Origin of the sequence: Enterobacter sp. EC_50, assembly GCF_019584525.1 — a bacterium.
In the GTDB taxonomy this organism is placed as follows: Bacteria; Pseudomonadota; Gammaproteobacteria; order Enterobacterales; family Enterobacteriaceae; genus Enterobacter; species Enterobacter roggenkampii.
Genome location: NZ_VDAF01000008.1, coordinates 1 through 170,156 on the forward strand (window position 1 = coordinate 1; position 170,156 = coordinate 170,156).

Consider the following 170,156-nt stretch of genomic DNA (forward strand, 5'->3'; position numbering starts at 1 on the left):
CGAGGACGTTAAGAATCCATGTCACTTTGAGTGCCCACACAGATTGTCTGATAAATTGTTAAAGAGCAGTGCAACGCGGCTTTCGCTCACCGTTGCGAGGTGGCGTATATTACGCTTTCCTCTTTCAGAGTCAACCCGTTATTTCAGGATTTTTTCTCTTCAACCGAACCGCTTGTTGTGTGAAGTGATTCACATCTGCCGTGTCGATGGAGGCGCATTATAGGGAGCCGCCGAGGAATGACAAGCGGAAAAATGCATTTTTATTTCAACCGCTCACCTTTTCACCAAAAAGGCTATTTTTGGTGCTTTTTAATCTCTTTTGGCAGATCGGCCAGACTATTAATCACCCAATCCGCCGCATTCTCAGCCTCTGGCGTCACTGGCTTGCCGGTACGCACTAATATTTTAGTCCCTACACCCGCGGCTGCGGCTGCCTGCATATCTTCCAGTTTATCGCCCACCATATAAGAAGCCGCCATATCAATGTGCAGGAACTCCTGCGCAGAGATAAACATCCCCGGATGCGGCTTACGGCAATCACAGGTCTGACGATACGCTTCTACGGTGCCCTGCGGATGATGCGGACAATAGTAGATGCCATCGAGATCCACACCGCGGTCGGCAAGTGACCAGTCCATCCATTCGGTCAGCGTCTCGAACTGCGCTTCGGTGAATTTACCGCGTGCAATACCAGACTGGTTCGTCACCACCACCAGCGCATAGCCCATCTCTTTCAGCTGGCGCATGGCATCTATTACGCCCTCGATAAACTCGAACTCATCAATCTCATGGACATAACCGTGATCTACATTAATAGTGCCGTCACGATCGAGAAAAATTGCGGGTACTGATTTTGCCACCGGTTTGCTCCTGAAAAAGGCATGTTCAGCTAGTATCTCATGAATCGCAGCGCAATAAAGTGCTCATCGTACAGAGTTGGATTGATTTAGACGTCTGGATGCCTTAACATCCGTTTTGTTTACGGTCATCACCCGTATCTGGCAGAAGAAAATGCCACGGCTAACTTACATACGATAAAAATAATCTAATGATTAAACTTTCCAATATCACCAAAGTGTTCCAGCAGGGGAACCGAACTATTCAGGCGCTGAACAACGTCAGCCTGCATGTTCCTGCTGGTCAAATTTATGGCGTCATTGGCGCATCGGGTGCAGGTAAAAGTACGCTGATCCGTTGTGTTAACCTGCTTGAGCGCCCAACCCAGGGCAGCGTAGAAGTTGGCGGCCAGGAACTTACCGCCCTTTCAGAGAAAGAACTCACCAAAGCGCGTCGTCAGATTGGCATGATCTTCCAGCACTTTAACCTGCTGGCTTCCCGCACCGTGTTCGGCAACGTTGCCTTACCGCTGGAGCTGGATAACACGCCGAAAGAAGAAGTGAAGCGTCGCGTCACCGAGCTGCTCGACCTCGTAGGTCTGGGCGACAAACAGGATAGCTACCCGGCAAATCTGTCCGGTGGGCAAAAACAGCGTGTGGCCATTGCCCGCGCGCTGGCAAGCAATCCTAAGGTGCTGCTGTGTGATGAAGCCACCAGCGCACTGGATCCGGCAACCACGCGTTCGATTCTGGAACTGCTGAAAGACATTAACCGTCGCCTGGGCCTGACGATCCTCCTTATTACGCACGAGATGGACGTGGTGAAACGCATCTGCGACTGCGTGGCGGTCATCAGTAACGGTGAACTGATCGAGCAGGACACGGTAAGCGAAGTGTTCTCGCATCCGAAAACCCCGCTGGCGCAGCAGTTCATCCAGTCCACGCTGCATCTGGATATTCCGGAAGACTATCTGGAACGTCTGAAAACAGAAGCAACAGCTGACAGCGTCCCGATGCTGCGCATGGAGTTCACCGGTCAGTCCGTTGATGCTCCCCTGCTTTCCGAAACCGCACGTCGCTTTAACGTGAATAACAACATCATCAGCGCGCAGATGGATTACGCCGGTGGCGTGAAGTTCGGCATCATGCTGACAGAAATGCACGGCACACAAGAAGAAACCCAGGCAGCCATTGCCTGGCTGCAAGAACATCACGTAAAAGTAGAGGTACTGGGTTATGTCTGAGCCGATGATGTGGCTGCTGGTTCGCGGCGTTTGGGAAACGCTGGCAATGACCTTTGTCTCTGGCTTCTTTGGTTTTGTGATTGGCCTGCCGGTCGGCGTGTTGCTGTACGTGACGCGTCCGGGTCAAATCATTGAGAACGCGAAGCTGTACCGTACGCTCTCTGCGCTGGTGAACATCTTCCGTTCTATCCCGTTCATTATTCTGCTGGTGTGGATGATTCCATTTACCCGCGTGATCGTCGGAACGTCTATCGGTCTGCAGGCGGCGATCGTTCCGCTGACCGTTGGCGCTGCGCCGTTTATCGCCCGCATGGTGGAAAACGCCCTGCTGGAGATCCCTACCGGTTTGATCGAAGCGTCCCGCGCGATGGGCGCCACGCCGATGCAGATCGTCCGCAAGGTTCTGCTGCCTGAGGCACTGCCAGGGCTGGTGAATGCGGCAACCATTACGCTTATCACCCTGGTCGGTTATTCCGCGATGGGCGGTGCCGTAGGCGCGGGCGGTTTAGGTCAGATTGGTTACCAGTACGGCTATATTGGATATAACGCGACCGTGATGAATACCGTTCTGGTATTGCTGGTTGTTCTGGTTTACTTAATCCAGTTCTCTGGCGATCGCATCGTCCGGGCTGTTACGCACAAATAACGTTACACACAACATAAACTCTACGAGTTAAGGATAAAACATGGCGTTTAAATTAAAGACCTTCGCAGCAGTAGGCGCGCTGATCGGCTCTCTGGCACTGGTGGGTTGCGGTCAGGATGAAAAAGATCCGAACCACATTAAAGTGGGCGTTATCGTAGGTGCAGAACAGCAGGTTGCAGAAGTTGCTCAGAAAGTGGCGAAAGAGAAATATGGCCTGGACGTGGAGCTGGTGACCTTCAACGATTACGTTCTGCCGAACGAAGCGCTGAGCAAAGGTGATATCGACGCGAACGCCTTCCAGCATAAACCATACCTGGACCAACAGATCAAAGATCGCGGCTATAAACTGGTGGGCGTGGGTAACACCTTCGTTTATCCAATTGCCGGTTACTCTAAGAAAATTAAATCCCTGGACGAGCTGCAGCCGGGCTCTCAGGTTGCCGTCCCTAACGACCCAACTAACCTTGGTCGTTCCCTGCTGCTGCTGCAGAAAGTGGGCCTGATCAAACTGAAAGACGGTGTTGGCCTGCTGCCAACCGTTCTGGACGTCACCGAGAACCCGAAAAATCTGAAAATTGTTGAGCTGGAAGCACCGCAGCTGCCACGTTCTCTGGACGATGCGCAGATTGCCCTGGCCGTTATCAACACCACGTACGCCAGCCAGATTGGCCTGACGCCAGCTAAAGACGGTATCTTCGTTGAAGATAAAGACTCTCCATACGTAAACCTGATCGTGACTCGCGAAGACAACAAAGACGCGGAAAACGTGAAGAAATTCGTACAGGCCTATCAGTCTGACGAAGTTTACCAGGAAGCCAACAAAGTGTTTAACGGCGGCGCTGTTAAGGGCTGGTAATCTCACCTCAGTGTAATATCATCAGGACGGGCTTATGCCCGTCTTGTCATTTGTGCAGTCAACTGATTCAATATCTGACGTTTTGATTATCCATTGAGGAAATATTATGCGTGCTTTACCGATCTGTCTTTTAGCACTCATGCTGAGCGGCTGTTCTATGCTAAGCAGATCTCCCGTTGAACCTGTTCAAAGCACGGCAACCCCGCCAAAGACCGAGCCTGCGAAACCGAAAGTGGTTCGCCCTGCGCCGGTTCGCATTATCACGAAAGCGGATGAACTCGTCGGTAAACCGTTCCGTGAACTGGGCGAAGTGAGCGGCGAATCCTGTCAGGCGACCAATCAGGACTCACCACCGAATATCCCGACAGCGCGTAAACGCATGCAGATTAATGCCGCAAAAATGAAAGCCAACGCGGTCCTGCTGCACAGCTGTGAAGTCACCAGCGGCACGCCGGGCTGCTACCGTCAGGCGGTGTGCATCGGTTCTGCGCTGAACATCACGGCGAAATGAGTGCATTTCAGTTCGAGCAGATAGGCGTTATCCACTCTCCTTACAAAGAGAAGTTCGCCGTCCCCCGCCAGCCCGGTCTTGTCACCAGCGGACGCGGTGAGCTTCACCTGATTGCGCCTTACAATCAGGCCGATGCGGTACGCGGGCTTGAGGCATTCAGCCACCTGTGGGTGGTGTTCGTGTTTCACCAGACGATGGAAGGCGGCTGGCGTCCTACCGTGCGTCCTCCTCGTCTTGGCGGCAATGCGAGAATGGGGGTGTTTGCGACGCGCTCGACCTTCCGTCCAAACCCGGTTGGCATGTCACTGGTTGAACTGAAAGGCATACGCTGCCAGAAAGATCGGGTGATACTGGAGTTAGGTAGCCTGGACCTTGTCGACGGCACGCCGGTGATCGACATCAAACCCTATTTGCCCTTCGCCGAAGCCCTTCCGGACGCGCGTGCAAGTTATGCTCAGGACGCCCCACAGGCGGACATGCCTGTATATTTTACGCCTGAGATAACCGCTCAGTTCGGCCAACTGGAGAAACGCTATCCTCGCTTACGGGATTTCATCACCGAAGTTCTGGCACAGGACCCGCGTCCGGCCTACCGTAAAGAAGAGGAAGCAGGCAAAACGTACGCCGTCTGGCTGCTCGATTTTAACGTTCGCTGGCGCGTCACCGAGGCAGGTTTTGAAGTGTTTGCCCTTGAACCCAGGTAATTTTGTTCTCCTCTCTTTTGGCATCTTTGCCACACTGGTAAACTAAACCACTTTTTTTGTGTCAGGCTGGTGTTTCAGCCTGTTCCAATCGTCGAAATGGAACCGTAACAACATGCGTACTAGCCAATATCTGCTCTCCACTCTGAAGGAGACGCCTGCCGACGCCGAAGTGATCAGCCATCAGCTGATGCTGCGCGCCGGGATGATCCGCAAGCTGGCCTCCGGGTTATACACCTGGCTGCCGACCGGCGTGCGCGTCCTGAAAAAAGTCGAAAACATCGTGCGTGAAGAGATGAACAACGCCGGTGCTATCGAGGTGTCCATGCCCGTGGTTCAGCCCGCTGACCTGTGGCAGGAGAGCGGTCGTTGGGAACAGTATGGTCCTGAACTGCTGCGCTTCGTCGATCGTGGCGAGCGTCCGTTCGTTCTCGGCCCAACGCATGAAGAAGTCATCACCGACCTGATTCGTAATGAGCTGAGCTCTTACAAACAGCTGCCGCTGAACTTCTTCCAGATCCAGACTAAGTTCCGTGACGAAGTTCGCCCACGTTTCGGCGTCATGCGCTCTCGCGAATTCCTGATGAAAGACGCCTACTCTTTCCATACCTCTCAGGAATCCCTGCAAGAGACCTACGACGCAATGTACGCGGCGTACAGCAAAATCTTCTCCCGCATGGGTCTGGATTTCCGTGCTGTGCAGGCTGATACCGGCTCCATCGGCGGTAGCGCATCTCATGAATTCCAGGTACTGGCGCAGAGCGGTGAAGACGATGTGATCTTCTCTGACTCTTCCGATTACGCGGCGAACATCGAATTCGCAGAAGCGCTGGCACCAAAAGAACCACGTGCTGCGGCAACGCAAGAGATGACGCTGGTTGATACGCCAAACGCGAAAACCATTGCCGAGCTGGTTGAGCAGTTCAACCTGCCGATCGAAAAAACCGTGAAGACGCTGCTGGTGAAAGCCACCGAAGGGAGCGCTTACCCGCTGGTTGCCCTTCTGGTGCGTGGCGATCACGAGCTGAACGAAGTGAAAGCTGAGAAGCTGCCGCAGGTCGCCAGCCCGCTGACGTTCGCCACGGAAGCGGAAATCCGCGCCGTGGTCAATGCTGGCCCAGGTTCTCTCGGTCCGGTGAATATGCCGGTTCCTGTTGTTATTGACCGCACGGTAGCCGCGATGAGCGACTTCTCCGCCGGTGCTAACATCGACGGTAAACACTACTTCGGCATCAACTGGGATCGCGACGTGGCGACGCCGGAAGTAGCAGACATCCGTAACGTGGTCGCAGGCGATCCAAGCCCGGACGGTCAGGGTACCCTGATGATCAAGCGCGGCATTGAAGTCGGTCACATCTTCCAGCTGGGTGATAAATACTCTCGCGCGCTGAACGCCGCTGTTCAGGGTGAAGATGGCCGTAACCAGATCCTGACCATGGGTTGCTACGGTATCGGGGTGACGCGCGTGGTAGCTGCTGCCATTGAGCAGAACTATGACGAGCGCGGCATCGTCTGGCCAGACAACATCGCGCCGTTCCAGGTTGCGATTCTGCCAATGAACATGCACAAGTCTTACCGCGTGCAGGAGCTGGCCGAGAAGCTGTATGCCGAGCTGCGTGCGCAGGGTATCGAAGTGCTGATGGATGACCGTAAAGAGCGTCCGGGCGTGATGTTTGCCGATATGGAACTGATCGGTATCCCACACACCGTCGTGATCGGCGACCGTAACCTCGACAGCGACGAGATTGAATACAAATACCGTCGCAGCGGCGAAAAACAGATGATCAAGACCGGCGACATTCTTGATTACCTGGTGAAAGCCATCAAAGGCTAAACAAAAAACCCCGCTCAGGCGGGGTTTTTTAATGGCTCAGCGTCAGCTTATTTACTGTTACAGTCTTTACCCGCAACAAACTTCGCGTCTTTATCCGCCACCAGCGTTTTCACCATCTCTCCACTATCCGGGTTTGGCTCCAGTGTAAAGTGACCGTCAACCGTCAGCAATACCGGCTTGCTGTCATTGCCGCGCGCCACCGCGTAATCACGTTCAAGCTGCGCATTGTTTGCCACGCTGACCTTCTTACCGGTTGCGCAGTCGGTAAAGATCGCCGCATCCGCCATGTAGAAGTACATCCCCCGCATCGCCATCGGCGTCGCGGGCAGAGCCGCTTTTACCGGCGCCAGCGTGTAGTTAAACTGGGATTCAATTGGATTGCCTTCACGATCCAGCATCTCCATCCCCTCGCCTTTGGCGCGGAAATAAGTTTTCTCGCCAGCGGTATCCGTCAGAACCAGTTTCTCCGCCGTTCGCGCCCATGTTCCATAAGTTGCAAAAGAAGAAGGCTCTTTTGCGCCCTGATAGCGCTGGTTCATCACCCAGGTGCCGTCTTTTTGCAGGAACAGGGACGTTTCAATGCCTTCACAGTCCGCGCAAGGCAATACGCCACGCCAGCTCTGCTGCATCGGTTTTAATTCTTCCGTTTGCGTGGGTTGCAAAACCTGCGTTTCTGAACGGTTGTTACACCCGAAAAGCGCAAACAGCGTACTCACTGCCAGCGCTGACCATAATGCTTTTTTCACAATGAATTCCTTATGAAAAGTGTGTTCCCTTTCGTCACTCTGTGGGGCGACGAACTTTACCGCGTAGTGCTTTCACTGTGGATTTTTGGGCCTTCGAGGCCAGCCGACGCTCTTTCGATGCGCGGGTTGGCCGCGTTGCCCGGCGGCTTTTTTGTACTGCCGTTAATTCTTTGATGACCGCCACCAGCCTGGCTATCGCCGCTTCCCGGTTGAGCTCCTGGCTGCGGTATTCCTGGGCTTTGATCACCATCACGCCATCGCTGGTGATCAGGTGATGGCTGGCAGCAAGCAGACTTTCTTTATAATACTCTGGCAGGCTTGAGGCCCGAATGTCAAAACGCAAATGGATTGCCGTTGAGGCCTTGTTGACGTGCTGCCCACCTGCCCCCTGAGCACGGATGGCGGTGATCTCCAGCTCGTTGTCCGGAATGCTGACGTTTCGGGACAGGACGATCATGAGGCCGGTTGCCACGCCGTCAAATGAATTTCCAGATTATTCTGAGAATCAGAGAGCCAGATGGCACCGTCCTGAATCGTCGCCTGCAACACCATGGTCCGGCTGGCAAAGTCGCTCAGCTGCGCCAGTTGCTCATCATCCAGATACCAGACCGTGAGATTTTTAAACTGTCCGCACTTGCTTTTGTTTTGCTGCCACCAAATCTCCGCAGCGCGCTGATTATACGCGAATAAGGCCACTTCAGCGGACTGAGTGCAGGCCTTCTTAATTCTTCGTTCGTCCGGCAGTCCAAGTTCGATCCACAAATCAATACCCAGATGATCGTTGCGCAGCCAGGCTTCTGGCTCGTCTTCTGCGCTTAACCCACGGGTAAACTGCAGACGCTCGTCAGCGTACTTAATCCACGCCAGCAGGCGCAGCATCATGCGCTCCTGGGTTTCGGAGGGGTGGCGAGCCAGCGTCAGCGAGGCGTCCAGGAACTGGTTGCGATCGAGATCGGCCACATTGACCACTGCTTTATAAATTGTCGCTTTCAGCGCCATGAGAGAACTCCATTCGAATCAGGCGCTCATTGTAGCGAAAACCGCGGCAAAAGGCTGTTGTAGGGTGATAAATACACCGCTATCAAGGCGCTGATATTGCTTAAATGAGTATGGTATAGTCACCTTGCTAAACCGAGTTTATCTTCGTAGGCTTAATGATATCTCACAGTAAGTCAGTGCGCTGGCGGGAGGGGATGTGAATAATTATTGTGAGTTAATTCGCAAACGGTATGCGGAAATCGCCAGCGGAGATCTGGGGTATGTCCCGGACGCGTTGGGCTGTGTATTGAAAGTGCTTAATGAAGTGGCCTCTGATGAGAGCCTTTCAGAGTCGGTCAGGGAAAAAGCAGCGTATGCTGCGGCGAATTTACTGGTGAGCGATTATGTCGATGAATGATACTTATCAACCCATCAATTGTGATGACTATGACAACCTCGAACTCGCCTGCCAGCATCATTTATTACTGACGCTGGAGCTAAAAGATGGCGAAGTGTTGAAGGCGAAGGCCAGCGATCTGGTTTCACGTAAGAATGTGGAATACCTGATAGTGGAAGATGCCGGTGCGACGCGTGAGCTGCGCCTGGATAAAATAGCCAGCTTCAGCCACCCGCAAATCGGCACCGTCGTGGTGAGCGAATCCTGATGACATTAACGGGCAGCCTGGCTGCCCGTTACGCTTTCTGCCACTCAAACCTGACACCCTCTTCCGCCCATCCCGCTTCCGTGATGAAAACCCCTGCCGCAGCAATCAATGTTTCACCATAGAACAGCAGCGGCGTGGTGTCGCGCAGCCACGGCGGCACGTTGCACTCCTGCCAGATTTTCTTCAGCTTGCGTCCCCCGTTGCGCCCGACAATATGCAGCATGCCGCCAGCCCTAAAGCGTACCGTTACCGGTTCTCCTGCCTCTGGCAGCCTCACATGACCAGACGGTATAAGAGAAACACGTCCAGCGTCAGCGGGCAATATCAGCGGAAGCGCAGGTGAAAGCCAGTCGAGCACCACATTGGTCAGTGAGGGCGTTGATTTTACCCACCAGAGTTCCCCTTTGTAGCGCCTTACGTCAAAACCATTCAGATGGACGCACGGGGAAGCATCCTCCCGCGCCAGGGCAACCTCGTCCCAGATACGGTTTAGCATCGCCCGCGACGGCATCGCGGCGTGATGAGAGGCCAGCCAGCGCCGTATCAGTGCGGCGCGACGCACCGGGCTCATCGCTGTCAGCGGTGCAATCGCCAGCGCTCCGTCTTCAGAAATCAGTTCAGCCAGCTCGTCACTCAACAGCTCGTCCAGCAGCGATTCCTGTTCGGCGCACAGCATAGCGCTTCTTGCCGTCGCGTCGGCGAAATGCGGCCAGCGCTCGCTCAATAGCGGGAGGACGCGCAGACGCAGAAAGTTACGGTCATAGCCGTCATCCTGGTTGCTCTCATCTTCAATCCAGCTGAGCTGATGTTCTCGCGCCCAGGCCTCAAGCGAGGCGCGCGTCTCGCCAAGCAGCGGACGCAGTAACGTTGTACCGGCAAACTCAGAACGCTCAGGCATGGCTGAAAGCCCTGCCGGTCCGCTGCCCCGCTTAAGCGCCAGCAGAAAGGTTTCACACTGATCGTCCAGGTGCTGGGCTGTGACCAGTGCTTCTCCTGTACGCAATGCCCCGGCAAAGGCGGCATAGCGGGCTTTACGCGCCTGCGCCTCAATGCCCAGCCCTTCCTCCGCAAGCGTGACGCGCTCGACGAGAAGCGGGATCGCCCACGCCGCACACATAGCTTCGCAGTGCGCCACCCACTCCTCTGCGTGAGGACTTAATCCGTGATGAATATGTATCGCCCGCAGCTGGACGTCAGGCTCCTGGTCGCGCCAGCGTTTAAGACGATGGAGCAGAACGGTGGAATCCAGGCCACCGCTAAACCCCACCAGCAGCTGGCGGTACGGTGAAACGGCGTGTGCGATAGCGGGTAAGGTCATAGGGAGTTACACATAAAAAATGCCCGAACTGAGCGGGCATTATCACACAGGACGAAGATTACTGCTGATAAAGCTCCAGCGGCAGGCCGTCCGGGTCGTTGAAAAAGGTAAAGCGCTTGTCGGTGAACGGATCGACGCGGATCGCTTCACACGTCACGCCGTGCGCTTCCAGATGTTTTACTGCGCTATCCAGGTCATCGACGCTGAAGGCAAGATGGCGCAGGCCACAGGCTTCCGGACGGGACGGACGCGCAGGCGGAAAAGGAAAAGAGAACAGTTCAATCACATACTGCCCGTTTAACGCCAGGTCGCCCTTCCAGGAGTCGCGCTCCTCACGGTAGGCCTCGCTCAACAGCGTAAAGCCGAGAATGTCGCAGTAGAAGGCCTTACTCTTTGCGTAATCAGTCGCAATGATCGCAATATGATGAACCTGTTTTAAACCCAGCATAGCTTCTCCTTTTTATGATGCCTGAACGTTACAACCGAAAACCCGCACCTGGCAAGCGGTCACCCTTATTTTAGGACTCGCACCCAGTACACACCGTTTTCGTCGCGCTTCGCACCGTGGATATCCGTCTCAAAACCGGGATAGTGACGCCCTACCGAACAGAGCATCAGCAGGAAATCGAGCACGGCTCGACTCTCTTCGGTAATCATCTCTCCCGGCATCAGGAGCGGTACGCCAGGCGGATACGGCAGGATCATGTTGGCCGATACGCGCCCAACCAGATTTTCCAGCTCGACGGTTTCGACCTCCCCCCTCACCTGGCGCTGCCATGCCTTGTGCGGGGTAAACTTCATCTCCGGCAACACATCGAACGCCTGTAGCATCAGACGCGGCAGATCGTGCTGACGGATCAGCCTGTGGATCCCCTGGGCCAGATCCTGAATGCGCATATTACGGTAGAAGTCAGGATCCTCCGCATACAGATCCGGCAGCATGTTCTTCACCCGCAGGTTGAGATCGTAGGCGCGCTTAAATTCCATCAGACCGCGCAGCAGCCCCATCGCCCGGGTTTTATCGATCCCGATGCTGAACAGGAACAGCAAATTATAGGGGCCTGTTTTCTCCACCACCACGCCACGTTCATCAAGGAACTTCGCCACCAGCGCAGCCGGGATCCCTTCCTCACCCATCTTGCCCTGCTCATCCATACCCGGCGTCAGGATCGTCACCTTAACCGGATCGAGGAACATATGGTCACTATCGGCATCCCGGAAGCCATGCCAGTCTTCGCCTGGCGAAACCGGCCAGCATTCTGCTTCATCAATCTCTTCCGGCTGCCAGATATCAAAGAACCAGCCGTCGGCTTCCTCTTTGAGCCGCTGAACCTCTTTACGGAAATGCAGCGCGCGCTCCACAGAGCGATTGATAAGACGTTTACCGGGATTGCCGCGCAGCATCGCCGCAGCCGTTTCGATAGACGCCACCAGCGGATAGCTTGGTGAGGTGGTGGTATGCATCATAAAGGCTTCGTTAAAGGTCTCTTCGTCGTATTCGCCTTTGATGTGAATCAGCGAAGCCTGGGAAAACGCGGCCAGCATTTTGTGCGTCGACTGCGTTTCGAAGAACACTTTACCCGGCACGCGTTCACCGCTCATGCCGCTTTTACCCGCGTAAATCGGGTGGAAATTGGTGTACGGTACCCACGCGGAATCGAAGTGGATCGACGGCACGTCCAAAGTCTTTTTGATCCAGTCCGTGTTGTACAGCAGACCGTCATAGGTCGAGTTGGTGATCACCGCATGGACAGGCCAGCCTGCGCCAGGGATCGTCGCGACCTTGCGTTCAATCGCGTCATGCGCGAACTCCCGCCGCGGAATACCGCCCAGAATACCGAGCGCGTTGCGCGTGGGCGACAGCCAGAGCGGTACAACGTCGCTCATCATCAGCAGGTGCGCCAGCGATTTATGGCAGTTACGGTCAATCAGCAGGGTGCTCCCCGCAGGCGCGGCATACATTCCGACGATTTTGTTCGAGGTCGAGGTGCCGTTGGTCACCATATAGCTCTGCTCGGCCCCAAAGGTGCGGGCGATATACTCTTCGGCTTCCAGATGCGGCCCGGTATGATCCAGCAGCGAGCCTAATTCGGTGACTGAAATGGACACGTCCGCTTTCAGCGTGTTGCCACCAAAGAAATCATAGAACAGGCAGCCCACCGGGCTTTTTTGGTAGGCCGTTCCCGCCATATGCCCAGGCGTACAGAAGGTATATTTCCCCTCCTTCACGTAGGTGAAGAGCGCCCGGGTAAAGGGCGGCGTAATGTTATCGAGATATTCATTCGTGTATTGCTGAATTCGGGTCGCAATGTCTTCCGCCACGCCGAGCGAATATTCAAAGAACCACAGCGCCATACGCATATCATTGGCGCTGACGTCCATGGTTGAGTGGGTATTAATAAACGCGTACAGCGGGAGATATTCGTTCAGCTTGTTGATATCGCTGCACAGTTCGAGGTCATATTCATCCCAGTCGAAGATCACGCCGCAGATACGCGGGTTATGCTCGATGAACTTCAGCAGATCGGCGCTGTTGTGCGGCCAGATTAGCTGATACCCGCGCGACTGCAGGGCTTGCTCCAGCTCCTTAATCGGCTCATCTTTATAAAAGACGCCGTGTGGCCCCATAACGGCAATGATATTCATGGGCTTCCTCCTTAAAAAACATTAGCTAAGCATAGTCTGGCTAAACCGCAGGTATAAAAAAAGCCGCAACATTGTGCGGCTTTTCAGATAATTGTGAGGCTTACGCGTAACCGTAGGTCATCAGACGCTGGTAACGACGGTTGAGCAGATCTTCTTTGCTCAGCACGTCAAGATCCGCCAGGTCAGCCAGCAGCTGTGCTTTCAGAGAAGCAGCCATCACTTCCGGCTTACGATGTGCACCACCCAGTGGTTCCGGGATGATGGAATCGATCAGCTTAAGCTCTTTCAGGCGTGGCGCAATGATGCCCATCGCTTCGGCAGCCAGAGGCGCTTTGTCGGCACTCTTCCACAGAATGGACGCGCAGCCTTCCGGGGAGATTACGGAATAGGTGCTGTACTGCAGCATATTCACTTTATCACCCACGCCAATTGCCAGCGCACCACCGGAACCACCCTCACCGATAACGGTACAGATGACCGGCACCTTCAGACGAGACATCTCGCGCAGGTTGCGTGCGATGGCTTCAGACTGACCGCGCTCTTCCGCGCCCACGCCTGGGTATGCACCCGGGGTGTCGATGAAGGTGATGATTGGCATGTTGAAACGCTCAGCCATCTCCATCAGACGCAGGGCTTTACGGTAGCCTTCTGGTGCTGGCATACCAAAGTTACGACGGATTTTCTCTTTGGTTTCACGGCCTTTCTGATGACCAATGATCATCACCGGGCGTCCGTCCAGACGCGCGATACCGCCTACGATAGCTTTGTCGTCAGCGTATGCGCGATCGCCTGCCAGTTCGTCAAATTCGTCAAACGCCAGGCGGACATAATCCAGGGTGTACGGACGCTGTGGATGGCGTGCCAGCTGGGCCACCTGCCATGCGCCGAGATCGGCAAAGATTTTGCGCGTCAGCTCTACGCTTTTCTCGCGCAGACGATGCACTTCTTCGTCGATGTTAATATCCAGTTTTTCATCCTGACGGCTTACCGCTGTCAGAGAATCGATTTTCGCTTCCAGCTCAGCAATCGGCTGTTCGAAATCAAGGAAATTCAGACTCATAGTATTCCTGTATTAGTCAAACTCCAGTTCCACCTGCTCCGAACCAATGAGGCCACGGAGATCGTTCAGTAAACGATCGCTCGGAGAGACACGCCACGTTGCACCAAAGCGCAACCGCGCACGTGCATCCGCCCTCTGATAGTAGAGATGTACTGGAATTGTCCCCGAGCGGTGGGGTTCCAGAGACTGACGGAGTCGGTTTAAAAGCTGGTCATCAATTTGCCTGTCCGTCAGCGAGATAGCAAGCCCGCGAGCATATTTTTCCCGGGCTTCGTCAATGTCCATCACTTCGCGGGCGGTCATTTTAAGCCCCCCACTGAAGTCATCAAAGCTGACCTGTCCGCTGACGATAAGTATGCGGTCTTTTTCCAGCAATTGCTGGTATTTATCCAGCGCGTCGGTGAACAACATCACCTCCAGACGCCCGGAACGGTCATCCAACGTACAGATGCCGATACGATTGCCGCGCTTGGTGACCATAACCCTTGCAGCAATCACGAGCCCCGCAGCCGTGGTGATTTTACCACGTTCTGTCGGATGCATGTCTTTCAGCCTATGGCCGCCGACATAGCGCTCAATTTCTTTAATGTACTGGTTGATCGGGTGCCCCGTCAGGTACAGGCCTAACGTCTCACGCTCCCCATCCAGCACCACCTGTTCTGGCCACGGCTGGCAGTTGGAATAAGATTGCTCGATCTGCTCTGGCTCTTCCGCCAGCACGCCGAACATATCCGCCTGACCAATGGCTTCCGCTTTCGCGTGCTGATCCGCCGCTTTCAGGGCGTCGCCCAGCGAGTTCATCAGCGCGGCGCGGTGCGGCCCCAGCCTGTCGAACGCGCCGGACATGATCAGTTTTTCCAGCACGCGGCGGTTCAGCTTTTTGGTATCGGTACGGGCGCAAAGATCGAACAGCTCGCGGAAATACCCGCCGTTGTTGCGCGCTTCGATGATCGCCTCGATCGGCCCCTCGCCCACGCCCTTGATCGCGCCGATCCCGTAAACGATCTCCCCGTCGTCATTGACGTGGAAATGGTAGAGACCTGAGTTAATATCCGGCGGCAGGATCTTCAGCCCCATGCGCCAGCACTCATCCACCAGGCCCACCACCTTCTCGGTGTTGTCCATATCGGCGGTCATTACCGCAGCCATAAACTCCGCAGGATAGTGTGCCTTCAGCCACAGCGTTTGATACGACACCAATGCATAGGCGGCTGAGTGAGATTTGTTAAATCCGTACCCGGCGAATTTCTCCACCAGGTCGAAGATTTTCATCGCCAGCTCGCCGTCGACGCCGTTTTTCTTCGCCCCGTCTTCAAAGATGGAACGCTGCTTGGCCATCTCTTCCGGCTTTTTCTTACCCATTGCACGACGCAGCATGTCCGCGCCGCCGAGCGTATAGCCGGAAAGCACCTGGGCGATCTGCATCACCTGTTCCTGATACAGGATGATGCCATAGGTTGGCTCCAGTACCGGCTTCAGGCTTTCGTGCTGCCACTGAACGTCCGGGTAGGAAATCTCTTCGCGCCCGTGCTTACGGTCGATAAAGTTATCTACCATCCCTGACTGCAAAGGGCCCGGACGGAACAGGGCCACCAGCGCGATCATATCTTCGAAGCAGTCGGGCTGCAGGCGCTTAATCAGATCTTTCATGCCGCGGGATTCAAGCTGGAAGACAGCGGTGGTCTCCGAGCGCTGCAGCATGTCGAAACTTTTCTTGTCGTCCAGCGGGATGGCCGCGATATCCAGCGGCGGCTCGCCGTTCTTCTCGCGGCGGGCGTTGATCATCTCCAGCGCCCAGTTGATGATGGTCAGCGTACGCAGGCCAAGGAAGTCGAACTTCACCAGCCCGGCGTATTCTACGTCGTTCTTGTCGAACTGGGTGACCGGATGCTGGCCCGCTTCATCGCAATACAGCGGCGCGAAGTCGGTGATTTTGGTCGGGGCGATAACCACGCCCCCCGCATGCTTACCGGCGTTACGCGTGACGCCTTCCAGCTTGCGCGCCATGTCGATCAGCGCTTTGACCTCTTCGTCCGCTTCATAGATTTCCGGCAGCTGCGGTTCAGCCTCAAAGGCTTTTGCCAGCGTCATGCCCGGATCGGGCGGCACCAGTTTAGAGATGCGATCGACAAACCCGTACGGGTGGCCCAGCACGCGGCCCACGTCGCGGATAACCGCTTTCGCAGCCATCGTACCGAAGGTAATGATCTGCGATACCGCATCACGGCCGTACATGTCGGCCACGTGCTCGATCACCTGGTCGCGTTTCTCCATGCAGAAGTCGACGTCGAAGTCGGGCATCGAGACACGTTCCGGGTTGAGGAAACGTTCGAACAGCAGGTCGAACTCCAGCGGATCGAGGTCGGTAATTTTCAGCGCATACGCCACCAGCGAACCTGCGCCGGAGCCACGCCCCGGCCCAACCGGCACGCCGTTATCCTTCGACCACTGGATGAACTCCATAACGATCAGGAAGTAGCCCGGGAAGCCCATCTGGTTGATCACCTGGAGTTCTATGTCCAGGCGTTCGTCATACTCCGGGCGACGCTTTTTACGCTCTTCTTCATCCGGGAACAGGAATTCCAGACGCTCTTCCAGACCTTCTTTCGATTTCATGACCAGGAAATCTTCCGTGGTCATGTCACCCGTCGGGAACTGCGGCAGGAAGTATTCGCCAAGGCGGACGGTGACGTTGCAGCGCTTGGCAATCTCTACGCTGTTTTCCAGCGCTTCGGGGATATCGGAGAAGAGCTCACACATCTCCTCCTCGCTGCGCATGTACTGTTGTGCGGAGTAATTACGCGGCCGCTTCGGATCGTCGAGGGTAAAGCCATCGTGGATTGCCACGCGAATTTCGTGAGCGTCAAAATCGCCCGCCTCAAGGAATCGCACATCATTGGTGGCCACTACGGGCAGGCCACGCTCCTCTGCGAGCGCCACCGCGGCATGAAGATAGCTCTCTTCATCCTGACGGCCGGTACGGATCAACTCCAGGTAATAACGATTCGGGAAATATTCTTCATAGAACGAGACGCATTGATCCACCAGCGCGCTGTTACCGCGCAGCAGGGATTTGCCGACGTCCCCCATCCGGCCGCCTGAGATCAGGAGCAGCCCTTCGTTCAGTTCAGCCAGCCAGTCGCGGTCGATCCACGGGCCCAGCGCACCATATCCGCGCTGATAGGCTTTTGAGATCAGCAGCGTGAGGTTTTGGTAACCCGTGTTGTTCATCGCCAGCACGGAGATTTGCGTCAGTTCATCCCCGATGAGGTCGCTCTGCACGTGGAAGTCTGCGCCGACGATCGGCTTCATCCCCGCGCCGTGCGCCGTTCCGTAGAACTTCACCAGACCACACAGGTTGGTAAAATCGGTGATCGCCAGCGCAGGCATGCCAAGCGAGGCCGCCTTTTTTACCAGCGGCCCGGTCTTCGCCAGCCCATCGATCATGGAGTAGTCGCTATGCACCCGCAGGTGTACGAAACGTGGTTCAGCCATCTTCAGATTCCGCGTTACTTAATTGCTTGCGTAATGATTCAGGACACCCGTCCCAGGGCGCGTTTTACCGGGCCAAAACTGCGCCGATGGTGTTCGGTTGCGCCATGTTCAGCCAGCCTCTCCAGGTGGAAAGGTGTGGGATATCCCTTATGCTGGGCGAAACCATACTGAGGGTAAGTGAGGTCCAGCGCGGCCATTTCGGCGTCGCGTGTCACTTTGGCAATAATAGAAGCTGCGCTAATTTCTGCGACCCGGCTATCGCCTTTGACCACTGCCATTGAAGGCATGGGCAATGCCGGACAGCGGTTGCCGTCAATCAGGACATATTCAGGGGAAATTTTCAGCCCCGCCACCGCACGCTGCATCGCCAGCATCGTGGCATGCAAAATATTCAGCTCGTCTATCTCATGCGGTTCAGCACGCCCGAGGCTCCAGGCCAGCGCTTTCTCCTGAATCTCACTAAACAGCGCCAGCCGGCGCTTTTCAGACAATTTTTTTGAGTCATTCAGCCCGACGATCGGCCGAGCCGGATCGAGGATCACCGCAGCGGTCACCACGGCTCCCACTAACGGACCACGACCCACTTCGTCCACACCCGCCACAAGGTGGGTGTGAGGATAAACAAATTCCATCATTTTGCTAACTCCAGCACCGCATCGGCCGCTTGCTCATCAGCATTACAGCGGATCAGTTGATGCAGTTCGCGGAAGGTATCGTGCATCTGGTGGCTGGTTTTACCGTTGGCGAGCAGCGGCAGCAGGGCCTCCGCCAGCGCCTGTGGCTGGCATTCATCCTGCAAGAGCTCTTTCACCAGCTCGCGACCCACAAGCAGGTTTGGCAGGGAGACGTAATCTGTTTTCACCAGACGTTTTGCCAGCCAGAAGGTAAACGGCTTCATGCGGTAACCGACCACCATCGGGCATTTCGCCAGCATACACTCCAGCGCCGCCGTGCCGGAGGCCAGCAGTGCGGCATCGCTCGCATACATCGCTTCCCGCCCCTGCCCGTCCAGAAGACGGACGTGAAGATCCGGGGCGACGTCAGCTTTGATGCGCTCAAACTGCTCGCGGCGTTTGGCATTCACCAGCGGCACGACCACTTCAAGATCGGGATAGGTCTGGCGAAGAATTTGCGCAGTCTTAAGAAAATCGGCGCTCAGCATCTCAACTTCTGCGCCACGGCTGCCTGGCAGTAAGGCCAGACAGTGCACATCATGCGGGATGCCCAGCGCGTCGCGCGCCGCGTTTTTATCCGGATCCAGTGGCATCGCATCCGCCATGGTATGACCGATAAAACGGCACGGAACATTAAATCTGTCGTAAAACGCTTTTTCGAAAGGCAGGAAAGCCAGCACCAGGTGGGTGGACCGTCCGATTTTGAAAACGCGTTTCTGTCGCCACGCCCAGACGGACGGACTGACGTAGTGAATCGTTTTAATGCCCTGCTTTTTCAGATTCCCTTCGAGGGTAATGTTGAAATCAGGTGCATCGATACCGACAAACACATCGGGTTTGAGTTCGGTAAAGCGGCGGGTGAGATCGGCACGGATGTACAGCAAACGGCGTAACCGTCCCAGCACCTCAACGATCCCCATCACGGCCAGCTCTTCCATTTCATACCAGGCTTCACAGCCTTCGGCCTGCATCAGCGGGCCAGCAACACCGACAAAGCGAGCATTGGGTACGCGTGCCTTAAGCGCACGGATGAGACCGGCACCAAGAATATCGCCGGAGGTTTCTCCGGCGACCAGGGCTATCGTAAGCGGACGACTGTCGACCATTAACGAATCAGACCCCTTGTTGAACGGTCAAAGAACTCCATGAACGCGTCCACTTCCGGGTGCTTTTTCGCCAGTTCGGCAATTTCCGGCTTCGCCTCTTCCAGCGTTTTACCGCTACGGTACAGCAGTTTGTACGCGTTGCGGATGGCAGTAATCGCTTCGCGACTAAAACCACGACGCTTGAGGCCTTCGATGTTCACGCCAAACGGCGTGGCATGGTTGCCCTGCGCAATCACATACGGTGGGACGTCCTGCGCCACACCGGAGCATCCGCCGACCATCACGTGCGCACCAATGATGCAGAACTGATGGACTGCGGTCATGCCGCCAATAATTGCGAAGTCATCAACTGATACGTGTCCTGCCAGCGTGGCATTGTTGGCAAGGATACAGCGGTCACCCACGGTACAGTCGTGCGCGATATGCGCATTCACCATAAACAGGTTATCGCTGCCCACCTTCGTCAACCCACCACCCTGTACTGTTCCACGATGAATGGTGACGCTTTCGCGAATACGGTTACGATCGCCGATTTCCACACGGGTCGACTCACCAGCATATTTCAGATCCTGGTTAACTTCGCCGATGGAGGCGAACTGATAGATCTCGTTATTGCAGCCAATGGTCGTGTGACCATTCACCACAACGTGAGACTTCAGTACTGTACCCTCACCAATTTCGACATGGGGTCCAACAATACAAAACGGGCCAATGTGGGCGTTAGCACCAACGATGGCACCCGTTTCCACAATGGCGGTAGGATGAATAAAGGCGGATTTATCAATCACGTATCAGGACTCCCGGCTACGAGCACACATCATCGTCGCTTCGCAAACAACTTTACCGTCAACCAGCGCTACGCCTTTGAAGCGAGTCAGGCCACGACGCGTTTTTTCAAAAGTGACTTCCATGATCATCTGATCACCAGGCACGACAGGGCGCTTAAAGCGCGCTTCGTCAATACCCGCGAAGTAATACAGCTCACCGGGTTCCAGTTTACCGACGCTTTTAAACGCCAGAATACCGGTAGCCTGAGCCATCGCTTCCAGAATCAACACACCCGGGAAGATAGGTTTACCAGGGAAGTGCCCCTGGAAGAACGGCTCATTCACGGAAACATTTTTCACTGCGCGCAGAAAACGACCTTCTTCAAAATCCAGCACACGGTCTACCAGCAGAAACGGGTAGCGGTGCGGCAGAAGTTCTAAAATCTCTTCAATATGCAGAGTATGAGTGTCAGTAGTCAAAATACTCTTCCTGTCAAAATGTACTGATAACAATAATAACACGGCCTGCCGGTTTATTAGAAAGCCGACAGGCCGGGAAAAATAGCGTTAAACGGATGACGCTTAGTCTTGTTGATCGATCTTGCGCTCAAGGGACTTGAGGCGCTTGCTCATATCATCAATGTTCATCACCAGAGCTGCTGTTTTACGCCATACCTTGTTGGGCTGGAGCGGAATGCCGGAGGAATAGACGCCAGGTTCAGCGATAGGACGCATTACCATGCCCATTCCCGTCACGGTCACCTTGTCGCAGATTTCCATATGGCCATTAATCACGCTCGCACCGCCAATCATGCAATAACGGCCAATTTTCAGGCTGCCCGCCATGATGACGCCACCCGCAACCGCGGTATTGTCGCCAATCACAACGTTATGCGCAATCTGGCACTGGTTATCGATGATAACACCATTGCCAATGATCGTGTCGTCAAGCGCGCCACGGTCAATGGTGGTACAGGCGCCGATCTCCACGCGATCGCCAATAATAACGCGACCAAGCTGCGGGATCTTAACCCAGTTACCGCGATCGTTAGCGTAACCAAAGCCATCAGAACCAATCACGGTGCTGGATTGGACGAGGCAGTTTTCGCCAATTTCAACGTCATGGTATACGGACACATTGGCCCATAAACGGGTCCCGGCGCCGATTTTCGTATTTTTCCCAACGAAGCAGCCCGGGCCAATGACGACGTTATCGCCCAGCACAACGCCGGATTCGATAACCGCATTCGCACCAACGGCGACGTTGTTACCCAGCCTGGCCGTCTCATCAATCGCTGCGCTGGCAGCAATGTTCTGGGCCGGTTGCGGCGTGGTATCAAGAATTTGAGCCATGCGTGCATACGTCAGGTAGGGGTTTTTCACTACCAGCGCGCTTACAGTGGCAAATGGAAGATCGTCCTGCGTCAGAACAACAGCTGACGCCTGGCATTGAGCCAGTTGCTCACGGTACTTAGGGCTTACCATGAAGGTAATCGTGCCAGCTTTAGCAGATTGCATGGACGCAACAGCGGTGATGACGATATCGCCATCACCGTGTAATTCTGCATCCAACTGCTGAGCTAAATCAGCCAGTCGAATTGAAGGCATTACTTATTTAACCTGTTTCAGAACGTCAGCAGTGATGTCTTTAACATCTTTGCTGTTGAAAGCGACGGCGTTCGCATCAACAACCAGATCGATGCTCTGATCGGCAGCCACTGCTTTAACAGCGGTCTGAATGCGAGTCACCAGCTTGCCGCGTTCTTCGTTAGAACGACGCTGACGATCCTGCTCGAAAGCCTGCGCTTTCTGGGAGAACGCCTGGCGCTGAGCCATTACGTCTTTTTCCAGCTTGCTGCGGTCGCTTGCCTTCATGGTAGAACCATCACGCTGCAGACGCTGCATTTTGGACTGAAGATCGTTTTCCATACCCTGCAGTTCGCTTGCACGGCCTTTGAATTCGTTTTCCAGAGTCGCAGAAACACCTGTTTTCTGTGCAACCTGCTGGAACAAATTACCCATGTTGACGATTGCAATTTTGTCTGCTGCCTGAGCAGAAGTTGCCATCGCTAAACCGAGACCTGCAGCTAATAACCACTTTTTCACAATTAACTCCTTACCATCCCATTGGCACCAGAAGGTACCGTTCTTTGCGTGGCAAGGCGACCGTTTTACCGATCGCCAGTTGTCAGCGCTACACTGCCAACGCATTCCTTTGCAGCGGATTATTACCAGGTTTTACCAATGTTAAACTGGAATTGCTCCGCTTTGTCTCCATCATATTTCTTAAACGGCTGGGCGTAAGAGAAGACCAACGGCCCCAGCGGTGACATCCATTGTAATGCGATACCGGCAGACATGCGAATATTGCTCGGATCGCTGTAGTCAGGAACGCCAGCTGCACGCATCTGGGCAGTGTTCTCCCAGTTGGTATCCCACACCGTACCCGCATCCCAGAAGAAGGATGTACGGACGGAGTTCGCATATTTATCACTGATAAACGGCGTTGGCGTGATGAACTCCAGACTGGCAACGGCCATAGCGTTACCGCCGACTGCGTCATCAGAACTACAGACTTCTGATGAGGAAGACTTATCGCAGTTATCTTTGTCGTTCCCGCCGTAGTAAACCGCTTTCGGACCAATGTTGTTGGACTGGAAGCCACGAACGGTACTGGAACCACCGGCATAGAAGTTTTCATAGAACGGCATCTCTTTGCCGCCTAAACCATCACCATAGCCCCAACGGGTACGACCCAGAACCACCCACTTGTGATCGTCATCGATCGGGAAGTAGGACGCAGTATCCAGCGTCACCTTATAGAACTCGTTATCGGAACCCGGGACGGTGACTTTACCGTTCAGGTTGACGCGAGAACCTTCCGTTGGGAAGTAGCCACGGTCGAGACGGTTATAGGTCCAGCCGTAGTTGAAGGTGAAGTCATCTGCAGCGAAACCGTTGTTATCGCTGTTTTTGCTCGCCGACTGGCCAATAGAATCCAGGTAACGCCACATGGCCACCTGCGGTTGCATATTGGACAGGTCGTTATGCACGTAACCTAAGCCCGCTCGCAGGGTGTTGTATTCGTTAATCGGGAAGCCAAGCGTTCCGTCCACACCGTAACTCTTGTTGGTGTAGGAGGACAGATCCGCATCGTCGGCTTTAAAGTCATTGTAGAAGATACGACCACCCAGGCTCACACCGTCAACGGTGAAGTATGGGTTCGTTACAGAGAACTCAGAGTAGGTCTGGTAGTCGTTTTTGGTACCGTTAATTCCGACAGAGTAACCCGTACCCAGCCAGTTATCCTGCTGCACGCCAACCTGGAAGCTGACGCCGCTTTCAGTACCGTAGCCCACACCAAAGTTAAAGCTACCGGTGTTACGCTCTTTCACTTTATAAACGACATCAACCTGATCCGGGCTGCCCGGTACGCGCTGGGTATCAGTATCAACCGTTTCAAAATAGCCCAGACGGTTCAGACGCTCTTTACCCTGATCAACGAGATCGCTACCTAACCATGCGCCTTCCATCTGACGCATTTCGCGACGCAGAACGGAGTCTTTGGAGGTGTCGTTACCGACGAAGCGGATCTTACGCACGTAGAAACGGTTACCCGCGTCAACATTCACGTGCAGCTTAACGGTTTTATCCGCGTCATTGATTTCCGGCTGAGTCTGTACGCGCGGATAGGCATAACCATAGCGGCCGAGCAGCTTCTTAATGCTGTCTTCCATTTTGGTGACCTTGGATCCGCTATAGAGATCGCCTGGCTGAATTTTGGTCAGCGATTCGATTTCAGCAGAATGCCCCGCCAGGTTACCACTCACCTCAACACCCGAAAGCTTGTACTGATCGCCTTCCGTGATGTTGATCGTAATGTAGATGCCTTTCTTGTCCGGCGTCAGGCTCACCTGCGTCGAGTCGATGTTGAAACGCGCGTAACCACGATCCAGATAGTAGCTGCGCAGGGTTTCAAGGTCGCCCGCCAGTTTCTGTTTCTGGTATTTGCGATCGCCCACCACGTTCCACCACGGCACTTCATCGCGCAGCTGGAAGGTGGAGATCAGTTCGTCGGTGCTGAACGCGTGGTTACCCACAATGTTGATCTGCTGGATCTTCGCAGAGACACCTTCCTGGAAGACCAGCTTCAGGTCAACACGGTTACGCGGCAGCGGAGTCACAACCGCTTTCACGCTGGCGCTGTATTTACCGACGCTGTAGTAGAAGTCTTCCAGACCTTTTTCAATGTCTGAAAGGGTTGTGCGGTCCAGAGACTCACCCACACGAACACCGGATGCTTCAAGGTTTTGCTTGAGCATGTCATCTTTCACCGACTTGTTACCGGAGAAAGTGATACTGGCGATCGTTGGACGTTCTTTTACCTGTACCAGCAGGGTATCACCATCACGCAGGACGCGGACATCCTCGAAGTTGCCGGTGGCAAACAGAGCACGGATGGTATTACTGATATCATCATCATTAACCGTATCGCCGGGGCGCACAGGCATACTGAGGAGGGCCGCACCAACGGCGACACGCTGAAGGCCTTCGAAATGAATGTCTTTCACTACGAACCCGTCAGCACCGTATACGGTGGCGCTGCTAAACAGCAGCGACGCTATGAGCAACTTTTTCATCGCCATCGTTATTATGCGTTCTTCCTAACTAACTCTCTTACAACCGAGAGAAATCATTGAAAAGTGCAAGCCCCATTAACAGCACCAGCAAAATCGAGCCAATGCGATAACTAAAGTCTTGAACTCGCTCGGATACCGGCCCGCCTTTTAGCTTTTCAATCGCTAAAAACAGCAGATGACCCCCGTCTAAAACGGGAAGCGGGAACAGGTTGATTATCCCAAGGTTCACGCTAATGAGCGCGAGGAACATGAGATAGTAAATCACCCCGAATTCCGCTGACATCCCAGCCCCCTGGGCAATCGAAATTGGCCCACTGAGGTTGTTCAGTTTCACATCACCGGTTATCAATTTCCCCAACATGTTGACCGTCAGCTTCATCAGTTGCCATGTTTTATCCGTGGCTTCAAGGATGGCGCTGAACGGCCCATACTGGCGTATTGTCTTGTACTCATCTGGCAGCGGGATCACTTTTGGCACAACGCCTGCAAACCCTTCTGCCTTCTTGCCGACCGACTTCGTATCCGGGATCAGCGTCAGCGAAAGCGGACTGCCCTGCCTTTCAACTTCCAGCGCGAGAGACGTACCCGGATTATCGCGCACCAGAGTAACAAAGGTCATCCACTCTGTTAATGGTTGACCATCGACTTTAACGATCCTGTCGCCTGCTTGCAAACCCGCTTTGCTCGCCGCCGAGTTTGCCTGTACTTCGGCTAATACCGGCTCGATCTGCGCGCCGCGCGGACGAATGCCCAGCGCAGCGACGGGATCCTCTTTGTCTGGCTCGAAACGCCATTGACGTAAATCGAGCACTTTGTCCTGACGGGCGTCTGACCCAAATGGCGATACGCTGATGGTGGTCTGCGGATCGCCAATTTTAGCAACCAGCTGCAGTCGCACGGCATCCCAATCAGGGGTTTCGATGCCATCAATCGCTTTAAGTTCCATCCCGGATGTAATTTGCGCACTCGCCGCGATGGAGTTGGGGGCAATGTCACCTACTACCGGACGCACGCCAGGGACGCCGATGATAAACACCAGCCAGTAAGCGAAAATTGCAAAGATGAAGTTGGCTACCGGTCCGGCAGCGATGATGGCGGCGCGTTGTCCAACGGTTTTATTGTTGAATGCGCTGTGTCGCAGTTCAGGCGCGACAGGCTCGACGCGTTCGTCGAGCATTTTGACGTAGCCACCCAGCGGGATAAGGGCGATAACAAATTGCGTACCGTGGCGGTCGGTGCGCGTCCAGAGTGATTTACCAAAACCGATGGAAAACCGTTCTACGCGCACGCCACAGCGGCGAGCAACCCAGAAATGGCCAAATTCATGCACGGTAATCAGTACACCCAGTGCAACTATGAACGCCGCCAGATTCCAGAGAATGCTCAGCATAAAACCTTCCGTTAAATCGTCCCGAATACCAGTAAAAGCAAACACGCAAACACTGGAACAGCCGCTGTCAGGCTATCAATGCGATCCAGTATACCGCCATGCCCTGGAATCAGGTGTCCACTGTCCTTAATCCCTGCTTCACGCTTGAACATACTTTCGGTTAAATCACCGAGCACAGAGGCAAGCGCAGCAAAAATGGAGCACACCAGCAGTATTGATGGTGCCACTTCAAGATTCGCCCAGACGCCGTAGCCCCAGGAGATGATCGCGGCCGTGAACAAACCGCCGATAAATCCTTGCCAGGTTTTGCCCGGAGAAACCTTCGGTGCCAGCTTATGTTTGCCAAACAGTTTACCAAACATATAGGCCCCGGAGTCAGCCCCCCAGACGAGAATCATCACATAAAGCAGCCAGATCGCACCGCTGTAGTGGTTTTCGTCGTAGTGCCAGGCGCGCAGCGCAACCATACCCCAGAAAAAAGGAATAATAGTGAGCAAACCAAAAATCAGTCGCAGCACTTTTGAATGACGCCACAACGCCGCGGAGCCGGGATAAAACAGCACCAGCAACAGCGCGGCAACCCACCAGGCCAACGATATCCACAAGGAACCAGCCACCAGAGGCTGATGAATATCATGATGATATTCAGGCAACGTGAACAGCATTACGGCCAGAATAAAGCCACAAAGTACCGCAAGCCATACTCGCTGCGTACGCGAGGTAAAGCCGCTAAACTGTCCCCATTCCCACGCGGCGAGCATGCACACCACCAGCGTAACAATAGCGAATCCCACCGGGGGCAGTAAAAACAGCGCCGCAATGACAATGGGTATTAATACAAAAGCGGAAATCAGGCGATACTTCAGCAAAAGCTACCCCCATCAGGCGTTGTCGCCACCAGGCTCGGTGCCGCCGAAACGACGCTCTCGATTGGCAAAGGCATGCAGCGCACCTTCAAAGTCTTGTTCATCAAAATCGGGCCAAAGAACATCTGTAAAGTAAAGTTCGGCATAGGCAATTTGCCATATCAAAAAGTTACTTATGCGATGTTCTCCCCCTGTCCTAATTACTAAATCCACAGGTGCCAGTTCATTCATGCAGATTTGCTTGCTCAGCGCTTCTTCATCAATTTGGTCGGGTCTCAACAGCCCTTCCTGAACCTGTTCGGCGAGATGCCGAACGCCCTGGATAATATCCCAGCGTCCGCCGTAATTCGCCGCAATATTCAGCGTCAGACCGGTATTATTTTCAGTCAGCGCCTCTGCTTTACGAATCCGTTCCTGCAAACGTGAGTTAAAACGACTGGTATCGCCAATGATACGCAGGCGGACGTTGTGGCGGTGCAGGCTTTTTACTTCGCTGTCTAGCGCCCACACAAACAATTCCATCAACGCAGTCACTTCCTGCAGCGGTCGATTCCAGTTTTCACTGCTAAAAGCATAGAGCGTTAACGCATCAATGCCGTTATTGGCGGCAAAAGAAACGGCGCGGCGAACGGATTTCGCCCCAGCTTTATGCCCAAAGGCTCGTATCTTCCCTTGTCTTTTCGCCCAGCGGCCATTGCCATCCATAATGATTGCTACATGACGGCAGCCATGAGCTGGCAAGTTTTCGCTTATTGGTTGATTCGCAGACAACATAACGCGTTTTTTGTCCCTGAAAAGGATTTAACGGTACTCAGGAATACTGAAGCCGATACATAAAAAAGCCGTGTCAAACCACGGCTCACCTGACCACGTAAAGTCAAATACCTGCGATCAGGTGGCGCAGACTATATCACTGAAGCCCAACGCTAACAAATAGCACGACGACTAGTGGTTGCTTTATCACCAGCTTGCGAGACGTGTCACCTGTTGGCGCGCAATATTACGCGCAGCTGCATCCACCGTCAGCACCTCTTCCACGCTCTGTGGTTCGCGCAAATCCATCATCTCCAGTACCGATAAATTTAACGCCGCAATATCGGTAAAACGAATTTGCTGATTCAGAAATGCTTCAACGGTAATTTCATTGGCTGCATTCAGTGCCGTTGTCGCCGCCTGCCCCTGGTCAAAGGCCGTCATTGCAAGCTTCAGACAAGGGTAACGGTCATAGTCTGGTTCACTGAACGTCAGGGAACTTAGCTTGCAGAAATCAAGCGGCTTCACGCCGGACTTCACTCGATTCGGCCACGCCATGGAATGGGCAATCGGCGTACGCATATCCGGTTCACCCAACTGCGCCAGCACGCTGCCATCCTGATAACGCACCATCGAATGAATCACCGATTGGGGGTGGATCAGTACTTCCATCTGTTTCGCTGACGCATTAAACAGCCAGCGCGCTTCAATGTATTCCAGACCTTTGTTCATCATGGTGGCAGAGTCAACGGAGATTTTACGCCCCATCGACCAGTTCGGATGACGGCACGCCTGATCCGGCGTCATCGCACGCAGTTCAGACAGTGGCGTTTCACGGAACGGGCCACCAGACCCGGTAAGCAGAATCGACACGACGCCATTCTGCTCCAGGTCAGCGTACCCCAGGTTCTGTTGAAAAGGTTGCGGTAAACTCTGAAAAATCGCGTTGTGCTCGCTGTCGACGGGCAAAAGACGCGCCCCGCGCTGCTTCACCGCCTCCATGAACAGGCGTCCGCAGGTGACCAGCGACTCTTTATTGGCCAGCAGAACGTCCTTACCGGCATCAATCGCGGCAAGCGTCGGCAATAATCCTGCCGCCCCGACAATGGCCGCCATCACCTGATCCACCTCATCCAGCGCCGCCATCTCGCAGGCCGCCTGTTGGCCACTCAGCACCTCGGTTCGACTGCCCTTCTCAAGCAGCTGTGCTTTCAGCAGGCGCGCGCTCTCTTCGTCATCCATCACCGCATAGCGGGGCGTAAACTCCAGGCACTGCTCAACCATTCGCTGCACATTCTTACCGGCCACCAGCGCTGTCACGGTGTAAAGTTCAGGATTATGGCGGACGACGTCGAGAGTACTGCAACCGATGGAGCCGGTTGAGCCAAGGAGTGTTAAATGCTTCATGAGATGCCCGAAAAGTTAGACCAGATAAAAGCAAAACGCCGCCAGCAAGACCCAAAGTCCCTCTGAACGGCGTTTATCAGTGTACGACAGAAATCAGAACTGCATCAGTTCCGCTTCTTTATCTGCCAGCGCCGCATCAATTTTCTTGATGGCAGCGTCAGTCATTTTCTGAATGTCGTCCTGAGAACGACGATCGTCATCTTCACTGATCTCTTTTTCTTTCAGTAGCGCTTTTACTTTATCGTTCGCGTCGCGACGGACGTTACGCACGGATACACGGCCCTGCTCAGCTTCGCCACGTACCACTTTGATCAGGTCTTTACGACGCTCTTCGGTCAGCGGTGGCAGTGGAACGCGGATGTCAGCACCCGCAGAGCTTGGGTTCAGACCAAGGTCAGACGCCATGATCGCTTTCTCAACCGCCGGGCCCATAGAACGATCGAACACGTTGATTTTCAGCGTACGGGTATCTTCTACCGTTACGCTCGCCAGCTGACGCAGAGGAGTTGGCGTACCGTAGTACTCAACAATGATGCCATCCAGCAGGCTTGGAGAAGCACGGCCAGTACGGATTTTGCTGATTTGGGTTTTGAACGCTTCTACGCATTTTTCCATGCGTACTTCAGCATCTTTTCTGATGTCGTTAATCACGTTACGAATCCTTGAAAACTTGTCTCAGGCAGACTATCCGCCAGCACAGCGCTACAGGTGTGCTAAGTATAGTCGCGTTTAATTCATGACAACGCCAAAGGCGCGCCCGGGTAAGATACCACTACAAAATAAAGCGGAATCTTACCTGTATTTATCGTCGACGGAAATTATTCCGTGATCAAAGTGCCTTCTTTTTCGCCCATGACCACGCGACGCAGTGCGCCTGGTTTGTTCATGTTGAAGACACGGATCGGCAGTTTGTGGTCGCGAGCCAGCGTGAAGGCGGCAAGATCCATCACTTTCAGCTCTTTATCCAGCACTTCGCTGTAACTCAGCTGATCGTACATGGTGGCAGAAGGATCTTTTGCCGGGTCGGCAGTAAACACGCCGTCAACTTTGGTCGCTTTCAGTACCACATCGGCTTCGATCTCGATACCGCGCAGGCAGGCAGCGGAATCGGTCGTAAAGAACGGGTTACCCGTACCGGCGGAGAGGATCACCACGCGGTTGTTGCGCAGCAGGCTGATGGCTTCTGCCCAGCTGTAATTATCGCATACGCCATTCAGTGGAATAGCGGACATCAGGCGGGCGTTCACATAGGCGCGATGGAGCGCATCACGCATCGCCAGGCCATTCATCACGGTTGCCAGCATACCCATGTGGTCGCCCACAACGCGGTTCATCCCCGCTTTCGCCAGACCAGCACCACGGAAAAGGTTGCCACCGCCAATGACCACGCCAACCTGGATGCCCAGTTCGACCAGTTCTTTGATTTCCTGTGCCATGCGATCAAGGATGCTTGCGTCAATACCGAAGCCTTCCGATCCCTGCAGCGCTTCGCCACTCAGCTTAAGCAGAATGCGTTTGTACACGGGTTTTGCATTGGTAGCCATGTTTCTTTCCTGAGACTGTCAACGATTAAGATGGGGGTTAATTCTGGCGACATGATATGCCGCAAATCAGTACAGCGATACTGGAGCCTGTCTGATTTCCTGTGACGGGTGACAAAAAGAAGCCGCCCTCAGGCGGCTCCTTTTCAATCATTAAGACTGCTTGGACATTGCAGCAACTTCTGCTGCGAAGTCAGTCTCAACTTTCTCGATGCCTTCGCCCACTTCGAAGCGGATGAAGCCAGTTACGTCAGCGTTGTGCTCTTTCAGCAGCTGAGCAACAGATTTGCTTGGGTCCATTACGAATGGCTGGCCAGTCAGAGAAACTTCGCCGGTGAATTTCTTCATGCGGCCTTCAACCATTTTCTCTGCGATTTCTTTTGGTTTACCAGACTGCATCGCGATGTCCAGCTGAACCTGGTACTCTTTCTCTACCACTTCAGCAGACACGTCTTCTGGCTTAACGAATTCTGGCTTGCTTGCAGCGATGTGCATTGCCAGCTGTTTAACCAGCTCTTCGTCAGCGCCTTTAGCCGCAACCAGAACACCGATACGAGCACCGTGCTGGTATGAACCCAGAACGTCGCCTTCCAGAGAAGCAACGCGACGGATGTTGATGTTCTCGCCGATTTTAGCAACCAGCGCAACACGCTCTTCTTCGAACTGTGCTTTCAGAACTTCAACGTCAGTGATTTTGCCAGCAACCGCTGCGTCCAGAACTTTGTTAGCAAATGCCTGGAAACCACCATCTTTAGCAACGAAGTCAGTCTGGCAGTTAACTTCCAGAATGATGCCGTAGGTGCCGTCGATCTTAGTGATGATCACGCCGTCAGCAGCAACGTTGCCTGCTTTTTTAGCTGCTTTGATCGCACCGGATTTACGCATGTTTTCGATTGCCAGCTCGATGTCGCCGTTCGCTTCAGTCAGCGCTTTTTTGCAATCCATCATGCCTGCGCCAGTACGCTCGCGCAGCTCTTTTACCAGGGATGCGGTAATTTCAGCCATTCTTAAATCCTCGGGAGATGTGAACTGCCCGGCCGGGGGCCAAACAGTGTAAATTGAAAAAAGGGGCCGGTAATGGGCCCCTATTCATACACGGTACTAATAAGGGGTAAAACCTTATTATTCAGCTTCTACGAAGCTTTCTTCCGCCTGAGAAGCCAGATCCTGGGAACGGCCTTCACGAACGGTAGCAGCTACAGCGCTCAGGTACAGGCTAACAGCACGGATTGCGTCGTCGTTACCCGGGATAACGAAGTCAACACCGTCCGGATCGGAGTTGGTATCAACGATAGCGAATACCGGGATACCCAGGTTGTTAGCTTCTTTGATAGCGATGTGCTCGTGGTCTGCATCGATTACGAACAGCGCGTCTGGCAGGCCGCCCATATCTTTGATACCGCCCAGGCTGTTTTCCAGCTTGTCCAGTTCACGAGTGCGCATCAGCGCTTCTTTCTTAGTCAGCTTGTCGAAAGTACCGTCCTGAGACTGGGTTTCCAGATCTTTCAGGCGCTTGATGGACTGACGAACAGTTTTCCAGTTGGTCAGCATGCCGCCCAACCAGCGATGGTTCACGAAGAACTGGTCGCAGCTGTTAGCAGCATCTTTCACAGCTTCGCTTGCAGCGCGCTTAGTACCAACGAACAGAATCTTACCTTTACGGGAAGAGATCTTGTTCAGCTCAGCCAGGGCTTCGTTGAACATTGGTACAGTTTTCTCAAGGTTGATGATGTGAACTTTGTTACGTGCGCCGAAGATGAAAGGCTTCATTTTCGGGTTCCAGTAACGGGTCTGGTGACCAAAGTGAACACCAGCCTTGAGCATGTCGCGCATGGAAACAGTTGCCATGTTTAAAACCTCTATATTGAAAGTTGGGGTTATGCCTCCACGTATCCCATATTACCGACCCCGAAGGGCACCCCGGAATATGTGCCGATACGTGTGTGTTGTTACACAAAGTGAGATTTGTCGCTCCCGTCCAGCCTGTGTATCTGAGATGGATCGGAAGTCCGGCGCGCTTTATACCACAAAACACGACCAGAAACCAACAGTTGTTGGCGGAGTGTGCTGTTAATGATTCTCAATTTGGCACGGAGCGTGCCTGACTGATACCATTGACGACACTTAGACTAGTATTGTCGAAAAAATCGACACCGATGGACAGATTACATGGCTATCTCTATTAAGACACCTGAAGAAATTGAAAAGATGCGCGTCGCCGGTCGTCTGGCCGCGGAAGTGCTGGAAATGATCGAGCCGTTCGTGAAGCCGGGCGTCAGCACGGGTGAACTGGACCGCATCTGTAACGACTATATCGTGAACGAGCAGCACGCGGTTTCCGCCTGCCTCGGCTACCACGGTTTCCCAAAATCCGTCTGCATCTCTATTAATGAAGTGGTGTGCCACGGCATTCCTGACGATGAAAAACTGCTGAAAGACGGCGATATCGTCAACATCGACGTGACCGTCATTAAAGACGAGTACCACGGTGACACCTCAAAAATGTTCATCGTTGGCAAGCCGACCATCCTGGGCGAGCGCCTGTGCAAAGTCACCCAGGACAGCCTCTACCTGGCGCTGAAAATGGTGAAGCCGGGTATTCGCCTGCGTACTATCGGCGCCGCAATTCAGAAATTTGTGGAAGCGGAAGGGTTCTCCGTGGTGCGCGAATACTGCGGTCACGGTATTGGCCGCGTCTTCCATGAAGAGCCGCAGGTTCTGCACTACGATGCAGACGACGGCGGCGTCGTGCTGCAAAAGGGCATGACCTTCACCATCGAGCCAATGGTCAACGCCGGTGACTACCGCATCCGCACCATGAAAGACGGCTGGACGGTGAAAACCAAAGACAGAAGCTTGTCTGCCCAGTACGAGCATACTATTGTGGTAACAGACAACGGCTGCGAAATTATGACGTTGCGCAAGGATGACACCATCCCGGCGATACTGACGAACATTGAGTGATAAGAAGCCGGCAAATGCCGGCTTTTTTAATGGCGATAGCTTTTTCTTATGGGTGGCGCACGATGAGTAATCTTTTACCCGAACAGTATGCTAACACAGCCCTTCCCACCCTCCCCGACCAGCCCGATAACCCGGGCGTCTGGCCGCCGCACGAGCTGACCTGCGCGCATATTAAAGCCCATATGGATGTTTTCCATCGCTGGCTGGGTAGCGCGTTCGATGCAGGCGTATCTGCCGAGCAGCTCATTGAGGCGCGCACCGAGTTTATCGACCAGCTCCTGCAGCGTCTGTGGATCGACTACGGTTTCGGGCAGGTTAGCGACGTCGCGCTGGTTGCCGTCGGGGGCTATGGCCGCGGTGAGCTGCATCCGCTTTCCGATATCGATCTCCTGATCCTAAGCCGCAAAAAGCTGCCGGACGAACAGGCGCAAAAAATCGGCGAGCTTCTGACCCTGCTCTGGGACGTGAAGCTGGAAGTCGGCCACAGCGTGCGCACCCTGGAAGAGTGTCTGCTGGAAGGGCTATCGGACCTAACCGTTGCCACCAACCTGATTGAAACCCGTCTGCTGATTGGCGACGTCGCGCTGTTCCTGGAGCTGCAAAAACATATCTTCAGCGACGGCTTCTGGCCGTCAGAAAAGTTCTTCGCCGCGAAGGTCGAGGAGCAAAACCAGCGCCACCAGCGCTACCACGGCACCAGCTATAACCTTGAGCCTGACATTAAAAGCAGCCCCGGCGGCCTGCGCGACATCCACACGTTACAGTGGGTCGCCCGTCGTCACTTTGGCGCCACCTCGATGGACGAGATGGTCGGCTTTGGCTTCCTGACCGAGGCCGAGCGTAACGAGCTCAACGAGTGTCTGCACCTGCTGTGGCGCATCCGCTTTGCCCTGCATCTGGAGGTCACCCGCTACGATAACCGTCTGCTGTTTGACCGCCAGCTCAGCGTGGCGCAGCGCCTGAATTACCAGGGCGAAGGTAACGAGCCGGTTGAGCAGATGATGAAGGATTTCTTCCGCGTCACCCGCCGGGTGACCGAGCTGAACCAGATGCTGTTGCAGCTGTTCGACGAGGCCATTCTGGCCCTGACGGCGGACGAAAAGCCGCGCCCGATTGATGACGAATTCCAGCTGCGCGGTACGCTTATCGATCTGCGCGACGAAACGCTGTTTATCCGCGAGCCGGAAGCGATCCTGCGGATGTTCTACACCATGGTGCGCAACAGCACCATCACCGGGATCTACTCCACCACCCTGCGCCATCTGCGCCACGCGCGCCGCCATCTGACGCAGCCTTTGTGTTACATCCCGGAAGCGCGCTCGCTGTTCCTGAGCATGCTCCGCCATCCGGGTGCCGTCAGCCGCGGGCTGCTGCCGATGCACCGCCACAGCGTGCTGTGGGCCTATATGCCGCAGTGGTCGCACATCGTTGGGCAGATGCAGTTCGACCTGTTCCACGCCTACACGGTGGATGAACACACCATCCGCGTGATGCTCAAGCTGGAGAGCTTTGCCAAAGAAGAGACGCGCTCCCGCCACCCGCTGTGCGTCGAGCTGTGGCCGCGCCTGACCCATCCGGAACTGATCCTGATTGCCGCCCTGTTCCACGACATCGCCAAGGGCCGCGGCGGCGATCACTCGGTGCTGGGCGCGCAGGACGTGCTGAAATTTGCCGAACTGCACGGTCTCAATTCGCGCGAAACGCAGCTGGTCGCCTGGCTGGTGCGCCATCACCTGCTGATGTCGGTCACCGCGCAGCGTCGGGACATTCAGGACCCGGAAGTCATTAAGCAGTTCGCGGAAGAAGTTCAGACGGAAAACCGCCTGCGCTATCTGGTCTGCCTGACGGTGGCGGATATTTGCGCCACCAACGAAACCCTGTGGAACAGCTGGAAGCAGAGCCTGTTGCGCGAACTGTACTTCGCCACCGAAAAACAGCTGCGTCGCGGGATGCAGAACACGCCGGACATGCGCGAGCGCGTGCGTCACCACCAGCTTCAGGCGCTGGCGCTGCTGCGGATGGATAACATTGATGAAGAGGCGCTACATCAGATTTGGGCTCGCTGCCGCGCCAACTATTTTGTCCGCCACAGCCCAAACCAGCTGGCGTGGCACGCGCGGCATCTGCTCAAGCACGATCTGTCCCAGCCGATGATCCTGCTAAGCCCGCAGGCCACGCGCGGCGGAACGGAGATTTTCATCTGGAGCCCGGACCGGCCTTATCTGTTTGCTGCCGTCTGCGCCGAGCTGGACAGACGTAACCTGAGCGTGCATGACGCACAGATTTTCACCACCCGCGACGGTATGGCCATGGACACCTTTATCGTGCTGGAGCCGGACGGCAGCCCGCTGTCGTCGGACAGGCATGAAGGGATACGTTTTGGTCTGGAGCAGGCGATTACCCAGCGCAGCTGGCAGCCCCCGCAGCCGCGTCGCCAGCCGGCAAAATTGCGCCACTTTACCGTGGATACCGAGGTCAATTTCCTGCCGACCCACACCGATCGTAAATCGTTCCTGGAGCTGATCGCGCTCGACCAGCCAGGGCTGCTCGCCCGCGTCGGCCAGGTTTTTGCCGATCTGGGAATTTCGCTTCATGGGGCCCGAATTACAACGATTGGCGAGCGAGTAGAAGATTTATTTATAATCGCCACCGCCGACCGGCGTGCCCTTAATAATGACCTGCAGCTTGAAGTGCAACAACGGTTGACAGCAGCCCTCAATCCAAACGATAAAGGGTGATATGTTTTTTAGTGAAATGGAAAGAGTAAACAATGCAGCAGTTACAGAACGTTATTGAGTCCGCTTTTGAGCGTCGCGCCGAGATTACCCCGGCAAATGTGGATACCGTGACCCGTGAAGCGGTAAACCAGGTGATTTCCCTGCTGGATTCCGGCGCACTGCGCGTGGCAGAAAAAATCGACGGTCAGTGGGTCACTCATCAATGGCTGAAGAAAGCCGTGCTGCTCTCTTTCCGCATCAACGATAACCAGGTTATCGACGGAGCAGAAAGCCGCTACTTCGATAAAGTGCCCATGAAGTTCGCTGACTACGACGAAGCGCGTTTCCAGAAAGAAGGTTTCCGCGTGGTACCGCCTGCGGCAGTGCGCCAGGGCGCCTTCATCGCACGTAATACCGTGCTGATGCCATCCTACGTGAACATCGGTGCCTACGTTGACGAAGGTACCATGGTCGACACCTGGGCAACAGTCGGTTCCTGCGCGCAGATCGGTAAAAACGTTCACCTGTCCGGCGGCGTGGGCATCGGTGGTGTTCTGGAGCCACTGCAGGCTAACCCGACCATCATCGAAGATAACTGCTTCATCGGCGCGCGCTCTGAAGTGGTTGAAGGCGTGATCGTGGAAGAAGGCTCCGTGATCTCCATGGGCGTTTACATCGGCCAGAGCACCCGTATTTACGACCGTGAAACCGGTGAAGTGCATTACGGTCGCGTTCCGGCGGGCTCCGTGGTGGTTTCCGGCAACCTGCCGTCAAAAGATGGCAAATACAGCCTGTACTGTGCGGTTATCGTGAAGAAAGTGGATGCAAAAACGCGCGGTAAAGTGGGCATCAACGAATTGCTGCGCACCATCGATTAATCGGGTATAACAAAAAGCGGGGGCAACCCCGCTTTTTTTATATCTGAGGGTGGCGAAAATAGATTTTTTCGTTAATTATTCAAAGGTTATGTTGAGATCAAGGGTACCGCTATGTACGATAATCTGAAAAGTCTGGGCATTACCAATCCTGATGAAATTGATCGTTACAGCCTCCGCCAGGAAGCCAATAACGATATTTTGAAAATCTATTTTCACAAGGACAAAGGAGAGTTTTTCGCCAAAAGCGTGAAGTTTAAATACCCACGCCAGCGTAAGACCGTTGTTGCTGACGGTGTAGGACAGGGATACAAAGAAGTACAGGAAATCAGCCCTAACCTGCGCTATGTGATCGATGAACTCGATCAGATCTGCCAGCGCGACCGCACCGAAGTCGATCTCAAGCGCAAGATCCTTGACGATCTGCGTCACCTTGAAAGCGTTGTTACCAATAAGATCAGCGAGATTGAAGCGGATCTTGAGAAGTTAACCCGCAACAAATAAGCCGTTTTATTGCCCGGTGGCGCTTCGCTTACCGGGCCTACAAACGCATGTAGGCCGGGTAAGGCGAAGCCGCCACCCGGCAAACAGCATCATCTCTGTTCATCCAACTGCAGTGCCACATACAGCAGCAGCCTGTCGTCGAAATTGCCCAGATCCAGCCCCGTCAGCTCTGAAATTCGGTTTAACCGATACTCCAGGGTATTGCGGTGGATAAACAGCGCTTTTGACGTCGCCAGCGGCTGCACGTTATGATGGAACCACGCCTGCAGCGTCCGACGCAGCAGGCCGTTATTGTCCATGGCTTTCAGGCGCGCCAGTGGCCGCGCAAGCTCATTGGCCTGCCAGCCACCGCGCAGGCTGTCGAGCAGCACCGGCAGCATCAGGTCCTGATAGAAATAGCTGCGGCTTTCCGGCATTCGCTGCTTGCCCACCATCATGGTGGTGCGCGCGGTTCGCCAGGAGCGGGCGATACTGCCCGGCCCGGTAAAGTAGTTGCCCAGCGCAACGCGAAAACGCAACTGACCATTCTCTTTCATACGGGAAATTAACTGCTCCACGCGACGGCGATGATCGTCCGCATCCCAGCGGCCAAACGCATTGAGCGCCGGTTTGAGCACCACCATCTCCGTCAGAGAAACGATCGCCACCAGGTTATCGCGCTCCGGCGTCGCCAGTGCATTTTGCAGCTGCTGCAGCTCGGCCATCGCACTGTCTACGCCCAGCTGGCCGCTGTCAACCTCAATGACCGCCACCACGCGCGGCTGGTTCAGATCGATCCCCAGACGCTGGGCCCATTCACTGAGCGCAGGCGTATGCTCCTCTGCCTGAATAAGGTTCATCACCAGCTCTTCGCGCAGGCGGCTGTCCTGAGCCAGCAGGTGCATCAGCCGCGACTGCTCCAGCATCATCTCCGCCGTCATGCAGACCAGCTCACCGTATTTTCGCAGTGACTCAGGCTCGCCGGTGAGGCCGATGACCCCCACAATCTCGCCTTCAAGGCGCAGCGGTAAATTGATGCCCTGACGGACGCCGTGCAGGTGTTTCGCTACCGCATCGTCGATATCGACCACGCGCCCCTGGGAGAGCACCAGCAGCGCGCCTTCGTGCAATTCCCCAATACGCTCGCGATCGCCACTGCCAATAATGCGCCCGCGGGCATCCATTACGTTGATATTGGTATCAATGATGCGCATGGTGCGCGCCACAATATCCTGCGCCATTTTGGTATCAAGATGCCAGCCAGCCATAGAACCCTCCCGTGAGCAGAGCTCAAGCATAGGGAAGTTCAGCGACGCCCGCATTGTGCAGATGCACAAAGAGAGAGGAAGAAGTGTGGACTTGTGTGAAAGGTCACAGAAACGAGAAAAGCCCCTGCGAACAGGGGCTTCAGAGGATTACTGCATCAGCAGGTAAATAGAGGTGTCACCACGCTGGATATTGAGCGCCAGCACGGAAGGCTTGCTGTCGAGAATTTTGCGCAGTTCCGCGATGTTTTTCACCGGCTGCTGGTTAGCGCCCATGATCACATCGCCTTTTTTCAGGCCGATACGGGCTGCCGGTGAATTCGCCTTCACGTTATTCACCACCACGCCTTTATCTGCGCCTTTGTTGCTCATCTCGGCACCTTCAATCCCGCTGAAGATGGTGCTGGAGTCCACCTGATTCTGGCTGCTCTGCTGCAGCTCCAGGCTGACGTTAACCGCCTTGCCGTCGCGCAGCAGACCAAGGGTCACTTTGCTGCCGATAGGCATAGAGCCGACTTCCGCACGCAGGGCAGCAAAGCTGCTGATCGGTTTACCATTCAGGGAGGTGATCACATCCCCCGCTTTAATGCCCGCTTTCGCCGCAGAGGAGTTCGGCATCACCTGGCTGACGAATGCCCCGCGCTGGGCGTCAACTTTCATTGCCTTAGCCAGTTCGGAGTTCAGTTCCGTACCCAGGATACCCAGCTCACCGCGTTTCACCTGGCCATACTGCACCATCTGCGCGGTCAGGTTTTTCACCATGTTACTTGGGATAGCAAAGCCGATCCCGATGTTGCCGCCGTCCGGTGCCAGGATCGCGGTGTTGATACCGATCAGCTCGCCGTTCAGGTTCACCAGCGCGCCGCCGGAGTTACCGCGGTTGATCGCCGCATCCGTCTGGATGAAGTTTTCATAGTTTTCAGCATTGAGGCCGCTACGGCCCAGTGCAGAGACGATACCCGAGGTCACGGTTTCACCCAGACCGAACGGGTTACCGATCGCCACGGTATAGTCACCCACGCGCAGCGCGTCGGAGTCGGCAATTTTAATCGCCGTCAGGTTTTTCGGATCCTGAATCTGGATCAGCGCGATGTCGGAGCGTGGATCTTTGCCGACCACTTTGGCGTCAAACTTACGGCCGTCGCTCAGCTGAACCTTAATGCTGCTCGCGTTATCAACAACATGGTTGTTAGTGACGACATAGCCTTTCGCTGCATCAATGATTACCCCCGAGCCAAGCGCCATGAATTTCTGCTGCTGGCCGCCGCCCTGGCTGTCATCCCCTGCGCCACCGCCCTGACAGAACGGAGAGCTCTGGAATGGCGAACCGTCCTGGCAGAACGGCGAGTTGTCGCCGAAGAACTGCTGGAAGTTACGCGGCATGCGCGGCGTATTGACGGTCGTGCTACCCTCAACGTTAATACTCACCACCGATGGCATCACTTTTTCGAGCATCGGTGCCAGGCTTGGCATCTGCTGCGCGGTTGCTGCCGACGACGCGGTCTCGGCTGCAGTAGCAGTCAGAGGAGACAGCGCTAAACCTAAACTCAGAGCCAGTGCACTCATTGCTAATGTGGTTTTTTTCATGTTTCTCAATCTCGATTTACAGGTAACGCAAAATTGCTGTGTAACTCAGATTCGTTTTATACCGCTTAGTTCCGGCGATAAGTTTATGGAAAAGGTAAAAATTTATTGGCCGTCTTTACAAAACTCCGGGTTATTCCACCGCCATCAGCTTGCGGTATTCATCCCAGGCATACAAATCCGTCATGCCGCTGATATAGTCCTGGATAAGACGGCAGCGATAATAATATTCCATCACCGGCCACTGCGGTGACTGGCGATCCAGCTTGCCAATCGCTTCGACATACGCCAGACGGTGTCGGGTAGAAAGTTTTTGATAAAGTCGTGATTCAATGGGAATACGGCGCACGCGCTCGTGTTCTACCAGCTCGCTGAATTCGTCGACCGACAGCTGGAGCAGCGGAGCATAAATTTCCAGTAACCCACTGATCACTCTATATCCCTGCAGCTCTAACTGTTCGACATCCGGATGGCTGAATACATGCCGCATCGCCACATGTTTATAAAGCTCGAGGAGCTGGCTGAAACTGCTGTCATCTTCCAGCAGGGCGTGGTTGAATTCCCCGCTGAAAATCAGCGGCAAATTATCAATAAAGCGTGACGCCGCGTACGGCACCAGCTTATTTAATGTATTGACCCGCAAATACATAAAGAACTGGTCTTCCGTACTGCGGCTTAATGTATTTGAGCGTGATTTTTCCCAGGCATTTTCGACAACCTGCGCAAACAGCGAGCCTTTTTCATGGGTGCCCCAGGCCGTATAAAGATGCTGATAAAGCTCCTCGACGCTGAAAATTCTTTTCTCAACGGCGTCTTCCAGATCGGCCACGCAATAGGAAATATCATCGGCGGCTTCCATAATCCAGGTCAATGGAAAACGGCCGTTTGGCGTCAATGAAAGTTCTTTACGTAACCGTTCAATATAAGCCTCTTCGGAAAGGTAATAGCCCGGTTTTTTCATTAAATAACTGTGGGACGCGGGCGTCTCCCCCATCCACCACGCGGGGCGCGTATATTTAAGAATGCAGCCGACCTGCGCCCAGGTCAGGTTCATACGCATCAGGGAATGCACCAGCCGGATCCCCTGCGCGTTACCCTCAAAGTGACAGAGGTCCTGGCGCACCTTGCGGCGCAGATCGTTCACCCCCTCTTCCCCTTCACGCAGGCGTAAATCGCGTACGATGCAGCGGTCGTCGCTCAGCGGCTGGCTTACCGCATCCGAAGGATAAAGCCGTTGCTTAAACCAGTCATTGATAGCCGCCTCACCAAAGTGGCCGAAAGGCGGGTTGCCGATGTCATGCATCAGGCAGGCCATCTCAACGATGCTCTCAAAAGGCCCCGTCAGCTCGTCCAGACCATAGGTTTCCAGTAAGCGCTGCTCTTTGAGACGGCTTAAAATCTCTTTGGCGATGTAGCGCCCGACCTGCTGCACCTCCATGGAGTGGGTTAAGCGCGTGCGCACCGCGGCGTTACGCTCCAGCGGAAAGACCTGGGTCTTTTGCTGCAGACGGCGGATGGCTGGCGAGTTAATGATCCGCCCGCGATCGCTTTCGAAGATACGCAGAATCTCATGTTCGCTCTTGTCGCCCTGCGGCGAACGGAAACGTCGGTGCCAGTTAATTTTGGTGCGAAAATCGATTGGTGACATGTGCTCCCCCGCGTGAGAATGCGTTTCCCCTTAACCGCATGATAGACTATGCATCTTAACAAGGCACATCGCGAGTAAATCTATGAAAATCGGCATTATTGGTGCAATGGAAGAAGAAGTTACGCTTCTGCGTGACAAAATTGAGAACCGTCAGACCCTCTCTCTGGGGGGTTGTGAGATCTATACCGGTCAGCTAAACGGTGTTGACGTGGCTCTGCTGAAATCAGGCATCGGTAAAGTCGCTGCGGCGCTGGGTGCCACCCTGCTGCTTGAGCGCTGCAAGCCGGACGTGATCGTGAATACCGGCTCTGCGGGCGGCCTGGCGCCGACGCTGAAAGTGGGTGACATCGTTGTTTCCGACGAAGCGCGCTATCACGATGCGGATGTCACCGCGTTCGGCTACGAGTACGGCCAGCTTCCGGGCTGCCCGGCAGGGTTTAAAGCGGACGACAAACTGATTGCGGCGGCAGAGACCTGCATTGCGGAGCTCAACCTCAACGCGGTACGCGGTCTGATTGTCAGCGGTGATGCGTTCATCAACGGCTCCGTTGGCCTGGCGAAAATCCGTCATAACTTCCCTCAGGCGGTGGCCGTTGAGATGGAAGCGACCGCGATCGCGCACGTTTGCCATAATTTCAACGTACCGTTTGTAGTGGTTCGCGCCATCTCTGACGTGGCAGATCAGCAGTCCCACATCAGCTTCGACGAGTTCCTGACCGTTGCAGCAAAACAGTCCACCGTGATGGTGGAACGCCTGGTGCAGAACCTGGCACGTGGCTAAACATCCCTTCAGGGCGCTGGCCGCCCTGCTTCTGCTCGCACCGGCGTGGCTTTTTGCCGCGCCGCGTGTGATTACCCTCTCTCCCGCCAATACCGAACTGGCGTTTGCCGCCGGGATCACGCCCGTTGGCGTGAGCAGCTTTTCGGATTATCCCCCACAGGCTGCGGGCATTGAACAGGTGGCAACCTGGCAAGGGATGAACCTTGAGCGCATCGTGGCGCTGAAACCGGATCTCGTGCTGGCCTGGCGCGGCGGAAACGCCGAGCGGCAGGTTAACCAGCTTACCTCCCTTGGCATCAAGATCATGTGGATTGATGCCGTCAGCATTGAGCAGGTCGCTCAGGCGCTACAGGCCCTGGCACCCTATAGCCCTACGCCCAAAAAAGCCGAGGCTGCAGCGAAACAGATGCTCAGCGACTATGCCGCGCTGAAATCCCGATACGATACCCCTGTTAAAAAGCGCATCTTCCTGCAGTTTGGCAGCCAGCCGCTGTTCACCACCGGTAAAGGGTCGATTCAGAATCAGGTACTGGAAGTCTGTGGCGGTGAAAACATCTTTGCAGCCAGCCGGGTACCGTGGCCTCAGGTAAGCCGTGAGCAGGTTCTGGCGCGCCAGCCACAGGCCATCGTGGTGGTCGGAAATGCGAGCGAAATTCCCAAAATCGAGCAATTCTGGCAAAAGCAGCTAAAAATACCGGTAATACCCCTCAACAGCGACTGGTTTGAACGCGCCAGCCCGCGTATTATCCTCGCCGCAAAACAGCTCTGTGCCGCGCTGGCAGAGAGTCACTAACATAAGACCCTTTTCGAGGATTTAACGATGCTCGTTTATTGGCTGGATATTCTTGGCACAGCCGTTTTTGCTATCTCCGGCGTCCTGCTCGCCGGAAAACTTCGCATGGATCCGTTTGGCGTGCTGGTGCTGGGCGTGGTGACCGCCGTGGGCGGCGGGACAATCCGCGATATGGCGCTGGCCAATGGCCCGGTGTTTTGGGTGAAAGATCCGACCGACCTGGTGGTCGCGATGGTCACCTGTCTGTTAACCATTGTGCTGGTTCGCCAGCCCCGTCGATTACCAAAATGGATATTGCCGGTACTGGATGCCGTCGGTCTGGCCGTGTTTGTCGGTATTGGCGTCAATAAGGCGTTTAATGCGGGCACCGGTCCGATGGTGGCGATCTGCATGGGCGTATTAACCGGCGTGGGCGGCGGGATCATTCGCGACATTCTGGCACGTGAGGTGCCGATGATCCTGCGTACTGAAATTTACGCAACGGCCTGTATTGCGGGCGGCATTGTCCACGCGACCGCGTATTACACCTTTGCCATTCCGCTGGAAAACGCCGCGATGCTGGGGATGATCGTGACGCTGGCGATACGTTTAGCGGCGATACGCTGGCACCTGAAGCTGCCGACGTTTGCGCTGGATGAAACTTCAAGATAGGCGTCGTTTATAAGCCCGGTGGCGCTTCGCTTACCGGGCCTACAATCCGCATTCAGGCTTAAATGCTGAACGAAGACCCACACCCGCAGGTGCTTGTTGCATTCGGGTTGGTCACCACAAAGCGTGAACCTTCCAGACCTTCGGTGTAGTCGACCGAACCACCTACCAGATACTGCAGGCTCATCGGGTCAACCACCAGCGCGACGCCCTGTTTCTCAATGGTCATATCGCCATCGTTAACCTGATCGTCAAAAGTAAAACCGTACTGGAAGCCGCTGCAGCCGCCACCGGTAATATAGACACGCAGTTTCAGATCCGGATTGTCTTCGTCGGCAATCAGGGTTTTCACTTTGTTGGCTGCTGCTTCGGTAAATTCCAGCGGCACAGCTACGTCATCACTCATCTTATGCTCCCATGAATACTGCTATTGGGTAAAATTCACCCAATTCTTTTCGTCATTATCTAATACCCTGGTAATTCATTCAAGTATTCTGCGCGGCGGCCCGCTCCGCCTCTTGTTTTGCCAGGGTACGCGCGAGGATGGTGGAGTATAGCGGTTTTCCACCCAGGAACTGGGCTAATAGTGTCGCCCCGAGACAGGTAATGATCATTGGCAAAATGAGCTGGTAATTGTCCGTCATCTCCAGCACCAGCACGATACCGGTCAACGGCGCGCGCAGGGAGGCGGCCAGCAGCGCCCCCATTCCGGCTACCGCAAAGGTCCCTGCATCAAGGTGATAGGCGGGAAAGCCCGCTTCAGCCGCCATACCAAACGCGGTGCCCAACAAGGTTCCCAGCGCCAGCATCGGGGCGAATATCCCGCCGGGCGCGCCGGAGGAGAAGCACAGCACCGTCGTGATGACGCGGGAGATAAACATAAACAGCAGCAGACCCACGCTGAAGTTCCCCGCCGCCGCAATGGGGATCAGCCCGAAGCCGCCGCCCGCGGCATTTGGCTCGATAAACCCGAGCACGCCACAGATTCCGCCAAGCAGGCCGCCCATCAGCACCCATTTAGTCGTATTCCCACCGTGAATACGCTGGAACATATCCTGAGCGCGCAGGATAAAGGTATTAAACAGCGGTCCCACCACGCCAAAAATCATGCCGAGGATCAGGTAAAGCCACAGGGTGTTAACCGGCGCGTTGGTCAGTTTACCCACCTCAATGACCGCCCCTTCGCCATTAAAGAGGCGAAACACGATGCTCGACATAATGACGCCGGTAAACACCGCTTTAATGGAGATCAGGTTGTAGCGAAACTGCGCGCGCATCTCTTCGATGATAAACAAAATGCCCGCCAGCGGCGCGTTAAAGGCCGCCGATAGCCCCGCCGCCGCACCGGTAGCCAGCAGCGTATGGCGCGCTTCGGCGCTGCGCATCCGAAACAGATCGCCCACCATGCGGCCGACGTTCCCGCCCAGCTGAACCGTGGGCCCTTCCCGGCCAAGCACCATCCCCGCGCCCAGCGTACCCATGCCGCCGATAAATTTCACCGGAATGACTCGCCACCAGCGCACAGGACGCAGCTCCTCCAGCGCCCCTTCAATTTCCGGGATGCCGGACCCGCCCGCCTCCGGCGCGAATTTACGCACCAGAAAATACCCCACCATGGCAAACAGCGCCGACAGCCCGAACGCCGCAACCCAGACCAGCCATCGGCTGTCGGCGAAACCGGCCACGGTTCCCACTCGCCAGTTGAGCACGGCATTAACCGCTTTTTCAAACGCCACGCCCACCAGACCGGCGAGTGTTCCCACCACGGCAGCGGCCAGCAGGATCGCCAGCGGCGTTTTATCGCGATTGAGCAGCCGTCGAATACTGATTCGATGCTGGGCGCGCGTAAACTGTTGTTCTTCAAAAGACGGAGAATCTGATTTCATGTCCTGTACTTATTCGTCATACAAAAGCCGCGTGGATTTTACCAGAGACTGCCCCACCGTCTCCTGAAAATTACTTAACAAATCTTAAAGCATTACCAGGCTAAAAATTTCATAACCTTCCCCGAATCACTTAGAATAGTGGGCTTAATCATTTTATACGAACCAGGAACGACGCCATGAGCAAGTCTGAAAACCTCTACAGTGCAGCCCGCGAGCTTATTCCGGGTGGCGTGAACTCACCTGTGCGCGCCTTTACCGGCGTGGGCGGCACGCCGCTGTTTATCGAACGTGCTGACGGCGCGTATCTGTATGATGTCGATGGCAAAGCCTATATCGATTATGTCGGCTCCTGGGGCCCGATGGTGCTGGGGCACAACCACCCGGCCATTCGTAACGCCGTGATTGAAGCCGCCCAGCGCGGCCTGAGCTTCGGTGCGCCTACCGAAATGGAAGTGAAGATGGCGGAACTGGTCACCGAGCTGGTCCCGACCATGGACATGGTGCGCATGGTGAACTCCGGTACCGAAGCCACCATGAGCGCCATCCGCCTGGCGCGCGGTTTTACCGGCCGCGATAAAATCATCAAGTTCGAAGGCTGCTACCACGGCCACGCGGACTGCCTGCTGGTGAAAGCGGGTTCCGGCGCGCTGACGCTCGGCCAGCCAAACTCGCCTGGCGTACCTGCGGATTTCGCGAAGCATACCCTGACCTGCACCTACAACGATCTGAACACCGTTCGCGCGGCGTTCGAGCAGTATCCGCAGGAGATCGCCTGCATCATCGTTGAGCCGGTTGCGGGCAACATGAACTGTATCCCACCGCAGCCTGACTTCCTGCCGGGCCTGCGCGCCCTGTGCGATGAGTTCGGCGCGCTGCTGATCATCGACGAAGTGATGACCGGCTTCCGCGTGGCTCTGGCGGGCGCCCAGTCTTATTACGGCGTGGAGCCGGACCTCACCTGTCTGGGTAAAATCATCGGCGGCGGCATGCCGGTCGGCGCGTTCGGTGGTCGTAAGGACGTCATGGAAGCGCTGGCACCAACCGGCCCGGTTTACCAGGCGGGCACGCTCTCCGGTAACCCTATCGCCATGGCGGCGGGTTTTGCCTGCCTGACCGAAGTGGCGCAGCCAGGTATTCACGAAACCCTGACCGACCGGACCACGCAGCTGGCAAACGGCCTGCTGGAAGCGGCAGAAGAGGCCGGCATTCCGCTGGTGGTTAACCACGTAGGCGGGATGTTCGGGATTTTCTTCACCGAGGCGAAAACCGTGACCCGCTATCAGGACGTGGTGAAGTGCGACGTTGAACGCTTCAAGCGCTTCTTCCACCTGATGCTGGAAGAAGGCGTCTACCTGGCACCGTCCGCATTCGAGGCGGGCTTTATGTCCGTGGCGCACAGCGAAGAAGATATCAACAACACCATCGACGCGGCGCGTAAGGTGTTTGCGAAACTGTAAGGGCATTGCCGGGTGGCGCTAACGCTTACCCGGCCTACGGTGTTCTCCCTCTCCCCGTGGGAGAGGGAATAAGGCCGCATCTGATTACCGACTCTGCTTTCTCAACAGATAAATAAAATACGGCGCACCAATAAAGGTCGACAGCAGCCCCGCCGGGATCTGATACGGGAACAGCACCATTCTTCCGCACCAGTCTGCAAACACCAGCATCACGCCGCCCGTGAGGGCCGACATGACGATATGCGGCATCGTCCGGCGGAACCCCATCATTCTGGCGATATGCGGCGCCATTAACCCCACAAAACTCAGCGGGCCAATCGTCATGGTGGCCGTCGCCGTCAGGCACGCGGCGAGCAGCAGCAGCGCTACACGCGCTGGCGTCAGCGCCATGCCCACCGCACGTGCGGTTTCACCGCCGAGCGGCAGAATAGTCAGCCAGCGTCGGCACAGCGGCACCATCGCCAGCAGCACGACCATCACGAGCCCGGACCCGATCGCCTGGCTGCCGGTCGCGCCGTACGTTGAGCCGGATATCCAGGTCAGGATCTTCGCCATACGCGGGTCGCCGCTTGCCTGCAGCATCATCAGCAGCATGGTGAACGCGGTGCTGAGCGCCATCCCCGCCAGCAGCATACGGTGCGGTGAAAACCCGCCTCGACCAGCGGCAATCAGGATAATCAGCAGCGTAACGGCCGCACCGAGACTGCCGGCAGGCATCAGCCAGCCAAACGCATTGCCCGGCACAAAGAACAGCATCAGCACCACGCCAAAGGCGGCGCCAGAGCTGATCCCAAGCACTTCCGGGCTCGCCATCGGGTTGCCGGTCAGACGCTGAATAATGCACCCAGCCACCGCCAGCATTACCCCTGCGATCAGCGCAGCAAAGATACGCGGCCAGCGCCACTGCAGCAGGTCGTTGAGTAAATCGCCCGCTGCCCAGTGCCAGCCCGCGGCATCGCGACCGAATGAGAGCGCCGCGAACGAGGCAATAATCAGCACCGCCAGCCCGGCAAGGCTAAACCACAGTACCGACTGACGTTCAGCATGGACTTTATCGCCCGCATCCATCGCCGGTGCGCTTATGCTGCGCAGACGCGGCAGCAGCCAAAGCAGCAGCGGCGCACCGATAAGCGCCGTGACCGAGCCGGTAGAGACTTCCCGCCACACCCGCGCCAGCCAGAGAATAAGCTGATCGGAAAGCCAAAGGATCAACGCCCCAATCAGCGAGGCCAGCAGCAGACGCGCCAGCAAACGGCGCGCCCCAAGCATTTTCGCCAGCAGCGGCGCAAACAGGCCGATAAACCCGATGATGCCAACCGCATTCACCAGCAGGGCGCTCAATACAATCGCCAGCGTCAGCGCCGCCAGGCGAGCCAGCGACAGCGCCAGCCCCAGGTTACGCGCCACGCCATCATCCAGTCCCATCAGCGTCAGGGGACGCAGGAGCAGCAGCGTCAGCACAACACCGCCAGCCAGCTGCGGCCACAGGCGCAGCACAACGCTCCAGTCGGTTTGGGTGAGCGTACCGGTACTCCACAGGAACATGCTTTGCAGCCGATCGTGGTGGAAAAGCACCAGCAGCTGGTTAATGGCGCCACAGTAGAGGCTCACCACCAGCCCGGCCAGGATAAGCGTTACCGGAGAAAGGCGTTTACCCCAGGCCACGCCAAAGACCAGCGCGCCCACCACGCACGCCCCCGCGAGTGCCGCAAACTGCGAGGTTAACGCTCCCGGCAGCGCCCACAGCGTGGTGATAGTGATCCCAAGCTGTGCGCCGGTCGCGACGCCGAGCGTGGTTGGCTCCGCCAGCGGGTTACGTAACACCTGCTGGAACAGTACGCCCACCAGTCCTAAACCGGCACCGACTAAAAGGGAGATTGCCAGACGCGGCAGCAGGCTGTAGTGGAACAGCATCTGCTGAATATTGTCGATATCCGGCGAGGCCAGCGCGGCTCCCCATTGCGCGCGCGGTAACGCGGCAGAGAGGTTGAACCCGGTTAACGCCAGCGCGGCAAGAAAAATCAGCATCAGCAGAAGCGCCGGGAAACGGGCAATACGCGTACTCATGCTTTACCTCCCAGGGCGTTATCCAGCACGCGGGCAAAATGCATCGCCGACAGCGTCGCGCCGTAGAACCAGACCGCCGGAGCGCGCTGGAAGCGCCGCTCGCGCACAAACGGCATCGCCTGCCAGAGCGGAGTCGCCATCAGGGTTTGCATGTCGCGCTCGTTGCCGTGATCGAAGCACAGCACATCCACATCGCGAAACGCCGCGAGGCGATCGATACCCACAGCGGTACTGCCCCAGAACGTCATCTCCCCTTCCCAGGCGTTGCGAATGCCGAAGCTGTCCAGCACCTCCTGGAACAGGCAGTTTTTACCAAAGACCAGCATATGGCGGGCATCCAGCAGCGTCACCATCAGCAGCGGACGATCGCCCCGGTGAGCAAAACGCGGCTTGAGGGAGTCGATCAGGGCATCAAATTCGGCGAGATGCCGTTTGGCCTCCGCTTCCCGGTTAAGGAAATGCGCCATCTCGCCAATCGAATTTTTCGCTACGGCCAGCGGTTTTTTACCGTCGCTGAAAGCGAATCCGCGCCCGGGCGCAATGCGCGCCATCACCTCTTCTGACGGACCGTAGCCCGCGGACCAGAAGAGGAACGACGGTTTCATCTGGGTGAGCAGCTCGAGGTTTGGCTCCGTACGCAGGCCGACGTCGATCACCGAGTCCGGCAGCTTCGGCTCGTTCACCCAGAGGTTATAGTTGGGAATGTCCGCGACGCCGTAGGGCGTAACGCCGAGCGCCATCATCAGCTCGACCGGCAACCACTCCAGCGCCACTATGCGGTGCGGATCGACGGCGGCGGCACGCGCCGTATTCATTTTTAACAGCAGCGGTGAGAGGGCCATCGCCGTCAGCAGGCGACGGCGGCTAATGCGCATGTTGTCCAGCATCAGTACACGAAGCTCACCGGTGCAGCCCCGGCCGGGTGAGGCAGAATACCCATCGGAATACCATAAATCTGTTCCAGCGTTTCGCTGCGCATCAGCTCGGACGGCGTTCCCTGCGCAATCATTTCGCCGCCGCGCAGCGCAACAAGGTAATCGCAGTAGCGTGCCGCCATGTTGATATCATGCAGCACCGCAATCACCGTCAGACCGCGCTGCTGGCTCAAGCGGTGCACCAGCGCCAGAACATCGACCTGATGGGCGATATCAAGTGCGGAGGTGGGTTCGTCGAGGAGCAGGCAGCGGCTGTCCTGGGCCACCAGCATTGCAATCCACGCGCGCTGGCGTTCACCGCCGGACAGGCTATCCACCAGACGGTGCGCCAGCGGCTTAAGCCCGACCAGCGCAATCGCCTCTTCCACTTTCTCTCTGTCGGCCACGCCAAAGCGTCCAAGCGCGCCATGCCACGGATAACGCCCAATCGCCACCAGCTCTCGCACCGTCATCCCCTCCGCCTGCGGCAGCTGCTGCGGCAGATACGCCACTTTGCGCGCAAAGGCTTTACTGCTCCAGCTCTCCAGCGGTTGGTCATCCAGCAGGATGTCGCCTTCTGACGGCGGCTGATGTCGTCCCAGCATCTTGAGCAGCGTGGACTTACCGGAACCGTTGTGACCAATCAGGCCTGTGACTTTACCTGCGGGAAACGTCAAAGAGAGCGGATGCAGCAAGGTGCGCCCGGGTACGCGAAAGGAGAGATGGTTGAGCGTAAAGGTGGTGTCGGGTTGCGTTTGATTATCCTGCATATCAGCCAACTTAAATAAAAAGGGCACGGCGAACCGTGCCCGAAGAGAGATTAGAAGCGGAAGGTCGCGGTAGCAACAACCTGACGTCCTGCTCCCCAGTAGCATGCATATTCGCTGTAGCAGCTGGAGACGTATTCGCGATCGAAGATGTTGTTCACGTTGACGCCGACAGAAGAGCCGGGAAGTCCAAAGCGTGCCAGATCGTATTTTACGGTGGCATCCGCCAGGGCATAGCCCGCGACGTTGAACGACTGGTAGGCTTTTGGCGACGAGGCAGAGTAATAGGACACGGTGTTACCAATGTAACGGGTGCCAGCCCCTACCGTCAGACCGCTCAACGCCGTCTCATGGAAGGTATAATCTGCCCACAGAGACGCCATATTGCGCGGCACTTCCGCCGGACGACGGCCTTCATACCAGGTATCGTGCGTGTATTTGGCATCAGTAAAGCTATAGGAAGCCGTCACGTTCACGTTGGCAGAGACGGCAGCTTTCGCTTCCAGTTCGAAACCGCGAGAGCGAATTTCACCGCCCTGCACGCTAAAGCCGCTGGTCGGGTTCGCCGGATCGGCCGTCAGGTTGTTGTTTTTGGTTAACTGATAAACAGCAGCCGTGACCACAACAGGCAGATCTTTCGGTACGTATTTCACGCCCGCTTCATACTGCTTGCCGCGTGCAGGATCGAACGGTTTGCCGCCCTGAGTGGTACCCGAAATCGGTTCGAACGATTCGCTATAGCTGAAATAAGGCGTGATGCCGTTGTCGAACAGGTAGTTAATCCCGCCGCGCCACGTGAATGCCTGATCGTTGATTTCCGCGGTAGTACCGGTTGTACGCGTCAGTGCTGAGGTTTTCGCAAAGTCATAGCGGCCACCCATTGTGAGTACCCACTTATCCCATTCAGCCTGATCCTGCGCATAAAGGCCGGTTTGTTCCTGACGGTTGAGCACTTTGTAAAGGTAGTAAACGTCGACATTTGGATTGCCGTACGCAGGCTTCGTCATACTGATGGGATCGGCCGTGCCGTAGTCAGCATCAATATCATTACGCATGCGGAGGTAATCAACGCCCGTCAACAGGGTATGATCCACTGCACCCGTCGCGAATTTGGACTGAAGCTGAGTATCAACGGTAAACGAGTTGAGGTCCTCATCGGAGCGCACATACGCGCGGCTGATCTGAGCCGGTGCAATATAGCCGTTACCGTAGACGGAACGGTAAAGCGTATTGATTTTGGTGTAACGCAGGTTTTGACGCACGGTAAAGGTGTCATCAAACTGATGCGAGAAGCTGTAACCCACCATTTTCTGACGACGGGAGATCTTGTTATCTTCTTCACCTTCGTTGAAATCGGTCGGCAGCTTGTGTGCTTTGCCGTTGGCATCGTAGTAAGGCACAACGGTACCTTCCCGCGGCAGCCAGCCGTAATAGCCTGCATCCGGATCGCTCTGGAAGTTGCTCAGGAAAGTAAAATCGGTTTTATCGTCAGGACGCCAGCTGAAAGCAGGTGCAATGGCGTAGCGGGAAGATTTCACCATCTCCTGCTGCGCATTTTCGCTGCGCCCCAGACCGGTCAGACGGTATGACCACACGCCATCATCATCAATCGCATCGCTGAAATCAAACCCGGTCTGCCACAGGTTATCGGTACCCATTTTGAACTGAATTTCTTTTAGTGGCTCGGTGGTTGGGCGCTTGCTGACCATGCTGACCACGCCGCCCGGGTGGCTTTTACCGTACAGAACGGACGTTGGGCCACGCAGCAGCTCGACGCGCTCAAGGAAATACGGATCCATGGACGCTTCAGAATAGTTATCTCCCTGCAGCTTCATCCCGTCCAGATACTGGTTAGTATTCACGGTACTGGAGGTGGTGAACCCACGAATAGAAACAACGTCATACGTTGTAGACGCCCCGCGTGTTGCGAACACGCTCGGCGTATAGGCCAGCGCCTGTTTAACCGTCCCCGGCTGCTTCATGTCCATCTCTTCACGGGTGACGACAGAAATAGACTGCGGGGTTTTCTCAATCGGGGTATCGGTCTTGGTCGCGGTGGCGGTGCGTTTAGCCGCAATCGTGGGTGCCGGTCCCCAGGCACTTTCCTGTGCCGCAGGTGCTGCGGTTACCGTAATGGTTTCTTCTTTTTTCGGGGTTTCGGCAGCATGTGTATAAGCCGACATGCCGGCAACCGCTGTGGCGACGACGACCGCGATTTTACGCAGCGACGTATTGATTGGCTGAGCAGTATTGGAAAGCGCCATGGTGTATCTCTGATGGAAAAGTGAATGATAACGTAAACGAGAATTATTATTATGACCGCAGCATAATAGGCGAAACGCTGACTGCATAGCAAGCAGTAAGCGGCCCTACGAGAATTAAGGGTTTAAGAAATAACCAGGAGAGAACGAAGGGTTAATCAATATTAAAAAGCGGGTTAAAAAAAGGGGGGGAATGGGTAAAAAAATCCCCCCTTGCGGGGGGACCTCACGCGGTTAGTTACCGCCGAACATATCTTTAATCCAGCCTGCGACACCATCGCTGTCTTTCTTCTCGTTCTGCTGCTGCGGCTGTTGCTGCTGCGGCTGCTGTGGCTGAGAAGACTGCTCAAACGGGTTACCCGTTGGCTGTTCTGGCTGGCTTTGCTGGCACAGGGAATCCGGGTTGGTTGTCCAGACCGGCAGAGTACGCATTCCGCCGCCGCAGACGAAGTTACCGGAACTGTCCACGCCCATATCGACGATATCTTCCGGCGCAACCAGGTTCAGCGGCACCGGGGACTGATTCGCCAGATAGCGCTGGTAAATCGACATCGCCCCGCTCGCGCCGTACAGTTTCGTCGGCTGGTTGTTGTCGCGGCCTACCCAGGTGATCACCACTTCACGGCCATCAATACCGGCAAACCAGGTATCAACGTTGTTGTTGGTGGTCCCGGTTTTACCCGCCAGATGCAGGCCCGGATACTTCGCCCCCAGCTGACGGCCGGTACCGCGCTGCACCACCTGCTGCATCGTCCACAGCGTCATATAGGCTGCCTGCGCAGGAACGGCACGTTCCGCCTGCGGGAAGCTCTGATACAGCACGGAGCCATCTTCGGCAATCACCGAACGCAGGGCGGAGAGCGGCGCGCGGTTACCGCCGCTGGCGATCGTCTGGAACGCCTGCGCCACTTCGATCGGCGTCAGGTTGAGCGCCCCCAGGATCATCGCCGGTACCGGGTGCAGCTGATCTTTCGCCACGCCCAGCTTCTGCCAGGTATCGACAATCGCTGGCAGACCCAGCGACATGCCCAGGTTCACCGTCGGCACGTTCATGGAGCGCGTCAACGCATCCACCAGCATCACCTGACCGCTAAACTGCTTGTCGTCGTTCTGCGGTGACCACACCTGGCCGTTAGGCTGGCGCAGGGAGATCGGCGCATCCGCAATCCAGGTATTCAGACGATACTGGTTTGGCTGACTCAGGGCAGTGAGATAGGTTGCCGGTTTTGCCAGAGAGCCGATCGAGCGACGCGCCTGCATGGCACGGTTATAGCCAGCAAACTGCGGCTCGGCACCGCCCACCATCGCACGAACTTCGCCGGAGTTACGGTCAACCACCACCATCGCTGTTTCAAGATCGGAGAGCTTACGCTGTTTCTTCAGCGCCGGAATGCCTTCCACCGCCGCTTTTTCTGCCGCATCCTGCGCCACGGAGTCAAAGGTCGTAAAGATCTTCACGCCGGAGAGGTCTTTCACCTTATCGCCAAGCTTGCTCTGCAGCTCCTGACGCACCAGCTGCATAAACGCAGGCTGAGGCGAGATCACCCCACCGCGCGGCTGCACGCCGAGCGGACGTGCGCTCAGCATGTCGTACAGCTCCTGGTCAATCACCTGCTGCTGTTGCAGCAGACGCAGAACGAGGTTACGACGCTCCAGCGCCAGTTTCGGGTTACGCCACGGGTTATAAATGGACGCCCCTTTCACCATGCCCACCAGCAGCGCCTGCTGATCCAGACTCAGCTCTTCAACCGGACGACCAAAGTAGTACAAGCTCGCCAGCGGGAAGCCGCGGATTTCGTTGTCGCCGCTCTGACCGAGGTACACCTCGTTCATATACAGCTCAAGTATACGATCCTTGCTGTAGCGCGCATCCATCAGCACGGCCATATACGCTTCGTTCGCTTTACGCCAGTAAGAGCGCTCGCTGGAGAGGAACAGGTTCTTCACCAGCTGCTGGGTCAGCGTACTTGCCCCCTGCACGGTACGGCCCGCGGTCAGGTTCGCCAGGACCGCACGGCCAATCGAGTAGAGGCTGATGCCGTCATGCTCGTAGAAGTGGCGGTCTTCGGTTGCCAGCAGGGTATCAACCAGCAGATCCGGGAAGCCGTTACGCGCCACGAACAGACGCTGTTCGCCGTTCGCCGACGAGAGCATGGTGATCAGGCGGGGATCGAGACGGAAGAAACCGAACTGACGGTTGTTATCCATGTTCTCGATGGTATCCAGACGATCGCCGTCAAAGGTCAGACGCGCGCGCACCTGACCCTCTTTGCTGTCCGGGAAATCAAACGGACGGCGGATCATCTCAATGCTGTTGGCCTGCACGGTAAATTCGCCAGGGCGCGTCATTTTTGACACCTGACGATACTGGGTGGCTTCCAGCAGTTTTACCATTTCGTTTTTCGTGATGGACATATCTGGCTCAAGGTTCACCATACGGCCATACACGGCCGCAGGTAACTGCCAGACTTTACCGTCGATACGGCTGCGGATCTTCTGATCCAGATACACGCCGTAAATTGCCATCAGCACAACAAAAACAATAAAGAGCTTCAGCAGCAGCCAGAACCAGCCGCGTTTGCCCCGAGGCTTGCGTCCTTTGCCTTTCCCTTTACGCGGCATCGGTTCTTCATCCTCATCATCGTCTTCATAGTCATCGTCATAGTCCTCATCTCTGAGGCGACGACGGCTTACCTTTTCTTTCGCCGGACGCGTTGGTCTTCCCTTACGTCCTATTGGCTCGCGGTCATTCCCCGCCATGCTTTTTCTCCGCAACTTTCAGGCGCAAAGGCCCGATTCTCTTTTCTTCCACCGGTCTGTGAAAGAAGAAATCTCTCAAAATTAGTTTTCCCTCTCCCTGTGGGAGAGGGCCGGGGTGAGGGCATCAGGCCGCACATCCCTATCAGGAATACTTCTTCGTCCGCTTCGTCGGCGCCGTATTCGCCGGATCGTCCGGCCAGACGTGTTTGGGGTACCGCCCTTTCATCTCTTTTTGCACGTCACGGTAGCTCCCCGCCCAGAACGCCCCCAAATCGCGAGTGATCTGCAAGGGTCGATGCGCAGGCGACAGCAGTTCAAGCACCAACGGCACGCGCCCTTCAGCGATAGACGGCGTGGTTGCCTCACCAAACATCTCCTGCATTCGAACCGCCAGCGCCGGCGGATTATCCTCATGATAACGGATGGCAATCCGGCTTCCGGTCGGCACAGTGTAATGCCCTGGCAGTTCACTATCCAGACGTTGACGCAATGACCAGTCCAGTAAATTCTGTAACGCGACCTTAACATCAAGCGCTTTCAGCGCCCGCAGGGAGTGTACGCCACTCATCTGCGGCAGTAGCCAGGTCTCCAGCGACGCGAGTAACGTTTCGTCATCCACCGCTGGCCAGGCGTACTCCGGCAACCAGCGAGCGGCGCAGTGCAGGCGAATGCGGTACTGCTCAGCCTCCGGCGTCCAGTTCAGCACGCTCAGCCCTTTTTCCCGAATGCCGTTCAGCATAGCCTGATGGAGCTCGTCTTCCGACGGCTTCGCCAGCGGCTTCGTTCCGAGTGTCAGTTTGCCAATCTGGCTACGACGAAACGCCTTCAGCGTGCCCTGGGCGTCATCCCACTCGACGATGTCCGATTGCTGGAGCAGATGCGGACAGGTACGGGTCAGGGCGTCAATATCGACGGCAATCGCCTGCAGGATACGCGCATCCGGGGAGTTGCTCCCCTGCAACAGGAGCGGCGCAATCAGCCACTCATGACGCGTCAGGGCATCATCGCTGTCCAGCATCGCCCCCATACCGTTTGCCAGCTGGTAGCGACCGTCCAGCCCGCGCCGACGCGCAATCCGGTCCGGAAACGCCTGCGCTAACAGCCGGGAGATGCTCTCACTGTCTGGCACGCCGCCGCGGCTGTTAAGCCGCTTACAGAGCTGCTGCGCCCGCTGCTGCCAGTTCCCCTGATTGCGCGAAAACGCCTGCCCCAGATCGCTACTGCCTCCGCGCGGCGGCTCCTCAAGGATAGCTGCCAGTTTGGCCGCCGTGGCAATCTCATCTTCCCCCTGCGCAGCCACCAGCATCGCGGCCAGACGCGGATCGTTGCCCAGTGCCGCCATTTTCTGGCCGCGTACCGTCAGACGTTCGCCTTCCAGCGCACCAAGCTGGGTCAACAGGTTGCGCGCAGCGGTGAGGTTCACGGCTGGCGGGGAATCAAGCCAGGTAAGCTGTCCAGGCTCCGGGCAGCCCCACTGCAGCAGATCCATCACCAGGCCAGACAAATCGCTTTGTAAAATTTCCGGTGTGCTTTGCTGCGCCGCGCGTTCCGCCTGCTCTGCGCTGGTCAAATGCAGGCAGATACCCGGCTCAAGTCGCCCCGCGCGGCCCGCGCGCTGCACCATTGATGCCTGGCTGATGCGCTGCGTCAGGAGTTTAGTCAGCCCGGTGCGCGGGTCAAAGCTTGCCACCCTCTCCTGCGCGCTATCGACCACCAGGCGAATACCTTCGATGGTCAAACTGGTTTCAGCAATATTGGTTGCCAGTACCACCTTGCGCTGTCCAACCGGGGCAGGAAGGATAGCTTTACGCTGCTCCTGCAGCGACAGCGCGCCGTAGAGCGGGCAGAGCAGTACATCACCGCCTACGCGAGAGGAAAGCTGCTCCTGCACGCGCTGGATCTCCCCTACGCCCGGCAAAAACAGCAGCAGCGAGCCGGGTTCCTGACGCAGCAGTTCTGCGGTGGCAATGGCGACCGCTTCGTCAAAACGCTGATGGGAGGGAAGCGGTTGATAGCGGCGTTCAACTGGAAACGCCCGCCCTTCAGAGCTGATGACAGGCGCATCGGGTAAAGCCTGCCGTAGCCGCGCATTGTCCAGCGTGGCCGACATTATCAGCAGCCGGAGATCGTCACGCAGTCCCTGCTGAACGTCCAGCAACAGCGCGAGGGCCAGATCCGCCTGCAGGCTGCGCTCGTGAAATTCATCCAGGATCACCAGCCCGACGCCGGTCAGCTCCGGATCGTTTTGCAGCATGCGGGTGAGAATGCCCTCGGTGACCACCTCAAGGCGCGTTGTCGGACCCACGCAGGTCTCGGCGCGCATCCTGTACCCTACCGTTTCGCCCGGTTTTTCATTCAGCAGTTCCGCGAGGCGCTGCGCTACGTTGCGCGCGGCCAGCCTGCGCGGCTCCAGCAGGATAATTTTCCCGCTGATGTTCCCCTCTTTCAGAATCTGCAGCGGCAGCCAGGTGGACTTACCCGCCCCCGTCGGGGCATTCAGCAAAACCTGCGGGGAATGGCGTAAGGCAGCGAGAAGGTCAGGAAGAACAACGGCGACCGGCAATGAGGACACTAACAGCTCCAGAGGGTTAACATTCGTCGGCGTACATTGTAGCATCGGCGCATATCATTACCGAGTCCTCCGTATGCCTGAGTCGAAACGGCTGTTTTTTGCCATTGAATTGCCCCCCCCCTTACAGCGTCAAATTGTTCGCTGGCGCGCTGACCACTTCCCGCCGGAGGCCGGTCGCCCTGTCGCGGCGGCCAACCTGCACCTGACGCTGGCCTTTTTGGGCGACGTCAGTACCGAAAAACAGCGGGCGCTAGCCGCCCTGGCAGGGCGTATTGCCCAGCCGGAATTTACGCTGCACCTCGACGACGCGGGCCAGTGGCTGCGTTCGCGCGTGGTCTGGCTGGGTACGCGACAGCCTCCGCGCGGATTATTACAGCTGGCGAACATGCTGCGCGCGCAGGCGGCGCGCAGCGGCTGTTATCAAAGCCCACAGCCGTTTCATCCGCACATCACCCTGCTGCGCGATGCCGGTCAGGCCGTTGCCATCCCGCCGCCGGGTTTTCACTGGGCCTTTCAGGTCAACACATTCGCGCTTTATGAATCCGTCTTTATTCAGGGACGCACCCGCTATACGCCGCTACAGCGCTGGACGCTGGGCGACACCGAAAGGAATTCTGATGAAGTTTAGTCCTCCCCTGCAGCACGCTACGCTTGTCCAACGCTACAAACGCTTCCTCGCCGATGTGATCACGCCAGAAGGCGAACAGCTCACCCTGCACTGCCCCAATACCGGTGCCATGACGGGCTGTGCGACGCCGGGTGACAGGGTCTGGTATTCCACATCAGAAAATACTAAACGCAAATATGCTCATACCTGGGAAATGACCGAAACCCAAAACGGGGCATTTATTTGCGTTAACACCCTGCGCGCCAATCAGTTAGTTAAGGAAGCGCTGACCCATGGCGTTATTCCCGAACTGGTTGGTTATGGCACGCATAAAAGCGAAGTGAAATATGGCGATGAAGGCAGCAGAATTGACTTCATGTTACAGGCGGAAGACAGGCCGGAGTGCTATATTGAAGTAAAATCAGTGACGTTAGCGGAACAGGAAAATGGCTACTTCCCGGATGCGGTAACGCTACGTGGCCAGAAGCATCTGCGAGAGCTAATGAGTGTTGCGGCGGCGGGCAAACGCGCCGTATTGCTGTTTGCGGTATTGCATTCAGCCATTGAACGTTTCTCCCCTGCCCGCCATATTGATCCTAAATACGCGCAATTGTTGAATGAGGCACAAAAGCAGGGGGTAGAGGTTTTCGCTTATAAAGCGGAACTTTCTGCCGATAATATGACTCTGAGATCCTCTCTTCCCATTGTCTTATAAGGGATTAGACGATTGACTATTAAGTGTTCTGGCCGCGTGCGCAAATACGCTTTTCCTCACAGGCTTGTCAAGTGTTACGTTTAGATAATTGCCATACGGAAAAGCATCTGCTATTTATAGCGACCTGATTTTTCCCCCAACACGGGGATCGATAGTGCGTGTTAAGGAGAAGCAACATGCAAGAAGGGCAAAACCGTAAAACATCGTCCCTGAGTATTCTCGCCATCGCTGGGGTGGAGCCGTATCAAGAGAAACCGGGCGAAGAGTATATGAACGAAGCCCAGCTGTCGCACTTCAAGCGTATTCTTGAAGCATGGCGTAATCAACTCAGGGATGAAGTCGATCGCACCGTTACTCATATGCAGGATGAAGCTGCTAACTTCCCGGATCCGGTAGACCGTGCCGCTCAGGAAGAAGAGTTCAGCCTCGAACTGCGTAACCGTGACCGCGAACGCAAACTGATCAAAAAGATCGAGAAAACGCTGAAAAAAGTCGAAGACGAAGATTTTGGCTACTGCGAATCCTGCGGTGTTGAAATTGGCATTCGTCGCCTGGAAGCGCGTCCAACCGCCGATCTGTGCATCGACTGCAAAACGCTGGCCGAAATCCGCGAAAAACAGATGGCCGGTTAACACCAGCGCTGTTTACACACTCCAAAGGCGGGAGTCTCTCCCGCCTTGTTACTGTTGATATGTCTGAATCACACTATATTGGGCGCTTCGCGCCATCTCCTTCCGGTGAATTACACTTCGGCTCATTAATTGCCGCGCTCGGCAGCTACCTGCAGGCTCGCGCCCGTCAGGGAAAATGGCTCGTCCGCATTGAAGATATTGACCCTCCGCGTGAAGTTCCCGGTGCAGCAGAGACGATTCTGCGTCAGCTGGAACATTACGGTCTTCACTGGGATGACGAGGTTCTGTGGCAGTCGACACGTCACGAGGCGTATCGGGAACGTCTGGCCTGGCTTCGCGCTCAGGGGCTTTCCTATAACTGCACCTGCACCCGCGCGCGTATCCAGAGCGCAGGCGGCGTCTATGACGGCCACTGCCGCACGTTGAACAACGGTCCTGAAAATGCCGCCGTGCGAATACTGCAGCGCTCACCGGTGACGCGCTTTCACGATTTACTCTCCGGTGAGATTCATGCCGATGAACGTCTGGCGCGTGAGGATTTTATTATTCACCGTCGCGATGGCCTGTTCGCCTACAACCTGGCCGTGGTGGTGGACGATCATTTCCAGGGCGTGACGGAAATTGTGCGCGGGGCGGATCTGGTCGAGCCCACCGTACGGCAAATCTCGCTGTATCACCAGTTTGGCTGGACGGCACCGGACTATATTCATCTGCCGCTGGCGGTTAATGCGCAGGGCTTAAAATTATCAAAGCAGAACCACGCCCCGGCCCTGCCAGACGGCGATCCGCGTCCTGTTTTGATCGACGCGCTGCGTTTTCTCAACCAGAATGTAACCAACGAATGGCAGGATCTGCGTATTGACGAACTGCTGAAAATGGCCATCGCCAACTGGACGCTCAGGGCTGTGCCAAAAATCCAGCATTCTCAAATGCGTTGCGCTGAGCTATGATTAGCCGCTTTTTTCATAACAAAACACACTACGAGGTGTACCATTTTTACCCGAGTCGCTAATTTTTGCCGTAAAGTGCTAAGCCGTGAAGAGAGCATGGCGAATGATGCTATTGCACAGCCACACATGTCGGTTATTCCGCGTGAGCAGCACTCTATTTCCCGCAAAGATATCAGTGAAAATGCCCTCAAGGTACTCTATCGTCTGAATAAAGCGGGCTACGAGGCCTATCTCGTCGGCGGTGGGGTGCGTGATTTACTGCTGGGCAAAAAACCGAAAGATTTCGACGTGACGACCAGCGCCACGCCTGAGCAGGTGCGCAAATTATTCCGCAACTGTCGTCTCGTTGGCCGCCGCTTCCGTCTGGCTCACGTGATGTTTGGGCCGGAAATTATCGAAGTGGCGACCTTCCGCGGCCACCACGAAGCGGGCGCATCCGATCGCACCACGTCGCAGCGCGGCCAGAACGGTATGCTGCTGCGCGACAACATCTTCGGCTCTATCGAAGAAGATGCCCAGCGTCGCGACTTCACCATCAACAGCCTCTATTACAGCGTGGCGGATTTCACCGTGCGCGATTACGTCGGCGGCATGCAGGACCTGAAAGAAGGTCTGATCCGCCTGATCGGCACGCCGGAAACACGCTACCGTGAAGATCCCGTGCGTATGCTGCGCGCCGTGCGTTTTGCCGCCAAGCTCAATATGCGCATCAGCCCGGAAACGGCCGAGCCGATCCCGCGTCTGGCGACGCTGATTAACGACGTGCCGCCTGCTCGCCTGTTTGAAGAGGCGCTGAAGCTGCTGCAGGCCGGCCACGGTTTTGAAACCTATAATCTTCTGCGCGAATACAACCTGTTCCAGCCGCTGTTCCCGACCATTACCCGCTACTTCACCGAAAACGGTGACAGCCCAATGGAGCGGATGATTGCGCAGGTGCTGAAGAATACCGATACCCGCATTCGCAACGACATGCGCGTGAACCCGGCGTTCCTGTTTGCCGCGATGTTCTGGTATCCGCTGCTGGAAACGGCCCAGCGCATTACCCAGGAGAGCGGGCTCGCCTATTACGATGCGTTCGCGCTGGCCGCCAACGACGTGCTGGACGAAGGCTGCCGCACGCTCGCCATTCCGAAACGTATTACCACTCTGGTGCGCGACATCTGGCAGCTTCAGCTGCGCATGTCCCGTCGTCAGGGCAAACGCGCCTGGAAGCTGATGGAGCATCCTAAGTTCCGTGCCGCCTTCGATCTCCTGTCGCTGCGCGCAGAAATTGAACGCAACCAGGAGCTGCAGCGTCTGGCGCAGTGGTGGGCTGAATTCCAGGTCTCCGCCCCGCCAGAGCAGAAAGATATGCTGACCGGGCTGGATGAAGAGCCGGAACCGCGTCGCCGTCATCGTCGTCCGCGCAAACGCGCGCCGCGTCGTGAAGGGACAGCATGACCCTCGCGTATATCGCCATCGGCAGCAATTTAGCCTCACCGCTGGAGCAGGTGAATGCTGCCGTAGAGGCGCTGGGTGAGATCCCGCAAAGCCGCATCGTGGCGGTCTCCTCGTTCTATCGCACACCGCCGCTGGGGCCACAGGATCAGCCAGACTACCTCAACGCCGCCGTGGTTCTTGAGACTGAGCTGGGTCCCGAAGCGCTGCTGGACAATACCCAGCGTATTGAGCTTCAGCAGGGCCGCGTACGCAAAGCCGAACGCTGGGGGCCGCGCACGCTTGATCTCGATATTATGCTGTTTGGTCACGAGACGATTAACACTGAACGTCTCACCGTTCCGCATTACGACATGAAAAATCGCGGGTTTATGCTCTGGCCACTGTATGAAGTTGCCCCTTCCCTTACCTTCCCTGACGGGCTCTCGCTAAAGGCCGTTCTCAACAGTCTCGGTGCGGAGAAACCCGCCCGCTGGTAAGGCTGTTTTTTTAGCGATTAACCATAAAATATTTATGGTTAATCGTTTACCTAAAATCATTGTTCCCTCGAATGTTACTGTTAGAATGCGCAAAGATTCGCTTTTGGGCTATCAGGAAACAGTATGAAACCAACCACCATCTCCTTACTGCAGAAATGCAAACAGGAAAAAAAACGCTTCGCCACCATCACCGCGTATGACTACAGCTTCGCCAAACTGTTTGCCGAAGAGGGGATCAACGTCATGCTGGTCGGGGACTCGTTAGGGATGACGGTACAAGGACATGATTCCACCCTGCCGGTAACGGTTGAGGATATCGCTTACCATACCCGCGCCGTGCGCCGTGGCGCCCCAGCCTGCCTGCTGCTTTCCGATCTGCCGTTTATGGCCTATGCCACGCCGGAACAGGCATTCGAAAACGCGGCGGCAGTGATGCGTGCCGGTGCCAATATGGTCAAAATTGAAGGCGGCGCCTGGCTTGTGGATACGGTGAAGAGGCTCACCGAGCGCGCCGTGCCGGTGTGCGGGCATTTAGGCCTGACGCCGCAGTCCGTCAATATCTTTGGCGGCTATAAGGTGCAGGGCCGTGGCGATGCCGCCCAGACGCTGCTGGATGATGCCCTGGCGCTGGAAGCCGCAGGTGCCCAGCTGCTGGTGCTGGAGTGCGTGCCGGTTGAGCTGGCGAAACGCATCACCGACGCGCTGTCCATTCCGGTGATTGGTATTGGTGCAGGCAACGTCACCGACGGTCAGATTCTGGTGATGCACGACGCCTTCGGTATCACCGGCGGACACATCCCGAAATTTGCCAAAAATTTCCTCGCCGAAGCGGGCGACATGCGCGCTGCGGTCAGGCAGTATATTGCCGACGTTGAATCCGGTGTTTACCCGGGTGAAGAACACAGTTTCCATTAAGGAGTCTCGTTGTGCTAATCATTGAAACCCTGCCGCTGCTTCGCCAGCATATCCGCCGCGCGCGACAGGAAGGTAAACGTATCGCACTGGTCCCGACCATGGGCAATCTGCATGACGGCCACATGAAGCTCGTCGACGAAGCCCGTGCACGAGCAGATATCGTGGTGGTCAGTATCTTCGTGAACCCCATGCAGTTTGACCGCGCAGACGATCTGGCACGCTACCCGCGTACCCTGCAGGAAGATTGCGAGAAGCTCAAAAAACGCCACGCGGATATCGTTTTCTCACCTGCACCGGCGGATGTTTACCCGCAGGGTACCGAAGAGGCAACCTACGTTGACGTCCCGGGCATTTCCACCATGCTCGAAGGCGCGAGCCGCCCGGGCCATTTCCGCGGCGTTTCCACCATCGTCAGCAAGCTGTTCAACCTGGTACAGCCTGACGTAGCCTGCTTTGGCGAGAAAGATTTCCAGCAGCTGGCGCTGATCCGCAAGATGGTTGCGGATATGGGTTACGATATCGAGATTGTCGGCGTACCGATTGTACGCGCCAAAGACGGTCTGGCACTCAGCTCGCGAAATGGCTACCTGACTGCCGAACAGCGTAAAATCGCGCCGGGCTTAAGCAAGGTCATGAACACCATGGCAGAGCAGATGCTGGCAAAAGAGTTAACAGCAGAAGAAATTATCGCCCTTGCCGAGCAGGCGCTTAACGATAATGGCCTTCGTGCTGACGACGTACAAATTCGTGATGCTGATACGCTGCTGGAATTAACCCAGAACAGCAAGCGCGCAGTCATCCTGGTGGCGGCCTGGCTAGGTCAGGCGCGTCTGATCGACAATAAAGTGGTTGAGCTGGCGTAGTTCCCTTCACCCCTGATAATGATAGGTAAACGTAATGATTCGCAAAATGCTGCAAGGTAAGCTTCACCGTGTGAAAGTCACGCAGGCCGACCTGCACTATGAAGGCTCCTGCGCCATTGACCAGGATTTCCTTGATGCAGCAGGTATCCTCGAAAACGAAGCGATTGATATCTGGAACGTGAACAACGGTAAACGCTTCTCCACCTACGCGATTGCCGCCGAGCGCGGGTCCAAAATCATCTCCGTTAACGGCGCAGCCGCGCACTGCGCGGACGTGGGTGATATCGTGATCATCGCCAGCTTCGTGATGATGTCTGACGAAGAAGCGCGCCGCTGGCAGCCTAAAGTCGCCTACTTCGAAGGCGAGAATGAAATGAAGCGCACCGCAAAGGCGATTCCGGTTCAGGTTGCATAAGCACTACCCCTGCGGCTGATTGCTGATCAGCCGCGACATCGTCTCCAGCGAATCCGTTCTTAAGATGTACAGGCGTTTCAGTAAGAACGGATTATCCCCCGGCTTCACCTTTCCTTTCACCGTCGTCACCGCCAGATGGAAACCGGCATCATTCGCCGCCTTTATCGCTTTATTGTCGTAGCCGCCGAAGGGGTAAGAGACATACAGCACGCGCGGGTTAAACTGCGCCAGCGCGCGACGCGAGCGTTCAAAATCAAACAAAATCACGTGATAGCTGCGGCTCAGTAAAATCGGATGCTTATTGGCATCCACGCGGTGCAGGAAGTGGGTATGAGACTGAATATCGAACACATCCTGAATCCCCTTAATCTCCTGCACGCTCATAAACTGCAGGGATTTAGGATCCCACTTCTGCGGATGGCCTTTTATGCGGGAAGAGATAATAAACGCGGTAGCCTTGAAGCCGTACTCTTTCAGCACAGGATAAGCATAGCGGCTGACAGATTTCAGGCCATCGTCAAAGGTTATCACCACCGATTTCGCAGGCAGGTTCATTTTGTTACGCACGTACCCTTCCAGCTGGTACATCGTCAGGGTGGTATAGCCCTGATCGCGAAGCCATGCCATCTGGTTATTAAACGCACGTACGCTGGTCGTTGTGGACGTATGTCGAAAGCGCGTGTTTTCTTCATCACGCAAAATATGATGGTAGGTCAGAACAGGAAGGCCGTTATCTTCCTGTGCATCCAGGCTGCTGATCCACGCCAGACGATTACCGATGCGGATCTGAAACCAGGTCTGGTTTAAACGGTCTTTAAGTTTGTTCAGGATCGGATAGCGAAGATTGGCGCTTAAGGTGCCGAAGGGTGCGCTGCCGTTGTTCGGGGCGTTATAAACGGGCGTGTCTTTCCACGTTATCAGGTTTTGATTGCTCAGCGGTTTATTCAAATCCCCCAGGCCATCCTCGACGCGCTGTTTGCCCTGAACCGGCTCCAGATGCCCCTTGTCGATAAAGCCCGTGCCAAATCCGAAGCGAAATTCATAGTAGTCCGCCGCCGCAGGCACCACCGCGAGGATCTGCCCTGCCCGCACGTTGCCAACGTTAATGACGCTGTTGCCGATCTGCGCCCAAATCGCCGCATCTTCGGTGGTTTGCATATATTGAGCAGGCAGTCTTTGCTGACTTAATAAACTGGCAGAAACAGTGCCGGACACGAACATCAATAGCAGGAAAACAATACGCGTGAACATGAGGGTCTTATTCGAAGCGGAAATACTTATGCCATTGTAGCAAAAGCGACATCAATACCAATGTTTAATTCTTATACAGGTCATGAAGCAGGACAAAGGGGGGATTTTTTTGCTGCTGATGCCACAAGCTGCTGACGCCCGGTGTACCCAGCGAAACAATAGCGTTACGGAACGCCGCGCTGGTTAATGTTTCGCGCTGGGGATACATCATTTCAAGCAATGGAAGGCTAATACCGGAGATTACCTCGCAGCCGTCGTGCTTATGGCTCATCAGAGCCGCTGCACGGTACGGCGCCGCGCCGGATTTATCAGTAAGAAAAATGACGCCCTCTCCGGTGTCAGTTTCATGCAGGGCATCGCACATCATCCGGCCAAGCATATTGGTGCTCAAGCCGCGCCAGTAGTTAACCGCGCGACACTGTGGCAGTGGACCAAACCTGGCTTCCAGCTTCAGCAGCATGTCCTGCGCCCGTTCATCGTGGCAGGTGATAACCCATCCCAGCATAACTCTCTCCTTAGCAGGCAAGTAGTTTAGCGGAGTGAAGGTTAGCTTTCGGTGATAACTGTCAAAGAAAGTGCCCGGCAGACAGAATGTCGCCGGGCTGAGGGCTAGCTGCGCAGACCGCGTCCGCGCTGGATCAGATACCAGCACAGCAGGTAGAAGACGATGATGAACACCACCAGCACCGCCACCGTGGTAAACAGCGGCACATCGGTGATGCCGAGGAAGCCAAAGCGGAAACCGCTGATCATGTAGACGATCGGGTTCAGGTGCGACAGCGCCTGCCAGAACGGCGGCAGCAGCGTCAGGGAGTAGAACACCCCGCCGAGATAGGTCAGCGGCGTCAGCACGAAGGTCGGGATCAGGCTGATGTCGTCAAACGTTTTGGCAAACACGGCGTTCAGCAGACCGGCCAGCGAGAAGAGGATCGCCGTCAGGAGCAGGGTCAGGGCCACGAAAAGCCAGGAGTGCACCTGGAACGGCACGAAGAACAGCGAAATGGCCGTCACCAGGATCCCAACACACAGACCGCGCGCCACGCCGCCACCGACGTAACCGGCAATGATCACATGCGTTGGCACCGGTGCCACCAGCAGCTCCTCAATATTGCGCTGGAACTTGGCGCTGAAAAAGGACGACGCCACGTTGGCATAGGCGTTGGTGATCACCGCCATCATGATCAGGCCAGGCACGATAAACTGCATATAGGTAAAGCCGTGCATCTCACCAATCCTGGAACCAATCAGGTTACCGAAGATGATGAAATAGAGCGTCATCGTGATGACTGGCGGCACCAGGGTTTGCACCCAGATGCGCATAAAACGGTTAATCTCTTTCGCCCAGATACTTTTCAGCGCGACCCAGTAAAGATGCGTCATGCCTTGTCTCCTTGTTTATCCTGCACCAGAGAGACAAACAGCTCTTCCAGTCGGTTCGCTTTGTTACGCATACTTAAAACCTGAATACCCTGCGCGCTCAGCTGGGAGAACACGCTGTTAATCCCCTGCTCGCGCAGCACTTCCACTTCCAGCGTTGAGGTATCCACCAGACGATACTGGTACCCTTCAAGCTTCGGTAGCGGGCTCTTTGCCGCCAGATCGAGAATAAAGGTTTCTGATTTCAGCTTGGAGAGCAGGTTCTTCATCGAGGTGTTTTCCACCAGCTCGCCGTGCTGAATGATGCCGATGTTGCGGCACAGCATTTCCGCCTCTTCCAGGTAGTGGGTAGTCAGAATGATGGTGGTGCCTTTGTCATTGAGGTCTTTCAGGAAGCCCCACATGGAGCGGCGCAGCTCAATGTCTACGCCCGCCGTCGGCTCATCGAGGATCAGCAGCTTTGGCTCGTGCATCAGCGCACGGGCAATCATCAGGCGGCGCTTCATCCCGCCGGATAACATCCGGGCGCGTTCGTTACGCTTTTCCCACAGATCGAGCTGCTTGAGGTATTTTTCGCTCCGCTCCAGGGCCTCTTTACGCTCAACGCCGTAATAACCCGCCTGGTTAACGACGATCTGCTGCACCGTCTCAAACGGGTTGAAGTTGAATTCCTGCGGGACCAGACCCAGCTGGCGCTTGGCGTTGACCACATCTTTTTGCAGGTCGTATCCGAACACGCTGACGCGGCCGGAAGTTTTGTTCACCAGCGAGCTAATGATGCCGATGGTAGTCGATTTCCCCGCCCCGTTCGGCCCCAGAAGCGCGTAAAAATCACCGGCCTCTACTTTAAGATCTATTCCGCGCAGCGCCTGAACGCCGCCCGGATAGGTTTTTTTAAGCTGCTCAAGCTCCAGTGCAATTGCCATGAAATTAACTTACCTTCAGTTCTGACACACGTTGTGTGGTTTCATTAAAAGTCGGGTTACCCTATAGTAGCGCAACGCAATTACTCGGTTACAGGTCGCTAACCTCCATGAACAACATAGATACACTCATCAGCAACAATGCACTATGGTCAAAAATGCTGGTGGAGGAAGACCCCGGATTTTTTGGAAAACTCGCGCAGGCGCAAAACCCACGCTTTCTCTGGATTGGATGCTCCGACAGCCGCGTACCGGCGGAGCGCCTGACCGGCCTCGAGCCCGGCGAACTGTTTGTTCACCGCAACGTTGCCAACCTGGTGATTCACACCGATCTCAACTGTCTTTCTGTTGTTCAGTATGCCGTTGACGTTCTGCAAGTCGAGCACATCATCATCTGCGGCCACTACGGCTGCGGCGGCGTGCAGGCGGCGGTTGAAAACACGGAGCTGGGGCTCATTGATAACTGGCTGCTCCACATCCGCGATATCTGGTTCAAACATAGCTCACTGCTGGGCGAAATGCCGCAGGAGCGCCGCATGGATACCCTGTGCGAACTCAACGTGATGGAGCAGGTGTATAACCTGGGCCACTCAACGATCATGCAATCGGCGTGGAAGCGCGGGCAGAAGGTCTCGATCCACGGCTGGGCGTACGGTATTCACGATGGTCTGCTGCGCAACCTGGAAGTGACCGCCACCAACCGCGAAACGCTGGAGCAGCGTTACCGTTCAGGAATTGCCAACCTTCAGCTTAAGCACGTAAACCATAAATAAACAAAGCCGGGTGGCGGCTGCGCCTTACCCGGCCTACATGTGCCCATTCGTAGGCCCGGTAAGCGCAGCGCCACCGGGCAACAAACCGCAATTACTCGTCCAGCAATACCACTTTCCCAACATACGGCAGATGACGATAACGCTGTGCGTAGTCAATACCGTAACCGACGACGAACTCGTCCGGGATAGAGAAACCAACAAACTCCACCGGCACCTGCACTTCACGGCGGTCAGGCTTATCCAGCAGGGTGCAAATCGCCAGCGATTTTGGCTCACGCAGGCTCAGGATCTCGCGCACTTTTGACAGCGTGTTGCCGGAGTCGATGATGTCCTCAACGATCAACACATCTTTGCCACGAATATCTTCATCCAGATCTTTCAGGATTTTCACATCACGGGTGGTGGACATGCCGCTGCCGTAGCTGGAGGCGGTCATAAAATCGACCTCATGGGGCACATGCACCTCACGGCACAGGTCTGCCATGAACATGAAAGAGCCGCGCAACAGACCGACCAGCACCATTTCGCTGCCGCTGTCCTTGTAATGTTCGGTGATTTGACGACCCAGTTCGGCGATACGCGCTTTGATCTCGGCTTCCGGGATCATCACTTCAACAGTATGTTTCATATTACTAACCAAATGATTTTAATGAAAATCTCTCAATACGGATGCGTTAATATCCAGCACTGATACGCAAGCCAGCCATTATATCAGCAAATGGATAACCCTGGCGTATGAGTTATAAAAAGCAAATATTGTGATTCCGATCACACTTGTTAATACCTATAATTAGTTGCTAGCAAATTATTAACAAAAACTGACGAGTACACTTTCTATGGCTGAAACAAACTCTAAACAGCCGCGTCTACTGGTGACATTAACAGCGCTATTCGCCGCCTTCTGCGGCCTGTACCTGTTAATCGGTGGCGTCTGGCTGGTCGCGATCGGCGGCTCCTGGTACTACCCGATTGCGGGCCTGGTTATGCTTGGCGTAACCGTCCTGCTCTGGCGTAGAAAACAATCTGCACTGTGGCTGTATGCCGCACTCCTTCTTGCCACCATGATCTGGGGCGTCTGGGAAGTCGGCTTTGACTTCTGGGCGCTGACGCCGCGCAGTGACATCCTGGTCTTCTTCGGCATCTGGCTGATCCTGCCGTTCGTCTGGCGTCGCCTGATTGTGCCGTCCAGCGGTGCGGTCGCGGCGCTGGTGGTAGCGCTGTTAATCAGCGGCGGTATCCTGACCTGGGCTGGCTTCAACGATCCGCAGGAGATCAACGGTACGCTGAACGCAGAATCGACGCCTGCGGCGGCGATCTCTCAGGTTGCTGACGGCGACTGGCCTGCCTATGGTCGTAACCAGGAAGGCCAGCGTTACTCTCCGCTGAAGCAGATCAACGCGGACAACGTTAAGAACCTGAAAGAAGCCTGGGTATTCCGTACCGGCGACCTGAAGATGCCGAACGATCCGGGTGAACTGACCAACGAAGTGACGCCAATTAAAGTCGGCGATATGCTTTATCTGTGTACGGCGCACCAGCGTCTGTTCGCGCTCGACGCGGCCACCGGTAAAGAGAAATGGCACTTCGATCCGCAGCTGAACTCCAACCCGTCCTTCCAGCACGTGACCTGCCGTGGCGTCTCTTATCACGAAGCGCGCCCGGATAATGCGAGCCCGGAAGTCATTGCCGACTGTCCTCGCCGCATCATGCTGCCGGTGAACGATGGTCGTCTGTTCGCCATCAATGTCGAAACGGGCAAGCTGTGCGAAACCTTTGCCAACAAAGGTATCCTGAATCTGCAGACCAATATGCCGGACACCACGCCGGGTCTGTATGAGCCGACCTCCCCGCCCATCATCACCGATAAAACCATCGTGATTGCCGGTTCGGTAACGGATAACTTCTCCACACGTGAAACCTCCGGCGTTATCCGTGGTTTCGACGTGAACACCGGTAAACTGCTGTGGGCCTTCGACCCGGGCGCGAAAGATCCGAACGCGATCCCGTCGGACGAACACACCTTTACCTTTAACTCGCCAAACTCCTGGGCGCCAGCGGCGTATGACGCGAAGCTGGACCTGGTCTACCTGCCGATGGGCGTTACTACGCCAGATATCTGGGGCGGTAACCGCACGCCGGAGCAGGAACGTTATGCCAGCGCTATCGTGGCATTGAACGCGACCACCGGTAAGCTGGCCTGGAGCTACCAGACCGTTCACCACGATTTGTGGGATATGGATATGCCGTCCCAGCCGACGCTGGCGGACATCACCGTTGATGGCAAAACCGTACCGGTGATTTACGCTCCAGCGAAAACCGGCAACATCTTCGTGCTGGATCGCAGCAACGGCAAGCTGGTTGTGCCTGCACCGGAAAAACCGGTTCCGCAGGGTGCGGCGAAAGGCGATTACGTCAGCAAAACCCAGCCGTTCTCCGATCTGAGCTTCCGTCCGAAGAAAGACCTCAGCGGGGCAGACATGTGGGGTGCCACGATGTTTGACCAGCTGGTGTGCCGCGTGATGTTCCATCAGCTGCGCTACGAAGGCATCTTCACGCCGCCTTCTGAGCAGGGCACGCTGGTCTTCCCGGGTAACCTGGGGATGTTCGAGTGGGGTGGGATCTCCGTTGACCCTAACCGTCAGGTCGCGATTGCCAACCCAATGGCGCTGCCGTTCGTTTCCCGTCTGATCCCACGCGGTCCGGGCAACCCAATGGAGCAGCCAAAAGACGCGAAAGGCAGCGGTACCGAAGCCGGCATTCAGCCGCAGTATGGCGTACCGTTCGGCGTGACGCTGAACCCGTTCCTGTCGCCGTTCGGTCTGCCGTGTAAACAGCCTGCCTGGGGTTATATCTCCGGTCTGGATCTGAAAACTAACCAGATCGTGTGGAAAAAACGTATTGGTACGCCACAGGACAGCATGCCGTTCCCAATGCCGGTTCCGGTGCCGTTCAATATGGGTATGCCAATGCTGGGTGGCCCAATCTCCACCGCCGGTAACGTGCTGTTCATCGCGGCAACCGCAGATAACTACCTGCGCGCGTACAACATGACCAACGGTGAAAAACTGTGGCAAGGCCGTCTGCCAGCGGGTGGACAAGCCACGCCGATGACCTATGAAGTGAATGGCAAGCAGTACGTTGTCATCTCCGCGGGTGGTCACGGCTCGTTTGGCACGAAGATGGGCGACTATATTGTCGCGTATGCGTTGCCTGACGAAAACAAGTAACTGAAAAGCCCGGTGGCGCTTACGCTTACCGGGCCTATGGATACGCTATGTAGGCCGGGTAAGGCGAAGCCGCCACCCGGCTTTTTTTATACGGTAAAGCCCAGCATCATCCCCGTATCTTCATGCTCCAGCAGATGGCAGTGCGCCATATAGGCAAACTCCTTCGGCGCATCGTGGTCAAACTTCACCAGCACCTCGCTGACGCCGCCTTCCACCTTCACCGTATCCTTCCAGCCCGCGCGATGCGCGTCCGGGGCTTTGCCGTTCTCAGAGAGAATGCGGAACTGCGTGCCGTGGATATGGAACGGGTGCAGCATCATGTCCCCTTCACCTGAAATCACCCAGCGCTCAAACTGCCCTTTTGTCGCAGCAAACATCGGCGTGTTCATGTCGAACGCTTTGCCGTTGATCATGTTGGCGTTGTGGAAATCAAAGCCATGGTCGCCGTGATTCATGTTCCCCATGCCGCCCATGTTGCCGTGGTCCATGTTCATGTGACCCATCATCTGCCCGTGATGCATCCCCGCCATCGCCTTATCGCCATATTTCGCCATCAGCGCCTGCATGCCCATCATATCGAGCATCGGGTTCATGGAGAGCTGCAGTTTGCGTTGCGTAAGCCCATCCAGCGACGGAAGTGCCGGCAGCGTGGTTAACGTATCAGGGAGCGTGCCGGAAGCGGTCACCCGTAACGGCTGGATACGCAGCACCGGATGCGGCTTGTCAAACGGCGCGACCGCCATCCCCATCTGGCTAACCGGCAGGGTCACAAGATCGAACGGCTTGCCGTCGCTGATATCCACCAGCACCTCAAAGCGCTCCCCCATCAGCATCGGCAGTTCGTTGACCTTCACCGGCTCAGGCAGCAGCCCGCCGTCGCTGGCGACCACGTACAGCGGACGCTTATCGCTGGTGGCGAAGTTGAGGGAACGCGCGTTACAGCCGTTAAGCAGACGCAGGCGCAGCCAGCCTTTCGGCGCGGCGTGCTGAGGATAAATGGCGCCGTTGGTCAGCAGCGTGTCGCCAAACCAGCCGACCGCCGCGCTCATCACATCCAGCTGGTAGTCGATTTGCCCGTCAGCGGTGAATTTCTTGTCCTGCACAATCACCGGCACATCATCGATGCCCCACTGCTTCGGCAGGCGCAGCAGGCGGCTTTCGTCGTCTTCAATCAGCACCAGCCCCGCCAGCCCCATCGCTACCTGATGGCCCGTTTTGCCATGCTGATGCGGATGGAACCAGCAGGTCGCGGCGCGCTGGTTGGGCGTAAAGGTGACGCTGCGCGTGCCGCCCGCTTTGATGATGCCCTGCGGCCCGCCGTCTACCTCGCCCGGCACTTCCAGTCCGTGCCAGTGCAGCGTCGTCTCTTCGGCGAGCGTGTTGTGGATATCCACCGTCACCGCTTTCCCTTTACGCAGCTGAAGCGCCGGACCGAGCAAATTACCGTTATAGCCCCACGTCGTGGCGTTGTGCGCACCGAATGTTGTTTTGCCTGCCTGAACCACAAGCTGGATACGGCTGCGGGCGTCAGCGGTAAGCAAATCAGGGATGGGTAAGGCAGGCCTGTCAGCCGCGAAAACCACACGGCTCCAGAGGGGTAAGGCGCTGGCAGCCCCCAGCGCCACGGAATATTTTAAAAAATCACGACGTTGCATGTTCATTTCCTTATTTCCAGCAGGCGACATTTTGAGCATAAACCCTCCCCTTACCGGAAGGTCAAGTAAAGCGGCAATAATAAAGATCGTCGCACTGGCATCAAGTATGCTAACGTTAATTTTCCGTGAAGAAGTGGTAGAAGCAATGAAGACGTTTTTCAGGACAATTTTGTTCGGTAGCCTGATGGCAATGTGCGCGAACAGCTATGCGCTAAGTGAAAATGAAGCGGAAGATATGGCCGATTTAACGGCGGTTTTTGTATTCCTGAAAAATGATTGTGGCTACCAGAATTTACCCAACGGGCAAATTCGCCGCGCGCTGGTCTTTTTTGCCCAGCAGAACCAGTGGGATCTCAGCAACTACGACAGCTTTGACATGAAGGCGCTCGGCGAAGACAGCTACCGTGACCTAAGCGGTATTGGCATTCCCACGGCTAAAAAATGCAAAGCGCTGGCTCGCGATTCGCTCAGCCTGCTCGCCTACGTCAAATAACCTTCCCGACGCCTCCTGTTAAACCTATAGCCGTGCAACCACGGTTATAGTTAGCTATCATGTTTCGCTCATTTTTTGTGAGCGTAACGGATGTTAACAAAGGAGGAGTCCGCGTATGGCCGACCACACGTTGTGGCATGAAACACTGCATGACCAGTTTGGTCAGTACTTTGCCGTTGATAACGTGCTCTATCATGAAAAAACCGATCACCAGGATCTCATCATCTTCGAAAATGCTGCCTTTGGCCGCGTAATGGCCCTGGACGGCGTCGTGCAAACGACCGAGCGAGATGAGTTTATCTATCATGAGATGATGACCCATGTCCCGCTGCTGGCGCACGGCCATGCAAAGCATGTCCTGATTATCGGCGGTGGCGACGGTGCAATGCTGCGCGAGGTTTCCCGCCATCGCTCGATTGAAACCATCACCATGGTGGAAATCGATGCGGGCGTCGTCTCGTTCTGCCGCCAGTACCTGCCCAACCACAATGCCGGTAGCTATGACGATCCGCGTTTTAATCTGGTGATTGATGACGGGGTTAACTTTGTTAACCAGACAACCCAGACCTTTGACGTCATTATCTCCGACTGCACCGATCCTATCGGCCCTGGCGCGTCGCTGTTTACCTCCTCGTTCTACGAAGGCTGCAAGCGTTGCCTGAACCCGGGCGGGATCTTCGTCGCCCAAAACGGCGTCTGCTTCCTGCAACAGGATGAAGCGCTGGATAGCCATCGCAAGCTCAGCACCTATTTCGAGGATGTCAGCTTCTATCAGGCGGCCATTCCGACGTACTACGGCGGGATCATGACCTTTGCCTGGGCGACGGATAACGACGTATTACGTCATCTTTCCACCGAAATTATTCAGGCCCGCTTCCATCAGGCCGGTCTACAGTGCCGATACTACAATCCGGCTATTCATACCGCAGCGTTTGCTCTGCCGCAGTACCTGCAAGACGCATTATCCACTAAGGGGGTGAGCTAATTGAAAAAGCTTAAACTGCATGGCTTTAACAATCTGACCAAAAGCCTGAGTTTTTGTATTTACGATATCTGCTATGCCAAAACAGCGGAAGAACGCGATGGTTACATCGCCTATATCGACGAACTCTACAACGCCAACCGTCTGACCGAGATCCTGTCAGAAACCTGTTCCATTATCGGCGCCAACATCCTGAATATTGCCCGACAGGATTATGAACCCCAGGGCGCCAGCGTGACCATACTGGTCAGCGAAGAACCGGTCGATCCGAAGCTTATCGACAAAACGGAACATCCGGGCCCGCTGCCGGAAGTAGTGGTTGCTCACCTGGATAAAAGCCATATCTGCGTCCATACCTACCCGGAGAGTCACCCGGAAGGCGGGCTGTGTACGTTCCGTGCCGATATTGAAGTGTCGACCTGCGGCGTGATTTCCCCGCTGAACGCACTGAACTATCTCATCCACCAGCTGGAATCGGATATCGTCACGATTGATTACCGCGTGCGCGGTTTTACCCGTGACGTCAACGGCATGAAGCACTTCATCGACCACGAGATTAACTCTATTCAGAACTTTATGTCCGAGGACATGAAGTCACTGTACGACATGATGGACGTGAACGTGTATCAGGAAAACATCTTCCATACCAAGATGTTACTTAAGGAGTTCGACCTTAAGCACTATATGTTCCACACGAAGCCGGAAGATTTAAGCGAAGAAGAGCGTAAGGCGATTACTGACCTGCTCTGGAAAGAGATGCGCGAGATCTACTACGGCCGCAACATTCCGGCCGTGTAAGTGTTGCCCGGAGCAGGGATGCTTCGGGAAATTACCGCTGTTTCATGAACTCGCGGTAGGCATTCACCACCTGAAGGAAGTCTTCTACGCCGCACAGCGACAGGCTTTCTTCGTCATAGTAGCTCATCCCCTCTTCCATCTCGTCGCCTGAAAACTCGAGCTGGTTGGCACGCACCATGACCTCTTCACCGTCCATCCACAGCGTGTATTCGTGCCCGGCGCGTTGCCAGGAGCGCTCACTGCCTTTCACCGTCTTTGCCGCCTGTTCAACCTCATCAAGAAGGGAGAGATTTTCTTTCACCTCTTCGTTAAACCAGTGTCCAACGGCTTCGTGGCCCATCGACATACGCACTTTCACCACTCCGGTGATGTCGCGCAGAAATTCGTAATCCATAGTGTTTTCCTCTGCAAAGCCATTAAGGTAATTATCGCAGCAGCGAGGAAGAAAAAAAGCGTGGGAGGTGGGAGGAATGAAAATAAAAAACCCACCGTAGTTGCGATGGGTTTTGTAGGCCCGATTAGCGTAGCGCCACCGGGCAATGGGTCAGGTGCGGTCTGGTGCCCTCACCCCCAGCCCCTCTCCCACGGGAGAGGGTAGCATTTATACTGCCGTCTGGAAGATAACCCCGTCGGCCTTCTCGGTGTACTGAGAGAGCTGGTCGAAGTTCAGGTAGCGATAGGTATCCACCGCGGTCTTATCCACCTGCGCCACGAAGGTCTGGTACTCTTCCGGCGTTGGCAGTTTGCCAATCAGCGCCGCAACCGCCGCCAGTTCCGCAGAGGCCAGGAAGACGTTCGCACCGGTACCTAAACGGTTCGGGAAGTTACGGGTCGAGGTGGAGACCACCGTCGCGCCGTCGGCTACGCGCGCCTGGTTGCCCATACACAGGGAACAGCCAGGAATTTCGATACGCGCACCGCTCTTACCAAACACGCTGTAGTAGCCCTCTTCGGTCAGCTGAGCCGCGTCCATACGGGTTGGCGGCGCCACCCACAGACGGGTTGGCAGCTGGCCTTTGTGGGTATCCAGCAGCTTGCCGGCTGCACGGAAGTGGCCGATGTTGGTCATGCACGAACCGATGAACACTTCGTCGATCTTCTCGCCCTGAACTTCGGACAGCGGACGCGCGTCGTCCGGATCGTTCGGTGCACACAGGATTGGCTCTTTGATATCCGCCAGATCGATGTCGATCACCGCCGCGTACTCTGCGTCAGCATCGGCTTCCAGCAGCTGCGGATCGGCCAGCCATTTTTCCATGCCCTGGATACGACGCTCCAGCGTACGACGGTCGCCGTAGCCTTCTGCAATCATCCACTTCAGCAGCACGATGTTAGAGTTCAGATACTCAATAATCGGCTCTTTGTTCAGCTTGATGGTACAGCCCGCAGCCGAACGCTCAGCGGAGGCATCGGTCAGCTCGAAAGCCTGCTCAACTTTCAGATCCGGCAGACCTTCAATTTCCAGAATGCGGCCAGAGAAGATGTTTTTCTTCCCTTTTTTCTCAACGGTCAGCAGACCCTGTTTGATGGCATACAGCGGGATCGCGTGAACCAGGTCGCGCAGGGTAATACCCGGCTGCATTTTACCTTTGAAGCGCACCAGCACCGATTCCGGCATATCCAGCGGCATCACGCCGGTCGCGGCAGCAAACGCCACCAGACCGGAACCCGCCGGGAAGGAGATACCGATTGGGAAACGGGTATGGGAGTCACCGCCGGTACCGACGGTATCCGGCAGCAGCATGCGGTTCAGCCAGGAGTGGATGACGCCGTCGCCCGGACGCAGGGAGACACCGCCACGGTTCATAATGAAGTCAGGCAGCGTGTGGTGCGTGGTCACGTCAACCGGCTTCGGATACGCCGCGGTGTGGCAGAAGGACTGCATCACCAGATCGGAAGAGAAGCCCAGGCACGCCAGGTCTTTCAGTTCGTCACGGGTCATTGGGCCAGTGGTGTCCTGAGAGCCTACGGAGGTCATCTTCGGCTCACAGTAGGCGCCAGGACGGATACCGGCCACGCCGCAGGCGCGACCGACCATTTTCTGTGCCAGCGAGAAGCCGCGGTTGCTTTCCGCCACGTCTTTCGCGTGACGGAATACATCACTGTGCGGCAGACCCAGTGCTTCACGCGCTTTGGTGGTCAGGCCGCGGCCGATGATCAGCGGAATACGGCCACCGGCGCGCACTTCGTCAATCAGCACGTCGGTTTTCAGCTCGAAGCTTGCCAGCAGTTCGTTGGTGTCGTGGTTACGGACTTCACCTTTGTACGGGTAGACGTCAATCACGTCGCCCATGTTCAGGTTAGAAACATCCACTTCAATTGGCAGTGCGCCCGCATCTTCCATGGTATTGAAGAAGATTGGGGCAATCTTACCGCCCAGGCACAGGCCGCCGCCGCGCTTGTTCGGCACATGCGGAATGTCGTCACCCATAAACCAGAGGACGGAGTTGGTGGCGGACTTACGGGAAGAGCCGGTACCCACAACGTCACCCACGTAAGCCAGCGGGAAACCTTTCTTCTGTAGGGCTTCGATCTGTTTGATCGGGCCGACAACGCCCGGCTGATCCGGCTCAATGCCTTCACGGGCGTTTTTCAGCATCGCCAGGGCGTGCAGCGGGATATCCGGGCGAGACCACGCGTCCGGTGCCGGAGAGAGGTCATCGGTGTTGGTTTCACCGGTCACTTTGAAAACAGTAACGGTAATTTTTTCAGCCAGCGCTGGACGATTCAGGAACCATTCGGCATCAGCCCAGGACTGCATCACCTGCTTCGCATAGACGTTGCCAGCTTTGGCTTTTTCTTCCACATCGTAGAAGTTATCGAACATCAGCAGCGTAGACGAGAGCGCTTTAGCGGCAATCGGTGCCAGCTTGTCGTTATCCAGCGCGTCAATCAGCGGATGAATGTTGTAACCACCCTGCATGGTGCCGAGCAGTTCGATGGCTTTTTCAGGAGTAACCAGTGGGGAGGTGGCTTCGCCTTTGGCGATAGCAGCAAGGAATCCGGCTTTTACGTAGGCAGCTTCATCTACGCCAGGCGGTACGCGGTTGATCAGCAGATCTAACAGGAATTCTTCTTCGCCCTTAGGCGGGTTCTTCAGCAGCTCGACGAGCGCGGCCATTTGGGTTGCATCTAACGGTTTGGGTACAATTCCCTCGGCGGCACGTTCTGCTACGTGCTTACGGTATTCTTCTAGCACGACGGTTCTCCTCGCTCTCATTGTCATATGCGGCGGGCGTTCTCTTCACGCTCCTGTGAGACAGCAGTTTGTAGGGTAAATGCCCGATACCGCGTCGGGCAGCATAGCAGGATTTCTGCACAGTGTTAATCCGTTTACAAAAAAGCAACATTAAAAAGTTTGCTGAATCGTTAAGCATGGTGTAGCGGGGATTTAGGGCATCATTTTGCGGTTCTTCTGCACCGTGACGCTTCAGTTTTTTCTTCATCAGATATAATTGTGTAATAAATACTCACACTCTTTATCCGGACGTACCGGACGCTTCCCAATAAAAGTCAAAACAGTAAAAGACGGGTGAATAATACTCACGCCAACCGTAACGCCTCACGGCACAGCGCTGGTCTCGTTGGAGTCATTTTATGAAGTTGCCCTTTAAGCCACATCTGCTCATCCTTCTGTGCAGTGCCGGGCTGCTTGCCGCCTCAGGCGTCTTGTTTGTCAAAAGTCGTGCAACGGAACCCGTTGCGCCAGCCCCCGTCGCTCAACAACCGGCGGCACCTGCCGTAGCCCAGCCCGCCCCTGTGGTCGCGCCGACCTACACTGCCGCGCAAATCGATCAGTGGGTTGCCCCCATTGCGCTCTACCCTGACGCCCTGCTTTCACAAATTCTGATGGCCTCGACTTACCCGGCCAACGTGATTCAGGCGGCTCAGTGGTCAAAAGACAACCCTAAAATGGAAGGGGACGCCGCCATTCAGGCCGTTGCCAGCCAGCCCTGGGATCCGAGCGTAAAATCGCTGGTCGCGTTTCCTCAGCTTATGTCGCTGATGGGTGAAAACCCGCCGTGGGTACAAAATCTGGGCGATGCGTTTCTCGCACAGCCGAAAGACGTGATGGATTCCGTTCAACGCCTGCGCGCGCTGGCACAGAAGACCGGTGCTTTACAATCTACGCCTCAGCAGACGGTCACCACCGTGACAAAGCCAGCACCAGCGAAAACCCGCGCCACCGAGGCAACAACAACAACCACGTCTGCGCCCGCCCCAACGGTGATCAAAATTGAATCTGCCGATCCGCAGGTCGTTTATGTTCCCACCTATAACCCCAATACGGTTTACGGGACCTGGCCCAACACCGCCTATCCACCCACCTATCTCCCGCCCACGCCCGGAGAGCAGTTTGGCAACAGCTTCGTCAACGGCTTAGGCTTCAGCCTGGGCGTTGCCACAACCTATGCCATTTTCAGCAATATCGACTGGGATGACGACGATGACTGGGACCACCACCATGACGGTGACTGGGATAATCACGGCGGCTATAACCGCAACGGTGATAACAACATCAATATCAATGTTGAGAACTTCAATAAAATCAGCGGACAGCGTCTGACGGACGCCAACCGTACCTGGCAGCATAACCCGGCCTACCGGGAAGGTGTGCCCTATCCGACTAACCAGCTCAACACCCGTTTTCACTCCACCAGCACAGTCACCGGGCTAAGCTCAACGCAGCAAAAACCGGTTAACCGGGATAGCCAGCGTCAGGCGGCCCTGAGCCAGATGGAGAAATCCACCGGGAAAACCTTCCCGCAAACGGCACGTCCCGGCACGAAAGATGTGCAGCGTCAGGCCTCAAGTGAACAGCTGAAGCAAATTTCGCAGCGCAACAACTACCGTGGCTACGACACCAAACCGCAGACGGCGAAGCGGACCACCACGCAGCAGCGAGAAAATCGTCAGGCTGTAACCCAAAGACAGGAGAAACGCGTTTCACAGCCCGCGCAGCAACGCGCCCTGCAGCAGCGAAACGGTCAGCCCCGGGCCAATGCGCTGAGCGGCAACGACAGCCGTTCCGCGAACTGGCAGGCGCAGCAGCAGCGCGGTGCGCAAAGCAGGCAGCTTGCGGCTCGCCAGCAGCAGCCCCGTCAGGTGTCTGGTGGACGCGCTGAACGCCGTGAATTTAGACATCGCTAAGGGAACCGACATGAAAAGTAAACTACTCAGTGGAATGGTGTTGTTCATGCTTTCGGCCTCGGCGATAGCGCAGCAGTCCTTTAGCACGCCCGACCAGGCGACCGATGCGCTGGCCAGCGCCATTAGTGAGCATAATGAGCGCGCGATGAGCAATCTGCTTGGAGAGAACTGGCGCGATTTTCTCCCTCCCGAAGGCGTTGATCCGGATGCCGTCGATCGTTTCCTGCGCGACTGGAAAGTTCGTCATAACACCGTTGTCGAAGGAGCTACGGCGCACCTTGTTGTTGGAGACAACGACTGGCAGCTTCCCATCCCGGTGATCAAAACCGCCGCCGGCTGGCAATTCGATATCAAAGAAGGGGCTGAAGAGATCCTGACCCGTGAAATCGGGCGTAACGAACTTGCCGCCATTGAAGCCCTGCATGCCTATGTTGATGCCCAGCAAAGCTACTTTGCGATGAACCAGAAATACGCGCAGAAGATTGTCAGCTCGGAAGGGAAGAAAGACGGTTTGTACTGGCCCGTCTCACCCGGCGAAACGCCCAGTCCGCTCGGACCGGCATTTAGCCCGAAAGAGCCGGGTACCGGCTATCACGGCTATCGCTTCCGGATCCTGCCGGATAATAACGGTTTCGCGATGGTGGCGTGGCCGGTCAGCTACGGTCAAACGGGCGTGATGAGCTTTGTGATAAATCAGGACGACAAGGTGTATCAGTCCGATCTCGGCAAGGATTCTGAGCAGAAAGCCCGGGCGTTAACCGCCTATAACCCGGATAAAACCTGGCAACCCGTGGCTCCCTGAACGCAGCGCATAAAAAAAGCGGCCATTGGCCGCTTTTTTTCATCTGAAGAAACTTATTTCTTCTTCGCTTTCGCGTTTGGCAGGTCGGTGATGCTGCCTTCAAACACTTCTGCCGCCAGGCCCACGGACTCGTGCAGAGTTGGGTGAGCGTGGATGGTCAGCGCGATGTCTTCCGCGTCGCAGCCCATTTCGATAGCCAGACCGATTTCACCCAGCAGCTCGCCGCCGTTGGTACCGACAATCGCACCACCGATTACGCGGTGAGTCTCTTTGTCGAAGATCAGTTTGGTCATACCGTCTGCGCAGTCGGACGCGATAGCACGGCCAGAAGCAGCCCACGGGAAGGTGGCGGTTTCGTAGCTGATGCCTTTCTCTTTCGCTTCTTTCTCAGTCAGACCCACCCATGCCACTTCTGGCTCGGTATACGCGATAGATGGGATCACTTTCGGATCGAAGTAGTGCTTCATGCCGGCGATAACTTCAGCGGCAACGTGACCTTCGTGAACACCTTTGTGCGCCAGCATTGGCTGACCGACGATATCGCCGATAGCAAAGATGTGCGGCACATTAGTGCGCAGCTGTTTGTCAACGCGGATGAAGCCACGGTCGTCCACTTCCACGCCAGCTTTGCCCGCGTCGAGGTTCTTACCGTTCGGCACACGGCCGATCGCCACCAGCACGGCGTCGTAACGCTGTGGTTCGGATGGGGCTTTTTTGCCTTCCATGGAAACGTAAATACCGTCTTCTTTCGCTTCAACGGCAGTCACTTTGGTTTCCAGCATCAGGTTGAATTTCTTGCTGATGCGCTTGGTGAAGACTTTAACGATGTCTTTGTCAGCAGCCGGGATAACCTGGTCGAACATTTCAACCACGTCGATCTCTGAACCCAGCGCGTGGTACACGGTACCCATTTCCAGACCGATGATACCGCCGCCCATCACCAGCAGACGCTTAGGAACGGTTTTCAGCTCCAGCGCATCGGTGGAATCCCACACGCGTGGATCTTCATGTGGAATGAATGGCAGTTCGATTGGGCGTGAGCCTGCCGCGATGATCGCGTTGTCGAAGTTGATCACGGTTTTGCCGTTTTCGCCTTCCACTTCCAGGGTGTTCGCACCGGTGAATTTACCCAGACCGTTTACCACTTTCACTTTACGGCCTTTGGCCATGCCCGCCAGACCGCCGGTCAGCTGAGTGATAACTTTCTCTTTCCAGGTACGAATTTTGTCGATGTCGGTTTTCGGCTCGCCGAAGACGATACCGTGTTCAGCCAGCGCTTTGGCTTCTTCGATAACTTTCGCTACGTGCAGCAGCGCTTTAGAAGGGATACAGCCGACGTTCAGACAAACACCGCCGAGGGTGCTGTAACGTTCTACGATGACGGTTTCCAGACCTAAATCCGCTGCGCGAAATGCTGCGGAGTAACCTGCCGGGCCTGCCCCAAGTACTACGACCTGAGTTTTGATTTCTGTGCTCATCATGACCTCTTAGTTTATACCCGTCGTCCACCGGGTCGTTCTATCCGCCCGCAGTTTACAAAATTGTTAACAATTTTGAAACAACAAACGGCTCACGAATTGTCGCTTTCGCCAATAACCTCACAAACGCCATGAGATTATCAGAAAAAAGCCGGCCGACTGGCCGGCTTTTCGATTACATCACCAGGCGGCGAATGTCGCTCAGCATGTTGTTGATGATGGTGATGAAACGCGCACCATCAGCACCGTCGATCACGCGGTGGTCGAAGGACAGAGAGATTGGCATCATCAGACGCGGCACGAACTCTTTGCCATTCCACACCGGCTCCATCGCGGACTTGGACACACCGAGGATAGCCACTTCCGGCGCGTTCACAATCGGCGCGAAGTGGGTGGTACCCAGGCCGCCGATGCTGGAGATGGTGAAGCAGCCGCCCTGCATTTCGCCGGCAGTCAGCTTACCATCACGCGCTTTCTTGGAGATGGTGGTCAGTTCACGGGACAGCTCAGTGATGCTCTTCTTGTTCACGTCTTTGAAGACCGGAACAACCAGACCATTTGGCGTATCAACCGCAACACCGATGTTGATGTATTTCTTCAGCGTCAGCTTCTGGCCGTCTTCGGACAGGGAGCTGTTGAAGCGTGGCATCTGTTCCAGAGCCGCAGCAACCGCCTTCATGATGAAGACCACTGGGGTGAATTTCACGTCCAGTTTACGCTTCTCAGCTTCGGCGTTCTGCTGTTTACGGAACGCTTCCAGATCGGTGATATCGGTCTTATCGAAGTGCGTAACGTGCGGGATCATCACCCAGTTACGGCTCAGGTTCGCACCAGAGATTTTCTGGATACGGCCCAGCTCCACTTCTTCGATTTCGCCGAACTTGCTGAAGTCTACTTTCGGCCATGGCAGCATGCCCGGGATACCGCCGCCTGCGGCTGCAGCTGGTGCAGCTTCAGCGCGTTTCACCGCGTCTTTCACATAAGCCTGAACGTCTTCGCGCAGGATACGACCTTTACGGCCAGTCCCTTTCACTTTCGCCAGGTTCACGCCGAATTCGCGCGCCAGGCGACGAATCAGCGGGGTCGCGTGGACGTAAGCGTCGTTTTCAGCGAACTCAGATTTGCTTTCCGCTTTTGCAGCAGGTGCCGCTGGTTTAGCAGCCTGAGCCGGTGCAGCAGCCGGTGCTGGAGCAGCCGCGGCAGCCGGAGCTGCGGCAGGCGCAGCGCCTTCCACTTCGAAGACCATGATCAGAGAGCCGGTAGACACTTTGTCGCCGGTGCTGATTTTGATCTCTTTAACGGTACCCGCGAACGGCGCAGGCACTTCCATGGAAGCCTTGTCGCCTTCAACGGTGATCAGTGACTGTTCAGCGGCAACTTTGTCGCCCACTTTTACCATCACTTCGGTGACTTCAACTTCGTCACCGCCGATGTCCGGTACGTTAACGTCTTTCGCGCCGCCAGCAGCGGCTGGTGCAGCGGCCGGAGCAGGAGCAGCGGCCTGTGCAGGCGCGGCAGCAGGTGCAGCACCTGCCACTTCGAAGATCATGATCAGAGAGCCGGTAGACACTTTGTCGCCGGTGTTAATCTTGATCTCTTTAACGGTACCTGCGAACGGCGCTGGCACTTCCATAGAGGCTTTATCGCCTTCTACGGTGATCAGTGACTGCTCGGCCGCAACGGTATCGCCCACTTTCACCAGGATCTCAGTGACTTCAACTTCGTCACCGCCGATGTCAGGCACGTTCACTTCTTTCGCGCTCGCGGCAGCGGCTGGAGCAGCGGCGGCCGGAGCGGCTTTCTTCTCTTCCTGCGCAGGTGCAGCAGCTGCACCGTCGGCGGAATCGAAAATCATGATCAGTTTGCCAGTCTCGGTTTTATCGCCAACAGAGACTTTGATCTCTTTAACGATGCCAGCCTGAGGAGACGGGACTTCCATAGAGGCTTTGTCGCCTTCTACGGTGATCAGCGACTGTTCAGCTTCAACTTTGTCGCCTACTTTGACCAGGATCTCGGTGATTTCAACTTCATCAGCCCCGATGTCCGGTACATTGATTTCGATAGCCATTATTCTTTTACCTCTTACGCCAGACGCGGGTTAACTTTTTCTGCATCGATGTTGAATTTGGTAATTGCGTCTGCAACCACTTTCTTATCGATTTCGCCACGTTTAGCCAGTTCGCCCAGTGCTGCTACAACCACGTAAGAAGCATCAACTTCGAAGTGGTGACGCAGGTTTTCGCGGCTGTCAGAACGACCGAAGCCGTCAGTACCCAGAACGCGATAATCATCAGCTGGAACGTAAGTACGAACCTGCTCAGCGAACAGTTTCATATAGTCAGTAGACGCCACCGCTGGCGCGTCGTTCATCACCTGAGCGATGTACGGTACGCGTGGGGTTTCCAGTGGGTGCAGCATGTTCCAGCGCTCACAATCCTGGCCATCACGCGCCAGTTCAGTGAAGGAGGTCACAGAGTACACGTCGGAACCGACACCGTAGTCTTTCGCCAGGATCTGCGCTGCTTCACGAACGTGACGCAGGATAGAACCGGAGCCCAGCAGCTGAACTTTACCTTTGCTACCTTCGATGGTTTCGAGTTTGTAGATACCTTTACGGATACCTTCCTCGGCACCTGCTGGCATTGCCGGCATGTGGTAGTTTTCGTTCAGGGTGGTGATGTAGTAGTAAATGTTCTCCTGCGCTTCACCGTACATGCGCTGCAGACCGTCATGCATGATGACTGCCACTTCATACGCGTAAGACGGGTCGTAAGAGATACAGTTAGGGATAGTCAGAGACTGAATGTGGCTGTGACCATCTTCGTGCTGCAGACCTTCACCGTTCAGGGTCGTACGACCGGAAGTACCACCGATCAGGAAGCCGCGAGCCTGCTGGTCGCCTGCCTGCCAGCACAGGTCACCGATACGCTGGAACCCGAACATGGAGTAGTAAATGTAGAACGGGATCATCGGCAGGTTGTTGGTGCTGTAAGAGGTCGCAGCAGCCAGCCAGGATGCGCCTGCGCCCAGCTCGTTGATACCTTCCTGCAGGATCTGACCTTTCTCGTCTTCTTTGTAGTATGCAACCTGCTCACGGTCCTGCGGGGTGTACTGCTGGCCGTTCGGGCTGTAGATACCGATCTGACGGAACAGACCTTCCATACCGAAAGTACGCGCTTCGTCGGCGATGATTGGCACCAGGCGATCTTTGATCGACTTGTTTTTCAGCATCACGTTCAGGGCACGAACGAAAGCGATAGTGGTAGAGATCTCTTTGTTCTGCTCTTCCAGCAGCTGAGAGAAGTCTTCCAGCGCTGGCAGTTCCAGCTTCTCGGTGAAGTTAGGCTGACGAGCTGGCAGGTAGCCTTTCAGCGCCTGACGACGTTCGTGCAGGTACTTGTGCTCTTCGGAGCCTTCCGGGAAGGTGATGTAAGACAGGTTTTCGACCTGCTCATCGGTCACTGGAACGTTGAAACGGTCGCGGATATAGCGCACGCCGTCCATGTTCATTTTCTTAACCTGGTGAGCGATGTTTTTACCTTCTGCGGTATCACCCATGCCGTAACCTTTGATGGTGTGGGCCAGGATTACAGTCGCTTTACCTTTGGTTTCACGCGCTTTTTTCAGTGCAGCGTAAATTTTCTTCGGATCGTGACCACCGCGGTTCAGGGCCCAGATCTGCTCATCAGTCCAGTCTGCAACCAGGGCTGCGGTTTCTGGATATTTGCCGAAGAAGTGCTCACGCACGTAGGCACCGTCTTTGGATTTGAAGGTCTGGTAGTCACCGTCAACGGTTTCGTTCATCAGCTGGATCAGTTTACCGCTGGTGTCTTTACGCAGCAGTTCGTCCCAACGGGAACCCCACATGACTTTGATCACGTTCCAGCCAGCACCTGCGAAGATGCCTTCCAGTTCGTTGATGATCTTGCCGTTACCGGTTACCGGACCATCCAGACGCTGCAGGTTACAGTTGATGATGAAGCACAGGTTGTCCAGCTTCTCACGGGTCGCGATGGTGATCGCGCCTTTAGATTCTGGCTCATCCATTTCGCCGTCGCCCAGGAAGGCGTATACGGTCTGCTCAGAGGTGTCTTTCAGACCACGGTGTTCCAGATACTTCAGGAATTTCGCCTGGTAGATCGCACCGATTGGGCCCAGACCCATTGATACGGTTGGGAACTGCCAGAATTCAGGCATCAGTTTAGGGTGCGGGTAAGAAGACAGACCTTTACCGTGAACTTCCTGACGGAAGTTGTTCATCTGCTCTTCAGTCAGACGACCTTCCAGGAATGCACGTGCATAGATGCCCGGAGAGATGTGGCCCTGGAAGTACACCAGATCGCCGCCGTCTTTCTCGTTCGCTGCACGGAAGAAGTGGTTGAAGCACACTTCGTAAACGGTCGCAGAAGACTGGAAGGACGCCATGTGGCCACCCAGTTCCAGGTCTTTCTTGGATGCGCGCAGAACGGTCATGATGGCGTTCCAGCGGATTGCAGAACGGATACGACGTTCCAGATCCAGATTGCCCGGGTATTCCGGTTCGTCTTCAACGGCAATCGTGTTTACGTAGTTGCTAGCCCCTGCACCTGAAGCAACCTTCACGCCGCCTTTGCGGGCTTCAGAAAGCAGCTGATCAATCAGATACTGAGCGCGCTCAACACCTTCTTCACGGATGACCGATTCGATCGCCTGTAGCCAGTCGCGAGTTTCGATCGGATCCACGTCATTTTGGAGACGTTCTGACATGGGGGTATTCCTTATCTATCTAATACGTTGATTTGTCTGGAACCTGTCCCATTGTGCTCTTGGGCAAGAACACAATAAGACAGGTTCTGCGTTTAGTTGCCGCGCTCTAAAAGTACCTGGCGCTTAATCCTTTCGTTGCTGTATGCGGCGTAATGAACGTTCGCGACGCGATTGTTCACGGCTGCGGTCCAGCAAGATTTCCTCAATGAAAGCCAGATGGCGGTGCGACGCTTCGCGCGCCTGCTCCGGTTCCCCGGCCATTATCGCCTCGAATACTCGGGTGCGATGGTTGCTTACCAGTGGGAGCATGTCCCGACGGGCATACAACAATTCAAAATTTTGACGAACGTTCTGGGCCAGCATCGGCTCCATGCAGCGTAGCAGATGGAGGAGCACCACGTTGTGGGCCGCTTCGGTGACGGCAATTTGATACTGGACGACGGCGCTGGACTCGGCGTCTAAATCGCCGGACTGCTGTGCCCGTTCAATGGCCTGATGCAGCTCGCGGATACGCACGCGATCTTCATCAGTGCTGCGAAGGGCGGCGTAATAGGCCGCAATACCTTCCAGCGCGTGACGGGTCTCAAGCAGGTCAAACTGGGATTCTGGGTGGTCAGAGAGAAGTTCTACCAGCGGATCGCTGAAGCTCTGCCACAGGCTGTTTTGCACAAAGGTTCCGCCGCCCTGGCGACGAAGCAGCAAGCCCTTTGCTTCGAGACGTTGAATCGCCTCACGCAGAGAGGGACGTGAAACGTCGAACTGTTTTGCCAGTTCGCGTTCTGGCGGAAGTTTCTCACCCGGGCGCAGAGTCCCTTCGAGGATTAAAAACTCCAGCTGCTGCTCAATCACATCAGATAGTTTTGGTTGGCGAATTTTGCTGTAGGCCATATTCCCTGTCTTACGCCTTTTTGCCCGGAGTCAATTGGTCTTACCAATTTCTATTTCGTATCGCTAAAGTAACAAAGTATTCACCTTCTGTCCATATTGGTTTTGATTGAAATCAGTAAACCCTGCACATTTTAACAACCTTACAGAAATAACGTTTCAGAAATGTAACTTTGCACAAATGAGTTGATTACCCCCAAAGAGGGAGTTTTAACCATAATGAAACGAGGGTTTTTGCAATCTGAAGCGATTCAACAAGGCAAATAATGAAAATTCGCCCACTTAAGGCGCATTTCTATTCTATAGGTTGGGTGAGGAACAACGAGCGGGCCGATTTACAAATGCTTTCTTTTTATTCAAGTCGTCATCACCCCTTCATAAAGCAGGTGCATTCGCAGGCACTTACCACTATTCTGGCGCTTACGGAAGTCATCTCCGATTTTTTCGGTCTCGTTAACCGTAAAGAAATAAATACAGAATATGGATTTTCATAATTACACACGCTCAGCGTGAACATAACAACCACACACGAGGTTTCAAATGGAAGCTCAACAGCACGGCGATCAGCTAAAGCGCGGGCTTAAAAACCGCCATATTCAGCTCATCGCACTGGGCGGTGCGATTGGTACCGGCCTGTTTCTGGGCAGCGCATCCGTTATCCAGTCTGCCGGTCCGGGCATTATTTTGGGTTACGCGATTGCGGGTTTCATTGCTTTTCTGATCATGCGCCAGCTGGGCGAAATGGTCGTGGAAGAGCCGGTCGCAGGCTCCTTCAGCCACTTTGCCTATAAGTACTGGGGCAGCTTTGCCGGTTTCGCCTCGGGCTGGAACTACTGGGTGCTGTACGTTCTGGTTGCCATGGCCGAACTGACCGCCGTCGGGAAATACATTCAGTTCTGGTATCCCGAAATCCCAACCTGGGCTTCTGCTGCAGCCTTCTTCGTCATTATCAACGCCATTAACCTGACCAACGTTAAAGTGTTCGGGGAGATGGAGTTCTGGTTTGCCATCATCAAGGTCATTGCCGTGGTGGCGATGATTATCTTCGGCGGCTGGCTGCTGTTCAGCGGCAACGGCGGCCCGCAGGCCACGGTGCGCAACCTCTGGGAACAGGGTGGCTTCCTGCCTCACGGCATGACCGGCCTGGTGATGATGATGGCGATCATTATGTTCTCCTTCGGCGGCCTGGAGCTGGTGGGCATCACCGCTGCTGAAGCCGACAATCCGGAGCAGAGCATCCCGAAAGCCACAAATCAGGTTATCTACCGCATCCTGATCTTCTATGTGGGCTCACTGGCGGTGCTGCTCTCCCTGCTGCCGTGGACGCGCGTGACTGCTGACACCAGCCCGTTTGTGCTGATCTTCCACGAGCTGGGCGATACCTTTGTCGCCAACGCGCTGAACATCGTGGTGCTGACCGCAGCGCTCTCCGTTTACAACAGCTGCGTATACTGCAACAGCCGCATGCTGTTCGGCCTCGCCCAGCAGGGTAACGCGCCGAAGATGCTGCTTAACGTTGATAAACGCGGCGTGCCGGTGAATACCATCATTGTTTCCGCCATCGTGACCGCCCTATGCGTGCTCATTAACTACATGGCACCGGAATCGGCGTTTGGCCTGCTGATGGCGCTGGTGGTCTCTGCGCTGGTCATCAACTGGGCGATGATCAGCCTGGCGCACATGAAGTTCCGCCGCGCGAAGCAGCAGCAGGGCGTCACCACGCGCTTCCCTGCCCTGCTCTATCCGCTGGGTAACTGGATCTGCCTGCTGTTCATGGCGGCCGTGCTGGTGATCATGCTGATCACCCCAGGTATGGTGATTTCCGTCTACCTGATCCCGGTCTGGATTGCAGTACTCGGCGTTGGCTATCTCTTCAGTCAGAAAAGCCGTAATGCCATGAAGGCGCACTAAGCCTCTCCGCGGTACCTGCTTTTGCGGGTGCCGCGCGTTGTTACCTCCCTCACACTTTCACGCCCACAGCGCATTTATCCATATCACCGCCCTGATACTGCAACGCATATATCCCTTCGCCAGCAAATAATTCTCTCCATACCGTAACCCGGAGAGCAGTCTATGGATAACGCAAAGCTGTCAGTAAAAGAAAAGATCGGCTATGGGATGGGCGACGCCGGATGTAACATCATCTTCGGCGCCATCATGCTGTTTGTTAACTATTTTTATACGGATATTTTTGGACTGGCCCCTGCGCTGGTCGGCGTGCTGCTGCTGTCCGTCCGCGTGATTGACGCCGTAACGGACCCGATCATGGGCGCGATTGCCGACCGCACCCGCAGTAAATATGGCCGGTTTCGTCCATGGCTGCTTTGGATCGCTTTCCCGTACGCGCTGTTCAGCATCCTGATGTTCACCACCCCGGAGTGGAGCTATAACAGCAAAGTTATCTATGCCTTTGTCACCTACTTCCTGCTGTCGCTAACCTACACCGCCATCAACATCCCCTACTGCTCGCTGGGCGGGGTGATCACTAACGATCCTAAAGAGCGCGTCGCCTGCCAGTCGTATCGCTTCGTGCTGGTCGGCATCGCCACGCTGCTGCTCTCATTAACGCTGCTGCCCATGGCAGACTGGTTTGGCGGGGACAACAAAGCCAAAGGCTACCAGATGGCCATGACCGTGCTGGCGCTGATTGGCACCTGCATGTTCCTGTTCTGCTTCGCCACCGTGCGCGAGCGCGTGCGCCCGGCAGTCCAGACCAATGACCAGTTGAAAAACGACCTGAAAGACGTGTGGAAGAACGACCAGTGGGTGCGCATTCTGCTCCTGACGCTCTGCAACGTCTGCCCGGGCTTTATCCGCATGGCGGCCACCATGTATTACGTCACCTGGGTGATGGGCCAGAGCACCCACTTCGCCACGCTGTTTATCAGCCTGGGCGTTGTCGGCATGATGCTCGGCAGCGTGCTGGCAAAATTGCTGACCGACCGCTGGTGCAAGCTGAAGGTCTTCTTCTGGACCAACATCGTGCTGGCGATTTTCTCCTGCGCCTTTTATTTCTTCGACCCGAAAGCGACCGTCACCATCGTGGTGCTCTACGTCCTGCTGAACATCCTGCACCAGATCCCGTCTCCGCTGCACTGGTCGCTGATGGCCGACGTGGACGACTACGGCGAGTGGAAAACCGGGAAGCGCATCACCGGCATCAGCTTCTCGGGCAACATCTTCTTCCTGAAGCTGGGGCTGGCGATTGCCGGGGCGATGGTCGGTTTTCTGCTCTCCTGGTACGGCTACGACGCGGGGGCGAAAGCGCAAAGCGCAGACGCCATCAACGGGATTGTGCTGCTGTTTACCGTTATCCCGGGGGTGGGTTATTTGATTACCGCGGGCGTGGTGCGCCTGCTGAAGGTGGATCGTGAAACCATGAAGCAGATCCAGCTCGATCTGGAAAAACGCCGCAACAACTACCACGAGCTGAACGATTATCAGGAACTGAAAGCCGCTGAGACTAAATAAGGAAAGCCGAATGCAAACCTGGCCAAACCCGTTTATTGAACAACGCGCCGACCCGTATATCCTGCGCCACGATGGGCAATATTACTTTATCGCCTCCGTGCCGCAGTACGACAGGCTGGCGATCCGCCGTGCAGACTCACTGGAAGGCTTACGTCATGCCGCAGAGGTGGTGGTCTGGCGTAAACCCGACGCCGGACCAATGAGCCAGCTGATTTGGGCACCGGAACTGCACCACATTGACGGAAAGTGGTACATCTATTTTGCCGCGACGCACACCCAGGCGCTCGACGGGCTCGGGATGTTCCAGCACCGCATGTTTGCCATTGAATGTACCGACGACGATCCGCTCACCGGCAGGTGGGTAGAAAAAGGCCAGATCGAAACCCCGTTCGACACCTTCGCCCTGGACGCCACCACCTTTGTGCATCAGGGAAAACGCTGGTATCTGTGGGCGCAAAAAGCGCCGGACATCTCCGGGAACTCCAACCTTTATCTGTGTGAAATGGCGAACCCGTGGACGCTGAAAGGCGAGCCGGTGATGCTCAGCAAGCCGGAGTATGACTGGGAGTGTCGCGGGTTTTGGGTCAACGAAGGCCCGGCGGTGCTGTTCCATGGCAACAAACTGTTTATCAGCTATTCCGCCAGCGCCACCGACGAGAACTACTGCATGGGGCTGCTGTGGATAGACCTGAATGCCGATCCGCAAAACCCATTGAACTGGCACAAATCCCCGCGCCCCGTATTCGCCACCAGCTACGAAAATCGCCAGTACGGCCCGGGACACAACAGCTTTACGCAAACGCCGGAAGGGGAAGATGTGCTGGTGTATCACGCGCGGAACTACACCGAAATTGAGGGCGACCCGCTGTACGATCCGAACCGCCACACCCGGCTGAAGCTTGTCCGCTGGGACGAAAACGGGATGCCTGATTTCGGCATCCCGCCTGCGGACACGCTTTAATCGTTACGCCGCGCTGGCTTACACCAGCGTGCCGTAGATCGTCAGCAGCGCCACGATAACCACGACCACAAACGACGTTTTCTTCGCCATGGAGACAGCGGCTTTCGGCGTTTCAATCTTGTCGGTATGCGGCTCGCGCGCCAGCGAGAACTGCGCCAGACGCGTTAACACCTGATACTGCGACGTATGGCGGTCGGCAAGCGAGGCGAACCACGCGGGCAGCGCTTTTTCACCGTGGCCAATTAACGCGTACACCACGCCCACCAGACGCACCGGAAGCCAGTCAACCACGTGCAGGATGGCATCAATGCCGGACAGCAAACGCTCGTGCGGCGTCAGATAGCGAGCAAGCCAGGTCTGCCAGGCGCGCAGGAACGCATACCCCATCAGCAAGACCGGTCCCCATGGACCGCCCACCACAAACCAGAACAGCGGCGCCAGGTAGTAACGGAAGTTAATCCACAGCAGCGCGTTCTGCAGTTCGCGCAGGAACTCGCGCTCGTCGCAGTCCGGCGGCACGCCGTGGATCATCGTCAGCTCGCTCGCCATGGCATTGCGCGCATGGGCATCGTCACGGGAGGCGGCTTTCAGGTACGCGTGATAGTGCAAACGCACCTTGCCCGCACCAATGCACAGCACGCCGAGCAGGATCCACACCACCAGCAGCGGCACGTTGAAAAAGAGTCCATACAGCGCGCGCAGCAGCAGGAACGTAATCACCATCACGCCCGCCATCATCAGCAGCGTGCGCAGCATGGAAAAGTGCTTAATACGGCGGAATAACACCTCCAGCCGGTGATCCAGATGCCAGTGCTCACCGAGCTTGAACAGGCGTTCAGCGATGATAACCAGCAGCATGGTAAACAACGTCATGGTATCTCCTTATTCTGACGACGCGGTGAGCATGGCGCGGAACCGCGGCCAGTCAAATGCCGGGCCGGGATCGGTTTTTCTCGCCGGAGCGATATCGCTGTGCCCGGTAATATTGTCGGCGATGGCCGGGTAAAGTCCGATAAGCGTGCGGGTCAGAGCCGCTAGCTGTTGATACTGTGAATCGGTGTAGGGCGTGGTATCCGTGCCTTCCAGTTCGATCCCGATAGAAAAATCGTTGCACCGTTCGCGCCCGTGATACATCGACACCCCGGCATGCCAGGCGCGCTTATCAAAGGGAACATACTGAACCACTTCACCATCGCGACGAATCAGGCAATGAGCCGACACGCGCAGATGCGCAATCTCAGCAAAGAAAGGATGGGCATCGGGATCTATCGTTCCCGTGAATAACGCATCGATCCACGGGCCGCCGAATTCCCCCGGCGGGAGACTAATATTATGAACCACCAGCAATGTGGGCTTTTCATCCTCCGGGCGGCAGTCGTGGTGCGGCGAAGGCACATGCCGCGCATCCACCAGCCATCCGTTTTCTAACAACATGCTGGAACTCCTTATGTATGGTGCTGTTACTCGGTTCAGAGTAGCATGTTTCAATATTTTGATTCGTTACCAATTTGGAGTTTTATCATGCCGCCTCGCCGCTACAACCCCGACCACCGACGTGAAGCGCTTCTGGAACGTATTAATATGGATATTCCGGCAAGCGTTGCCCATGCTTTGAAAGAAGATCTGGGCGGTGACGTCAATGCCGATAAAGATATTACCGCACAATTGTTGCCGAAAGAGACGCGCTCCCACGCGGTCATTATCACCCGTGAAGAGGGTGTGTTTTGCGGCAAGCGCTGGGTTGAAGAGGTCTTTACCCAGCTGGCGGGCGATGATGTGCAGGTAACATGGCACGTGGAGGACGGCGATAGCGTCACGCCAAACCAGCCGCTGTTCGAGCTGGACGGCCCTTCCCGCGTCTTGCTGACCGGCGAACGTACCGCGCTTAATTTTGTACAAACGCTCTCTGGCGTCGCCAGCGAAGTGCGTCGTTACGTTGACCTGCTGGCCGGCACCCGAACCCAGCTGCTGGATACCCGCAAAACGCTGCCGGGCCTGCGCACGGCGCTGAAGTACGCGGTGCTCTGCGGCGGCGGCGCAAACCATCGTCTGGGCCTGTCCGACGCTTTTCTGATTAAAGAGAACCACATTATTGCATCGGGTTCCGTACGTCAGGCGGTGGAGAAGGCCTTCTGGCTGCATCCGGATGTGCCGGTTGAAGTAGAAGTGGAAAACCTGGACGAGCTGGAGCAGGCGATTAAGGCCGGGGCCGATATCATCATGCTCGATAACTTCGAAACCGAGCAGATGCGTGAAGCGGTAAAACTGACCAATGGCCGGGCCCAGCTCGAAGTCTCCGGAAACGTCACCTTCGAAACGATCCGTGAATTCGCCGAAACCGGCGTGGATTACATCTCCGTCGGCGCGCTGACCAAGCACGTTCGCGCCCTCGACCTCTCGATGCGTTTTAAATAGTGATTCCTCCCCTCTCCGCCTGGAGAGGGGAATTTCAGCCCCGCTCGCAAATCCGCTGTTCTTCCCTGCAACACCGCATTAATTCTCTGAACGCGCTTTCCCGTTCCCTTTTTTGCCCCTCGTTTCTGCCCTTTTGCGCTGACAGAGTAGCGCCACTTAACGTAAGGAGCAGATATGAACAGACAACACGGATTCACTCTTATTGAGCTGATGGTGGTCATCGGCATTATTGCGATTCTGAGCGCCATCGGCATACCTGCCTATCAGAACTACCTGCGCAAAGCGGCGCTGACCGATATGCTGCAAACCTTCGTTCCCTACCGCACCGCCATTGAACTTTGCGCGCTGGATCACGGTGGTGTGGAGAGCTGCGATGCCAACAGCAACGGCGTCCCTTCCCCCACCACGACACGCTACGTTTCCGGAATGAGCGTAGCGAAAGGGATCGTGACCTTAACAGGACAGGAAAGTCTTAACGGGCTGGAAGTGGTCATGACGCCGCAGTGGAACAACGGCAACGGGATGACGGGCTGGACGCGCGTCTGCAACATCAGTGCTGATAGCGCTCTGAAGCAGGCCTGCGAAGACGTTTTCCGCTTCAGCAATAACTGAGGAGCGGATAATGAATACCGATCAACTCGTGGCGCTTTGTCTTCGCCATCACGCACTGCTGTTATCCAGCGACAGTGAGAGGATCAACATTGCCGTCGTGGGAAAGCCCGCGACCGAACTCATGGAGGCGCTGCGTTTCGCGACCCAGAAACGGATTGATATTGAGTGCTGGAGCGCGCAGCGCATGGAAAAACACCGGCAGCTAACGTCTCAATCGCATCTGCCCGGCGTTTCGCAAACACACTCTACGGTAGATGTCCTTAACCACACGCTGCAGCAGGCAATCAACCAGCGCGCCTCTGATATTCATATCGAACCGATGGAGCACGCGTGCCAGATTCGTTTACGTATCGACGGCGTACTTTGTCCGCAGCCTCCGCTTGCCGCTGAACTGGCTAACCTGTTAAGCGCACGTTTAAAAGTGCTGGGTAACCTGGATATTGCAGAACGCCGGCTGCCTCAGGACGGCCAGTTTACGATTGAACTGGTCAATGAGCCGGTCTCGTTTCGGATCGCGACGCTTCCCTGCAGCGGCGGCGAAAAAATTGTGCTGCGCCTCCTGCATCAGGTTCCGCAGGCCCTTGAGCCAAAAGCGCTTGGCATGAATGCTGAACAGTTGGCCTGTTTTAATGCGGTTCTCCACCAGCCGCAGGGGCTGATTCTGGTCACCGGCCCTACCGGCAGCGGCAAAACCGTGACGCTGTACAGCGCGCTGCAGTCGCGTAACACCCCTGACGTCAACATCTGCAGCGTGGAAGATCCTATTGAGATCCCCCTTGCCGGATTAAACCAGACGCAGATTAATCCCCGGGCGGGTTTAACCTTCCAGAACGTGCTGCGCGCACTGCTACGTCAGGATCCCGACATCATTATGGTCGGCGAAATCCGTGACGGAGAAACGGCGGGGATTGCCATTAATGCTGCCCAGACCGGGCATCTGGTGCTGTCGACCCTGCACACCAACTCGACGACGGAAACGCTCATTCGCCTGGAGCAGATGGGCGTCGCGCGCTGGATGATTTCTTCCGCGCTGACGATGGTGATTGCCCAGCGACTGGTCCGGCGTTTGTGCCCACATTGTCGCCGGGAAACCCGCGATCAGGCTCAACTACCTCGCTCAGTATGGCCCAGGCCGCTTCCACGCTGGCAGCCCACCGGCTGCGATCGCTGTTATCACGGCTTTTATGGCCGCGTGGCCATTTTTGAAGTACTCGCCATCGACAATGCCCTCCGGCAGGCCATTGCCAGCGGGGCGGGAACTGACGTCATAGAGGCGAGCGCCCGGCAGGCGGGGATGGTTTCTCTTTTTGAACACGGCTGCAGGGCCGTCGAACAAGGGCTAACCACGATTGAAGAGTTGCTGCGCGTCCTGGGAATGCCCAATGGCGGCTAATCAGCTCTGGCGCTGGCGTGCGCTCACCAAAGATGGAGAACCCCGAAGCGGGACACTCTGGGCCACAGACCGCAATGCGGCCTTCACCCGGCTGATGCGTAACGACCTCCATCCTTTGACGCTGACCCGATGCGCGCAGCGACAGCGATGGCGGCCACACCACTGCGGCGAGATGTTTCATCAGCTCGCCTCGCTGCTGCAGGCTGGGCTGACGCTGTCCCACAGCCTGCAAATGCTGGCAGAGCAACATCCGTTAAAACCGTGGCAGGCGCTGCTGCAAAGCATTGCCGATGAGCTCAGTGAAGGATGCCCGTTTTCTGAGTCGCTAAAAAAGTGGCCAGCCGTTTTTAGCCCGCTGCATGTCTCGATGGTGAAAACCGGAGAGCTGACGGGGAAGCTGGAGGTGTGCTGTCGTCAGCTCGCGCAGCAACAAAAATCACAGCAGCAGCTCAGTGCGAAAGTGAAAAAGGCGCTGCGCTACCCGGCGTTCGTCCTGACGCTGGCTGTGCTCGTCGTGCTGGCGATGGTTACTCTGGTCCTGCCCGAGTTTGCCGCGATCTACAAAACGTTTAATACCCCGCTTCCCGTGCTGACACAGATGGTTATGGGGATGGCCGCCTTTATGCAGTCATATGCCCTTGCGTTGTTCGTCCTGCTATTAGCCCCTTTAGCCGTCGCCTGGGCTCTGCGGCAGAATCCTCGCTGGCAGTGCATCCTGCTGCATACGCCCGTGATGGGCACACTGGCAAAAGGTCAAAAGCTGGGACACGTCTTTACCGTGCTGTCACTCACGCAACAGGCGGGTATCCCCTTTTTACAGGGCCTGGAGAGTGCCGAGGAGACCGTTGAAAGTCAGTACTGGCAGGGAATGCTGCGCGGCGTGCGGGAGGACATTGAAAAAGGCCTTCCCGTCTGGTCATCCTTTCAAAGAGCGGCAATCTTTACCCCGCTGTGTGTTCAGCTTTTACGAATCGGTGAAATGTCAGGTGCGCTGGATATCATGCTGGCAAACCTTGCCCGCCATCATACGGAACAGACCTTTCAACGTGCAGAGAATCTGGCGGCGCTTCTGGAGCCAGTGCTTCTGATAGTGACGGGGGTCATTATCGGTACGCTGGTGGTGGCAATGTACCTGCCGATATTCCACCTGGGAGATGCAATGAGCGCGGGATAGTACAACAGGGCTGGCGCACGGGCATGCGCCAGCGATAGCCATTACAGGCTGTTGAATACGCGGTTTTCTTGTTCCTGAACGCGAATAAACGTCGTACGCTTTGTCAGCTCTTTCAGGCGGGAGGCGCCAACGTAGGTGCAGGCAGAGCGCAGGCCGCCGAGGATATCGCGTGCGGTGTTTTCAACCGGGCCGCGCAGAGGCAGCTTGACGGTTTTACCTTCTGCCGCACGGTATTTTGCCACGCCGCCGACGTGACGGGTCATCGCAGACTCAGAGCTCATACCGTAGAACAGCATAAATTTCTCGCCGTTCTCTTCTACTACGGTACCGCCGCTCTCTTCATGGCCTGCCAGCATACCGCCGAGCATCACGAAGTCCGCGCCGCCGCCGAAGGCCTTTGCGACATCACCCGGCATGGTGCAACCACCGTCGCTGATGATCTGGCCGCCCAGCCCGTGCGCCGCATCGGCACATTCAATGACGGCAGAGAGCTGCGGATAACCGACGCCGGTTTTGACGCGCGTGGTGCATACGGAGCCCGGGCCGATGCCCACTTTCACGATATCGGCACCGGAGAGGATCAGCTCTTCACACATTTCACCGGTCACCACGTTGCCCGCGATGATGGTTTTCGTCGGCCAGGCCTCACGCGCCTTGCTGACGAACTGTACGAAGTGCTCGGAGTAACCGTTCGCCACATCAATACAAACGAAGTTCAGCGCCGGGTTAGCCTTCAGAATCTGTTTGGTCTTCTCGAAATCCGCATCGGAGGTACCGGTGGAGACCATCACGTGCTTCACCACATCAGCAGAGGCGGACGCCACAAACGCATCCCACTCTTCAGGGCTGTAATGTTTGTGCACGGCGGTGAGGATGTCGAACTGTGCCAGCGCGGTTGCCATCTCAAAGGTTCCCACAGTATCCATGTTGGCAGCGATGATCGGCACGCCAGACCAAGTCTGACCGGAATGCTTAAAGGTGAATTGACGTTCGAGTTCAACGTCTGAGCGACTTTTCAGTGTAGAGCGTTTAGGGCGGATAAGAACGTCTTTGAAACCTAACTTCAGATCTTCTTCGATACGCATGTGCGGATTCCTGGGGTTAGAGGCAAATATGTTAAAAGCACAACTCCAGTGACGCTATCATACGCACTAATACCTGCTCCGCAAGACTGCGAAATTCTCTTTTTTTACGCTACAATCCTATAAATTTACCTGGTAAAAAGCCGGTAAACAGGGCTAAACAGTTGCTGGCGCACCTGAGAGTTTTAATCAACTGATTTTAATAATGAATAATTCCCAGGATTTGATTTAATGGGGTATATCGTTGCATTAACCGGTGGCATCGGTAGTGGCAAAAGTACCGTTGCAGACGCGTTTTCTCGTTTGGGTATCACGATTATCGATGCCGATATTATTGCCCGCCAGGTGGTAGAGCCCAATACACCCGCGCTTAAGGCCATCGCAGAACATTTTGGCCAGGCAATCATCAATGCCGATGGCACGCTAAATCGCCGTCAGCTTCGCGAATGCATTTTTTCCGATTCAGCGGAAAAAGCCTGGCTTAATGCCCTGCTCCATCCCATTATCCACCAGGAAACACAGCGTCAGATAGCCGAAGCCCGCTCGCCCTATGTCTTGTGGGTGGTTCCGCTGCTGGTGGAAAATCAGCTGCATCAGAAAGCCGATCGGGTACTGGTGATTGATGTCGCACCCGAGACGCAAATCCAGAGAACCATGATGCGAGACCATGTCTCGCGCGAGCATGCTGAACATATTCTCGCCGCTCAGGCCACGCGCGCTCAGCGCCTTGCCGTAGCGGATGATGTTATTGATAATAACGGCGCACCAGATGCTATTGCATCGGATGTTGCCCGTCTGCACGCGCAGTATCTGACGTTAGCCGGGCAGGCCGTTGCACAGGAAAAACCATAATGTCGACTCACATCCTTTTTGAGCATCCGCTCAACGAAAAAATGCGTACCTGGCTACGCATCGAATTCCTCATTCAGCAGCTTTCACAACATCTGCCGGTTAACGATCACGCTACGGCGTTGCACTTCTTCCGCAATGTAGGCGATCTGCTGGATGTGATTGAACGCGGCGATGTCCGCACAGAATTGCTTAAAGAGCTGGAGCGCCAGCAGCGTAAATTGCAGGCATGGGCTGAGGTTCCGGGGGTGGACGTAAGCCGTATCGATTCCCTTCGTCAGCAGCTTAAAACCAGCAGCAGCATCCTGATGGCCGCACCGCGCGTCGGGCAGTTTTTGCGTGAGGACCGCCTGATTGGCCTGGTGCGCCAGCGCCTGAGCATCCCTGGCGGTTGCTGCAGCTTCGACCTGCCGACGCTACATATGTGGCTCCATATGCCACAAGCCCAGCGTGACGCGCAGGTGAACAGCTGGCTGGCAAGCCTGGAGCCGATGCACCAGACGCTGTCGCTGATCCTCGATCTGATCCGTAACTCGGCGCCGTTCCGCAAGCAAACCAGCCTGAACGGTTTCTACCAGGACAACGGTGATGATGCCGATCTTCTGCGCCTGAATTTATCGCTTGGCGAACAGCTTTATCCGCAAATTTCCGGGCATAAGAGCCGCTTTGCGATTCGCTTTATGCCGCTGGACAGCGAAAATGGCACCGTGCCGGAACGCCTCGATTTTGAACTGGCCTGTTGTTAAGGAGTGCCGATGTCTGATGTCATCACCGTAAACTGCCCGACCTGTGGCAAAACCGTTGTCTGGGGCGAAGTGAGTCCGTTCCGCCCATTCTGCTGCAAACGCTGCCAGCTTATTGACCTGGGCGAATGGGCGGCGGAAGAGAAACGCATTCCGAGTAAAGGCGATCTTTCGGACAGCGATGACTGGAGTGAAAGCCAGCAGTAATCCGTAGAGCCTGCTGGCGTGTCGCTTAGCAGGCCTTCGGTTGTTCGACTAACCGCAGGATCACAGGCTCATTAGCTGGCGGGAATTTTTCGGCATCACTTGCCTGAAGCTCCACCCAGTTACCCGGCTGCCCCTCTTTCCCCCAGGGTTCACCTTCCCAGTTTTCCACCAGCCAGAACCACAGCGTGATGTGTCTGTCCGGGAACTGGTACTCAAGCTTATCAAACAGCGTTGCGCCAAGCGGGGTGATCCCCACCTCCTCCTGAAGCTCGCGAACCAGCGCCGCTTCCGGGGTTTCACCGGCCTCAATTTTTCCGCCAGGAAACTCCCATTTGTTCGCCATATGGGCGTCGGCAGCACGCTGGGTGATAAAGATTTGGTTTTGCGGGTTGCGAATAATCCCGACGGCAATTTGCAGTATTTTCATATTGTCACTTCCATAAAAAAGGCGCAGATTTCTGCGCCTTTTTGTTTTTTTATGAACTTAGCTCAGACGGCCGTGGCACGCCTTGTACTTTTTACCAGAACCGCACGGGCATGGATCGTTACGACCCACTTTACGATCGCCGGTTTGCGCGGCGATCGCCGCTGCGGCTTCGCTGTCGTCGGTCTGATGGCTCAGCTGTTGCATTTGTGCCAGACGCTCGGCTTCTTCACGACGCTGCTGTTCCATCGCTTCCACCTCTTCCGGCATACGCACCTGAACCTTGCTCAGGGTGCTGATGACTTCATACTTCAGCGACTCAAGCATAGAGGCAAACATGGAGAAGGACTCACGCTTGTATTCCTGCTTCGGATCTTTCTGCGCATAGCCACGCAGGTGGATACCCTGACGCAGGTAGTCCATCGCCGCCAGGTGCTCTTTCCACAGGGAGTCCAGCGTCTGCAGCATCACGCCTTTTTCGAAGTGACGCATCATTTCAGCGCCAACCACTTCTTCCTTGCGCTTGTAGACGTCCAGCGCGGTTTCGTAGATACGCTCGCGCAGGGTCTCTTCGTGCAGCTCAGGCTCTTTATCCAGCCACTCTTTGATAGGCAGATCGAGGTCAAAGTCGTTTTTCAGGCGTTCCTGCAGGCCTTCGATGTCCCACATCTCTTCCAGAGACTGCGGCGGAATGTGCGCATCAATCGTGGCTTTAAACACATCTTCGCGAATGCTGTTGATGGTTTCGCTCACGTCGGACACGTCCAGCAGTTCGTTACGCTGGGTGTAGATCGCACGACGCTGGTCGTTAGCCACGTCATCGTATTCCAGCAGCTGCTTACGAATATCGAAGTTGCGGCTTTCCACTTTACGCTGTGCGTTCGCGATCGCTTTGGTGACCCACGGGTGCTCAATAGCTTCGCCCGGCTTCATGCCCAGCTTGCGCATCATGCCGGACACGCGGTCGGAGGCGAAAATACGCATCAGCGCATCTTCCATCGACAGATAGAAGCGGGAAGAACCGGCATCACCCTGACGACCCGCACGACCACGCAGCTGGTTATCGATACGACGCGATTCGTGACGCTCGGTACCGATAATGTGCAGACCGCCGGATGCCAGCACCGCGTCATGACGCACCTGCCAGTCGGCCTTGATCTGCGCAATCTGTTCAGGCGTTGGGTTTTCCAGCTCAGCCACTTCGGCCTGCCAGCTACCGCCCAGCATAATGTCGGTACCACGACCCGCCATGTTGGTGGCGATGGTTACCGCAGCCGGATAACCTGCCTGCGCAACAATATCCGCTTCTTTGGCGTGGAATTTGGCGTTCAGTACGTTGTGCTTGATGCCCGCTTTCGTCAGCTCGTGAGAAACCACTTCGGATTTTTCAATGGAGATGGTCCCCACCAGAACCGGCTGGCCTTTAGCAGTACGCTCGCGAATGTCTTCGATGATCGCCTGAATTTTTTCCGCTTCGGTCATGTACACCAGGTCCGGCATATCCTTACGGATCATCGGACGGTTGGTTGGAACGACCACGGTATCCAGCTTGTAGATAGAGCTGAATTCAAACGCTTCGGTATCGGCTGTACCGGTCATGCCCGCCAGCTTCTCGTACAGACGGAAGTAGTTCTGGAAGGTGATAGACGCCAGCGTCTGGTTTTCGTTTTGAATATCCACGCCTTCTTTGGCTTCTACAGCCTGGTGCAGACCGTCTGACCAGCGACGTCCCTGCATGGTACGACCGGTGTGCTCATCGACAATGATCACTTCGCCGTCTTTTACGATGTAGTCGACGTCGCGGGTGAACAGCGCGTGGGCACGCAGCGCGGCGGTCACATGGTGCATCAGCATGATGTTGCTTGGGGAGTACAGAGACTCGCCCTCTTCCATAATGCCTTCAGCCACCAGCAGCTCTTCGATTTTCACCAGACCACGCTCGGTCAGGTTCACCTGGCGCGCTTTTTCATCCACGGAGAAGTGACCTTCACCCTGGAAGGTATCCGAGTCTTCTTTCTCCTGGCGCAGCAGGTGTGGAATGATTTTGTCGACCTTACGGTACATCTCGGAGCTGTCTTCAGCCGGGCCGGAGATGATAAGCGGAGTACGCGCTTCATCGATCAGGATGGAGTCCACCTCATCCACCAGCGCGTAGTGCAGCTTACGCTGGACGCGCTCTTCAGGGCTGAACGCCATGTTGTCACGCAGGTAGTCGAAGCCGTATTCGTTGTTGGTACCGTAGGTAATGTCCGCGTTATACGCTTCACGCTTGGCTGGTGCAGGCAGGCCAGACATGTTGATGCCGACGGTCATGCCGAGGAATTCGAACAGTGGACGGTTGTTTTCGGCGTCACGCTGCGCCAGATAGTCGTTGACGGTAACGACGTGAACGCCTTTACCGGTCAACGCATTCAGGTAAGCCGGCAGCGTTGCGGTCAGGGTTTTACCTTCACCGGTACGCATTTCCGCGATGCAGCGTTCGTTAAGCACCATCCCGCCCAGCAGCTGAACGTCGAAGTGACGCATGCCGAACACGCGCTTACTTGCTTCACGCACGACAGCAAATGCTTCCGGGATCAGGCTTTCTAAGGTTTCACCTTTTTCCAGACGCGCACGGAATTCCGCCGTTTTCGCTTTCAGCTCATCATCAGAGAGCTTCTCCATCGCCGGTTCCATACCGTTGATGACGGCAACAGCTTTGCGCATACGGCGCAGGGTACGATCGTTACGACTACCAAAAACTTTAGTTAATAATTTGATTAGCATAATAAATTCTCAAACGCCCCATCATGGGCAGATAAATTAAGGTATTGAAAAAGTTAATTTAGCTGAGGCGTTGAGGCCCGGCGCGAATGCCGTGAACCTGGCTAATCCAGGTTGAAACAGAGAATGAAACAGGAGGAACGAGCGCGCGTTGCGCCGTCTGGCGAACCATAACCGGCGGCTGGCTGTCCTGCGTGAGCAGCGCGTTGAGCGTGTCCAGCAGGGCAAGATGCTGCACCTGCACCGGCAGCGCCTCTTCCGCAACAGGCATTGCCTGCGGCGCCATCGCGAAGGAGAGATGGCGGATAACCGTGCGGATAGCGTGCTGGTGCCAGTAATCAACGGAGAAATTCGGGCGGCGACTGGCTTCAAGCCAGGCGAGATTTGTAAAGTTAACCCGCGTATTGAGATCGTGTTTGCTGGTAGAGGTCTTCGTCGGCGTCGCCGCTTCGGCACTGTTGCTGAGCACAGGCAAGCCGAAACTCGCCGCGACCATCCCTAATAAGAGATGCGGCCAGAAGTAACGTCTGCCAAATTGTCGCCAGCGCGTCAGTATTCCGCTCACTTGCTCCACCACATAAGCCAGCCTGTTACAGGCTATCTTCAGTTATTTTTTTAAGCGCCCAGATATTACCACTAAAGCCAATACACATCAGCAGGAATGAGGCGCCGCCGCGGGGAAAAACGGTCAAGAATGCAGCTAACGCACACACTTTCTACGCAGGACAGACTAGAAATAACGCTGGGACAAACAAAGAAGGGTAAAAATAAAAACGACTGGTCTTCCTGGCCGGAGAGAGTACCAGGTTAACCAGTCGATTTTTTACGAAACGGCGTGAACCGTTACGCCAGAACCATGCTTGGCGCTTTGAAAGCCAACGGCAGTTCTGCTTCGTCTTCGAAGGTCACATATTCCCAGGCTTCCTGTTTTGCCAGGACGGCCTGCAACAGTTTGTTGTTCAGCGCATGACCGGATTTGAACGCGGTAAATGCACCAATGATGTTGTGACCACACATGAACAGGTCGCCGATAGCGTCCAGCATTTTGTGACGAACGAATTCATCTTCGAAACGCAGGCCGTCTTCGTTCAGTACGCGATAATCGTCAACAACGATGGCACAATCGAAGCTGCCGCCCAGGCACAGGCCGCGGGACTGCAGATATTCGATATCACGCATGAAGCCAAACGTACGGGCTCGGCTGATCTGGCGCATAAACGCATCGGCAGAGAAGTTCATCGCATAGCGCTGGGTGCTGGAATCAATCGCCGGATGGTTAAAGTCGATGGTAAAGTCCAGCGAGAAACCATTGTACGGTTTGAATTCAGCCCACTTGTCACCATCTTCGACGCGAACGGTCTCTTTGATGCGGACAAATTTCTTCGCGCAGTTCAGTTCTTCGATGCCGGCATCCAGCAACAGATAGACGAACGGTGCAGCACTGCCATCCATAATCGGGATTTCTGGCGCATCGACTTCAACAATAATGTTGTCGATACCCAGACCCGCCAGGGCGGCGTTCAGGTGCTCTACGGTAGAAATCCGCACGTCATGCTCGTTCACCAGACAAGTACAGAGCATAGTATCACGCACAGATTTGGCATCGGCCGGAAAATCTACCGGTGGATTCAAGTCGGTGCGACGATAGATGACCCCGGTATTGGCCGGCGCAGGGCGTAACGTCAGCGTGACTTTCTTGCCGGTATGTAAACCGACACCCGTCGCCTGAACGATACGTTTAAGTGTCCTTTGTTTGATCATCGTATAATCTCGCCAAATTAACTATCCAACCGAGAGTGTATATCACTAACGGTGGGCCAGTTTAGCACAAAGAGCGCAAATCCCCTAATTCCAGCCAATTCTTAATCAGCTTGCTTACGCAGGAACGCCGGGATATCCAGATAATCTGGCTCTTTCGCCGTTTGCGGCGTTGGGTCGTTCACCACTTTCGCGGCCGGTTTCTGCTCCTGAGTCAGCGGAGACATACCGTGCTGCTGGTAACGATCCATTACCGGTTGCTGAGTCTGCTTGTTAGTCACTAAGGTGATCTCAGGACGCTTGTCCATACCGATACCGGTTGCCACAACGGTAACACGCAGCTCGTCGTTCATTTCAGGGTCAAGTGAAGTACCGATTACCACGGTAGCGTTGTCAGAGGCGAACGCACGGATGGTGTTACCCACGGTTTCGAACTCATCCAGACGCAGGTCAAAGCCAGCGGTAATGTTGACCAGCACGCCGCGCGCACCAGACAGGTCGATATCTTCCAGCAGTGGAGAAGAGATAGCCATTTCAGCCGCTTCTTCTGCACGGTCTTCGCCGCTCGCCACGCCAGAGCCCATCATCGCGTAGCCCATTTCAGACATCACGGTGCGAACGTCTGCAAAGTCAACGTTCATCAGGCCAGGACGGGTAATCAGTTCAGCGATACCCTGAACCGCGCCTTTCAGCACGTCGTTTGCTGCGCCGAAGGCGTCAAGCAGGGAGATACCACGACCCAGAACTTTCAACAGTTTGTCGTTCGGGATGGTGATCAGCGAGTCCACATGCTTGGACAGCTCGGTGATACCCTGCTCCGCGAAGGCCATACGCTTCTTGCCTTCAAAATTGAAAGGCTTGGTCACGACAGCAACGGTCAGGATACCTAAATCTTTAGCTACTTCAGCGACAACAGGTGCTGCGCCGGTACCGGTACCGCCCCCCATACCTGCTGCGATGAAGACCATGTCCGCACCTTCCAGTGCAGCGCGCAGGGCTTCACGATCTTCTTCAGCCGCATTGCGACCCACTTCCGGGTTAGCCCCAGCTCCCAGCCCTTTGGTGATACCACCGCCGATCTGGATAGTCTGGCCTACCGCCGTCTTACGCAGTGCCTGCGCATCGGTGTTAACCGCGAAGAATTCAACACCTTCAATGCGTTCACGCACCATATGCTCTACGGCGTTACCGCCGCCGCCACCGACGCCGATGACTTTAATCACCGCGTCGTTGGTCAGTTCCATAGGTTCAAACATAATTTCTCTCTCCGTTGTGCCTGTCGCCCGAGACCGCTAATTCTCTCCGGTCTCTTAAAAAAATTAAAACTCTTTTCGCAACCAGTTGTTCAGTCGTTTGACCCACGACCCCACTGAGACGCGTTTTTCCACTTCCGCTTCACCACTGAGATGAGATTCCTTCCCGTAGTGGAGCAGGCCCACAGCCGTTGAATAATACGGCTCCTGAGCATAATCCGTTAAACCGGTGATATTCAGCGGCGCCCCAATACGTACCTGCGTATGGAAGACGCGCTGCGCACAGGCCGCAAGACCTTCAATTTGCGCTGCACCGCCGGTTAATACAATCCCCGCCGCAAGATGATGTTTAACACCCTGCTGACGAAGCTGTTCCTGTAACTGTAAAATTTCTTCGTTGACCAGGTTGAGCAGCTCGGTATAGCGCGGTTCGATCACCTCTGCCAACGTTTGGCGCTGCAGGCTGCGCGGTGGACGACCACCGACGCTTGGCACTTCAACGCTCTCATCTTTGCCAACGATAGAACCCAGCGCACAGCCGTGGCGCACTTTAATCGCTTCTGCATCGCTCGGTGGCGTACCAAAAGCGTAAGCAATATCGCTGGTCACGACGTTCCCTGCGTACGGGATCACTTTGGTGTGGCGCAGCGCACCGCCGGTATACACGGCCATGTCCATTGTACCACCACCAATATCGACCACACAGACACCCAGTTCACGTTCATCTTCGGTCAGTACGGAATAACTTGCCGCCAGACCGGCGAAAATAAGTTGGTCAACTTTCAGGCCACAACGTTCAACGGCTTTTACAATGTTCTTCGCCATATCGTTGTGACATGTGATCAGGTGCACTTTTGCCTGCATACGAACGCCTGACAGACCAACAGGGTTTTTGATCCCTTCCTGGTAGTCAATCGCATATTCCTGCGGGATCACGTGCAATACGCGATGCTCATCGCGAACACGCACGGACTTCGCCGTATGCACAACGTTTTCAACGTCTTCCTGCGTCACTTCCTCTTCGGAAATCGGCACCATACCGATTTCGTTCTGGCAGCTAATGTGCTTACCAGAAAGGGCAAGATAGACAGAAGAAATCTGGCAATCTGCCATCAATTCAGCCTGATCGATGGCGCGCTGGACGCATTTCACCACCGATTCAAGATCGTTTACCCCACCTTTATCCATACCACGTGACGGGCAACTGCCCACGCCAATGATATTGACCATACCGTCGGGCAGAACTTCCCCTACTAAAGCGGCAACCTTCGCGGTGCCAATCTCCAGTCCAACTACCAGTTTTCTGTCCGTCGCCTTGATCATTGTTGTTCTGCCTGTACCTGTGCCTGATTCTGTTGCTGATTAGGTTCCTCGACCGGAGCCGGTACCCAACCGACTGCTGCGCCTGAGTCATAGCGCAAATCAACGTAGCTTATCCGTTTGCCGTCAGTCTGTGCCTGCTGCTGTAAAACCGGGTAAAGTTCGACAAAACGCGCCAGACGCTTCATGGTGTCCCCGCGTCCCAGGTTGAGCTTAATGCCGTTCGTTAACGTAAGTTGCCAGGAGCGGCGCGCCGTCATTGCAGCATCTTTTAACGTAAACCTGTCCTTCGCCAGCACCTGGCCCATTTCACGAAAACCCTGTAACACCTCGTTTTCGCTGCCTTCAGGGCCATACAACATCGGTAAATTCTGCTTGTTGACACGATCGGTCGGGACGCTGAAGGAATTTCCGTCGACGTCAACCATGTGCTGATCATTCCAACGCGCAATGGGCACATATTCAACCAGATGAATCTTCAATTCATCAGGCCATTGCTTTCTTACGCTCGCCTGTTTTATCCATGGCAGACGTTCAATCTGGCTTTGGATAATATTGACGTCCTGCGTCATAAAGGTGCCAGGCGAGCCCAGCGCCAGTATTGACTGGCGAATATCGTCGTTACGCGTGTAGTGACGCTCACCGGTGACCACCAGCTTAGAAAGCGGCAACCGCTGCGCATCTTCCATCCAGCCCAGTACCATCCAGCCGCTGATAAACACGGTGCACAGCACCCCGAGCAGGAAAATGATGCCTGCAAGACGCGTTCCATTACTGCGGCGTGAAGAGGTGTATTCTTCCTCGTCATCGCGGTTGCGCGTGTTCAATGCAGCCTGAGACATATCAGCCCGCCTGGTCCAGAATGCGTACGACTAACTGCGAGAAGCTCATCCCCGCCTGACGCGCAGCCATCGGCACAAGGCTGTGGCTCGTCATACCCGGAGAGGTGTTGGCTTCCAGCAGATAAAATTGTCCATCCCGGTCCTGCATCACGTCGATGCGTCCCCAGCCCTGGCAACCCAGAACATGCCAGGCTTTAAGCACCAGGGACTGTAAATCGGCTTCACGCTCAGCTTCAAGACCACTTGGGCAGAAATATTGCGTCTCATCAGAGAGATACTTCGCCTCATAATCATAGAAGACTCCGGCGGGTTGGATACGGATTGACGGTAAAATTTCTTCGCCAAGCATCGCGACGGTAAATTCCGGCCCGCTAAGCCATTTTTCTATCAGAACTTCATCATCATGTTGAAATGCCAGCGCTAAAGCGGACGCTAAATCGTCAGCTTTGTCGACTTTGGACATTCCCACGCTGGAGCCTTCCCGACTGGGCTTTACAATAACCGGTAAGCCCAGTTCAGCAATGCGTGCATTAACGCTATCCGGCAGGCCCAATTCAAATTCGCGACGCGTCAGTGCCACCCATGGCGCAACAGGTAAACCTGCGCCCTGCCACAGCAGCTTGCTGCGCAGTTTATCCATAGAGATAGCAGACGCCATCACGCCGCTGCCGGTGTATGGCAGACCGATCAGATCCAGAAGCCCCTGCAGGGTGCCGTCTTCGCCGCCACGACCGTGTAAAGCGATAAAGACTTTATCGAAGCCCATGGCTTTTAACTGCGTCACGTCGACCTCTTTTGGATCGACCAGGTGCGCATTAACGCCACCTTCACGCAGGCCCGCCAGTACAGCGGCGCCGGAATTCAGGGAAACCTCGCGCTCGGCGGAGGTGCCGCCAGACAGGACAGCAATCTTATCAGCCATGATGCTCATCCTCCTGGTTTTGCGGCTTCAGTTTGATTTCAGCTAAGGTACGGGCGATTTTGCCGATATTTCCCGCGCCCTGAATCAGAATCAGATCGTTACCTGTCAGGACCGGTGCCAGAATTTCCGCCACCTGCGCAGGGTCAGAAACCAGAATAGGGTCAACTTTACCGCGTCCACGAATGGTGCGACACAGAGAACGACTGTCTGCACCAGGAATCGGCGTCTCGCCTGCGGCGTACACATCCAGCATTAACAGGGTGTCTACCTGTGACAGGACGCTGGCGAAATCGTCATACAGATCGCGCGTACGCGTGAAGCGGTGCGGCTGGAACACCATCACCAGATTTTTGTCTGGCCAGCCTGCACGAGCGGCTTTGATGGTGGCGTCCACTTCGGTCGGATGGTGGCCATAGTCGTCCACCAGCATCGCCGTACCGGCTTTACCGTTCACGGCATCCAGCGGGAATTCACCGAGGAAATCGAAACGACGCCCGGTGCCCTGGAAGCTTTCCAGTGCGCGCAGAATCGCATCATCATCAATGCCTTCTTCCGTCGCGACGGTCACTGCCGCTGCGGCATTGAGCGCGTTATGGCGCCCTGGCGCATTCAGCGTCACGTGCAGCAGCTCTTTGTCCTGACGCGCCAGCGTGAAGTGTCCCTGCGCGCCAATCTGTTTGTACTCTTCCACGCGGACGTCAGCGTCTTCGCTGAAGCCGTAGGTGGTGATTTGACGACCCACGCGCGGCAGCAACTCGCGGATCACCGGATCGTCCACGCACATCACCGCACGCCCGTAGAACGGCAGGTTGTGCAGGAAGTTGATAAAGGTCTGCTTTAAGTTCTCGAAGTCACCCTGGTAGGTATCCATATGGTCAGCTTCGATGTTGGTGACAATCGCCACCATCGGCTGCAGGTGCAGGAACGACGCGTCGCTCTCGTCCGCTTCAGCAATCAGATAACGACTGTGGCCCAGACGCGCATGTACGCCCGCGGCTTTGACCAGACCGCCGTTGACGAACGTCGGGTCGAGACCCGCTTCTGCATAAATACTGGAAACCATCGCCGTGGTCGTGGTTTTACCGTGGGTCCCGGCAATCGCGATGCCGTGGCGGAAGCGCATCAGTTCCGCCAACATTTCGGCACGGCGGATCACCGGAATGCGCGCGTCGTGAGCGGCAACGATTTCCGGGTTGTCAGAAGAGATGGCGCTTGAGACCACCACCACGCTCGCATCGCGCACGTTTTCCGGGCGATGGTTGAAATAGATAGTCGCCCCAAGCGACGCCAGCTGCTGCGTTACAGGGTTTGGCGCCAGGTCAGACCCGCTGATCTGATAGCCTTCGTTAGCTAACACTTCGGCAATACCGCCCATGCCGGCACCACCGATGCCAACAAAGTGAATGTGCCGGACGCGACGCATCTCGGGCACGATTGAACGCAGTTTTGCCAGTTGTTGTGTATTCATTCTCTAAACGCCATCGACTACTTAAAATTCGTGCCGCGCTTCACGCGCTGCGAGGGTTAAGCCTGGGCTGCCAGGCTCACTTCTTTTGCCACCCGTTCCGTCGCATCAGGGATAGCCGCCGCGCGCGCGCGTTCAGCCATCTCAAGCAATACGTCTCTGTTCCAGCCCGCCAGGGTGGTGGCGACCGCGTCGGCGGTAAATTGTGGCTGCTCAAAAATTTTCGCCGCACCGGCTTTCTCAAGCGGCAGGGCATTCCAGTACTGCTGTCTGTCTTTGTGCTGGAAAGGCACAAACAGGGCTGGCAGACCCGCGGCAGCGATTTCGCTTACCGTTAAGGCGCCAGAACGACAGACCACGACATCGGCCCAGGCATACGCTGCCGCCATGTCGTCGATAAATTCCGTCACGTTATGCTGCGGCTGCCCCGCCTCGGCGTAAGCCTGCTCAACGGTCTGCTGAGCGCCTTTTCCGCTCTGGTGCCAGATGGTGACGGCATCCCCCAGCTTTGCAGCAACCTGCGGCATCGTCTGGTTTAAAATGCGTGCCCCCTGAGAGCCACCGACGACCAGCACACGAACCGGCCCTTCACGGCCCGCCAGGCGAGCGTCCGGCAACGGCAGCGCCAGCACGTCCACACGGACCGGGTTACCTACCACGTCCGCTTTCGGGAACGCGCCGGGAAACGCCTGCATGACTTTGGTGGCGATTTTCGCCAGCCATTTGTTGGTCAGACCGGCAATACCGTTCTGCTCATGCAGTACGACGGGAATACCTAACGACCACGCTGCCAGCCCGCCCGGCCCCGAGACATAGCCGCCCATGCCCAGCACCACATCGGGCTTAAAGCGCTTCATAATGGTGCGCGCCTGACGCCAGGCGTTAAAAATGCGCACCGGAGCCAGCAGCATTGCCTTGAGGCCTTTGCCGCGCAGGCCGGAAATACGAATAAAGTCGATCTCAATACCGTGTTTCGGTACCAGGTCGGCCTCCATGCGGTCTGCGGTTCCCAGCCAGCGTACCTGCCAGCCCTGATCCATTAAATGGTGCGCAACCGCCAGTCCCGGGAACACATGTCCGCCGGTACCGCCTGCCATCACCATTAACCGCTTCGGTTGATTCATCGTGAACCTCGTGTAAACGCCTGGGCTTTTTCCAGACGCGTTTCATAATCTATGCGCAACAACAGCATGATGGCCGTCGACATAATCAACAGACTGGAACCACCATAACTGATCAACGGCAACGTCAGACCTTTGGTCGGCAGCATACCCGCTGCGGCCCCGACGTTAACCAATGCCTGGAAACTAAACCAGATACCAATTGAGCAGGCCAGGAAGCCTGAGAAACGGTGATCGATCTCCAGCGCTTTCCGGCCGATGGACATGGCGCGGAAAGCGACGAAGAATACCATTAATAGCGCTAATACCACACCGATATAACCCAGTTCTTCCGCAATAATGGAGAAGATGAAGTCAGTATGCGCTTCCGGTAAATACTCCAGTTTCTGTACCGAGTTACCCAGCCCCTGCCCCCAGAGCTCACCACGACCAAAGGCCATGAGTGACTGCGTCAGCTGATAACCGCTGCCGAACGGGTCTTCCCACGGGTTCCAGAAAGAGGTCACGCGGCGAATACGGTAAGGCTCGGCGAGGATCAGCAGCACAACCGCTGAAATCCCCATCCCAATGATGGCGATGAACTGCCACAGCTTCGCGCCCGCCAGGAACAGCATGGCCAGCGTGGTGACAAACAGTACTACCACCGTACCGAGGTCAGGCTGCGCCAGCAGTAAGACCGCCAGCACCAGAATCACGCCCATCGGTTTTAAGAAGCCGCGCAGGTTGTTACGCACTTCATCTACTTTACGCACCAGGTAGTTCGCCAGGTAGCAGAACAGGGAGAGCTTGGTAAATTCCGCAGGCTGAATACGCAGCGGACCAAAGGCGATCCAGCGTGATGCCCCGTTTACGGAACTCCCCACCACCAGAACGATCAGCAGCATAATGATCGAGGCGATCAGCATCGCCGTACTGTGCCGCTGCCAGAACTCCATCGGTAGACGCAAGGTCACCAGCGCCAGGCAGAATGCCAGGATGATGTAGAGACCATCACGTTTGGCAAACAGGAAAGGATCGTTCGCCAGACGCTGCCCGACGGGCATTGACGCTGACGTCACCATAATAAAGCCGACCGCCGCGAGCCCCATTGTGAGCCAGAACAGCGTGCGGTCGTACATGATCAGGCTGTCGTTATCTTTTTGACGAGAGCCCATCACCCAGCCTTTGAGCGCCGCAAACAACCACACCAGGATCCCAAATCCTGGCAGGCGCGGCATTTTCAGGCGAGGGAGAGATAAACGCATCAGCCTAACTCCTTCGCCAGGCGGGTAAAGACATCACCACGCTGTTCGAAATTCTTGAATTGATCGAGACTGGCACAGGCCGGAGAGAGCAGCACCATATCACCCGGCTTCACGCGAGGGGCAATCAGCCGCATCGCCTGTTCCATGGTTTCGGTTTGCTCGGCGATCTCAGGGCGCAGTTCAGCCAGCTCGCTGCCGTCACGGCCGAAGCAGTAGAGACGGATGTTATCGCCGGAGAGATACGGCTTCAGGGACGAGAAATCAGCAGACTTACCGTCGCCACCCAGCAGCAGATGCAGGGTACCGTCAACGTGCAGCCCGTTCAGCGCGGCCTCCGTGCTGCCCACGTTGGTGGCTTTGGAGTCGTTGATCCAGCGCACGCCGTTGTGCTCCAGCGCCAGCTGGAAACGGTGCGCCAGGCCAGAAAACGTGGTTAACGCTTTCAGGCTCGAGGAGCGCGGCAGCCCCACGGCATCCGCCAGCGCCAGCGCCGCCAGCGCATTGGTATAGTTGTGCTGACCAGAGAGCTTCATCTCTTTCACGTTCAGCACTTTCTCACCTTTCACGCGCAGCCAGGTTTCACCCAGCTGGCGGTTCAGATGGTAATCACCCATGGTGATGCCAAAACTGATGCAGCGCTCGTCTGCGCCACGCACCGGCATGGTCAGCGCGTCATCGGCGTTCACCACGCAGACTTTGGCATTCTCATAAACGCGCAGCTTGGCGGCACGGTACTGCTGCAGACCAAAGGGATATCTGTCCATATGATCTTCAGTCACGTTGAGGATCGTCGCAGCGGCAGCATGCAGGCTGGAGGTCGTTTCCAGCTGGAAGCTGGAAAGCTCGAGAACATACAGTTCACAGCCTTTATCCAGCAGCATCAGAGCAGGCAAACCAATGTTACCGCCAACGCCGACATTCATGCCCGCCGCTTTTGCCATTTCCCCCACCAGGGTGGTGACGGTGCTTTTACCGTTAGAACCGGTAATCGCGATAACGGGCGCCTGCGCTTCGCGGCAGAACAGCTCGATATCGCCAACAATCTCAACGCCCGCATCTGCGGCAGCGCTCAGGGAAGGATGCGCCAGCGCCATACCCGGGCTGGCGACAATCAGATCGGCTGCCAGCAGCCAGTCATCATTCAGACCACCCAGGTGGCGTTCAACCTGTTCCGGCAGCTTGTCCAGACCCGGCGGAGAGACACGCGTATCCATCACGCGCGGCGTCACGCCACGCGCGAGGAAAAAGTCCACGCAGGAGAGCCCCGTGAGGCCCAACCCGATGATAACGACTTTTTTGCCCTGGTAATCTGCCATGATTAACGTACCTTCAGCGTTGCCAGGCCAATCAGCACCAGCATCAGCGAAATAATCCAGAAGCGCACAATGACGCGCGGCTCCGGCCAGCCTTTCAGTTCATAGTGGTGGTGAATCGGCGCCATACGGAAGATGCGCTGACCGCGCAGCTTGAAGGAGCCGACCTGCAAAATCACCGACAGCGTCTCAACCACAAACACGCCGCCCATGATCACCAGCAGGAACTCCTGGCGCAGCAGCACGGCAATAATGCCCAGCGCGCCGCCCAAAGCCAGTGAACCGACGTCACCCATAAAGACCTGAGCCGGATAGGTGTTGAACCACAGGAAGCCAAGACCCGCGCCGACAATCGCCGTACAGACGATCACCAGTTCACCCGCATGACGCAGATAAGGGATGTGCAGGTAGTTCGCAAAGTTCATGTTACCGGTCGCCCACGCCACCAGCGCAAAACCGGCCGCCACGAAGACGGTAGGCATGATTGCCAGGCCATCCAGACCGTCGGTCAGGTTAACGGCGTTACCGGTGCCGACAATCACAAAGTACGCCAGCAGAATGTAGAACAGACCCAGCTGCGGCATCACGTCTTTAAAGAACGGCACGACCAGCTCGGTCGCTGGCGTGTCTTTCCCGGCAAGATACAGTGCGAAGGCCACGCCCAGCGCGATCACCGACATCCAGAAATACTTCCAGCGGGCAATCAGGCCTTTGGTATCTTTGCGGACGACTTTGCGGTAATCATCGACGAAACCGATGATCCCGTAACCCACCAGTACCGTCAGCACACACCAGACGTACGGGTTGGACGGGTACGCCCACAACAGCACGGAAACGACGATGGCAGTCAGGATCATGATCCCGCCCATGGTCGGCGTACCGCGCTTGCTGAAGTGCGATTCCGGGCCGTCGTTACGCACAACCTGGCCGAAAGAGAGCTTTTGCAGACGGGCAATCATGCGCGGGCCCATCCACAACGAGATGAACAGCGCAGTCAGCAGGCTGACGATGGCGCGAAACGTCAGATATGAAAAGACGTTAAAGCCTGAGTAATATTTGACCAAATGTTCGGCCAGCCAAACTAACATGTCCCGTTCTCCTGTAATGCGTGCACAACCTCTTCCATGGCGGCACTACGTGAACCTTTCACTAACACTGTCACAATTTGTTTTTCTGTCATTAATGCCTTAAGGCGCTCAATCAAGGCGGCTTTATCGGCAAAATGCTCGCCAACGCCGCTGGCCTGGCTAATCGCCTGGCTCAATTTTCCTGTGCTCAGTACACAGTCCAGCCCCGCCGCTTTCGCCGCTTCACCGACCTGGGTATGACAGGCTTCGCTTTCGTCGCCCAGTTCTGCCATGTCGCCAACCACCATGATGCGGTAGCCCGGCATTTCAGATAACACCTGCACCGCCGCCGTCATCGAGCCAACATTTGCGTTGTAGGAGTCATCCAGCAGCAGCTTGTTTTCCGAAAGCTGAATCGGGAACAGGCGTCCCGGTACGGCTTTCAGGTTCGCCAGCCCGGCTTTGATTGCCTCATGTGAAGCGCCCACCGCCGTTGACAGCGCCGCCGCCGCAAGGGCATTGGCGATGTTATGACGACCCGGCAGCGGCAGCAGCACCTCCACGCCACCCGTTGGGGTAGTGAGGGTGAACTCGGTGCCGTGCGACGTCACATGGATATTGGTCGCCGTAAAATCACTGTTGGCCGCATTTGGTGAGAAGCGCCAGGTTTTACGCGCACCAATAATGCTCTGCCAGTTCAGCCAGTCGTTGTTATCGGCGTTCAGAATGGCAATACCGTTATCCGGCAGGCCGGTGTAAATCTCGCCTTTCGCTTTCGCCACGCCTTCCAGCGAGCCAAAACCTTCCAGGTGCGCAGCCGCGAGGTTATTCACCAGCGCCGCTTCCGGGCGAGTCAGGCTCACGGTCCAGGCGATTTCACCCTGGTGGTTTGCGCCTAACTCGATCACCGCATAGTCATGCTCTTTGGTCAGGCGAAGCAATGTCATCGGCACGCCGATGTCATTATTGAGGTTGCCCGCGGTATAAAGCGTATTGCCGCACTGGCTGAGGATCGCCGCCGTCATCTCTTTCACTGACGTTTTGCCTGATGACCCTGTCAGCGCGACGACGCGAGCCGGCACCTGCTGACGAACCCAGGCAGCCAGCTCACCGAACGCGAGACGCGTATCTTTCACCACAACCTGCGGCAGATCGATATCAAGCTTGCGGCTGACCAGCAGCGCACCGGCGCCGTTCTCTTTGGCCTGCTCGGCAAAATCATGCGCGTCAAAACGCTCGCCTTTCAGCGCCACAAAGAGACAGCCTGCGGTGACTTTACGGGTGTCCGTCGTCACGGCATCGATGGTCAGGTCTTGCCCGTGCAGGTCGCCGTGCAGTACTTCTGCGGCCTGGCTTAAGGAGAGGCTAATCATGCGACAACTCCCAGCAGGCGAGCTGCCGTTACGCGATCCGAGTAGTCCAGACGGCGATTGCCAACGATCTGATAATCTTCATGGCCTTTGCCCGCCAGCAGAACAACATCATTCTCCTGTGCCTGCATGATGGCGTTCGTCACGGCTTCCGCCCGGCCTTCCACGACGCGCGCGCGACCTGCGTCCAGCATACCCGCCAGAATGTCATTAATGATGGCGCGCGGCTCTTCGGTACGCGGGTTGTCATCGGTGACAACCGGAATATCCGCGAACTGTTCCGCAATCGCCCCCATTAGCGGGCGTTTGCCTTTGTCGCGATCGCCGCCGCAGCCAAACACGCACCAGAGCTTACCGGTACAGTGCAGGCGCGCCGCTTCCAGCGCTTTTTCCAGCGCATCCGGCGTGTGGGCATAATCAACCACAACGGTCGGCTTACCCGGCGCACTAAATACTTCCATACGGCCACAAACCGGCTGCAGTCGCGCGGCGGTTTTCAGCAGTTCAGCCATCGGGTAACCCAGCGCCAGCAGCGTTGCCAGGGCCAGCAGCAGGTTGCTGACGTTAAACGCCCCCATCAGGCGGCTTTCAATTTCGCCTTCCCCCCAGGAAGAGGCAAAGCGGATGGTCGCCCCGCTGTCGTGATAATTCACCTCAACCGCCTTCAGCCAGCGGCCGTGGCAGTTCGGATTGATATGGTCTTCCATCGAGACGGCAACTGCATCTGGCAGCTTCGCCAGCCAGCGGCGACCCACTTCATCGTCGGCGTTGATGATGGCCTGACCGTAATGGTGAGTAGAGAATAGCAGCCATTTCGCGGCTTCGTAGTGCTCCATATCACCATGATAATCAAGGTGATCGCGGCTCAGGTTGGTAAACACGGACGCGGCAAATTTCAGCGCCGCGACGCGGTGCTGTACCAGACCGTGCGAAGAGACCTCCATCGCGGCAAAGGTTGCGCCCTGCCCTGCCAGACCGGCAAGCACGTGCTGTACGTCAACCGCCGAGCCGGTGGTGTTTTCCGTCGGGCTCACTTTGCCCAGCAGACCGTTACCTACGGTTCCCATCACCGCACCGGTTTCACCCAGCAGCTGTGCCCACTGCGCCATCAGCTGCGTGGTGGTGGTTTTACCGTTCGTACCCGTTACGCCAACCAGACGCAGCTGGTCGGAAGGTTCGTGATAAAAACGTCCCGCCAGTGCGGAAAGACGTTCGTTTAACTGGCTGAGATAGATGACCGGCACGCCGTGCATTTCACGGATCTCACCGTCGGTTGCCTCATCTTTAGCCTCAGCAATAATGGCAGCCACACCTTGCGCAATCGCCTGCGGGATATAACGACGCCCGTCCGCCTGATGACCGACCACCGCCACAAAAAGATCGCCAGAAGCCGCTACGCGGCTGTCCAGAACCATCTCTCGCAGTGCTCGCTCCGGTGCATTTGGCACCCACGGAGCGAGAAGGTCGCGCAAATTACGATCTGCCACCTGTACCCTCGCCTTGATTAATTACAAATTCACTTTTTTCGCCCGTCGCCAGCGCATCCGGTTCAATGTTCATGGTGCGTAACACGCCGCCCATGATGGCCCCGAACACAGGCGCGGAGACGGCGCCGCCGTAGTATTTACCCGCCTGTGGATCGTTTATCACGACCACCAGCGCAAAACGCGGATTGCTTGCAGGCGCAACGCCTGCGGTATAGGCAATGTATTTGTTGATGTAGCGGCCGTCTGGCCCCACTTTTTTCGCTGTACCGGTTTTAATGGCGATACGATAGCCTTTAATCGCCGCCTTCACGCCGCCGCCGCCCGGCAGCGCCACGCTTTCCATCATGTGCACCACGGTACGAACGATGGATTCCGGGAAGATACGCTCGCCCGGGACCGGTGGATCAACTTTGGTAATCGACAGCGGGCGATAGACGCCATAGCTGCCAATCGTTGCGTAGACTCGCGCTAACTGTAACGGGGTTACCATTAGCCCGTAGCCGAAAGAGAAGGTGGCCCTCTCTATGTCAGACCACCGTTGTTTTTGAGGATATAAGCCACTGCGTTCTCCGACCAACCCCAAATTGGTCGCCTTTCCCAGTCCAAAACGTGAGTAAGTCTCTACTAACGCTGAGGACGGCATCGCTAACGCCAGCTTTGAAACACCGACGTTACTCGACTTCTGTAACACCCCGGTCAGGGTCAATTCGCTGTAGCGCGCCACGTCTTTTATCTCGTGGCCGTTAATACGGTATGGGACAGTGTTCAGGACCGTGTTTTCATTGACAATACCGCGCTGGAGCGCGGTCATCACCACCATCGGCTTCACCGTGGAGCCGGGTTCGAACACGTCGGTAATTGCCCGGTTACGCATGGCATCTTTTGCGGTGCCGGTAAAGTTGTTCGGGTTGTAGGACGGGCTGTTGGCCATCGCCAGCACTTCACCGGTGCTGACATCCACCAGCACGGCGCTGCCTGACTCCGCCTTGTTGAACGCCACCGCGTTGTTCAACTCGCGGTAGACCAGCGCCTGCAGGCGCTCGTCGATACTCAGGGCCAGGTTATGCGCTGCCTGACTGTCCGTGGAAGAGATATCTTCGATGACGCGCCCGTAACGGTCCTTACGCACGATTCGCTCGCCCGGCTGGCCGGTGAGCCACTTATCGAAGCTTTTCTCAACGCCCTCAATCCCCTGGCTGTCGACGTTGGTAAAGCCAATGAGGTGAGCGGTTACTTCGCCGGATGGGTAGTAACGGCGGGATTCTTCACGCAGATGAATACCCGGCAGCTTCAGTTTGCGAATGTAGTCCGCCATGTCAGGGTTAACCTGACGCGCCAGATAGATAAAACGTCCTTTCGGGTTCGCGTTAACGCGGGAAGCCAGCTGATCCAGCGGCATTTTCAGCGCATCAGAGAGGGCTTTCCAGCGGTTATCAAGGGTAATGCCACCGGCGTCGTGCAGCTCTTTCGGATCGGCCCAGATCGCTTTCACCGGCACGCTCACCGCCAGCGGACGACCGGAGCGGTCGGTGATCATCCCGCGGGACGTGGAAACCTCCTGAACGCGCAGAGAGCGCATATCGCCCTGGCGTACCAGCATGTCAGGGGCGACGATTTGCAGCCAGGCCACACGGCCCAGTAGAAAACCCAGCGCCAGTAAAATGCAGCCGCAAAGCAACGCAAAACGCCAACTGATAAAGTTGGCCTGTTCTTCCTGACGTTTTGGTTTTAGCGTTTTTGCCGCTGCTTTCATGCGTCGCGTTTTCCCTTATTTTTGTACTACGATATTTTCCTGTGAAGGATCAACATGCTGCAGCTGCAGCTTTTCCGTTGCGATCCGTTCAACCCGGCTGTGATCGCCGAGCGCGTTTTCTTCAAGGATCAGATTTCGCCATTCAATATCCAGCGCATCGCGTTCCAGTACCATCTGCTCGCGTTGCGCAGTCAATAAACGTGTGTGGTGGGCGGTGGTGACCACCGTCACAGCCGTGACAATGATGCAAATGAACAGACAGAGTGGCAGTTTCCCAAACCGCAAAAGATCGTCGCCGATCACGCCAGGCAAGGCATGGCGCTCGTTGCTTCCTAACGAATCCTTAACTTTGCTTAGGGTCTCTGTCACTCTGCCGATCATGCGTTCGTCCTCTCTGCAACACGCAGCACTGAACTACGGGCGCGTGGATTCTCTGCCACCTCTTCTTCGCCCGGCATCAACTTGCCTAATGCTCGCAACTGACGGCCACCCAGCTTCCTGAGTTGTTCTTCCGTCATCGGCAGCCCCGCGGGTACCTGTGGACCGCGGCTTTGTTCACGCATAAAGCGTTTCACAATACGGTCTTCCAGCGAATGGAAGCTGATGATGGATAACCGCCCACCCGGGGCCAGCACGTCGAGCGAGCTTTTTAGCGCCAGCTCTATTTCCTCCAGTTCACTGTTTACCCAGATGCGAACCGCCTGGAAGGTACGGGTCGCGGGATGTTTGTGCTTATCCTTCACCGGCGTTGCCGCCGCGATCACCTCGGCCAACTCTTTGGTGCGGGTCATCGGCTCAATGCGATTGCGCTCAACAATGGCGCGCGCAATACGTTTGCCAAAGCGCTCTTCGCCGAAGGTTTTGATGACCCATGCAATATCCGCTTCGTCAGCGGTCTGTAACCACTCGGCGGCAGACTGGCCGCGAGTCGGGTCCATACGCATGTCCAGCGGACCATCGCGCATAAAGGAGAAACCGCGTTCAGCATCATCAAGTTGGGGTGAAGAGACGCCAAGATCGAGAAGAATCCCGTCGATCTTGCCCGTCAGGCCGCGCTCAGCCACATAGTCCGCGAGCGCAGAAAAAGGTCCATGCACGATGGAAAAGCGTGGGTCATTGATAGTCTGTGCAACGGCAATTGCCTGCGGATCGCGATCGATTGCCAGCAGACGCCCCTCCTCACCCAGTTGGGAGAGGATCAAACGCGAGTGACCACCGCGACCAAAAGTGCCATCAATGTAGATGCCATCCGGACGAATATTCAGGCCGTTAACGGCCTCGTCCAGTAACACCGTTTTATGTTTATAATTTTCCATCATATTTATAGAGACAAGTCCTGCAGCCGTTCCGATAATGTCGCGGAATCAGACTGCTCAGCGTCGATATCTTCCTTGACCTGTTGATACCAGGTCGTTTCATCCCACAGTTCAAATTTGTTGAACTGCCCGACCAGCATCACTTCTTTGGTCAGACCGGCATGTTGCCGTAACACAGGCGCGATCAGTAATCGCCCTGCGTTATCCATCTGACATTCACTGGCATGTCCCAATAACAACCGCTGCACGCGGCGTTCCTGCGGGTTCATGCTCGACAGTCGCGACAGCTTTTGCTCAATAATTTCCCATTCAGGCAGGGGGTAAAGCAGCAGGCAGGGGGAGTTAATGTCAATGGTGCAAACCATTTGACCCGCAGCGTTCTCAATCAGCTGGTCGCGGTATCGGGTTGGTACCGATAAACGCCCCTTGCTGTCGAGATTGACTAACGTAGCTCCACGGAACATGCCAGTCTCACCCCTCCTCACCACTTTAACCCACAAATTCCCACCTAAAGGAGTTTACGGAGCGAGGGAAAAGCTTGTCAAGCCAGGACTCTCGGCATAAGGACTCGAAAGCCCTCTATTTACAGAGATAAACAGTCCTGGTTAATAACTGCACAACTGGCGAGGCAAAATTAACGTTATGAATATTTGTAAGAAAAAAACCGAATATGCACACTAGCGTTAAGGCTCACTCAATATCATCGCAGATAAATATAAAGTGTCAGTTTGCGACGCGGGCATTTTATGACAGATTCTCAGGGGATGACAGCGCCAGATTCACTCAGGCGAGCGGTAAGCGCAGTGGTTATCGCGTAAGCTGTCAAAGGAAGAGGAAAAAACGTCTGAATATTCATCGACCGAAGAGGGTTTGTAACAAAATAATACAAAGAGTACCGTTTAAAATCGCTGAGATGTTGTTTAAAGGGCAATTTAAAAGCCAAAATGAATAAAGAAAAATAGGCGATTATGATCTCCCAAGAATTATCCTAATTTCTTTCCGGGAATTATCTGCACGAATTATTGCAGCAAAAAGGGGCAGATTTCACCGCCCCGGTCATTTCATTTTTGGCGGCTTAAAATTCCGCGATGGTAGAGATTACGTTTGATACGCGTCAGGCCCGGCTTCGGTTTGCGGGGTTCATCCAGACTCGCCAGCACAATCTCCAGCACGCGTTCAGCCACATCGCGATGGCGCTGTGCAACCGCCAGCACCGGGCACTGAAGGAAGTCGAGCAGCTCATTATCCCCGAACGTGGCAATCGCCAGATCGGAAGGCAGTTTACCTTCACGACGTAAGGTCACATCCATGACACCCTGCAAGAGCGCAAACGAGGTAGTGAACAGCGCCTGAGGCATCGGATGCGTTTCCAGCCATTTTTCGAATAGCTGCGCGGCGGCTTCACGTTCGTAGCTGTTGGCATAGAGGTAGTGAACCTCGCGCGGATCGTCTTTCCATGCCGTTCTGAATCCCTGCTCGCGCAGGAAGCTCACGGAAAGTTCAGGCAGCGCGCCAAGATACAGCACCGTTTCCGCCGGGAACGTCCGCAGCTCTGCGGCCAGCATTTCGGCATCGTCCTGATCGGCACCCACCACGCTGGTGAAGTGCTCGCGATCGAGGGCACGGTCAAGCGCAACGATCGGGAACGGATCATTCGCCCAGCGCTGGTAGAAAGGATGCTCCGGCGGTAAGGAGGTCGAAACAATAATGGCATCCACCTGGCGCTGAAGCAGATGTTCAATGCAGCGCATCTCGTTATCAGGCTGATCTTCCGAGCAGGCAATCAGCAATTGATAGCCGCGCTGACGCGCCTGACGTTCAAGATAGTTGGCGATACGGGTATAGCTGGTGTTTTCCAGGTCCGGGATTACCAGACCAATAGAGCGGGTGCGCCCGGCGCGCAGACCGGCTGCGACAGCATTCGGATGGTAGTTATGTTCACGAACCACCGCCATAACTTTTTCAACGGTCTTGTCGCTGACACGGTACTGCTTTGCTTTACCGTTAATCACATAGCTGGCCGTTGTTCGTGACACGCCGGCTAGCCGGGCGATTTCATCCAGTTTCACAATTGCCCCTTAAAAAAAGAAAAGAGTCCATGGCCCTGTCAAGGTTATGGTTAAATCTTTTAACATCTAAACGCAGAAAAGCCTTCGCGGCAACCGCTTTTATCTGCGTTGTCGGCTGATTACGCAAAAAAAAGCCCGGCTTTGGTGACCGGGCAGAAAGAGGCGAACCTTTTTGACAACTAACGCATGATTTTCTCGCCGCGTGACAGACCCACAACCCCCGATCTCGCCACCTCGACAATTTTTGCGACATCCCGTACGGACGCCAGGAACGCATCCAGCTTGTCGCTCGTCCCGACCAGCTGAACGGTATAAAGAGAAGGCGTGACGTCGATAATCTGTCCGCGGAAAATATCCGCATTGCGTTTGACTTCTTCACGCCCGTAGCCGCTGGCCTGAATTTTCACCAGCATGACCTCACGTTCAACGTAGGCCCCTTGCCCCAGCTCGCTCACGCGCAGCACGTCGACCAGCTTATGCAGCTGTTTCTCAATCTGTTCAAGCACCTTAGCGTCGCCGACGGTTTGGATCGTCATGCGCGACAGCGTTGGGTCTTCCGTCGGGGCGACGGTCAGGCTTTCAATGTTATAGCCGCGCTGCGCAAAAAGGCCAATGACGCGCGACAGTGCGCCAGACTCGTTTTCCAGTAAAACTGATAATATCCGGCGCATATCAGGTTCTCTCCGTTTTGCTTAACCACATTTCATCCATACCACCACCCCGAATATGCATCGGATAGACGTGCTCGGTTCCATCAACAATCACATCCATAAAGACGAGGCGGTTGTTTTTAACGTGCTCAAGCGCTTGTGCGAGCTTCGTTTCCAGCTCGGCCGGATCGGTTACCCGCATGCCAACATGGCCGTAAGCTTCAGCAAGACGAACAAAATCCGGCAGCGATTTCATGTATGACTGTGAGTGACGGCCAGAATAAATCATATCCTGCCACTGCTTCACCATGCCGAGGTAGCCGTTATTCAGGTTCAGCACGAGAACCGGCAGTTCATACTGCAGCGCGGTAGACAGTTCCTGAATGTTCATCTGGATACTACCGTCTCCGGTCACGCAGACGACGGTTTCATCCGGCAGCGCCAGCTTCACGCCCAGCGCGGCTGGCAGACCAAAGCCCATGGTGCCTAAGCCACCCGAGTTGATCCAGTGTCGCGGTTTATCAAACGGATAATACAAGGCAGCAAACATCTGGTGCTGGCCCACGTCTGAGGTCACATACGCTTCACCTTTCGTCAGTCGCCACACCGCTTCGATGACCGCCTGCGGCTTAATGTTTTCGCTCTGCGTGTCATATTTCAGGCACTGACGCGCGCGCCACTGTTCAATCTGCTGCCACCAGTCGCGGATCTCATCCAGCGGCTGGGCCGCTTTCTCCTGGGCCAGCAGCTCCAGCATCTGTTCCAGAACCTGACGGGCATCACCGACGATCGGCACATCAGCCGACACCGTTTTAGATATTGACGTCGGATCGATATCAATATGCAGCACGGTGGCATTCGGGCAATATTTCGCCAGGTTGTTGGTGGTACGATCGTCAAAACGCACACCGACGGCAAAGATCACATCGGAGTGATGCATCGTCATGTTGGCTTCATAGGTACCGTGCATACCCAGCATACCCAGCGCCTGGCGGTGGGTGGCGGGAAACGCCCCCAGCCCCATCAGCGACGACGCAACAGGAAGGTTGAGTTTTTCAATCAGTTCACGAAGCTGGGCTTCACAGGCTGCGTTGATCGCTCCGCCCCCGACATAGACGACCGGTTTTTTGGCTGCCAGAAGCGTTTGCAACGCCCGCTTGATCTGACCTTTATGCCCCTGCGTTGTCGGGTTGTAAGAACGCATGCTCACCGATTCCGGCCAGACGTAAGGCAGCTTGTTTGCCGGGTTCAGAATGTCTTTAGGCAGATCGACCACCACCGGTCCCGGGCGTCCGCTTGCCGCCAGCCAGAAGGCTTTTTTCAGTACGCCGGGAATATCTTCGGTTTGCTTAACCAGGAAGCTGTGCTTCACCACGGGACGCGAAATCCCGACCATGTCGCACTCCTGAAAAGCATCGTAGCCAATCAGCGAGGTGGCTACCTGCCCGGAGAGGATCACCAGCGGGATAGAGTCCATATACGCCGTCGCAATGCCGGTAATGGCGTTTGTCGCGCCGGGGCCGGACGTGACCAGGACCACGCCCACTTCACCCGTCGCACGCGCCAGGCCGTCGGCCATGTGTACGGCCGCCTGCTCGTGACGTACCAGAACATGGTCAATGCCCCCTACCGTATGGAGGGCATCATAAATATCGAGGACCGCGCCGCCAGGGTAGCCGAACACTTGCTTTACGCCCTGATCGATCAGCGACCGGACGACCATTTCCGCGCCAGACAACATCTCCATGCTTTGCCTCCAGGCATTTTGTTATAGACGGACTGCCGAATTCATTTCCGCACCGTCTTACGATTGGGATGAACCAATCTTATATTTTGCAGAGTGTTCTTTACCTTAACCGCTCGTTATGAGGCAGGCAATTAGCAAACCCGGAGAGATAAACGGTGCGTAAAGCAGAAAACGCAGCCGTTAACAGAAGATATGGTTAATTCCTCTGAGAATAGAGGACGGTGTGATAAATCATCGCTGAAAAGCAGGACAATGCAGGAAATCATCTATTTTTGCGTGCCGAAGAGCCGCCCGAAAAAAAGACTCACAGAACAAAATAGCAACTATCCAAAAAAACTCAGGATAAATCACATGATCCGATGCGATTTATCCCGATGCGTTTACCGGCGACAGATACCAACCAGCAACTCTTCCATCCACTGGTGTCCTTTATCCCGTCCGGCCGCTTCATGCCAGGAGAGATAACAGGTTCGGCTATTTAACTTAAGCGGCAATGGCAAAATTTGCAGATTTAATGGGTCAGAAAACTCTTCTGCCAGCCAGCGCGGTGCAATCGCCACCAGCTGTGTCTGGGAGACCACGTTTAATACGCTGACCATCGCCATGCCCTGATAAGCCACGCACGCCTGTTTATCCGCAGTGTCATACCACGGCAGGCTAAAGGAAGCATATCTGTCGAGAGCAACAACGGCGTGCTGTTCGTTATAAACATCGTGTTCTCGCAGCGGAGAATTCAGACGTGGGTGTTTTTTACTGGCGACAAGAACCATTTCATCTTTAAAGAGCGGCACGCAGGAAAATTCCGGACGACGGAACTCTTCATACCCCAGCACGAATTCGATCTCCTGATAGCGTAACTGATGTTCCGTGTTTTGATTCAGGGATGATTTAAAAACCAGATTGATATTTGGTGCGATTTCTTCAACTTTATTATAAATAATCGACGTTAAATAATTATCTAATGGACTGCAGACACAAAGATGGAATACGCGCTCGCTGCTCAAGGGTTCAAAGCCCGATCCCGGCAGCTCATTTTGCACCAACTGCAACGCCTGGCGGATGGAACCGAACAGCTGGAATGCGCGTGCCGTAGGCTGGATCCCCCTCCCGTAACGAACGAATAATTCATCGTTAAACATGAGCTTGAGTCTGGCAACGGCATTACTCACAGCAGGTTGCGACATCCCCAACGCCTGGGCGGCACGGGTGATATTCTGTTCCTGCATGACCGCATCAAACACCGTCAGAAGATTAAGATCCACCGTGCGTAACTGCGGTTTAATCCCATCAGTAGCTTGAGGTTGTTTAATATTATTTTCTGGCACTTCTGACTCCACTGTCACGCTAAACTCCCTTTGCCAACGTACGCTAATCATCTCGAAATATATGATTTATCATGCAAATACGATCAGCGAAAGAGAATTATTTAAAATTCAGAATATATAAAGACGCTATATAAACGAAAAAAAATAGCGCAAATGATATGTTTGACTTTAGGATTGAAATGAAACCATAAACCAAACAAATACACAATGACCGCCAGGTTAATGATGACTTAAGTATTATTAAACTGTTATCGCCACTGCTCTGCAGTTAGTTAATAACATGTTATCTCTTTTCGTTTTTCATTGAAGCGCAATAGATTCACCATAATTATAACTTAATGATATTAAAACCCTTTACGTACAGAACATTCTCAGTAACGCGCGTCACTCATTTGAAACAATTATATTTATTTGTTTCTGCAACTGTTTTCTTCAGTCCAAAATTAGACAATTAGTCGGGTCGTAAAAGCCAAAACCAGCACAATTAGCTAAAGTAATTATCCTGCTGATTACGCCCGTCGGGCCCGTTTTTATCATCAGGGGTTGACATCAACTGGCTTATCCAGTACCACTAAAAGCATATTGAATTTAACGGAGCACGATTCATGATTCGCACCATTCGTTTCACCGGTCTACTACTACTAAACGCATCCACTGTGCGCGGTAGACTGGCGGGCGAAATTCAGCGTTGAATCGTCACCAGTAAGACTAAAAACCCGCGCCACTGCGCGGGTTTTTTTATGCTCGTAGCAAGGCGCCCTAAGACTGACAAGGACCTAACCCATGAGCCAGCAAGTCATTATTTTCGATACTACTTTACGTGACGGTGAACAGGCATTACAGGCAAGCCTGAGTGTAAAAGAGAAACTGCAGATCGCGCTGGCTCTCGAACGTATGGGTGTCGACGTGATGGAGGTGGGTTTCCCGGTCTCGTCTCCGGGTGATTTCGAATCCGTCCAGACTATCGCCCGCACCATTAAAAACAGCCGCGTGTGCGGTCTGGCACGCTGTGTGGAAAAAGATATCGACGTCGCGGCTGAGTCGCTGAAAGTGGCCGAAGCGTTCCGTATCCACACCTTTATTGCCACCTCACCTATGCACATCGCCACCAAGCTGCGCAGTACGCTGGATGAGGTGATTGAGCGCGCGGTATATATGGTGAAACGCGCACGCAACTACACGGATGACGTTGAATTCTCCTGTGAAGATGCGGGCCGCACGCCGATTGAAGATCTGGCCCGTGTGGTGGAAGCCGCCATCAATGCCGGCGCCAAAACCATCAACATCCCTGATACCGTCGGTTACACCATGCCGTTTGAGTTCGCCAGTATCATCACCGGCCTTTATGACCGCGTACCGAACATTGATAAAGCGATTATCTCCGTCCACACCCACGATGATTTGGGTCTGGCCGTGGGCAATGCCATCGCAGCCGTCCACGCCGGCGCGCGTCAGGTAGAAGGCGCGATGAACGGTATCGGTGAACGCGCGGGCAACTGCTCGCTGGAAGAAGTGATCATGGCGATCAAAGTGCGCAAAGACATCATGGACGTGCACACCCGCATCAATCACAACGAGATCTGGCGCACCAGCCAGACCGTCAGCCAGATTTGCAACATGCCGATTCCGGCCAACAAAGCGATCGTCGGCACGGGTGCCTTCGCGCACTCCTCCGGTATTCACCAGGATGGCGTGCTGAAGAACCGTGAAAACTACGAAATTATGACCCCGGAATCCATTGGCCTGAATCAGGTCCAGTTGAACCTGACCTCCCGTTCCGGCCGTGCGGCGGTGAAGCACCGCATGGAAGAGATGGGTTATAAGGACAGCGATTACAACATGGATCAGCTGTACGACGCTTTCCTGAAGCTGGCCGATAAAAAAGGTCAGGTGTTCGACTACGACCTGGAAGCGCTGGCCTTTATTAACAAGCAGCAGGAAGAGCCAGAGCACTTCCGTCTGGATTACTTCAACGTGCAGTCCGGCTCCAGCGACATCGCCACTGCCTCTGTCAAGCTGGCCTGCGGTGATGAAATTAAGGCCGAAGCGGCGAACGGAAATGGCCCTGTGGATGCCATTTATCAGGCGATCAACCGCGTCACCGAGTACGACGTTGAGCTGGTGAAATATGACCTGACGGCCAAGGGCCACGGCAAAGATGCGCTGGGCCAGGTCGACATTGTTGTGACCCACAATGGCCGCCGTTTCCATGGCGTGGGCCTGGCGACCGATATCGTTGAATCCTCTGCGAAAGCGATGGTGCATGTGCTGAACAACATCTGGCGCGCCGCCGAAGTCGAAAAAGAGTTGCAACGCAAAGCTCAGAATAAAGAGAACAACAAGGAAACCGTGTAATGTCGAAGAATTACCATATTGCTGTGTTACCGGGCGACGGTATTGGCCCGGAAGTGATGGCACAGGCGCTGAAAGTACTGGAAGCCGTCCGCGCGCGTTTTGCGATGAAAATCACCACCAGCCACTACGATGTGGGCGGTATTGCGATTGATAACCACGGTACGCCACTGCCGAAAGCGACCGTGGAAGGCTGTGAAAATGCCGATGCCGTGCTGTTTGGTTCCGTCGGTGGCCCGAAGTGGGAACACCTGCCGCCTGCAGAGCAGCCAGAGCGCGGCGCGCTGCTGCCGCTGCGTAAACATTTCAAGCTGTTCAGCAACCTGCGTCCGGCGAAGCTGTATCAGGGCCTGGAAGAGTTCTGCCCGCTGCGCGCGGATATCGCCGCCAACGGCTTCGACATTCTGTGCGTGCGTGAACTGACCGGCGGGATCTATTTCGGTCAGCCAAAAGGGCGCGAAGGCAGCGGCCAGCATGAGAAGGCGTTCGACACTGAAGTGTATCACCGCTTCGAAATTGAACGTATCGCCCATATCGCCTTTGAGTCAGCGCGCAAGCGCCGCCATAAAGTGACCTCCATTGATAAAGCGAACGTGCTGCAGTCTTCCATCTTGTGGCGCGAGATCGTCAGCGAAGTCGCGAAGCAGTACCCGGACGTTGAGCTGTCGCACATGTACATCGACAACGCGACCATGCAGCTGATTAAAGATCCGTCCCAGTTTGACGTGCTGCTGTGCTCCAACCTGTTCGGCGACATTTTGTCAGACGAGTGCGCGATGATCACCGGCTCTATGGGCATGCTGCCATCCGCCAGCCTGAATGAAGAAGGTTTTGGCCTGTACGAGCCGGCAGGCGGTTCCGCGCCGGATATTGCGGGCAAAAACATCGCTAACCCGATTGCGCAGATCCTCTCTCTGGCCCTGCTGCTGCGCTACAGCCTGGATGCAGGCGATGCAGCAACCGCAATTGAAAATGCCATTAACCGGGCGTTAGAAGAAGGCGTTCGTACCGGTGATTTATCACGCGGCGCGGCGGCAGTCAGTACCGATGAAATGGGCGACATTATTGCCCGCTATGTCGCTGAAGGGGTGTAATCATGGCCAAAACGTTATACGAAAAATTGTTTGATGCGCACGTTGTCTACGAGGCACCAAACGAAACCCCACTGCTGTACATAGACCGTCATCTGGTACACGAAGTGACCTCTCCTCAGGCATTTGACGGCCTGCGCGCGCACAAGCGCCCGGTACGTCAGCCGGGTAAAACCTTCGCGACGATGGATCACAACGTTTCCACCCAGACCAAAGACATTAATGCCTCGGGTGAGATGGCGCGTATCCAGATGCAGGAGCTGATCAAGAACTGCAACGAATTTGGCGTTGAGCTGTACGATCTGAACCACCCCTATCAGGGCATCGTTCACGTGATGGGGCCAGAGCAGGGAATTACCCTGCCGGGCATGACCATCGTCTGCGGCGACTCCCATACCGCAACCCACGGCGCGTTTGGCGCCCTGGCGTTCGGGATTGGCACGTCTGAAGTTGAACACGTGCTGGCGACGCAGACCCTGAAGCAGGGCCGCGCCAAAACGATGAAGATTGAAGTGAAGGGCAAAGCGGCACCTGGCATTACCGCGAAAGACATCGTGCTGGCGATCATCGGTAAAACCGGCAGCGCAGGCGGTACCGGCCACGTCGTTGAATTCTGCGGCGACGCGATTCAGGCGCTGAGCATGGAGGGTCGCATGACCCTGTGCAATATGGCCATTGAGATGGGTGCCAAAGCCGGTCTGGTCGCGCCAGATGAAACGACCTTCAACTATGTGAAGGGCCGTCTGCACGCGCCGAAAGGCCAGGATTTTGACGACGCGGTAGCGTACTGGAAAACCCTGAAAACCGACGACGGGGCAACGTTTGATACCGTTGTCACGCTGCAGGCAGAAGAGATTGCCCCTCAGGTGACCTGGGGAACCAACCCGGGCCAGGTAATTTCCGTCAACGACGCCATTCCCGATCCGGCCTCCTTCGCCGATCCGGTCGAGCGCGCCAGTGCGGAAAAAGCGCTGGCCTATATGGGGCTGAAACCCGGCGTACCGTTGACCGACGTGACCATTGATAAGGTCTTTATCGGCTCCTGCACCAACTCCCGTATCGAAGATTTGCGTGCGGCGGCAGAGATTGCCAAAGGCCGTAAGGTCGCACCGGGCGTGCAGGCGCTGGTGGTTCCAGGCTCCGGTCCGGTGAAAGCCCAGGCGGAAGCCGAAGGTCTGGATAAGATCTTTATCGAAGCAGGCTTTGAGTGGCGCCTGCCTGGCTGCTCCATGTGCCTGGCCATGAATAACGATCGCCTGAATCCGGGTGAGCGCTGTGCCTCCACCAGCAACCGTAACTTTGAAGGCCGTCAGGGCCGCGGTGGGCGTACCCATCTGGTCAGCCCGGCAATGGCCGCCGCTGCGGCAGTAACAGGCCATTTCGCCGACATTCGCAGCCTGAAATAAGGAGACAATCATGGCAGAGAAATTTACCCAACATACGGGCCGTGTTGTCCCGCTGGACGCCGCTAACGTTGATACGGACGCGATCATTCCTAAGCAGTTTTTGCAGAAGGTGACCCGCACCGGCTTTGGCGCGCACCTGTTCAACGACTGGCGTTTCCTGGACGATAAAGGCGAGGTGCCTAATCCGGATTTCGTTCTGAACTTCCCGGAGTACAAAGGCGCATCCATCCTGCTGGCGCGGGAAAACTTTGGCTGCGGCTCGTCGCGTGAACACGCCCCCTGGGCGTTGACAGACTACGGCTTTAAGGTGGTCATTGCCCCCAGCTTCGCGGATATCTTTTATGGCAACAGCTTCAACAACCAGCTGCTGCCGGTGACGCTGAGCGACGAACAGGTCGATGAATTGTTCGCGCTGGTTAAGGCAAATCCGGGCATGGCGTTTGAAGTGGATCTGGAAGCGGAAGTGGTGAAAGCCGGGGATAAAACCTACAGCTTCAGCATTGATGCGTTCCGCCGCCACTGCATGCTGAACGGTCTGGACAGCATTGGTTTAACGCTCCAGCACGAAGACGCCATCTCCGCGTACGAGAAAAAACAGCCTGCGTTTATGGGCTAAAGACAATGGCCCGCAAAAAGCGGGCCATTGATTTGTTTCGTGAAGCCGCCTTCCAGAATCAGACATCCTTAACCCGGCAAGTCAGCCCAAGCGTAACCACCGAAATCGCCGCAATCATCCAGTAAACTGAGCCATGCCCGTAACTTTGCGCCAGCGCCCCCTGAATCACGCCTGCCAGAATCACTCCGGTTGAAATACTGTTGGTAAAAAGCGTGGTCGCCGAGCCGGCACGACCGGGCATGAGATCCTGAAACCATAGCATGCCGATCCCGGCAACAATCCCGATAAACACGGCGTTAAACAGCTGCAGCGCCAGCAGCGCTTCGCGCGAATGGAAAAGGATCAGCCCCGCGTAGAACAGCACCCCGGCCGCCACGGCGACGATCATCATCCGACGCTTTCCAAAGCGCTTAACGTAGTAACCCGCCAGAATCATCGCCGGAATTTCCAGACCGGCAGCGGTGCCCATTAAGATCCCCGCGAGCTTGTCCGGTAAGCCCAGATCGCTGCTGATCCACAGCGGCATGTCGATGATGTACATGGTGTTGCAGGTCCACATCAGCGTGGAGGCAATAAACAGCATGCGGACGTTTTTGTCCTGCCAGCCGCTCACCTGGGTGAGCGGTTTATCCGCTGTCTGTTCGACGCGCGCCACGGACGGCAGTGCGAAGGCTATCAGCGCCAGACTGATGACAAAAATCCCGGCCGCGATGGAAAACATAGCGGTAAAGCCGTAGTTCAACGCCAGCATGAAGGCCAGCGGCGGGCCAATGACCCACGCCAGCGAGAGCTGGGCACGCATCACCGAGCTGAACATCACCACTTCCCGCGCCGAGCTATCCGCATATTCCCGGGCCAGCGCGAACAGCTGCGGCATGGCGGTGTTCGCAAGAGAAGCCAGCAGCACGCCGCAGGTAATGAGCGTCAGGTAATGACGATTGAAAGCAAAGAGCAGCGCGTTGCCCACGGCCATGGCGCAGCAAAAGAGGATCAGCTTACGACGATCGCCCTGGCTGTCCGACCGCTTCCCCAGCGCGAGGCTGACCAGGATCCCGGCTATCGCGTTGACGGTATAAAACAGCCCCACCCAGAACGGCTGTGCCCCCACCTCGCGGCTGAGAAACAGGCTCAGCGTCGGCGCCTGCAGCGCTCCCGCCACGCCCATCATAAAGGCCACCAGCATAAAAGCGGCATACACGCCGTTCAGGCGTCGCCCCATCGTTATCAACCACAGCATGCGCAAGTCCTTGTGAAAGCGAATCGAAATTGGGTGAAAGAATAAACGAAAAAAGCCAGCAAAAACATTTTGCTGGCGGGTGATTAGCACCAATACTCAGTCACACATGATCGAGGCGAGTCAGCGAGAAGAGGCCGGTTTCGTAACGTCCCACTGCATCAGTTCTTCTAACATTTTCAGCCGTTGCTCTGCACACGGGCGGGCCAGCCAGGACGATCCTTTTGTCGCTGAAAAGTACTGCTGATAAAACTGACGTGCGGTAGACCTCTTCATCATTTACCTCCTCGCTTCATCGGGAAGCATTATTGGCCTAATATAGGGATTAATAAATTGCTGGTTTTTTGTCAGGAGTTCCTCTTTTATGCCTTCCGGTCGTCTGCAGCAACAATTTATCCGCCTCTGGCAGTGCTGCGAGGGGCAATCGCAGGAAACCACGCTCAACGAGCTGGCTGACCTGCTTAGCTGTTCCCGCCGCCATATGCGCACGCTGCTCAATACCATGCAGCAGCAGGGGTGGTTAAGCTGGGAAGCGGAGGCGGGACGCGGGAAACGCTCGCGGCTGACCTTTCTCTACACCGGGCTGGCATTGCAGCAGCAGCGTGCAGAAGACCTGCTCGAGCAGGACCGTATCGATCAGCTGGTCCAGCTGGTGGGCGACAAGGCCGCCGTGCGCCAGATGCTGGTCTCCCATCTCGGACGCAGTTTTCGTCAGGGCCGACACATTCTGCGGGTGCTCTACTACCGTCCGATGAAAAATCTGTTGCCCGGCACGGCGTTACGGCGTTCTGAAACCCACATGGCCCGACAAATCTTCAGCGGCCTGACGCGGATAAATGAGGAAAACGGGGAACTGGAGGCGGATATCGCGCACCACTGGCAGCAGCTTTCCCCGCGCCACTGGCGCTTCTTCTTACGCCCCGGCATCCACTTTCACCACGGTCGCGAACTGGAAATGCACGACGTCATCGCCTCTCTGGAACGCGCCCGCAGGCTGCCGCTCTACTCGCATATTTCGCGCATCCACTCCCCCACGGCCTGGACGCTGGATATCGAGCTGGCGCAGCAGGACAAGTGGCTTCCCTGGCTTCTGGGCTATGTGCCGTCGATGATTTTTCCTGCCGAGTGGGAATCATTGAACAATTTTGCCAGCCTGCCGATTGGCACCGGGCCCTACTCCGTCTCCCGCAATAACAGCAACCAGCTGAAAATCCGCGCATTCGATGACTACTTTGGCTATCGGGCGCTGATCGACGAAGTGAACGTGTGGGTATTACCGGATCTCAATGAAGACCTGAGCTGCGGGCTGACGCTTGAAGGCCCCACCACCGGAGAAAAGGCCGTGGAGAGCCGCCTGGAGGAGGGCTGCTACTATCTCCTCTTTGACCGCCGCACCCACCGTGGGGCAAACCCGGCTGTCCGCAAGTGGATCAGCCACGTGCTGTCTCCTTCCAATCTTATCTACCATGCGGAAGAGCAATACCAGACATACTGGTTCCCGGCGTACGGCCTGCTTCCGCGCTGGCACCATGCCCGACCAACGCGCTGCGACAAACCCGCAGGGCTGGAGTCCATCACCCTGACATACTACCGCGATCATGTTGAGCATCGTTTTATCGCCAGGATCATGACCCGACTGCTGGCAGCGGAGGGAGTCAGGCTGGACATCAGGGAAGTGGACTATGACGAATGGCATCAGGGGGAAATCGCCAGCGATATCTGGCTCAACAGCGCTAACTTTACCCTGCCGCTCGATTTTTCCCTCTTCTCGCATTTGTATGAAGTCCCGCTGATCCAGCACTGCATCGACCGGGACTGGCAGCAGGATGCCGCCCTGTGGCGTGCGGGCGAGATGAATCTTGCCGTATGGTGCCAGCAGCTGCTGGCCGAGCAGGCGATCGTCCCGCTGATCCACCACTGGCTGATGATCCAGGGCCAGCGCAGCATGCGCGGCCTGCGGATGAACACCCTGGGCTGGTTTGATTTTAAATCCGCCTGGTTTGCGCCCCCGGAGCCATAACGCTTTCGTAATATTCACCAAATCATTACAATAGCGCCGTTCTCAACGGGGTGCTGCATCACAGATGTGCGCTGAGATAATACCCGTCGAACCTGATCCGGATAACGCCGGCGAAGGGATTTGAGGCTGTCGCTCAAAATCCTTTGCCACTCAACCCTGAGGTGCAAAGTGTTAAAAAAAGTTCTCCCCCTGCTGGCGCTGTTCGCGCTGCCCGCTTTAGCCAAGCCCGTTCTGACGGTCTACACCTACGACTCCTTCTCCGCCGACTGGGGCCCTGGCCCGGTTGTCAAAAAAGCCTTTGAAGCCGACTGCAACTGCGAGCTGAAGTTCGTGGCGCTGGAAGATGGCGTTTCGCTGCTCAACCGCCTGCGCATGGAAGGCAAAAACAGCAAGGCCGACGTGGTGCTCGGACTGGATAACAACCTGCTTGAAGCCGCCTCGCAAACCAACCTCTTTGCCAAAAGCGGCGTCGCGGCAGAGGCCGTTAACGTGCCGGGCGGCTGGAAGAACGACACCTTTGTGCCGTTCGACTACGGCTACTTTGCTTTCGTCTACGATAAAAACAAGCTGAAAAACCCGCCGAAGAGCCTGAAAGAGCTGGTGGAAAGCGACCAGAAGTGGCGCGTGATTTACGAAGATCCGCGGACCAGCACGCCGGGCCTGGGCCTGCTGCTGTGGATGCAGAAAGTCTACGGCGATAAGGCGCCGGAAGCGTGGCAGAAGCTGGCCGCCAAAACCGTCACCGTGACCAAAGGCTGGAGCGAAGCCTATGGCCTGTTCCTGAAAGGTGAAAGCGATCTGGTGCTGAGCTACACCACCTCCCCGGCCTACCACATTATCGCCGAGAAGAAAGACAACTATGCTGCGGCTGATTTTGCGGAAGGGCACTATCTGCAGGTGGAAGTGGCCGCGCGTACCGCCGCCAGCAAACTGCCGGAACTGGCCGAGAAGTTCCTGAAATTTATGGTTTCACCGGCATTCCAGAACGCCATTCCAGCGGGCAACTGGATGTATCCGGTCACCAGCGTTACGCTACCCGCAGGTTTTGAGCAGTTGACCAAGCCGAAAACCTCGCTGGAGTTTACGCCGCAGCAGGTCGCCGCGCAGCGTGCCGCATGGGTAAGTGAATGGCAACGCGCAGTCAGCCGTTAATTCCCGGCTGGTTACTCCCCGGATTGCTCGCCGCCGTCGTGATGGTGGCGGTCAGTCTGGGAGCCTTTCTTGCGCTGTGGTTTAACGCACCGGAGAGCGACCTGCTCGCCCTCTGGCACGACAGCTACCTCTGGCACGTTATCCGGTTCTCCTTCTGGCAGGCGTCTCTTTCTGCCCTGCTGTCGGCGATCCCGGCTATTTTTCTTGCTCGCGCGCTCTATCGGCGGCGTTTCCCCGGCAGGCAGGCCCTGCTGCGCCTGTGCGCCATGACGCTGATCCTGCCGGTTCTGGTGGCCGTTTTTGGCATTCTGAGTGTCTACGGTCGTCAGGGCTGGCTGGCCTCGCTGTTCGGCCAGCTTGGTATTGAGTGGTCATTCTCGCCTTACGGACTGCAGGGCATTCTACTGGCGCACGTGTTTTTCAATATGCCGATGGCAACGCGCCTCTTTTTGCAGGCGCTGGAGAACATTCCCGGCGAGCAGCGGCAGATTGCCGCCCAGCTCGGCATGCGCGGCTGGTCGTTCTTCCGTTTTGTCGAATGGCCGTGGCTGCGCCGCCAGCTCCCGCCCGTGGCGGCATTAATCTTTATGCTCTGCTTTGCCAGCTTTGCCACCGTGCTGTCACTTGGCGGCGGGCCGCAGGCCACCACCATTGAGCTGGCGATTTACCAGGCGCTGAGTTACGACTACGATCCCGGTCGCGCCGCGCTGCTGGCGATAGTCCAGATGGCGTGCTGTCTGGTGCTGGTGCTGTTGAGCCAGCGGCTGAGTAAAGCCATTCCCGCAGGTAGTCATCAAATAACCGGCTGGCGCGATCCGCAGGACAGCCTGCACAGCCGCATCAGCGATGTTATCCTGATCGCGCTGGCGCTGCTGCTGTTGATGCCGCCGCTGCTGGCCGTTATCGTTGACGGCCTGAACCTCAATCTTATGTCCGTCCTGCAACAGCCCGTTCTCTGGCAGGCGACCTGGACCTCGGTACGCATAGCGCTGGCTGCCGGATTGCTGTGCGTTATGCTGACCATGATGCTGCTGTGGAGCAGCCGTGAGCTCTACGCCCGCCAGGCGCAAAAAACCGGACAAATGCTGGAACTGACGGGCATGCTGATACTGGCGATGCCGGGTATCGTGCTGGCAACGGGCTTCTTTTTACTGTTCAACAGCACCCTCGGCCTGCCGGAAAGGGCCGATGGCATTGTGATTTTCACTAACGCCTTAATGGCCATCCCCTACGCGCTTAAGGTGCTGGAAAACCCGATGCGCGACGTCAACAGCCGCTACGGTTTGCTGTGTCAGTCGCTGGGCATGCAGGGCTGGCAGCGGCTGAAGGTTTTGGAACTGCGCGCGCTAAAACGTCCGCTTGCTCAGGCGCTGGCGTTTGCCTGCGTGCTCTCCATTGGAGACTTTGGGGTCGTGGCGCTGTTCGGCAATGACGATTTCCGCACGCTGCCGTACTGGCTTTATCAGCAAATCGGCTCTTACCGCAGTCAGGACGGCGCGGTTACCGCGCTGTTACTGCTGCTGCTGTGCTTTGCCTTATTTACCGTTATCGAAAAACTCCCGGGGCGTGATGTTAAAACTGACTGATGTAACCTGGCTCTATCAGCATCTGCCGATGCGCTTTACGCTCTCCGTTCAGCAGGGCGAGCGGATTGCGGTGCTTGGCCCAAGCGGTGCCGGGAAAAGCACCTTGCTCAATTTGATCGCCGGTTTTCTGCAACCTGCCAGCGGGTCGATAGCCATCGATAATCGTGATTTCACCGACGCCCCTCCGGCTAAACGTCCTGTGTCGATGCTGTTTCAGGAAAACAACCTGTTTACCCATCTGACGGTGCGGCAAAACATCGCGTTGGGAATGCATCCGGGGCTCAGGCTGAACGATGCCCAACGCGAAAAACTTGAAGTGATTGCCGCACAGATGGGGATCGCTGAATTCATCGACAGGCTCCCGGGCGAGCTCTCCGGCGGCCAGCGTCAGCGCGTGGCGCTGGCACGTTGTCTGGTGCGCGAGCAGCCGCTGCTGCTGCTGGATGAGCCGTTCTCGGCGCTCGATCCCGCGCTGCGCCAGGAGATGCTCGCCCTGGTGCAGGAGGTCTGCCAAAGCCAACAGCTTACGATGCTGATGGTGTCGCACAGTATCGAAGATGCCGCACGGATTGCGCCGCGATCGGTGGTGATCTCGGAGGGACGCATTTTGTGGGATGGAGCAACAGAAGCATTAATGAGCGGAAAAGAAAGCGCTTCTGGATTATTGGGTATAAAACCGTAGGCCGGGCAAACGCAGTGCCGCCCGGCGCTTAACGGCTCACAACTTTCAACAGGATCTCACCGTACACCGGCATCAGCGGGTGGCGAATCAGCGCCACAAGCGCCACCACGGCCACACCCAGCGTCAGCGGGGCCAGCCACAAAAGACGAGAGCGCGGAAGATAGCGCGTCAGGCGATCGACGCTCGCTTTCGCGCTGCGCCACAGGCGCCAGCAGAGCCAGACCGCCAGCCACAGCAGGACCGCCGTGCCCAGCAGCAGCCACTTGAACTCACAGCTTTGCATACCGTCAGGAATATCGATGGCCGCGCCCGCCAGGATCCCCGGCAGGAAGTAGAACGGCGGCCAGAAGACGCAGCCGATAATGTTCGGCACCACAAATTTCGCGACGGGCAGATCCAGCATCCCGGCCACCATCGGCACCAGCGGACGCGTTGGCCCAACAAAGCGGCCCACGAGGATGGTAAACATGCTGTGCTGGTGCAGCGCATGCTCGGTTTTATCGAGCAACGCTTTGTTCTTTTTCATGAACGACCAGCGGTGCAACGGCTTCTTAAAGCGCCAGCCCAGCCAGAAGGAGATCCAGTCCCCCAGCAGACAGCCGATAATCCCGGCCAGCCATGCCTGCCAGAAATTGACCTCACCGCTGCCGATCAGCGCCCCAAGCCCCGCCATCATCACGGTGCCGGGCAGGATTAACCCGACAAGCGCCAGCGATTCCAGAAACGCCACCAGCGCCACGGCGATGAGCGAGTACATAACGGACTGGGTAATAAAGTGTTCCAGCAATGCCTGCATAACTATTCCGGTCAGAAAACGAATCAGCGATTCTGCTTAGCGCCCTGCACCGCGTCAAGGCAACAATTGTCTGAATAGTTTACAGGTTGCTTTCTGCATTCACCTGTTTGTTTATCTTTTTTTACCGTTTATTCACATCCCGCGCGAAATTCACTGGGGCTGGCACCGGTACATTTTTTAAATACGCGGGAGAAATAGAGCTGATCCTCAAAGCCCACGTTGCGCCCCACGGTGGCGATGGGCATCCGGGTGGTGCTGAGCAGCAGCTTCGCCTGGCTGATGCGCTGATCCTCGCGCCAGCTCAGTACGCTGACGCCAAGCTGCTGGCGGAACAGGTGCGACAGCCGCGACGGCGACAGGCAGACGTGCTGGGCAACGCTGGCGATATCAAACTGGCTATCGGCCAGGTGGTCGCTGATGTACTGGCAGGCGTCGCGCACGCGGTTATCCAGCGGCGGATTCAGCGACGCGTTAATCGCCTCCATCCGCCGCAGCAGCAGCTGTTCAAGGAGGTTTATCGCCAGCAGTTCGGCATAGCGTCCACCAGCCTGCCCCGCCTCGATTATCTGGGCAAAAAGCTCGCGAAACTGCGCCAGATGCACCTCATCCGGGCGATAAAACCCGGTGTGTGCAAAAATAGCCGGCCAGGAAAGCCACTCCTGCCAGTAGGCGCGCGGACGGAAGTAGACCCACTGGTGATACCACTCTTTGGCATCCGGATGACGGCCATAGTGGTGGATCTCCCCCGGCGGGAACAGCAGGATATCCCCCGGGCGGCAGACGAACTGCTGGTCACCGTTCTTGATGATCCCTTCCCCCCGCACGGTCAGGTTGAGGATATACCCTTTCATCCCGAGCGGTCGGTCGACGTAAAAGTCGAGATATCCCTCAGCCTCGATAGGGGTCAGCCCCGCCACAAGGTGCGCGTTAAACGAGTATCCCGGCAGCAGGGGATCGTTCTGCGTTTCGGCCATAGATTCAGTTCTCCCAAGGGTCCTGAAGGAAACCAATTGTCCATATCACTAAATGCAGGTTAAAAATGGCCCGCGAAAAGATCCAAAAAGCATCACGCCGCTTTTACGTCCGCCATGTTTCAGCCTTTCCCCCTGATTTCTCCGCCAGAGCAGGCAGATAACCAGTAACAAAAGTGTCTATAAGTGCGGCAGAAATGTCCACATTGAATATTTGCACGGCGTCACACTTTCCGTTGTAACAGCAATTTAGTCCATAAGATTAGCGGATCCTGCCTGACGACTTTTGTCCCCAGTCTCTAATGTTCTTCCATACCTGTTTTTTCGATGGAGCAACACCATGGCAATTGCGATTGGCCTCGATTTTGGCAGCGATTCAGTTCGCGCGCTGGCAGTGGACTGTACGTCCGGCCAGGAGATAGCAACCAGCGTTGAGTGGTATCCGCGCTGGCAAGAGGGGCGCTACTGCGATGCGCCAAACAACCAGTTCCGTCACCACCCGCGGGACTACATCGAGTCGATGGAAGCGGCGATCAAAACCGTTCTGGCGGACCTGACCGACGCCCAGCGGGCCGATGTTGTGGGGATTGGCGTCGACAGCACCGGCTCTACGCCTGCCCCTGTGGATGCCGAAGGCCACGTGCTGGCACTGCGCCCGGAGTTTGCCGACAACCCGAACGCCATGTTCGTGCTGTGGAAAGACCATACCGCCGTGGAAGAGGCCGAAGCTATCACCCGCTTATGCCATCAGCCGGGCAAAACGGACTATTCACGTTATATCGGCGGGATTTACTCCAGCGAGTGGTTCTGGGCCAAGATCCTGCACGTCACCCGCGCGGACGCGTCTGTCGCACAGGCAGCGGCGTCATGGATTGAGCTATGCGACTGGGTTCCCGCCCTGCTCTCCGGCACCACGCGCCCGCAGGATATCCGCCGCGGCCGCTGCAGCGCCGGGCATAAATCCCTGTGGCATGAAAGCTGGGGCGGCCTGCCTCCGGCCGCGTTCTTTGATGAGCTCGACCCGATCATCAACAAGAGCCTGTCATACCCGCTGTTTACCGACACCTTTACCGCCGATATTCCCGTCGGCACCCTCTGTGAGGAGTGGGCGACGCGCCTCGGCCTGCCGCAAAACGTGGCGATCTCCGGCGGTGCGTTTGACTGCCATATGGGCGCTGTGGGCGCGGGCGCACAGCCAAACACGCTGGTCAAAGTGATCGGCACCTCCACCTGCGACATCCTGACGGCAGATAAAGCCACCGTAGGCGACCGCGCGGTAAAAGGCATCTGCGGCCAGGTTGACGGCAGCGTGGTGCCAGACTTTATCGGCCTCGAAGCCGGTCAGTCCGCGTTTGGCGATATCTACGCCTGGTTTGGCCGCGTGCTCGGCTGGCCGCTGGATCGGCTGGCGGCGTCACATCCTGAACTGAAAACCCAGATCGCCGAGAGCAAAAAGCAGCTCCTGCCGCAGCTTACCGACGCCTGGGCTAAAAATCCGTCTCTCGACCACCTCCCGGTGGTGCTGGACTGGTTTAACGGCCGCCGCACGCCGTTTGCCAACCAGCGCCTGAAAGGGGTGATTACCGACCTCAACCTGGCGACCGACGCGCCTGCGCTGTTCGGCGGTCTGATTGCCGCCACCGCCTTCGGCGCCCGCGCGATTATGGAGTGCTTCACCGAGCAGGGCATCGACGTGAATAACGTGATGGCGCTGGGCGGCATCGCCCGTAAAAACCCGGTGATCATGCAGGCCTGCTGCGACGTGCTGAACCGTCCGCTCCAGATTGTGGCCTCCGATCAGTGCTGCGCGCTGGGGGCGGCAATTTTCGCCGCCGTAGCCGCTGGCGTCCATGCGGATATCCCCACCGCGCAGCAGCATATGGCGAGTGCCGTCGAAAACACCCTTCAGCCGCGTGCCCAGCAGGCACAACGCTTTGAACAGCTTTATCAGCGCTACCAGCAATGGGCAAAAAGCGCCGAACTTCACTATCTCCCTGTCGCCGCCCCGGCCAAAAGCACCGCGGACACTACGGCAACCCTGACCCATTAAGGACACGATGATGACCATTTTTAATAACTATGAAGTGTGGTTTGTGATTGGCAGCCAGCATCTTTACGGACCGGAAGCGCTGCAGCAGGTAACGAAACACGCGGAGCATGTCGTTAACGCGCTGAACGCGGAAGCCAAACTGCCGTGCAAACTGGTGCTGAAACCGCTGGGCACGACGCCGGACGAAATCACCCACATCTGCCGCGACGCCAACTACGACGATAAATGCGCCGGTCTGGTGGTGTGGCTGCACACCTTCTCACCGGCAAAAATGTGGATCAACGGCCTGTCTATCCTCAACAAACCGCTGCTGCAGTTCCATACCCAGTTCAACGCCTCCCTGCCGTGGGACAGCATCGACATGGACTTTATGAACCTGAACCAGACCGCACACGGCGGCCGCGAGTTCGGCTTCATCGGCGCGCGTATGCGTCAGCAGCACGCGGTGGTCACCGGCCACTGGCAGGATGGCAAGGCGCAACAGCGTATCGGCGCCTGGATGCGTCAGGCGGTCTCTAAGCAGGATACCCGCCACCTGAAAGTGGTGCGTTTCGGCGACAACATGCGTGAAGTGGCGGTCACCGACGGCGATAAAGTCGCCGCGCAGATCAAGTTCGGCTTCTCAGTGAATACCTGGGCCGTGGGCGATCTGGTGCAGGTGGTGAATGACATCAGCGATGGCGACGTGAGCGCGCTGGTGGACGAGTACGAAAGCAGCTACCGCCTGACGCCTGCGGCACAAATCAACGGCGACAAGCGTCAGAACGTGCTGGATGCGGCGCGCATCGAACTGGGCATGAAGCGCTTCCTGCAACAGGGCGGTTTCCACGCCTTTACCACCACTTTTGAAGATCTCCACGGTCTGAAACAGCTGCCGGGTCTGGCAGTACAACGCCTGATGCAGCAGGGCTACGGCTTTGCCGGCGAAGGCGACTGGAAAACTGCCGCTCTGCTTCGCATCATGAAGGTGATGTCGACCGGTCTGCAGGGCGGCACCTCCTTTATGGAGGATTACACCTACCACTTCGAAAACGGCAATGACCTGGTGCTCGGCTCGCACATGCTGGAAGTGTGTCCTTCCATCGCGGTAGAGGAAAAACCGATCCTCGACGTGCAGTACCTCGGCATCGGCGGTAAAGCCGATCCGGCGCGTCTGATCTTCAACACCCGCACGGGCCCGGCCATCAACGCCAGCCTGATCGATCTGGGCGATCGTTTCCGCCTGCTGGTGAACTGCGTCGATGCGGTTGAAACGCCACACTCCCTGCCGAAACTGCCGGTCGCCAACGCCCTGTGGAAAGCACAGCCGGATCTGCCGACCGCGTCAGAAGCCTGGATCCTGGCCGGCGGCGCGCACCATACCGTCTTCAGCCACGCGCTGGATCTGAACGACATGCGTCAGTTCGCCGAGCTGCATGATATCGAGCTGACCGTCATTGATAACGATACCCGCCTGCCCGCATTTAAAGACGCGCTGCGCTGGAACGAAGTCTATTACGGTTCAAAACGCTAAGCCCTGAATGCCCGGTGGCACCGCGTTTACCGGGCCTACGGTTCTGTAGGCCGGATAAGCGAAGCGCCATCCGGCACTGGAGACAACAATGTTAGAAGAGCTCAAACGCCAGGTGCTCGAAGCCAACCTGGCGCTGCCGAAACATAATCTGGTCACCCTGACCTGGGGCAACGTCAGCGCCGTTGACCGCGGAAAAGGCGTGTTCGTGATCAAGCCTTCCGGCGTCGATTACGCGGTGATGACGGCGGACGATATGGTGGTGGTCAGCATCGAAACGGGTGAAGTGGTGGAAGGGAACAAAAAGCCCTCCTCCGATACGCCAACCCACCGCCTGCTGTACCGCTCATTCCCAACCATCGGCGGTATCGTGCATACCCATTCACGCCATGCCACTATCTGGGCGCAGGCGGGCCAGTCCATCCCGGCGACCGGCACCACGCACGCGGACTACTTCTACGGCACCATTCCCTGCACGCGTCTGATGACAGATGCGGAGATCAACGGCGAGTATGAGTGGGAAACCGGCAACGTGATCGTTGAAACCTTCGAAAAACGGGGAATCGACGCGGCGCAAATGCCCGGCGTGCTGGTGCACTCCCACGGCCCGTTCGCCTGGGGTAAAAACGCAGAAGACGCGGTGCATAACGCCATCGTGCTTGAAGAGATCGCCTATATGGGGATCTTCTGTCGACAGCTGGCGCCGCAGCTGCCGGATATGCAGCAAACCCTGCTGGATAAGCATTATCTGCGCAAGCACGGCGCGAAGGCCTACTACGGACAATAAACTGTATATATCCCCAGCATAAAACATTCAACCAGGCTATAATCAGGCCTGGTTTTGTTTTGTGGGATAGCGGCGTGACGCAGGCGCAAGAAGGCTTTTTACTGACCCGACACTGGCGGGATACCCCTCAGGGCACCGAGGTTGAATTCTGGCTGGCAACGGACAACGGCCCGCTGCAGGTGACGCTGCCGCCGCAGGAGTCCGTGGCGTTTATTCCTGAAGCGCACGTCGAGAAAGTGAAACAGCTGCTGCGCGGTGAAAACGGCTGGCGCATTACCCCGCTTGAACTGAAAGATTTCCACCGTCAGCCGGTTTACGGCCTCTACTGTCGCGCCCATCGTCAGCTGATGCGCTATGAAAAACTGCTCCGTGAAGCAGGCGTGACGCTCTACGAAGCGGATATCCGCCCACCCGAACGCTTTCTGATGGAGCGGTTTATTACCGCGCCCGTCTGGGTCGATGGTTCTCCGCAAAATGGCGGTCTCATCAACGCGCGGCTAAAGCCGAACCCGCACTACCGCCCGCCGCTGAAGTGGGTCTCCCTGGATATCGAAACCACCCGTCACGGCGAACTGTACTGTATAGGACTTGAAGGCTGCGGCGATCGGGTTGTCTATATGCTCGGGCCACCGAATGGTGATGCCTCCGCGCTGGATTTCCGGCTTGAGTATGTTACCAGCCGGCCGCAGCTGCTGGAGAAGCTCAACCAGTGGTTTGCCGACTTCGATCCCGACGTTCTGATCGGCTGGAACGTGGTGCAGTTCGACCTGCGCGTGCTGCAAAAACACGCCGAGCGTTACCGCATCCCGCTGATGCTCGGGCGCGGCAACAGCGAGCTTGAGTGGCGCGAACACGGTTTTAAGAACGGCGTTTTCTTCGCACAGGCGAACGGCCGCCTGATTATCGACGGCATAGAGGCGCTCAAGTCCGCCTTCTGGAACTTCTCGTCATTCGCCCTCGAAGCGGTGGCGCAGGAGCTGCTGGGCGAAGGCAAATCCATCGACAACCCCTGGGACAGAATGGACGAGATCGACCGGCGCTTTAACGAAGACAAGCCCGCGCTCGCCACCTATAACCTGAAAGACTGTGAGCTGGTCACGCGGATTTTCCACAAAACCGAGATCATGCCCTTCCTGCTGGAGCGCGCGACGGTGAACGGACTCGCGGCGGACAGGCACGGCGGCTCCGTGGCGGCCTTTAGCCACCTCTATTTTCCCCGAATGCACCGGGCAGGATACGTCGCCCCCAACCTCGGGGACGTGCCGCCGCAGGCCAGCCCCGGCGGGTACGTCATGGATTCCCGACCAGGACTGTATGACTCCGTTCTGGTCCTGGACTACAAAAGCCTCTACCCGTCGATAATTCGCACCTTCCTGATCGATCCCGTCGGGCTGGTTGAGGGGCTGGCCCAGCCGGATGATGGACACAGCACCGAAGGCTTCCTCGGCGCACGCTTCTCGCGGGAAAAACACTGCCTGCCCGACATCGTGGGCAACATCTGGCACGGCCGCGATGAGGCCAAGCGCCACGGCAACAAGCCCCTCTCACAGGCGCTGAAAATCATCATGAACGCCTTCTACGGGGTGCTGGGCACCAGCGCCTGTCGCTTCTTCGACCCGCGGCTGGCGTCGTCGATCACGATGCGCGGGCACGAGATCATGCGCCAGACTAAAGCGCTGATTGAATCCCGGGGCTATGACGTCATCTACGGCGACACGGACTCCACCTTTGTATGGCTTAAGAGCGCGCATTCCGAAGACGATGCCACGCAAATCGGCAAAGCGCTGGTTGCCTTCGTGAACGACTGGTGGCAGGAACATCTGCAGAAAGCGCGCTTAACCAGCGCGCTGGAGCTGGAATTTGAAACCCATTTTGCCCGCTTCTTAATGCCCACCATCCGCGGTACCGATCAGGGCAGCAAGAAGCGCTATGCCGGGCTGATTCAGGAAGGCGACGCGCAGCGGATGGTCTTTAAAGGGCTCGAGACAGTGCGTACCGACTGGACGCCGCTGGCCCAGCAGTTCCAGCAAACGCTCTATCTGCGGGTATTTCGCAATGAGCCGTATCAGGACTACGTGCGCGAGACGATCGCCAGCCTGATGGCAGGCGAACTTGACGCGCAGCTGGTGTATCGCAAACGCCTGCGCCGCCCGCTCGCGGAGTACCAGCGTAACGTTCCTCCGCACGTTCGCGCCGCGCGCCTCGCGGACGAAGAAAACGTCCGCCGTGGCCGCGCGCCGCAGTATCAGAATCGGGGAACCATCAAATACATCTGGACGATAAACGGTCCGGAACCGGTGGATTATCAGCACTCGCCTCTGGATTATGAACACTATCTGACACGTCAGCTTCAGCCGGTTGCCGACGGAATTTTGCCCTTCATCGACGATGATTTTGCTACACTAGTGACAGGGCAACTTGGCCTATTTTGACGCGTGACGAAATGGCTGCCATCCAGTACCATAGCGCCCTTTCCATTCCCGGACCCATTTTTCGATGACCGTCTTTTTTGACGGTGGTCGAACTATTGCCTGCAATTAAAGATTAGAGCCGAACAACTATGCCTTTTACACTTGGTCAACGCTGGATCAGCGATACAGAAAGCGAACTTGGATTAGGAACCGTCGTTGCCGTTGATGCGCGCATGGTTACCCTCCTCTTCCCTGCCACCGGTGAAAACCGCCTGTACGCCCGCAATGACTCCCCTGTAACCCGCGTGATGTTTAATCCGGGTGACACCGTGACCAGCCACGACGGCTGGCAGCTCAAGATTGAAGACGTAAAAGAAGAGAATGGACTGCTCGCCTACATCGGCACTCGCCTGGACACCGACGAGGCCAATGTCATCCTGCGCGAAGTGCTGCTCGACAGCAAGCTGGTGTTCAGCAAGCCGCAGGACCGCCTGTTTGCCGGGCAAATCGACCGTATGGATCGCTTCTCCCTGCGCTATCGCGCGCGTAAGTTCCAGAGTGAACAGTACCGCATGCCCTGGAGCGGCCTGCGCGGCCAGCGCACCAGCCTGATCCCCCACCAGTTGAACATCGCCCATGACGTGGGCCGTCGCCATGCGCCGCGCGTGCTGCTGGCAGATGAAGTGGGCCTGGGTAAAACCATCGAGGCGGGCATGATCCTGCACCAGCAGCTGCTTTCCGGCGCTGCCGAGCGCGTGCTGATTGTGGTGCCAGAAACCTTACAGCACCAGTGGCTGGTTGAGATGCTGCGCCGCTTTAACCTGCGCTTCTCTCTGTTCGATGACGAACGCTACGCCGAAGCCCAGCACGATGCGGACAACCCGTTTGAAACCGAACAGCTGGTGATTTGTTCTCTCGACTTCGTGCGCCGCAGCAAGCAGCGTCTTGAGCATCTGTGCGATGCCGAGTGGGACCTGATGGTCGTCGACGAAGCGCACCACCTGGTCTGGAGCGAAGACGCGCCGAGCCGCGAATATATGGCTATCGAGCAGCTTGCCGAGCGCGTGCCTGGCGTCCTGCTGTTGACCGCTACGCCGGAACAGCTGGGTCTGGAAAGCCACTTCGCCCGTCTGCGCCTGCTCGATCCAAACCGTTTCCACGACTTCGGGCAGTTTGTGGAAGAACAGAATAACTACCGTCCGGTTGCAGATGCCGTCGCGCTGCTGCTGGCGGGCAAGCGTCTTTCTGATGATGAACTCAACACCCTGAGCGATCTGATTGGCGAGCAGGATATCGAGCCGCTGCTGCAGGCCGCTAACAGCGACAGCGACAACGCGGAATCCGCGCGTAAAGAGCTGATCGACATGCTGATGGATCGCCACGGCACCAGTCGCGTCCTGTTCCGTAACACCCGTAACGGTGTGAAAGGGTTCCCGAAACGCGAGCTGCATACCATTAAGCTGCCGCTGCCGACGCAGTATCAGACGGCAATTAAAGTTTCCGGCATCATGGGCGCGCGCAAAACGCAGGAAGAGCGCGCCCGCGACATGCTCTACCCGGAACAAATCTACCAGGAATTTGAAGGCGATACCGGCACCTGGTGGAACTTCGATCCGCGCGTAGAGTGGCTGATGGGCTACCTGACCGCGCACCGCTCCCAAAAGGTGCTGGTGATCTGCGCCAAGGCGGCCACCGCGCTGCAGCTGGAGCAGGTCCTGCGCGAGCGCGAAGGCATTCGCGCCGCCGTGTTCCACGAAGGCATGTCCATCGTTGAACGCGACCGCGCCGCGGCGTGGTTTGCCGAAGAGGACAGCGGCGCTCAGGTTATGCTGTGTTCTGAAATCGGTTCTGAAGGCCGTAACTTCCAGTTCGCCAGCAACCTGGTGATGTTCGATCTGCCGTTCAACCCGGATCTGCTGGAGCAGCGTATCGGTCGTCTGGATCGTATCGGTCAGGCGCACGATATTCAGATCCACGTGCCGTATCTGGAAAAAACGGCCCAGTCCGTGCTGGTGCGCTGGTTCCACGAAGGTCTGGATGCGTTTGAACATACCTGCCCGACGGGCCGCACCATTTACGATCAGGTGCACGGCGATCTGATCGGCTATCTGGCCGCGCCGGAAAATACCGACGGCTTTGACGATCTGATTAAGTCCTGTCGTGAGAAGCATGACGCGCTGAAAGCGCAACTTGAACAAGGCCGCGACCGCCTGCTGGAGATCCACTCCAACGGCGGGGAAAAAGCGCAGGCGCTGGCTGAGAGCATTGAAGAGCAGGATGATGACACCAGTCTCATCAGCTTCTCCATGAACCTGTTCGACATCGTTGGCATTAACCAGGACGACCGCGGCGAGAACCTGATTGTCCTGACCCCGTCCGATCACATGCTGGTGCCGGATTTCCCGGGCCTGCCGGAAGATGGCTGCACCATCACCTTCGAGCGTGATGTGGCGCTGTCCCGCGAAGATGCCCAGTTCATCACCTGGGAACACCCGCTGATCCGTAACGGGCTGGATCTGATCCTCTCTGGCGATACCGGCAGCAGCACCATCTCGCTGTTGAAAAACAAGGCGCTGCCCGTAGGCACGCTGCTGCTGGAGCTGATCTACGTTGTGGAAGCGCAGGCGCCGAAACAGCTGCAGCTCAACCGCTTCCTGCCACCAACGCCGGTGCGTCTGCTGCTGGATAAAAACGGCACGAACCTCGCAGGACAGGTTGAATTTGAGAGCTTCAACCGCCAGCTGAGCGCGGTGAACCGCCATACCGGCAGCAAGCTGGTCAATGCGGTGCAGCAGGACGTGCATGCCATTCTCCAGCAGGGTGAAACCCAGATTGAAAAAGCGGCCAGAGCGCTGATTGACGCCGCGCGCAGTGAAGCCGACGAGAAACTGTCTGCAGAGCTGTCGCGTCTGGAGGCGTTGAAGGCCGTGAACCCGAACATCCGTGACGACGAGCTGGCAGCGATTGAAAGCAACCGTCAGCAGGTGCTGGAAAGCCTGGATCAGGCAAGCTGGCGTCTGGATGCCCTGCGTCTTATCGTTGTGACGCATCAGTAAACGGAGCGCAAGATGGTGATGGAGCCGTACAATCCGCCGCAGGATCCCTGGCTGGTCATTCTGTATCAGGATGAACACATTATGGTGGTCAACAAGCCCAGCGGGCTGTTGTCCGTGCCGGGTCGTCTGGACGAGCACAAAGACAGCGTGATGACGCGCATTCAGCGCGATTATCCTCAGGCGGAGTCGGTCCATCGCCTGGACATGGCGACCAGCGGCGTGATTGTGGTGGCGCTGAACAAAGCGGCAGAACGCGAGCTGAAGCGCCAGTTCCGCGAGCGCGAGCCGAAGAAGCAGTATGTCGCCCGCGTCTGGGGTCACCCGGCGCAGGCGGAAGGGCTGGTGGATTTACCGCTGATCTGCGACTGGCCGAATCGGCCAAAGCAGAAGGTGTGTTATGAAACCGGCAAGGCCGCGCAAACCGAGTATGAAGTGCTTAAGTACGCGCCGGATAATACCGCGCGCGTCCTGCTTAAGCCGATTACCGGACGTTCACACCAGCTGCGCGTGCATATGCTTGCGCTGGGTCATCCGATTCTGGGCGACCGCTTTTACGCGCCGCCTGAAGCGCTGGCCTTAGCGCCACGTCTGCAGCTGCACGCGCAGACGCTTACCATCACCCATCCGGCCTTCGGTAACGCGATGACGTTTAAAGCCCCGGTCGATTTTTAAATTCCTGATGTGAATATTTACTGTCAGCTCACTGTCGACGGTAAATATTCACACAGCATATATATCTCCCCTGCTTATCTGAAAACCCGCCCAAGTTCATTCACGATAATTATCTCTTCCTTAAATAACACTCAGTATTTTTAGAAAGACTAAGGTTTGGATTAAAAAATATTAAATTGAACACGATGCAATTTATTACTGATAATCCAGCTCATTTTAAGGAAATACTAACTCTACCCTATCCAAACGGAGTTATTTTTCTACTCAACAGCCACACTTAGTTTACTCATTGATTCACAAGGAAGTGTATGAACCGTTCGTATAACATCGTCTGGAATTGCGCCAGAAATATGTACATCGTTGCCTCGGAGTTTTCAAAAGGGGACAGCAAAGTCAAATCCTGCGTACGCGCCGGAAGCGCGATCGCAACGTTTATCTTGTCAGGTGTTGTGGGTACCGCACACGCCAGTGACACGACGTTTGTTGCAGTCCCGGGTAATAACACCATCAGTGGTGAATATTCAACGACGAGCCCTAATACCTCGGCGGTATCCGCCTCTGGCTCTGATGTCATCGTCACCGATAACGGCGCCTTAACGATATCCACAACCGGGGATGCAGGCATGGGGCTATCCGTGTCGAATGGAGCGAAAATCACGCTCGATGATTCGGGATCCACAATCCGCACTTCCGGGGAAGGCAGTCATGCGATAACCATTGTCGGTGATAACTCAGAAGCCATGTTGAACAACCTTACCGTTTCGACGGAAGGCGAGATCGCATCTGCCGTATTGTTTAGCTCTAATGCAAAAGGCACCATTGACGGGGGGAGCTATACGGCGACGGGAGAGGGTTCTTATGGTGTTGAGATATTGAATAGCGCAGACCTGACGATAAAAAACGCGACCATTACGACTTCCGGGTATGGCATGGCTCGGGCTATTGTTAACCGATATGCCACCCTTTCATTAGACAATGTGAATATAAACACCACGGGAGATTTTGGTAATGCAGGTATATATAACGACGGTGAATTGACCGGCTCAAACGTCACGATTACCACTACCGGAAGCCAGAGCTTTGGTATTCAAAACTATACCAACACATTTAATTTAGCGGCATCCCACGTTGAAACTTACGGTGAGCAGTCAGTTGGCATAATGAATACCGGACGCGCAGAACTCACTGACACTCATATCGTCACTCATGGGAAAAATGCTGACGCAATATCCTCTGACGGGGCAAAGAGCACATTCGTACTGAATAACGGTTCAACGATCGCGTCCGGAGAAAATTCGCGGGCAGTGGCGATGACTCACGGTGGAGCCCTTGAGGCGAACAGCACAGATATCACCAGCGAACAATCTGCTGCCATTGCCTTAGAAAGCGCCAGCAGCGCGACCGTCACCCAGAGCAACGTTTCCGGTAGCAATGTCGCCTTCTCGTTCAGCGGTGGAAAAAATGTCGCTACGATTGACGGAGGGAGCATTACGGCAACCGCGTCAGGAGGAAGTGCTTTTGCGGTGGATTCCGGATCTGCCGATATTAACGTGAAGAATGTGCAAACGATGAACGCAGACAATCTGCTCACCGTGGCCAATACCACTGATGCAGTCACCCTTCGCGCTGAAAACAGCAAGCTGTCCGGCGCCGTTAAGGCCAGCGGTGATAACGTCAGCATGACGCTGGATGCGAACAGCCAATGGCTGCTGACGGCCGATTCCAGCGTCGGTAATCTTACCAGCAGCGGACGCATCACACTCGGCGATGAAAACGGCAGTACTGGTACACTCAATGTCGGTAATCTCACCCTTCGGGCTAACAGCCAAACTGATGTCTATCTTGACGCAAACGCGACCGGTGCGCCGATTGTCGCTCAGAATGCGACGCTTGATGGCACACTAAATATTACAGGTTACGGTAGTGCCAGCACGCTTTCCGCGGATAGCGCCTTCACGGTGATTGACGCTGAAAATGCAATCAGTGGCAATTTTACCAACCTCACCGTCGCGGGCATGGCATCTGGCTCCGTTGACTTCATCACCTTTAGCGGCACCATTGATCCCGCCGACGTGACCAATTACGTCCTGACACCGTCATTAACCTGGTATGCCAGCCAGAACCCAGCGGCAACAGCGGCTCACGGCACATTCACTCTGAACAATCCTGACGGCAGCTTTACGCTGAGCACGGCGCTTGTCGATCAAAATGCCGAAGCCACGACCGGATGGGACGGAAAATCGCTGACCAAAGAGGGGCAAGGTACGCTGATCCTTAATGCCGCAAACAGTTACAGCGGCACAACGGATGTGAACCAGGGCACGCTCTGGCTGGACGAGGCTGGCGTTATCGGCGTACAAAACAGCGAGCAGGCCGTGAATGTCGCGGCAGGCGCCACGTTTGGCGGTTCCAGCGGTGTGGTGAACGGCAATGTTAACAGCAAGGGCACCGTTCAGTTCAACGACACGCTAACGATCAATGGTGATCTGAGCAACGCAGGCAGCATTGTCAGCGGCAATATTGAAGGAACCAATGGTGCGACGACCGGCAACACGCTGATCGTAAACGGCGATTACACCAGCAACCAGGGTTCTGTGACGCTAAATACGCAGTTAGGCGACGACACGTCTCCAACCGATATGCTTAACATTACGGGGAATACGTCCGGGAACACCACCCTGTACATTAACAACGTTGGTGGTCAGGGCGCACTGACCCAAAACGGTATTGAAGTGATTCAGGTCGGCGGTGCATCAAACGGCACCTTTGTTCAGGGTAATCAGGTCCAGATTAACGCCTACGAATACCGCCTGTATCAGGACTCAGGGGACTGGTATCTTCGTTCCCAGGCCACGAGTGATAATGGCGACGTAACGCCTCAGTATCGTGCCGATATCGGTTCATACCTCAGCAACCAGTGGCTGGCTCGCGATCTGCAAATGCAGACCCTGTCAGACCGAGAAGGCAGTCAGTTCAAATCGGAAAACGGCACGACATGGGCGCGTTTCAAAGCAGGTAAGAACCAGTCTACTGCAGCAGAGAGCAATATTGATATCGACAGCAACTACTCCCAGTTCCAGATTGGGGGCGATGTTGCCGCCTGGAACAACGGCGAACAAAGCCTGGTGGTCGGGGTTATGGGTAGCTATATCAACGCCAGCAGCGACAGCACTGGCAATAAAGGTGCTGACGGCAGCCGCTTTAGCGCTGACGGTAAAGTCGATGGCTATAACCTCGGAGTCTATGCAACGTGGTTTGCCGATGCCCGACAGCATCAGGGTTTTTATGTCGACAGTTGGTATCAGTATGGGATGTACCACAACAGCGTAGATAACGGTGACGTTGGCTCAACGGATTACGATTCAAACGCCAACGCCGTTTCGCTGGAAACAGGCTACCGCTACGATATCGCACTCGGCGACAACACGCTGAGCCTCACGCCGCAGGCACAGGTCGTCTGGCAGGATTACAGTGCGGATGACATCAAAGACAGCAGCGGCACGACGATTGATGGGCAAAACGGCGAAAGCTGGACCACCCGTTTAGGCCTGCGCATTGACAGCAAGATGAATAAGTCGAACGACGCGGTTATCCAGCCGTTTGCGGAGGCCAACTGGCTGCATACCTCTGAAGACACGGCAGTCAACTTTGGTGACACACAGATCAAACAGGACCTTCCTGCCGATCGTGCGGAGCTGAAAGCGGGTATTCAGGCAAATGTGAGCAAGCAATGGAGCGTTATTGCCCAGGTCTCCGGACAGAAAGGTGATAATGATTACAGCGATGTAAACGGTAGCCTGAACGTGCGCTACAGCTGGTAACGCTGTATAAAGGGCCTGGCAGCTCATGCTGTCAGGCCCTTCATCATTCTAAAAAGGGGCTTATTTGAAGCCTTTCTTCTCTTTAATCAGCTCGTACGCTTTCTGAATTTCCTGCGCTTTTTGCTTCGCCATCTCCATCATTTCAGGCGGTAAGCCTTTTGCAACCAGCTTGTCTGGATGGTGCTCGCTCATGAGCTTACGATAGGCACGTTTGATGGTGGTCTGATCGTCAGAGGGTTTTACGCCAAGCACGTTGCAGGCATCTTCCAGCGTCGGACCACGCTGCGCCTGCTGCCAGGCACCGCCAGAAGACTGCTGGTGATACCCGCCGCCAAACTGCGCGCCACCCTGCATCATGCGCAGGAACTGATCGAACTGCATACGGGAGATACCCAGCTCTTCCGCAATCACGTATAAAACATCGCGTTCGTTAGGGTGAAGCGAGCCGTCGGCGAAGGCCGCCTGAATCTGAATTTCCAGAAACATCCGAATTAAATCAAAACGGCCGAAGCAGATGCTGCGGAACTGGCGCATTTTTTCGCGAAGCGGGTAGTTATCGGATTTCCCGATGCGAAACGCATTTTGCGCCTCCAGGCGGGAGTCACCGTGCAGATTCATGCGATCCATAAAGACGCTGGCAATCTGAATATCGGCTTCCGTGACGCGCCCTTTGGATTTGGTTAAATGCCCCATCACCTCAAAAGTGGTGGAGAAAAAGAGTGACTGGCGCTCGCGCTGGTTGGCAAACCAGGCCATTTTACGGCTGCGCGCCTTATCAAACATATGGCCAATAATAAGCCCCAGCACTATTCCCCAGAACCCGGCACCCATGATGATGGCGAACGCAACGCCGATTATTTTACCCCAATACTGCATATACTCCCCGGATAGTCATATTCCTGGCCGACGCAACGTCATCATCACTGTGTTCAAGTCACGGTCAATTGAAGGACATCGCCTATAATTTGCTTTATCATACTCGTCATTCGATAGCGAGCCTAACACTCTGGCACGCAAACGGGCAGGATTAACGCTGGTACTGCGCAGATGAGTAAGATAGTCTCTGAGCGTTTGTAAGCCGTAGCCACTGATGACGGAACAATAAAATACAACGTATGAAAAAACGTATCCCCACCCTCCTGGCCACAATGATTGGCACCACCCTGTACAGTCAACAGGGGCTGGCGGCCGATCTCGCCTCGCAGTGTATGCTTGGCGTCCCAAGTTATAATCGCCCACTGGTGAGTGGCGATACAAATAGCTTGCCGGTAACCATTACTGCCGACAGTTCAAAAGGGACTTACCCTGACAATGCCACCTTTACAGGCAATGTCGATATTAACCAGGGCAATAGCCGCCTGCAGGCAGATGAAGTGCAGTTGCACCAGAAGCAGCCGGAAGGTGCGGCCGAGCCGGTACGAACGGTGGATGCGCTGGGTAATGTGCACTATGACGACAATCAGGTCATCCTGAAAGGTCCGAAAGCTTGGTCAAACCTGAATACCAAAGACACTAACGTCTGGAAAGGTGATTACCAGATGGTGGGTCGCCAGGGGCGCGGTGACGCGGACCTGATGAAACAGCGCGGTGAAAACCGCTATACGATCCTGGAAAATGGCACGTTCACGTCGTGTCTGCCGGGTTCAAATACCTGGAGCGTGGTCGGGAGCGAAGTTATCCATGACCGCGAAGAGCAGGTCGCAGAGATCTGGAACGCCCGCTTCAAGGTGGGTCCGGTCCCCATATTCTACAGCCCTTATCTGCAGCTTCCGGTGGGTGACAAACGTCGCTCCGGTTTCCTGATCCCGAATGCCAAATACAGCACCACGAACTACTTTGAGTTCTACCTGCCGTATTACTGGAACATCGCGCCTAACATGGATGCGACGATCACGCCGCACTATATCCACAAGCGCGGTAACGTCATGTGGGAGAACGAGTTCCGCTATCTGACCCACGCCGGTGCGGGTCTGATGGAGCTGGATTATCTGCCGTCGGATAAAGTCTTCCAGGACGAGCATCCCACTGAAGGTGATAAGCACCGCTGGATGTATTTCTGGCAGCATTCCGGGGTGATGGATCAGGTGTGGCGTTTCAACGTCAATTACACCAAGGTCAGTGACCCGAACTACTTCAACGATTTTTCGTCAAAATACGGTTCGAGTACCGACGGTTATGCAACGCAGATCTTCAGCGTTGGCTATGCGGTGCAGAACTTCGATGCGACGGTAACTAGTAAGCAGTTCCAGGTGTTCTCAAGCCAGACGGCGAGTACCTATGGTGCCGAACCGCAGTTGGACGTTAACTGGTACCAGAATGACGTAGGGCCATTTGATACCCGCATTTATGGCCAGGCAGTGCATTTTGTAAACACCAATTCCTCTATGCCGGAAGCCACCCGTGTTCACCTGGAGCCCGTCATTAACCTTCCATGGTCGAATGACTGGGCTAGTCTGAACACGGAAGCTAAGCTGATGGCGACACACTATCAGCAGAAAAACATAGATGATTACAACGCGAACCCAAACAATACCGGTCACCTGGAAGAATCAGTAAACCGTACGCTTCCTCAGTTCAAAATGGACGGTAAGCTGATCTTCGAACGCGATATGGATCTTCTGGCGGATGGCTATACCCAGACGCTGGAGCCACGTATGCAGTATCTGTACGTGCCTTATCGCGATCAGAGCAACATCAATAACTACGACTCTTCTTTACTGCAGTCTGACTACAGTGGCCTGTTCCGCGACCGTACCTACGGTGGCCTTGACCGCATCGCATCAGCGAACCAGTTAACGACCGGGGTCACATCGCGCGTTTATGATGATGCTGCCGTTGAACGTTTTAACGTTTCTGTTGGTCAAATCTATTATTTCACCGAGTCTCGCACGGGCGATGACAACATTAAGTGGGAGAAAGATAATAAGACGGGTTCGCTGATTTGGGCTGGCGATACCTACTGGCGCATGACCGATCGTTGGGGCCTGCGTGGTGGCGTTCAGTATGACACCCGTCTCGACAATATCGCTAACAGCACGGCGGCTATAGAATATCGCCGGGATGAAGATCGGATGGTGCAATTGACCTATCGTTATGCCAGTCCCGAATATATTCAGGCGACATTACCAAACTATGGTACTGCCGAGCAGTATAAAGACGGTATTTCGCAGGTGGGTGGCGCAGCGAGTTGGCCTATCGCCGACCGTTGGTCAATCGTAGGCGCTTACTACTTTGACACTAACACCAATAAAGCTGCTGACCAAATGTTGGGGCTGCAATATAACTCCTGCTGCTACGCGCTGCGTGTCGGTTACGAACGTAAGCTTAACGGCTGGGAAAACAATCAGAGCAAATACGATAACGTGATTGGCTTTAACTTCGAGTTACGCGGCCTGAGTTCCAACTACGGTCTGGGTACGCAGAAAATGCTGCGCTCGAACATTCTGCCTTACCGCAGTTCCTTGTAATGTGCTTGATTTGCAACGTAATCCGCTTTGCGGTTAATTGAAATGGAAAAAGTATGAAGAACTGGAAAACGCTGCTGCTCGGTGTCGCTATGGTTGCGAATACCAGCTTCGCGGCCCCCCAGGTTGTTGATAAAGTCGCTGCTGTGGTTAACAACGGCGTCGTGCTTGAAAGTGACGTTGACGGTCTGATGAAATCGGTGAAGCTCAATTCGGGCGAAGCGGGTCAGCAGCTTCCGGATGACGCCACGCTGCGCCACCAGATCCTGGAACGCCTGATCATGGATCAGATCGTTCTTCAGATGGGGCAGAAAATGGGTGTGAAGGTCACTGACGAGCAGCTCGATCAGGCGATCGCTAACATCGCAAAGCAGAACAATATGTCTTTAGACCAGATGCGCAGCCGTCTGGCCTATGACGGCATCAGCTACGCTACCTATCGTAACCAGATCCGTAAAGAGATGCTGATTTCGGAAGTGCGTAACAACGAAGTGCGTCGCCGAGTCACTATCCTGCCTCAGGAAGTGGACGCGCTGGCAAAACAGGTGGGTAACCAGAACGATGCAAGCACAGAGCTGAACCTGAGCCACATTCTGATCCCACTGCCAGAGAACCCTACGTCCGATCAGGCTGCGGAAGCAGAAAGCCAGGCACGTTCAATTGTCGAACAGGCGCGTAACGGCGGTGACTTTGGCAAGCTGGCCATCACCTACTCCGCAGACCAACAGGCGCTGAAAGGCGGTCAGATGGGCTGGGGACGTATTCAGGAGCTGCCATCCCTCTTTGCTCAGGCACTGAGCACGGCTAAGAAAGGCGATATCGTCGGTCCAATCCGTTCAGGCGTGGGCTTCCACATTCTGAAAGTGAACGATCTGCGCGGTCAGAGCCAAAATATCTCCGTTACCGAAGTTCACGCTCGCCACATTCTGCTGAAGCCGTCACCGATCATGACTGACGATCAGGCGCGTGCGAAGCTGCAACAGATTGCGGCAGATATTAAGAGCGGTAAAACCTCGTTTGCGAAGGCAGCAAAAGAGTTCTCTCAGGATCCTGGCTCTGCTAACCAGGGTGGCGATCTGGGCTGGGCAGCGGCGGATATTTACGATCCTGCCTTCCGTGACGCGTTGATGAAGCTGAACAAAGGCCAGATCAGCGCGCCGGTACACTCTTCGTTTGGCTGGCATCTGATCGAGCTGATGGACACTCGTAACGTTGATAAAACGGATGCAGCACAGAAAGACAGAGCCTACCGCATGCTGTTTAACCGTAAGTTTTCTGAAGAAGCAGCCACCTGGATGCAGGAACAACGCGCCAGTGCTTACGTGAAAGTGCTGAGCAACTAATGAAACAGCATCGTGTTGTTATCACGCCCGGCGAACCCGCCGGGATTGGGCCTGACCTCGTTGTCCAGCTTGCCCAGCGCAGCTGGCCAGTAGAACTGGTTGTCTGCGCCGATGCAACACTGTTACAAGACCGGGCAGCGCTGCTCGGTCTGCCTTTAACGCTCATCCCTTACGTTGAAGGCCAACAGCCTGCACCGCAGCAAGCCGGTACCCTCACCCTTCTTTCTGTTCCCCTTCGTACGCCGGTCATTCCTGGCCAGCTCAGCACGGAAAACGGCCACTATGTCGTTGAAACCCTTGCGCGCGCCTGCGACGGTTGCCTGAAGGGCGAATTTGCCGCCCTGATTACCGGCCCCGTCCACAAAGGCGTCATCAACGAAGCGGGTATACCGTTTACCGGGCATACGGAGTTCTTTGAAGAGCGCTCGCACAGTCCGAAAGTGGTGATGATGCTGGCGACGGAAGAAATGCGCGTTGCGCTGGTGACCACCCATCTGCCGATCAAAGCGATTCCGGATGCGATCACGCCTGAACTCCTGCGCGAGATCATCGGGATTTTGCATCACGATCTGCAGACAAAATTTGGGATCCCGCAGCCGCATGTGCTGATCTGCGGCCTGAATCCGCACGCCGGCGAAGGCGGGCACATGGGTACCGAAGAGATCGACACCATCATTCCGGTACTCAACGAAATGCGGGCGAAGGGGATGAATCTCAGCGGTCCGCTGCCTGCTGATACCCTTTTCCAGCCGAAATACCTGGATAATGCCGACGCCGTGCTCGCGATGTACCACGATCAGGGCCTGCCCGTGCTAAAATACCAGGGCTTTGGCCGCGGCGTGAATATCACCCTCGGTTTACCCTTTATTCGAACGTCCGTTGACCACGGTACTGCGCTGGATCTGGCAGGCCAGGGGAAGGCGGATGTCGGCAGTTTTATTACGGCGCTTAATCTCGCCATCAAAATGATTGTTAATACTCAATGACTAATCGAGTCCATCAGGGCCACTTAGCCCGTAAACGTTTCGGGCAAAACTTCCTAAACGATCAGTTCGTGATCGAAAGCATTGTCTCGGCTATTAATCCGCAAAAAGGCCAGGCGATGGTCGAAATCGGCCCGGGTCTTGCCGCGCTGACCGAGCCGGTAGGCGAACGCCTCGACGAACTGACCGTCATCGAACTGGACCGCGATCTGGCCGCACGCCTGCAAACGCACCCGTTCCTCGGGCCGAAGCTGACCATCTATCAGCAGGACGCCATGACCATGAACTTCGGCGAACTGTCAGAAAAAATGGGTCAGCCGCTGCGCGTATTCGGCAACCTGCCGTATAACATCTCCACGCCGCTCATGTTCCACCTCTTTAGCTATACTGATGCCATTGCCGACATGCACTTCATGTTGCAAAAAGAGGTGGTTAACCGCCTGGTTGCAGGCCCGAACAGTAAAGCGTATGGTCGTTTAAGCGTGATGGCGCAATATTACTGCAACGTGATCCCGGTACTCGAAGTACCGCCGTCAGCGTTCACACCACCACCGAAAGTGGATTCAGCGGTTGTGCGCCTTGTGCCGCACAAAACGAAACCGTACCCGGTAAAAGATCTGCGTGTACTGAGCCGCATCACCACTGAAGCCTTTAACCAGCGTCGTAAAACGATCCGTAACAGCCTCAGCAATTCCTTCACCGTTGAGGTGTTAGCTGAGCTTGGGATCGACCCGGCAATGCGTGCGGAGAACATCTCCGTAGAGCAGTACTGCAAGCTGGCTAATTACATCAGCGAAAATGCGCCGCCGAAGGAGAGTTAAGCCATGATTGATTCGCCCCGCGTATGTGTCCATGTACAAAGCGTTTATGTTGAATCACAGTCCTCACCGGATGAAGAACGTTTTGTCTTTGCTTACACCGTGACCATTCGCAATCTGGGGCGGACGCCCGTGCAGCTGCGCGGACGCTACTGGCTTATCACCAACGGCAATGGCCGCGAAATCGAAGTCCAGGGGGAAGGTGTGGTCGGTGAACAGCCTCATATCGCCCCTGGCGAAGAGTACCAGTACACCAGCGGCGCGGTGATTGAAACGCCGATGGGTACCATGCAAGGCCATTATGAAATGGTCGACGTCGATGGCAATGATTTCCGCGTTGCCATTCCTGTGTTCCGTCTCGCCGTAACCACACTCATTCATTAATCTAATGTCTACATATCTGATTGGCGACGTTCACGGTTGCTACGATGAACTGATCGCATTATTAAAACAGGTCGACTTTACGCCAGGACAGGACACACTCTGGCTGACGGGCGATTTAGTCGCGCGTGGCCCCGGCTCCCTTGAAGTATTACGTTTCGTCAAATCGCTAGGCGACAACGTGCGCATGGTGCTGGGCAATCACGATCTGCATCTGCTGGCGGTGTTCGCCGGGATCAGCCGCAACAAGCCTAAAGATCGCCTCACCCCGCTGCTGGATGCGCCAGATGCCGACGATCTGATTAACTGGCTGCGCCGTCAGCCGCTGCTGCAGGTCGACGAAGAGAAAAAGCTGGTCATGGCGCATGCCGGGATCACGCCACAATGGGATCTTGAGACGGCGAAAACCTGTGCGCGCGACGTTGAGGCGGTGCTGGCGAGCGACTCCTATCCTTTCTTCCTCGATGCCATGTACGGCGATATGCCGAACCACTGGAGCGAGGATCTCAGCGGTCTGGCGCGTCTGCGCTTTATTACCAACGCCTTCACCCGCATGCGTTTCTGCTTCCCGAACGGACAGCTGGACATGTATTCCAAAGAGACGCCGGAGAGCGCGCCCGCTCCGCTAAAACCGTGGTTTGCCATTCCGGGGCCGGTGACAAGTGAGTACAACGTGGTATTTGGTCACTGGGCTGCACTGGAAGGAAAAGGAACGCCGGAAGGGATCTACGGTCTGGATACCGGATGCTGCTGGGGCGGAGAGTTAACCTGCTTACGCTGGGAAGATAAAACTTACTTTGTTCAGCCGTCCAACCGACAGCTGGACTTAGGGGAAGACGAGGCGGTTGCCTCCTGATATGCACTTCCCTCTCCCGGCCGGGAGAGGGAAAAAATCACTTAACGACGTTCCAGAATCTCGAAGCAGTAGCTGTGGGAGTTCTGTGCATCCGCGTCGTGGAATTCACTGAATACCGATTCCCACTCGTCCGGATCGTAGTCAGGGAAATGGGTATCCCCTTCCACTTCCGCATCAATGTGGGTCAGATACAGCTTCTGCGCTTTTGGCAGGAACTGCTCGTACACGCGCCCGCCGCCAATCACCATGATCTCTTCGGCATTGCCGCATGCAGCAATCGCCTCGTCGACTGATTTTACCCATTCGACGCGATCGTCAGTGCCCGGCTGGCTGCTGATAACGATATTTTTACGGCCCGGCAATGGACGACCAATCGACTCCCAGGTCAGGCGGCCCATCACTACCGGCTTGTTTAACGTAGTACGTTTAAACCATGCGAGATCGGCAGGCAGGTTCCACGGCATGGCATTTTCCATACCGATAACGCGGTCCACCGCCAGCGCTGCAATCAGACTGATCATTGAAAATTTCCCGGATGCAAAAAATTGCCGCCACTATACGGAAAGCTTAATCTTTCGTCGACTGGCGGCAGGGTAAAGATAAAGAAATTTTTTATTATTGCTGGCAACTCCACTTCACGCGGAAGGTTTACTCTCCGGTTCGTCAGCCGGATCCCCGGTATGCTTGCCCTCTTCCGTTCCCTGCCAGCCGTGACGCTGGATCAGCGACAGGTGATTACGGTCCTCGTTAATGATTTCCGTCAGCATCGCGCTGGTGCGTTTAAACACCGCCGCACGCTCGGTGGCCGTACTCCCGGCCATCGCCGCCATCTCTTCCACCATCTCAGTATTAAAGCGGCGGAACAGGTCCGCACGCTCGCGCGCTTCGTACGCGCCGAGCCCCAGATTTTCCAGCGCCATGCGGCCAGACTTCAGCGCGCCTTCAAAGGTTTCACGCTCCGGTGCTTCTACCCCCGCCTGCCGCAGCCGGATATAGTGATCCACATCGCGGGCGCGGGAAATGATGGTCAGATTCGGGAAATGTTCTTTCGCCATTTCCACCATCTGCATGCTGGTCTCCGGATCGTCAATGGCGTTAATCAACACCTCCGCTTTTGCCGCCCCGGCAGATTCCAGCAGATCGACGCGGGTTGCATCGCCGTAAAACACCTTCATATCAAATTTTCGCAGGGTATCGACATGGTCGGGGTCGTGATCGAGGATAACCATTGTCACCCCGCTGGACAGCAGCAGACGGCCAACGATCTGCCCGTAGCGGCCAAATCCGGCAATAATGACGCGCGGCTGCTCTTCGTCAATTTCATCGGCTTCGCGCTCCTGCTCGCTACCCGATTTTTCCAGACGCGTCAGCACCACCAGCAGAATAGGCGTCGCGGCCATCGACAGCGCGACCGCGAGCGTCAGCGCTTTCGCCCATTCTGGGTCGAGGACGTTTGCCATCTGTGCTGCGCCAAAGACCACAAACGCAAATTCGCTCCCCTGCCCCAGCAGAACCGCAAACCAGTTGCGCTGCTTATTCGGCACCTTCAGCGGACGCGCAATCAGCCACAGCATCGCCATTTTAATGATCAGGAAGCCGACCAGCAGGACGACGATCCGCAGCGGATGCGTCACCAGCGTGCCGAAGTCGACGGACATCCCCACGCCGATGAAAAACAGCCCCAGCAGCAAGCCTTTAAACGGCTCGATATCGCTTTCCAGCGCGTGACGGTATTCAGAACTCGCCAGCAGAACGCCCGCCAGGAAGGCCCCCATCGCCATCGACAGCCCGGCCTCCTCCAACAGCAGACCGAAGCCAAACACCAGGAAGAGCGCCACGGCGCTGAACACTTCGCGAAGGCCCGAGCGGGCAACGAACCGCAGCAGCGGACGGGTGACGTAGCGACCAAGCAGCACCACCAGCGCCAGCGCCCCCACCACTTTTAATGCCGACAGCGCAAACGCCCCCAGCGTCGTGGCGGAGCCGCTGGCCGCCAGCAGTGGGATCATCGCCACCAGCGGGATAGCGGCAATGTCCTGGAACAGCAGCACCGAGAACGCGCTGCGTCCCATCTGGGAGACCGTCAGATTGCGCTCGTTCATGGCCTGCATGGCAATGGCGGTCGAGGAGAGCGCCAGCGTCATGCCGATAAGCTCTGCCACTTTCCAGTCCATGCCCAGCAGGATGCAGAACCCACCCAGCAGCAGGCCGCAGGCCACCATCTGCAGCGCCCCGCCGCCAAACACCGAGGCGCGAAGCTTCCACAGGCGCTGCGGATCGAGTTCCAGACCAATCACAAAGAGCATCAGCACAACGCCGATTTCAGCGAAATGGAGGATTGCCTCTGCATCCGTCACCAGTCGAAAACCCCACGGCCCAATGACGCAGCCCGCAATCAGATAGCCGAGAACAGAGCCCAGTCCCAGGCGAACCGCCACGGGTACAATCAGCGCCGCCGCGCCGAGGTAAATCAGCGCCTGTATCAGCGTATGGCTATCCATGGTGCACCTCCTGCCACTCAAGTAAGCGTTGTTTATAATGGCGCGCCTGCGCCTGCAGCGTTTCATCGTCGCAGACAAAGGTGCAGTGCATCGCAAAAGGCGGGAGCCAGTTCAGCCCGCAATAAAGTGCGGTCGCCTGCAGCGGCTGTGCCAGAACCTCAAACCCCGGGAAGGAACCAATATCAAAGTGGCTTTCCCCTCCACCCGTGGTGACCGCCCACATCAGGCTTTTCCCTTTTAGCGCATGGCCGTTGTGGCCATACGCCCAGCCGTGGGAGAAGACTTTATCAATCCACAATTTCAGGAGTGGAGGCGTGCTGTACCACTGCATGGGATGCTGCCAGACGATCAGATCGGCACGGGAGAGCGCCTCCTGTTCGGCGGCAATATCGATGTTGAAATCGGGATAGAGTTGATAGAGGGAACGTATCTCGACGTTTTCAAGCGTCCTTACCTGCTCAAGCATCCGCTTATTCGCATGCGAGTGCTGCGGATAGGGGTGCGCATAAATTATGAGTATCATCAAATGGCCTGTCTTCTTCTCTTCTTGTAGCAGTGAGTGTAGACAGTTAACCCGCCCGGTGAAAGGGGCGTAGCAGCCATGAAAAGGAAAGCGCAGCTATTGGTAATCATCATTCGTTGGACGATTTTTCCTCTCCAAAAAATCCAGGATGTGAATACCTCACTTCAGGTAATGACTCCAACTTATTGATAGTGTTTTATGTTCAGATAATGCCCGATGACTTTGTCATGCAGCTCCACCGATTTTGAGAACGACAGCGACTTCCGTCCCAGCCTTGCCAGA

147 protein-coding genes and 1 riboswitch are annotated in these 170,156 nt (G+C 55.9%); of the genes, 65 read left to right on the plus strand and 82 right to left on the minus strand.

The annotated features are described in order from the left end of the window. Nucleotides 1-293 precede the first annotated feature (293 nt). Nucleotides 294-860: a D-glycero-beta-D-manno-heptose 1,7-bisphosphate 7-phosphatase gene (gene gmhB, locus FHC48_RS08390; protein WP_008501879.1), complete on the minus strand. Its 567-nt coding sequence runs from the start codon at nucleotides 858-860 to the stop codon at nucleotides 294-296. 188 nt (nucleotides 861-1,048) lie between these two features. Between gmhB and metN the strand changes: the two genes are divergently transcribed. The 6 genes from metN to proS all read left to right on the plus strand — a co-directional run bounded on the left by metN (nucleotide 1,049) and on the right by proS (nucleotide 6,628). Further along, nucleotides 1,049-2,080: a methionine ABC transporter ATP-binding protein MetN gene (metN, locus tag FHC48_RS08395; protein ID WP_008501880.1), complete on the plus strand. Its 1,032-nt coding sequence runs from the start codon at nucleotides 1,049-1,051 to the stop codon at nucleotides 2,078-2,080. Then, on the plus strand, nucleotides 2,073-2,726 hold the full coding sequence (locus FHC48_RS08400) for a methionine ABC transporter permease MetI (RefSeq protein ID WP_003856130.1): 654 nt from the start codon (nucleotides 2,073-2,075) through the stop codon (nucleotides 2,724-2,726). Before metN ends, FHC48_RS08400 begins: the two co-directional genes overlap by 8 nt. 40 nt (nucleotides 2,727-2,766) lie before the next feature. After that, nucleotides 2,767-3,582 carry a methionine ABC transporter substrate-binding lipoprotein MetQ gene (metQ, locus tag FHC48_RS08405; RefSeq protein WP_014168729.1) on the plus strand — a complete coding sequence of 272 codons (816 nt, stop codon included), beginning with the start codon at nucleotides 2,767-2,769 and terminating at the stop codon, nucleotides 3,580-3,582. A gap of 106 nt (nucleotides 3,583-3,688) precedes the next feature. Further along, a complete protein-coding gene (gene rcsF / locus FHC48_RS08410; protein WP_008501883.1) occupies nucleotides 3,689-4,093 on the plus strand; it encodes an Rcs stress response system protein RcsF in 405 nt (134 codons plus the stop codon). Next, entirely contained in the window at nucleotides 4,090-4,797 is a 708-nt protein-coding gene (tsaA, locus tag FHC48_RS08415) for a tRNA (N6-threonylcarbamoyladenosine(37)-N6)-methyltransferase TrmO (RefSeq protein ID WP_023345466.1), read from the plus strand. Before rcsF ends, tsaA begins: the two co-directional genes overlap by 4 nt. A gap of 112 nt (nucleotides 4,798-4,909) precedes the next feature. Further along, entirely contained in the window at nucleotides 4,910-6,628 is a 1,719-nt protein-coding gene (gene proS, locus FHC48_RS08420) for a proline--tRNA ligase (protein WP_025912202.1), read from the plus strand. Between the two features lie 47 nt (nucleotides 6,629-6,675). Here proS and nlpE read toward each other — a convergent pair whose 3' ends face one another. The 3 genes from nlpE to FHC48_RS08435 are packed head-to-tail and all read right to left on the minus strand — an operon-like array spanning nucleotide 6,676 to nucleotide 8,373. After that, entirely contained in the window at nucleotides 6,676-7,374 is a 699-nt protein-coding gene (nlpE, locus tag FHC48_RS08425; protein ID WP_021240479.1) for an envelope stress response activation lipoprotein NlpE, read from the minus strand. Nucleotides 7,375-7,408: 34 nt separating this feature from the next. Continuing rightward, entirely contained in the window at nucleotides 7,409-7,831 is a 423-nt protein-coding gene (gene arfB / locus FHC48_RS08430; RefSeq protein ID WP_008501887.1) for an alternative ribosome rescue aminoacyl-tRNA hydrolase ArfB, read from the minus strand. Beyond that, nucleotides 7,828-8,373 carry a YaeQ family protein gene (locus FHC48_RS08435; protein WP_021240481.1) on the minus strand — a complete coding sequence of 182 codons (546 nt, stop codon included), beginning with the start codon at nucleotides 8,371-8,373 and terminating at the stop codon, nucleotides 7,828-7,830. The genes arfB and FHC48_RS08435 overlap by 4 nt, the downstream gene beginning before the upstream one ends. Before the next feature lie 196 nt (nucleotides 8,374-8,569). Between FHC48_RS08435 and FHC48_RS08440 the strand changes: the two genes are divergently transcribed. Both FHC48_RS08440 and rof read left to right on the plus strand, forming a co-directional pair. Further along, nucleotides 8,570-8,770: a YaeP family protein gene (locus FHC48_RS08440; RefSeq protein ID WP_008501889.1), complete on the plus strand. Its 201-nt coding sequence runs from the start codon at nucleotides 8,570-8,572 to the stop codon at nucleotides 8,768-8,770. After that, a complete protein-coding gene (gene rof / locus FHC48_RS08445) occupies nucleotides 8,757-9,017 on the plus strand; it encodes a Rho-binding antiterminator (RefSeq protein ID WP_008501890.1) in 261 nt (86 codons plus the stop codon). Before FHC48_RS08440 ends, rof begins: the two co-directional genes overlap by 14 nt. A gap of 28 nt (nucleotides 9,018-9,045) precedes the next feature. Here the strand turns inward: rof and tilS are convergent, their stop codons facing one another. The 20 genes from tilS to rpsB form a co-directional block, all read right to left on the minus strand. Continuing rightward, nucleotides 9,046-10,335, minus strand: a complete 1,290-nt coding sequence (tilS, locus tag FHC48_RS08450; RefSeq protein ID WP_059364383.1) for a tRNA lysidine(34) synthetase TilS — start codon at nucleotides 10,333-10,335, stop codon at nucleotides 9,046-9,048. A 58-nt stretch (nucleotides 10,336-10,393) separates the two neighbouring features. Further along, a complete protein-coding gene (locus FHC48_RS08455; RefSeq protein ID WP_023293230.1) occupies nucleotides 10,394-10,783 on the minus strand; it encodes a VOC family protein in 390 nt (129 codons plus the stop codon). Nucleotides 10,784-10,848: 65 nt separating this feature from the next. Then, entirely contained in the window at nucleotides 10,849-12,981 is a 2,133-nt protein-coding gene (locus FHC48_RS08460; protein ID WP_059364382.1) for a lysine decarboxylase LdcC, read from the minus strand. 100 nt (nucleotides 12,982-13,081) lie between these two features. Continuing rightward, entirely contained in the window at nucleotides 13,082-14,041 is a 960-nt protein-coding gene (gene accA / locus FHC48_RS08465; protein ID WP_008501895.1) for an acetyl-CoA carboxylase carboxyl transferase subunit alpha, read from the minus strand. A 12-nt stretch (nucleotides 14,042-14,053) separates the two neighbouring features. Beyond that, entirely contained in the window at nucleotides 14,054-17,536 is a 3,483-nt protein-coding gene (gene dnaE, locus FHC48_RS08470) for a DNA polymerase III subunit alpha (protein ID WP_008501896.1), read from the minus strand. A gap of 38 nt (nucleotides 17,537-17,574) precedes the next feature. Next, nucleotides 17,575-18,171, minus strand: coding sequence for a ribonuclease HII (rnhB, locus tag FHC48_RS08475; RefSeq protein WP_008501897.1), 597 nt, complete (start codon nucleotides 18,169-18,171; stop codon nucleotides 17,575-17,577). Then, on the minus strand, nucleotides 18,168-19,316 hold the full coding sequence (lpxB, locus tag FHC48_RS08480) for a lipid-A-disaccharide synthase (protein ID WP_220420521.1): 1,149 nt from the start codon (nucleotides 19,314-19,316) through the stop codon (nucleotides 18,168-18,170). Before lpxB ends, rnhB begins: the two co-directional genes overlap by 4 nt. Then, nucleotides 19,316-20,104, minus strand: coding sequence for an acyl-ACP--UDP-N-acetylglucosamine O-acyltransferase (gene lpxA, locus FHC48_RS08485; RefSeq protein ID WP_008501899.1), 789 nt, complete (start codon nucleotides 20,102-20,104; stop codon nucleotides 19,316-19,318). Before lpxA ends, lpxB begins: the two co-directional genes overlap by 1 nt. Before the next feature lie 3 nt (nucleotides 20,105-20,107). After that, the gene (gene fabZ, locus FHC48_RS08490) at nucleotides 20,108-20,563 is read right to left on the minus strand and encodes a 3-hydroxyacyl-ACP dehydratase FabZ (protein ID WP_010426706.1); all 456 of its coding nucleotides are present in this window, start codon (nucleotides 20,561-20,563) and stop codon (nucleotides 20,108-20,110) included. 102 nt (nucleotides 20,564-20,665) lie between these two features. Further along, on the minus strand, nucleotides 20,666-21,691 hold the full coding sequence (lpxD, locus tag FHC48_RS08495; RefSeq protein ID WP_059364380.1) for a UDP-3-O-(3-hydroxymyristoyl)glucosamine N-acyltransferase: 1,026 nt from the start codon (nucleotides 21,689-21,691) through the stop codon (nucleotides 20,666-20,668). Nucleotides 21,692-21,694: 3 nt separating this feature from the next. Then, entirely contained in the window at nucleotides 21,695-22,189 is a 495-nt protein-coding gene (gene skp / locus FHC48_RS08500) for a molecular chaperone Skp (protein WP_008501902.1), read from the minus strand. A 122-nt stretch (nucleotides 22,190-22,311) separates the two neighbouring features. Beyond that, nucleotides 22,312-24,729, minus strand: a complete 2,418-nt coding sequence (gene bamA, locus FHC48_RS08505) for an outer membrane protein assembly factor BamA (RefSeq protein WP_008501904.1) — start codon at nucleotides 24,727-24,729, stop codon at nucleotides 22,312-22,314. Nucleotides 24,730-24,760: 31 nt separating this feature from the next. Continuing rightward, nucleotides 24,761-26,113, minus strand: coding sequence for a sigma E protease regulator RseP (rseP, locus tag FHC48_RS08510; RefSeq protein ID WP_008501905.1), 1,353 nt, complete (start codon nucleotides 26,111-26,113; stop codon nucleotides 24,761-24,763). Nucleotides 26,114-26,124: 11 nt separating this feature from the next. After that, nucleotides 26,125-26,982: a phosphatidate cytidylyltransferase gene (gene cdsA / locus FHC48_RS08515; protein WP_008501906.1), complete on the minus strand. Its 858-nt coding sequence runs from the start codon at nucleotides 26,980-26,982 to the stop codon at nucleotides 26,125-26,127. A 12-nt stretch (nucleotides 26,983-26,994) separates the two neighbouring features. After that, entirely contained in the window at nucleotides 26,995-27,753 is a 759-nt protein-coding gene (gene ispU, locus FHC48_RS08520) for a (2E,6E)-farnesyl-diphosphate-specific ditrans,polycis-undecaprenyl-diphosphate synthase (protein WP_021240487.1), read from the minus strand. A gap of 186 nt (nucleotides 27,754-27,939) precedes the next feature. Next, the gene (gene ispC, locus FHC48_RS08525) at nucleotides 27,940-29,139 is read right to left on the minus strand and encodes a 1-deoxy-D-xylulose-5-phosphate reductoisomerase (RefSeq protein WP_008501908.1); all 1,200 of its coding nucleotides are present in this window, start codon (nucleotides 29,137-29,139) and stop codon (nucleotides 27,940-27,942) included. Nucleotides 29,140-29,232: 93 nt separating this feature from the next. Further along, nucleotides 29,233-29,790: a ribosome recycling factor gene (gene frr / locus FHC48_RS08530; protein WP_008501909.1), complete on the minus strand. Its 558-nt coding sequence runs from the start codon at nucleotides 29,788-29,790 to the stop codon at nucleotides 29,233-29,235. A gap of 167 nt (nucleotides 29,791-29,957) precedes the next feature. Beyond that, nucleotides 29,958-30,683, minus strand: a complete 726-nt coding sequence (gene pyrH / locus FHC48_RS08535; protein ID WP_008501910.1) for a UMP kinase — start codon at nucleotides 30,681-30,683, stop codon at nucleotides 29,958-29,960. 150 nt (nucleotides 30,684-30,833) lie between these two features. After that, a complete protein-coding gene (tsf, locus tag FHC48_RS08540; protein ID WP_014830708.1) occupies nucleotides 30,834-31,685 on the minus strand; it encodes a translation elongation factor Ts in 852 nt (283 codons plus the stop codon). A gap of 117 nt (nucleotides 31,686-31,802) precedes the next feature. After that, nucleotides 31,803-32,528: a 30S ribosomal protein S2 gene (gene rpsB / locus FHC48_RS08545; protein ID WP_003856207.1), complete on the minus strand. Its 726-nt coding sequence runs from the start codon at nucleotides 32,526-32,528 to the stop codon at nucleotides 31,803-31,805. 321 nt (nucleotides 32,529-32,849) lie between these two features. On the opposite strand from rpsB, the gene map reads away from it, so the two are divergent. The 4 genes from map (at nucleotide 32,850) to FHC48_RS08565 (ending at nucleotide 37,740) form a co-directional block, all read left to right on the plus strand. Beyond that, the gene (map, locus tag FHC48_RS08550; protein ID WP_008501913.1) at nucleotides 32,850-33,644 is read left to right on the plus strand and encodes a type I methionyl aminopeptidase; all 795 of its coding nucleotides are present in this window, start codon (nucleotides 32,850-32,852) and stop codon (nucleotides 33,642-33,644) included. A gap of 62 nt (nucleotides 33,645-33,706) precedes the next feature. Continuing rightward, nucleotides 33,707-36,382: a bifunctional uridylyltransferase/uridylyl-removing protein GlnD gene (glnD, locus tag FHC48_RS08555; RefSeq protein ID WP_008501914.1), complete on the plus strand. Its 2,676-nt coding sequence runs from the start codon at nucleotides 33,707-33,709 to the stop codon at nucleotides 36,380-36,382. 32 nt (nucleotides 36,383-36,414) lie between these two features. Then, nucleotides 36,415-37,239, plus strand: a complete 825-nt coding sequence (dapD, locus tag FHC48_RS08560) for a 2,3,4,5-tetrahydropyridine-2,6-dicarboxylate N-succinyltransferase (RefSeq protein ID WP_008501915.1) — start codon at nucleotides 36,415-36,417, stop codon at nucleotides 37,237-37,239. Nucleotides 37,240-37,350: 111 nt separating this feature from the next. Then, nucleotides 37,351-37,740 carry a DUF3461 family protein gene (locus tag FHC48_RS08565; protein WP_008501916.1) on the plus strand — a complete coding sequence of 130 codons (390 nt, stop codon included), beginning with the start codon at nucleotides 37,351-37,353 and terminating at the stop codon, nucleotides 37,738-37,740. Between the two features lie 89 nt (nucleotides 37,741-37,829). Here FHC48_RS08565 and cdaR read toward each other — a convergent pair whose 3' ends face one another. The 3 genes from cdaR to dgt form a co-directional block, all read right to left on the minus strand. After that, nucleotides 37,830-38,987: a DNA-binding transcriptional regulator CdaR gene (gene cdaR / locus FHC48_RS08570; protein WP_059362130.1), complete on the minus strand. Its 1,158-nt coding sequence runs from the start codon at nucleotides 38,985-38,987 to the stop codon at nucleotides 37,830-37,832. Between the two features lie 147 nt (nucleotides 38,988-39,134). Then, complete coding sequence (gene degP, locus FHC48_RS08575; RefSeq protein WP_008501918.1) at nucleotides 39,135-40,571, minus strand: serine endoprotease DegP; 1,437 nt, start codon at nucleotides 40,569-40,571, stop codon at nucleotides 39,135-39,137. A 130-nt stretch (nucleotides 40,572-40,701) separates the two neighbouring features. Beyond that, nucleotides 40,702-42,216 (minus strand): dGTPase, encoded by a 1,515-nt coding sequence (gene dgt, locus FHC48_RS08580; RefSeq protein ID WP_059362127.1) that lies wholly within the window; start codon nucleotides 42,214-42,216, stop codon nucleotides 40,702-40,704. Nucleotides 42,217-42,298: 82 nt separating this feature from the next. Between dgt and mtnN the strand changes: the two genes are divergently transcribed. The 3 genes from mtnN to FHC48_RS08595 are packed head-to-tail and all read left to right on the plus strand — an operon-like array spanning nucleotide 42,299 to nucleotide 44,441. Beyond that, nucleotides 42,299-42,997, plus strand: a complete 699-nt coding sequence (gene mtnN / locus FHC48_RS08585) for a 5'-methylthioadenosine/S-adenosylhomocysteine nucleosidase (protein WP_008501920.1) — start codon at nucleotides 42,299-42,301, stop codon at nucleotides 42,995-42,997. After that, nucleotides 42,990-43,790 (plus strand): vitamin B12 ABC transporter substrate-binding protein BtuF, encoded by an 801-nt coding sequence (btuF, locus tag FHC48_RS08590; protein ID WP_044597132.1) that lies wholly within the window; start codon nucleotides 42,990-42,992, stop codon nucleotides 43,788-43,790. The genes mtnN and btuF overlap by 8 nt, the downstream gene beginning before the upstream one ends. Before the next feature lie 27 nt (nucleotides 43,791-43,817). Then, complete coding sequence (locus FHC48_RS08595) at nucleotides 43,818-44,441, plus strand: TRIC cation channel family protein (RefSeq protein WP_008501922.1); 624 nt, start codon at nucleotides 43,818-43,820, stop codon at nucleotides 44,439-44,441. Between the two features lie 58 nt (nucleotides 44,442-44,499). On the opposite strand, the gene erpA is transcribed toward FHC48_RS08595, so the two are convergent. Both erpA and clcA read right to left on the minus strand, forming a co-directional pair. Then, on the minus strand, nucleotides 44,500-44,844 hold the full coding sequence (erpA, locus tag FHC48_RS08600; RefSeq protein WP_008501923.1) for an iron-sulfur cluster insertion protein ErpA: 345 nt from the start codon (nucleotides 44,842-44,844) through the stop codon (nucleotides 44,500-44,502). A 79-nt stretch (nucleotides 44,845-44,923) separates the two neighbouring features. Beyond that, the gene (gene clcA, locus FHC48_RS08605; RefSeq protein WP_021240492.1) at nucleotides 44,924-46,324 is read right to left on the minus strand and encodes a H(+)/Cl(-) exchange transporter ClcA; all 1,401 of its coding nucleotides are present in this window, start codon (nucleotides 46,322-46,324) and stop codon (nucleotides 44,924-44,926) included. 176 nt (nucleotides 46,325-46,500) lie between these two features. Between clcA and hemL the strand changes: the two genes are divergently transcribed. Beyond that, nucleotides 46,501-47,781 (plus strand): glutamate-1-semialdehyde 2,1-aminomutase, encoded by a 1,281-nt coding sequence (gene hemL / locus FHC48_RS08610; protein WP_008501925.1) that lies wholly within the window; start codon nucleotides 46,501-46,503, stop codon nucleotides 47,779-47,781. An 84-nt stretch (nucleotides 47,782-47,865) separates the two neighbouring features. Here hemL and fhuB read toward each other — a convergent pair whose 3' ends face one another. The 6 genes from fhuB to hrpB all read right to left on the minus strand — a co-directional run bounded on the left by fhuB (nucleotide 47,866) and on the right by hrpB (nucleotide 59,122). Further along, nucleotides 47,866-49,848, minus strand: coding sequence for a Fe(3+)-hydroxamate ABC transporter permease FhuB (gene fhuB / locus FHC48_RS08615; protein WP_059362124.1), 1,983 nt, complete (start codon nucleotides 49,846-49,848; stop codon nucleotides 47,866-47,868). Beyond that, nucleotides 49,845-50,735: a Fe(3+)-hydroxamate ABC transporter substrate-binding protein FhuD gene (gene fhuD / locus FHC48_RS08620; RefSeq protein WP_023345453.1), complete on the minus strand. Its 891-nt coding sequence runs from the start codon at nucleotides 50,733-50,735 to the stop codon at nucleotides 49,845-49,847. The genes fhuB and fhuD overlap by 4 nt, the downstream gene beginning before the upstream one ends. Further along, nucleotides 50,735-51,532, minus strand: a complete 798-nt coding sequence (gene fhuC, locus FHC48_RS08625) for a Fe3+-hydroxamate ABC transporter ATP-binding protein FhuC (protein ID WP_008501928.1) — start codon at nucleotides 51,530-51,532, stop codon at nucleotides 50,735-50,737. Before fhuC ends, fhuD begins: the two co-directional genes overlap by 1 nt. 50 nt (nucleotides 51,533-51,582) lie before the next feature. Then, complete coding sequence (gene fhuA / locus FHC48_RS08630; protein ID WP_021240495.1) at nucleotides 51,583-53,793, minus strand: ferrichrome porin FhuA; 2,211 nt, start codon at nucleotides 53,791-53,793, stop codon at nucleotides 51,583-51,585. A gap of 231 nt (nucleotides 53,794-54,024) precedes the next feature. Next, nucleotides 54,025-56,550, minus strand: coding sequence for a bifunctional glycosyl transferase/transpeptidase (gene mrcB, locus FHC48_RS08635; protein ID WP_008501930.1), 2,526 nt, complete (start codon nucleotides 56,548-56,550; stop codon nucleotides 54,025-54,027). Between the two features lie 142 nt (nucleotides 56,551-56,692). Next, on the minus strand, nucleotides 56,693-59,122 hold the full coding sequence (gene hrpB / locus FHC48_RS08640) for an ATP-dependent helicase HrpB (RefSeq protein WP_059365079.1): 2,430 nt from the start codon (nucleotides 59,120-59,122) through the stop codon (nucleotides 56,693-56,695). Nucleotides 59,123-59,195: 73 nt separating this feature from the next. Here hrpB and thpR point away from each other — a divergent pair, with 73 nt between their 5' ends. From thpR to panD, 9 genes are all read left to right on the plus strand, one after another. Further along, nucleotides 59,196-59,750, plus strand: coding sequence for an RNA 2',3'-cyclic phosphodiesterase (gene thpR, locus FHC48_RS08645; RefSeq protein ID WP_119311993.1), 555 nt, complete (start codon nucleotides 59,196-59,198; stop codon nucleotides 59,748-59,750). Next, nucleotides 59,740-60,444: a DNA/RNA nuclease SfsA gene (gene sfsA, locus FHC48_RS08650; protein WP_021240498.1), complete on the plus strand. Its 705-nt coding sequence runs from the start codon at nucleotides 59,740-59,742 to the stop codon at nucleotides 60,442-60,444. The genes thpR and sfsA overlap by 11 nt, the downstream gene beginning before the upstream one ends. 176 nt (nucleotides 60,445-60,620) lie before the next feature. After that, a complete protein-coding gene (gene dksA, locus FHC48_RS08655) occupies nucleotides 60,621-61,076 on the plus strand; it encodes an RNA polymerase-binding protein DksA (RefSeq protein ID WP_001155232.1) in 456 nt (151 codons plus the stop codon). Between the two features lie 59 nt (nucleotides 61,077-61,135). Beyond that, nucleotides 61,136-62,026, plus strand: coding sequence for a tRNA glutamyl-Q(34) synthetase GluQRS (gene gluQRS / locus FHC48_RS08660; protein WP_008501938.1), 891 nt, complete (start codon nucleotides 61,136-61,138; stop codon nucleotides 62,024-62,026). 42 nt (nucleotides 62,027-62,068) lie between these two features. Continuing rightward, entirely contained in the window at nucleotides 62,069-63,466 is a 1,398-nt protein-coding gene (pcnB, locus tag FHC48_RS08665) for a polynucleotide adenylyltransferase PcnB (RefSeq protein ID WP_072203850.1), read from the plus strand. Then, nucleotides 63,463-63,942 (plus strand): 2-amino-4-hydroxy-6-hydroxymethyldihydropteridine diphosphokinase, encoded by a 480-nt coding sequence (folK, locus tag FHC48_RS08670; RefSeq protein ID WP_023326716.1) that lies wholly within the window; start codon nucleotides 63,463-63,465, stop codon nucleotides 63,940-63,942. Before pcnB ends, folK begins: the two co-directional genes overlap by 4 nt. 123 nt (nucleotides 63,943-64,065) lie before the next feature. Then, the gene (gene panB, locus FHC48_RS08675) at nucleotides 64,066-64,857 is read left to right on the plus strand and encodes a 3-methyl-2-oxobutanoate hydroxymethyltransferase (protein WP_023293249.1); all 792 of its coding nucleotides are present in this window, start codon (nucleotides 64,066-64,068) and stop codon (nucleotides 64,855-64,857) included. Nucleotides 64,858-64,868: 11 nt separating this feature from the next. Next, the gene (gene panC / locus FHC48_RS08680) at nucleotides 64,869-65,720 is read left to right on the plus strand and encodes a pantoate--beta-alanine ligase (RefSeq protein ID WP_119311992.1); all 852 of its coding nucleotides are present in this window, start codon (nucleotides 64,869-64,871) and stop codon (nucleotides 65,718-65,720) included. A gap of 34 nt (nucleotides 65,721-65,754) precedes the next feature. After that, a complete protein-coding gene (gene panD / locus FHC48_RS08685; RefSeq protein ID WP_006173750.1) occupies nucleotides 65,755-66,135 on the plus strand; it encodes an aspartate 1-decarboxylase in 381 nt (126 codons plus the stop codon). A 3-nt stretch (nucleotides 66,136-66,138) separates the two neighbouring features. On the opposite strand, the gene FHC48_RS08690 is transcribed toward panD, so the two are convergent. The 4 genes from FHC48_RS08690 to FHC48_RS08705 form a co-directional block, all read right to left on the minus strand. Continuing rightward, nucleotides 66,139-67,386, minus strand: coding sequence for a polysaccharide deacetylase family protein (locus tag FHC48_RS08690; protein WP_008501943.1), 1,248 nt, complete (start codon nucleotides 67,384-67,386; stop codon nucleotides 66,139-66,141). 64 nt (nucleotides 67,387-67,450) lie between these two features. Beyond that, nucleotides 67,451-67,891, minus strand: a complete 441-nt coding sequence (locus FHC48_RS08695) for a PTS sugar transporter subunit IIA (protein ID WP_059365084.1) — start codon at nucleotides 67,889-67,891, stop codon at nucleotides 67,451-67,453. Between the two features lie 104 nt (nucleotides 67,892-67,995). Then, the gene (locus FHC48_RS08700; protein WP_008501945.1) at nucleotides 67,996-68,766 is read right to left on the minus strand and encodes an ABC transporter permease; all 771 of its coding nucleotides are present in this window, start codon (nucleotides 68,764-68,766) and stop codon (nucleotides 67,996-67,998) included. Beyond that, on the minus strand, nucleotides 68,763-69,689 hold the full coding sequence (locus FHC48_RS08705) for an ABC transporter ATP-binding protein (protein ID WP_008501946.1): 927 nt from the start codon (nucleotides 69,687-69,689) through the stop codon (nucleotides 68,763-68,765). The genes FHC48_RS08700 and FHC48_RS08705 overlap by 4 nt, the downstream gene beginning before the upstream one ends. Before the next feature lie 107 nt (nucleotides 69,690-69,796). On the opposite strand from FHC48_RS08705, the gene can reads away from it, so the two are divergent. Further along, nucleotides 69,797-70,459, plus strand: a complete 663-nt coding sequence (gene can, locus FHC48_RS08710; RefSeq protein WP_008501947.1) for a carbonate dehydratase — start codon at nucleotides 69,797-69,799, stop codon at nucleotides 70,457-70,459. A 91-nt stretch (nucleotides 70,460-70,550) separates the two neighbouring features. On the opposite strand, the gene hpt is transcribed toward can, so the two are convergent. Beyond that, a complete protein-coding gene (hpt, locus tag FHC48_RS08715) occupies nucleotides 70,551-71,087 on the minus strand; it encodes a hypoxanthine phosphoribosyltransferase (RefSeq protein WP_008501948.1) in 537 nt (178 codons plus the stop codon). Nucleotides 71,088-71,295: 208 nt separating this feature from the next. Here hpt and FHC48_RS08720 point away from each other — a divergent pair, with 208 nt between their 5' ends. Continuing rightward, complete coding sequence (locus FHC48_RS08720; RefSeq protein WP_059365085.1) at nucleotides 71,296-73,686, plus strand: glucose/quinate/shikimate family membrane-bound PQQ-dependent dehydrogenase; 2,391 nt, start codon at nucleotides 71,296-71,298, stop codon at nucleotides 73,684-73,686. Nucleotides 73,687-73,772: 86 nt separating this feature from the next. Here FHC48_RS08720 and cueO read toward each other — a convergent pair whose 3' ends face one another. Continuing rightward, nucleotides 73,773-75,341, minus strand: coding sequence for a multicopper oxidase CueO (gene cueO / locus FHC48_RS08725; protein WP_059365086.1), 1,569 nt, complete (start codon nucleotides 75,339-75,341; stop codon nucleotides 73,773-73,775). A gap of 145 nt (nucleotides 75,342-75,486) precedes the next feature. Here cueO and FHC48_RS08730 point away from each other — a divergent pair, with 145 nt between their 5' ends. The 3 genes from FHC48_RS08730 to speD all read left to right on the plus strand — a co-directional run bounded on the left by FHC48_RS08730 (nucleotide 75,487) and on the right by speD (nucleotide 77,614). Then, nucleotides 75,487-75,834, plus strand: coding sequence for a YacC family pilotin-like protein (locus FHC48_RS08730; RefSeq protein WP_014882582.1), 348 nt, complete (start codon nucleotides 75,487-75,489; stop codon nucleotides 75,832-75,834). A 115-nt stretch (nucleotides 75,835-75,949) separates the two neighbouring features. After that, nucleotides 75,950-76,819 carry a polyamine aminopropyltransferase gene (gene speE, locus FHC48_RS08735; protein WP_008501952.1) on the plus strand — a complete coding sequence of 290 codons (870 nt, stop codon included), beginning with the start codon at nucleotides 75,950-75,952 and terminating at the stop codon, nucleotides 76,817-76,819. Further along, the gene (gene speD, locus FHC48_RS08740; protein ID WP_008501953.1) at nucleotides 76,820-77,614 is read left to right on the plus strand and encodes an adenosylmethionine decarboxylase; all 795 of its coding nucleotides are present in this window, start codon (nucleotides 76,820-76,822) and stop codon (nucleotides 77,612-77,614) included. 31 nt (nucleotides 77,615-77,645) lie between these two features. On the opposite strand, the gene yacL is transcribed toward speD, so the two are convergent. Beyond that, a complete protein-coding gene (gene yacL / locus FHC48_RS08745; protein WP_008501954.1) occupies nucleotides 77,646-78,008 on the minus strand; it encodes a protein YacL in 363 nt (120 codons plus the stop codon). A 207-nt stretch (nucleotides 78,009-78,215) separates the two neighbouring features. Further along, on the minus strand, nucleotides 78,216-80,813 hold the full coding sequence (acnB, locus tag FHC48_RS08750; RefSeq protein ID WP_032675958.1) for a bifunctional aconitate hydratase 2/2-methylisocitrate dehydratase: 2,598 nt from the start codon (nucleotides 80,811-80,813) through the stop codon (nucleotides 78,216-78,218). Nucleotides 80,814-81,211: 398 nt separating this feature from the next. Here acnB and FHC48_RS08755 point away from each other — a divergent pair, with 398 nt between their 5' ends. Both FHC48_RS08755 and FHC48_RS08760 read left to right on the plus strand, forming a co-directional pair. Next, nucleotides 81,212-82,765, plus strand: coding sequence for a DUF3300 domain-containing protein (locus FHC48_RS08755; RefSeq protein ID WP_045353237.1), 1,554 nt, complete (start codon nucleotides 81,212-81,214; stop codon nucleotides 82,763-82,765). Between the two features lie 10 nt (nucleotides 82,766-82,775). Further along, nucleotides 82,776-83,567, plus strand: coding sequence for a DUF2950 family protein (locus tag FHC48_RS08760; RefSeq protein ID WP_045353235.1), 792 nt, complete (start codon nucleotides 82,776-82,778; stop codon nucleotides 83,565-83,567). Between the two features lie 53 nt (nucleotides 83,568-83,620). Here FHC48_RS08760 and lpdA read toward each other — a convergent pair whose 3' ends face one another. From lpdA to pdhR, 4 genes are all read right to left on the minus strand, one after another. Further along, complete coding sequence (gene lpdA / locus FHC48_RS08765) at nucleotides 83,621-85,045, minus strand: dihydrolipoyl dehydrogenase (protein WP_003856313.1); 1,425 nt, start codon at nucleotides 85,043-85,045, stop codon at nucleotides 83,621-83,623. Between the two features lie 175 nt (nucleotides 85,046-85,220). Beyond that, complete coding sequence (aceF, locus tag FHC48_RS08770; protein WP_059365087.1) at nucleotides 85,221-87,113, minus strand: pyruvate dehydrogenase complex dihydrolipoyllysine-residue acetyltransferase; 1,893 nt, start codon at nucleotides 87,111-87,113, stop codon at nucleotides 85,221-85,223. Nucleotides 87,114-87,127: 14 nt separating this feature from the next. After that, entirely contained in the window at nucleotides 87,128-89,791 is a 2,664-nt protein-coding gene (gene aceE, locus FHC48_RS08775) for a pyruvate dehydrogenase (acetyl-transferring), homodimeric type (protein ID WP_008501959.1), read from the minus strand. Between the two features lie 123 nt (nucleotides 89,792-89,914). Next, nucleotides 89,915-90,679, minus strand: coding sequence for a pyruvate dehydrogenase complex transcriptional repressor PdhR (pdhR, locus tag FHC48_RS08780; protein WP_008501960.1), 765 nt, complete (start codon nucleotides 90,677-90,679; stop codon nucleotides 89,915-89,917). 263 nt (nucleotides 90,680-90,942) lie between these two features. Here pdhR and FHC48_RS08785 point away from each other — a divergent pair, with 263 nt between their 5' ends. From FHC48_RS08785 to FHC48_RS08800, 4 genes are all read left to right on the plus strand, one after another. Next, entirely contained in the window at nucleotides 90,943-91,170 is a 228-nt protein-coding gene (locus FHC48_RS08785) for a hypothetical protein (RefSeq protein WP_084832031.1), read from the plus strand. A 46-nt stretch (nucleotides 91,171-91,216) separates the two neighbouring features. Continuing rightward, nucleotides 91,217-92,587, plus strand: a complete 1,371-nt coding sequence (gene aroP, locus FHC48_RS08790) for an aromatic amino acid transporter AroP (RefSeq protein ID WP_220420522.1) — start codon at nucleotides 91,217-91,219, stop codon at nucleotides 92,585-92,587. 162 nt (nucleotides 92,588-92,749) lie between these two features. Beyond that, entirely contained in the window at nucleotides 92,750-94,147 is a 1,398-nt protein-coding gene (locus FHC48_RS08795) for a glycoside-pentoside-hexuronide (GPH):cation symporter (protein ID WP_032654676.1), read from the plus strand. Nucleotides 94,148-94,157: 10 nt separating this feature from the next. Then, entirely contained in the window at nucleotides 94,158-95,108 is a 951-nt protein-coding gene (locus FHC48_RS08800; protein ID WP_032654674.1) for a family 43 glycosylhydrolase, read from the plus strand. Nucleotides 95,109-95,126: 18 nt separating this feature from the next. On the opposite strand, the gene ampE is transcribed toward FHC48_RS08800, so the two are convergent. Both ampE and ampD read right to left on the minus strand, forming a co-directional pair. Continuing rightward, entirely contained in the window at nucleotides 95,127-95,981 is an 855-nt protein-coding gene (gene ampE / locus FHC48_RS08805; RefSeq protein ID WP_008501964.1) for a beta-lactamase regulator AmpE, read from the minus strand. A 9-nt stretch (nucleotides 95,982-95,990) separates the two neighbouring features. Beyond that, nucleotides 95,991-96,542: a 1,6-anhydro-N-acetylmuramyl-L-alanine amidase AmpD gene (ampD, locus tag FHC48_RS08810; protein ID WP_021240513.1), complete on the minus strand. Its 552-nt coding sequence runs from the start codon at nucleotides 96,540-96,542 to the stop codon at nucleotides 95,991-95,993. Nucleotides 96,543-96,629: 87 nt separating this feature from the next. Here ampD and nadC point away from each other — a divergent pair, with 87 nt between their 5' ends. From nadC to hofC, 4 genes are all read left to right on the plus strand, one after another. Then, nucleotides 96,630-97,523 carry a carboxylating nicotinate-nucleotide diphosphorylase gene (gene nadC / locus FHC48_RS08815; protein WP_021240514.1) on the plus strand — a complete coding sequence of 298 codons (894 nt, stop codon included), beginning with the start codon at nucleotides 96,630-96,632 and terminating at the stop codon, nucleotides 97,521-97,523. 174 nt (nucleotides 97,524-97,697) lie between these two features. Further along, entirely contained in the window at nucleotides 97,698-98,135 is a 438-nt protein-coding gene (gene ppdD / locus FHC48_RS08820; RefSeq protein ID WP_059365088.1) for a prepilin peptidase-dependent pilin, read from the plus strand. Nucleotides 98,136-98,145: 10 nt separating this feature from the next. Then, nucleotides 98,146-99,528, plus strand: coding sequence for a type II secretion system protein GspE (gene gspE / locus FHC48_RS08825; protein ID WP_059365089.1), 1,383 nt, complete (start codon nucleotides 98,146-98,148; stop codon nucleotides 99,526-99,528). After that, entirely contained in the window at nucleotides 99,518-100,702 is a 1,185-nt protein-coding gene (gene hofC, locus FHC48_RS08830) for a protein transport protein HofC (RefSeq protein WP_059365090.1), read from the plus strand. Before gspE ends, hofC begins: the two co-directional genes overlap by 11 nt. Nucleotides 100,703-100,743: 41 nt before the next feature. On the opposite strand, the gene FHC48_RS08835 is transcribed toward hofC, so the two are convergent. Continuing rightward, a complete protein-coding gene (locus tag FHC48_RS08835) occupies nucleotides 100,744-101,787 on the minus strand; it encodes a GMP reductase (protein ID WP_023293282.1) in 1,044 nt (347 codons plus the stop codon). Nucleotides 101,788-102,015: 228 nt separating this feature from the next. Between FHC48_RS08835 and coaE the strand changes: the two genes are divergently transcribed. The 3 genes from coaE to yacG are packed head-to-tail and all read left to right on the plus strand — an operon-like array spanning nucleotide 102,016 to nucleotide 103,583. After that, nucleotides 102,016-102,636: a dephospho-CoA kinase gene (coaE, locus tag FHC48_RS08840; protein WP_008501971.1), complete on the plus strand. Its 621-nt coding sequence runs from the start codon at nucleotides 102,016-102,018 to the stop codon at nucleotides 102,634-102,636. After that, on the plus strand, nucleotides 102,636-103,379 hold the full coding sequence (gene zapD / locus FHC48_RS08845; RefSeq protein WP_008501972.1) for a cell division protein ZapD: 744 nt from the start codon (nucleotides 102,636-102,638) through the stop codon (nucleotides 103,377-103,379). The genes coaE and zapD overlap by 1 nt, the downstream gene beginning before the upstream one ends. 9 nt (nucleotides 103,380-103,388) lie before the next feature. Further along, a complete protein-coding gene (gene yacG, locus FHC48_RS08850; RefSeq protein WP_220418796.1) occupies nucleotides 103,389-103,583 on the plus strand; it encodes a DNA gyrase inhibitor YacG in 195 nt (64 codons plus the stop codon). A gap of 25 nt (nucleotides 103,584-103,608) precedes the next feature. On the opposite strand, the gene mutT is transcribed toward yacG, so the two are convergent. The 23 genes from mutT to leuO all read right to left on the minus strand — a co-directional run bounded on the left by mutT (nucleotide 103,609) and on the right by leuO (nucleotide 130,792). Then, on the minus strand, nucleotides 103,609-104,010 hold the full coding sequence (mutT, locus tag FHC48_RS08855) for an 8-oxo-dGTP diphosphatase MutT (protein WP_021240520.1): 402 nt from the start codon (nucleotides 104,008-104,010) through the stop codon (nucleotides 103,609-103,611). Nucleotides 104,011-104,067: 57 nt separating this feature from the next. Next, entirely contained in the window at nucleotides 104,068-106,773 is a 2,706-nt protein-coding gene (gene secA, locus FHC48_RS08860) for a preprotein translocase subunit SecA (RefSeq protein WP_021240521.1), read from the minus strand. A gap of 58 nt (nucleotides 106,774-106,831) precedes the next feature. Further along, entirely contained in the window at nucleotides 106,832-107,335 is a 504-nt protein-coding gene (secM, locus tag FHC48_RS08865) for a secA translation cis-regulator SecM (RefSeq protein ID WP_072253941.1), read from the minus strand. Between the two features lie 278 nt (nucleotides 107,336-107,613). After that, complete coding sequence (gene lpxC / locus FHC48_RS08870) at nucleotides 107,614-108,531, minus strand: UDP-3-O-acyl-N-acetylglucosamine deacetylase (RefSeq protein WP_008501977.1); 918 nt, start codon at nucleotides 108,529-108,531, stop codon at nucleotides 107,614-107,616. 101 nt (nucleotides 108,532-108,632) lie between these two features. Further along, nucleotides 108,633-109,784, minus strand: coding sequence for a cell division protein FtsZ (ftsZ, locus tag FHC48_RS08875; protein ID WP_008501978.1), 1,152 nt, complete (start codon nucleotides 109,782-109,784; stop codon nucleotides 108,633-108,635). Nucleotides 109,785-109,847: 63 nt separating this feature from the next. Beyond that, nucleotides 109,848-111,104 (minus strand): cell division protein FtsA, encoded by a 1,257-nt coding sequence (gene ftsA / locus FHC48_RS08880; protein ID WP_006173845.1) that lies wholly within the window; start codon nucleotides 111,102-111,104, stop codon nucleotides 109,848-109,850. Continuing rightward, the gene (gene ftsQ, locus FHC48_RS08885) at nucleotides 111,101-111,943 is read right to left on the minus strand and encodes a cell division protein FtsQ (protein ID WP_008501979.1); all 843 of its coding nucleotides are present in this window, start codon (nucleotides 111,941-111,943) and stop codon (nucleotides 111,101-111,103) included. Before ftsQ ends, ftsA begins: the two co-directional genes overlap by 4 nt. A 1-nt stretch (nucleotide 111,944) precedes the next feature. Then, complete coding sequence (locus FHC48_RS08890; RefSeq protein ID WP_021240523.1) at nucleotides 111,945-112,865, minus strand: D-alanine--D-alanine ligase; 921 nt, start codon at nucleotides 112,863-112,865, stop codon at nucleotides 111,945-111,947. After that, a complete protein-coding gene (gene murC / locus FHC48_RS08895) occupies nucleotides 112,858-114,333 on the minus strand; it encodes a UDP-N-acetylmuramate--L-alanine ligase (RefSeq protein WP_059365092.1) in 1,476 nt (491 codons plus the stop codon). Before murC ends, FHC48_RS08890 begins: the two co-directional genes overlap by 8 nt. A gap of 56 nt (nucleotides 114,334-114,389) precedes the next feature. Continuing rightward, on the minus strand, nucleotides 114,390-115,454 hold the full coding sequence (murG, locus tag FHC48_RS08900; protein WP_021240525.1) for an undecaprenyldiphospho-muramoylpentapeptide beta-N-acetylglucosaminyltransferase: 1,065 nt from the start codon (nucleotides 115,452-115,454) through the stop codon (nucleotides 114,390-114,392). Continuing rightward, nucleotides 115,451-116,695 (minus strand): cell division protein FtsW, encoded by a 1,245-nt coding sequence (gene ftsW / locus FHC48_RS08905; protein ID WP_008501983.1) that lies wholly within the window; start codon nucleotides 116,693-116,695, stop codon nucleotides 115,451-115,453. The genes murG and ftsW overlap by 4 nt, the downstream gene beginning before the upstream one ends. Then, nucleotides 116,695-118,011, minus strand: coding sequence for a UDP-N-acetylmuramoyl-L-alanine--D-glutamate ligase (gene murD / locus FHC48_RS08910; RefSeq protein WP_023345434.1), 1,317 nt, complete (start codon nucleotides 118,009-118,011; stop codon nucleotides 116,695-116,697). Before murD ends, ftsW begins: the two co-directional genes overlap by 1 nt. Before the next feature lie 2 nt (nucleotides 118,012-118,013). Next, complete coding sequence (gene mraY, locus FHC48_RS08915; protein WP_008501985.1) at nucleotides 118,014-119,096, minus strand: phospho-N-acetylmuramoyl-pentapeptide-transferase; 1,083 nt, start codon at nucleotides 119,094-119,096, stop codon at nucleotides 118,014-118,016. Further along, nucleotides 119,090-120,448, minus strand: a complete 1,359-nt coding sequence (murF, locus tag FHC48_RS08920) for a UDP-N-acetylmuramoyl-tripeptide--D-alanyl-D-alanine ligase (protein WP_059365093.1) — start codon at nucleotides 120,446-120,448, stop codon at nucleotides 119,090-119,092. Before murF ends, mraY begins: the two co-directional genes overlap by 7 nt. After that, nucleotides 120,445-121,932, minus strand: a complete 1,488-nt coding sequence (gene murE / locus FHC48_RS08925) for a UDP-N-acetylmuramoyl-L-alanyl-D-glutamate--2,6-diaminopimelate ligase (RefSeq protein ID WP_023326692.1) — start codon at nucleotides 121,930-121,932, stop codon at nucleotides 120,445-120,447. The genes murF and murE overlap by 4 nt, the downstream gene beginning before the upstream one ends. Then, nucleotides 121,919-123,685: a peptidoglycan glycosyltransferase FtsI gene (locus tag FHC48_RS08930; protein WP_008501988.1), complete on the minus strand. Its 1,767-nt coding sequence runs from the start codon at nucleotides 123,683-123,685 to the stop codon at nucleotides 121,919-121,921. Before FHC48_RS08930 ends, murE begins: the two co-directional genes overlap by 14 nt. Before the next feature lie 15 nt (nucleotides 123,686-123,700). Then, nucleotides 123,701-124,066, minus strand: coding sequence for a cell division protein FtsL (ftsL, locus tag FHC48_RS08935; protein WP_008501989.1), 366 nt, complete (start codon nucleotides 124,064-124,066; stop codon nucleotides 123,701-123,703). After that, nucleotides 124,063-125,004 carry a 16S rRNA (cytosine(1402)-N(4))-methyltransferase RsmH gene (gene rsmH, locus FHC48_RS08940; RefSeq protein ID WP_021240527.1) on the minus strand — a complete coding sequence of 314 codons (942 nt, stop codon included), beginning with the start codon at nucleotides 125,002-125,004 and terminating at the stop codon, nucleotides 124,063-124,065. Before rsmH ends, ftsL begins: the two co-directional genes overlap by 4 nt. 2 nt (nucleotides 125,005-125,006) lie before the next feature. Continuing rightward, nucleotides 125,007-125,465 carry a division/cell wall cluster transcriptional repressor MraZ gene (gene mraZ, locus FHC48_RS08945; RefSeq protein ID WP_021240528.1) on the minus strand — a complete coding sequence of 153 codons (459 nt, stop codon included), beginning with the start codon at nucleotides 125,463-125,465 and terminating at the stop codon, nucleotides 125,007-125,009. Nucleotides 125,466-126,062: 597 nt separating this feature from the next. Then, nucleotides 126,063-127,070 (minus strand): catabolite repressor/activator, encoded by a 1,008-nt coding sequence (cra, locus tag FHC48_RS08950; protein WP_008501993.1) that lies wholly within the window; start codon nucleotides 127,068-127,070, stop codon nucleotides 126,063-126,065. A gap of 179 nt (nucleotides 127,071-127,249) precedes the next feature. Beyond that, the gene (gene ilvN / locus FHC48_RS08955; RefSeq protein WP_008501994.1) at nucleotides 127,250-127,741 is read right to left on the minus strand and encodes an acetolactate synthase small subunit; all 492 of its coding nucleotides are present in this window, start codon (nucleotides 127,739-127,741) and stop codon (nucleotides 127,250-127,252) included. Between the two features lies 1 nt (nucleotide 127,742). Next, a complete protein-coding gene (gene ilvI / locus FHC48_RS08960; protein WP_119311989.1) occupies nucleotides 127,743-129,467 on the minus strand; it encodes an acetolactate synthase 3 large subunit in 1,725 nt (574 codons plus the stop codon). Nucleotides 129,468-129,847: 380 nt separating this feature from the next. Next, the gene (leuO, locus tag FHC48_RS08965; protein ID WP_025912169.1) at nucleotides 129,848-130,792 is read right to left on the minus strand and encodes a transcriptional regulator LeuO; all 945 of its coding nucleotides are present in this window, start codon (nucleotides 130,790-130,792) and stop codon (nucleotides 129,848-129,850) included. A gap of 605 nt (nucleotides 130,793-131,397) precedes the next feature. Between leuO and leuL the strand changes: the two genes are divergently transcribed. The 5 genes from leuL to leuD all read left to right on the plus strand — a co-directional run bounded on the left by leuL (nucleotide 131,398) and on the right by leuD (nucleotide 136,257). Then, nucleotides 131,398-131,484: a leu operon leader peptide gene (leuL, locus tag FHC48_RS23795; RefSeq protein WP_071530973.1), complete on the plus strand. Its 87-nt coding sequence runs from the start codon at nucleotides 131,398-131,400 to the stop codon at nucleotides 131,482-131,484. Between the two features lie 91 nt (nucleotides 131,485-131,575). Beyond that, complete coding sequence (gene leuA, locus FHC48_RS08975) at nucleotides 131,576-133,147, plus strand: 2-isopropylmalate synthase (protein ID WP_059365223.1); 1,572 nt, start codon at nucleotides 131,576-131,578, stop codon at nucleotides 133,145-133,147. After that, on the plus strand, nucleotides 133,147-134,238 hold the full coding sequence (leuB, locus tag FHC48_RS08980) for a 3-isopropylmalate dehydrogenase (protein WP_021240531.1): 1,092 nt from the start codon (nucleotides 133,147-133,149) through the stop codon (nucleotides 134,236-134,238). The genes leuA and leuB overlap by 1 nt, the downstream gene beginning before the upstream one ends. A 2-nt stretch (nucleotides 134,239-134,240) precedes the next feature. Next, a complete protein-coding gene (gene leuC / locus FHC48_RS08985) occupies nucleotides 134,241-135,641 on the plus strand; it encodes a 3-isopropylmalate dehydratase large subunit (RefSeq protein WP_008501999.1) in 1,401 nt (466 codons plus the stop codon). A gap of 10 nt (nucleotides 135,642-135,651) precedes the next feature. Then, nucleotides 135,652-136,257, plus strand: a complete 606-nt coding sequence (gene leuD, locus FHC48_RS08990; protein WP_059365224.1) for a 3-isopropylmalate dehydratase small subunit — start codon at nucleotides 135,652-135,654, stop codon at nucleotides 136,255-136,257. Between the two features lie 58 nt (nucleotides 136,258-136,315). Here leuD and FHC48_RS08995 read toward each other — a convergent pair whose 3' ends face one another. Together FHC48_RS08995 and sgrT are read right to left on the minus strand one after the other, a co-directional pair. Continuing rightward, nucleotides 136,316-137,494 carry a sugar efflux transporter gene (locus FHC48_RS08995; RefSeq protein WP_220418797.1) on the minus strand — a complete coding sequence of 393 codons (1,179 nt, stop codon included), beginning with the start codon at nucleotides 137,492-137,494 and terminating at the stop codon, nucleotides 136,316-136,318. A gap of 120 nt (nucleotides 137,495-137,614) precedes the next feature. Continuing rightward, nucleotides 137,615-137,767, minus strand: a complete 153-nt coding sequence (gene sgrT, locus FHC48_RS09000; RefSeq protein WP_008502002.1) for a glucose uptake inhibitor SgrT — start codon at nucleotides 137,765-137,767, stop codon at nucleotides 137,615-137,617. Nucleotides 137,768-137,855: 88 nt separating this feature from the next. On the opposite strand from sgrT, the gene sgrR reads away from it, so the two are divergent. The 4 genes from sgrR to thiQ all read left to right on the plus strand — a co-directional run bounded on the left by sgrR (nucleotide 137,856) and on the right by thiQ (nucleotide 142,931). Next, complete coding sequence (gene sgrR / locus FHC48_RS09005) at nucleotides 137,856-139,511, plus strand: HTH-type transcriptional regulator SgrR (RefSeq protein WP_059365226.1); 1,656 nt, start codon at nucleotides 137,856-137,858, stop codon at nucleotides 139,509-139,511. A gap of 36 nt (nucleotides 139,512-139,547) precedes the next feature. Beyond that, a riboswitch (TPP riboswitch) is annotated at nucleotides 139,548-139,648 on the plus strand. A 31-nt stretch (nucleotides 139,649-139,679) separates the two neighbouring features. Then, a complete protein-coding gene (thiB, locus tag FHC48_RS09010; RefSeq protein ID WP_059365227.1) occupies nucleotides 139,680-140,663 on the plus strand; it encodes a thiamine ABC transporter substrate binding subunit in 984 nt (327 codons plus the stop codon). Beyond that, nucleotides 140,639-142,249, plus strand: coding sequence for a thiamine/thiamine pyrophosphate ABC transporter permease ThiP (thiP, locus tag FHC48_RS09015; protein WP_059365228.1), 1,611 nt, complete (start codon nucleotides 140,639-140,641; stop codon nucleotides 142,247-142,249). Before thiB ends, thiP begins: the two co-directional genes overlap by 25 nt. Continuing rightward, nucleotides 142,233-142,931, plus strand: coding sequence for a thiamine ABC transporter ATP-binding protein ThiQ (gene thiQ / locus FHC48_RS09020; protein WP_220420523.1), 699 nt, complete (start codon nucleotides 142,233-142,235; stop codon nucleotides 142,929-142,931). Before thiP ends, thiQ begins: the two co-directional genes overlap by 17 nt. Before the next feature lie 28 nt (nucleotides 142,932-142,959). Here thiQ and FHC48_RS09025 read toward each other — a convergent pair whose 3' ends face one another. Together FHC48_RS09025 and araC are read right to left on the minus strand one after the other, a co-directional pair. After that, on the minus strand, nucleotides 142,960-143,727 hold the full coding sequence (locus FHC48_RS09025) for a DedA family protein (protein ID WP_059365230.1): 768 nt from the start codon (nucleotides 143,725-143,727) through the stop codon (nucleotides 142,960-142,962). Nucleotides 143,728-143,855: 128 nt separating this feature from the next. Further along, nucleotides 143,856-144,701 carry an arabinose operon transcriptional regulator AraC gene (gene araC / locus FHC48_RS09030; protein ID WP_023293301.1) on the minus strand — a complete coding sequence of 282 codons (846 nt, stop codon included), beginning with the start codon at nucleotides 144,699-144,701 and terminating at the stop codon, nucleotides 143,856-143,858. A gap of 337 nt (nucleotides 144,702-145,038) precedes the next feature. Here araC and araB point away from each other — a divergent pair, with 337 nt between their 5' ends. From araB to FHC48_RS09065, 7 genes are all read left to right on the plus strand, one after another. After that, a complete protein-coding gene (araB, locus tag FHC48_RS09035) occupies nucleotides 145,039-146,748 on the plus strand; it encodes a ribulokinase (RefSeq protein WP_045406414.1) in 1,710 nt (569 codons plus the stop codon). A gap of 10 nt (nucleotides 146,749-146,758) precedes the next feature. Then, complete coding sequence (gene araA / locus FHC48_RS09040) at nucleotides 146,759-148,261, plus strand: L-arabinose isomerase (protein WP_023293303.1); 1,503 nt, start codon at nucleotides 146,759-146,761, stop codon at nucleotides 148,259-148,261. A gap of 88 nt (nucleotides 148,262-148,349) precedes the next feature. Continuing rightward, the gene (gene araD / locus FHC48_RS09045; RefSeq protein ID WP_059365029.1) at nucleotides 148,350-149,045 is read left to right on the plus strand and encodes an L-ribulose-5-phosphate 4-epimerase; all 696 of its coding nucleotides are present in this window, start codon (nucleotides 148,350-148,352) and stop codon (nucleotides 149,043-149,045) included. Nucleotides 149,046-149,119: 74 nt separating this feature from the next. Beyond that, nucleotides 149,120-151,477, plus strand: a complete 2,358-nt coding sequence (polB, locus tag FHC48_RS09050) for a DNA polymerase II (protein WP_059365046.1) — start codon at nucleotides 149,120-149,122, stop codon at nucleotides 151,475-151,477. 128 nt (nucleotides 151,478-151,605) lie between these two features. Beyond that, nucleotides 151,606-154,512 (plus strand): RNA polymerase-associated protein RapA, encoded by a 2,907-nt coding sequence (gene rapA, locus FHC48_RS09055; protein ID WP_008502013.1) that lies wholly within the window; start codon nucleotides 151,606-151,608, stop codon nucleotides 154,510-154,512. A gap of 12 nt (nucleotides 154,513-154,524) precedes the next feature. Continuing rightward, entirely contained in the window at nucleotides 154,525-155,184 is a 660-nt protein-coding gene (gene rluA / locus FHC48_RS09060) for a bifunctional tRNA pseudouridine(32) synthase/23S rRNA pseudouridine(746) synthase RluA (RefSeq protein WP_059365031.1), read from the plus strand. A gap of 308 nt (nucleotides 155,185-155,492) precedes the next feature. Continuing rightward, nucleotides 155,493-159,005 carry an autotransporter outer membrane beta-barrel domain-containing protein gene (locus FHC48_RS09065; protein ID WP_259281139.1) on the plus strand — a complete coding sequence of 1,171 codons (3,513 nt, stop codon included), beginning with the start codon at nucleotides 155,493-155,495 and terminating at the stop codon, nucleotides 159,003-159,005. A 60-nt stretch (nucleotides 159,006-159,065) separates the two neighbouring features. Here FHC48_RS09065 and djlA read toward each other — a convergent pair whose 3' ends face one another. Beyond that, a complete protein-coding gene (gene djlA, locus FHC48_RS09070) occupies nucleotides 159,066-159,881 on the minus strand; it encodes a co-chaperone DjlA (RefSeq protein ID WP_008502016.1) in 816 nt (271 codons plus the stop codon). Between the two features lie 239 nt (nucleotides 159,882-160,120). On the opposite strand from djlA, the gene lptD reads away from it, so the two are divergent. The 6 genes from lptD to apaH are packed head-to-tail and all read left to right on the plus strand — an operon-like array spanning nucleotide 160,121 to nucleotide 166,850. Continuing rightward, nucleotides 160,121-162,472 carry an LPS assembly protein LptD gene (lptD, locus tag FHC48_RS09075; RefSeq protein ID WP_220420524.1) on the plus strand — a complete coding sequence of 784 codons (2,352 nt, stop codon included), beginning with the start codon at nucleotides 160,121-160,123 and terminating at the stop codon, nucleotides 162,470-162,472. A 53-nt stretch (nucleotides 162,473-162,525) separates the two neighbouring features. After that, entirely contained in the window at nucleotides 162,526-163,812 is a 1,287-nt protein-coding gene (surA, locus tag FHC48_RS09080) for a peptidylprolyl isomerase SurA (protein ID WP_059365037.1), read from the plus strand. Continuing rightward, entirely contained in the window at nucleotides 163,812-164,798 is a 987-nt protein-coding gene (gene pdxA, locus FHC48_RS09085) for a 4-hydroxythreonine-4-phosphate dehydrogenase PdxA (RefSeq protein WP_021240548.1), read from the plus strand. The genes surA and pdxA overlap by 1 nt, the downstream gene beginning before the upstream one ends. Next, nucleotides 164,795-165,616: a 16S rRNA (adenine(1518)-N(6)/adenine(1519)-N(6))-dimethyltransferase RsmA gene (gene rsmA / locus FHC48_RS09090; RefSeq protein ID WP_008502020.1), complete on the plus strand. Its 822-nt coding sequence runs from the start codon at nucleotides 164,795-164,797 to the stop codon at nucleotides 165,614-165,616. The genes pdxA and rsmA overlap by 4 nt, the downstream gene beginning before the upstream one ends. Nucleotides 165,617-165,619: 3 nt before the next feature. Beyond that, nucleotides 165,620-165,997 carry a Co2+/Mg2+ efflux protein ApaG gene (gene apaG / locus FHC48_RS09095; protein WP_008502021.1) on the plus strand — a complete coding sequence of 126 codons (378 nt, stop codon included), beginning with the start codon at nucleotides 165,620-165,622 and terminating at the stop codon, nucleotides 165,995-165,997. Nucleotides 165,998-166,001: 4 nt separating this feature from the next. After that, nucleotides 166,002-166,850, plus strand: coding sequence for a bis(5'-nucleosyl)-tetraphosphatase (symmetrical) ApaH (apaH, locus tag FHC48_RS09100; protein WP_213374618.1), 849 nt, complete (start codon nucleotides 166,002-166,004; stop codon nucleotides 166,848-166,850). A 41-nt stretch (nucleotides 166,851-166,891) separates the two neighbouring features. Here the strand turns inward: apaH and folA are convergent, their stop codons facing one another. The 4 genes from folA to FHC48_RS09120 form a co-directional block, all read right to left on the minus strand. Continuing rightward, nucleotides 166,892-167,371, minus strand: a complete 480-nt coding sequence (folA, locus tag FHC48_RS09105) for a type 3 dihydrofolate reductase (RefSeq protein WP_008502023.1) — start codon at nucleotides 167,369-167,371, stop codon at nucleotides 166,892-166,894. Nucleotides 167,372-167,485: 114 nt separating this feature from the next. Beyond that, nucleotides 167,486-169,351, minus strand: coding sequence for a glutathione-regulated potassium-efflux system protein KefC (kefC, locus tag FHC48_RS09110; protein WP_059365042.1), 1,866 nt, complete (start codon nucleotides 169,349-169,351; stop codon nucleotides 167,486-167,488). Continuing rightward, nucleotides 169,344-169,874, minus strand: coding sequence for a glutathione-regulated potassium-efflux system oxidoreductase KefF (kefF, locus tag FHC48_RS09115; protein ID WP_059365044.1), 531 nt, complete (start codon nucleotides 169,872-169,874; stop codon nucleotides 169,344-169,346). Before kefF ends, kefC begins: the two co-directional genes overlap by 8 nt. 182 nt (nucleotides 169,875-170,056) lie before the next feature. Beyond that, nucleotides 170,057-170,156 (minus strand): IS1 family transposase (locus FHC48_RS09120; RefSeq protein WP_000641146.1); only part of this gene is annotated, 100 nt, incomplete at its 5' end.

What these genes read in the sequence shown, in the direction of transcription:
- metN (WP_008501880.1), top strand. Translation starts at nt 1,049, where the DNA reads ATGATTAAACTTTCCAATATCACCAAAGTGTTCCAGCAGGGGAACCGA.
- FHC48_RS08400 (WP_003856130.1), top strand. Translation starts at nt 2,073, where the DNA reads ATGTCTGAGCCGATGATGTGGCTGCTGGTTCGCGGCGTTTGGGAAACG.
- metQ (WP_014168729.1), top strand. Translation starts at nt 2,767, where the DNA reads ATGGCGTTTAAATTAAAGACCTTCGCAGCAGTAGGCGCGCTGATCGGC.
- rcsF (WP_008501883.1), top strand. Translation starts at nt 3,689, where the DNA reads ATGCGTGCTTTACCGATCTGTCTTTTAGCACTCATGCTGAGCGGCTGT.
- tsaA (WP_023345466.1), top strand. Translation starts at nt 4,090, where the DNA reads ATGAGTGCATTTCAGTTCGAGCAGATAGGCGTTATCCACTCTCCTTAC.
- proS (WP_025912202.1), top strand. Translation starts at nt 4,910, where the DNA reads ATGCGTACTAGCCAATATCTGCTCTCCACTCTGAAGGAGACGCCTGCC.
- arfB (WP_008501887.1), bottom strand. Translation starts at nt 7,831, where the DNA reads ATGATCGTCCTGTCCCGAAACGTCAGCATTCCGGACAACGAGCTGGAG.
- FHC48_RS08435 (WP_021240481.1), bottom strand. Translation starts at nt 8,373, where the DNA reads ATGGCGCTGAAAGCGACAATTTATAAAGCAGTGGTCAATGTGGCCGAT.
- rof (WP_008501890.1), top strand. Translation starts at nt 8,757, where the DNA reads ATGTCGATGAATGATACTTATCAACCCATCAATTGTGATGACTATGAC.
- tilS (WP_059364383.1), bottom strand. Translation starts at nt 10,335, where the DNA reads ATGACCTTACCCGCTATCGCACACGCCGTTTCACCGTACCGCCAGCTG.
- FHC48_RS08455 (WP_023293230.1), bottom strand. Translation starts at nt 10,783, where the DNA reads ATGCTGGGTTTAAAACAGGTTCATCATATTGCGATCATTGCGACTGAT.
- FHC48_RS08460 (WP_059364382.1), bottom strand. Translation starts at nt 12,981, where the DNA reads ATGAATATCATTGCCGTTATGGGGCCACACGGCGTCTTTTATAAAGAT.
- accA (WP_008501895.1), bottom strand. Translation starts at nt 14,041, where the DNA reads ATGAGTCTGAATTTCCTTGATTTCGAACAGCCGATTGCTGAGCTGGAA.
- dnaE (WP_008501896.1), bottom strand. Translation starts at nt 17,536, where the DNA reads ATGGCTGAACCACGTTTCGTACACCTGCGGGTGCATAGCGACTACTCC.
- rnhB (WP_008501897.1), bottom strand. Translation starts at nt 18,171, where the DNA reads ATGATGGAATTTGTTTATCCTCACACCCACCTTGTGGCGGGTGTGGAC.
- lpxB (WP_220420521.1), bottom strand. Translation starts at nt 19,316, where the DNA reads ATGGTCGACAGTCGTCCGCTTACGATAGCCCTGGTCGCCGGAGAAACC.
- lpxD (WP_059364380.1), bottom strand. Translation starts at nt 21,691, where the DNA reads ATGCCTTCAATTCGACTGGCTGATTTAGCTCAGCAGTTGGATGCAGAA.
- bamA (WP_008501904.1), bottom strand. Translation starts at nt 24,729, where the DNA reads ATGGCGATGAAAAAGTTGCTCATAGCGTCGCTGCTGTTTAGCAGCGCC.
- rseP (WP_008501905.1), bottom strand. Translation starts at nt 26,113, where the DNA reads ATGCTGAGCATTCTCTGGAATCTGGCGGCGTTCATAGTTGCACTGGGT.
- ispU (WP_021240487.1), bottom strand. Translation starts at nt 27,753, where the DNA reads ATGTTGTCTGCGAATCAACCAATAAGCGAAAACTTGCCAGCTCATGGC.
- ispC (WP_008501908.1), bottom strand. Translation starts at nt 29,139, where the DNA reads ATGAAGCATTTAACACTCCTTGGCTCAACCGGCTCCATCGGTTGCAGT.
- pyrH (WP_008501910.1), bottom strand. Translation starts at nt 30,683, where the DNA reads ATGGCTACCAATGCAAAACCCGTGTACAAACGCATTCTGCTTAAGCTG.
- tsf (WP_014830708.1), bottom strand. Translation starts at nt 31,685, where the DNA reads ATGGCTGAAATTACCGCATCCCTGGTAAAAGAGCTGCGCGAGCGTACT.
- rpsB (WP_003856207.1), bottom strand. Translation starts at nt 32,528, where the DNA reads ATGGCAACTGTTTCCATGCGCGACATGCTCAAGGCTGGTGTTCACTTT.
- map (WP_008501913.1), top strand. Translation starts at nt 32,850, where the DNA reads ATGGCTATCTCTATTAAGACACCTGAAGAAATTGAAAAGATGCGCGTC.
- glnD (WP_008501914.1), top strand. Translation starts at nt 33,707, where the DNA reads ATGAGTAATCTTTTACCCGAACAGTATGCTAACACAGCCCTTCCCACC.
- dapD (WP_008501915.1), top strand. Translation starts at nt 36,415, where the DNA reads ATGCAGCAGTTACAGAACGTTATTGAGTCCGCTTTTGAGCGTCGCGCC.
- FHC48_RS08565 (WP_008501916.1), top strand. Translation starts at nt 37,351, where the DNA reads ATGTACGATAATCTGAAAAGTCTGGGCATTACCAATCCTGATGAAATT.
- cdaR (WP_059362130.1), bottom strand. Translation starts at nt 38,987, where the DNA reads ATGGCTGGCTGGCATCTTGATACCAAAATGGCGCAGGATATTGTGGCG.
- degP (WP_008501918.1), bottom strand. Translation starts at nt 40,571, where the DNA reads ATGAAAAAAACCACATTAGCAATGAGTGCACTGGCTCTGAGTTTAGGT.
- dgt (WP_059362127.1), bottom strand. Translation starts at nt 42,216, where the DNA reads ATGTCACCAATCGATTTTCGCACCAAAATTAACTGGCACCGACGTTTC.
- mtnN (WP_008501920.1), top strand. Translation starts at nt 42,299, where the DNA reads ATGAAAATCGGCATTATTGGTGCAATGGAAGAAGAAGTTACGCTTCTG.
- FHC48_RS08595 (WP_008501922.1), top strand. Translation starts at nt 43,818, where the DNA reads ATGCTCGTTTATTGGCTGGATATTCTTGGCACAGCCGTTTTTGCTATC.
- erpA (WP_008501923.1), bottom strand. Translation starts at nt 44,844, where the DNA reads ATGAGTGATGACGTAGCTGTGCCGCTGGAATTTACCGAAGCAGCAGCC.
- clcA (WP_021240492.1), bottom strand. Translation starts at nt 46,324, where the DNA reads ATGAAATCAGATTCTCCGTCTTTTGAAGAACAACAGTTTACGCGCGCC.
- hemL (WP_008501925.1), top strand. Translation starts at nt 46,501, where the DNA reads ATGAGCAAGTCTGAAAACCTCTACAGTGCAGCCCGCGAGCTTATTCCG.
- fhuB (WP_059362124.1), bottom strand. Translation starts at nt 49,848, where the DNA reads ATGAGTACGCGTATTGCCCGTTTCCCGGCGCTTCTGCTGATGCTGATT.
- fhuD (WP_023345453.1), bottom strand. Translation starts at nt 50,735, where the DNA reads ATGCTGGACAACATGCGCATTAGCCGCCGTCGCCTGCTGACGGCGATG.
- fhuC (WP_008501928.1), bottom strand. Translation starts at nt 51,532, where the DNA reads ATGCAGGATAATCAAACGCAACCCGACACCACCTTTACGCTCAACCAT.
- fhuA (WP_021240495.1), bottom strand. Translation starts at nt 53,793, where the DNA reads ATGGCGCTTTCCAATACTGCTCAGCCAATCAATACGTCGCTGCGTAAA.
- mrcB (WP_008501930.1), bottom strand. Translation starts at nt 56,550, where the DNA reads ATGGCGGGGAATGACCGCGAGCCAATAGGACGTAAGGGAAGACCAACG.
- thpR (WP_119311993.1), top strand. Translation starts at nt 59,196, where the DNA reads ATGCCTGAGTCGAAACGGCTGTTTTTTGCCATTGAATTGCCCCCCCCC.
- sfsA (WP_021240498.1), top strand. Translation starts at nt 59,740, where the DNA reads ATGAAGTTTAGTCCTCCCCTGCAGCACGCTACGCTTGTCCAACGCTAC.
- dksA (WP_001155232.1), top strand. Translation starts at nt 60,621, where the DNA reads ATGCAAGAAGGGCAAAACCGTAAAACATCGTCCCTGAGTATTCTCGCC.
- gluQRS (WP_008501938.1), top strand. Translation starts at nt 61,136, where the DNA reads ATGTCTGAATCACACTATATTGGGCGCTTCGCGCCATCTCCTTCCGGT.
- folK (WP_023326716.1), top strand. Translation starts at nt 63,463, where the DNA reads ATGACCCTCGCGTATATCGCCATCGGCAGCAATTTAGCCTCACCGCTG.
- panB (WP_023293249.1), top strand. Translation starts at nt 64,066, where the DNA reads ATGAAACCAACCACCATCTCCTTACTGCAGAAATGCAAACAGGAAAAA.
- panD (WP_006173750.1), top strand. Translation starts at nt 65,755, where the DNA reads ATGATTCGCAAAATGCTGCAAGGTAAGCTTCACCGTGTGAAAGTCACG.
- FHC48_RS08690 (WP_008501943.1), bottom strand. Translation starts at nt 67,386, where the DNA reads ATGTTCACGCGTATTGTTTTCCTGCTATTGATGTTCGTGTCCGGCACT.
- FHC48_RS08695 (WP_059365084.1), bottom strand. Translation starts at nt 67,891, where the DNA reads ATGCTGGGATGGGTTATCACCTGCCACGATGAACGGGCGCAGGACATG.
- FHC48_RS08700 (WP_008501945.1), bottom strand. Translation starts at nt 68,766, where the DNA reads ATGACGCATCTTTACTGGGTCGCGCTGAAAAGTATCTGGGCGAAAGAG.
- FHC48_RS08705 (WP_008501946.1), bottom strand. Translation starts at nt 69,689, where the DNA reads ATGGCAATTGCACTGGAGCTTGAGCAGCTTAAAAAAACCTATCCGGGC.
- can (WP_008501947.1), top strand. Translation starts at nt 69,797, where the DNA reads ATGAACAACATAGATACACTCATCAGCAACAATGCACTATGGTCAAAA.
- hpt (WP_008501948.1), bottom strand. Translation starts at nt 71,087, where the DNA reads ATGAAACATACTGTTGAAGTGATGATCCCGGAAGCCGAGATCAAAGCG.
- FHC48_RS08720 (WP_059365085.1), top strand. Translation starts at nt 71,296, where the DNA reads ATGGCTGAAACAAACTCTAAACAGCCGCGTCTACTGGTGACATTAACA.
- cueO (WP_059365086.1), bottom strand. Translation starts at nt 75,341, where the DNA reads ATGCAACGTCGTGATTTTTTAAAATATTCCGTGGCGCTGGGGGCTGCC.
- FHC48_RS08730 (WP_014882582.1), top strand. Translation starts at nt 75,487, where the DNA reads ATGAAGACGTTTTTCAGGACAATTTTGTTCGGTAGCCTGATGGCAATG.
- speE (WP_008501952.1), top strand. Translation starts at nt 75,950, where the DNA reads ATGGCCGACCACACGTTGTGGCATGAAACACTGCATGACCAGTTTGGT.
- yacL (WP_008501954.1), bottom strand. Translation starts at nt 78,008, where the DNA reads ATGGATTACGAATTTCTGCGCGACATCACCGGAGTGGTGAAAGTGCGT.
- FHC48_RS08755 (WP_045353237.1), top strand. Translation starts at nt 81,212, where the DNA reads ATGAAGTTGCCCTTTAAGCCACATCTGCTCATCCTTCTGTGCAGTGCC.
- FHC48_RS08760 (WP_045353235.1), top strand. Translation starts at nt 82,776, where the DNA reads ATGAAAAGTAAACTACTCAGTGGAATGGTGTTGTTCATGCTTTCGGCC.
- lpdA (WP_003856313.1), bottom strand. Translation starts at nt 85,045, where the DNA reads ATGAGCACAGAAATCAAAACTCAGGTCGTAGTACTTGGGGCAGGCCCG.
- aceF (WP_059365087.1), bottom strand. Translation starts at nt 87,113, where the DNA reads ATGGCTATCGAAATCAATGTACCGGACATCGGGGCTGATGAAGTTGAA.
- aceE (WP_008501959.1), bottom strand. Translation starts at nt 89,791, where the DNA reads ATGTCAGAACGTCTCCAAAATGACGTGGATCCGATCGAAACTCGCGAC.
- pdhR (WP_008501960.1), bottom strand. Translation starts at nt 90,679, where the DNA reads ATGGCCTACAGCAAAATTCGCCAACCAAAACTATCTGATGTGATTGAG.
- FHC48_RS08785 (WP_084832031.1), top strand. Translation starts at nt 90,943, where the DNA reads ATGAAAATTCGCCCACTTAAGGCGCATTTCTATTCTATAGGTTGGGTG.
- aroP (WP_220420522.1), top strand. Translation starts at nt 91,217, where the DNA reads ATGGAAGCTCAACAGCACGGCGATCAGCTAAAGCGCGGGCTTAAAAAC.
- FHC48_RS08795 (WP_032654676.1), top strand. Translation starts at nt 92,750, where the DNA reads ATGGATAACGCAAAGCTGTCAGTAAAAGAAAAGATCGGCTATGGGATG.
- FHC48_RS08800 (WP_032654674.1), top strand. Translation starts at nt 94,158, where the DNA reads ATGCAAACCTGGCCAAACCCGTTTATTGAACAACGCGCCGACCCGTAT.
- ampE (WP_008501964.1), bottom strand. Translation starts at nt 95,981, where the DNA reads ATGACGTTGTTTACCATGCTGCTGGTTATCATCGCTGAACGCCTGTTC.
- ampD (WP_021240513.1), bottom strand. Translation starts at nt 96,542, where the DNA reads ATGTTGTTAGAAAACGGATGGCTGGTGGATGCGCGGCATGTGCCTTCG.
- nadC (WP_021240514.1), top strand. Translation starts at nt 96,630, where the DNA reads ATGCCGCCTCGCCGCTACAACCCCGACCACCGACGTGAAGCGCTTCTG.
- ppdD (WP_059365088.1), top strand. Translation starts at nt 97,698, where the DNA reads ATGAACAGACAACACGGATTCACTCTTATTGAGCTGATGGTGGTCATC.
- gspE (WP_059365089.1), top strand. Translation starts at nt 98,146, where the DNA reads ATGAATACCGATCAACTCGTGGCGCTTTGTCTTCGCCATCACGCACTG.
- hofC (WP_059365090.1), top strand. Translation starts at nt 99,518, where the DNA reads ATGGCGGCTAATCAGCTCTGGCGCTGGCGTGCGCTCACCAAAGATGGA.
- FHC48_RS08835 (WP_023293282.1), bottom strand. Translation starts at nt 101,787, where the DNA reads ATGCGTATCGAAGAAGATCTGAAGTTAGGTTTCAAAGACGTTCTTATC.
- coaE (WP_008501971.1), top strand. Translation starts at nt 102,016, where the DNA reads ATGGGGTATATCGTTGCATTAACCGGTGGCATCGGTAGTGGCAAAAGT.
- zapD (WP_008501972.1), top strand. Translation starts at nt 102,636, where the DNA reads ATGTCGACTCACATCCTTTTTGAGCATCCGCTCAACGAAAAAATGCGT.
- yacG (WP_220418796.1), top strand. Translation starts at nt 103,389, where the DNA reads ATGTCTGATGTCATCACCGTAAACTGCCCGACCTGTGGCAAAACCGTT.
- mutT (WP_021240520.1), bottom strand. Translation starts at nt 104,010, where the DNA reads ATGAAAATACTGCAAATTGCCGTCGGGATTATTCGCAACCCGCAAAAC.
- secA (WP_021240521.1), bottom strand. Translation starts at nt 106,773, where the DNA reads ATGCTAATCAAATTATTAACTAAAGTTTTTGGTAGTCGTAACGATCGT.
- lpxC (WP_008501977.1), bottom strand. Translation starts at nt 108,531, where the DNA reads ATGATCAAACAAAGGACACTTAAACGTATCGTTCAGGCGACGGGTGTC.
- ftsZ (WP_008501978.1), bottom strand. Translation starts at nt 109,784, where the DNA reads ATGTTTGAACCTATGGAACTGACCAACGACGCGGTGATTAAAGTCATC.
- ftsA (WP_006173845.1), bottom strand. Translation starts at nt 111,104, where the DNA reads ATGATCAAGGCGACGGACAGAAAACTGGTAGTTGGACTGGAGATTGGC.
- ftsQ (WP_008501979.1), bottom strand. Translation starts at nt 111,943, where the DNA reads ATGTCTCAGGCTGCATTGAACACGCGCAACCGCGATGACGAGGAAGAA.
- FHC48_RS08890 (WP_021240523.1), bottom strand. Translation starts at nt 112,865, where the DNA reads ATGGCTGATAAGATTGCTGTCCTGTCTGGCGGCACCTCCGCCGAGCGC.
- murC (WP_059365092.1), bottom strand. Translation starts at nt 114,333, where the DNA reads ATGAATACACAACAACTGGCAAAACTGCGTTCAATCGTGCCCGAGATG.
- murG (WP_021240525.1), bottom strand. Translation starts at nt 115,454, where the DNA reads ATGAATCAACCGAAGCGGTTAATGGTGATGGCAGGCGGTACCGGCGGA.
- ftsW (WP_008501983.1), bottom strand. Translation starts at nt 116,695, where the DNA reads ATGCGTTTATCTCTCCCTCGCCTGAAAATGCCGCGCCTGCCAGGATTT.
- murD (WP_023345434.1), bottom strand. Translation starts at nt 118,011, where the DNA reads ATGGCAGATTACCAGGGCAAAAAAGTCGTTATCATCGGGTTGGGCCTC.
- mraY (WP_008501985.1), bottom strand. Translation starts at nt 119,096, where the DNA reads ATGTTAGTTTGGCTGGCCGAACATTTGGTCAAATATTACTCAGGCTTT.
- murF (WP_059365093.1), bottom strand. Translation starts at nt 120,448, where the DNA reads ATGATTAGCCTCTCCTTAAGCCAGGCCGCAGAAGTACTGCACGGCGAC.
- FHC48_RS08930 (WP_008501988.1), bottom strand. Translation starts at nt 123,685, where the DNA reads ATGAAAGCAGCGGCAAAAACGCTAAAACCAAAACGTCAGGAAGAACAG.
- ftsL (WP_008501989.1), bottom strand. Translation starts at nt 124,066, where the DNA reads ATGATCGGCAGAGTGACAGAGACCCTAAGCAAAGTTAAGGATTCGTTA.
- rsmH (WP_021240527.1), bottom strand. Translation starts at nt 125,004, where the DNA reads ATGATGGAAAATTATAAACATAAAACGGTGTTACTGGACGAGGCCGTT.
- mraZ (WP_021240528.1), bottom strand. Translation starts at nt 125,465, where the DNA reads ATGTTCCGTGGAGCTACGTTAGTCAATCTCGACAGCAAGGGGCGTTTA.
- ilvN (WP_008501994.1), bottom strand. Translation starts at nt 127,741, where the DNA reads ATGCGCCGGATATTATCAGTTTTACTGGAAAACGAGTCTGGCGCACTG.
- ilvI (WP_119311989.1), bottom strand. Translation starts at nt 129,467, where the DNA reads ATGGAGATGTTGTCTGGCGCGGAAATGGTCGTCCGGTCGCTGATCGAT.
- leuL (WP_071530973.1), top strand. Translation starts at nt 131,398, where the DNA reads ATGATTCGCACCATTCGTTTCACCGGTCTACTACTACTAAACGCATCC.
- leuA (WP_059365223.1), top strand. Translation starts at nt 131,576, where the DNA reads ATGAGCCAGCAAGTCATTATTTTCGATACTACTTTACGTGACGGTGAA.
- leuB (WP_021240531.1), top strand. Translation starts at nt 133,147, where the DNA reads ATGTCGAAGAATTACCATATTGCTGTGTTACCGGGCGACGGTATTGGC.
- leuC (WP_008501999.1), top strand. Translation starts at nt 134,241, where the DNA reads ATGGCCAAAACGTTATACGAAAAATTGTTTGATGCGCACGTTGTCTAC.
- leuD (WP_059365224.1), top strand. Translation starts at nt 135,652, where the DNA reads ATGGCAGAGAAATTTACCCAACATACGGGCCGTGTTGTCCCGCTGGAC.
- FHC48_RS08995 (WP_220418797.1), bottom strand. Translation starts at nt 137,494, where the DNA reads ATGCTGTGGTTGATAACGATGGGGCGACGCCTGAACGGCGTGTATGCC.
- sgrT (WP_008502002.1), bottom strand. Translation starts at nt 137,767, where the DNA reads ATGAAGAGGTCTACCGCACGTCAGTTTTATCAGCAGTACTTTTCAGCG.
- sgrR (WP_059365226.1), top strand. Translation starts at nt 137,856, where the DNA reads ATGCCTTCCGGTCGTCTGCAGCAACAATTTATCCGCCTCTGGCAGTGC.
- thiP (WP_059365228.1), top strand. Translation starts at nt 140,639, where the DNA reads ATGGCAACGCGCAGTCAGCCGTTAATTCCCGGCTGGTTACTCCCCGGA.
- thiQ (WP_220420523.1), top strand. Translation starts at nt 142,233, where the DNA reads ATGTTAAAACTGACTGATGTAACCTGGCTCTATCAGCATCTGCCGATG.
- FHC48_RS09025 (WP_059365230.1), bottom strand. Translation starts at nt 143,727, where the DNA reads ATGCAGGCATTGCTGGAACACTTTATTACCCAGTCCGTTATGTACTCG.
- araC (WP_023293301.1), bottom strand. Translation starts at nt 144,701, where the DNA reads ATGGCCGAAACGCAGAACGATCCCCTGCTGCCGGGATACTCGTTTAAC.
- araB (WP_045406414.1), top strand. Translation starts at nt 145,039, where the DNA reads ATGGCAATTGCGATTGGCCTCGATTTTGGCAGCGATTCAGTTCGCGCG.
- araA (WP_023293303.1), top strand. Translation starts at nt 146,759, where the DNA reads ATGACCATTTTTAATAACTATGAAGTGTGGTTTGTGATTGGCAGCCAG.
- araD (WP_059365029.1), top strand. Translation starts at nt 148,350, where the DNA reads ATGTTAGAAGAGCTCAAACGCCAGGTGCTCGAAGCCAACCTGGCGCTG.
- rapA (WP_008502013.1), top strand. Translation starts at nt 151,606, where the DNA reads ATGCCTTTTACACTTGGTCAACGCTGGATCAGCGATACAGAAAGCGAA.
- rluA (WP_059365031.1), top strand. Translation starts at nt 154,525, where the DNA reads ATGGTGATGGAGCCGTACAATCCGCCGCAGGATCCCTGGCTGGTCATT.
- FHC48_RS09065 (WP_259281139.1), top strand. Translation starts at nt 155,493, where the DNA reads ATGAACCGTTCGTATAACATCGTCTGGAATTGCGCCAGAAATATGTAC.
- djlA (WP_008502016.1), bottom strand. Translation starts at nt 159,881, where the DNA reads ATGCAGTATTGGGGTAAAATAATCGGCGTTGCGTTCGCCATCATCATG.
- lptD (WP_220420524.1), top strand. Translation starts at nt 160,121, where the DNA reads ATGAAAAAACGTATCCCCACCCTCCTGGCCACAATGATTGGCACCACC.
- surA (WP_059365037.1), top strand. Translation starts at nt 162,526, where the DNA reads ATGAAGAACTGGAAAACGCTGCTGCTCGGTGTCGCTATGGTTGCGAAT.
- pdxA (WP_021240548.1), top strand. Translation starts at nt 163,812, where the DNA reads ATGAAACAGCATCGTGTTGTTATCACGCCCGGCGAACCCGCCGGGATT.
- rsmA (WP_008502020.1), top strand. Translation starts at nt 164,795, where the DNA reads ATGACTAATCGAGTCCATCAGGGCCACTTAGCCCGTAAACGTTTCGGG.
- apaG (WP_008502021.1), top strand. Translation starts at nt 165,620, where the DNA reads ATGATTGATTCGCCCCGCGTATGTGTCCATGTACAAAGCGTTTATGTT.
- apaH (WP_213374618.1), top strand. Translation starts at nt 166,002, where the DNA reads ATGTCTACATATCTGATTGGCGACGTTCACGGTTGCTACGATGAACTG.
- folA (WP_008502023.1), bottom strand. Translation starts at nt 167,371, where the DNA reads ATGATCAGTCTGATTGCAGCGCTGGCGGTGGACCGCGTTATCGGTATG.
- kefC (WP_059365042.1), bottom strand. Translation starts at nt 169,351, where the DNA reads ATGGATAGCCATACGCTGATACAGGCGCTGATTTACCTCGGCGCGGCG.
- kefF (WP_059365044.1), bottom strand. Translation starts at nt 169,874, where the DNA reads ATGATACTCATAATTTATGCGCACCCCTATCCGCAGCACTCGCATGCG.